This window comes from Streptantibioticus cattleyicolor NRRL 8057 = DSM 46488, assembly GCF_000240165.1.
Classification (GTDB): domain Bacteria; phylum Actinomycetota; class Actinomycetes; order Streptomycetales; family Streptomycetaceae; genus Streptantibioticus; species Streptantibioticus cattleyicolor.
Map to the genome: position 1 here is coordinate 1645566 of NC_017586.1, position 227409 is coordinate 1872974.

Consider the following 227409-nt stretch of genomic DNA (forward strand, 5'->3'; position numbering starts at 1 on the left):
TGCGCTGGCTGGCCCAGCACGAACCGGCCTCGGCGCAGCGGGTGGCCGAGGTGCTCGCCCCGCACGACTGGCTGGTGTGGCAGTTGCTGGGGCGTCCGGCGCACCGCACCACCGACCGGGGCGACGCCTCGGGCACCGGTTACTGGTCGGCGGCGACCGGTGGCTACCGCATCGACCTGGTGGAGCTGGCGCTGGGCCACCGGGTACGGCTGCCGGAGGTGCTCGGCCCCGCCGACCCGGCCGGCCACACCCCGGAGGGGCTGCTGATCTCGGCCGGCACCGGGGACAACATGGCCGCGGCGCTCGGCCTCGGGCTCGGTCCGGGGGACGCCGCGGTGGTGCTGGGGGCCTCCGGCACCGTCTTCGCCGTCCACCACGAGGCGCTGGTGGACCCGTCGGGCACCATCACCTCGTACGCGGACGCCACCGGCCGGCATCTGCCGGTGGTGCAGACCCGCAACGCGGTACGGGTGCTGCGGGGCGCCGCCGATCTGCTGGGGACGGACCTGGCGGGGGTCTCGGAGCTGGCGCTGCGTTCGACGCCGGGGGCGTACGGGCTGGTGCTGCTGCCGTATCTGGAGGGCGAGCGCACCCCGCAGTTGCCGCACACCGCCGGGCTGCTGGCGGGGCTGCGGCGGGAGAGCATGAAGCCGGAGCACCTGGCCCGGGCGGCGGTCGAGGGCATGCTGTGCGGGCTGGCGGACGCGCTGGACGTGCTGCGCGGGCGCGGGGTGGAGGTGCGCCGGGTCTTCCTGCTCGGTCCGGCCGGTGAGCTGCCCGCGGTGCAGGCGGCGGCGCCGGCGCTGTTCGGTGTGCCGGTGGTCGTACCGCCGCCGGCGGACTACGCGGCGCTGGGCGCGGCCCGGCAGGCGGCGTGGGCGCTCGGCGCGCAGCAGGGCGCCCTTTCGCCAGCGGAGCCGCCGCACTGGCAGACCGCTGCCTATCGGCTGCTGGAGCCGGGTGACGACCTCCCGGCGGGCGCGGCGGTGCGCCAGCAGTACACGGCGGTGCGGGAGCAGACCCATCCGGGTGCCTTCGCCGCGCTGTGACGCCGGCCGGTGGCCCCGCGGTCAGTCGAGGTAGCCGCGCAGTTGCTCGGCGAAGGCGTGGTCGCGGAGTTTGCCGAGGGTCTTGGACTCGATCTGGCGGATGCGTTCGCGGGTGACGCCGAAGATCCGGCCGATCTCCTCCAGGGTGCGCGGGCGGCCGTCGAGGAGGCCGTAGCGGAGCTGGACGACGCGGCGTTCGCGTTCGCCGAGGGTGGACAGGACGGCTTCGAGGTGTTCGCGCAGCAGCAGGAAGGCGGCGGACTCCACGGGTGAGGCGGCGTCGCCGTCCTCGATCAGGTCGCCGAGGGCCACGTCGTCCTCGTCGCCGACGGGGGCGTGCAGCGAGACCGGCTCCTGGGCCAGGCGCAGCACCTCGCCGACGCGTTCCTCGGTGAGGTCGAGCTGGTCGGCGACGTCGGCGGCGCAGGGTTCGTAGCCGCGTTCCTGGAGCAGCCGGCGCTGGACCCGTACCACGCGGTTGATCAGCTCCACGACGTGGACCGGGACGCGTATCGTGCGGGCCTGGTCGGCCAGGGCGCGGCTCATGGCCTGGCGGATCCACCAGGTGGCGTAGGTGGAGAACTTGTAGCCGCGGGCGTAGTCGAACTTCTCGACCGCCCGGATCAGCCCGAGGTTGCCCTCCTGGACGAGGTCGAGCATGGTCAGGCCGCGGCCGACGTAGCGTTTGGCGACCGAGACCACCAGCCGCAGGTTGGCCTCGATCAGCCGGCGTTTGGCGATGCGGCCGAGGACGACGAGGCGGTCGAGGTCGCCGGCGAGCCGGGTGTCGAGGTCGGGGGTGTGTTCCAGCTTCTCCTCGGCGAAGAGTCCGGCCTCGACCCGGCGGGCGAGTTCGACCTCCTCCTCGGCGGTGAGCAGCGGGATGCGGCCGATCTCGCGCAGGTACTGGCGGAACAGGTCGGCGGAGGGTCCGGCCGCCTCCTCGCGGGGCGGGCGGTCGTCCTCGTCGGCCCCGGAGGCCTCGGGGGTCTCGGGGGTCTCGTCCGGCGGTGCGGCCGGGAGCGATTCGGGGTGCGCCGGTGCGCGGCCCTGGGCCGGTACGCGCTCCAACAGCGGCTCGGCGAGGGCGAGTCGGGGCCGGCCGGGCGCTTCGATGGACGGCGGGGCGTCGCCGCCCGGCGCGGGCTCGGCCGCGGCGGCGCCGGCGGCTGGGGCTGGGGCGGTCCGGGACTGGGTCTGCACGGGGGCGGCCTCCCGACTTCGCGCGATCACGGTCTCGGCGGCGCGCGGGAGTGGAACGGCTGCGGCCCCGCCGCCCGCCGCCCCAAGGCACACCGTGAGCGGGCGGCCGGGGGCATGCGGCGTTCCGCCTTCCGAGGACTCAGGCACCGCACCCCAGTGTGCGCTACGACACACCCCGACTACGAGGGGTGTGCGCTCAGTTTCTCTGGGAAACCCCGGCGGGGGCGCGGGAGTTGCCCCCGCGCCCGGGTCACAGCGCGGCGGCGCCCTGGTCGCGCAGGCGCTTGCCGTACTGCTGGAGCGCCCACAGTTCGTTCTGGACGGCGGCGGCCTGGTCGGGGGCGGCGTTCGGGCCGAGGCGGGCGAGGGTGGCGCGGACCTCGGTGATCCGGCGGTCGACGGCGTGCAGGCGGACGGCGACGAGGTGTTCGCCGGCGTAGATGGCGTCGGCGGCGCGGCGGGTGTGCGGGGGTTCGACGGCCAGCTCGGTGACGAGGGCGCGGACCGAGTCGTCGGGGGCGGCGTCGCGGACCCGGGCGAGGTAGCCGTCGTCGGCGGTGGTGACCCCGCCGGCCTCGGCGATGGCGCGGCGGACGGCGGCGTAGGGGGCGCCGGTGAACTCGTCCTCGCCGTAGGCGTCGAAGGCGGGGGCGACCAGGTGCGGGTGTTGCAGGGCGAGCTTGAGCAGTTCGCGTTCCACCCGGTGGGCGGGGCTGCGCAGGTCGAGCCGAGGGCCGGTGGGGCGGGGCGGGGCGGCGGCGGGGCGCGGCGCGCGGGCGGCGGACGCCGGGCGGCCGGGGTCGCCGCCGCGGGCCCGGTCGCGCTGCCAGCGGGCGAGCTGGGCGACCCGGCGGACGACGAACTGCTCGTCGAGGATGCCGAGCATGGCGGCGAGCTGGACGGCGTACTCGTGCTGGATCGCGGTGTCCTTGATCCCGGCGACGATCGGCGCGGCCTGTTCCAGGGCGGCGGCGCGGCCCTCGGCGGTGTCGAGGTTGTGGCCGGCCACGGTGGAGCGGATGGCGAAGCCGAAGAGCGGCTGAGCGGTGTCGATCAGGTTGCGTACCGCGGCGTCGCCCTCGGCCAGCCGCAGCTCGCAGGGGTCCATGCCGCCGGGGCTGACCGCGATGGAGGTGCGGGCGGCGAACTTCTGGTCGTCCTCGAAGGCGCGCAGCGCGGCGCGCTGGCCGGCCGCGTCGCCGTCGAAGGTGAAGACCACCTGGGAGCCGGAGTTGTCCATCAGCACCCGGCGCAGGATCTTGATGTGTTCCTCGCCGAAGGCGGTGCCGCAGGTGGCGATGGCGGTGGTGACCCCGGCGAGGTGGCAGGCCATGACGTCGGTGTACCCCTCGACGACCACGGCGCGGCCGAGCTTGCCGATGTCCTTCTTGGCCAGGTCGATGCCGTAGAGGACCTGGGACTTCTTGTACAGCGGGGTCTCGGGGGTGTTGAGGTACTTGGGGCCGTTGTCGTCGTCGCGCAGTTTGCGGGCGCCGAAGCCGATGACCTCGCCGGTGATGTCGCGGATGGGCCACATCAGGCGGCCCCGGAAGCGGTCGATGGGGCCGCGGCGGCCTTCCGAGGCGAGGCCGCAGAGCAGCAGTTCCTTGTCGGTGAAGCCCTTGCCGCGCAGGTAGCGCACCAGGTGGTCCCAGCCGGCCGGGGCGTAGCCGACCCCGAAGTGCTCGGCCGCCGCCTGGTCGAAGCCGCGTCCGGCGAGGAACTTGCGGGCGATCTCGGCCTCGGCGCCGTCGAGCTGCTCGGTGTAGAACAGCGCCGCCGCCTTGTGGGCCTCGACGAGCCGGGTGCGTTCGCCCTGCTGGCGTCCGGGCAGGTAGCCGCCCTCGTCGTAGCGCAGGGTGATGCCGGCCTTGGCGGCGAGGCGCTCGATGGTCTCGGAGAACGACAGGTGGTCGAGCTTCATCACGAAGTCGATCGTGTCGCCGCCCTCCTGGCAGCCGAAGCAGTAGAAGAGCCCCTTGCTGGGGCTGACTTGGAAGGACGGGGACTTCTCGTCGTGGAAGGGGCAGAGCCCCTTGAGGTTGCCGCCGCCGGCCGGGCGGAGCTGGAGGTATTCGGCGACGACGGCGTCGATCGGGACCGCGTCCCGGACCGCCTTCACATCCTCGTCCCTGATCCGACCTGCCACGGATGGATTCTACGGGTCCGGCGGGGCGCTCCGGTGAGGTTGACGGTGGACGGTCACAGCGGCTTGATGGTGAACAGGAAGTGCGGGCCGACGCCCTCGATCATGAACTCGTCGCCGCCGACCGCGAAGCCGTGGTGCTCGTAGAAGCCGCGGGCAGAGGTGCGTCCGTTGCACCACACGATCCGGGCGCCGCGGGCCGCCGCCTCGGCGAGCCCGGCGCGCAGCACGGCGGCCCCGTACCCGTGGCCGCGCAGCTCGGGGGCGCTGGCCATGCCGCGGAAGCGGTAGGCGGGGCCCTCCTCGCCGGGCAGCGGCTCGGGGAAGAAGGTGACGCAGGCGGCGAGGGCGCCGTCCGGGGTGTACGCGGCGATGTGGAACGTGGCGGGCTCGGCGTCCTCGGCGAAGACGGCGCTGCCGGGCGGACGGCCCGGGCGCAGCACCGCGCGGCGCAGCTCGAAGATCTCCTCGACGGGTACGACGGCGGTGCGGGCGCTCGGGCCGGGCGCTGGTCTGCTCATTCCAGGAAGGATGTCAGAGGCACCGCGGGGTCGGCCAGGCGCTCGGGGTCGACGGTCCGGCGGGAGCCGATGAGCCGCTGGAGCTGGTCGGTGACGTCCCAGACGTTGACGTTCATGGCGGCCTGGACGCGGCCGTCGGCCAGCCAGAAGGCGATGAACTGGCGCTTGCCGACGTCGCCGCGGCAGACCACCTGGTCGTAGGAGCCGGGGGCGGCGTGCCCGGAGAACTCCATGCCCAGGTCGTACTGGTCGGTGAAGAAGTAGGGGACGCGGTCGTAGGCGATCTGGTGGCCGAGCATGGCGCGGGCGGCGGTAGGCCCTCCGTTGAGGGCGTTGGCCCAGTGTTCGACGCGCAGCCGGGTGCCGAGCAGCGGGTTGTCGGCGGCTGCGCAGTCCCCGGCGGCGAAGATGTCGGGGTCGCTGGTGCGCAGCGAGGCGTCGACGGCGATGCCGCCGCCGTGGGCGCGGTCGACCACGGTGAGCCCGGCGGCCTCGGCGAGTCCGGTGCGGGGGGCGGCGCCGATCGCGGCGAGCACGTCGTGGCAGGGGTGTTCCTCGCCGTCGTCGGTGCGGACCGCGAGGACCATGCCGTCCTGGCCGGTGATCTCGGTGAGCCGGGTGCCGAAGCGGAAGCGGACGCCGTGCTCGCGGTGGAGGCCGGCGAAGACGCCGCCGAGTTCGGGGCCGAGGACGGTGTGCAGCGGGGTGGGTTCCGGCTCGACCACGGTGACCTCGGCGCCGTAGGAGCGGGCGGCGGCGGCGACCTCCAGGCCGATCCAGCCGGCGCCGGCGATCACCAGGTGGCCGTTGTCACGGCCGAGGGAGGCGAGGACGCCGCGGAGCCGTTCGGCGTGGGCCAGCCGCCGCAGGTGGTGGACGCCGGCCAGGCCGGTGCCGGGGATGTCCAGCCGGCGGGGTTCGGCGCCGGTGGCCAGCAGCAGCTTGTCGTAGCGGAGCGCGGTGCCGTCACCGAGCGCGACGGTGCGGGTGTTGCGGTCGAGCTGGACGACGGGCTGGCCGAGGTGGAGCTCGATGTCATGCTCGGCGTACCAGGCGGCGGGGTGGACGAAGACCGAGTCGCGTTCCTCCTTGCCCAGCAGGAAGCCCTTGGACAGCGGCGGGCGTTCGTACGGGTGGTCGCGTTCGTCCCCGATCAGGATGACCCGGCCGGTGAACCCCTCCGCCCGCAGGGTCTCGGCGGCCTTGGCCCCGGCCAGCCCGGCTCCCACGATGACGAACGTCTGATCTGCGTCGACCACTGTGCGCCTCCTCGCGCGGCATCCCCCGGCGAACCGTCTCACGGGAGGGTCCCGCACGGCGCGGCTCGCGTGAAGAGCGCCGCACCGGCTCGGGGCCTCCCGTCGTCCCTGTTGCGATCTCCATGGTGCAACGCCGGACGTGGCGGGTCACAGCCGGTGTCGCACGGGGCGCGCGGCCGGCGGTACGCGGATCCCGCGCGGCGCGGGGCGTCCGGCGCGCGGCCGGCGGGGCGGGTACGGGGGTCAACTCCCGTGATGCGGCAGTGCGTCGGCAGGCGTCAGGTGGTCAGCCGGGCGTGCAGGGCGAGCGCCGCCGCGTCGGTGAGCGAGGCGATCTGGTCGACCACGGCGCGCAGCCGGGCCCGGTCGTCCGGGGCCGCCGCGTACACCTCGCGGAACTGCGGGTCGAGCCCGTCGGGGGCGCGGGCGGTCAGCGCCGCCGCCAACTCGGCGATCACCACGCGCTGTTCGGCCCGGCGGCGTTCCTGGTCGGCGCGTTGCATCACGTACCGGTCGGCGACCGCCTTGAGGACGGCGCACTCCAGCCGTACCTCGCGCGGGACCACCAGGCGGGCGGCGTAGCGGGTGAGGCGGCCGGGGCCGTAGGCGTCCCTGGTGGCGCGTTCGGCGGCCAGGCAGAAGCGGCCGATGAGCTGGGAGGTGGCGTCCTTGAGCCGGGCGCGGGCGAGCGCGGAGCCGTCGTAGCGGTGCGGCCACCATTCCTGGGCGAGGAGCCGGTCGAGGGCGGCGGCGAGTTCGGCGGGGTCGGCGTCGGGGGCGTAGCGGCCGATGGCGACGGCGTGGATGTCGCGCCGTTCGGGGCCGGAGCGGAGCACGGCGGGGTCGAGGTGGCCGGCGTGCAGGCCGTCCTCCACGTCGTGCACCGAGTAGGCGACGTCGTCGGACCAGTCCATCACCTCGGCCTCGAAGCAGCGGCGGCCGGCCGGGGCGCCGGAGCGCAGCCAGTCGAAGACCGGCCGGTCGTCGGGGTAGACCCCGAACTTGGCGGAGCCGGGGTCGGTGGGGTGGCCGCCGCGTGGCCAGGGGTACTTGGTGGCGGCGTCCAGCGCGGCCCGGGTGAGGTTGAGGCCGACACTGACCACCTGGCCGTCGGGTCCGGCGGTGAACCGTTTGGGCTCGGTGCGGGTGAGCAGCCGCAGCGACTGGGCGTTGCCCTCGAAGCCGCCGCAGGCCGCGGCGACCTCGGCGAGGGCCTGCTCGCCGTTGTGGCCGAAGGGCGGGTGGCCGAGGTCGTGGGCGAGGCAGGCGGTCTCCACCAGGTCGGCGTCGCAGCCGAGCGCCGCCCCCAACTCCCGCCCGACCTGGGCGCATTCGAGGGAGTGGGTGAGCCGGGTACGGGGGCTGGTGTCGAACTCGGGCACCACCGAGCCCGGGTCGACCACCTGGGTCTTCCCGGCCAGCCGGCGCAACGCGGCCGAGTGCAGCACCCTGGCCCGGTCCCGCTGGAACGCGGTCCGCCCGGGCCGCTTGTCCGGCTCCGGCACCCACCGCTCGGTGTCGGCCTCGGTGTACGGGGCGGCGAGGGGGTCCGCCACCTGATGTGTCCCGTCCATACTGCGACGGTAACCGCCCGCGCCGACATCGAGCGCGCCAGCCGCGGTGGTGGCCCGCGGTACGCCGCCCACGAGTGCCCCGTGCCGGGGCGCGCGCCCCGGCACGGGGACGCCGTCGCCCAGGCCCGATCGCCGGGGCGGACGTAGAGGCCCCGGAATTGCGGCGAGGGCACGGGACCGGCCGGCCCCCGGCACCGGAACGCCGCCCGGAAGACAACACCCCGCCCACGCGGACGCTCCCGACAGCGCGGCGAGCGAACGGACCGTCCCGGCGAGCGGCCCCGGGCCGCCCATGGCCCGGCGCCCCGTGGCCGGAAGGCAGCGTCCGAGCGCCCCCGCCCGCGCGACCAGGGGACGCAACGGGTCGGCCAGTGACAGCGCGGCACCTCGCCGCCACGGTCCCCGTCCCACGGACGGCCGCGCCCCCCACGGACGCCCCCGGCGGCGCGGCAAGGGCACGGAAACACCGGCGCCCGGCCCCGATCGCCCGGGCGGACGTGGAGGCCCCGGAAGCGCGGCGAGCGGACACCGTGAGCCGGCCGACCCCTACCCCGGCGCCCCCGCGAACGCCCGCGGCGGCCGGTGGGCGGAAGCGCGTGACAGGGCCTCCTCGTAGCGGCGGACGACGAGGCGGGCCAGGGCGGGGTGGGCGCCGAGGGGGGCGGAGACGAGCCAGGGGGCGGCGGTGGCGGCTTCGGCGGCGAAGCGGCCGGGGGCGGTGAAGCAGGAGGCGACGGCGACCCGGTGGATGCCGCGCGCGGTGAGCCGGGCGATGGCCTGCGGGATGGTCGGCCGGGCGGCGCAGGCGTAGCCGGGCAGCACGGGGACGCCGTCGAGGCGGGCGGTGAGCAGCGCGGCGGTACGGGCGGTGGCGGCGGCCGAGTCGGGGTCGCGGGAGCCGGCGGCGGCCAGGACGACCCCGGTGCGGCCGGTGGCGGCGGCGCCGCGGAAGCCGGCCTCGGCCAGCCGGGCGTGGAGCGCCGCGGCGAGCAGCGGGTGCGGGCCGAGCGGGCGGGCGACGGTGACCGCGAGCGGGGCCGCGCGGGCCGCCGCGGCGGGCAGGTCGTGCTTGACGTGGTAGCCGTCGGCGAGGAGCAGCGGGACGAGGACGGCCGGGCCGCGCAGCGCGGCGAGGGCGTCGTCCAGCAGCGGCTCGGCCAGTTCGACGTGGGCGGGGTGGACGGCGACGTCCGGCCGCAGCCGGCGCACCCGGTCCAGCAGTACGGCCAGGGCGCGGCGGGCGGCCGGGTCGCGGCTGCCGTGGGCGACCACCACCATCGTCGGGGCGGCGGGGGGCGCACCGGGCGCATCCGGTGGGGTGGGCGCATCCGTCATGCGCCGAGTGTGGCGAGCGGTCGTTGCGGGCGGATTGCGTGGCGGTAATCGCCCTGTTTACCGGGTGGCGGGCGGTCAGGAGCGCCGTTTCCAGTCGCCGCCGGGGATGCGCCGTCCGTGGGCGCGCAGGTGGCGGGCGGTCGCGCGGCCGGCCAGGTAGACCCAGGCGTCGCGGGGGCCGGCGGCGGTGTGCACGGTGCGTGCGAGGCGTTCGTAGAGGTTGTCCGGGGCGCCGGGGGTGTGGTCCTCCAGGCGGTCGAGTTCGGCGAGGACGTCGTCGTACGCCTCGGGGAGCGGTTCGATCAGGTCGCCGTGGATCCCGTCCGGCGTGCCGGGGGCGTCGAGGGCGTAGGGGTAGCCGGGGCCGTCGTAGAGCAGGGCGCCGCGCAGGACGGCGGGGACGGCGCGGGCGGTGCGTCCGCGCAGCAGCCGGGCGTGGTTGACCTCGCCGGGGCGCAGCGTGCCGTACACGAAGAAGGGGAGGCGGCCCTCCGCCACCGGACTGGATGACGTGTCCATGTAGCGATGATCGCGGAACCGGCGGGCGCCCGGCGGCGTCATCGTGGCGGGCGGCCGACGAGGCGTACACAGGGGGTCGGGGATGGGACGGACCGGGATACTGCCGCGCACCCGGCGCGGGTGGCGGCGCGTCGTGCGGTGGGCGGCGGCGCTGTGCACGCTGGCGCTGCTTCCGGCGACCTGGCTGTACGTCGCCTCCTCGGGGCGGATCCGGGACGTGGCCGACGTACCGCCGGAGCCGGTGGGCGTGGTCTTCGGCGCCGGGCTCGACCACGGCCGCCCGTCCCCGTACCTGGCGCACCGGCTGGACGCCGCCGCCGCGCTCTACCGCGCCGGCAAGGTCCGCGCGCTCCTGGTCACCGGCGACAAAGGCCGCACCGGGTACAACGAGCCGGCCGCGATGCGCGCCTACCTGGCCGCGCACGGCGTCCCGGCCGGCCACGTGGTGCTGGACTACGCGGGGTTCGACACCTGGGACTCGTGCGCCCGGGCCCGGCGGATCTTCGGGGTGAACCGGGCGGTGCTGGTGACCCAGGGGTTCCACATCCGCCGCGCGCTCGCCCTGTGCGCGGCGGCCGGGGTGACCGGGTACGGCGTCGGGGTGGCCGAGCCGCACGACGCGATCTGGTACTACGGCGGGGCGCGGGAGGTCGGGGCGGCGGCCAAGGCGGCGGTGGACGCGCTCTTCACGCCCGCCCCGACGCTGCTGGGGCCGCACGAGGACGGGGTGGCGCGCGCGTTGCGGGAACCGCGGTGAAGGCGGCGTCGGTACGATCGCGGCAGGGACGGCGTGACGCTTCGGAGGTTGCCATGGCACCGGAGGAGCAGGACGAGCCGCTGGTGACCATCACCCCGGTGCCGCCGCCGTCCGCCGCGCCCGAGCAGCGCTGGCTGGGGCCGCTGCTCATCATCGGCGCCCCGGTGGGTCTGGCGGTGCTGGTCTTCGTCCTCCTGGTGCTGCTGTGACCCCCGGCGGCGGGCCGTTTCCCGCTGCCGCGCCCACGGATCACGGCGTCCTGTCACGCCTCCCGCGCCGTGCGGACGCCAATTGATCCGGGAGAGTGAACGATAAGAACTTCTCCTTCCGGCCGTAGTTGTTCAGTCTGCTCCGGTAGCGGGGCGCACCAGGATCGGAAGGAAATTCGCGTGATCAAGAAGATTCTCGCTACGGCTGCGGTGGTGGTTTCAGCAGTGGGCGCCACCTCTGCTCCGGCCATGGCCATCGGCAATGGGCACGGCCACGGCTCGAACTCCGCCAACGGGAATGGCTCGGGGCAGGTGTACGGGAACACCACGACCGGCGGTTACATGAGCCCCCAGATCGGCCTGGTCCAGGGTTCGCTCAACAAGCCGTGCATCGGTATCCCGATCAAGGACATCCAGGTGCCGATCCTCCAGATCGTCGCGATCCAGGACCTGCTGAACCAGCACCAGACCGTGACCTGCACCGAGAACACCAACGTGAGCGAGGGCGACGCGCCGCTGTCGCACATCCTGGACAACATCCCGATCCTGTCCAGGAACGGCGCCGGCAACCGCTGATCACCCGGCCGAAGGGATTGCCGGCCGACGCCTCGGCACGTGCGGCCGAACTCCTTTGCCAGGCCCGCGGGCCCGCTCCCGGAATTTCCGGTCCACCGGATTCCAGGGGCGGGCCCGCCGTCGTTACCAGGGTCCCTCGCCGGCCGCGCGGGTGCCGTTAGCGCTGGGCCGGGAGCTGTTTGTCAAGCCACTGAATGGCTTCCGGGTATTCGGCGCGCCAGGTCTTGAAGTTGTGGCCGCCTTCGTCCCGGATGAGTTTGCTCACCGTGGTCGGCGCTTTCGCGGCGGCGGCGAACTTCAGCGTCGGCTCGTAGTTGTCCTCGCCCTTCTTGCTGCTGGTCACCAGGAGGGAGACGGGGGGCGCGGGCATGTGCTGGAGCCGCCAGGTGAGGTCGTTGCTCTTCTTGTACCGCTCGCTGCCGGCGTACAGGTCGCCGGTCTGGCCGTCCTGCCGGGCGAAGTAGTCGGCGGACAGCCCGGCGCCGGCGCCGTACCGCAGCGGGTTGGTCATGGCGAACTTCAGCGCGCAGTAGCCGCCGGTGGAGTCGCCCACCGCGCCCCAGCCGCCGGGCTGGTCCGTGGCGCGGTAGGTGCTGGACACCGCCATCGGCAGGTCCTGGTTGAAGAAGGTGAGCGCCTGCGGGCCGCCGGGGACGTCGGTGCAGTTGGTGTCGCGGCCGGGGACGACGGAGGGGCGCACCATCACGTAGATGGTGGGCTTGATGCGGCCGGCGATGATGTCGTCGGAGACGGTGCGCGGGATGTGCAGCCCGGTGATGAGGTTGCGGGCGACGCCGGGGTAGCCGGTGAGGGCGACGACGACCGGGAAGCGCTCGTGGCGATGGGCGGCCTGGAAGTACTGCGGGGGCAGGTAGACGAAGCCGTCGGTGACCAGGCCGGAGGAGAAACCGCGGAACCGTACCGACTGCACCTCCCCGGCGCGTTCCCGGCCGCCCTTGAGGCTGGCGTCGGTCTTCCCGGTGACGACGAGCGAGGCCGGGCGGCCGGAACTGTGGCCGGCCTCCAGTATCTGCTCGCCCTCCGACTGGCCGAGCAGGTCGTTCCAGGAGGAGTAGAAGCCGAAGTTGTTGTTGGCCGCGACCAGGATCACGCCCAGGATCATCACCTGCGTGGCCGCCAGCAGCCCGAGGCGGCCGAGCCAGGGTATGAGGCCCTTCCGCGCGGCGCGCGGCCACAGCCACAGCGCCAGCCCGCCCACCAGCACGGCGGCGATCACCAGCACTATGAAGAAGACATTGGACGTGAGTCCCACGGTCGTCGCTCTCTCTTCAGGTCAGTCCTTCACAAGAGAGGGACGGAAATCCGTTCGGTTAGGTTTACTCAATTTTGCAGTGAGATTTCCTCACCTTTACGGTCCGCCCTACCCGTAGTCGGCGCATGGGTCGATGTCCGGATCCGTCCTGCCATGTACCCAAGTCTTCCGGATGCCGGCGCCCCGGGCACCCCCGGCTCCGGCAAGCGTGCGGGGTGGCCGGTCCTCGCCCGGATGAGGTGGGCGGTCAGCGGTTAGGCTCGACGCAGACCGCTGGGGATGGAGGTGTCCGTTGCACTCGACCACCTTCCCGCTGTGGGATCCGGACGCGGGCCAGGGGGCGCGGCAGCTCGCCGAACTCGGGCTCGCGCTGGTGCTCTCCACGCTGATCGGGCTGGAGCGGGCGGTGCAGCAGAAGAGCGCGGGGCTGCGGACGCACACCCTGGTGGGGGTGGGCAGCGCGCTGATCATGGAGGTCTCCCAGCACGGCTTCAACGCGGTGCTGGGGCTGGAACACGTCTCGTTCGACCCGTCCCGGGTGGCCGCCCAGATCATCTCGGGCATCGGTTTCATCGGCGGCGGGATCATCTTCGTCCGCCGGGACGCGGTACGCGGGCTGACCACGGCCGCCACCATCTGGCTGACCTGTGGGGTCGGCATGGCGTGCGGCGGCGGGCTGCCGCTGCTGGCCGCCGCCGCGACGGCCGCCCACTTCCTGGTGGCCCGCGGCTATCCGCTGGTCACCCGGCACTTCCCGGCGGTGTCCACCCCGGAGCAGGCCCAGCTCGCGCTCGCCTACCGGGTCGGCGGCAGCATCCTGCCGCGGGTGCTGGAGTTGTGCACCGGTGAGGGGTTCCGCGTGGTGGACGTACGGGTGGAGCGCGCGCCGTGGAAGGAGCCCGACGCAGAGAGCCGCGCCGAGGCGCCCCCGCCCGGCACCGCCGAGGTCCAGCTGTCCATCGAGGGGACGGCGAGCGTGCACCGGCTGGTGGCGGAGCTGTCGGAGCTGGAGGGCGTGCTGAGCGTCTGGTCGCCAGGGCAGTCGGCCGGCGACTGACCCGGGGGGCGGGGTCAGGACGAGGCGGCCGGGCCGCCGTCCGCCTTGCGACGGGCCCGTAGCGCCCGCACCCGGCCGCGGCTGGCGCACGCCGGGGCGGGGCACCAGCGGCGGCGCCCGCCCGGGTCGGCGAAGACCCCGCGGCAGTCGTGCTCGGCGCAGACCGCGAGGTTGCCGCGGTCGGGGCCGGTGAGGTGGTCCACCGCCTGCCGGGCGATCCGGGCGAGGGCGGCGCCGGGGTCGGCGGGCGGTTCGCGCAGCAGCCGGTCGGCGACGGTGAGCCGGACGGGGTCGTGGTGGGCGGCGAGGAAGTCGGCGACCTCCCGGGCGGCCCGTTCCGGGGGACGCTGTCCGGCCACGGTGGCCATCGCCAGCAGCCGCAGCGTCTCGCGCAGCCGCCGCGCCCGTTCCACGTCGGCCGGGCCCGGCGGGGTGACCGGGGTCAGCTCGCAGGCGGCGAACCACTGGGCCAGCCGCTCCGGGTCGCCGATCCGCTCGACCGGGTGGGCGCCGAACGTCCTGCCACTGGTGGCCAGCAGGTTGAGCCAGGTGGCACCGGAGTCGAAGCGGAACGCGAACCGTTCGTCGTCGTTCACGGAAAAAGCGTAACGCGCGTCCCGTTACGCTGCTACGTTGTAACGGCCAAGGCGTTACATAACTGGGGGTCCAGCGAGATGACCGGCACCACGACCACCGATCCGGCCCGCCCGGCCGCCGTACGCACCGTGCTCGGCGACGTCCCGGGGTCACGGCTGGGCGTGTGCGACGCCCATGACCACCTGTTCTTCCGCAGCCACGCGCTCCCCGGCCAGGAGCTGGACGACCCCGGCGAGGCCGAGGCCCGGCTGCGGGCGTTCCAGGCGCTCGGCGGCGGCGCGGTGGTGCAGTGGTCGCCGTACGGCACCGGGCGCCGGGCCGCCGACCTGCCCGGGCTCGCCCGGCGGACCGGGGTGCGCATCGTGGCCGCCACCGGGCTCCACCAGGCCGCGCACTACCCGCCCGGCATGCTGGAGCCGCTGCTGCCCCGGCTCGCCGAGGTCTTCACCGAGGAGCTGACCTCCGACATGCGCGGCGCCCCCGGGGTACGGGCCGGGCTGATCAAGGTGGCCGGCGCCTTCCACGGACTCGACGACCACGCCCGGCACGTCATGCGGGCCGCCGCCGAGGCCCACCACGCCACCGGCGCGCCCATCGCCGTCCACCACGAGATGGGCACCGCCGTCCTCGACGTCCTCGACCTGCTCTGCGGTCAACTGGCCGTTCCCGCGCACCGGGTGATCCTCGGCCACCTCAACCGCTCCCCCGACCTCCGCCTGCACCACCAGGCCGCCCGCTCCGGCGCCTTCCTCGCCTTCGACGGCCCCTCCCGCGCCAACCACGCCACCGACTGGCGCCTCCTCGACTGCCTCACCGCCCTCGCCGACTCCGGCCACACCCCCCAACTCCTCCTCGGCGCCGACACCACCACCCCCACCGCCGGCCCCGGCATGCCGTACCTACTGCGCGTGCTGCGCCCGCGCATCGAGAGGGAACTCGGCGCGGAGGTGGCGGAAGCGGTGTTGAGGGGGAATCCGGCGAGGGCGTTCGAGGTGGAGTGGAGGTGAGCGACGTCCCACCCTTTCGGGTGACATCGGCCATCCCGATCCCGCGGCGGCCGAGAGCGTCCATCAGCCGGGGTCACGGCCTCGTCACCCGCGGGGCCCGGAGCAACGCCCGGGAAACCAGCCGGACATGACCGAAGGCGCCCTTGACCGCGCAACCTTGCGGCTGATGCGCTGTGACGGTCGGATCGTCGATCTCGGAGGGCTTTCGGTGTTCAGGCTGGTTTCCCACGGGAGCACCCGATCCGACACACCGGGTACGCGGCCATGAGGTTCCGTCGCGGGATGGCGATCGCCGTCGTCGCCGGTGGCGGCGCGGTGACGACGATGCTGGTGGGTCTGGTCACCAACGCCGTTTCCAATCAAGCGCATTGGCCGGGCTTTCTGGGTTGGGTGCAACGGCACGCCTGGGCGTCGTTCGCCCTCCTCGGCGTGGTCACGGTCGGGTTCACCGCGCTGCTGGCGGCGCTGTCGGAGACGCGGTCGTCCGCACCGGACACCGTGCCGCCCCGCCAAGAGGGCGGGTCCGAGCCGCCCGGCGCGGCGCTGGTACTGCGCTCGTTGCCCCGCGACATCTCGGCGTTCACCGATCGGACCGCCGAACTGGAACGGCTCGTGGGGTCGGTGCGTACCTGCCAGGAGAACGGTGAGGCGTTGCCCGTCCATGTGATCGACGGCATGCCCGGGGTCGGGAAGACTTCTTTCGCCGTCCATGCCGGCCATGTGCTCTCGGGGCGGTTTCCGGACGGTCAGCTCTTCGTGAACCTTAACGGGCACACGACCGGACGGAACCCGGTTCAGGCGACGGAGGCACTGGCCTCCTTGCTGGCGGCAACCGGCGTTCCGGCCCAGCAGATCCCCGTCGGGGACGACGCGGGGGCGGTCACCGAGGCCCGCGCCGCCATGTGGCGCGGCCAGCTGGCGGACAAGCGAGCCCTGCTCATCCTGGACAACGCGGCGAGCTACCGGCAGCTGGAGCCGTTGCTGCCGGGTGACGGTGGTTGCCTGGTGCTGGTGACCAGTCGCAAGCGGCTGGCGGCACACGAAGAAGTGGTCCTGCAGGTGGAAGCCCTGTCACCGGAGCATGCGGTCGCTTTGTTCGTACGGCTGAGCGGACGTTCCCGCGACGCCCTCGACCCAGCGGTGCTGGACGAACTGGTGCGCCTGTGCGGCTGTCTGCCGCTGGGTGTGTCCCTGCTCGCCGCGCGGCTGCGGCACCACCCGACCTGGAGCGTCGCGGATCTGCTGGAGCGGCTGGTTGCGGTACGGGACCGGCTGGGCGAACTGCGCGCCGGGGACCGGGCCATCGTCTCGACCTTCGATCTGTCGTACCGGGATCTGCCACCGGAACGGCGGTACTTCTTCCAGCTCCTCGGTTGCTATCCGGGTACGGACATCGACGCCTACGCCGGAGCCGCGGTGGGCTCGACGACGGTCGACGACGCCCGTCGCCATCTCGACGCGCTCTACGACGCCCACCTGATCGACGAACACCCGGGGAGCCGCTACCGGCTCCACGACCTGCTGCGCGACTACGCACGCCGCCTCGCCGACGAGGGGGACAGCATGAACCATGTCCAAGCCGTCGGGCGGGTGTGCGCCTACTACCTGTCCGCACTGACCGCGGTGAACACGCATATCGCCCGCGGCAGCGCACAGGTGGCGAACTCTCCTGTCCCGCAAGAGCCGATGAGCACCCCGCCGCTGGACTCCCGCTCGGCGGCGCTGGGCTGGCTGGAGAACGAACGCCCCAACGTACTGGCCTGCATCAAACGGGCGAACGAGTTGGATCTGCACGGACTTGTGATCCGACTGGCCGCGGCCATGGCTCCGTTTCTGCGGCAGTCCGGTCCCTGGGACCAGGCGGTCGGCCTGCACCGGGCAGCCGCGGAAGCCGCCCGCCGGACCGGTGACCGGCGGGCACTCGCCGGGGCGCTCGCCGAGCTCGGGGTCGTCCGGCGTTGCATGGCCGCCTATCCGGAGGCCGTCGAAGCCCTGCACGAGGCAGAGGTGCTCTACGAAGCGGTGGGCGACCGCAAGGGGAGAGCGGACGCGCTCAACCAGGCGGGCATCGTCCGGTACATGACGGCGGACAACGAGGCTGCTGTCCGGGCGCAGAGCGAAGCCCTGTCGATCTACCGGGAACTGGGCGACCGGCTCGGTCAGGCCAACGCCCTCGCTGACCTGGGTATGGTGCGCCGGCAGATGAGCCGGTTCGACGAGGCGGTGGAGGCCCAGAGCGAGGCCCTGTCGATCTACCGGGAGCTCCACGACCGGTACGGCGAAGCCAACTCCTTGCGGGATCTGGGCATCGTGCACTGCCTCATGGGCGAGTACGACCGGGCGGCGCGGCGGCACCGGGAAGCCTTCGACATCTACCAGGAACTCGACGACCGGCACCACCAGGCGTACGCCCTCAACGAACTCGGCCTGGTCCGTCGGCTGGTGGGCGATGTGGCCGGTTCTCATGACGCTCACACACAGGCCCTGGAGATCTACACCGACCTCGGTGACCGTTTCGGCCGGGCGAACAGCGTCCGGCACCTCGGGGCCCTCCACCGCGTGTCCGGGCGTGCTCCGGAGGCGATCAGGTTGCTGGAGCAGGCCCTGGAGACCTACCGGGAACTCGGTGCGCGCGGCGGCATCGCCGCCACCTTGAGCGAGCTGGGGTCCGCCCGGGGAGCCACCGGGGAGCGGGAAGCGGCTGTCGAAGCGTTCGCACGCAGCCTGGAAATCCACCGGGAGCTGGGTGACCGCTGTGGCGAGGCCGAGGTGCTCAACAACTGGGGCGCACTGCTGCGGGTGTCGGACGAGGTGACCGCCGCGCGGGACCGTTTCCAGCTGGCGCTGGGCCTTGCCGCTGCCATTCGCTGCCCTTTGGAGGAGGCCCGGGCGCTCGAGGGGATCGGCCGCTGCGACCGGTCGCTCGGGGGCTCCCGGGGAGGTGAAGGGCCGCTGCGCCAGGCGATCGCCGTGTACCGCTCGCTCGGCGCCGGCACAGCCGCGGCCGACATCGAGCGTCTGCTGGCGGTACAGCCCGGGTAGCCAGGCAGGTGGCCGGATCGCTCCTGCCGTTGCGCCCGGTACGGCTGATACCTTGCCGACCGATCCGCCGCCGCCCGGCCATGGCCTCATCGCCGGATCCGCCGGTGCCTTGTCGAGGAGCGTTGTATGCCGTCATCGATGCCCCAGACCGCGACTCCCGTTGCCCCTGAGATCGTGCGAACGCCAAACGGTGCCGACGGCCACGTGCTGGACCGCGTCGCCGTCCGCGTACGTCGGAGGCTCGCCGCCGAGCGGGCCCCGGCCTGTGACAGCGGGGGCGGAGTCCACGCTGCCTCGCTCATCTGGCCCTGGCCGGTGTGAGCGCGCCACCACTTCATGACACCACCGGACGCCACGCCGTTTCGTTCCTTCATCCTCAAGACCGCGAACCGCTGCAACATCGATTGCGACTACTGCTACGTCTTCAACTCCAGGGACCAGGCATGGCGGCACCTGCCTGCCCGCATGAGCACGGAGGTGGCACGGGCGGCTGCCCGGCGGATCGGTGAGCACGCCACGACGCACGGCCTGAACACCGCCCACGTCGTGTTCCACGGCGGTGAACCACTGCTCGTCGGGCCTCGTCACATGGCCGAACTGCTCGCCGTCTTCCGGGACGGCATACCGGAGACCACGGTGGTCCGGTTCGAGTTGCAGACCAACGGGACCCTGCTCACCGAAGCGTGGCTGGACCTCTTCGAGCAGTACCAGGTGGCCGTGGGCGTCAGCCTCGACGGGCCACCGGAAGCGAACGACCGGCACCGGCTGACCGGCACGGCACGGTCGAGCGCCGCCTCCGCCGTGCGCGGCATCGAGCTTCTTCGCTCCCGGCCCCGGCTGTTCGCCGGACTACTCGCCGTCGTCGACCTGGCCAACGACCCGGTGGAGGTCCATGACCACCTGGCGGGGTTCGGCCCTCCGGTGATCGACTTCAATCTGCCGCACGGAACTCACGACGATCCTCCGCACCGGCACGATCCGTCCGTACCCGAGTACGGGATGTGGATGAGCCGCGTGTACGACGCCTGGATCGCCGGGACCGAACACCGGCACAGCGTCCGGATGCTGGAGGACATCGTGGCGCTCAGCTCCGGCGTACGCGGTTCGGTGGAAACCCTCGGCCTGGCCCCGCCGACCAGCGTCGTGATCGAATCCGACGGCACGATCGAGGGAGTGGACACACTGCGGTCCGTCACCGAGGGAGCGTCGAGGCTGGGACTGGATGTCTTCAGCCACTCCTTCGACAAGGCGTCGCGCCATCCGAAGCTTCGGTACCGGCACGATGGCAGCACGGCGCTGGCCGACAAGTGCCGGAGCTGCCCGTTGGTCGAGGTGTGCGGTGGGGGGTATCTCCCCCACCGGTTCAGCAGTTCACGCGGCTACCGGAACCCCTCCGTCTACTGTGCGGATCTGGAGTACCTCATCCGGCACGTGCAAGACTCCCTTCAGCAGCACGGCTGGTCCTTGTAGACGGCGGCCTCTCCGGCCCTGTCCGCGACAAGTGTCGTAGCGGGGACCTGCGGCGCGGGCCGGACCAAGTGTTGGAAGGCAGGAGAGACCGATGGGCGTGACCATCCGCCCCGCCGAAAAGCGGGACGTCCCGGCTGTCGCCGAGCTGATCGAGGAGATCGAGCGGTTCTACGGTGCGACCGGGATCCAGCCGTTCGACCAGCGGCGGTCGCAGGTCGAGGAGGCCCTCTTCGGCACGCCGCCGCTGGCCTCTGCGTTGCTGGTCGAGGACGAGCACGGCGGCATCGCCGGAATGGCCGCCTATTCCTTCCTCTGGCCTGCCGCAGGCTCCACCCACTCCTTGTTCCTCAAGGAGCTCTACGTCCGCGACACCCTTCGACGGCAGGGCGTGGGCGCACAGCTGATGCGTGAACTCCGCGTCCTCGCCGAGGCGCGGCCCGGTTGCAGCCGTGTCGAGTGGATGACGGACCGGGACAACCCCGCCGCACGCGAGTTCTACCGGTCACTCGGGTTCGCCGAGTTCGACGGGAAGATCGTCTATCGGATCGGCACCGGAACGTCCTGACGCCGTCGGCGCGGGCCGACCGGCCCTCCGCCACGCCACCCCCGCACACCCCAGCGACGCCAGCACCACCGCCGCGCCCGTCCACGCCAGCGTGGGGAACGGGGCGCCGGTGGTGAGCAGTCGTGAACCGGCCCAGGAGCCGACGGCGTTGCCGAGGTTGAAGGCGGAGGTGTTGGCGGCGAGGGCGAGGGGGGAGCCGCCGCCGGCGGCGGCGAGGGCCCAGGACTGGAGCGGGGGGGACGAGGGCGCCGGAGGCGAGGCCGATGACGAGGACGGCGGCGCGGACCGGGGCGGGGTGGCGGACGGCGCAGGCGGTGGTCGCCAGGGCGGCGGCGAGCGTGGTGAGGGCGAGGACGATGGTGGCGCGGGGGGGCGCGGTCGCCGAGGAAGCCGCCGGCGCCGAAGACGAAGAGCATGGCCGCGGCGGCGCCCCGGCCCAGCCCGGTCGCCTCGCGCAGCAGCGGGGTCACGTAGGCGTACCGCAGGAACCAGCCGGTCCGCGAGACCGTGGTGACCGTGAACGCCCAGCGCACCTGGGGTCGCCACAGGGCGCGCGGTTCTCCGCGGGCGCCGGCGGAGGCACCGGCGCGGACGGCGGGGCGGGCGGGCACCAGCAGGACGATCGCCACCGCCGAGGCGACCGCGGCGGCCACCACCGCCCAGAACGTGGCCCGCCACCCGAGGTGTTCGCCGACGAGCGCGCCGAGCGGGCCGCCCGCCACCGTGGCCAGCGCGAAGCCACCGGCCACCCAGGAGATGGCGGTGGCCTGCCGGTCACGCGGCGCGAGGGAGACGGCCAGCAGGATGGTGACCGCGACGAAGGCGCTGTGGGTGAGGGCCCGAGCATGCGGGCGGCCATCAGCGGCGGGAACGAAGGGGTCGGCGCGGCGAGGGAGTTGGCCGCCGCGAAGAACGCCAGCAGCCCGAGGGCGAGCCGGCGGGCCGGGACCCGGGCGGTGGCCAGGGTGGCCAACGGGCCGGCGACCGCGGCGGCGATCGCGTAGCCGCCCAGCAGCTGACCGGCGGTGGCCACCGGCACCCGCAACTCCCCCGCCACCTCCACCAGCAGCCCGACGAGCGCGAACTCGGCCGAGCACAGCGCGATCACCGCCAGCGCCAGGGCGAGCGGCGCACCCCAGGGGAAACGTTCGGAAACGCCGCGGGACACCGGCGGCGGGGACGTGGTCATGGAGCCCTCAACGAATACATCGCTTCGATGTATTCGTTGACGAGGTATATGCCAGGGCGCACCGGCGGTCAAACGTGTTGTGACCAACACTCCACCCCCAGGGGCGATTTCACGCCACCGCAATGCGGCGGCCACGCGTCCGGGCGATACTTCATGACCATGTCCGAGCCGACACCGCGGCACGCCGCGATCAGCCGCCGACGCCTTCTCGCCGCCGCGGGCGGCCTCGCCCTGGCCGCCCCGCTGGCCGCCTGCGGCTCCAACACCGGCCGCGGGGGCGGCGGTCCGGGCGGCGGCACCGTGCTGCGGCAGTGGTACCACCAGTACGGCGAGCCGGGGACGCAGTCGGCCGTGAAGCGGTACGCGGCGGCCTACCGGCAGGCCGAGGTGACCGTCGAGTGGCGCCCCGGCGACTACGACCGGCAGACCGCCGCCGCCCTGCTCACCGCCGACGGCCCGGACGTCTTCGAGGCCAACGGCCCCACCCTGGACCAGATCCGCGGCGGCCAGGTGGCCGACCTGACCGCCGAGATCGCCGCGGCGCGCGACGACTTCAACCCCGCGGTGCTCGCCCCGAAGATCTACGGCGGCCGGGTCTGGGGCATCCCGCAGACCATCGACACCCAGCTGCTCTACTACCGCAAGAGCCTGCTGGCCAAGGCGGGGGTGGCGCCGCCGGCCACGCTGGACGCCCTGGTGACCGCGGCCCGCGCGCTGACCGGCAAGGACGTCAAGGGGCTCTTCCTCGGCAACGACGGCGGCGCCGGGGTGCTCGGCTCCGGCGGCATCCCGCTGATCGCCGCCGGGCTCGACCTGCTCACCGCGGACGGCCGCGCCGCCTTCGCCGACCCGGCCGGCGCCGACGCCCTGGCCCGGCTGCGCACCCTGTGGACCGACAAGTCGCTGCTGCTGGGCGCCCCCGCCGACTGGTCCGACCCGTCGGCGTTCGTCCAGGGGCTGACCGCCATGCAGTGGACCGGGCTGTGGGCGCTGCCGCAGATCGCCAAGGCGCTCGGTGACGACTTCGGCGTCCTGCCGTTCCCGGCCGCCGGGGCGCACGGGAAGCCCGCGGTGCCGGTGGGCGCCTACGCGGCGGCGGTCAACGCCCGCTCCAAGCACCGGGACGCGGCCAAGCGGTACGTCAAGTGGCTGTGGGTGGACCGCACCGACTTCCAGGAGGACTTCGCGCTCTCCTACGGGTTCCACATCCCCGCCCGGCTCTCCCTGGCCCGCAAGGCGGCCAAGCTACGCACCGGGCCGGCCGCCGACGCGGTGCGGTACGCCACCGGCAACGGGCACGCCGCGCCGCTGCTGTGGACGCCGGGGGCGCAGACCGCGGTGCAGGACGCCTTCAGCCGGATCATCAAGGACGGCGCCGACCCGCGCGCCCAGCTCGCCTCGGCGGCCTCCCGGGTGACCGCCGAGGTGCGCCGGGCGCGGGGCGAGGGCTGAGCGCCGGTGTCCGCCGGTCCGGCCGCCGCCCCCGCCCCCGCCGCCCCGGTGGCCGCGTCCGGGCGGGCGGCGGCGCCCCGGCCCCGGTTCGGGCCGCACCGCCGCCATCTGTGGTTCTGGGTCTTCACCGGCCCGTTCGTGCTGGGGCTCGCGGTCTTCGTCTACGTTCCGCTGGTGTGGAGCGTGACGCTGAGCTTCTTCGACGCGCGCAACACCGTCACCCCCAGCCGGTTCGTGGGGTGGGCCAACTACGCGGCGGTGCTGGGCGATCCGGCGTTCACCTCCAGCCTGCTGACCTTCTCGCTGTTCACGCTGGTGGTGGTGCCGGCCACGTTCGCGCTGTCGCTGGCGCTGGCGCTGCTGGTGAGCCGGGTGCGCAGGCTGCGGGCGTTCTTCCGGTCGGTGTTCTTCCTGCCGACCGCGTGCAGTTACGTGGTGGCGTCGCTGATCTGGAAGATGTCGGTCTTCAACGGGGTGCGCTTCGGGCTGGCCAACACCGTGCTGCGGGCGTTCGGCGCGGACCCGGTGGCCTGGCTCTCCGACCCCCATCCGCCCTGGTACTGGCTGGTGATCGGCACGGTACGGCTGTGGCTCCAGGCGGGGTTCTACATGATCCTCTTCCTCGCCGGGCTCCAGCGCATCCCGCGCGCGCTGTACGAGGCGGCGGCGGTGGACGGGGCCCGGCCCGGGTGGCAGACGTTCCGGTACATCACCTTCCCGCAGTTGCGGGCGACCTCGGTGGCGGTGGTGCTGCTGCTGGTGATCAACGCCTTCCAGGCGTTCGACGAGTTCTACAACCTGCTCTCCAGCGCCCGTGGTTACCCGCCGTACGCCCGGCCGCCGCTGGTCTACCTGTACTACACGGCGCTCGGCCAGGGGCAGGACCTGGGGGTGGGCAGCGCCGGGGCGGTGGTGCTGGCGCTGCTGATCGCGGTGGCCACCGTGGCGCAGGCCCGGTGGTTCGGGCTGGGCCGGAAGGAGGCGTGAGGGATGCGGCAGGCACAGCTGCGGCTCGGGCGGGCGCTGCGCGCGGCGGTGCTGTGCGCGCTGGCGGTGCTCTTCCTGGTCCCGTTCTACCTGCTGGTGCGCAACGGGCTCGCCGACGAGTCGGAGATCACCGCGCCGGGGTGGACGTTCCTCCCGCGCCACCTGCGCCTCGGCAACATCGGCGAGCTGTTCGCGGACCCGGCGGTGCCGATGGCGCACGCGCTGTGGAACTCCACCGTGATCGCGGTGCTGACCACGGCCGGCACCCTGCTGCTGGCCTCGCTCGCCGGGTACGGGCTGGCCCGCATCCCGTACCCGCACGCGCAGGGCGTCTTCTACGCGATCCTGGGCACGCTGATGGTCCCGGCCGCGGTGACCTTCGTGCCCACCTTCGTGCTGGTCTCCTCGCTCGGCTGGGTCTCCTCGCTGCGCGGGCTGGTGGTGCCGACGCTGTTCAACGCGTTCGCCGCCTTCGTCTTCCGCCAGTTCTTCCTCGGCTTCCCGCACGAGCTGGAGGACGCGGCCCGGGTGGACGGGCTGGGCTACTGGCGCACGTACTGGCGGGTGGTGGTGCCCAACTCGGGGCCGGCCTTCGCCGCGGTGGGGGCGATCGTCTTCATCGGCTCGTGGAACGCCTTCCTGTGGCCGCTGGTGATCGGGCAGGACCAGCGGGCGTGGACGGTGCAGGTGGCGCTCTCCACGTTCACCACCGCGCAGAACGTCAACCTGCACGAGCTGTTCACCGCCGCCGCGGTCTCCATCGTGCCGCTGATCGTGGTCTTCGTGGGGCTGCAGCGCTTCATCGTCGCCGGTGTGGAAAGGTCGGGCATCGACGACTGAGCCGGGAGACCGGAAGAGGGAGTGAGCCACGGATGGGCTGGAGCGCCGACGACATCCCCGACCAGACCGGCCGCACCGCCGTGATCACCGGCGGCAACGGCGGCATCGGCTACCACACCGCGCTCGCCCTGGCCCGGCACGGGGCCCGGGTGCTGCTCGCCTGCCGCAACGAGGCGCGCGGCAAGGCGGCGGCGGAACGGATCGGGGCCGCCGCCCCCGGGTCCCGGGTCGCCTACCGCCACCTGGACCTGGCCGATCTGTCCACGGTGCGGGCGTTCGCCGCCGGGTACGACGCGGACCGGCTCGACCTGCTGGTGAACAACGCGGGCGTGATGGCGCTGCCGTACGGGCGCACGGCCGACGGCTTCGAGACCCAGTTCGGCGTCAACCACCTCGGCCACTTCGCGCTCACCGGGCTGCTGCTGCCCCGGCTGCTGCGGACGCCCGGCGCCCGGGTGGTCACCGTCTCCAGCGGGCTGCACGTGCTGGCCACCATCGACCCCACCGACCCCAACGGCGAGCGCCGGTACCGGCGGTGGGTCGCCTACGCGCGCTCCAAGAGCGCCAACCTGCTCTTCACCCACGAGCTGGCCCGGCGGCTGACCGCCGCGGGCGCCCCGGTGACCGCCGCCGCCGCGCACCCGGGATACGCCGACACCGGCCTCGCGGTCGCCGGGGTGCGGATGGAGGGGCGCCGGACGGCCGAGCGCGTGGTGCGGGCGGCCGGCCGGATCGTCGCCCAGCCCGCCGCGGCCGGGGCGCTGCCGACGCTGTACGCGGCGACCGCGCCCGGGGTCGCGCAGGACGCCTTCTTCGGGCCGCGGATCGCCACGCTGCGCGGGGCTCCGGCGCCCTCGCCGCGGGCGCCGTGGACAGTCAACGACGCCGCCGGCGAACGCCTCTGGGACCTTTCGGAGGAGCTGACCGGGGTGCGTCCGCAGCTGCCGGCGGTGCGCTGAGCGAGGGGGCGAGCAGCCGCAGCGCACGGTCGTCGACGCGGGCGGCGATCCGGGCGAGCGGGGCGGTGTCGTCCCCGATGCGGCCGGCCCGCCGGGCGTCGTGGACGGCGCGTTCGATCCGGTGCCACAGCGCCGGGTTGGCCTCCAGCGTCCGCAGGTCGAGTTCGACCCGGCCGCCGTCGCGGTCGCGCAGCACCAGCCGGGGCACGGTCACCCCGGACAGCCGCGCCAGCACCAGCCGGTCGGTACGGACCCGGTGGCGGACGAGGACGGCGGTGGCGCGGATCCAGCCGTCGCCCGAGGTCACCCGGGCCGGCAGCAGCACCGCCAGCGCGGCCAGGGCGCAGCCGCACCACAGCAGCGCGCGCCACCGGTCCAGGGTGCCGGCGCCCGCGTCCAGCGCCAGCAGCGCGGCCAGCAGCCCCGCCGCGCAGTACCCCGCGGCCCGGGCCTCGCCGGCCCACCGCCGGTCACGCAGGAGGGCGCCGTCACCCCGGGAACGCCTCGCCATGTCCGCAACGCTAAGCACGCCACCGCCCCCGGCCACCGGTTCTTGTCGGGGATCTGACACCCGGTCGGAACTTCTTGACGCGTCCCTGACGCCGGCCCCGGTTCCGGCGCCCCGGCGCGTCAAGATCCCGTGAAGGCCGGCGCATCCGGCGCCAAGGTCGCGCCAAGGTCGCGCGTTTTCGTCCCCGTACGCCCCCACGCTGGGCACGCCCACGATGGAGGAACCCGACGATGACGACACCGCCCCGCACCCGCAACGCCCCGGCCGGCGACGGCCGCACGCACGACGCCGTACCGGAGGGCGGCCGGTCGCCCGATCCGGAAGGACGGCACCGGCTGACCGCGCTGGGCGGGCTGGCCGCGCTCTCGCTGGACGCGATGGCGTCGGTGGCCTACGGCCCGGAGGCGGTGGTGCTGGTGCTGGCCACCGCGGGCGCGCACGGGCTGGGGTTCACGCTGCCGGTGACGCTGGCGATCGCCGCGCTGCTGGCGGTGCTGGTCGCCTCCTACCGGCAGGTGATCGCCGCCTTCCCGGACGGCGGCGGCTCCTACGCGGTGGCCCGCCGCCATCTGGGCCGCCGGGCCGGGCTGGTGGCCGCCGCCTCGCTGGTGCTGGACTACGTGCTCAACGTGGCGGTCTCGGTCACCGCCGGGGTCGCCGCGCTGACCTCGGCGTTCCCCGCGCTGTACGGGGAGCGGACGTGGCTGTGCCTGGCGGTGCTGGCCGTGGTGACCGCCGTCAATCTGCGCGGGGTGGCGGAGTCGGCGCGGCTGTTCATGGTGCCCACCGCGGTCTTCGTGGGCGCGATCCTGGCGATGGTGGCGGTGGGCCTGTTCCGGGACCATCCGGTGAGCACCGCCACCGCCGCCGGGCACGCCTCGGTGGTGGCCGGGAACGCCACCACGGTGGGGGCGCTGCTGCTGCTCAAGGCGTTCTCGGCGGGGTGTTCCGCGCTCACCGGGGTGGAGGCGATCGCCAACGCGGTGCCGTCGTTCCGGGCGCCCCGGGTGCGGCGGGCGCAGCGCACCGAGGTGGCGCTGGGCGCGCTGCTGGGCGTGATGCTGATCGGGCTGTCGGTGCTCATCGGCCGCTTCCACCTCCAGCCGGTGCACGGGGTCACCGTGCTCGCCCAGCTCGCGGACGCCTCGCTCGGCCACAACTGGGCATTCTACGTGGTGCAGTTCGCCACCATGGTGCTGCTGGCGCTGGCCGCCAACACCTCGTTCGGCGGGCTGCCGGTGCTGATGGCGCTGCTGGCCCGGGACAACCACCTGCCGCACGTCTTCGCGCTCAAGGCCGACCGCCAGGTGCACCGGCACGGGGTGCTGGCGCTGGCGGCGGCGTCGGCGGTGCTGCTGGTGGCCTCCGGCGGCGACAGCGACGTGGTGGTGCCGCTCTTCGCGATCGGCGTCTTCATCGGCTTCACCGTCTGCCAGGTGGGCATGGTGGTGCACTGGCGTAGCGGCCGGGCGGCCGGGTGGCGGCGCAAGGCGGTGCTCAACGCGTGCGGGGCGGTGCTCACCGGGGTGGCCGCGGTGATCGTGACGGCCACGAAGTTCACCGAGGGCGCGTGGCTGGTGGTGGTGGCGCTGCCGGTGCTGGTGTTCGCCTTCGAGCAGGTGCACCGGGCGTACGCGCGCATCGGTGAGCGGCTCGGGCTCGGCCGGGTGCCCGAACCGCCGCGCCGGCACCGGTCGTTGGTGGTGGTGCCGGTCTCCTCGCTGTCCCGGCTGACCAGTGAGGCGCTGACGGCCGCGGTCTCCCTCGGCGACGAGGTGCTGGCGGTCACCGTGACCGGGCCGGATCCGGAGGACCGGGAGCAGGCCGAGGCGCTGCGCCGGGACTGGGACCTGTGGCGGCCGGGGGTGCCGCTGGTCGAACTGACCTGTGCCGGACGGGCGTTGGGGCGTCCGGTGACCGGGTACCTGTCCCGGCTGGCCGCGGAGCGTCCGCAGGCCCGGATCACCGTGCTGATCGCGGAGGTGGAACCGGCCCGGCTGTGGCAGCGGCTGCTCCAGAACCAGCGGGGCGCGGTGCTGGCGCACGCGGTGCGCCGGGACACCGACGCGGTGGTGTGCCGGCTGCGGTTCCGGCTGACGCCGTGACGGGGGCGGGGCGGCGCCTTCCGCACAAGGCGCCGCCCCCGGTGAGGGTTTTCCGTGGTGGTTCGATGGGGCCGGGCGTCACCCGGCGGCGCGGCCGGCCTCCAGTCGGGCGACCGGGATCCGGAACGGCGAGCAGGAGACGTAGTCCAGGCCCGCCTCGTGGAAGAAGTGCACCGACTCCGGGTCGCCGCCGTGCTCTCCGCAGACCCCGAGCTTCAGCCCCGGGCGGGCCGCCCGGCCGGCCTCGACGGCGCCGCGCACCAGCGAGCCGACGCCGTCCCGGTCGATGGTCTCGAACGGGCTCACCCCGAAGATGCCCTTCTCCAGGTAGGCGGTGAAGAAGCTGGCCTCCACGTCGTCGCGGGAGAAGCCCCACACGGTCTGGGTGAGGTCGTTGGTGCCGAACGAGAAGAACTCGGCGGCCTCGGCGATCTGGTCGGCGGTAAGCGCCGCCCGGGGCAGCTCGATCATGGTGCCGAGCGGCAGCCGCAGTTCGGTGCCGTAGGCCGCCGCCACCTCGGCGATGACCTTCTCGGACTCCTCGCGGACGATCTCCAGCTCCTGGACGGTGCCGACCAGCGGGATCATGATCTCCGGCCGCGGGTCACCGCCGGCCCGGCGGCGTTCGGCGGCGGCCTCGGCGATCGCCCGTACCTGCATCCCGAACAGGCCCGGGATCACCAGGCCGAGGCGGACCCCGCGCAGCCCCAGCATCGGGTTCTGCTCGTGCAGCCGGTGCACCGCCTGGAGCAGCCGCAGGTCGTTCTCGTGCGGCTCCTTGCGGGACTCGGCGAGGGCGACGCGCACCGACAGGTCGGTGATGTCGGGCAGGAACTCGTGGAGCGGCGGGTCGAGCAGGCGGACGGTGACCGGCAGCCCGTCCATCGCCTCGAACAGCTCGATGAAGTCCTGCCGCTGCAACGGCAGCAGCGCGTCCAGGGCCTCGCCGCGCTCGGTGTCGGTGTCGGCGAGGATCAGCCGCTCCACCAGTTCGCGGCGGTCGCCGAGGAACATGTGCTCGGTGCGGCACAGCCCGATGCCCTGGGCGCCGAAGCGGCGGGCGCGGGCGGCGTCCTCGGCGTTGTCGGCGTTGGCCCGCACGTGCAGCCGGCGGATCCGGTCGGCGTAGGACATCATCCGGTCGACCGCGGTGACCAGTTCGTCGGCGCGCGCGTCGGCCGGGGCGAGGCGGCCCTCGAAGTACTCCACCACCGGGGAGGGCACCACCGGTACCTCACCGCGGTAGACCACGCCGGTGGAGCCGTCGATGGAGATGACGTCGCCCTCCTCGACGACCACGCCGCCGGGGGCGGACAGGCAGCGCCGCTTGGTGTCCACCTCCAGCTCCTCCGCGCCGCACACGCAGGTCTTGCCCATGCCGCGGGCGACCACGGCGGCGTGCGAGGTCTTGCCGCCGCGGGAGGTGAGGATGCCCTCGGCGGCGATCATGCCGTTGAGGTCGTCGGGGTTGGTCTCGCGGCGGATCAGGATGACCTTCTCCCCGGACCGGGACCACTTGACGGCGGTGTAGGAGTCGAAGACGGCCTTGCCGACCGCGGCGCCGGGCGAGGCGGCGATGCCCCGGCCGAGCTTGCGGGCGCCGTCCTTGGCGGCGGTCTCGTCGAACCGGGGGAACATCAGCTGGGCCAGCTGGTTGCCGTTGACCCGGCGCAGCGCCTCGGCCTCGTCGATCAGCCCCTGGTCGACGAGTTGGGTGGCGATCCGGAAGGCCGCGGCTGCGGTGCGCTTGCCGACCCGGGTCTGGAGCATCCACAGCTTGCCGCGCTCGATGGTGAACTCGATGTCGCACAGGTCGCGGTAGTGCGTCTCCAGCGTCTCCATGATGCGCATCAGCGCGTCGTAGGAGGTCTTGTCGATGCGTTCGAGTTCGGCGAGGGGGACGGTGTTGCGGATGCCGGCCACCACGTCCTCGCCCTGGGCGTTCTGCAGGTAGTCGCCGTAGACGCCCTGCCGTCCGGTGGCGGGGTCGCGGGTGAAGGCGACGCCGGTGCCCGAGTCCGGGCCGAGGTTGCCGAAGACCATGGAGCAGACGTTGACGGCGGTGCCCAGGTCGTGCGGGATGCGTTCCTGGCGGCGGTAGAGCTTGGCGCGGTCGCCGTTCCAGGAGTGGAAGACGGCCCTTATGGCCAGGTCCATCTGCTCGCGGGGGTCCTGCGGGAACTCCCGGCCGGCCTCCTTGGCCACGATCTGCTTGAAGGTGTCGACCAGTTGGCGCAGGTCGGCGGCGTCCAGGCCGAGGTCGTTGGAGGCGCCCTTGGCGTGCTTGGCCTCCTCCAGGGCCTCTTCGAACAGGTCGCCGTCGACGCCGAGGACGGTCTTGCCGAACATCTGGATGAGGCGGCGGTAGGAGTCCCAGGCGAAGCGGTCGTCGCCGGCCTGGGCGGCGAGGCCGGCCACGGAGGCGTCGGACAGGCCGATGTTGAGGACCGTGTCCATCATCCCGGGCATGGAGAACTTGGCCCCGGAGCGTACGGAGACCAGCAGCGGGTCGTCGTTCTGGCCGAGCCGCTTGCCCATCCGCCTCTCCAGCGCGTCGAGGTGCGCACTCACCTCGTCGCGCAGCTCGGGCGGCTCGCTGCCGGACTCCAGGAAGACCTTGCAGGCCTCGGTGGTGATGGTGAAGCCCGGAGGGACGGGCAGACCGAGGTTGGTCATCTCGGCGAGGTTCGCGCCCTTGCCACCGAGCAGGTCCTTGAGGTCTTTGTTGCCCTCCGTGAAGTCGTAGACGAACTTCCGGGGTGTGTGGTGTTCCGACACGGGACCGACTCCTCGCGCACGGGGTTGCCCTGACGGCGGGGAGCGTACCCATCTCAAAGGCTTCGCAGTGCGTCCACGGCCATGTCACATGGCCATAACCACCCGTCTGCCAGCAGATCGAAAGCGACAAGGGGGCGATGCCTGGGATCCGCGATCCACGGATTTCGTCGTCCCACCCTTCACCTCTTGAACACATGAGCGCGTCAATGTGCAATCGAGCAGACAGCGCCATCACGGTGCGTGACGTGGGTTTGATTGCCTGAAGCGGCAGTACTTGGCACCCAGTGCCATTGATTGGAGAATTAACGACACCGGGTGCCGCAACAGAGAGATCCGGTTGCGCGCTCAAATGAGCGACTACCTCATCAGGCGTGGCGAGAATCACGCCGTTCGTCTCACTCCTCGGACAGCCGGATGCGCCGCCGCAGGTCCTCCAGGAGACCCCGGGTGACCTCGGTGTTGCGGTGGTGCGGACCCAGCACCCGGCCGCGGGCCTCCAGCACGGCGGCGTACTCGGCCTCCGCCTCGGCGAGCCGGCCGAGGTGGTCCAGGGAGAAGGCCAGGTTGTGCCAGGTGCCCAGGGTCAGCGGGTTGTCGGCGCCGAGGACCCGGCGGCGGTCGCGCCAGGCGCGCCGGTTGACCTGCTCCGCCTCGGCGTACCGGCCCATCCGGTTGAGCAGGTAGCCCAGGTTGTGCCGGGACGACAGGGTGCGCGGCGCGTCGTCGCCGTCCCGGGCCGCGCGCTCGGCGGTCAGCGCCCGCTGCTCCGCCTCGGCCTCGGTGAACCGCTCCTGGTCCAGCAGGGTCCACACCAGCTGGGCCCGGGTGCTGGAGGTGTCCGGGTGGTCGGCGCCCAGCACCCGGCGGCGTGCCTCCAGCACCCGTCGCAGTTCGGCCTCGGCCTCCTCGTGCCGGCCCAGCATGCCCAGCGTCTGCGCCCAGCCGTGCCGGGCGGCCAGCGTGCTGTCGTGCTCCTCGCCGAGCAGCCGGGCCCGGGCCCGGGCCACCTCCCGGTACCCCTCCTCCGCCTCGGCCAGCCGCTCCTGGCCGCGGACCGCCCGGGCCAGCTCCAGCCGGGTGGTGAGCACCGCGCCCTCCGGACGCCCCAGCCGCAGCTCCTCGGCGAGGATGCCCAGGCACTCCGTCTCCGCCTCGGAGTACCGTTCCAGCGCGTTGAGCACGGTGGCGTGCACGTACCGCATGCGCAGCGCGACCGGGTGGGCGGTGCCGAAGACACGGGTCGCGGCGGGCACCAGAGAGGTGGTCACCGCCAGCGCGTCGTCCGGCCGGTCCAGGTCGCGCAGGGCCACCGCCAGGTCCTCCCGGGCGTCCAGGGTCCGGGGGTCCCGCGGGCCGTACCGGGTCTCGGCCGCCGCGACCAGCTCGCGCAGCTCCGGCTCGGCGCGCGCGTACCGCCGGTCCCCCATCAGCACCCGGACCAGCCCGGCCCGGGCCATCAGCGCGTCCTCCTGGTCCGGGCCGGCCGTGCGGGTCCAGGCGTCCAGCAGCTCCCGGTAGGCCTCCTCGGCCTCCGGGTAGCGCCGGGCCCGTTCCAGGCCGTGGCCCACCCACCACAGGGCGCCGAGCGTCTCGGGGTGGTCGGGGCCCAGCGCCGCCAGGCAGTCGTGGTGGGCGCGCCGGTACTCGTCCAGCGCCTCCTGGTGCCGCTCGCGCTGCTGGAGCACCTGGGCCAGCCGGGAGCGGGACTCGCCGACCGCGACGACGTCGAACTCCGGCCGGCGCAGATAGACCTCCAGCAGCTCCCGGCGTTCCGCCTCGGCCGCCTCCAGCCGCCCGGCCGCGCTCAGCAGACCGGCCAGATGGCCGCGGGCATACAGCGTGTAGCGGTGCTCCGGGCCGTGCACCCGGACGGAGACGGCCACCACCTCGCGCAGATGGTGCTCGGCCTGGTCGTGGTCGCCCAGCCGGTTGAGCGCGAGCGCCAGGTGGCCGCGCAGGTTGCGGGTCTCCAGGTCGTCGCCGGTCAGCTCGGGGAGCAACGTGCCGATGACGCGCCGCAGTTCACCGGCGTACCCGGTCAGATCGGTGTCGACCAGCCGGACGGCCAGCTCCTGGACGGCGTGCACCCCGTCCCAGCCGTACACCTCCTCCCGGTCGCCCGCGGCGTCGGCCATCCTGGCGGCCTGCTCGCGTACGGCCCCGGGCACCGACGGGTCGCGGACGATCCGCCGGGCCAGCTCGGTCAGGGGCGGCCTGACCCACAGCGAGGCGTGGGAGAGCACGGGTTCGCCCGGGACGGGGGAGGGTGTGCCGGCGTCGGCGGGGTCGCCCCGCCCGGAGCCGCCGCCGTCGCCGAGGCTCAGCCGGTACAGCAGTTGCGGGGAGGCGGCGGCGAACGGGCGGGCGTCGTCGGTGACGGCGGTGCCGCCGGGGCCGTGGACGCGGGCGCGGAACTCCGGGCCGTCGCCGCGCCGCCGGGTCAGGTAGGCGGTGACCAGTTCCACGGTGCCCAGCGCCTCGTCGGTGCGGACGGTGTCCAGCAGCAGGTCGGCCACGCCGGGCTGGAACTCGTAGGTGCCGCCGGCGCCCTCGGCCCGGCGCAGCAGGCCGCCCAGGAAGACCTCGGCGAGCTGGGCGGGGTGGAAGCGGTCGGCGCCGCCGGGGTCCTGCCGTCCGGCGTGGTGGATCAGCCGCATCACCGGCAGGGTGAGCGGGTGGACGGCGGCGAGGCGGCCGGCCAGGCGCTGTCCCTCGGGCGAGGCGCTCTCCCGGAAGTGGCGCAGCCGTTCGCCGGGGGCCCGGTGCGGCGGGTCCGGCACCGGAACGGGCGGCGGGGGGTGGGCGGGCAGCAGCAGCACCGGCAGTGCGGCGCTGCCCCGGTCCCCCGCGGCGAGCCCGGCCCACGCCGCGAGCTGCTCCTCGGCCAGCTCCAGCAGCGGCACCGGCACCCCCTCGTACGGCGCCAACAGGCCGGACGGCAGCAGGGGGTGATGGATCGTCAGGCAACGGTTGGCGGCGACCGGGCGCTCCGCGGCCAGCAGCAGGCGCTCGGCGGCCATCGCCGGGGCCGGCCACATGCGCGGCGGCAGCGGCTGCACCACCGCCACCGGCACCCGTCGCGCCCACCGGGCCAGCCAGCGCTGCACCGCCCCCGACCGCCAGGCCGGCCCCACCCCGTCGGAGAGCACGAGGACCACCGTGCGCCCCTCCTGCCCCACCACCGAGCCGGGGGTGCGGCGCGGCGCGGCCGGGGCGAACGGGCGGGCGCGCAGCACCGGCGCCGCCGCGTCACCGGTGTCCAGGCCCAGGATGCGCAACTGCCGGAAGGCGCCCAGCCGTTCCAGGATGGCGCGCAGTTCCGCCGCAAGCTGCCGCCACAGCACCATCGAGGGGCCGTCGTCGACGATCAGGGTGAGGCTGAGCCGGTGCTCGCGTTCCGGGCGCAGCACCACGTCGGGGAGTCCGGTCTCGGCGATCCGGTCGGCGCTGGCGGATTCGTCCAGCCGCACCAGCCGGGGCGAGGGCGACCACTGGCGCAGCGGGCGCAGGGCGCGGCCGAGCCGGTGCGCCCGGGTCAGCGCGCGGACCCCGCGCACCTGCACCGTAACGGCGGTCCGGCCGCCACGGGGCGGACGCGGACCGGGCGCGTACAGCCCGGGGTCGGCGGGGCGGGCGGGGTCGGCGGCCTCGGACCCGGCGGGCGGCTCCGGCTCGGCGGCGTCGGCGGGGGGCCGCGGGGGCCGCGCGGTGGCGGCCGGGGCGGGTCCGGCCGGGGGCTCCCCCGTCCCGGCCGGTGCGCCGCCGGTCCGCACCGCCAGCCAGAGAACGTCGAGCAGTTCCTGGGTGGACAGCTCGACCCCCGCCCGTTCCAGCGCCGCGCTGAGCCGGTCGATCATCAGGCGTCCACGTCGTCCAGCGACTGCAGCACGGTCTCGCGCAGCGTCTCGTACGGCATGCGGACGGCGGTGGAGCGCAGGTGGACGGCGTTGAGGAGCTGGTCGGTGGCGAGCTCGCGGTTCTGCCCGTCGCGCAGGTCGAGGAAGTCCGCGATCAGCCGCTCGGCCTCCTCGGTGAGGGGGCCGAGGTGGAGCGAGACGATCTCGCGCAGCTGCTCGGCGCCGGGCTGCTTGAGGTCCAGCCGGACGCAGCGGCGCAGGAACGCCGGGGGGAACTCGCGTTCGCCGTTGCTGGTGACCACCACCACCGGGAACGTCCGGCAGCGCACCACGCCGTGGGCGACCGTGACCTTGCGGTCCGACCCGGTGACCCGCACCCGGACCTCGCTCTCCTTGAGGCGGGCGAGTTCCGGGATCTCGTAGCGGCCCTCCTCGAAGACGGTGAGCAGGTCGTTGGGGAGGTCGATGTCGCCCTTGTCGAGTTCGTCGACGAGCAGCACCCGGGGCTTGGCGGCCGGCAGCAGCGCGGTGCCGAGCGGGCCGAGCCGCAGGTAGTCGCCGATGTCGCCGTCACCGTCGGCCGCGTCGTCCGGGCCCCGGCGCATGGAGGCGTCCCGCAGCCGGCCCACCGCGTCGTAGTGGTAGAGCCCGTCGGCGAGCGTGGTACGGCTGTTGACCGGCCAGTGCAGCACCTCGCCCAGGCGCAGTTCGCGGGCGACGGCCCGGGCCAGGCTGGACTTGCCGGTGCCGGGCTTGCCGGTCACCAGCAGCGGCCGGTGCAGCAGCAGCGCGGTGTTGACCACGTCCCGGTCGGCGTCGGAGATGACGTAGGGGAACGGCGCGGCGGGGGCCCGCGTGCCGGGGGCCTCGAAGCGGCGCCACGGCGGCGGCTCGGGCCAGGCCACGTCCCGCGGGCGCCCGTCACCGCGGAAGAGCTGCCAGTCGTCGGTCATCGAGGGGTCCTACTTTCTTCGGCGTGGGTCAGACCGGGGCGGACAGGTCGAGCCGGCGCGGCAGCGGATGGCCGGGGTCGTCCCACAGCAGGGCGAGGTGCTTGCCGTGGTGGTCGTCGTCGAGGTCGCCGGCGGCCCGCAACTCCCGCAGGTGGTGCGGGAGTCGGGCCAACGGTACGGCGCCCAGCAGCGGCTCCAGCCGGTCCCGGGCGGCGCGGCGCTCCTCGGCGCGGTGCCAGACGAGCACCGGGACCCCGCTGACCACGCAGGCCAGGAAGATCCCGGTGCGGTGCCGGGCCGGGGCGGTGACCACGCAGCCGGGGGCGTCCGGGTGGAGCGAGAGGGCGCCGGGCACCCGGTCGCGTTCCAGGTCGTCGGGGAGCCAGTGCAGGTCCCGCACGATGCCGGCGGCGACCCGCTCCCACCGTTTGCGCCAGGTGTGCACATAGGGCTGGGGGCGCGGGTCGGTGCCGCGGACCACGACCGGGTAGTCGGTGCCCAGCCGGCGTTCGACGTCGGTGCGGGCGCGGATCGTCCAGCGGTGCACCTCCAGGTCGAGGTCGGCGGCGGGGAGGAAGAACTCCACCAGCGTCTCGTGGGCCCGGGCGTACCGGTAGAGCGCCTCGTCGAGGTCGTCGCTGATACCGGCGGCGGGGCGCGGCCGGTCGCCCTTGGCCACCGCGACCACCTCGGTGCCGCGGCGGTACCAGATCTCGTAGGTGCGTCCGCCGCCGGCCGGGCCGGACAGCCGGATCTGGACGCGGTCGCCGTCGGCCGCGTGCCCGGTCCGCTCGGTCTCCTCCTGGAGGTCGGCGCGGCGGGCGAGGAGCGCCTGGGTCATCCCGATGCGTTCCGCGCAGCGGTCGGACCAGGACTGGAGCGCGGCGGCGTCGTCCGGCGGCAGCAGCGCGGCGGTGCGCTCGGTGATCCGCAGCAGCTGGGGCAGCTGGTGGCGGCGGGGCACCAGGCGTTCCAGGTCGTCCAGGACGGCCGGCGGATCGTCCGGGGCGGTCAGCCGGACCCCGGGCAGTTCGTCGTGGGCGGCCCCGACCAGCGTCGGCAGGGTGCGGCCGGTGGCGAGCAGGGCGAGCAGCCCGCCGTGTTCGAGACCGGTCAGCCACTCCCCGGACGGGCGCAGCGGGCGGGCGGCCGGCTCCGCGTCGGCCACCGTGTGCCGCCAGTGGTCGAGGTGGGGGCCGGGCTCGGCGGGGCGGGTGGCGTCGAGCGCGGCCAGCAGCGTGGTCACCCCGTGGGCGGTGCCGATCGCCACGTCGACCAGTTCGCCGGCCGTGGCGGCGGGGCGCGGGACGGGGGCGTGCGGGGACAGCTCCCGGACGAGGTGGAAGGCGAAGGCGGCGGCGGAGTGCGGGTCGGCGGTGAGCAGTTCGGTGACGCGGGTCAACTGCGCCTTGGCACGCAGTTGTTCACCGGTGAGCGGGGGCGGGGCCGGGCGGTCGGTCTCGTTGCCCCGCCAGTCGCGCCGGTAGAGGTTGGGCAGCTGGTCGGCCTGGCCGGTCTCGCGCAGCCGGTCGAACGCGTCGTCCACCCTGCGGGCCGCCGCGTCCAGGTCGGGCGGTCCGGCGCCGTCCGGGGCGGCGCGCAGCCCGGTCAGCAGGGTGCGGGTGAACAGGCCCTCGCCGCCGGTGTTCTTGGCCAGGCCGCCGGGTTCGCAGGCGCGCCACACGAAGGCCTGGCGGCCCCGGTGGAGCGTCTCGCGGGTGATGAAGTGGTCGGGTTCGGGGGCGGCGGCCCGCTCGGCCGGCGGGAGCGGCTGGCGGCAGGCGTCGACCACGGTGACGACCCGGCCGAACCGGTGCGGGGCGAGGGCGTCGGAGCACAGGTAGTCCACCAGCTTCCCGGCGTCCAGGCCGACCAGGTCGTCCTCCCGGGCCTCGGGGTAGAGCAGGCTCCATTCGCTCCCCTTGACCTGGACGCCGTGGCCGGCCCAGTAGACCCACAGCCAGTCGCCGTCCAGCCGGGGCAGGACGCGCTTGAAGAAGGTCCGCACCGTGCCGCGGTCGGCGCCCGCGTGGCCACGGCCGGCCAGCAGCGCGGCGTTGGCCGGGAGCGGGGCGGCGAGCAGGTGGACGTTGCGCTCCGGGACGCCGAGCCCGGTGAGCCAGTCGATCAGGCCGAGGGCGTCGCGCACCGGGCCGTCCAGGTGCCAGGCCGCACCGCCGGCGTACTCCTCGACGGCGACCGCGACGACGTGGACGCGCTCGGTGTCCCACCCGGCGCTCACGGCAGCTCCGGGGCGAGCAGCCGGTAGAAGCCGCGGTGCGCGAAGTAGGCGCTGTGCGACCAGGGGAACGGCTGCCGGGTGTCCACCCGCAGGTCGCGCACGCGGCCGGGGAAGATCCCGGCGGCCACGAAGCCCAGCAGGTCGCGCTCGTCGTAGACGTTGAGCCAGCGCGGGAAGGCGGGCGGCAGCGGTTCGCCGCGGCGCAGCCCGGTGAGGGCGTCGAGTTCGTACAGGAACGGGGCCTGGGAGCCCACGGTGACCAGCAGGTCGACGCGGAGGCCGGGGTCGGTGGCGAGCAGGTCGACGCAGGCGATGCCGCCGAGGCTGTGGGCGAGGAGGACCACCGGGCGGCCGGGGTCGGCGGCGCGGGCCGCGCGGACGGTCTCGGCGACGCGGTCCCGCAGCGCCTCGCCGCGGGCCTGGTAGCGCAGGATGTCGCCGGTGGCCGGGACGGCGCCGCCGGTGATGCGGGTGCGGTGGCGCCGGGCCGCCTCGGAGTAGTCCCACACCGCCCAGGTCAGACCGCGCCGCAGCAGCCACCGGCCGGCGTCGGCGAGGGCGCCGCGGTCGGTGCCGCCCAGCGCCTCGGTGATCGCGGCCACCAGGGCGTCGCGTTCCTCCCCGTCCACCGGCGGCGGCTCCTGCGCGGGTTCCTCGCCGGCCGCCAGCCGCAGCGTCTCGGCCACCACGGCCCGCGCGGTGACGGCGGTGACCCCGGCGTCGTCGGGGGCGCCGCCGGAGAGCGCGGCGATCTCGCGGGCGGTGCGTTCGGCGGCCTCGGGGAGCAGCCGGGCCGTCCCGGAGCCGGGTTCGGCGGCCCCGCCGGAGGCGGCGAGGGCGGCGGGTAAGGACCGTACCCGGTCGGCGAAGGCCCGCCACGGATCGGCCCGGCCGGGGACGAAGCCGCCGGCCTGCCGGGGCGCCGCCGCCGCGTGGGCGTGGAGTTCGGCGAAGGGGTCGGCCAGCAGCAGCGACCACAGCGCGGTGGGATCGTCCGCCGCGGCCTCGCCGGGCACCGCGCGGGTGCCCTCCCGTACCGGGATCGAGACGCCGCCCAGGGCCAGCCGGGCCCCGAAGGCGTCGCCCCAGTAGCAGCGCACCACGGTGGCGTCGGGGCGCGCCGCGGCCAGCCCGCGCACCACCTTCTCGTGGGTGCGCTCGTACGACTCGGCGCGCACGCCCGTACCGTGGACGAAGACGACGCTCGTCACCGATCCCCCCGCCCGAGGTCCGTCACAGGCACGGCGTCGCCGCCGTGCGGTCGAAGAAGCCCGCAGGGTGACTTTACGCCCGCGTGGCCGGGTCGTGCGCCGGTTCGCCGGAGGGGCGGTTGACGGGTGGTCAGCCGCCGGAGGTGTCGAGTTCGGCGTCGGCGCCGGCCACCGCGCGGTCGTAGGGGTCGTCCAGCCAGCCGTCCGGGAGGACCACGCGCTTGGTGCCCGCGGTGCGTCCGCGCGGCCCTTCGGCGCCCTCGGGCCACGGCTGGGTCAGGTCGAGGGAGTCGAGGTGCTCGTCGAGTTCGGCCAGCGAGGAGGCCATGGCCAGCCGCTGCCGGGCCTGGGAGCCGACCGCGAACCCCTTGGTGTACCAGGCGACGTGCTTGCGGAAGTCGATGACGCCGCGGGCCTCGTCGCCCATCCACTCGGCGAGCAGCCGGGCGTGGCGGCGCATGACGGCGGCCACCTCGCGCAGCGTGGGCCGGGCGGTGGTGCCGGTGCCGTCGAAGGCGGCGACCAGGTCGGCGAAGAGCCACGGGCGGCCCAGGCAGCCGCGGCCGACCACCACGCCGTCGCAGCCGGTCTCGCGCATCATGCGCACCGCGTCCTCGGCGCACCAGATGTCGCCGTTGCCGAGCACCGGGATCTCGGTCACCGCCTCCTTCAGCCGGGCGATCGCCGACCAGTCGGCGGTGCCGCCGTAGTGCTGGGCGGCGGTGCGGCCGTGCAGCGCGATGGCGGTGACCCCCTCCTCGACGGCGATCCGGCCGGCGTCCAGGTAGGTCAGGTGGTCGTCGTCGATGCCCTTGCGCATCTTGACGGTGACCGGCAGCGGGCCTGCGCCGGTGACCGCCTCGCGCAGGATGGCGCGGAGCAGGTTGCGCTTGTACGGCAGCGCGGAGCCGCCGCCCTTGCGGGTGACCTTCGGCACCGGGCAGCCGAAGTTGAGGTCGATGTGGTCGGCGAGGTCCTCCTCGACGATCATGCGCACCGCCTTGCCGACGGTGGCCGGGTCGACGCCGTACAGCTGGATGGAGCGCGGGCGCTCACCGGCGTCGAAGCGGATGAGCTGCATGGTCTTCTCGTTGCGTTCGACCAGCGCCCGGGTGGTGATCATCTCGGAGACGAAGAGCCCCTTGCCGCCGGTGGCCGGCGCGCCCGCTCCGGCGTCCCACCCGGTGCCCTCGGCGAACTCGCGGCACAGGGTGCGGAACGGCGCGTTGGTGATCCCCGCCATCGGTGCCAGGACGACGGACGGGAACACGGTGTGCGGGCCGATCTGCAAGGGCTTCATCTGCGGCGGGCTTCCTCGGTGGCGGACGCGGCGGTCGGGTACGGGCCCGTCCATTGTCCCGCACCCGGATGGCGGACCGACGCGGGCGCGGTCAGCCGACGGCGGCCAGCCGGTCGGCGGCGACGGCGGGACGTTCGGCAGGGCGTTCCACGGGACGTTCGACGGGGCGTTCCACGGACGGCGCCGAGGGCAGCTCGCTCAGCCGCTCCAGGCGGGCGCGGGTCTCCTCGTCCAGCGGGGTGTAGACCGCCATCCGGGTGCCGGTGCGGGGTCCGAGCCACATGCTGGTGTGCTCCAGGTTGAGCAGGCCGACCCGGTCGTTGAGGAACCGCTTGGGCCGGTTGGACGGCGGGGCGACCTCGTGCTGCCGCCACAGCTCGCGGAACTCCGGCGACGCCTGCTCCAGCCGCTTGACCAGGTACTTCCATACCGGCTCCGCCACGTGCTCGGCCATCGCGGCACGGAACTGGGCGGTGCAGCGGCGCCGTACCTGGTCCAGCTCGACCACGCTGCGCTGCCAGGCGGGGTCGGTGAAGACCAGCCACAGCACGTTGCGGTCCTCGGGCGGCAGCGCGTCGAGGTCGTCCACCATCCGCCCGTAGGTGGTGTTGTGGGCGAGGATGTCGTAGCGGCTGTTGATCACGGCGGCGGGCAGCGGTTCGAGCTGCCACAGGGTCTGCCGGACGGAGTCGGAGACCGTCGGGCAGTCCTTGCGCGGCACCGGGTCGGCGACGCCGGCCAGGACGAACAGGTGGGCGCGCTCGCCCGGGTCGAGCATCAGGGTGCGGGCCACCGCGTCGAGCACCTGGGCCGACACCTGGATGTCCCGGGCCTGTTCCAGCCAGGTGTACCAGGTGACCCCGACCGCCGACAGATGGGCGACCTCCTCGCGGCGCAGCCCCGGGGTGCGTCGGCGGCGGCCGACCGGCAGCCCCACCATGTCGGGGGTGATCCGCTCGCGGCGGCTGCGCAGGAAGTCGGCGAGTTCGCGACGGCGTACATCTGTGCTCACGGCCATGGGGTCAAGGGTGCCGCACCGGCCAGCCGGTTGCCAGGTTCGGCCAATACCTGGATAACCACACTCTGGTACCCCCTTCGCGCAGCCTCGATCGTAGAGGCCATGAGTGAACAGACCGGCATCACGACGAACGCCCCCGCCACCACCACCGCCCCCGCCTCCACCCTGGTGGGCTCCGGGCCGTCGCGCGCCGCGGTGGTACCGCGGGTACGCCGCCTGGGGCCGGCCGCGGCCGGCGCCGGACCGGAGGCTCCGCCGGGCGGGCCGGACGCGGCGCCCCATCTGCTGAGCCCGCTGGGGCTGTTGACGCTGCTGCTCGGGGCGGCGCTGCCGATGATCGACTTCTTCATCGTCAACGTGGCGCTGCCCACCATCGACCACGACCTCAAGGCCGGTCCGGCGCTGCTGGAGATGGTGGCCGCCGGGTACGGCGTGGCCTACGCGGTGCTCCTGGTGCTCGGCGGACGGCTCGGGGACACCTTCGGCCGCCGCCGGCTCTTCCTGACCGGCACCGCGCTGTTCGCGCTCACCTCGCTCGCCTGCGGGCTGGCGCCGAACGCGTGGTCGCTGGTGGGCGCCCGGGTGGCGCAGGGCGCGGCCTCGGCGATGATGCTGCCGCAGGTGCTGGCCACCATCCAGGCCACCACCACCGGGGCCCGGCGCGGCCGGGCGCTCGGCCTGTACGGCGCCACCGGCGGCATCTCCGCGGTGGCCGGGCAGGTGCTGGGCGGCTGGCTGGTCGCCGCCGACCTGGCGGGCACCGGCTGGCGGTCGATCTTCCTGGTGAACGTGCCGGTGGCGGTGGTCGCGATGGCGCTGAGCCTGCGGTCGGTGCCGGAGACCCGTTCCGACCGGCCGGCCCGGATCGACACCAAGGGCACCGTGCTGCTGGGGGCGACGCTGCTGGCGCTGCTGGTGCCGCTGATGGAGGGCAGGGCGGTCGGCTGGCCGGTGTGGACCTGGGTGCTGCTGGCCGCCTCGCCGTTCCTGGCGGCGGCGTTCTGGACGGTGGAGCGGCGCGGTGAGCGGGCCGGGGCCGATCCGCTGCTGCCGCCGAGCCTGCTGGCCAACCACGGCATGCGCAGCGGGCTGCGGGTGGCGCTGCCGTTCTTCACCGGTTTCGGCGGCTTCATGTTCGTGATGGCGGTCGCCCTCCAGCAGGGGCTGCGGCTGGGCCCGGTCTCGGCCGGGCTGGCGCTGACCCCGATGGCGGCGGCGTTCTTCGCGGCCTCGCTGATCGCCCCGCGGCTGGTGACCCGGTACGGGCGGCACGTGGTCACCGTGGGCCTCGCGGTCCAGGGCGTCGGGCTGCTGGTGGTGGTCGCCACGGCGCTGGCGGGGTGGCCGGCGCTGGGCCCGCTCGACCTGCTGCCGGGGATGGCGGTGCTCGGCTTCGGTCAGGGCTTCGCGATGAGCACCCTGTTCCGCATCGTGCTCTCCGAGGTGCCCGCCGACCGGGCCGGCGTGGGCAGCGGGGTCATGGTGACCACCCAGCAGTCCTCGCTGGCGCTCGGGGTGGCCACGCTCGGCACCCTCTTCCTCTCCCTGGCCGGTTCGGTCGGGATGCGGGACGCGCTGGTCACGGCGATCCTCATCCAGGTGGCGGGCTGTGTGGCGGCGGTGGCGCTGAGCGTGCGGCTGCCGCGGTCGGTGCGCTGACGCCACGCACCAGGGGGCGGACACATGGAATGACAGATATTGAAATCTGTCATTCCATGTGTCATAGTCGTTGACGTACGCGGGGTCCGCCCTGCTTGTACCGATTCCTCCGCACCCTTCCCTTTCTGGAGCGTCATGCGCACCCGCACCCTCGGCACCACCGGCCCGCGCACCTCGGCCATCGGCCTCGGCTGCATGGGGATGTCCGCCCTGTACGGCGAGGCCGACCGCGGCGAGTCGATCGCCACCGTCCACGCCGCGCTGGACGCCGGGATCACTCTGCTGGACACCGGCGACTTCTACGGCATGGGCCACAACGAACTGCTCGTCCGGGAGGCCCTCGCCACCCGCCCCGGCTCCCGGGAGAACGCGCTGATCAGCGTGAAGTTCGGGGCGCTGCGGGAGGCCGGGGGCGGCTGGCTGGGGTACGACGGCCGCCCCGAGGCGGTCCACAACTTCCTCGCCTACTCGCTCCAGCGGCTCGGCACCGACCACGTGGACGTCTACCGGATCGCCCGGCTCGACCCGGCGGTGCCGATCGAGGAGACCGTCGGCGCCATCGCCGAGGAGGTGGAGGCGGGCCGGGTGCGCCACATCGGGCTCTCCGAGGTGGGCGCGCAGACGCTGCGCCGGGCCGCCGCGGTGGCCCCGATCAGCGATCTGCAGATCGAGTACTCGCTGTTCTCCCGGGGCATCGAGCCGGAGATCCTGCCCACCGCCCGGGAGCTGGGCATCGGCATCACCGCCTACGGGGTGCTCTCCCGCGGCCTGCTCAGCGGCCACTGGAGCGCCCAACGGCCGGTCGCCGCCGGGGACTTCCGCGCCCACAGCCCCCGTTTCTCCGGGGAGAACCTCCAGCGCAACCTGTCCCTGGTGGAGGCGCTGCGGACGATCGCCGACGACAAGGGTGCTACCGTCGCCCAGATCGCCATCGCCTGGGTGCTCGCGCGTGGTGAGGACATCGTTCCGCTGGTCGGCGCGCGGCGCCGGGACCGGCTCACCGAAGCGCTGGGCGCGCTGGAGGTGACCCTGGACGAGGGCGACCTGGCCGCGATCGAGCGGGCCGTCCCGCACGACGCCGTGGCGGGCACGCGGTACGCGGCCGACCAGATGGAGCACCTCGACAGCGAGAAGTAGCCGCGGGTGGCGCGGGGAACCGCGTCCCGCCCGCGACGGAAAGGCCGGACCCGCCCATGGCGCCGCAGCCCCTGACCCCGGACCGCATCCTGGAGGCCACCGAGGAGGTGCTGCGCCGCCACGGCCCGGCGAAGGCCACCGTGGTGGACGTGGCCCGGGCGCTGGGGGTCAGCCACGGCAGCGTGTACCGCCACTTCCCCAGCAAGACGGCGCTGCGGGAGGCGGTGACCGCGCGCTGGCTCGACCAGTCGCACGCCGAACTCGCCGATGTCGCCGCGGAGTCGGGCCCGGCCCCGGAACGGCTGACCCGGTGGCTGACCGCGCTCTTCACGTTCAAGCGGCGCAAGGCCGGCTGCGACCCCGAGCTGTTCGCCACCTACGTGGCGCTCACCGGCGAGCACAGCGAGGTCGTCGCGGCGCACATCACCACCCTCACCGGCCACCTCGCCCGGATCATCGCCGACGGGGTGGCCGCCGGTGACTTCTCGGTCGACGACCCCGCCACCGCCGCCCGCGCCGTCTGGGACGCCACCGTCCGCTTCCACGACCCCGCCCACGCCGCCGACTGGTCCTCCCCCTCCATCACCCCGGCCTTCACCGCCGTCTGCGCCCTGGCCCTCCGCGGCCTGGGCTTCGCCCCGCCCCGCGACTGACCCGGACGCGATCACGATCCCGGCCGGCCGCGGAGGAGGCGTCCCCGGCGGGTCGACCCGCCGGCCGAGCCCCGGGGCGGCGCGGGGGCGGGGGCGGCCCGCCCCGGAACGGAAGCCCCGCCGGGCGCGCCGACGCCTCCGCCCCTGGCGCGCGGAAGCCCCGTCCGGCTCGGGCCGGCCAGGCCGCGCCGACGGCCCGGCGGCGGAAACCGGCCCGGACCGGGGGCGGCCCGCCTCGAACGCCCCGGGCCACCTCCCCGCGAGCCGTTCCGGCCGGAAACACGCCGCGCCACTCCCGCGTTTGGTTGTAAGCTCTAAATAATTCTGACCTCACAACTAACCGCCGGAGTGAACTTCGTGCCCGAACTCAGCCACAGGCGGCGGATGCTGGTGCTGGCGATCTGCTGCATGAGCCTGCTGATCGTGAGCCTGGACAACACCGTGCTCAACGTCGCGCTGCCGTCGATGCAGCGGGAGTTGCACACGTCGGTGTCGGGGCTGCAGTGGACCATCGACGCCTACACACTGGTGCTGGCGAGCTTGCTGATGCTGTCCGGGTCGACCGCCGACCGGATCGGGCGGCGCCGTACCTTCCAGGTGGGGCTCGCCGTCTTCTCGGCGGCGTCGTTGCTGTGCAGCCTCGCGCCCAGCCTGTCGTGGCTGGTCGCGGCCCGCATGCTGCAGGCGGTCGGCGGCTCGATGCTCAACCCGGTGGCCATGTCGATCATCACCAACACCTTCACCGTGCCCAGGGAACGCGCCCGGGCGATCGGCGTGTGGGGCGGGGTGGTCGGCATCAGCATGGCGGCCGGCCCGATCATCGGCGGCGCCCTGGTGGAGTCGACCGGCTGGCGGGCCATCTTCTGGCTCAACGTCCCCGTCGGCGTGCTCGCCCTCGTCCTCACCCGGCTCTTCGTCCCGGAGTCCCGCGCCCCCAAGCCGCGCCGGGTGGACCCGGTCGGCCAGCTGCTGATGATCGTGCTGCTGGCCGCGCTCACCTACGGCATCATCGAGACCCCGGCCCACGGCTGGTCCTCGCCGCTGGTGCTGGGGTGCGAGGCCCTCGCCGTCCTCGCCCTGCTCGGCATCGTGTGGTACGAGCCCCGGCGCGCCGAACCCCTCATCGACCTGCGTTTCTTCCGCAGCGCCCCGTTCTCCGGCGCCACCGTGATCGCCATCTGCGGCTTCGCCGCGCTCGGCGGCTTCCTCTTCCTCAACTCCCTCTACCTGCAAGACGTCCGCGGCCTCGACCCGCTGCACGCCGGGCTGTTCATGCTGCCGATGGCCGCCATGACGCTGGTGTGCGCGCCGCTGTCGGGACGGATCGTCGGCGCCCGCGGACCGCGGCTGCCGCTGCTGCTGGCCGGCGCCGCCATGTGCGCCAGCGCGATACCGCTCGCCGTGGACTTCTCCGCGCACACCCCGACCGCCTGGCTGGTCGCCGTCTACGTGGTCTTCGGCATCGGCTTCGGCCTGGTCAACGCGCCGATCACCAACACCGCCGTGTCCGGCATGCCGCGCGCCCAGGCCGGGGTGGCCGCCGCCGTCGCCTCCACCAGCCGCCAGATCGGCCAGTCGCTGGGGGTCGCGGTGATCGGCGCGGTGATGGCCTCCGCCTCGCTCGGCGCCGGCGCCCCCGGCTTCGCCGCCACCGGCCGCACCGCCTGGTGGATCGTCGCCGGGTGCGGGGCCGCCGTCCTGGCGGTCGGTACGATCACCTCCGGGCGCTGGGCCCGTACCACCGCGGAGCGGACCGCGGAACGGCTGGAGACGGCGGAGATCAAGGTGGCGGTGAGCACGTGAGCGACGAGGCGGCGGACCTCGCCGGCGAGGTGTGGCGGTCCCTGCGCGAACTGGTGCTGGACCGCAACGACCGCCGCAAGCAGGCGGCCGAGTCCGCCGGGCTCACCTTCAACCGGGTCAAGGCGCTGATCCGGATCGCCGCCGAACCGCTGACCCTGCGGGCGCTCGCCGAATACCTGGTGATCGACGCCCCGTACACCACCGTGGTCGTGGACGACCTGGTCAAGCGCGGCCTCGCCGAACGGCTGGCGCACCCGCAGGACCGCCGGGCCAAGCTGGTGCACGCCACCGCCGCCGGCCGCCGGGTGGCCCGGCGGGCCGCCGCCGTCATGGACACCCCGCCCGACGCGCTGCTCGCGCTCGACCCGGAGGAGCTGGCCGTGCTCGACCGGATCCTCGGCAAGCTGCTCGCCTGAGGGCCACGGCCCGGACACGGGAAAGGGGCGCCCCGGACGAAGATCCGTCCGGGGCGCCCCTTTCCGTACCGGGCTCAGCAGCCGAGCAGCCGGCTGCCCAGGTAGGAGGCGACCTGGTCCAGGGAGACCCGCTCCTGCTTCATGGTGTCGCGCTCGCGCACGGTCACCGCGTTGTCCTCCAGGGTGTCGAAGTCGACGGTGACGCAGAACGGGGTGCCGATCTCGTCCTGGCGGCGGTAGCGGCGGCCGATGGCGCCCGCGTCGTCGAACTCGATGTTCCAGTGCTTGCGCAGGTCCGCCGCGAGCCCCTTGGCCTTCGGGGAGAGCTGCGGGTTGCGGGAGAGCGGCAGCACGGCGACCTTGACCGGCGCGAGGCGCGGGTCGAGGCGCATCACGACGCGCTTCTCCAGCTGGCCCTTGGCGTTGGGCGCCTCGTCCTCGTTGTACGCGTCGAGCATGAAGGCGAGCATCGCGCGGTTGACACCGGCGGCCGGCTCGATGACGTACGGGAACCAGCGCTCGCCGGCCTCCTGGTCGAAGTAGGACAGGTCCTGGCCGGACGCCTTGGAGTGCGAGGACAGGTCGTAGTCGGTGCGGTTGGCCACACCCTCCAGCTCGGAGAACTCGGTGCCGCCGAAGTTGAAGCGGTACTCGATGTCAGCGGTGCGCTTGGAGTAGTGGGAGAGCTTCTCCTTGGGGTGCTCGTACCACCGCATGTTCTCCTCGCGCATGCCGAGGTCGCGGTACCAGCCCCAGCGCTGCTCCATCCAGTACTCGTGCCAGGTGTCGTCCTCGCCCGGCTTGACGAAGAACTCCATCTCCATCTGCTCGAACTCGCGGGTGCGGAAGATGAAGTTGCCCGGGGTGATCTCGTTCCGGAACGACTTGCCCATCTGCGCGATGCCGAACGGCGGCTTCTTGCGCGAGGTCTGCTGGACGGCGGCGAAGTTGGTGAAGATGCCCTGGGCGGTCTCGGGGCGCAGGTAGGCGACCGAGCCGGTGTCCTGGGTGGGGCCGAGGTGGGTGGAAAGGAGCCCGGAGAACTGCTTGGGCTCGGTGAAGGCGCCCTTGTTGCCGCAGTTGGGGCAGTTGAGGTCGGAGAGCCCGTGCTCCGGCATCCGGCCGTGCTTGGCCTCGTACGCCTCCTCCAGGTGGTCCGCGCGGAACCGCTTGTGGCAGGAGGTGCACTCGGTGAGCGGGTCGGTGAAGGTGGCGACGTGCCCGGAGGCCACCCAGACCTCGGGGGCGAGGATCACCGACGAGTCGATACCGACGACGTCGTCGCGCGAGGTCACCATGGCGCGCCACCACTGGCGCTTGATGTTCTCCTTGAGCTCCACGCCGAGCGGTCCGTAGTCCCAGGCGGCGCGCTGGCCGCCGTAGATCTCGGAGCAGGGGTAGACGAAGCCACGGCGCTTGCTCAGGCTGACGATGGTGTCGATCTTGTCGGCGGCCACGGTGCTCTCTTCAGTACGACGAAGCGGTCAGTGTGGGATCCGCCGGTGACCGCGAAAAAGGGATGGCGCGGTCCAACTGCGGCCCAGCGAATACCTCAGGTTACCGGCGCACGCACCCTGCGGGCCAAATCGGTGGCGGGGTTTCCCGGCGGGCGGTGTGACGGGGACGGCGCTTGCACTGAATTGACAATCGTTACCATTTCAGTTGAACATGAGTGTCATGAACATACGTCGCGCGACGGCCGCCGTCGCCCTGGCCGGTGCCACCGCGCTGGCGCTCACGCTCACCGGGTGCTCCGGCACCTCCGCGTCCGCCAAGGACGGCAAGCTGGACGTCGTCGCCTCGTTCTACCCGCTGGAGTACGCCACCGAGCAGATCGGCGGCGCACACGTCCACGTCACCGACCTGACCCCGCCCGGCACCGAGCCGCACGACCTGGAGCTGGCCCCCCGGCAGGTGGCCGCGGTGCACAGCGCGGACCTGGTGGTCTACCTCAAGGGGCTCCAGCCCACCGTCGACCAGGCGGTCGCCCAGGGCGGCCCGGCGCACACCGCCGAGGTCACCTCCTACGCCCCGCTGGAGGACCACGGCACCGAGGTGGACGGCGCCGCCGAGAACCACGCGAGGACCGCCGACGGCCGCGCCGGCGACCCGCACGTCTGGCTCGACCCCGAGCGCTACGCCAAGATCGCCAGGGGCATCGGCGACCAGCTCGCCAAGGCCGACCCGGCGCACGCGGCCGACTACCGCGCCGGCGCCGACCGGTTCACCGCCCGCCTCGGCGCGCTGGACAAGGAGTTCCGCACCGGCCTGACCGGCTGCCGGGCCAAGACCTTCGTCACCTCGCACGCCGCCTTCGGCTACCTCGCCGAGAGCTACGGGCTGGACCAGATCGCCATCAACGGCGTGGACCCGGAGTCCGAGCCCACCCCGGCGCGGATGACCGAGATCCAGGACCAGGCGCGCGAGCACGGCGTCACCACGGTCTTCTTCGAGTCCCTGGTCAGCCCCAAGCTGGCCCGCACCATCGCCGGCGACCTCCATCTGAAGACCGCCGTCCTCGACCCGCTGGAAGGCGTCAAGGACCCGGCCAAGGACGACTACTTCAGCGTGATGCGGCGCAACCTGGCCAACCTGCGCACCGCCCTGGGGTGTTCCAGGTGAGCGCGCGGATACCGGCCCAGCGCGCCGCCGGGGCGGCCGACCCGGTCCGGCTGCGGGGCGCGGTGGCGGCTCTCGGCGGCCGTACCGTGCTGCGCGGCGTCGACCTGACCGTGCGCCCCGGTGAGGTGGTCGCGCTGCTGGGCGCCAACGGCTCGGGCAAGTCCACCACCGTCAAGACCGTGGTCGGCTCGGTGCCGCTGCGCGCGGGCACGCTGGAGCTGTTCGGCACCCCGGCCGCCCGCTTCCGCGACTGGCGGCGCATCGGCTACGTGCCGCAGCGCACCACCGCCGCGGCCGGCGTGCCCGCCTCGGTACGGGAGGTGGTGGCCACCGGACGCCTCTCCCGCCACCGGCTGCGCCCGCTGCGCCGCGCCGACAAGGCGGCGGTGGAGGCCGCCCTGGCCGCGGTCGGCATGGCGGACCGGGCCCGGGACGGGGTGGCCGACCTCTCCGGCGGCCAGCAGCAGCGGGTGCTGATCGCCCGCGCGCTGGCCGGCGGACCCGACCTGCTGATCATGGACGAGCCGATGGCCGGCGTCGACCTGGCCAGCCAGCGGGTGCTGGCGGACACGCTGCGCGCCGAGGTCGCCCGCGGCGCCTCCGTCCTGCTGGTGCTCCACGAACTCGGGCCGCTGCAGCCGCTGATCGACCGCGCGGTCGTGCTGCGCGACGGCCGCGTCGTCCACGACGGCCCGCCGCCCGCCGCCGGCCCGGTGGCCGGCGAGGAGCACTGCCACACCGAAACCGAACCGGCGCCCGGCGCCACCATCGTCACGGGACCGCTGACATGAACCTCCTCTCCTACGACTTCATGCAGCGCGCGCTGCTGGCCGCGGTGCTCATCGGGGTCACCGCCCCGGCCGTCGGCATCTACCTGGTCCAGCGCCGCCAGGCGCTGATGGGCGACGGCATCGGCCATGTCGCCCTCACCGGCGTGGGCCTGGGCTTCGTCTTCCACACCAGCCCGGTGTGGATGGCGGTGCTGGTGTGCGTGGCGGGCGCGGTGGTCATGGAGGTCATCCGCTCACGCGGCAACCAGCGCGGCGACATCGCGCTGGCCATGCTCTTCTACGGCGGCATGGCCTGCGGCAAGCTGCTGGTCAGCGTCTCGGCCAACGGCGGGGGCGGCGGCAACCTGGAGTCCTACCTGTGGGGCTCCATCCTCACCGTGGCCCCGGCCGACCTGGTGGCCATCGTGGTGCTGGGCGCCTTCGCGGTGGCGGTCACCCTCGGGCTGCGGCGCCAGCTCTTCGCGGTCTGCCAGGACGAGGAGTTCGCCCGGGTCACCGGGGTGCCGGTGCGCCTGCTCAACCTGCTGCTGGCGGTCACCGCGGCGGTCACCGTGACGGTGGCGATGCGGGTGGTCGGGCTGCTGCTGGTCAGCGCGCTGATGGTGGTGCCGGTGGCGGCGGCCCAGCAGCTGACCCGGTCGTTCGCGGCCACCCAGGCGCTCTCGGTGGCCGTCGGCGTGGTGGTGGCGCTGGCCGGGGTCACCGGCTCGTACTACGTGGACGTGCCCTCCGGGCCGGCCATCGTGCTGCTGGCCATCGCCGTCTTCGCCGGGTGCACCGCGCTGGCCGCGCCGCTGGCCCGCCGGACGGCCCGCCGCCGCGCGGCCGGAACGGAGCGCCCGCGGCGCCCCGACGACTCGGCGCCGACCGAGCCGGGCCCCGCGCTGGCACAATAGGGGCACCTGGGCAACCGGGTACGAGACCAACAGGCGACGTGCACCGGGCGCCACCCGCCCGCGCAGACCCGAGGAGGACGACCGTGGCCACCGCCAAGCCGCCCGTACAGGGCCGCGCCACCCGGCAGCGGGCCGCAGTGTCGGCCGCGCTCAACGAGGTCGACGAGTTCCGCAGCGCGCAGGAGCTCCACGACCTGCTGCGGCACCGTGGCGACTCGGTGGGGCTGACCACCGTCTACCGCACCCTGCAGTCGCTCGCCGACGCCGGCGAGGTCGACGTGTTGCGCACCAGCGAGGGCGAGGCGGTCTACCGCCGGTGCAGCAGCGGCCACCACCACCACCTGGTCTGCCGCGGCTGCGGCAAGGCGGTCGAGGTGGCCGGGCCGGCCGTGGAGCGGTGGGCCGACGCCGTCGCCGCCGAGCACGGCTACGTGGACGTCGACCACACCATCGAGATCTTCGGCACCTGCGCGGAGTGCGCCGCGGCCCGCGCCGAGGGGTGACCGGCGCCGGTCAGCTCCCGGCGCCGGCCTCGTTGGGCAGCGCGCCGCCGAACCGCCGGTCCCGGGAGGCGTACTCCAGGCAGGCCCGCCACAGGTCACGGCGGTCGAAGTCGGGCCAGAGCACGTCCTGGAAGACCATCTCGGCGTAGGCCGACTGCCACAGCAGGTAGTTGGAGGTGCGCTGCTCGCCGGAGGGGCGGACGAACAGGTCGACGTCGGGCATGTCCGGGTAGTACAGGTACTTGGCGAAGGTCTTCTCGTTGACCTTGGACGGGTCCAGCCGCCCGGCCCGCACGTCGGCGGCGATCGCGGCGGCGGCGTCGGCGATCTCCGCCCGGCCGCCGTAGTTGACGCAGAAGTAGAGCGTCATCACGTCGTTGTTCTTCGTCTGCTCCTGGGCGATCTTCAGCTCCTCGACCACCGACTTCCACAGCTTGGGCATCCGGCCGGTCCACCGGATGCGGATGCCCAGCTCGTCCATCTCGTCCCGGCGGCGGCGGATGACGTCCCGGTTGAAGTTCATCAGGAAGCGCACCTCCTCCGGGGAGCGCTTCCAGTTCTCCGTCGAGAAGGCGTACAGCGAGAGGTTCTTGACGCCCATCTCGATGCAGCCGGCCAGGACGTCGAGGACCACGCCCTCGCCCACCTTGTGGCCCTCGGTGCGCGGCAGCCCGCGCTGCTTGGCCCAGCGGCCGTTGCCGTCCATCACGACGGCGACGTGGTTGGGCACCAGCTCCGCGGGGATCTTCGGCGGGCGGGCGCCGGAGGGGTGCGGATCCGGGACGCGGTACTCGCGGCGGTTGCGGCCGAGGATCCCACGACGTGCCATGCGCTTGGTTCTCCTGATTCTGGGACGGTTTCCTGACCGGGCCGGGCCGGGGCCCGGACGCTGACGCTACTTGTCGACGAACCGCAGCGAGCGCAGCCCCCGCTCCAGGTGCCACTGGAGATAGGCGGCGACGATGCCGCTGCCCTCCCGGGCGTGCCGCTCCTCGCACGCGTCCGCCGTCTCCCAGTCCCCCGCCAGCAGCGCCCCGAGCAGTTCCAGGGACTCCGCCGAGGGTACGACGCTGCCGGGCACCCGGCACTGCCCGCAGACCACCCCGCCGGAGGCGACCGAGAAGAACCGGTTGGGCCCGGGCATGCCGCACCGGGCGCACGCCTCGAAGCTGGGCGCGTAGCCGCCCACCGCCAGCGAGCGCAGCAGGAAGGCGTCGAGCACCAGCCGGGCGTCGTGGCCGCCGCCGGACAGCGTGCGCAACGCCCCGACCAGCAGCAGGTACTGCTGGACGGCGGGCTCGCCCTCGTGGTCGGTGAAGCGCTCGGCGGTCTCCAGCATCGCGGTGCCGGCGGTGTAGCGGCCGTAGTCGGTGACGATGCCGGCGCCGTACGCGGCCAGCGTCTCCACCTGGGTGCACAGCGGCAGCCCGCGTCCGACCAGCTCCCCGCCGCGGGCGAAGAACTGCACGTCCACGTGGGAGAAGGGCTCCAGCCGGGCGCCGAACTTGGACTTGGTACGCCGCACCCCGCGGGCCACCGCGCGGACCCGGCCGTTGCGCCGGGTGAGCAGGGTGATGATCCGGTCCGCCTCGCCGAGCTTCTGGGTGCGCAGGACGACGCCCTCGTCACGGAAGAGCGTCATCGCGGGCCCCCGCGGCGCGGTCGCGGGTGGGCCCGGCCGCCACCAGTCGTCAGCATGGCTCCATTGTCGCCTACCGGCGCACGGGGGAGCGCACGGTCACGAGGGGGTGCGGGCGGCGGCCTCCAGCAGGCGCGCGGTGTCCTCGTCGGGCAGCAGCAGGGCGCGGCCGACTGCGGCCAGCGCCTCGCGTTCGGCGGGCCGGTAGGGGCCGTCGGCCAGGGCGATCCGGGCGCCCTGGAGGAGGATCCGTTCCCGGCCCTGCGGCGCCAGGTGCGGGGTGAGCGGGCCGAGCGCCTCGTGCAGCTCGATCGAGAGCCAGGTGCCGCAGCCGTCGACCGCGCCGGGCAGCGGTTCGTCGCTGCCGGGCAGCCGCCCCTCGTCGGCGGCGAGCGCGGCCAGCAGCCCGATCAGCTGGTCCTCGGTGCAGTCGGTGAACCCGGCGGCGCGCACCGCCTCCAGCGCGGCCTGCCGGGCGTGCCGTGAGGTGGCCCCGCCGGCGGTGAGCACGGCGAGGGCGACGGTGTGCACCGCGTCCCGCAGCATCGCCGCGAACCGGCTGCTGGTGGGCTGGTCGAGGGCGTCCAGGGCGAAGCGCTCCTGGCAGACCCCGCACTCGACCACGGTGCCCGCCGAACCCCGGTGCAGCACCGGGATGTTGAACACGGTCAGGCGCCTGGTGCCGGTGCGCCGCGAGTAGTTGCGGTCACCGCCGCAACGGGGGCAGAAGAACTCCCCGTCCCCCTCGGTCTGCCAGACGGTGCGCACGCCCCAGATCCACAGGCCCCGGCAACGCAGATCCAGCAGCGACGGCAAGACCACGGTGCTACCTCCGGCGGCTCGTCCCGGCACATCCCCACGGACACGGGCACACGCGGACGTATCCCTCCGGCAACGGCGCCGTGTTGGAGTGATGTTAGCCACACCGATGACGTGGCGTCAGCACCCCGTCGCCATGCGGTGCGAAAAACCGGTCCCGGCGCTCCCGTGGGCGCCGGGACCTCTCCGGCCGGGTCAGCCGCGGGCGGCGCGGTTGACGGCGGAGACCACCGCCTTGATCGAGGCGCGCACGATGTTGGCGTCGATGCCCACGCCCCACAGCACCTTGCCGTCCACCGCCACCTCGACGTAGGCCGCCGCCTGCGCGGTGGCGCCCTCGGTCTGGGCGTGCTCGGCGTAGTCCAGCACCCGGGCGTCCACCCCGACGGCGGCCAGCGCGTCCACGAAGGCGGCCAGCGGGCCGTTGCCGGTACCGGTCAGCACCGCCTCGGCGCCGTCGACGACCGCCTCGACGGTGAGCGCGTCGGTGCCCTCGGTGGTGGTCGAGGTCTGGGCGCTGCGCAGCGCGATGCGGCCCCACGGCCGGTCGGCCACCGGCAGGTACTCGTCCTGGAAGGTCTCCCAGATCTGGGCCGGGGTGACCTCGCCGCCCTCGGCGTCGGTGCGGGCCTGGATGATCCTCGAGAACTCGATCTGCATCCGGCGCGGCAGGTCCAGCTTGTGGTCGTTCTTGAGCACGTAGGCGATACCGCCCTTGCCGGACTGGGAGTTGACCCGGATCACCGCCTCGTAGGAGCGGCCGACGTCCTTGGGGTCGATGGGCAGGTAGGGCACCGCCCACTCGATCTCGTCCACCGTGCGGCCGGCCGCCGCGGCGTCGGCCTCCAGCGCCTCGAACCCCTTCTTGATGGCGTCCTGGTGGGAGCCGGAGAAGGCGGTGTAGACCAGGTCGCCCGCGTACGGGTGGCGCGGGTGGACCTCCATCTGGTTGCAGTACTCGGCGGTGCGGCGGACCTCGTCGATCTGGGAGAAGTCGATCTGCGGATCGACGCCCTGGCTGAACAGGTTCATGCCCAAGGTGACCAGGTCGACGTTGCCGGTGCGCTCGCCCTGGCCGAACAGGCAGCCCTCGACGCGGTCGGCGCCGGCCATCACGGCCAGTTCTGCGGCGGCCACCGCGGTGCCGCGGTCGTTGTGCGGGTGGGTGGACAGGCAGATGAACTCGCGCCGGGACAGGTTGCGCGACATCCACTCGAAGCGGTCGGCGTGGGTGCTCGGGGTGGAGCGTTCCACGGTGGCCGGCAGGTTGAGGATGATCTCGCGGCCCGCCTCGGGCTGCCAGACGTCCATCACCGCCTCGCAGACCTCCAGCGCGAAGTCCAGCTCGGTGTCGGTGAAGATCTCCGGGCTGTACTGGTAGCCGAAGACCGTCTCGTCGCCCAGCAGCTTCTCGGCGTACTCCATCACCAGCCGGGTGCCGTCCACCGCGATCTCCCGGACCTGGTCGCGGGTGCCGCGGAAGACCACCCGGCGGAAGACCGGCGCGGTGGCGTTGTACAGGTGCACGGTGGCCCGCCGGGCGCCGCGCAGCGACTCCACGGTGCGCTCGATCAGCTCCTCGCGGGCCTGGGTGAGGACGGAGATCGTCACGTCCTCGGGGATGGCGTCCTCCTCGATGATCGACCGTACGAAGTCGAAGTCGGTCTGGCCGGAGGAGGGGAAGCCGACCTCGATCTCCTTGTAGCCCATGCGCACCAGCAGGTCGAACATGGCGCGCTTGCGGGCCGGGGACATCGGGTCGATCAGGGCCTGGTTGCCGTCCCGCAGGTCGGTGGAGAGCCAGCGGGGGGCCTTGGTGATGCGCCGGTCGGGCCAGGTGCGGTCGGGCAGCTCGACGGCCTCGAAGGGGCGGTACTTGTGGATCGGCATGCCGGACGGGCGCTGCCGGACGGTCGCCGCGGTGACGGGCGTGGCGGGCCGGACGGAGTGCTGCTGGGGCTGCGACATGTGCGGGGTGCTCCTCGGGTGTCCGCTGGGGTGGCCGACGGGAGAATCACCGCAACACCGAACTCCGCGGGGAGGGGGTCGGCCTCGACTACAGACCCTCGCCGCGGCAGCTAAGGAGAAGCAGCCCGAAAAGCATGGTGCGGGGAGCCTAGCCGACGGGTCCGCGACCACGCAGCCGCGGCCCGTTTCCTCTCAGTATGCAAGACGCCCGGACAGGACGCACGAAGCGGAAGCTTCCCTCCCAATCGCGGGCATATTGCACTCCTTTTCGGGAATTCCGACTGCGGGCAGTGACATTCCGACAACGGAGTGCGACATTGCCCTTATGACGCGCTCAACCTCCGCCTTCTGCACCATCGTCCCGCCGCACCTGCTCGAACAGCTCGCCCGCCACGCCGACCCCGAGGTCCACCGCCCCGCCCAGTACACCCTGGAGGTGGACGCCGGCCACCGCACCCGCCGCCACGTTCTCACCACCCGCCCCGCAAGCGCCGCGGCGGAGGGCGTGGCCCCGCAGGCCACCGCCGCCGACCACCCGGAACGCACCGTCTACGACGCCCACCACGAGCAGTCGCTCCCCGGCGACAAGGTCCGCGGCGAGGGCGCCCAGGCCAGCGGAGACCAGGCGGTCAACCACGCCTACGACGGCCTCGGCGCCACCTTCGACCTGTACCTGAAGGCGTACGGCCGCCACTCCATCGACGGCAAGGGGCTGCCGCTCAACGCCAGCGTCCACTACGGCAAGGGGTACAACAACGCCTTCTGGAACGGCGAGCAGATGGTCTTCGGGGACGGCGACGGCCGGATCTTCCACGACTTCACCGGCTCGGTGGACGTCATCGGCCACGAACTGACCCACGGCGTCACCCAGCACAGCGCCAACCTCGTCTACCTCGGCCAGTCCGGGGCGCTCAACGAGTCGATCTCCGACGTCTTCGGCTCCGTCATCAAGCAGTACGCGCTGCGCCAGACCGTCGACCAGGCCGACTGGCTGATCGGCGCCAACCTGCTCGCGCCCGGCGTCCATGGGCAGGCGCTGCGCTCGATGAAGGCCCCGGGCACCGCCTACGACGACCCCAAGCTCGGCAAGGACCCGCAGCCGGCCACCATGGCGGGTTACGTCCACACCTGGCAGGACAACGGCGGGGTGCACATCAACTCGGGCATCCCCAACCACGCGTTCTACCTGGCGGCCACCGCGATCGGCGGCCACTCCTGGGAGAAGGCCGGGCTCATCTGGTACCTGGCGCTCACCGGCGGCAAGCTGACGCCCATCGCCGACTTCGCCGCCTTCGCCCGGCTGACCGCCACGGTGGCCAAGGAGAAGTTCGGCGACGGGGCCGAGCACCGCGCGGTGGTGGACGCCTGGACCAAGGTCGGGGTGCGGATCACCGGCGCCTCCGCCGCGGTCCCGCAGCAGTCCGGGCCCGCGCTGGATGAGCCGTCGCCGCACGGGTAGACGTCCCCCATGCGGATAGCGGTCACCCGAAGCGGCGGATTCACCGGCATCACCCGCAAGGCGGAGCTGGACACCGACGGCCGGGCCGACGCGCCCCGGCTGGAGGCGCTCGCCCGCGAGGTGCTCACGCGGGGGCGTCCGGCCCCGCCCGACGGCGTCCCGGACGGCTTCACGTACTCGATCACGGTGGACGACCGGACGGTCTACGCCGCCGACCCCGGGCTCACCGACACGGAACGGGAGCTGGTCCAGGAGGTGCTGCGGGAAGGGGCGTGAGCACCGGCCCCGCCCCCGTCCCGTCCCCGGCGGTCAGAAGCCCAGCTTGCGCAGCTGCTTGGGGTCGCGCTGCCAGTCCTTGGCCACCTTCACGTGCAGGTCGAGGAAGACCGGCGTGCCCAGCAGCGCCTCGATGTGCTTGCGGGAGCGGGTGCCGACCTCCTTGAGCCGGGCGCCCTTGGGGCCGATGATGATCCCCTTCTGGCTGGGGCGCTCGATGTAGAGGTTGGCGTGCACGTCCAGCAGCGGCCGGTCGGCCGGGCGGCCCTCGCGGGGCAGCATCTCCTCGACCACCACCGCGATGGAGTGCGGCAGTTCGTCACGGACGCCCTCCAGCGCCGCCTCCCGGATCAGCTCGGCCACCATGACCTGCTCCGGCTCGTCGGTCAGGTCGCCCTCCGGGTAGAGCGCGGGCCCTTCCGGCAGCAGCGGTACGAGCAGATCGGCCAGCAGCTCGACCTGCTTGCCGCCGACTGCCGACACCGGGATGATCTCGGCCCACTCGATGCCCAGTTCCCGGCCGAGCTGGTCGATGGCGATCAGCTGCTCGGCGAGGCGCTCGGAGTCGACCAGGTCGGTCTTGGTGACCACCGCCACCTTGGGGGTCTTCTTGATCCCCGCCAGCTCCTTGGCGATGTACCGGTCACCCGGCCCGAGCTTCTGGTCGGCCGGCAGGCAGAAGCCGATCACGTCCACCTCGGCCCAGGTGGCGCGCACCACGTCGTTGAGGCGTTCGCCGAGCAGGGTGCGCGGCTTGTGCAGCCCGGGGGTGTCGACCAGGACGAGCTGGGCGTCGGGGCGGTGCACGATGCCGCGCACGGTGTGCCGGGTGGTCTGCGGGCGGTTGGAGGTGATCGCGACCTTCGTCCCCACCAAAGCGTTGGTCAGGGTCGACTTGCCCGCGTTGGGACGGCCGACGAAGCACGCGAAGCCGGCCCGGAAGCCGCCCTGCCCGGTGGCGGAGGAAGGAGAACTCATGTCGCCCATTGTCCCTGATCGGCGAGGATGCTCCCCCACCGTCTCGCGCCGCTCAGGTGTGGGTGACGGAACGGATCTCGCCGGCCGGGTCGGCGAGGAAGACCGGGGTGCCGGGGCCGCCGAGGTCGCGGACGGCGGCGAGGTCGGCCTCGGCCGGGGCGTCCGGGCCCGGGGCGGACACCACGGCCGCCGCCTCCAGCGACATCGCCCCGCTGGCCACCGCCATCGCCACCGCCGTCCGCAACGCGCTCAGCTCCAGGCTGGCCAGCGCCACGGTGCCGGCCACGTAGGTGCGGCCGGTCTCGTCCCGTACCGCGGCGCCCTCGGGGACGCCGTTGCGGGCCCGGGCCGAGCGGGCGAGGGTGATGATCTTGCGGTCTTCGGGGTCCACGGAGGCGGCATCGCTCATGGCCGGGAGCATAGCGAGCCGGTCACCCGCCGTTGGAGGTGAGCCGCCGGGCGGCGGCCCGTACCGCGGCGCGGAACGCGGTGTCGTCCGCCCCGGCCCGGTAGCGGTCGACCACGGTGGCCACCGCGCCGCCCTGGCGGACGGTGGCCAGCCGGTAGCGGGTGACCGAGGCGCCCTGGCCGATGTCGACCTGGTAGCCGATGGAGTCGTCGCCGTACCGGGCGGCGTCCCGCAGACGTTCGGAGTGGATCTGGACGGCGTGGGCGCCGCTCCCCGACTCGAAGTCCGAGCACTGCACCAGCGCCAGGTCGAGCTGGGTGAGGGTGTCCGTGGCCCGCGGGCGGGTGGTGCGCACCAGGTCCTGGCGCAGCTCGTCGCCGTCCTTGGTGAAGGCGACCCGCCGCGGCGTGGCCCGGCCGCCGCCGAAACCGGGGCCGAGCACGTCCAGCAGCGGCTGGCAGGGCACGCCGACCGGGGCGAGCCCGGTGGTCCGCGCCGCGTCGTCCCGCCGTACCCAGCCGCCGCCGGGCAGGTCGGCGGCGGTGATCATCCCCGCCGCCGGCCGGCCGGGCGGGGCGGAGGACGAAGGGGTGGAGGACGAAGGGGTGGAGGACGACGGCGTGCCGGACGGGGCGGCCCGGCCCGCGTCCCGCGTCCCGCAGCCGGTCAGCAGCGCCGCCACGGCCAGCAGCACCGCGGGGCCGGCCACCGCGCGCCGGGGGCTCAACTGGCCACCGTCCGCAGCGTCTCGCGCCGGCCTCGCGGGGAGGTCAGCCGTTCCAGCTTGGCCGCCGTGTCGGTGCCGGGCAGCGGGTTGTGCATCACGATGATCAGGTCGGGGCGGGCTTGCAGGCGCATCTGGCTGCTTTCGAAGGACAGGGTGCCGACGGTGGGGTGTTCGTAGCTCTTGTGCATCTGGCCGCTGGGCATCGCGTCGCCACGGGCCCACAGCGCCGCGAACTCCTCGCTGGCCGTGAGGAGTTCGTCCACCACCGCGCGGTACCCCTCGTCGTCGGGGTGCTCGGCGAGCGCCGCGCGGTACTGGGCGACGACGCTGGCCGCCAGCTCCTCCCGGCGTTCGCACCGGCCGCGGTAGACGGGGTTGAGGAAGAAACTGATCAGGCAGTTGCTGTCCTGCTCGTCGTAGCCGAAGGTGAGCCGGGCCGACTCGTTGTGGGCGACGATGTTCCAGTAGGCGTCCATGATGTGCGCCGGGAACGGCATCCAGGCGTCGATGAGGCGTTGCAGCCCCTCGCAGAAGCTGTCGTCGGCCTCGGGCGCCAGCAGCGGCGGGTTGAGCCCGGCGAGGACGTAAAGGTGCCTGCGTTCGGCCGGGTTGAGCCGCAGCACCCGGGCGACGGCGTCCAGCACCTGGGGGGAGACGGAGATGTCGCGCCCCTGCTCCAGCCACTGGTACCACGAGGCGCCGACGCCGGCGAGCACCGCGACCTCCTCGCGGCGCAGCCCCGGGGTGCGGCGCCGACCGCCGTCGGGCAGCCCGGCCTCCGCGGGGCTCACCCGGGCCCGGCGGTTCATCAGGAACTCGCGCAACTCCTGCCGTCGTCCCGGCCGTTCGGACCGTTCCGCCTGCCGCACCGCGTCTCCCCCCGCGTCCGTCGGCCCCGTCCGGTAAGTGGTGGCCGGACCACCAGCATAAACTCCGGCTCCCCAGCGCCGGCCCGGTCACCGCAGGGTGGTCGGTATGACGACCGACACCACGCTGCGCGCCCTGGGCACCACCGGGACGGCCGCGCCGCCGGGGCCGACCGCCCGGACCAGGCTCATCCTGTTCGTGCTGTGCGCCGCCCAGTTCATGATCGCGCTGGACTTCTCCATCCTCAACGTCGCGTTGCCGGTGCTCGGCCGCGAACTGCACATGAGCCAGGCCAACCTCCAGTGGGCGGTCACCGCCTTCGCCCTCCCCTCCGGCGGCTTCCTGCTGCTCTTCGGGCGCGTCGCCGACCTCTTCGGCCGCCGCCGGCTCTTCCTGACCGGCCTGGCGCTGTTCACCGCGGCCTCGGCGCTGGCCACGCTGGCGTGGGGGCCGGGGGTCTTCCTCGCCGCCCGCGCGGTGCAGGGGCTGGGCGCGGCGGTGATCGTGCCGACCGGGATGTCCCTGCTGACCACGACGTTCCCGGAGGGACCGCAGCGGGACCGGGCGCTGGGTGTCAGCGGCACCCTGATGTCGCTGGGGTTCACCATCGGCGTGGTGCTCGGCGGGGTGCTCACCGACACCCTCGGCTGGCGCTCCACCATGGGGCTGCTCGGCGTGGCCGGGGTGATCGTGCTGGTGGTCGCGCCCGGGGTGCTGGCCGAGTCCCGCAACCCGGCCCGCCCCCGCCTCGACGTCCCCGGCGCGGTCACCGTCACCGGCGGGCTGCTGGCGGTGATCTACGCGCTGTCCACCGCCGCCCAGCGCGGCTTCGGCAGCGCCGACGTGGTCGCCACGCTGGTCGTGGGGGCGGTGCTGCTGGCCGCGTTCGTGGTGGTCGAGTCGCGGGTGGCCGAGCCGATGGTCTCGTTGCGGATGCTGCGGCTGCCGACGGTGGCCTTCGGCAACCTGGCCGGGGTGACCACGTTCGCGATGATGTCCACCGTGGTCTTCCTGCTCACCCTCTACCTCCAGGACGTCCGCGGGCTCACCGCGCTCCGAACCGGGCTGGTCTTCGGGGTGCAGGGGCTGGGCGCGGCGGTCACCGGGATGACGGCGGCCCGGGTGGTGGCCCGGATCGGGCCGCACCGGCTGCTGGTGGGCGGGCTGCTGATCCAGGCGGTGCTCACCGCGACGATGGTCTTCCTCGGCACCGGTTCCGGCGGCACCTGGCTGGCGCTGGCGACGGTCACCGCGGGGTGCGTGGGCCACATGTGGGCCATCGTCTCGTACGGGATCACCGCGACCTCCGGGCTCCCCGACCACCAGCAGGGGCTGGCCACCGGGCTGGTGACCAGTTCGCAGCAGGTGGGGATGACCATCGGCATCCCGCTGCTGGGCGCGCTGGCCACCACGCGGGCCCATCTGCTGGGCGGGGTACGGCTCGCGCTGGGCGTGGACGCGGCCGTGGTGGCCGTGGTCGCGGTGCTGGTCGCGGTCGGGCTCGCGCGGCGCGCCCGCCGGTGAACGGCGGGCGCCGGTCAGGACTCCTCGGCGTCGGCGGTCACTTCCGCCGGGGCCGTGGCGTGCCGCGGCTCGACCAGCACGGTGCCGATGCGGTTGCGGCGTCCGGCGGTGGACTCCGCGGTCAGCCGCAGCGCCACCGGGCGGTCCGGGTAGGCGACGTCCTCCGGCAGCGGCACCAGCGCGGTGGCGCCCGGGATCGGCACCCGGCCCAGCGACTTGGCGAGCAGTCCGCCGACGGTCTCCACGTCCTCGTCGTCCAGCTCCACCCCGTACAACTCGCCCAGGTCGCCGATGTCGAGGCGGGCGGTGACCCGGTAGCGGCCGTCGCCGAGGTCGGCCACGGGCGGCAGTTCCCGGTCGTACTCGTCGGTGATCTCGCCGACGATCTCCTCCAGGATGTCCTCGATGGTCACCAGGCCGGCGGTGCCGCCGTACTCGTCGACGACGACCGCGACGTGGCTGCGGTCGCGCTGCATCTCGCGCAGCAGGTCGCCGGCGTTCTTGCTGTCGGGGACGAAGGTGGCCGGGCGCATCACGGCGGCGACCTGGTCGGTCTCGGCCTCGCGGTTGACGTGCACCCGGCGCGCCAGGTCCTTGAGGTAGACGATGCCGACGACGTCGTCCTCGTTGTCGCCGGTGACCGGGATGCGGGAGAAGCCGCTGCGCAGCGCGAGGGTGAGCGCCTGGCGGACGGTCTTGGTGCGCTCGATCATCACCAGGTCGGTGCGGGGCACCATCACCTCGCGCACGATGGTGTCGCCGAGTTCGAAGACCGAGTGCACCATGCGGCGCTCCTCGTCCTCGATGAGCGATTCCTGCTCGGCGAGGTCGACCAGCGCGCGCAGTTCGGCCTCGGAGGCGAACGGGCCCTGCCGGAAGCCCTTCCCGGGGGTGAGCGCGTTGCCGATGAGGATCAGCAGCCGGGGCACCGGGCCGAGCACCCGGGCCAGCGGCACCAGGACGTAGGCGGCGGCGGTGGCGGTGTTGAGCGGGTGGAGCCGGCCGATGGTGCGCGGTGAGACGCCCACCGCCACGTAGCTGACGAGCACCATCACGCCGATGGCCACCAGCAGCACCTGCCAGGTGCGCGTGAACTCGCGCACGCACACCACGGTGATCAGCGCGGCGGCGGCCATCTCGCAGCCGACCCGCACCAGCAGCGCCAGGTTGAGGTAACGGGTCGGGTCGGCTGCGACGGCGAGCAGCCGTTCCCCGCCGCGGCGGCCGTTGCGCACCGCCTCCTCGGCGCGGAACCGGGAGGTGCGGGCGAGTCCGGCCTCCGCGCAGGCGGCGAGCCAGGCGACGACGACCAGCAGGACGCTGACGACGATCACGGCGGACCGCCGTCAGTGGACGGTCGGGGCCGGGGAGGGCCCTTCGATGCCGCGCTCGGCCCGCCAGTCGTCCAGGATCGCCTTCTGCAGCCCGAACATCTCGGCCTTCTCGCCGGGTTCCTCGTGGTCGTAACCGAGCAGGTGGAGCACCCCGTGCACGGTGAGCAGTTGCAGCTCCTCGTCCATGGAGTGCTTGGTGGGGGCCGCCTCGCCCTGCTGCTTGGCGACCTCGGGGCAGAGCACGATGTCGCCGAGGAGGCCCTGCGGCGGCTCCTCGTCGTCCTTGCCCGGCGGACGCAGCTCGTCCATCGGGAAGGACATCACGTCGGTCGGCCCCGGCAGGTCCATCCACTGCCGGTGGAGCTGCTCCATGGCGTCGGCGTCGACCAGGATGACCGAGAGTTCGGACAGGGGGTGGATGCGCATGCGCTGGAGCGCGTACCGCGCGGCGTCGAGCACCGACTTCTCGTCGATCTCCCAGCCGGACTCGTTGTTGACGTCGATCGCCATGGTGCTCGGTTCTTTTACTTTCTGTCGCCGCGGTCGCCGCCGCGCTCGCCGTTGCGGTTGTCGTACGCCTCGTAGGCGTCCACGATGCGCCCGACCAGCTTGTGGCGGACCACGTCGTTGCTGGTCAGCCGGGAGAAGTGGACGTCGTCGACGCCGTCGAGGATCTCCTGCACCTGGCGCAGGCCGCTGCGGGTGCCGCCGGGCAGGTCGATCTGGGTGACGTCGCCGGTGATCACGATCTTGGAGTCGAAGCCGAGCCGGGTGAGGAACATCTTCATCTGCTCGGGGTTGGTGTTCTGGGCCTCGTCCAGAATGATGAAGGCGTCGTTGAGGGTGCGCCCGCGCATGTAGGCCAGCGGGGCCACCTCGATGGTGCCCGCGGCCATCAGGCGCGGGATGGAGTCGGGGTCGATCATGTCGTGCAGCGCGTCGTACAGCGGGCGCAGGTACGGGTCGATCTTCTCGTAGAGGGTGCCCGGCAGGAAGCCCAGCCGCTCCCCCGCCTCGACCGCGGGCCGGGTCAGGATGATCCGGTTGACCTGCTTGGACTGGAGCGCCTGCACGGCCTTGGCCATCGCCAGGTACGTCTTGCCGGTGCCGGCCGGGCCGATGCCGAAGACGATGGTGTGCCGGTCGATGGCGTCGACGTACCGCTTCTGGTTGACGGTCTTGGGGCGGATGGTGCGACCGCGGTTGGACAGGATGTTCTGGGTGAGGACCTGGGAGGGGGTCTCCTCCAGGCCGTCGCTGCCACTGTCCTTGCGGAGCATGGCGATCGAACGCTCCACCGCGTCCTCCGTCATCGGCTGGCCGGTGCGCAGCACCAGCATCATCTCGTCGAAGAGGCGCTGCACCAGTGCGACCTCGGCCTGGTCACCGGTGGCGCTGATCTCGTTGCCCCGCACGTGGATGTCGACGTCCGGGAAGGAGCGCTCGATCACCCGCAGCAGCGCGTCGCCCGAGCCCAGGACGGTGACCATGGGGTGCTTGGGCGGAACCACGAAGTGGGCACGCGCCTGCGGTTGCTGGGTGGATGTCTGAGTCATGGGCCGGCTCTGTGGCCTGGTGTCCCGCCTTCGTCTGTCCGGGGCGCCCTCACGGGCCTTGGGGTACCAGGGTACTTCGCCGTCCGGCCGGGGTTGGAGGGGTTTTGCCGGTCACCGCGGCCCCAAGGTGCCGCCCGGTGCCGGGGCGGGCGGGGTCTGCCGGAAACCGATGGTCGGCACCGCCCGGCGCAGCGGCCAGGGGCGGGCGGCCGGCGGCAGCAGCTCGTCCAGGAAGGCGTACCGGCGCAGCGCCCCGCGGTCCTGGTCGTCGTAGGTCTTGGCGTGCTGCCACCAGGTGGCCACCTCCAGCCAGCCCGGGGCGGAGAGCGAACCGCCGAACTCCTGCACCGACAGCGCGGCGGTGAGGCTGGCGAAGGCGAGCCGGTCGGCGAGCGGCCAGCCGGCCAGCGAACCGGTGACGAACCCGGCCACGAAGACGTCCCCGGCGCCGGTGGGGTCCAGCGCCTCCACGGTGAGCGCGGGCACCTCGGCGGTCTGACCGCGGGCGGAGTCCACCGCGTAGGCACCCTCGGAGCCCATGGTGACCACGGCCAGCGGGACCCGGTCGGCGAGACGGCGGGCGGCCTCGCGGGGGCAGTCGGTGCGGGTGTAGCGCATCGCCTCGACGGCGTTGGGCAGGAAGGCGTCGCAGTGTTCCAGGTCGGCGAGGTCGGCCGGGTCCCAGCGGCCGGTGTCGTCCCAGCCGACGTCGGCGAAGATCCGGCTGCCGTGGCGGGCGGCGCGGGCCAGCCACGGCTCGCGGCGCCCGGCGGTCAGCGAGGCGACGCAGGCCCGGGCGGGCGGCGGGTCCTGCGGGGCGGCCTCCTCCGGCGGCGGTGCCTCGTGGCCGTGGCTGACCATGGTCCGCTCGCCCTCGTAGGCCATGGAGACGGTGACCGGGGAGTGCCAGCCGCTCACCTTGCGGGAGAGCGTGAGGTCGATGCCCTCGTGCTGTTCGAGCGACTCCCAGCAGTAGTCGCCGTACATGTCGTCGCCGAACGCGGCGGCGAGCGCGGTGTGCAGGCCCAGCCGGGCGAGCGCGGTGGCCATGTTGGCGATGCCGCCGGGGCTGGAGCCCATGCCGCGGGCCCAGGACTCGGTGCCGCGCACCGGGGCGCTGTCCAGGCCGGTGAAGATGATGTCGAGGAAGACCGGTCCGGTCAGGTAGACGTCGGTCACCGGGTCACCGGTGTCGCGGACCGAGGCGAGCGGGTCGAGAACGGGCGGCTGGTCGGTCACCCCGGGCTCCTTCCGTCGGGTACGGGACCGGTGCAGGACACTGTGCCCCAAAAGACCGAGGGAGAAGACATGGCGGCGGACACGACGGCCTTCGCACGCGGGGGCGCCCGGCTGGTGGTCCTGGGCGGCGGCGGTTTCCGGGTGCCCCTGGTGTACCGGGCTCTGATCGGCGATCCGGCGGTGCGGGAGGTGGTGCTGTACGACACCGATCCGGGGCGGCTGTCGGTGATCGCGGCGGTCCTGGCCGAGCAGGGCCGTTCGGCCGAGCGGGCGGGGGCGCGGGCGCCGGAGGTACGGGTGGCGGCCGGGCTGGACGACGCGCTGCGCGACGCGGACTTCGTCTTCTCGGCGATCCGGGTGGGCGGGATGGCCGGACGCGCCTGCGACGAGCGGATCCCGCTGGCCGAGGGGGTGCTGGGCCAGGAGACGGTGGGCGCCGGCGGGGTGCTGTACGGGCTGCGCACGCTGCCGGTGGCCACCGCGATCGCGAAGCGGGTGGCGGCGGTGGCGCCCCGGGCCTGGGTGATCAACTTCACCAACCCGGCCGGGATGGTCACCGAGGCGATGCGCGCGGTGCTCGGGGACCGGGTGATCGGGATCTGCGACTCGCCGGTGGGCCTGGTGCGCCGGGCGGCGCGGGCGGCGGGCGCCGACCCGGACCGGGTGGGGTACGACTACGTGGGCCTCAACCACCTCGGCTGGCTGCGGCGGTTGGAGTGGCGGGGGCGTGACCTGCTGCCCGGGCTGCTGGCGGACGCGGCGGCGCTGGCCACGTTCGAGGAGGGCCGGCTGTTCGGCGCGCGGTGGCTGGGGACGCTGGGGTCGCTGCCCAACGAGTACCTGCACTACTACTACTTCACCCGGGAGGCGGTGGCCGCGGCGCGGGAGGCGGCGGCCACCCGGGGGGAGTTCCTCGACCGGCAGCAGGCGGAGTTCTTCGGCCGGGCGGGCGCCGACCCGGCCGGGGCGCACCGACTGTGGGAGGCGGCCCGGCTGGAACGGGAGGAGACCTACCTGGCCGAGGCCCGCCAGGCGTCCGGCGGCTGGCAGCGCGACGCGGCCGATCTGGACGGCGGCGGCTACGACCGGGTGGCCCTCGCCCTGATGCGCGCCCTGTCCGGGGCGGCCCCGGCCCGGCTCGTCCTCAACGTGCGCAACGGCGGCACGGTGCCGGTGCTCGACGAGGAGGCGGTGGTGGAGGTCGCCTGCGAGGTGGACGAAACCGGGGTGCGCCCGCTGCCGGTGGCCCCGCCCGACGCGCACCAGGCGGGGCTGATGCTGTCGGTCAAGGCGGTGGAACGGGCCGCGATCGAGGCCGCCGCCACCGGCTCGCGCAGCCACGCGGTACGGGCGCTGGCGTTGCACCCGCTGGTGGACTCCGCGGCGGTGGCGGAACGGATCTGGCGGCGCGCTCAGTCGGCGAAGGTGTAGGCGGCCACCTCGGCGAGGCGGGCGGCCTTGGTCTCCTCGTCGAGGAAGGAGGCGGTGAAGGAGTTGGCGGCGAGGGTGCGCAGCGTCTCGTCGTCCAGCCCCAGCGCCTCGCGCACCGCGGCGAAGTTGTCGTCCGCGTATCCGCCGAAGTACGCCGGGTCGTCGGAGTTGACGGTGACCAGCAGCCCGGCGTCGATCATGCGGCGCAGCGGGTGGTCGGCGAGGGTGTCCACGCAGCGCAGCCGGACGTTGGACAGCGGGCAGACGGTCAGCGGCACCTGTTCGCGCGCCAGGCGGTCGACGAGCGCCGGGTCCTCCAGGCAGCGCAGCCCGTGGTCGACGCGCTCGACGCCGAGTTCGTCCAGCGCCTCGGTGATGTAGGCGGGCGGGCCCTCCTCGCCGGCGTGGGCGACGCGGTGCAGCCCGGCCTCGGCGGCGAGCCGGTAGACCTCGCGGAACTTCGCCGGCGGGTGGCCGACCTCGGCCGAGTCCAGGCCGACGCCGTGGACGCGGTGCAGATGGGGGCGGGCGGACTCGAAGGTGGCCAGCGCCGATTCGGCGGACTGGTCGCGCAGGAAGCTCAGGATCAGCCGGGTGGTGACGCCGTGCCGGTGCTCGGCCTGGTCCAGGGCGCGGCCCAGCCCCTCGATCACGGTGCCGATGGGTACGCCGCGGGAGGTGTGCGCCTGCGGGTCGAAGAAGATCTCGGCGTGGCGCACGCCTTGTGCGGCGGCCCGGCGCAGGTAGGCGTCGGCGAGGTCGTGGAAGTCGTCCTCGGTGCGCAGTACGGCGGTGAGCGCGTAGTACAGGTCGAGGAAGGACTGCAGGTCGCGGAAGGAGTAGGCGTGGCGCAGCTCCTCGGTGGAGGCGTAGGGCAGCGGCACGCCGTTGCGGGCGGCGAGGGCGAAGGCGAGCTCGGGTTCGAGGCTGCCTTCGATGTGCAGGTGGAGTTCGGCCTTGGGCAGGGGCACGAGAGATCACTTCACGGGTGCGGGGGCGGGAACGGCTGCCATGGTAAGCGCTTTCCGCCCCGGTGACGTGGGCCGGGTCCGGTCAGCGGCGTTTGGGGAACGGCACCCGGTCCAGGTCGCGGGCGATGGTCAGTTCACCGGTGAACCCGGCTTCGCGGGCCTCGGCGGCGTACGCCTCGGGGTCGGGGTAGCGCTGGGAGAAGTGGGTGAGCACCAGGTGGCGTACCCCGGCGCCGGCCGCGACCCGGGCGGCCTGGGCGGCGGTGAGGTGGCCGTACTCGTCGGCCAGCGCCTCGTCCGGGCCGAGGAAGGTGGACTCGATGACCAGCAGGTCGCAGCCGTCGGCGAGGGCGTGCACGTTGTCGCACAGGCGGGTGTCCATGACGAACGCGAAGCGCTGGCCGCGGCGGACCTCGCTGACCTCCTCCAGCCGGACGCCGCGCAGTTCGCCGTCGCGTTGCAGCCGGCCGACGTCCGGGCCGGCGATGCCGTGGGCGGCGAGCTTCTCCGGCAGCATGCGGCGGCCGTCGGGCTCCACCAGCCGGTAGCCGTAGGAATCCACCGGGTGCGAGAGCTTGCGGGCGGTGAGGGTGAACGCCGGGGTGACCGCCAGCTCGCCGTCGCCGATGACCGGCTCCTGGCGGATCACCGCGGTCTGACGGTAGGCGGTGGCGTACCGCAGGCGTTCGAAGAAGCGGGAGCCGGAGGCCGGGTAGTGGGCGGTGACCGGGTGCGGCACCCGGTCGAGGTTGATCCGCTGGACGACCCCGGCGACCCCGAGGCTGTGGTCGCCGTGGAAGTGGGTGACGCAGATGCGGGTCAGGTCGTGCGCGGCGACCCCGGCGAGCAGCATCTGGCGCTGGGTGCCCTCACCGGGGTCGAACAGGATCCCCTCGCCGTCCCACCGCAGCAGGTAGCCGTTGTGGTTGCGGTGGCGGGTGGGCACCTGGCTGGCGGTGCCCAGGACGACGAGTTCGCGCATGACCGGATTCCGGTTTCTCCGTTATCCGGGGGGCCAGTTGAGGCCGCGTCCGCCGAGGAGGTGGGCGTGGGCGTGGAAGACGGTCTGGCCGGCGCCGCCGCCGGTGTTGAACACGATGCGGTAGCCGGTGCCGTCCACCCGCTCGGCGGCGGCCACCTGGCCGGCCGTGGCGAGGACGTCGGCGGCGAGCTGCGGCGCCTGCTCGGCGAGCGAGGCGGCGTCCGGGTAGTGCGCCTTGGGGATCACCAGGACGTGCGTCGGGGCCTGGGGGTTGATGTCCCGGAAGGCGACCGTGGTGTCGTTCTCGTGGACGATCGTCGCGGGCACGTCGCCCGCCACGATCTTGCAGAACAGGCAGTCGGCCTGCGGATCTCCCGCCACGTTGGCGTCTCCCTTGCGAACCGGGTGGGCAGGCAACGGCGTTGGTGCCGTTGGTGCTTACGGGGCGCATGTTACCGGTCGGGGCGCGCCGGACGGGCGGCGCGCCCCTGGTGCCGCGTCGGCCCTCGCGCCGTCACGGCAGGGCGGGCGGGGTGCGGGCGGGCTGGGCGGCGAGGCGTTCCAGGGCCACCTCGATCGCGGTGTCGAGCTGGACGTCCCGGCCGGCCACCCGGTCCTGCGGGGTGGGGACGACCTCGATGTCCGGATCGACGCCGTGGTTCTCCAGGTCCCAGCCGAGGCTGTCGAACCAGATGGCGTACTTGGGCTGGGTGACCAGGGTGCCGTCGACCAGGTGGTAACGGGAGTCGATGCCGACCACCCCGCCCCAGGTGCGGGTGCCCACCACCGGGCCGATGCCCAGTTCCTTGATGGCGGCGTTGACGATGTCGCCGTCGGAGCCGGAGAACTCGTCGGCCACCGCGACCACCGGGCCGCGCGGGGCGTCCAGCGGGTAGCTGGAGGGACGCGCGCCCCGGGGCACGTCCCAGCCGACCACCCGGCGGACCAGTTTCTCGATCACCAGTTGCGAGGTGTGGCCGCCGCGGTTCTCCCGCAGGTCCACCACGAGCCCCTCGCGGGCCACCTCGATCCGCAGGTCGCGGTGGAGCTGCGCCCAGCCGTACCCCTGCATGTCGGGGACGTGCAGGTAGCCCAGGCGGCCGGCGGAGCGTTCGTGGACGTGGGCGCGGCGGCCGGCCACCCAGTCGTGGTAGCGCAGCGGCTCCTCGTCGGCGATGGGGACCACCACCACCGCGCGCGGCTCGCCGGTGGCGCCGACGACGGTCAGCTCGACGGGCTTGCCCGCGGTGCCGACCAGCAGCGGGCCGGGCCCGGCGACCGGGTCGACCGGCCGGCCGTCCACCGCGAGCAGGGCGTCCCCGGCGCGTACCGCGACCCCCGGGGCGGCCAGCGGGGAGCGGGCGCCCGGGTCGGAGGTCTCCGAGGGGAGCACCCGGGCCACCCGCCACACCCCGTCGCCGTCGCGCACCAGGTCGGCGCCGAGCAGCCCCTGGCGGTGCAGGGCGTCCCCCCGGCCGCGCGGCGGGACGACGTAGGCGTGCGAGGTGCCCAGTTCGCCGTGGACCTCCCACAGCAGGTCGCACAGGTCGTCATGGGTGGCGACCCGGTCCAGCAGAGGGCGGTAGCGGTCCAGCACCCCGTCCCAGTCGACGCCGCCGAGGTCGGGGCGCCAGAAGTTGTCCCGCATCAGGCGGCCGGTCTCGGCGTACATCTGGCGCCATTCCGCGGCCGGTTCGACGGTCACCCGGATCCGGGAGAGGTCCACGGTGACCGCGCTGTCGCCGTCCTCGTCGTCGGCCTTGGCGTCGGAGGGCACCACGCGCAGCTTGCCGCCGGAGGTGAGCAGCAGCCGGCGGCCGTCGCCGGTGACCGCGAAGTCGTCCACGTCCTCGGCGAGTTCCTCGGCGCGCAGCCGGTCGAGGTCGAACCGCTCCAGCGTGGTGGCCGGCGGGGTGGCCTGCGGGGTGGCCAGGGCGGCGCCGAGGACGCCGTGCAGCGGGTGGCGCAGCCACAGCACCCCGCCGGCCGCGGCGCGCAGCGTGGAGCAGCGGCCGGCCTCCACCGGGAACGGCACGATGCGGTCGGCGAGTCCGTCGAGGTCGAGCCGGGTGACCGGGACCCGGCGTTCGCCGTCCTCGGGGTGGCCCTCGTCGTGGCGTTCGCCCTCCGCCCGGTCGTCGGCGCCGCCGCCGAGCGGCCGGCCGTGGCGCTGCGGGCCGAACGGCGAGGGGGTGTCGGCGGCCAGCGTGATCAGGTAGGGGCGGCAGGCGTTGGGGAACGACAGGTCGAAGACGTGGGCGTCGTAGACCGGGTCGAAGGCGCGCTCGGAGAGGAACGCCAGGTGCTTGCCGTCGGCGGTGAAGGCCGGCGAGAAGTCGTTGAAGCGCAGCGGGGTGGCGTCGCAGACGGCGAGCGTGGTGGTGTTGGCCAGCCGCAGCTGGCGCAGCGGCGCCGGGCCGGGCTGGGACCAGGCGAGCCAGCCGGAGTCCGGGGAGAAGACCAGCCCGCTCGCCTCCCCGTGCTCGCTGTCGGAGACCCGCCGCACCTCGCCGGTCTCCCGTTCCACCAGCAGCACCCGGCCGTCGTGGGAGGCGACGGCGACGCGGCGGCCGTCGGGCGAGACGGCGAGTTCGAGCACCCGGCCGAGGCGGCCGGCGGCGAGGCGGTGCGGCGGAGCGGTGGCGTCGGTGCGGCCGGTCTCGGCGCCGGAGCCGGTGGCCGGGGCGAACTCCAGCGCGTCCTCGCCCTCGGCGTCGGTCACCCAGACCACGTGCGGCTCGCCCTCGCCGCCCTTGCGGAAGACCCGGGGCAGCCGGGCCCGTACCCCCGGGGTGGCGGCGAGCGCGCGGGCCGGGCCCTCGCGGTGGGTGAGCCAGTGGACGGTGCCGCGTACCTCGACGGCGCTGCCGCGGCCGGTGTGGTCGGGGTGGGCGTCGCCGAGGTGGTGGGCGGCGCGGACGGGGTAGGGCTGGAGGTCGGTGCGCTGGCCGCCGAGGCGGACCTGGAGCGGGCGCGGTTCGGCGTCGAGGGAGTCGAGCAGGTGGAGCCGGCCGCCGCTGGTGTAGGCGACCCGGGTGCCGTCGGTGGCCGCGTGGCGGGCGTAGAAGCCGTCCAGCGGGGTGTGGCGGCGCAGGTCGGAGCCGTCCGGGAGGCTGGAGTAGAGGGCGCCGGTGCCCTCGTGGTCGGAGAGGAAGGCGATCCGGGCCGGGCCGCCGCCGCCCGAGACCCACAGCGGGCACTCGATGTTGCCGTCGAGTGCGGCGTGGACGCGGTGGAAGGTGCCGGTGCCGTCCGGGTCGAGCCACAGCTTGCCCGCGGTGCCGCCGCGGTACCGCTTCCAGGTGGCCGCCTCCCGGCCCATGGAGACCGACTGGAGCAGCACCGCCCCGTCGGGCCCGAAGGCGACGCCGCCCACCGGTCCGTACGGCAGGGTGCGGGCCGGGCCGCCGTCCAGCGGGACCGCCCGGGCCCAGGTGCGGCGCGACGACACCTCGCCGTGCGCGGTGACCGCCAGCACCTCGCCCCGCGGGGTCCAGCCGAGCACCCTCGTCTGCCAACTGCCCCAGTACGTCAGGCGTTTGGCGGGGCCGCCGTCGACCGGGGCGAAGTGCACCTCGGGTGCGCCGTCCCGGGTCGAGGTGTAGGCGATGTGCTCGCCGTCCGGGGAGATCCGCGGGTGGTCGACCGGCATGTTGTCGGCGCTGACCCGCCAGGCCCGCCCGCCGTCGAGCGGGGCCGCCCAGACGTCGTCCTCGGCCGTGAAGGTGATCAGGTCGCCGTGCGGATGCGGATACCTCAGGTACGAAGGGTGCGTCACCCTTGCCACACTAAACACGTGCGGCGTGGCGGACGACCGGTTTCGTGATCCGCGAACGGCCCCTTGGCGCCCGCTCAGTCCGGGGCGCCCCAGCGGCCGGTGCGGCCCAGCAGCAGCGCGGTGGCGGCCACCCCCGCGGTGGAGGTGCGCAGCACGGTGGGGCCCAGGCGGCAGGGGGCGGCGCCGGCATCCGCGAAGGCGGCCAGCTCGTCGGGGGCGACGCCGCCTTCCGGGCCGACGACCAGGACGATCTCGCCGCGCTTCGGCAACGGGGCGGCGGCCAGCGGGGCGGCGCCCTCCTCGTGCAGGACGGCGGCGAAGTCGGCCCCGGCCAGCAGCCCGGCCACCTGACGGGTCGTCATAAGGTCGTGGACGACGGGGAATCGCAGCCGCCGCGCCTGCTTGCCGGCCTCCCGCGCGGTGGCCCGCCACTTGGCCAGCGCCTTGACGCCGCGCTCGCCCTTCCACTGCGTCACGCACCGCCCGGCGGCCCACGGCACGACGGCGTCCACGCCGGTCTCGGTCATCGTCTCCACCGCCAGCTCGCCCCGGTCGCCCTTGGGCAGCGCCTGGACGACGGTGATGCGCGGCGCCGGATCCGGCTCCCGGCGGACCTCGGCGACCTCGGCCTCCAGCCAGTCCTTGCCCTCGACGGCGGCCACCGTGCCGTAGGCGCCGGTGCCCTCCCCGTCGGTGAGCACGATCTCCTCGCCGACGCGCAGCCGGCGCACCGAGACGGCGTGCCGGCCCTCCGGCCCGTCGAGCACCACGCGGGTGCCGGGGGCGGCGGGCAGCGCGCCGGGCGGGACGACGAAGACGGGGGCGGTCACCGGGCCCGCCCCGGGGTGCGCGCGCCGCGGGCCTCGGCCAGCTCGGCGGCGAGGACGCGGACGAGTTCGGCGGCGGGCAGCTCGCGGGCGAGCCGGTGGCCCTGCCCGGCCCACAGCGCCATCGCCTCGGTGTCGCCGGCCGCCGCGGCGGCCTTGCGCAGCGGGCTGGTCAGGTGGTGGACGGCCGGGTAGGCGGCCGGGGCGGCCGGGCCGTGCTCGCGCAGGAAGCGGTTGACCAGCCCGCGGGCCGGGCGGCCGGAGAAGGCCCGGGTCAGCTCGGTGCGGTCGTAACCAGGATCGGTCAGCGCCCGCTTGTGCAGCGGGTGGGCGCCGGATTCCGCGGTGGCCAGGAAGGCGGTGCCGAGCTGGGCCGCCTCGGCGCCGGCCGCCAGCACCGCCGCGATCCCCCGGCCGTCCATGATCCCGCCGGCCGCGATCACCGGCAGCCCGGCCGCCTCGCGGACCGCGGGCAGCAGCGCCTGAAGCGTCGTCGCGGTGGCGTCCCGGCCCGGGTCGTCGTGGTGGCGGCCCTGGTGGGCGCCGGCCTCGGTGCCCTGGGCGCAGACCGCGTCCGCCCCGGCCCGGCGGGCCGCGACCGCCTCGGCGGCGGAGGTGACGGTGACCACGGTGTACGTACCGGCCCGGCGCAGCGCCTCGACCACGGCGGGCTCCGGGCAGCCGAAGGTGAAGCTCACCACCGGCACCGGATCCGCCAGCAGCAGCGCGACCTTGGCGTCGTAGGCGTCGTCATCGCCCGCGCCGGGGTCGCCGAGCGCGGTGCCGTACCGGTCGGCCTCGGGGGCCAGCCGGGCGGCGTAGGCGGCGACGGCGGCCGGGTCGGCGGCGGGCTGCGGCAGGAAGACGTTGACCCCGAACGGCCGCGCGGTCAGCGCGCGTACCTCCGCGATCTCCCGCCGCACCGCCTCCGGCGTCTTGTACCCGGCGGCGAGGAAGCCCAGGCCACCGGCGCCGCTCACCACGGCGGCGAGCGCCGGGCCGGAGGCCCCGCCGGCCATCGGCGCCTGGACGACGGGCAGCGGCAGCAGCTCGGTCAGGGTTGGCATGGCTCCATCCTGGCACGGCCGGCCGCGGCGCCCCCGGGCGGCCCGGGGGCGCTCCTGGAACGGCTCAGCGGCCGTTGAAGGCGTCCTTCAGCCGGGAGAAGAGCCCCTGCTGGCCGGGCTGGAAGTGGCCGGAGGGGCGCTCCTCGCCGCGCAGCACGGCCAGCCGCCGCAGCAGCTCCTCCTGCTCGGCGTCGAGCTTGGTCGGGGTCTGCACCTCGACGTGGACCACCAGGTCGCCCCGGCCGCCGCCGCGCAGGTGGGTGATGCCGCGCTGGTGCAGCGGGATCGACTGGCCGGACTGGGTGCCGGGCCGGATGTCCACCTCCTCCAGGCCGTCCAGCGTCTCCAGCGGCACCTTGGTGCCGAGCGCGGCGGCCGTCATGGGGATGGTCACCGTGCAGTGCAGGTCGTCGCCGCGCCGCTGGAAGACCTGGTGCGGCAGCTCGCGGATCTCCACGTACAGGTCACCGGCGGGGCCGCCGCCGGGGCCGACCTCGCCCTCGCCGGCCAGCTGGATGCGGGTGCCGTTGTCCACACCGGCCGGGATCTTGACGGTGAGGGTGCGCCGGGACCGGATCCGGCCGTCGCCGGCGCACTCCGGGCACGGGGTCGGCACCACGGTGCCGAAGCCCTGGCACTGCGGACACGGCCGGGAGGTCATCACCTGGCCGAGGAAGGAACGGGTCACCTGGGAGACCTCGCCCCGGCCGCGGCACATGTCGCAGGTCTGCGCCGCGGTGCCCGGGGCGGCGCCCTCACCGGCACACGTGGTGCAGGTGACGGCGGTGTCGACCTGGATCTCCTTGGTGGTGCCGAAGGCCGCCTCGTCCAGCTCGATCTCCAGCCGGATCATCGCGTCCTGGCCGCGCCGGGTGCGCGAACGCGGGCCGCGCTGGGACGCCGTGCCGAAGAAGGCGTCCATGATGTCGCTGAAGTTGCCGAAGCCCGCGCCGAAGCCGCCGGCGCCCGCGCCGCCGGCCCCGCCGGAGGCGGACAGCGGATCGCCGCCGAGGTCGTAGATCTGCTTCTTCTGCGGATCGGAGAGGACCTCGTAAGCGGCGTTGATCTCCTTGAACCGCTCCTGGGTCTTGGGGTCCGGGTTGACGTCCGGGTGGAGCTCGCGAGCGAGTCGGCGGAACGCCTTCTTGATCTCGTCCTGTCCGGCGTCACGCCGGACGCCCAGGACCGCGTAGTAGTCCGTCGCCACTTACGACTCCGCCAGGATCTGTCCGACGTACCTCGCCACTGCGCGTACCGCTCCCATCGTTCCGGGGTAGTCCATCCGGGTCGGTCCGACCACGCCCAGCCGGGCGACCGCCTCGTCGCCCGAACCGTAACCCACCGCGATGACCGATGTGGAGTTCAGGCCCTCATGCGCGTTCTCGTGACCGATTCGTACCGTTACGCCACTGTCCTTCGCCCCTTCTCCGAGGAGTTTGAGCAGGACGACCTGTTCCTCCAGGGCCTCCAGGACCGGGCGGATGGTGAGGGGGAAGTCATGGGCGAACCGCGTCAGGTTGGCGGTGCCGCCGAGCATGATCCGTTCCTCGGTCTCCTCCACCAGCGTCTCCAGCAAGGTGGCGAGCACCACGGAGACCGTCGGACGGTCGTCGTGCTCGAAGGAGTCCGGCAGGTCCTGCACGAGCGAGGGGACGTCGGTGAAGCGGCGGCCGACCACCCGGCTGTTGAGCCGGGCCCGCAGATCGGCCAGGACCGTCTCGCCGACCGGCGCCGGGCAGTCCACCAGGCGCTGCTCGACCCGTCCGGTGTCGGTGATCAGGACGAGCATCACCCGTGCGGGGGCCAGCGAGAGCAGCTCCACGTGGCGCACCGTCGAGCGGGTCAGCGACGGGTACTGCACCACCGCCACCTGCCGGGTGAGCTGGGCCAGCAGCCGTACCGTGCGGGCCACCACGTCGTCCAGGTCGACCGCGCCGTCCAGGAAGTTCTGGATGGCGCGGCGCTCGGCGGCCGACAGCGGCTTGACGCCGGCCAGCCGGTCGACGAAGAGGCGGTAGCCCTTGTCGGTCGGGATCCGCCCGGCGCTGGTGTGGGGCTGCTGGATGAACCCCTCCTCCTCCAGCACCGCCATGTCGTTGCGCACGGTGGCGGGCGACACGCCGAGCTTGTGCCGCTCGGTGAGCGCCTTGGAACCGACGGGTTCCTCGGTGCCGACGTAGTCCTGGACGATGGCGCGCAGGACTTCGAGTCTGCGTTCGCTCAGCACGCGCGCACCTCCAAGCCGTGGGTCCGACGGGTCCTTCCCCCTGGCACTCAGCCGATGCGAGTGCCAGATTCCCTGAGCCAGTGTACGGCCGGGTAGCAAGGGGTGGGCAAGGGCCGCCGCGTGCCGGACCGTTCCGCGGCGCGCGTCACGGTACCGCGCGCGGGCGCGGAGCGGCACGGTCGCCGGGCGGGACGACGTGCGTCCGGCTAGCGTGCCGGGCGTGGAGAAGACGGAGCGGGACGGGTGGGAGCGGCTGGCGCCGGGGGTCGCCCGGCGCAGGCTGGCGTTCCTGGACGTGACGATCGGGGTGGTGGTCGGCACCGACGGGGTGCTGCTGATCGACAGCGGCTCGACGGTGCCGGAGGGTGAACGGCTGCGCCGGGAGGTGCGCGATCTGACCGGGCGGGACGTCACCCATCTGGCCCTCACCCATGCCCATTTCGACCACGTCCTGGGCGCCTCGGCGTTCCCGGAGGCGGCGGTGTACGGGCAGGCGGGGCTGGCCGGGGTACTGGCGCGGGGGCGTGCGGAGCTGGGTGAGGACGCGGTGCGGTACGGGGTGGCCGGACCGGAGGCGCGGCGGGCGGTGGACGCGCTGGTGACCCCGGGCCACCCGGTGGACCGGCGGCACGCGCTGGACCTCGGCGGACGCGAGGCGCTGCTGGTCCACCCCGGCCCCGGCCACACCGGGCACGACCTGGCGGTGGTGGTGCCCGGCACCCCCGTCGTGGTCTTCTGCGGCGATCTGGTCGAGGAGTCCGGGGAGCCGCAGGCCGGTCCGGACGCGGTGCCCGGGCGGTGGCCGGCGGCGCTCGACGCGCTGCTGGAGCTGGGCGGGGAGACCGCGGTGTACGTCCCCGGGCACGGCGCGGTGGTGGACGCGCGGTTCGTCCGGGCCCAGCGGGACGCGCTGGCGCGCCGCTTCGCGGTGGGGTGAGCCGGGGCCGTCCGGCGGGCGGCTCGTTACCATCTGGCCCATGCGCAGCAGGAGTTACGGCCCCGATCTGACCCCGCCCTGGAAGCGGTCCAAGCCGGCGCCGGAGGTGGCGGCCGAGCCGGACCTGGTGGTGGAGGAGGTCGGAACCGGCTTCTGCGGCGCGGTGGTGCGCTGCGAGAAGACCGCCGAGGGGGTCACCGTCACGCTGGAGGACCGCTTCGGCAAGCACCGGGTCTTCCCGCTGGTGCCCCGGGGCTTCATGATCGACGGCCAGGTGGTCACCCTGGTGCGTCCGGCCCCGGCGGGGCGCGCTCCGGCCGGGCCGCGGCTGACCGCCTCCGGCTCGATCGCGGTGCCCGGCGCCCGGGCCCGGGTGGCCAGGGCGGGGCGCATCTACGTCGAGGGGCGCCACGACGCCGAGCTGGTCGAACGGGTCTGGGGGGACGACCTGCGGATCGAGGGCGTGGTGGTGGAGTACCTGGAGGGCGTGGACGACCTGCCCGGCATCGTGGCGGAGTTCGCCCCGGGTCCCGACGCCCGCCTCGGCGTCCTCGTCGACCATCTGGTGCCCGGTTCCAAGGAGTCCCGGATCGCCGAACGCGTCGGCGGCCCCGACGTCCTGGTGGTCGGCCACCCCTTCGTGGACGTCTGGCAGGCGGTCAAGCCGGCCGCCGTGGGCATCCCCGCCTGGCCCACCGTGCCGCGCGGCCAGGACTGGAAGACCGGGGTGTGCCGGGCGCTGGGCTGGGAGGAGCACACCGGCGCGGCGTGGCGCCGGATCCTGGCGAGCGTACGCAGCTACAAGGACCTGGAGCCGGAGCTGCTGGGCGCGGTGGAGCACCTGATCGACCACGTCACGACGCCCGCCTGAGCCGGAGGGTTCAGTCCACCAGGTCCCGTACCACCGCGTCCGCCAGCAGCCGCCCGCGCAGCGTGAGCACGGCGCGGCCGGCCTGGTAGGGGGCGGGCTGGAGGAGTCCGTCGGCGAGGGCGCGGGCGGCGGCCCGGGCGCCGTCCGGGCGCAGCAGGTCCAGCGGGCAGCCGTCGGCGAGGCGCAGTTCCAGCAGGACGCGCTCGACCCGGCGGTCCTCGTCGGTGAGGACCTCGCGGCCGGCCCCGGGGGTACGGCCCTCGGCGAGCGCCTGGGCGTACGCGCCGGGGTGCTTCACGTTCCACCAGCGCACGCCGCCGACGTGGCTGTGCGCTCCCGGGCCGGCGCCCCACCAGTCGGCGCCGCGCCAGTACAGCTCGTTGTGGCGGCAGCGGCCGGCCTTCGTGGTGGCCCAGTTGGAGACCTCGTACCAGTGGAATCCGGCGTCGGAGAGGGCCTGTTCGGCGATCAGGTAGCGGTCGGCGTGGACGTCGTCGTCGGTCATCGGGATCTCGCCGCGCCGGATGCGGTGGGCGAGCCGGGTGCCGTCCTCGACGATGAGGGCGTAGGCGGAGACGTGGTCGGGGCCGGCCCCGATCGCCGCGTCGAGGGAGGCCCGCCAGTCGTCGTCGCTCTCCCCCGGGGTGCCGTAGATCAGGTCGAGGTTGACGTGGTCGAAGCCGGCCGCGCGGGCCTGCTCGACGCACTTCTCGGGGCGACCGGGGGTGTGGGTGCGCTCCAGGATCCGCAGCACGTGCTGCCGGGCGCTCTGCATGCCGAACGAGACGCGGGTGAAGCCGGCCGCCCGCAGCCGTTCCAGGTAGGCCGGGTCCACCGTCTCGGGGTTGGCCTCGGTGGTGACCTCGGCGCCGGGGGCGAGCCCGAACTCGTCCCGGATCGCGGCGAGCATCCGGCCCAGGTCCTCGGCGGCCAGCAGCGTCGGGGTGCCGCCGCCCACGAAGACCGTCGCCACCTGCCGCGGGTCGTCCCCGAGCACCTTGCGGGCCAGCCGGACCTCCTCCACCAGCGTCTCGGCGTAGTTGTCCCGCGAGGCCGGCGCCCCTCCCGAACCGCGCAGCTCGCTCGCCGTGTAGGTGTTGAAGTCGCAGTACCCGCAGCGGGTGGCGCAGTACGGGACGTGCAGGTAGAAGCCGAGCGGCCGGCCGGCGGCGCCCGCGAGGGCGTGACCGGGCAGCGACCCGTCCGCGGGCATGGGTTCGCCGTCGGGCAGTACGGAAGGCATACCGCCATTGTCCGGCATCGCCCCGGCGTTCCCGCCGCCCCGGCGGACGCGACCCCGGTCACGCCCGGGGGGACCGCGCTACGCCTCGACCGCCCCCGCGGCCCCCACCTCCCGGGGGACGACCCCCGTACCCCCGCGCTACGCCTCGACCGCCCCCGCGTACATCTCGTCGATCAGGTTCTTGAACTCGCGCTCGACCACCGGGCGCTTGAGCTTGAGGCTGGGGGTGAGGTCGCCGTGCTCGACGTCGAGGTCGCGCGGGAGCAGGCGGAACTTCTTGATCGTCTGCCAGCGCTGGAGGCCCTCGTTGACCTGGGCGACGTAGCCCTCGACGAGTTCGCGGGTCCGCGGGGCGGCGATCACGGCGGCGTAGTCGGTGTGCGGCAGGCCCTGCTCGCGGGCCCAGGCGGTGATCGTGGGTTCGTCCAGGGCGATCAGGGCGGTGCAGAAGTTGCGTCCGGCGCCGATCACCAGGACGTTGCCGACGTACGGACAGAGCGCCTTGAACCTGCCCTCGACCTCGACGGGCGAGATGTACTTGCCGCCGGAGGTCTTGATCAGGTCCTTCTTGCGGTCGGTGATGCGCAGGAAGCCGTCGTCGGAGAGTTCGCCGATGTCGCCGGTGTGGAACCAGCCGTCGGCCTCCAGCACCTCCTCGGTCTTCTCCGGCAGCCCGTGGTAGCCCCGCATGATGCCGGGGCCGCGGAGCAGGATCTCGCCGTCCTCGGCGATGCGCACCTCGGTGCCGGGCAGCGGCTTGCCGACGGTGCCGGTGCGGTACATCTCCCCGGGGTTGACGCAGGAGGCGGCGCTGGACTCGGTGAGTCCGTACCCCTCCAGGATGTGGACGCCGGCGCCGGAGAAGAAGTAGCCGATCTCCGGGGCGAGGGCGGCCGAGCCGGAGATGCAGGCCCGCAGCCGGCCGCCGAACGCCTCACGCAGCTTGGCGTAGACGAGCTTGTCGGCGACGGCGTGCTGCGCGGCGAGCTTGAAGGGCGCCGAGGCCCTGCCGCTGGCCCGCCGGTTCTCCTGGGTCACCCGGGCGTACTCGCGGGCCACCCCGGCCGCCCACTGGAAGATCCGGTACTTGGCGGCGCCGCCCTCGCGGGCCTTGGCGGCCACCCCGTTGTAGACCTTCTCGAAGATGCGCGGCACCGCCGCCATGTAGGTGGGCCGGACCACCGGCAGGTTCTCGATGATCTTGTCGACCCGGCCGTCCACCGCCACCACGTGGCCGACCTCGATCTGCCCGGCGGTGAGCACCTTGCCGAAGACGTGGGCCAGCGGCAGCCACAGGTACTGCACGTCGTCGGCGCCTATCAGACCGGTGGCGGCGATCGCCTTGGCCATGTAGGACCAGCAGTCGTGGACCAGCCGTACGCCCTTGGGGCGGCCGGTGGTGCCGGAGGTGTAGATCAGCGTGGCGAGCTGGTCGGCGGTGATGGCGGCGACGTTCTTCTTGACGACCTCGGGGTGGCGCTCCAGGTAGGCGGCGCCACGCCGTTCGAGGTCGGCGAGGGTGAGCACCCAGCCGTCGGCGGCAGCGTCCTCGTCCGGGGCGCCGTCGAGGAGCACCACGTGGGCGAGGTCGGGCAGCTCGGCGCGGTGGGCGCGGGCCTTGGCGAGCTGTCCGGCGTTCTCCGCGAAGAGCACCCGGCTGCCGGAGTCGGCGAGGATGAAGGCGGACTCGTCGGCGTTGGTGCTGGGGTAGACCGTGGTGGTGGCGGCGCCGGCGCAGAGCACGGCGAGGTCGGCGAGGAGCCATTCGACGCGGGTGGCGGAGGCGATGGCCACCCGTTCCTCGGGGCGGACCCCGAGGTCGATCAGGCCGGCCGCGATGGCGAAGACCCGCTCGGCGGCCTGGCCCCAGGTGAGCGAACGCCACTGCTCGGAACCGTCGCCCGCGGGCACCGGGAAGCGGTACGCCTCCGCGTCGGGCGTCTCCTCGACCCGCTGGAGGAAGAGCCCGGCCACGGAGGGCGGCCGGTTGTCGATCAGTGTCTGTGCGTCGGTCACGCCAACCTCCGGGCCCGCTGCTGTGCTTGGTGACTCACGAGTAACCTCCGAGCAGGCATCAGGGTAGACGCCGGACCCCCGGCTTGTAAGGGGCTACGGACCGTTGGTTCGAAGAGTGACCGACGGGATGGCTGCTATGTACAACGAGTAAGCGGCGCACCAGGTGGGCGCCGGGCCCGCCCGGGAACGTACCCGTCCGGCGGGCGTTCAGCCGGTGTGGCCGAGCGGGCTGGCGCCGACCGGCAGCTGGTGGACCGCGTTCAGCGGGTTGCCGTGCAGCGGCAGGCCGCCGAGGAGTCCGAGCGGTCCCTGTCTGCCGTCCTTGGCCTCCTTCTCGTCGACCGCCTCGCACAGCGCCGCCACGCCGTCGACGGGCAGGCCGCCGCCGCGGTAGTGGTTGAACACCTTGGGCAGCCGGCCGTGGTGGAGTACGTGGTCGCCGACGAGCGCGAGGGTGTGGGAGGCGCAGCCCGCGCCCTGGTTGGCGCTCAGGTGCCGGCCGTCGAAGGCGTCGGCCGAGGCGGCCATGGCGGCCGGGCAGGCCGAACCGAGCGCGACCGCCGAACCGGCTGCGGCCAGCAGCATCCGCCTGGCCATCGCGGAATCACTCACTGTGCACCCCTTTCCGGCGGCGCACCGGCACCGGTCACGACCCTCGTGCCGCGCGAGGACACCGCCATCGTGGGTAACGGCCGCGCCGGCCCCGGAGAAACCGGGACCGGCGCGGTTTTTCGGCAACCACCCGAACGCGCGGTGCCGTGCGGTGCGGTGATGCTACTTATGCGGCGGCTCGGGGGGACGAGCCGCTCACTTGCGGGCCTTGGCGTCGCCCTCGTCGGTGGAGAGCGCGGCGATGAAGGCCTCCTGCGGCACCTCCACGTTGCCCACCATCTTCATCCGCTTCTTGCCTTCCTTCTGCTTCTCCAGCAGCTTGCGCTTACGCGAGATGTCACCGCCGTAGCACTTGGCGAGGACGTCCTTGCGGATGGCGCGGACGGTCTCCCGGGCGATGACCCGGCTGCCGATGGCGGCCTGGATCGGCACCTCGAACTGCTGCCGCGGGATGAGTTCGCGCAGCTTGCCGGCCATCCGCACGCCGTACGCGTACGCCTTGTCCTTGTGCAGGATCGCGGAGAAGGCGTCCACCTTGTCGCCGTGCAGCAGGATGTCGACCTTGACCAGGTCGGAGATCTGCTCGCCGGTGGGCTCGTAGTCCAGCGAGGCGTAGCCGCGGGTCTTCGACTTGAGCTGGTCGAAGAAGTCGAAGACGATCTCGGCGAGCGGCAGGGTGTAGCGCAGCTCCACCCGGTCCTCGGAGAGGTAGTCCATGCCCAGCAGGCTGCCGCGCCGGGACTGGCACAGCTCCATGATGGCGCCGACGAACTCGCTGGGCGCCAGCACGGTGGCGCGCACCACCGGCTCGTAGACCTCGTCGATCTTGCCGACCGGGAACTCGCTGGGGTTGGTCACCGTGTGCTCGCTGCCGTCCTCCATGATCACGCGGTAGACCACGTTGGGGGCGGTGGCGATCAGGTCGAGGCCGAACTCGCGCTCCAGCCGCTCGCGGATCACGTCGAGGTGGAGCAGGCCGAGGAAGCCGACGCGGAAGCCGAAGCCCAGGGCGGCGGAGGTCTCCGGCTCGTAGACCAGGGCGGCGTCGTTGAGCTGGAGCTTGTCCAGCGCGTCGCGCAGCTCGGGGTAGTCCGAGCCGTCCAGCGGGTAGAGCCCGGAGAAGACCATCGGCTTGGGGTCCTTGTAACCGCCGAGCGCTTCGGTCGCCCCCTTGTGGAGCCGGGTGACGGTGTCGCCCACCTTCGACTGGCGGACGTCCTTGACGCCGGTGATCAGGTAGCCCACCTCGCCGACGCCGAGGCCGTCGGCGGCGGTCATCTCCGGCGAGGAGACGCCGATCTCCAGCAGCTCGTGGGCGGCGCCGGTGGACATCATCTGGATGCGCTCGCGCTTGGAGAGCCGGCCGTCGACGACCTTCACGTAGGTGACGACGCCGCGGTAGGAGTCGTAGACCGAGTCGAAGATCATCGCGCGGGCCGGGGCGTCGGCCACGCCGACCGGCGCCGGGACCTCGGCCACCACCTTGTCCAGCAGCTCGGCCACGCCCTCGCCGGTCTTGGCGCTCACCTTGAGCACCTCGGAGGGGTCGCAGCCGATGATGTGCGCCAGTTCGGCGGCGTACTTCTCCGGCTGGGCGGCGGGCAGGTCGATCTTGTTGAGCACCGGGATGATCGTGAGGTCGTTCTCCAGCGCCAGGTAGAGGTTGGCGAGGGTCTGCGCCTCGATGCCCTGGGCGGCGTCGACCAGGAGGATGGTGCCCTCGCAGGCGGCGAGGGAACGGGAGACCTCGTAGGTGAAGTCGACGTGGCCCGGGGTGTCGATCATGTTGAGGACGTGGGTCGTCCCCTTGCCCTCGCCGCTGGTGGGCGCCCAGGGCAGCCGGACCGCCTGCGACTTGATCGTGATGCCGCGCTCACGCTCGATGTCCATGCGGTCCAGGTACTGGGCGCGCATCTGGCGCTGCTCGACGACGCCGGTGAGCTGGAGCATCCGGTCGGCGAGTGTCGACTTGCCGTGGTCGATGTGCGCGATGATGCAGAAGTTGCGGATCAGCGCCGGGTCGGTACGGCTCGGCTCCGGCACGTGGGATGGGGTCGCGGGCACGCAGGGTCCTGTTTCTTGCCGACGCCTGGTGAGGGCGCCTGGGGCCTTGTCGGATCGATACGTAGCCTCCATAGTCCCACGACCGCGCGGCGGCGAGCGGTTTGGGAGCGTCATCGGCTCCCTGGTAACCTGGGGCGCTGTGTCTCGTGGCCCTCTCACCCGAGACCGCCAGGCCGTCCGCCGCTCGGCGTTCCCGGTTCCTCCCGCTCCGCGGTTGGTCCCGTCGACGTCATGCGACGGGTACGGCCGACACCCGTACCAGTCAAAACCTGAAGAGGCTTCTTCGTGGCGAACATCAAGTCCCAGATCAAGCGCAACAAGACCAACGAGAAGGCGCGGCTGCGCAACAAGGCCGTCAAGTCCGAGCTGAAGACCGCCATCCGCCGCACCCGCGAGGCCGTCGAGGCCGGCAACGCCGAGAAGGCCACCGAGGCCGCCCGCGCCGCGGCGCGCAAGCTCGACAAGGCCGTCAGCAAGGGCGTCATCCACAAGAACCAGGCCGCCAACAAGAAGTCGGCGCTGGCCTCCTCGGTCGCCTCCCTCAAGGGCTGACCACCGCTTCCGCACCGGGCCGACCGGTCCTGCCGAGCCGCTCGCGGGTTGACCCCCGCGCCCGGCCCCGGCGCTGACCGGATCCGGCCCCAGGGAGTCCACGGTCTCGGGCGCCGCCGCCTCGGCGGTACGACGCCCGGCGCTTGAACTTCCGCCGGGAAGGACCCAGCGGTCCCTCTCACCCGCTCCGCCCCGGCACCCTTTCCGCGCCGCACGCGTTCGCGTTCGCCACGCGGGTGCGGCGCCCAGCCTCACCGAAGACCCCGGTCCCCCGCCGTTTCCCCCGGCGCGGGAGCCGGGGTCTTCGGCGTTCCCGGACGTTTCAGGAGCGGTCGAGGAGCAGCACGAGCTTGCCCCGGGCCCGGCCGCCGAGGCTGGTCTCCGCCGCCGTGCGCCAGTCCGCCAGGGGGAAGACGCGGGCCACGGGTATGGAGAACCGGCCCTCGGCGGCGCGCTGGGCGAACTCGCCGAGCACGTCGTAGCGGAGCGCCTTGGACGCGTCCTCGTCGAAGGAGGTACGGACCCCGAGCCCGACGCCGTCGGGGTCGCTGACGGTGAGCACCCGTCGGGGGTCGCCGTCCGCGACGCGCACGAGGGCGGGGAGTACGCCGCCGGGCGGCGCGGTGTCCAGGACGAGGTCCACCGGTCCGCCGGCCGCCGCCGTGACCCGTTCGGCCATCCCGTCGCCGTACGAGGTCACCGTCGCGCCCAGCGCGCGCAGGCGTTCGGCGTAGGTGGGGCCGGCGGCGGCGATCACCCGTGCGCCCCGGTCCAGGGCTATCTGCACGGCCGCGAAGCCGATCATGGTCCCGGCGCCGTGGACCAGCAGGGTGCGGCCCGCGGTGACGGCGAGTTGTTCCAGGCTGCGGTAGGCCGTCTCGACCGCCATCGGCAGCGCGGCGGCCTGGACGAGATCGAGCCCTTCGGGCACGTGGGCCCAGTGCGTCAGGACCGCGAAGTCCGCCGCGCCGGCGCTGTGGCCGCCGGCGTAGTCGGCCGCGCCCAGGACGGTGTCGCCGACGGCGACGCCGGTGACGCCCGCGCCGACCGCGTCGACGGTCCCGGAGACCTCCAGGCCGATGCCGCGCGGGAGTTGACCGGTGAACAGGCCGCGGCACAGCGCCCAGTCGGCCGGGTTGAGCCCGCAGGCGTGGACGGCCACGCGGATCTCGCCGGGGCCGGGGACCGGTACGTCGGCCCGTTCCAGCCGGAGCACGTCGGTGGCTTCGCCGTACTCGTGGAAGCGGATGGCGTTCATGGTGGGGGGTGTTGGTTGGTTCATGGTCTTCTCCGGAGGAAACGGCCGAGCCGGATGGGCGACGGAACGTAACGACAGAGACTGTCGCAACGAGGTGACCCGGCGACCGTAACACGTAGCGTCAGACCCTGTCGCTACCTTGGGGCCTTGTGACGTCAGGTGCTGTCACTACGGGCCTATAGTGGGGACATGCCACGTGACGGACGGCCGGCGCGCCTGCGCCTCCAGAAAGCAGCCGCCGAACTCTTCGGGGAGCACGGCTTCGACCGGGTCACGACGGCCGAGATCGCGGCCCGGGCGGGCGTCACCGAGCGCACCTTCTACCGGCACTACGCCGACAAGCGCGAGGTGTTCTTCGCGAGCGAGGCCGACCTGCGGGACGCCCTGGTCGCCGGGGTGGCCGACGCGCCCGAGGAGTTGGAGCCGCTGCCGGCCCTGCTGTGGGCCTTCCGCACGGTGGTGCCGGTCATGGAGGAGAACCGCCCGCTGGTCGAGCCGATGCGACGCGTCATCGCCGACACCCCCGCGCTCCGCGAACGCCACCAGGCGAAGACGGCCGCCCTCACCGACGCGCTGGCGACCGCGCTGCACGGCCGGGGCGTCGCCGGACCCACGGCGTCACTGGCCGCCCGGGTCGCCATGGCCGCCATGAGCCACGCCGCCGCCGTCTGGTTCGTCAACCCTGGCCACGACCTCGACCGGCTGCTGCGCGACACCTTCGCCGACGTCCACGCCCTCACCGCCGCCCTGGCCGCCTCCGACGCGGAGGCGGCGCGGCGGTGACGCCGACGGTGCCGTGCCGGAGCCGGCGGGAGCGCTACCCGCGGCGGGAGCGGGCGGCGCGGGAGATGGTGACCACGGCCTTCTCCAGGGCGTAGGCGGGGTCGGCCCCGGCGCCCTTGACCGCGGCGTCGGCCTCGGCGACCGCGCGCAGCGCCATGGCGACCCCGTCCCCGGACCAGCCGCGCATCTGCTGCCGTACCCGGTCGATCTTCCAGGGCGGCATGCCGAGTTCGCGGGCGAGATCGCCGGGGCGGGCGCCGCGCGGGGCGGTGGCGAGCTTACCGATGGCGCGGACGCCGGAGGCCAGCGCGAAGGTGATGCCGGGCAGCGGCTGGCCGACCGCCAGCGCCCAGCGCAGCCGCTCCAGCGCCTCGGCGGTGCGTCCGGTGACCGCGAGGTCGGCCACCTCGAAGCCGGTGGCCTCGGCGCGGCCGGTGTAGTAACGGGCGACCACGGCCGCGTCGACGGTGCCCTCGACGTCGGCGCCGAGCTGGGCGCAGGCGGAGGCCAGCTCCCGCAGGTCGCTGCCGATCGCGTCCACCAGCGCCTGGCACGCCTCGGGGGTCGCCGAACGCCCGGCGGTACGGAACTCGGCGCGCACGAACGCCAGCCGGTCGGCGGGCTTGGTCAGCTTCGCGCAGGCGACCTCGCGGGCGCGGGCCTTGCGGGCGGCGTCGAGCAGCCCCTTGCCCTTGGCGCCGCCGGCGTGCAGCAGGACGAGGGTGATCTCCTCCGCGGGGGCGTCGAGGTAGCCCTTGACGTCCTTGACGGTGTCCGCCGACAGGTCGTGCGCGTTGCGGACGACGACGACCTTGCGTTCGGCGAAGAGCGAGGGGCTGACCAACTCGGCGAGCGTGCCGGGCTGGAGGGCGTCCGGGGTCAGGTCGCGCACGTCGGTGTCGGGGTCGGCCGCGCGGGCGGCGGCCACCACCTCGGCGACCGCGCGGTCGAGCAGCAGGTCCTCCTGGCCCACGGCCAGGGTGACCGGGGCCAGCACGTCGTCGGTCGAGCTCTTCTTCGCCATCGCGCTCCAGCATCCCACGCCCCACCGACATCCCCCCGAACGGCCTGGTCGGCGGCTGTGCAGAATGTGTGTTCGTGAGCAATGTTCGACATGTATTGGTGCTTCCCGACCGCGACGCGGCCCACGAGGCGGCCGAGGAAGCCGTCTCCCGCTTCGGCCTGGACGACGACCCCGACATCGTGCGCGAGGCACTGGCCGGCGAGGACGACGCCGAGGACGCCCAGTGGCTGGTGGTGATCGAGGACGAGCCGGGCGAACTCGACCCCGCGGAGCTGGAGTCGCTGGCCGAGGAGTACGACGGCTGGCGCGAGGAGGAGTGACGTCCGGCCCCGCACGCGGCGTCCGGGTCCTACGCCCTGTCGTCAAAAGGTCGCCGGCCGCCCGGAGGGCGGTGCCCCGCGGCGTCCGGGGGTAACCCCAGGCGAAGCTGAAGGGGGAGCGTGTGATCGCAAGGCGGAGGGCGGAGAGCCCAGCGGGCTGCATCGGAGGGCGAGCCGAGCTGAGGCGGAGGTTGGGGGTCGGCCCGAGGGACGAGGGCCGGGCCCCGGCCGCAGCCGAAGCGAGGCGGAGCCCGACCATCCGGCCCCGCAGGGCGAGCCGAGCTGAGGCGGAGGTTGGGGGTCGGTCCGAGGGACGAGGGCCGGGCCCCGGCCGCAGCCGAAGCGAGGCGGAGCCCGACCATCCGGCCCCGCAGGGCGAGCCGGGCTGAGGCGGAGGTTGGGGGTCGGTCCGAGGGACGAGGGCCGGGCCCCGGCCGCAGCCGAAGCGAGGCGGAGCCCGACCGTGCGGGCCGACGACCGACAACGCCGCGAGCGCCCGTGCCGGGCGCCGCGGGGCAGGCGAGATGTTGACGACAGGTCCTACGCCCCAGGTCCCGGCGCCGGTCCCGCCTCCGGCCGGATCCCCGCCGCCCGGGGCGGCCGGTAGCGTCGCGATCATGACGCACCCCGAGAGCCCCCGGAGCCTGGCCCTGCGCAAGCGGCAGGCGCTGCACCGCCTCGACCACGACCAGGACGTCTGGGTCGCCACCGCGGACGGCGACGGGGTGCCGTGCCTGGTGCCGCTGTACTTCTGGTGGGACGGCCACGCGGTGTGGATCGCCACCCGCGGCACCAACCCCACCGGGGTCAACCTGAGCCGCTCCGGCCTCGCCCGGCTCTCCTTCGGCCACACCCGCGACGTCGTGCTGATGGCCGGCACCGCCACCGACTTCGCCCGCGACGGACTCCCCGCCGGGGTGGGCGACGCCTTCGCCGCCAAGTTCGGCTGGGACCCCCGTGAGGACCACCCCTCCTACCGGTACTTCCGGATCGTCCCCGAGCTGATCCAAGCCTGGGGCACCGTCGCGGAAATGGCCGACCGCACCCTGATGCGCGACGGGCGGTGGCTGTTGTGACCGCCGCGCCGTCCGCCCTCCGGGGAGCGGCGTGACGACCGGTGGCCTCATGACGCCCCCTTCACCACGCTCGCCGACAAGGCCGGCGGACCGGCTCCCGGGACGGGGGCGTCCCGGCCGGTCACGGCGATCGACCCCGCGGTGTCGGTCCGCAGCACGGTGGCGCCCTGGGCGTGGAGGGCGTCCAGGGTCCGCGGCGAGGGGTGGCCGTAACGGTTGTGGGCGCCGCAGGAGATGAGGGCGAGGCGGGGCCGGAGCCGGGCGAGGAGCGCCGGGTCCTGGTGGGCCGAACCGTGGTGGGCGACCTTGAGGACGTCGGCGCGGGGCAGTCCGGGGTTGCGGGCCAACACCTCCTGCTGCGCGGCGGGTTCGAGGTCGCCGAGGAGCGCGAGGGTCAGCCCGGCCACGGTGACCAGCAGCGCGACGCTGGCGTCGTTGGGGCCCTCGTCGGGCAGCTCGGCCGGGGCCGGCGGCGGCCAGAGCACCTGCCACTCCAGCGCCCCCAGCCGGCGCCGCTCCCCCGCCGCCGCCCGGACCAGCGGAACGTGGGCCGCCGCGGCGGCGCGGACGACCGACGCGGCCTCCGGCGCCGGGCTGTCCAGCGTCGTCGTCTCGATCGCGCCGACCGCGCGCCCACGCAGCACCCCGGGGAGCCCGGCCACGTGGTCGGCGTGGAAATGGGTGAGGATCAGCAACGGGATCCGGGTGATCCCCAGGGCCCGCAGACAGCGGTCGGCGAGGACCGGATCGGGCCCCGCGTCCACCACCACCCCGGTGCCGGAACCGGAGTTGAGCACCAACGCGTCTCCCTGGCCCACGTCGCACACCACCATCCGCCACCCCGGCGGCGGCCACCCCGTGGCGAACCGGGTCAGCGGCGCCGGACGCACCACGGCCACCAGCAACGCCACCACCAGCGCCGCGTACATCCACGGGCGCGGCCGGATCCGCCGGACCAGCCCGACGGCGGCCACCGTCACCACCGCCAACAGCAACCCGCCCCGCCAGCCCCCGGGCCACCCCAGCCGCGCCCCCGGCAGATCCGCCCCGGTCCGGGCCACCCAGGCCACCCACCGCACCGGCCAACCGGCCAGCCACGCCAGCGCCTTGGCGGCCGGCAACGACACCGGCGCCACCGCCAGCGCCGCGAACCCGGCGACCGTGGCCGGCGCCACCGCGACCTCGGCCAGCAGGTTGCACGGCACGGCGACCAGGCTGACGTGCGCGGCCAGCACCGCGATCACCGGCGCGCAGCACGCCTGGGCCGCCGCTGCCGCGCCCAGCGCCTCGGCCGCCCGGGGCGGCACCCCGTGCCGTCGCAGCCCCTCCGCCCAGCGCGGGGCCAGCGTCAGCAGCGCCCCCGTCGCCAGCACCGACAGCGCGAAGCCGAACGACCGCGCCAGCCACGGGTCGGCGAGCACGAGCACCAGCACGGTGGCGGCGAGCGCCGGCAGCAGCGAACGGCGCCGGCCGGTGCCGATCGCGGCCAGCGTGATCAGCCCGCACACCGCGGCCCGCAGCACGCTGGGCTCCGGCCGGCACAACACCACGAACCCGGCGGTCAGCACCGCGCCCAGCACCGCCGTCCGCCGCAGCGACAGCCCCGACCGGGCCGCCAGCCCGCGCCGTTCGGCCCGGGTCGCCAGCGCGGGCGGACCGATGAACAACGCCAGCACCAGCGTGAGGTTGGCGCCGGAGACCGCCAGCAGGTGCGACAGGTCGGTCGCGTCGAAGGCCGCCCGCAGATCCGGCGGGACGCCGGAGGTGTCGCCGACCACCAGCCCGGGCAGCAACGCCCTTACGTCCGGCGCTAGTTGGGCGGTCGCCGCCCGCAGCCCGGCCCGCAGCGAACCGGCCACCCGGTGCAGCCGCGACGGCCCGGCGATCACCCGGGGCGCCCCGTGGACCACCGCGAGCGCGGCGATGTCGTCACCGGGGCGGTCGGACCGGTCGAGGCGCGCGGTCAGCCGCAGCGTGGTGGAGGGCAGCAGCCGCAGCCACGCGTCGGCCCCGCCGGGCGGCGACCGCTCGCCGGATCCCCCGGACCGGCCGGAGCCGCCCGGCTCGGCGATCAGCAGCACTGGGGTGCGCACGGTCGTCGTGACGCCGTCCGCGGCCACCCGCACGGCCTCCGCCCGGGCGACGACGACCGGCGGCGCGGGCATGGCGTCGGGCGGACGAGCCGAGGTCCGGTGCGGGTCCCCGGTGAGCGTCACGTCCACGGTGGCCTCGGCCCCGCGGGCGGCGAGCCGGGGGATCGGGCCTCGGTGGAGCGCCGTTGCGGCCAGCCCCGCGGAGCAGGCCGCCGCGCAGGCGCACAGTGCCGTGGCCACGGCCACCCCGGCGACGCCCGACCGCCCGTCACCGCCCCGGCCGCGCAGCCGTACCCACACCGCGAGCGCCACCGCCAGCGCGCCGGCCGCCACGGCCGCCGTCCACCGCCCCGGCACGCCGAGGGTCACGGCGGCGGCGCCCCACGCGGCGCAGGCCGGCGGCACCAGCCGCAGATCCGCCGGGCCCGTGGTCTCCTCCGGCGAGGTCCCGGTGGTCATGGCCGCACCAGGGGTTCGAGCGTCTTGTAGCGGCGGTCGCCCACGCCGGGGATCCGGCGGAGCTGCGTGACGGAGGTGAACGGGCCGTGCTGGGTGCGGTAGTCGAGGATGTGGCGGGCGAGGACGGGGCCGACGCCGGGGAGGGCGTCGAGTTGTTCGAGGGTGGCGGTGCTGAGGCTGACGGGACCGGCTCCGGGCACGGAACCGGTGGCGGCGGAGGGACCGGCGGGGCCGACGGCCGGGTCCGGGGGCGCGTCGGGCGGGGCGGGGCCGCCGACCCGGATCTGCTCGCCGTCGACGAGGAGGCGGGCGAGGTTGAGCGCGCCGGTGTCCGTACCGGGCACCGCGCCGCCCGCGGCCTTGAGGGCGTCCACCACCCGGGATCCGGCGGGCAGTCTGGCCACCCCGGGCCGGCGTACCCGTCCCGCGACGTCGACCACCACCGTGGCCGTGGCCCGGGCCGCCGTCCCCTCGGACGCCCCGGCCGCCCGCGCCACCACGGGCGCCCCGCCCCGCACCACGGCCGGGACCTGCACCGTACGCGGACGGCCCGCCCAGAAGTGGTGCACGGCGAAGGCGACGACCACCACCAGCACCCCCGCCAACGCCACCACCGTGCGCGGCTCCATCCCGCACCTCAACCGCACCCACACCGGAAGGCGTTCGGTGAGCGCGACCCGCCACGCCGGAAGGCCCCGGGGCGACGCGGCCCCGGCACCGCCCGAAAGCCTCGGTGCGGACGCCCGCGAGGGTCCCGGCCGGAAGTCCGGCGGCGCTCCGGTCACCGGCTCCCTTCCCGGTCCGGACGCCGGTTCCGAAGCCGGCCCGCCCTCTGGCGGGGGCTTCGCCCCGGGCGTCGACGCGGACCACGGCGCGGCCTTGGCGGCGGGCGCCCTGGCAACGCCCTCCGACCACCCCGGCCCCGGTTCCGCCGGGTGTCCGGCGGCGCGGGTGAGGAGCGCTCGGGCGCGTTCGTTCGTCGGCGGAGGGGGCGGCGGGGCGGTGGGTGGTGTGAATCGGGTGACCATGGCCCGACGGTAGGGCGGATCGGGCGATGTCGCTCGGGTGCGCCAAATTCCGTGGATTACCGGCGAGTTGTGGACAACTTCGTCACCCTTGCCGGGGAACGTGCCGGCGGACGGGGTCAGCGCGGGGAGACGACGGCGCCGAGGAGGCCGGGGCCGGTGTGGGCGCCGATGACGGCGCCGACTTCGCTGACGTGGAGGTCGACGAGGCCGGGCACGTGGTGGCGGAGGCGTTCGGCGAGGGCCTCGGCGCGTTCGGGGGCGGCGAGGTGGTGGACGGCGATGTCGACGTCGGCGTGGCCGGCCCGTTCCACCACGATCTCCTCCAGTCGGGCGACGGCCTTGGAGGCGGTGCGTACCTTCTCCAGCAACCCGATGCGTCCGTCGGCGAGTTGGAGGATCGGCTTGACCGCGAGGGCGGAGCCGAGGAGGGCCTGGGCGGCGCCGATCCGGCCGCCGCGCCGCAGGTAGTCGAGGGTGTCCACGTAGAAGTAGGCGGAGGTGGCGGCGGCCCGCTTCTCGGCGGCGGCCACCGCCTCGTCCACCGTGCCGCCGGTCTCGGCGGCCTCCGCGGCGGCCAGCACCGGGAAGCCGAGCGCCATGGCGACCATGCCGGTGTCCACCACCCGTACCGGCACCGGCGCCGACCCGGCGGCCAGCCTGGCGGCGTCGTAGGTGCCGGAGATCTCGGCGGAAAGGTGCAGGGAGACGATGCCGGTGGCCCCGGCGTCGGCCGCCGCGCGGTAGGCGGCGGCGAACTCCTCCGGACTCGGCCGGGACGTCGTCACCGGTCGTCGGCGTTGCAACGCGACGGCGACCGAACGCGCCGAGATCTCGGTGCCCTCCTCCAGCGCCTGGTCACCGAGCACGACGGTAAGCGGAACAGCCGTGATGTGGTGGCGGGTCAGCGTCTCGTTCGGCAGGTAGGCCGTGGAATCGGTGACGATGGCGACATGGGCGGACATGAGCGGGAGATTACCGGCCGCAAGCGGAGCCCGACAGTGGCCGGCTGGTCCGATCACCCGCGCCGGACCTCGCACGACGCCCGGGCCGGACCCGCACGTCGTCCGGCCCGGTCCGCGCACGCCGCACACCCCGGGCCCCGGACGTCACCCATGCCGGGCTCACGTCCGGTCGAGCCGCGCCCGGTCCTCCGGTTCCGCCGGGAGCCAGTGCCGCAGGGCGGCGGCCTCCACCTCGATCTGGCGGCCGAGGGCGGTGAGGTCGTCGTCGGCGTGGCGGCGGGCCCGGTCCTGGGCGGCCCAGCGCAGCGAATCGGCCGAATGGGTGAGCCGGGAGGTGCGTTCGCGCAGTTCGGGGAGGCGGGCGGCGAGCCGGGCACGGTCGGGCTCGCGTTCCAGCGTCCGCAGTTCGTCGTCGAGGGCGTGGGCGTGGTGGCGCAGGCGTTCCAGCAGGCCGAGGGCTTCCTTCAGGGACGGGTCGGCCGAGGCGCCGGATTCCAGCGCCTCCCGGGTGGCGACCACCGAGGTGCGCAGCCTCAGGCGGAGCGCGGCGACCTCACCGGCCGCGCCGGGCTGGGCCCGCCGGGCGCGCAGCGTGGTCTCCTCGACCATGCGGCGGGCCTGCGCCCCGGTGCGTTCCACCCCGCGGCGCACCGCGCGGACCGTCCTGACCGCGGCCACCGTGCCGGCCGCCACCAGCAGCAGGAAGACGAGGGCGATCACACCGGCGACGGCTTCCATCGGCACTCCTCGACACGTCGGTCAGTCACGGCGGCGGAACCGCCCACGGCGAAGCACTCGGCCCTCCTCCACGGTAAACGACGGCGGGCGGGACGAAGGTTCCCGCGAACCCTCGTCCCGCCCGTAAGACGGCGTCAGACCTTGTCAGCCCGTGTCAGACCCTGTCGGGCCGTGTCGTTCCGGCTCACGCCGGGACGATGTTGACCAGCTTCGGCGCCCGCACGATCACCTTGCGGATCTCCGCGCCGCCGAGCGCGGCGACCACCGTGGCGTCGGCCAGCGCCAGCTTCTCCAGCTCGGCCTCGGTGATGGCTGGCGGCACCTCCAGCCGGGCCCGTACCTTGCCCTTGATCTGCACGACGCAGGTGACCGTCTCGTCCACCACGTAGGCCGGGTCGGCCACCGGGTAGTCGGCGTAGGCCAGCGAGGACTCGTGGCCCAGGCGGCGCCACAGCTCCTCGGCGATGTGCGGGGCGAGCGGGGCGACCAGCAGCACCATGGTCTCGGCGACCGTACGCGGCACCCGGGGCAGCTTGGTGAGGTGGTTGTTGAGCTCGGTGGCCTTGGCGATCGCGGTGTTGAACCGCAGCGCCGCCATGTCGGTGCGGATGCCGTCGATCGCCTTGTGCAGCGCCCGCAGCGTCTCCTCGTCCGGCTCCTGGTCGACGACGGTGGCCTCGCCGGTGGCCTCGTCCACGACGTTGCGCCACAGCCGCTGAAGGAAGCGGTAGGAGCCGACGACGGCGCGGGTGTCCCAGGGGCGGGAGACGTCCAGCGGGCCCATCGCCATCTCGTACAGCCGCAGCGTGTCGGCGCCGTACTCGGCGCAGATCTCGTCCGGGGTGACGGCGTTCTTCAGGGACTTGCCCATCTTGCCGTGCTCGCGCCGGACCTTCTCGCCCTGGTGGTAGAAGCCGTCCTCGCGCTCCTCGACCTCGGCGGCCGGCACCGGGAAGCCGCGGCTGTCCCGGTAGACGTAGGCGGTGATCATGCCCTGGTTGAACAGCCGCTGGTAGGGCTCGTAGGACGAGACGTGGCCCAGGTCGTGGAGGACCTTGTGCCAGAACCGGGCGTACAGCAGGTGGAGCACCGCGTGCTCGGAGCCGCCGACGTACAGGTCGACGCCGCCGGAGGGCTGCCCCTCGCGCGGGCCCATCCAGTAGGACTCGACCTGCGGGTCGACCAGCCGGTCCGGGTTGTCGGGGTCCAGGTAGCGCAGCTCGTACCAGCACGAACCGGCCCAGTTGGGCATGGTGTTGGTCTCGCGGCGGTAGCGCTTGGGACCGTCGCCGAGGTCGAGGACGACGTCGACCCAGTCCTCGTTGCGGGAGAGCGGGGTCTCCGGCGAGGTGTCGGCGTCGTCCGGGTCGAAGGTGCGCGGGCGGTAGTCGTCCACCTCGGGCAGTTCGACCGGGAGCATGGAGTCGGGCAGCGCGTGGGCGACGCCCTGCTCGTCGTAGACGATGGGGAAGGGCTCGCCCCAGTACCGCTGGCGGCTGAAGAGCCAGTCGCGCAGCCGGTAGTTGACGGTGCCCTCGCCGATGCCGCGCTCGGTGAGCCACTGGGTCATCCGTGCCTTGGCCTCCGGGACGGTCAGCCCGTCCAGGGAGATCTCGGCGCCGGAGGAGTTGACGATCCGGGCGTCGTAGGAGTCGAAGGAGTCGTCCCACCGCGCCGGGTCCTGGCCGCGGCCGTCGGAGGGCTCGACCACGCAGCGCATCGGCAGTTCGAAGGCGCGGGCGAAGGCGAAGTCGCGGGAGTCGTGGGCGGGGACCGCCATGATGGCGCCGGTGCCGTACCCCATCAGCACGTAGTCGGCGATGAAGACCGGGACCTTCTCGCCGTTGACCGGGTTGACCGCGTAGGCGCCGGTGAAGACGCCGGTCTTCTCCTTGGCGTCGGCCTGCCGCTCCACGTCCGACTTGGCCGCGGCCTGCTTGCGGTATGCGGCGACCGCCTCGGCGGGGGTGGCGTGGCCGCCGGTCCACACCTCGTGGGTGCCCTCCGGCCAGACGGCCGGGACGATGCCGTCGACCAGCTCGTGCTCGGGGGCGAGCACCATGTAGGTGGCGCCGAACAGGGTGTCCTGGCGGGTGGAGAAGACGGTGATGGTGGCGTCGCCGTCGCCCTGGAGGTGGACCGGGAAGTCGATGCGCGCGCCCTCGGAGCGGCCGATCCAGTTGCGCTGCTGGAGCTTGATGGCCTCCGGCCAGTCCAGCACGTCCAGGTCTTCCAGCAGCCGGTCGGCGTAGGCGGTGATGCGCATCATCCACTGGCGCAGCTTGGCCTTGAAGACCGGGAAGTTGCCGCGTTCGGAGCGGCCGTCGGCGGTGACCTCCTCGTTGGCCAGGACGGTGCCGAGCCCCGGGCACCAGTTGACCGGCGACTCGGAGGCGTAGGCCAGCCGGTACTCGCCCAGGACGTCGGCGCGTTCGACGGCGGTCAGCTCGTCCCAGGGCCGGCCGTCCGGGGTGGGGCGGGCGCCGGAGGCGAACTGCTCGACCAGCTCGTCGATGGGGCGGGCCTTCTTCGCCTGGGGGTCGTACCAGGAGTTGAAGATCTGGAGGAAGATCCACTGGGTCCAGCGGTAGTACGCCGGGTCGATGGTGGCGAAGGAACGGCGCTGGTCGTGACCGAGGCCCAGGCGGCGCAACTGGCGGCGCATGGTGGTGATGTTGGCCTCGGTGGTGATCCGGGGGTGGGTGCCGGTCTGCACGGCGTACTGCTCGGCGGGCAGGCCGAAGGCGTCGAAGCCCAGGGTGTGCAGCACGTTGTGGCCGGTCATCCGGTGGTAGCGGGCGTAGACATCGGTGGCGATGTAGCCCAGCGGGTGGCCGACGTGGAGCCCGGCACCGGAGGGGTACGGGAACATGTCCATGAAGAACTTCTTGGGGCGCTCGACGACCTCTGCCGGCCCGCCGAGGTCACCGCCGCCGGGGTTGGGGGCCTGGAAGGTGCCCTCCCGCTCCCAGAGGTCCTGCCAGCGGGCCTCGATCTGTGCGGCCATGGCGGCGGTGTAGCGGTGCGGCGCTGCCGCCTCGGCGGCAGGGGTGGTCTCGCTCATGTCCCTCGAAGCTCCATCGATGTCATGACAGGCGTACGCCCGGCCTGCCTCCCCGGATAACGAAAAATCCCCTCGCACAGGAGGGGACGCCGCACTGACATGTTCGGAAGGTCAGTGCGGCCTGCTAAGCAGAAGGCGCACGGCACGCATGGGGTCAGGGTACCCCAGGGCGGGAAGGGCCCGCACCGGACATCCCGGTACGGGCCCTCGCGCCGGGTGTGCCACCCGGTGGGTACCGTCAGTGACGGCGCGGCACGTAGCTGTTGACGTAGCCGGCCGCCGGGGTGCCGACGCCGGTGACGTTGTCGTAGCCGACGGTGGCGTTCAGCGAGCTGTCCTTGCCCAGGCTGCGCAGCGAGGTCAGCAGGCCGCCGGAGGCGTCGATGCCGTTGGCGTAGTCCATCCGGATCACGCCGAGGCCCTGGCCCTGGCCGAGCGGGTGGTCGGTGACGTCGTGGTAGGCGGCGGTGCCGTACCGGTCGTAGATGCCGGGGTTGGCGAAGCCGATCGGCACGCCGCCGCGGGCCTGCTGGGCGAGGGCCTGGATGGCGGAGATCACCGGAGCGGCCAGCGAGGTGCCGCCGATGCGGTACTCGCTGTACTTGACCGACTTGTCCGGGAAGGTCTGCGACTGGCCGACCAGGAAGCCGGTGTTCGGGTCGGCGATGGCCGCGATGTCCGGGACGACGCGCTTGGGCGCCGGGCCGTCCTGCTTGCTGAGCGCGTCAGGGACGACACCGCGCTGGTAGAACGGCTGGTCGACGGTCCTGCTGGTGCCGCCGCCCGCGCCGGAGGTGTAGGCGCCGGGGAAGTTGTCCCAGCTCTGGCCGTCCTTGGACAGGGTCGCCTTGTAGGTGCCCCAGCCGGTCTCCCACAGGTACTTGTTCCCCTTGCCGACGGCGAGCGAGGTGCCGCCGACCGCGGTGACCCACGCGGAGTTGGCGGGGGTGTCCACCTGCTTGGTGCCGGTGTTGGCGACCTCGTCACCGTTGTCGCCGGAGGAGAAGTAGAAGCCGATGCCCTCGACCGCGCCCTGCTGGAAGATGTGGTCGTAGGCGGTGGCCACGTCGGGGGTCTCGTTGGCCTCGACGTCGCCCCAGGAGTTGGAGACGATGTCGGCGAGCCGGTTGTCGACGACCTTGGTGAGCGCGTCCATCAGGTCGGAGTCACCGCAGGAGGCGGCGCCGACGTAGGTGATGCGGGCGGCCGGGGCCACCGCGTGCACCGCCTCGACGTCGAGGGTCTCCTCGCCGTACCAGCCGGCCGCCTTGCAGGAGTCGATGCTGTTGTAGGCGCCGGGGAGGACCTGGCCGAACTGCCCCGGCCTGTAGGGGGCGTCGCCGTTGCGCTTGGCGTACTCGGCCGCGTCCTTGGCTATGTAGGGCGAGGCGTAGGCGTCGGTGATGGCGATGGTGACGCCCTTGCCGGTCCACTTGCCGGCGCCGTAGGCGGCGCGCAGCTGCTTGCCGGTGTAGCCGTGCACCGCGTAGGGGGCCTTGACGCCGTAGGAGGAGGGCAGGCTGCTGTTGGTCTTCGAGCCGTAGTACGTGGAGAACGGACCGGCGTTCTTGAAGACGGCCTCGGGCGGCGGCAGCGTGTCGCCGGGGGTGGCGCCGGACGGCCGGGCGGCCGAGGTGGCGGCGTCGGTGGTGTTGTCGTGGCGGGCCAGCTTGGGCGCGTTGTCCAGGCCGGAGACGGTGAGCACGGCGTCGGCCACCGAGGCGGGCACGGAGGCCGCCTTGGCCGGCGCGTGGTAGACGCGGCCGTCCTTGGTGTAGTTGTGCAGGTCGGTGCCGAAGGCGCGCTGGACGGCGGCCTTGTCGCCGCTGACGGCCACGTAGTGCTGGGTGGTCGCGGTCACGGTGAGGCCGGCGGACTTCAGCCAGCGGGTGACGTCGGCGATCTGCTGCGGCGTGGCACCGAAGCGGGCCTGGGCCTGCTTGGCGGTCAGGTACTTGCCGTACAGCGGGGACTTCGGGTCGGAGACGGCCTGGGCGTAGGCGGCGAGGCCCTTGGCGTCGCGGCCGGCCAGGTAGACCCGGGCGTGGACGGTGGTCGAGGCGGCGGCGGAACCGTGGTCGGCCCGGGGCGTTGCCCACAGCGGCTTGGTGGTGGTCAGCACCAGCCGGTCGTGCGGGGCGGCCTGGGCCGAAGGTATGCCCAGCGCCAGAGCACCGGCCACCAGCGGCAAGGTCGCCGCCGCCGCCAGCCCGGCGCGAGTTCTGTGACGGTCAAGCTTCATGGAACCCCCAGCGATACGAAATGTCGCATGATGCGGAGCGCGATCACCGGATAACGGTGAGCCGCGCACCACAAAGCGAAACTCTGGCCCTGATCTGCTCACGTCAGGGACATGATTACTTCAAGAAATGGTCAAGTGCACGTAAAGCGCGGGGAGTTGGCCGAATCGACGGCAAGAGCGGCGCGAAGGCGCGACCGTGACGCGTGACACGCCGCGACGGTCAACGCACCGCGCCGTACAACGCGCCGCGGCAACCAACGTGCTGCGACATACAACACAAAACGGGCCACCCTCTCGGATGGCCCGTTCACTGTGGAGCTAAAGGGAATTGAACCCTTGACCTCTTGCATGCCATGCAAGCGCTCTACCAACTGAGCTATAGCCCCTTGTTCCGCTCCGCCGGGTTCCCCCGGCGACGTCCCAAACATTACACGGCCAGGGGGGTGGTTCGCCAAATCGGCCGGTGACCGCCGGCCGCGGGAGATCACCGGGCGGCGGCGGCCCTGCTGCCGGGCGGGGCGGCCGGGTACTGTCGGCCTTCCGTGCCGTCAGTGATCCCCGGGCCCACGGTGCCGTCCGCGCCCGGTCCGCCGACCCCAGGAGCCCACTCCGTGACCGCCGTGAGCGAGCCGCCCGCCCATGACCGCCGCCGACCCCTGGCGGGGCTGATGGCACGGCGGCCCACCGCGGTGGCCCTGGCGGTCTGCCTGATCTCGTTCGCCGTCTGCTGGGCCGCCCAGGTCCTGCTCCACGTCTCCATGATCGACCTGCGGGTCTACCGCGCCGAGGGGTGGACGGTGCGCACCGGCGGCGAGCTGTACGCCATGGTGGCCACCGAGGCCAACCTGCCGGCCACCTATCCGCCGTTCGCCGCGCTGCTGTTCGTGCCGCTGACCTGGTTCGGCGAGGGTGCGGTACGGGCGCTGGCCACCGCCGCCAACCTCGGGCTGCTGGTCGCCGTGGTCCACCTGTCGCTGCGGCTGGCCGGCCTGCCGCGCCGGATGCCGCGCGCCGCCGCGGTCTGCTGGACGGCCGCCGCCGCCGTGTGGTGCGAGCCGGTGTGGACCACGTTGCGGTACGGCCAGATTAACCTGCTGCTCGCCGCCCTGGTGCTGTGGGACCTGACCCGCCGGTCCGGCCACCGCTGGGCCGGGGTGGGCATCGGCGTGGCCGCCGGGATCAAGCTCACCCCGGCGCTCTTCGCGGTCCTCCTGGCGCTGACCGGGGTGGTGCTGGGGGTACGGCGGCTGCGCGGGGGGCGGCCGGTGTGGAACCCGGCGCTGCGCCGCGCGGCCGTGGCGGCGCTCGCCTTCGCGGCCACCGTGGCGCTGGCCGCGCTGGCGCTCCCCCGGGACTCGCGGCGCTTCTGGAGCGGCACGCTCTTCGCCGCCGACCGGGCCGGCCACGCCGAGGAGACCGCCAACCAGTCGCTGCGCGGCGTGGTCGCCCGACTGCTGCACACCGGCGACCCGGGCACGGTGTGGGCGGTCACGGCGGCCGTGGTCGGGGCGGCCGGGCTGGCGGTGGCGGTCGGCGCCGCGCTGGCCGGGCGGCGGCTGCCCGCCGGACGGGCCTGGGCGGCGTGCTCCTGCGCGGTGACCGCGCTGCTGGTCAGCCCGGTGTCGTGGTCGCACCACTGGGTGTGGTGCGTGCCGATGGTGATCGTGCTCGCCGGTGAGGCGGTACGGCTCGGTGACCGGCGGTGGGCGGCGGGGGCCGCGGTGACGGCCGTGCTGTTCTGCTCGTTCCTGCTGTGGGCGGTGCCGCACACCGGGCCGTTCCGCCCCGAACTCCACCAGAACCCCGGCCAGATGGCCTGCTCCGCGCTCTATCCGCTGCTGGGCCTGGCCTTCCTGGCCGTCGCCGCCGTCCGGACCACGGCGGCGCTGCGCACCACGCCGCGGCGGTGAGCCGTTCCGCTCACCTGCGGCGCCGTCCCGTCCCAGCCGCCGCCACCGCGGCCAGCACCACCGCCAGCGCCACCGTGGTGACCGCCAGCGCGTGCGCCGACCCGGCCGCGGCGCCGTGCGTCCCGGTGCCGGGGGCCAGCTCCAGGTAGAGCGAGCCGAACGTGGCGACGCCGATGAGCTGGCCGAGCTGGGTGACGGTGACCAGCAGCCCGCTGGCGTCGGCCGCGTCCTCGGTACGCACGGTGGCCAGTGCCCGGGTGAGCGTCGGGCTGTACGCGCCGCCCATGCCCAGCCCCAGCAGCACCAGCGCACCATGGAGCAGCGGGCCTCCCCCGCCACCGCCGCGCAGCGCGAACCCGCTCAGCAGACACGCCACGGCCGCCGCCAGCGCGCCCGCCGGGGCCAGCCACGGATGCCAACGCCCCGGCAGACGGCCCCAGTTGAGGCTGAAGGCGCCGAAGGCCACCGCGGTCGGGGCGAAGAGCAGCCCCGCGTGCGCCGGACGGTACCCCAGCCCGCCCTGGAAGTGGAGCGCGAAGGTGAGCAGGAACGCCGCGTTGGCCGCCATGGTCAGCCCGATCCGGGCCACCGCCACCGGCATCCCCGGCGCCCGCAGCACCCGGCCGGAGATCAGCGGCGCCCCGCCCCGCCGGGCCAGCCGCGTCTCGGCCACCGCGAACGCCCCGAAGCAGACCGCGCTCACCGCCAGCGACCCCCACGTCCAGGCCGGCCAGCCGTACTCCCGCCCCAGCACCAGCGGCACCGTCAGCGTGGTCACCGCTGCCCCCAGGGTGAGCAGCCCGGGGACGTCCAGCGGACGCGGCGCCCGGTCGCGTCCGCGCCGGTCCCGGGGGATCAGCCGGGGGCCGGCGGCCAGCAGCGCCACCCCGATCGGCACGTTGACCAGGAAGACCGGGCGCCAGCCGGTGCCGAACAGGTCGGCGTCGACCAGCAGTCCGCCGGCCACCTGGCCGACCACCGCGCCGGAGGCGATCACCGCGGAGAACGCGCTGAGCGCCCGGGCCCGCCGCGCCCCCTGGTAGGTGCGCTGGATCAGGCTGAGCACCTGCGGCAGCATCAGCGCCGAGCCGGCCCCCTGCACCAGCCGGAAGGCGATCAACTGCCCGGTGCCGGCGGCCAGTCCGCACGCCAGCGAGGCGCCGGTGAAGACCGCGAGGCCGCCCAGGAACGCCGCGCGGTGGCCGAACCGGTCGCCGAGCCGGGCCCCGGTGATCAGCAGCACCGCGTAGGCGATGGTGTAGCCGGCCACCACCAGTTGCAGCCCGGCGCCGGAGGCGTGCAGGTCGGAGCGGATGGTGGGGGCGGCCACGTTGACGATGAACGCGTCGAGCAGCGCCATGAACTGCCCGGTCAGCACGATCGCCAGCAGCCACCCCGGACGGGGCGGGGTGGCCCGGCGCCCGGCCGCCGGACGCGTACCGGAGCCGGCGGAGGGGGCACGGGTGAGGGTGGTGGGGTTCATGGCCTCCACGGTCCGGGGCGCCCGGTACCCGTGGTGAGAGCCCGCCGATGCTGGTACCAGCAGCACCTGGCAGCCCGCCGTGCGGCACGGCACGATGGCGCACCATGGGGGCGACGCGAGGGACCACGGCCGAGGGACGGACGACCGACGCGCGGGCGGTGCGCCGTACCGAACTCGCCGCCTTCCTGCGCAGCCGCCGGGCCCGCGTCACCCCGCAGGACGTCGGCCTCGCCCCGGGGCTGCGCCGCCGCACCCCCGGACTGCGCCGCGAGGAGGTCGCCCAGCTCGCCGGGGTCGGGGTCACCTGGTACACGTGGCTGGAGCAGGGGCGGCCGATCAACGCCAGCGTCCAGGTGCTGGACGCGGTGGGCCGGGTGCTGCGGCTGGACGCGACCGAGCAGGAGCACCTGTACCGGCTGGCCGGGGTGCCGTTCGTGGCCGAGGCGGTCCGCGACGAGGAGGGCCTGTCCGAGCAGGTGCGGACCGTGCTGGACGCCCTCGACCCGCTGCCCGCCGTGGTCTACAACGCCCGCTACGACATCCGCGCGTGCAACACCGCGTACCTGGACGTGTGGCCCGGCACCCACCTGTCCGACCGGCCCGAACGCAACGTGCTGTGGCGGCTGTTCACCATGCCCGAGTGCTGCGCGGCGCTGCTCAACCCGCACGAGGAGCTGCCGCGCATGGTGGCTCAGCTGCGGGCGGCCTACGGGCGGCACGTGGGCGAGCCGGCCTGGGAGACGTTCGTCGCCCGGCTGACCCGGGCCAGCGCCTCGTTCGCGCAGATGTGGGCCAGTGGTGACGTGGCCCCGCCCGGGTCGCAGATCAAGCTGGTGCGCACCGCCTCGGTGGGCGAGCTGCGGATGGTGACGACCTCGTTGTCCATCGACGGCCTGCCCGAGCACCGGATCGTGGTCTACGCCCCGGCCGACGAGGAGAGCCGGCAGGGCCTGGCGCGGCTGCGGGCCCTGTCCGACCCGCTGATCACGCACTGCCCGCACCACCGCGTCACCCTGTCGGAGGCGCTGGCCCGCAAGGAACGCAAAGAGAAGATCCCGTCCCCCTGAGGGGACGGGATCTTCCCGGACTGTGGAGCTAAAGGGAATTGAACCCTTGACCTCTTGCATGCCATGCAAGCGCTCTACCAACTGAGCTATAGCCCCTGGTGTTCCCGGCGGTTCTCGCTGCGAACGAGTAAGAGCTTAGCGGGTGACCTGCCCGAACGCGAAATCGCGGTCGGGCCGGCCGTCAGTCGTCCTCGCCGAGCACCGGTGCGGGCAGCGTGCCGGCGTTGTGCTCCAGCAGCCGCCAGCCGCGGGCGCCCTCGCCCAGCACCGACCAGCAGCAGTTCGACAGCCCGCCCAGCGCCTCCCAGTGCGCCGGCGGCAGCCCGGTCAGCCGGCCGATGGTGGTGCGGATGGCACCGCCGTGGCTGACCACCACCAGCGTGCCGCCGTCCGGCAGCTTGTCGGCGGCGCGCAGCACCACCGGGGCCGCCCGGTCGGCGACCTCGGTCTCCAGCTCGCCGCCGCCGCGCCGCACCGGCTCCCCGCGCTTCCACGCCAGGTACTGCTCGCGGTGGCGCTCCAGGATCTCCTCGTGGGTCAGCCCCTGCCACACCCCGGCGTAGGTCTCCCGCAGATCCTCGTAGCAGGTGGCCTCCAGGCCGGTGAGGGCGCTCAGCTCGGCGGCGGTACGGGCGGCGCGGCTGAGGTCGGAGGCGATGATCGCGTCCGGCCTCAGCGCCGCGAGCAGCCGGGCCGCGCGGCGGGCCTGGGCCACCCCGGTCGCGGTCAGCGGGATGTCCGTGGTGCCCTGGAAGCGGCGCTCCAGGTTCCAGGCGGTCTGGCCGTGCCGCCACAACACGATGCGCCGGCCGCGCCCCCCGTCGGGGCGCGGCCCGGCAAGGTCACCGGACGCGTTCAGCTCGGGCCCCCGTCCGCCTCGGCGGCCTGCCGGGCCGCGTACTCGGCGCCCTTGCCGCGGGTGGCCAGGGCGTCCTCGGGCAGCCCGATCTCCGGGCAGTCCTTCCACAGCCGCTCCAGGGCGTAGAAGACCCGCTCCTCGGAGTGCTGGACGTGCACCACGATGTCGACGTAGTCGAGCAGCACCCAGCGGCCGTCGCGCTCGCCCTCGCGGCGCACCGGCTTGGCGCCCAACTCCTTGAGCAGGCGTTCCTCGACCTCGTCCACGATCGCCTTGACCTGCCGGTCGTTGGGCGCCGAGGCGAGCAGGAAGGCGTCGGTGATCGACAGCACGTCGCTGACGTCGTAGGCGATGATGTCGTGCGCGAGCTTGTCGGCCGCCGCCTGGGCGGCGGCGGTGATCAGCTCGATCGAGCGGTCCGTGGCGGTCACAAGCCATGCTTTCCGGTCGGGTACGGGTACCTCTCCAGGGTCTCATGTCCGGCTGACATGCCCACCAGGAGTTTCCGGTACCCGGTCCGGGTCAGCTCTTGTGGTAGTCGGCTCCGAGCACCACGGTGATGTCCGCGTTGCCGGCGCCGTTGCCCTTGGTGACCGCGGAGGCGGGCAGTCCGAGGGTCTTGGCCAGCTCCCGGGCGGTGGCGGCCCGGGCGGCGGAGGAGTAGATCACCTGGGAGGCGGACTGCCGGGGGGCGGTGCCGCCGTCGAGGTAGGTGTAGCCGGAGTTGACCACGGCGGCCTGGGCGGTGTTGGCCGCGGCGGTGTCGCCGGTGGCGTTGCGCACCGAGATCCGCGGGGTGCCGCTGGGGTCGCTGTTCTTGACCGTGCCGCCGAGGACGTCCTTGACCACGCCGTCGGTGGCCTGGGGGCTGAGGGTGCCGTCGGGCTGGACGGGCAGCAGCGTGGTGGCGTAGTCGCCGCCCTTGGCCTCGTCGGCCAGGTGGGCGAGGGTGGCGCCGAGCTGGCTGTCGGTGAGCGACGGGTCGGGGATGGCGCCGAGGCTGTCGACGATCTTGGTGGCGGTGGCCGCGTCGCTGGGCAGCTTGGTCAGCACCGCCTGCATCACCTGGCCGAACCGGGCGAGCTGCTTGGTCTGGGGCTCGCCGGGGGCGCGGTAGGTGGCGTAGGCGACCGCCGCCTGCCCGTTGAGTTCCTTGCCCTTGCCCGGGGTGACCAGGGTCTTCCCGCCGCCCTTGACGGTGGCGTCGGCGTCCAGGGTGATCCCGCCGACCGACTCCACCAGGATCTCCAGGTACGGGGTGTCCAGCCGCCAGGTGCCCTTGATGTCGGCGCCGAGCAGGGTGCCGAGCGCGTCCCGGGTGGGGCCGGCGCCGTCGTCCACCACGGACTTGGCCAGCGTGGTGGTGCCGCTGTCGGTGGTGACCGCCAGCGAGCCGGGCAGCAGCACGGTGGACCCCTTGCCGGTGGTCTCGTTGCCGACCAGCAGCGCGGTGGAGCTGTCGTTGCTGTCCACCTGGCGCAGGTGGACCACGATCACGTCGCGCTTCTGCGCCCCGCTCGCGGCGGTCTTCCCGGTGCCGGAGGTGCCGGTGCCGGGCAGCTTGCCGGCCTGCCACAGGTAGGTCACGCCGCCGCCGACCGCCAGCACGGCGACCACGGCGAGGGCGATCAGCCGCTTGCGTCCGCGCCGTTTGCGTTCGTCGCGGCGCTCGGTGCGCGACTCGGTGAACTTCAGCCAGTCGATGACGTCCTCGGCCTGCTCGTCCTCCTCGTCGATGAAGGCGAACTGCTCGGTGTGGAAGCCCTCGTCGTCCTCGGCCGGTCCGGGGTGCGCCGGCTCCTCGGGCGGCTGGTGGTGGTCCGCGGGCTGCCCGGGCGCGGCCTCCTGGCGGGGCCGGGGCACCTGTCCGTAGCCGTCGTAGCCCTGCTGGTACGGCTGCTGGTACTGCTGCTGGCCGCCGTAGGCGTCGGACTGCTGGTACGGCTGTTCGGGCTGCTGCTGGTACGGGTCGTACGAATCGTAGGAGTAGCCGTACGGGGACTGCCCGGGCGGGGCGTACTGGTGGGGGACGTACCCCTGGGGGGCCTGCTGGTGCGGGTAGCCGGGCTGTCCGGGCGCCGGGTCGCCGCCGTCCGCGCCGGGCTGCGGCGCCGCGGCGGTGCCGTACCCGGCGGCGTACGGGTCGTACCCCTCGGCCGGGCCCTGGGCGTAGGGGTCCGGGCCCGGGTGGCCCCCGTACGGCTGTCGGGCGTACGCGGCCCGCTGCTCGTCCTCGGTCCAACGCTGTCCGGGGTGTGCGTCACTCACCGGCGTCCCTCCAGATCCGATCGAGGAAAAGGGCTATCCGGCTTCCCGGTACAGCTTCCGTTTGTTGATGTAGCGCACCACGCCGTCCGGCACCAGGTACCACACCGGCTCGCCCTGGGCCACCCGCTGGCGGCAGTCGGTGGAGGAGATCGCCAGCGCCGGGACCTCGACCAGGGAGACGCCGCCGGCCGGCACCCCGGGGTCGGTCAGCGGGTGACCGGGCCGGGTGACGCCGATGAAGTGGGCGAACTGGAACAGCTCGGAGGCGTGGCGCCAGGAGAAGATCTGGCCGAGCGCGTCGGCGCCGGTGATGAAGAACAGGTCCACGTCGCCGTGCTGGGCCCGCAGGTCGCGCAGCGTGTCGAGGGTGTAGGTGGGGCCGCCGCGGTCGATGTCGATCCGGCTGACCGAGAACTGCGGGTTGGAGGCGGTGGCGATGACCGTCATCAGATAGCGGTCCTCCGCCGGGGAGACCGTGCGGTGCTCCTTCTGCCACGGCTCACCGGTGGGGACGAAGACCACCTCGTCGAGGTGGAAGAGGCTCGCCACCTCGCTGGCGGCCACCAGGTGGCCGTGGTGGATCGGGTCGAACGTGCCGCCCATCACACCGAGTCGTTTCTTCACCGGCCCGGCCCCTCCGCCGACATCGATTCCGGAGGGGCGCACGGACGCTGCCTGCTCTCCCATGCGAGCACACCCTACTTGGCGTCCCTGGGCGGGCCGACCCGGCTCAGCGGTCCCGGTTGAACCGGGTGGTGATCCACAGCAGCAGCAACAGCACGAAGAGCGCGCCGCCGCCGGTCAGGTACGGGTTGAGACTCTCGTGGTTGCCGCCCTCGGCCAGCGTGGCCACGGCGGTCGGAAAGTGTGCGGTCATGGTCGGCAGGACCCCTTGCGGTCGGTCGTTCGTGGTCGAGTCAGCTCACTGGAAACTCGTGCCACATGGTACGTGCGGGGCGCGCGGAACCCCAGGCAGGGGCCGCACGTCCGGCACTTCGGTACGTGCCGCTCCGGTGCGCCGGGTACGTACGTTACTGGCCGTCAGTCCTTGTCGCCGTACCCGCGCAGCAGGAACCACGCGAGGAAGGCGATGCCGAGCACGGAGACGACGATGACGATCGGCAGCAGGTGCGAGGTGACCGGCGCCGTGTCGGCGAGGAGCACGGCGGCACCGTGCATCGCGGGGATGTGCATGTCCTTCAGCGTAAGCCCGTCCGGCCGCGCGTCCTAAGGTGGGGTGTGCGCAGGGACGAGCACGTGACGGCTACCCAGGGGATGAGGACCGATGACCGTGCCGAACGATTCCGGGGCCGGGGTGCCCGGCCGTGACCGCACCCGCTTCCCGGGGATCTCCTCCCGGGCCTACGAGCACCCGGCCGACCGCTCGGCGCTGGTCGCGCTGCGCAAGCTGACCGGGTTCGACACCGTGCTCAAGGCGCTCAGCGGGCTGCTGCCGGAGCGCTCGCTACGGCTGCTGTTCCTCTCCGACTCGGTACGCGTCGGCGACCAGCAGTTCCCGCATCTGAACGACATGCTGCGGGACGCCTGCTACATCCTGGACCTGCCGAAGGTCCCGCCGATGTACGTCACGCAGGACCCGCGGCCCACCGCGATGTGCATCGGGCTGGACGAGCCGATCGTGGTGGTCTCCACCGGTCTGGTGGAGCTGCTGGACGCGGAGGAGATGCGGGCGGTGGTCGGCCACGAGGTGGGCCACGCGCTCTCCGGCCACGCCGTCTACCGCACCATCCTGCTCTTCCTGACCAACCTCGCGCTGCGGGTGGCGTGGATCCCGCTGGGCAACGTGGCGGTGATGGCGATCGTCACCGCGCTGCGCGAGTGGTTCCGCAAGTCGGAGCTGTCCGCCGACCGCGCCGGGCTGCTGGTCGGCCAGGACCCGCACGCCTCGATGCGCGGGCTGATGAAGCTGGCCGGCGGCAACCACCTGCACGAGATGAACGTCGACGCGTTCCTGGCGCAGGCCGAGGAGTACGAGGCCGGCGGCGACCTGCGGGACTCGGTGCTGAAGATCATGAACGTGCTGCCGCGTTCCCACCCGTTCACCACGGTGCGCGCCGCCGAGCTGAAGAAGTGGGCGGGCAGCCGCGAGTACCAGCGGATCATGGACGGCCACTACCCGCGGCGCACCGACGACGACGGCACCTCGGTCTACGACTCCTTCCGCGAGTCGGCGAACCACTACGCCGAATCGGTGCGCACCAGCAAGGACCCGCTGATGGGCCTGTTGCGCGACCTGTCCTCCGGCGCCGGCGACCTCGGCGGCAAGCTGTGGGACCGCTTCTCCGGCGGCCGTCCCGGCGGCGACCGCGAGGGCCGCGAGGACGACAGGGCCTAGCGGCGCGCCGGGGGCCTCGGGTGGCTCGCGGACGGGTGCGGGGTGGGGGCGGCGCGCAGCAGGCCGCAGCCGGACGCTATCGGGACGGCGTGGTCCTGCGGGTCGATCCCCGGCCCCGAGGGGGCGCTCTGCCCGGCCAGCAGCGGACGGAAGTAGCCGGCCGCGTCCACCCCGCAGGCCAGCGGACCCGCCTCCACCGCGGCCTGCTGGAGCTGGAGCCGGCGTTCCCGCAGGTCCTCCTCGTCGAAGTACAGGCGCAACTGGCGGCGGACGGTGAACAGCGAGGCGGGAGCGGACCGCGCGTCGGCGGCCCGCACGGTGTACTCCAGCGTGTGGTCGGTGACGACCTCCAGCCCCTGGTCACCGCGTTCGTGGACGGTGACGGTGCCGCGCACCCGTACCGCCGGGTCGGCCAGCGCGACGCGGGTTGGGTCGAAGCGCACCAGCCAGCCGGTGGCCGCGTGCTGGCCGTCGTCGGCCGGGCGGGCCAGGCTGCGGTCGAACTGGTCGAGCTGTCCGGGGTCGAGGAGCGCCCGCACCTGCCGTACGTCCCCGCCGGTGAGCGCGTCCGGGCGGACCGAGGAGGCCACCACGTACTCCTTGGCCAGCACGAGCGCCTGGAACACCTGGGTGGAGGAGAAGTGGGCGGTGGCCCTGGGGTCGGGCAGGGTGACGGCGTCGGCGCCGACCGGGTAGCGCGCGGAGGCGCCCGGGGCGGCGGCCACCACGCCCTGCGGGGCGAGGCGCACCAGGGTGATGCGCGCCGGGTCCACGTCGGGCGCCGCGGTCCCCCGGTACGGGTGGCGCAGCCCCAGGTAGACCGCGGTGCCGAAGGCCAGCACCATCAGCAGCAGCAGGGCGAACGCCTGCGGGTTGCCGGCCGCCCGCGACCACGGCGGCCGGGTGCGTACCGCCCGGGCCGTGCCGCTGAGCCGTTCCCGGGCCGAGAACTCCTGTATCCGGGCAGCCCGGACGAACGATTCGTCGAACACGACGGATCGGTATTCGTCGTCACCGCCCCCCGGGACGCCCTGGGGTGTCCCCTCCGGAGGGTCTCCACGCCCGGTCATACGACAAGAGTAGGTCCCGCTCGCCCGTGGTAAACGCCCTGCTACCAGTCATCTTCTGAATGTTTGTCAGGGTGTCGCCGAAGAGGGCGCCTTCACGGCCGGACGGGGCACCGTGGACGGGCCGCTGGCGGGTGGCGGGGCGGGCTGCCGGCCGACGCCGCCGGCCCCGCGGTAGACGGCGGCGAAGCTGAGCGCCACCACGCCGACGCCCATCACCAGGGCGAGCACCCAGGCGATGGTGCGGTGCCAGCGGGTGTGGGCGCCGTAGTGCCCGCGGTGGCGGTACGGCCCGGCCCACAGCCCCAGCTCGTCCTCGTCGCTGACGTCGCGTCGGTGGTAGCCGTCGAAGCCGAAGCCGTCGTCGAACCGCGGCGGCTCGTCGTCGTCACCGCCGCCCACGCTACGGGCCCGGGCGGCGTCGGCCTCGGCGCGGGCCTGGGCCGCCGCCAGCCGCCGTTCCCGCGCGGTGGGTTCATGGGCCGGGGCGGCCCGGACGAACGCCTCGTCGAAGACCACGGAGGCGAACTCGTCGTCCGCGTCGCCGTGGTCGTCACCGTCGGGGAACGGCCTGCCGTCCTCACCCTCAGACACCCGTCCAGAGTAAGCCCGGCGGCGCCCCCTTGGGCAGTCGGCGGCGGAAATCCGCGGCCGGTCAGCGGATGTGGCCGTCCCCGGTGACGACGTACTTGGTGCTGGTCAGCTCCGGCAGCCCCATCGGGCCGCGGGCGTGCAGCTTCTGGGTGGAGATGCCGATCTCGGCGCCGAAGCCGAACTGGCCGCCGTCGGTGAACCGCGTGGAGGCGTTCACCATGACGGCGGTGGAGTCCACCAGTGAGACGAAACGGCGGGCCGCCGCCTGGTCGCGGGTGACGATCGCCTCGGTGTGCCCGGAGGTCCAGCGGCGGATGTGGGCCACCGCCGCGTCCAGGTCGGGGACCACGGCCGCCGCGATGTCGTACGAGAGGTACTCGGCCGCCCAGTCCTCGTCGGTGGCGGCCGGCACCTCGGTGCCCGTCTCCTTGCCCGCCCGCTGCCAGGTCGCGTCGCCGTGCACGGTGACCCCGGCCTCGGTCAGGGCGGCAAGGGCGGTCGGGAGGAAGGCGTCGGCCACGGCGGAGTGCACCAGCACGGTCTCGGCCGCGTTGCACACGCTCGGCCGCGAGGTCTTGGCGTTGAGCAGGATCGCCAGCGCCATCTCCAGGTCGGCGTGCTCGTCGACGTAGACGTGGCAGTTGCCGGTGCCGGTCTCGATCACCGGCACGGTGGACCCCTCCACCACGGTCTTGATCAGCGAGGCGCCGCCGCGCGGGATGAGGACGTCCACCAGGCCCCGGGCGCGCATCAGCTCGGTGACCGACTCCCGGCCCTCCCCCGGCACCAGCTGCACCGCGTCGGCGGGGAGCCCGGCCGACTCGACGGCGTCCCGCACCACGGCCACCAGCGCGGTGTTGGAGGCGTACGCCGAGGAGGAGCCGCGCAGCAGCACCGCGTTGCCGGACTTCAGGCAGAGCGCGGCGGCGTCCACGGTGACGTTGGGCCGGGCCTCGTAGACGATGCCGACCACGCCCAGCGGCACCCGGATCTGCCGCAGCTCCAGGCCGTTGGGGAGGGTGGAGCCGCGCACCACCTCGCCCACCGGGTCGGGCAGGCCCACCACGTGGCGTACGTCGGCGGCGATGGCGTCGATCCGCTCGGGGGTCAGGGTGAGGCGGTCGACGACCGCCTCGCTGGTGCCGGCGGCGCGCGCCGCCTCGACGTCGCGGGCGTTGGCCGCGACGATCTCGCCGGCGCGCGCCTGGAGGGCGTCCGCGATGGCCAGCAGCGCGCCGTCCCGCACGGTCCGCGGCTGCGGCGCGAGTACGGCGGCTGCCGCCTTCGCGCGGCGTGCGGTGTCGGTCACGGGGGACGAGGAGCTACTGGTCATGCTCCGAGGGTACTGAGCCCGAAGGGGGGTCCATGCCACGTTCCGGCATGCAAGACGCCGTCGCGGGGCCCGGCGGGGCTCAGAACGGGTGCACGCCCACCGGGGTGGCCGGGGGCGGGCCGTACCCTTCGGCGACCCTGAGGTGGTAGGTCTCCCGGTCGATCACCTCCAGGCCGACGATCTCCCACGGCGGCAGGTGCGCGGTGGCCCGGTGCTCGCCCCACAGCCGCAGCGCGATCGCCGCCGCGTCGTGCAGGTCGCGGGCCTCCTCCCAGTACCGGATCTCCGCGTGATCGTTGGCGTACCGGCTGGTCAGCAGGAACGGATGGTCGTGCGCGAGCTGTTCGAGAGCCCGTCTGACCTCGGCCAGCGGCGCCTCGGCGCCGGAGACGCTGAGCGTGACGTGCCACAGCCGGGAGGCGTCCCGCTCGGTCGTCTGCGCGTTCTGGTCGGACTGGGGTTCACGGGCGGACGGGCCGGCGTGTATGCCGCCGACGCCGGCCAGTGCCCGCTTCTCCCCCACAGCCTGTCGGGCGTGGGAGGTACCCCCGCCTCGGGGCAGCGCCCCTGGGCGCCCTCGTCTCACCGGCGGCCTCCTGTTCGCGGTGCCCGCTTGCCGTGGCAGCGGTCGTGGTGCGGGTGGTCCGGTCCTCTCCCAGGCGGGTGCCTGTCGGAAATCAGTCCTTCGCATAAAGTTGACCAGCCCCAGGCCGACCGCGTGGCCTTTTTCGGCAAGAAGCCCCCCGGATCACCGAAGCGCGCGACGACGGCGCGCCCCGCCCGCCTACCGGGCCGGGCTCAGTGCAGCACCACCAGGTCGTCGCGGTGGACGACCTCGCGTTCGTACTCCGGGCCGAACTCGGCGGCCAGCTCGCGGGTGGAGCGGCCGAGCAGCCGGGGCAGCTCCTCGGCGTCGAAGTTGACCAGCCCGCGGGCGACCGCCCGGCCCTCCTCGTCCAGCAGGTCGACCGGGTCGCCGGCGGAGAACTGGCCCTCGACCCCGGTGAGCCCGGCCGGCAGCAGCGAGGTGCGCCGCTCCACCACCGCCCGTACCGCGCCCGCGTCCAGGCGCAGCGCGCCGCGCGGTTCGGAGGCGTGCTCCAGCCACAGCAGCCGGACCGCCGAGCGCTTGCCGGTGGCGTGGAAGAAGGTGCCGGTGGGGCGGCCGGCCAGGGCGTCGGCGGCCTCGGCGGCGGAGGTCAGCACCACCGGGATCCCGGCGTCGGCGGCGATCCGGGCCGCCTGCACCTTGGTCACCATGCCGCCGGTGCCCACGCCCGCCTTGCCGGCGCTGCCGATCTCCACCCCGGCGAGGTCGCCGGGGCCGGCCACCTCGGGGATGCGCCGGCTGCCCGGGCGGCTCGGGTCGCCGTCGTAGACCCCGTCCACGTCGGAGAGGAGCACCAGCAGATCGGCCCGGACCAGGTGGGCGACGAGGGCGGCGAGCCGGTCGTTGTCACCGAACCGGATCTCGTCGGTGGCCACCGTGTCGTTCTCGTTGACCACCGGCAGCGCGCCCATGGCCAGCAGCTGCTCGAAGGTGCGGTAGGCGTTGCGGTAGTGGGCCCGGCGGCTGACGTCGTCGGCGGTGAGCAGCACCTGCCCGACCCGGATGCCGTGGCGGGCGAAGGCCGCGGTGTACCCGGCCACCAGCAGCCCCTGGCCGACGCTGGCGGCGGCCTGCTGCCGGGCCAGGTCACGCGGGCGGCGCTCCAGGCCGAGCGGGGCCAGCCCGGCGGCGATCGCGCCGGAGGAGACCAGCACGATCTCCTTGGCGCCGTCCCGCGCCCCGGCGAGCACCTCCACCAGGGCGTCCATCCGGTCGGTGGCCAGCCCGCCGACGGCGGTGGTCAGTGAGGAGGAGCCGATCTTGACGACGATCCGGCGCGCCGCCGTCACCTCGTGCCGTACGTCCCCGCCCTGTCGCCGGCCGTCCACTGTCACCGCGTGTACTCCACAACTCATCCGCTCGTCGTGCGTGCCCTGGGCAATGTACGCGAGGGCACGCACGGCCCGCCCGCCGGTTCCGGCCTGTGGACGTCTCCGGGGCGGCCGGGCCGGTCAGAACGGGTCGAACGCCTGGTACTCCTGCTCGGGGTCGTGCAGTTCGGCGTCGCGGTCCTTGCGGCGCTGCGCGGCCGGGCGCGGGGCCTGGAAGCGGTGGTCCTCGCCGCGGCGGCCGAGCATCTCGGCGCCGGCCGTCATGGTCGGCTCCCAGTCGAAGACGACCGCGTCCTCGCCGGGGCCGATCACCACCTCGTCGCCGGCCCGGGCGCCCGCCTTCATCAGCTCCTCCTCGACGCCGAGGCGGTTGAGGCGGTCGGCGAGGTAGCCGACGGCCTCGTCGTTGGCGAAGTCGGTCTGCCGCACCCAGCGCTCCGGCTTCTCGCCGAGCACCCGGTAGAAGCCGTCCTCGGCCACCACCGTGAAGCCGGCGTCGTCGACCGCCTTGGGCCGGATGACGATCCGGGTGGCCTCCTCCACCGGCCGGGCGGCGCGGGCCTCGGCGACGATCCCGGCCAGCGCGAACGACAGCTCCCTCAGCCCCTGCCGGGAGACCGCCGAGACCTCGAAGACCCGGTAGCCGCGGGCGAGCAGGTCGGGGCGGATGAGGTCGGCGAGGTCCTGGCCGTCGGGGATGTCCACCTTGTTGAGGGCGACGACGCGCGGCCGGTCCTCCAGACCGCCGTAGGCGCGCAGCTCCTCCTCGATGACGTCGAGGTCGCTGACCGGGTCGCGGTCGGACTCCAGCGTGGCGCAGTCCAGTACGTGCACCAGCACCGAGCAGCGCTCCACATGGCGCAGGAACTCCAGGCCCAGCCCCCTGCCCTGGCTGGCGCCGGGGATCAGGCCGGGGACGTCGGCGATCGTGTAGACGGTCTCGCCGGCGCTGACCACGCCGAGGTTGGGCACCAGGGTGGTGAACGGGTAGTCGGCGATCTTCGGCTTGGCCGCGGAGAGCACCGAGATCAGCGAGGACTTGCCGGCGCTGGGGTAGCCGACCAGCGCGACGTCGGCGACGGTCTTCAGCTCCAGCACGATGTCGCGGTCCTGGCCGGGCTCGCCGAGCAGCGCGAAGCCGGGGGCCTTGCGGCGCGCCGAGGCCAGCGCGGCGTTGCCGAGGCCGCCCCGGCCGCCCTGCGCGGCGACGAAGCTGGTGCCGCGGCCGACCAGGTCGGCCAGGACGGTGCCGTCCCGGCCCAGCACCACGGTGCCGTCCGGCACCGGCAGGACGAGGTCCTTGCCGTCCGCCCCGGAACGGTTGCCGCCCTCACCGGGCTTGCCGTTGGTCGCCTTGCGGTGCGGGGAGTGGTGGTAGTCGATGAGCGTGGTGACGTCCGGGTCGACGACCAGGATCACGTCACCGCCACGCCCGCCGTTGCCGCCGTCCGGCCCGCCGAGCGGCTTGAACTTCTCCCGGTGCACGGAGGCACAGCCGTGCCCTCCGTTACCCGCGGCGACGTGCAGCTCGACGCGGTCCACGAAGGTGGTCATGGGAAGTGCCTCCAGAAAGAACGGGTGGGGTTCCGCGCGGTGCGCGGTGGACTTGCGGGTACGGGCGTCCGCGGGGCCCGTCGGGTACGGGTCACGGCGAGCCGCCGCGCGCGGCGGGCGACCGCCGGTGGCGTACGCCTCCCGTACAACGCCGCGAGGGCGGACCTGCTTCCCCGTACGAAGCCGTACGGGGAAGGGCCCGCCCTCGTGGAAGAGGCTGCTTACTGCGCGGCCGGAACGATGTTCACGACCTTGCGGCCACGGTGGGTCCCGAACTGGACCGCACCCGCCGCGAGGGCGAACAGCGTGTCGTCGCCACCGCGGCCGACGTTCAGGCCGGGGTGGAAGTGGGTGCCGCGCTGGCGGACCAGGATCTCACCGGCGTTGACGGCCTGACCGCCGAAGCGCTTCACGCCGAGCCGCTGAGCGTTGGAGTCGCGACCGTTCCGGGTGGACGATGCGCCCTTCTTGTGTGCCATCTGCTCTCAGTCCCTTACTTCGCAGCCGTGGGGATGCCGGTGATCTTCAGCGCCGTGTACTGCTGGCGGTGACCCTGGCGCCGGCGGTAACCGGTCTTGTTCTTGTACCGAAGGATGTCGATCTTGGCACCCTTGTGGTGGTCCACGACCTCGGCCTGGACCTTCACGCCCGCCAGGACCCACGGGTCGCTGGTGACGGAGTCGCCGTCGACGAGAAGCAGGGTCGAGAGCTCGACCGTGTCGCCAACGTTGTGGGTGGGAAGCTTGTCGACCTCAACGATGTCGCCGACAGCCACCTTGTGCTGACGACCACCGCTGCGCACGATTGCGTACACGCGATCTCTCTCTCGCTCGGAACGGCACTCCTGATGCCAGCCACCGCGATGGCTGACGCGCGAGCGTCAGCCGTCTTGAAGTCGGGGGCCTCTTCCGGACGCCGTTGCCGTGTGACGGCGACGGATGCCGGAAGGAAATCGCTCAGGAGCGGGCGCGCAGAAACGCCGAAGGACAAGGTTACGGTGGCCCCGTACCCAGGTCAAACCGGCCTCCCGTCGCCATTGCCTCCTCGGGGTTCCCCCGATCCCCCGTCTCGTCGTGGCTGGCGTCACGGATGTTTCCCCCCGCCCACCCGTGGCTGTGTTCGTACAGTGCGGGATGCGCACTGTCTTCCTTGGTTTCCGGGGGCCCTCCGGGGTGACTCCTCGCTCCACGCATCGTCTTCGGCTCTCCGCCGGTCCGCTGGGTCGCTGCGGGGACACCCCTGCACGCCCCCGTTCTGTTGCGTTCCGCGCTGCGGCACGGAGGGGGTGAGAAGGAGATCGGGGTGACCCCAACCTCCTATCTCACCCTCTCCCGCGAAGAGAGGCACCCGCACGACGGCGGAAGGGGGTGTGTCGGGGGTGTCCCCGCAGCGACCCAACAGCCGGAGCCAATCTGTGGCGGATACGGGGAGCGAGGAATCACCCCCGGCGCGCCACCGACCCCGCACCGGCAATAGGCGAAGCCCACCCCGTGCCGAACCAAACCAAAACCCACCCCCACCCCCCACCGGGCAGAGGCGAAGGGGTGCGCCCGAGCACCCGAATCCGGCGGAGCCGGCCACCACGGCAGCGGTCGGTGCGGGCGCAGCGGGGACCCGGGGGCGCCCCCACCACCCCGGGGCCGACGGGGCAACCCCGGCACCCCGAAACGGGCGAACCGGCCACCACGGCAAGGGCAACGGCAGCGCGGGCACGGTGGGGGGCCGGGGGCGCCCCCGACCACACCGGGCCCGCCGGAGGCAGCCCCGCACCCCGAAACGGGCGAACCGGCCACCACGACAAGGGCAACGGCACCGCGGGGGTCCGGGGCTGACGGGGCAGCCCCGGCAACCTCAAGCGGGCGAGGCGGCCGCCACGGCGAGGGCCCGCCCAGCCCCGCGCGCAGCGGGGGCGGGGGCGGGCCCTTGGGGGACGGGACGGGACCTTTACGGGGTGGTTTCCGGCGCGGTCGTCGTCTTCTTGGCGGTGGTCTTCTTAGCCGCCGTCGTCTTCTTGGCCGTCGTCGTCTTCTTGGCCGCCGCCTTCTTGGCGGTGGTTGTCTTCTTCGCGGCCGTGGTCGTCTTCTTGGCCACTGCCTTCTTGGCGGTGGTCGTCTTCTTGGCCGCCGTCTTGCGGGTGGCGCGCTTCTTGGGCGCCTCGGCCTCCGGCTCCGGCTCCGGTTCCGGCTCACGCGCCGGGGTGGAGATGACCACCACCGCGGCGTCACCGGCCGAGGCCGGCGGGGGGCCGGCCGGGGCGGATGCCTTGCGGGCGGCACGGCGCGGGCGCACCGGGCGGGCCTCGGGGGCCGGCGTCGGAGCCGGTTCCGGGGCGGGTTCGGGCGTGGTCTCGGCGACCGGCAGGACGATCTCGGCCGCGGCCGGTTCGGTGACGGTCTTCGGCGACCCCGCCGGGGCCGTCGCCTTGCGCGGGGCGCGCCGCCGGGTCGCACGTACCGGCTCCGGTTCCGGTTCCGGCTCCGGTTCAGGCGCGGGCGCCGGTTCCGGCTGCGGCTCAGGCTCGGCGGCCGGTTCGACGACCGGTTCGACGACCGGCTCGGGTTCCCGTACCGCACGGCGCCGGCCGCGCGAGCGGGAGGCCACCGCGGCGGCCTCCGCCTCGGCCGGACTGCCGAACCACTCCTCCTCCTCGGCCTCGGCCTCCACGGCCGGGACCTCGGGTTCGGCGGGCAGCTCCTCGGCGGCCGGCTCGACGGCGGCCGGGGCCGGCTTGCCCTTCTTCTTCCGCTTGCCGCCGCCACCGGCGGTGGTCGCCTGGTCCATGTGGACGATGACGCCACGGCCGTTGCAGTGCACGCAGGTCTCGGAGAACGACTCCAGCAGGCCCTGGCCGACCCGCTTGCGGGTCATCTGGATCAGGCCCAGCGAGGTGACCTCGGCCACCTGGTGCTTGGTGCGGTCGCGGCCCAGGCACTCCAGCAGGCGGCGCATGACCAGGTCCCGGTTGGACTCCAGCACCATGTCGATGAAGTCGATCACGATGATGCCGCCGAGGTCGCGCAGGCGCAGCTGGCGCACGATCTCCTCGGCCGCCTCCAGGTTGTTCCTGGTGACCGTCTCCTCCAGGTTGCCGCCCTGGCCGGTGAACTTGCCGGTGTTGACGTCGATGACGACCATCGCCTCGGTGCGGTCGATCACCAGCGAACCGCCGGACGGCAGCCAGACCTTGCGGTCCAGCGCCTTCAGCAGCTGCTCGTCGATCCGGTAGGTGGCGAAGACGTCCACCTCCGAGGTCCACTTCTGGAGCCGGTCGGTCAGGTCGGGCGCGACGTGCGAGACGTATCCGTGGATGGTCTCCCAGGCGTCGTCGCCGCTGATGATGACCTTGGAGAAGTCCTCGTTGAAGATGTCGCGGACCACCCGGACGGTCATGTCCGGCTCGCCGTACAGCAGGCTGGGCGCGTTGCCGTTCTTCGCGTTCTTCTGGATCTCCTCCCACTGCGCCTGCAGCCGGGAGACGTCCCTGGACAGCTCTTCCTCGCTGGCGCCCTCGGCGGCGGTGCGCACGATCACGCCCGCGTTCTCCGGGACGATCTTCTTGAGGATCTGCTTGAGCCGGGCCCGTTCGGTGTCGGGCAGCTTACGGCTGATGCCGGTCATCGAGCCCTCGGGCACGTAGACCAGGTAGCGGCCGGGGAGGGAGACCTGGCTGGTCAGCCGGGCGCCCTTGTGGCCGATCGGGTCCTTGGTGACCTGCACCAGCACCGACTGGCCGGACTTGAGCGCGGACTCGATGCGGCGCGGGCCACCGCCGAGGCCCATCGCCTCGAAGTTGACCTCACCGGCGTAGAGCACGGCGTTGCGGCCCTTGCCGATGTCGACGAAGGCGGCCTCCATCGACGGCAGGACGTTCTGCACCTTGCCGAGGTAGACGTTGCCGACGTAGGAGGTGGCCTGCTCCTTGTTGACGAAGTGCTCGACCAGGACGCCGTCCTCCAGGACGCCGATCTGGGTGCGGTCGCCGTTCTCGCGGACCACCATCACCCGTTCGACGGCCTCGCGGCGGGCCAGGAACTCGGCCTCGGTGATGATCGGCACCCGGCGGCGGCCCTGCTCCCGGCCCTCGCGGCGGCGCTGCTTCTTGGCCTCCAGCCGGGTCGAGCCCTTGATGGACTGGACCTCGTCGGAGGGTTCGGCCTTCTTGCGCGGCTCGCGGATCTTGACGACGGTGCGCTCGGGGTCGTCGGCCTCGGGCTCGCCCTCCACGGCGGTCTCGCCGCTGCGCCGACGGCGGCGACGGCGACGGCGGCTGGTGCTGGTGCCGGTGGCGTACTCGCCGGCCTCGGCGTCCTCGCCCTCCTCGGGCTCGCCCTCCTCGGCGGCGTGTTCCTCGTCCTCGGCGTGCTCGGCCGCGGTCTCCTCGGCCTCGGCGGCGTCACCGCGGCGACGGCGACGGCCGCCCCGACGGCGGCGGCGGGAGGGGCGCTCCTCGCCCGACTCCTCGTCCCATTCGGCCTCGTGCTCGGCCTCGGCCTCCTCCGCGCGCTCGGCGGATTCGGCGCTCTCCTCCTCGGCCGGGGCGGTCTCGGCGACCGTGACCTCCTCGGCCGGGCCGCGGCGGCGACGACGGCGGCGCGAGGCGCCCTCCTCGGGCTCCTCCTCGTCGCGGACGGCGGCCGGGGGCTCGGGGGCGGCGGCCGGGGTGAAGACCGGCGGCTGGAAGACGGCCGTCGGCGGACGGACGGCGCGGCGGCGGCGGCCACCGGTCGGGGCCGGTTCGGCCTCCTCCTCGGCGGCGGGCTCGGCGGCGGGCCGCGGCTGGTCGGCGGTGCCGTGGGCGAAGGCCGGCGGGCCGGCCGGGGCGACCGCCCGGCGGGCGCCACGGCGGCGTCCGCGCGGCGTCTCCTCGGCGGCGGGCTCCGGGGCGGCGGGCTCGGCGGCGGCCTTGTCGGCCAGGGCGGTGCGCGGCTCCTCGGCCGGGGCCGGGGCGGCGGCGCGGGGCTCCTCGACCGGCTCGGCGAGCGAACCGGGCTTCAGCCGCCGCGACCCGTCCTCGGCCAGGTCGGCGGTGCGCTTGCGGGAACGGCGGGACGCCGCCGGGGTTTCGGCGGCCTCCGGCTCGGCGGCGGCGCGCTTGCGGGTACGGCGGGCGCGCGGGGCCGGGGCTTCGGCCTGGGCGGGCTCGGGCTGCGCCGCCTCGGGCCGCGCGGGCTCCTCGGCGGCCTGCTCCTCGCCGACGGCCGGAGGGCCCGCGGGGGCGGTCGCCTTGCGCGTCGCACGGCGCCGGGTGCGCGCCTCGGGGGCCGCCGCCTCTTCGGCCTGCGGGGTGGTCTCCTCGGTGGCGGCGGCGCGGGTGGCGCGGCGGCGGGTACGGGCCGGCGCCTCCTCGGCGGCCGGGGCCTCGGCGGCCGGCTCCTCGCTCACGGCCGGCGGGCCGACGGGCGCGGTCGCCTTGCGCGTCGCACGCCGCCGGGTACGCGGCGCGGGGGCCTCCTCGGACGGCGGGGCCTGCTGCGGCTCGGCCGCCGGAGCCGGGGTCGCGGGGGTGACGACCTCGGCGGCCGTCTCCTGTGCGGCGGACGGCGGACCCGCCGGGCGGGCGGCCGCCCGGCGCCTGCGACGCGGCGCGGCGGACGTACCGCCTTCGGCGCTCACGCCGGAATCGTTGCTGCTGGGCGCCTCGGGCGCCGCATTACCGGGCTCGGGGATATCGAGCATGCGGGCTTTTCTCCCGTCACGCTCCCGGGCGCCGCGCTCGGTTCCGGCCACGTCGCCGCTGCTCGGCGGTCTCGCGGCGCGGGGCGCGGGCGCCACACGGGAGCTGTCGTCTCACTCGCCGGGCCCGTGGGTACGGGACCGGCGAAAGTCTTCTGGTCAGCGCGTCGCCGGACCTCGGGCCCTCTTCGCCCTGGTACGGACGAGGAGGCAGGCTCCCGCTTCGTCGGCGACACGTCAACGACGGTCCTTACGCGGAACCACCAGGCACCGTCGCGGCGGACAGCCCGGCGGCCTGGGTTGAGGCGGCCGTGGCGGCGTCGCGGTCCGGCGCCAACGGATCGGTCACCGTGCCGGACTCCTCGTCGAGCGGCCCCTGCGCCAGCCTGGTCACCGCTGCGGGGACCGGCGGCGCGAGGTCGGCCGCCGCACGGAGGCCGGACAGGACGTCGTCGGGTCGTACGGCGGGTGTCGAATGCCGAACAACCAGCCGCAGTATCGCACAGCCATCGGGTCCCGGCCTATCGCCGTCACCGACCCCGTGCTCGAACGCCCCCTCGGTGGCCTGCCCCTGCTGGGATCCGGCCACCGTCAGGGCGAGCACCGCACCGCGTGCGTCGAAGGTACGCAGACCGTTCTTGGTGGTCCGCTCCACCTCCACCTGCTCGGCGGCGAGGAACGCGGCGACCGCGCGCCGCGCCTGCTCGACGGCGACCCCGTCGAGGCGCAGCTGCCACACCGAGCCCTCCAGCCGTTCCGCGAGGCCGGAGGTGTGCGCCTCGACCGCCTCGGTCACGTCGAGACCGGCCGGAAGCGACTCGTCCAGCAGGACGCGCAGCTCCTCGGGGTCGCGCCGGGCCGCCAGGGCGATCTCCAGGTACTCCGCCTCGCTGGCCACGCCGGTGGGTGCGGCGCCCGCGTACGAGACCTTGGGGTGCGGGGTGAACCCGGCCGAGTACGCCATGGGCACCTCGGCGCGGCGCAGCGCCCGCTCGAAAGCGCGCTGGAAGTCGCGGTGGCTGGTGAACCGGAGGCGTCCGCGCTTGGTGTAACGCAACCTGATGCGCTGCACCACAGGTGCCGGCGGCGGGCCTTCGGGCTGTCGCTTGCCCAGTGTCGTTCAGTCCCTCGTTACGTACGTGGGGCCCGTGCGGGCCCGTTTGTCACGTCCCAGGGTACGCGGACGGGCGCGGGCGTGTTACCGGTGGTGCGCGAAGCGCCCGCCCTGGGCGGGCGGGCGCTTAGGTGTCGGCGCGGGTTACTCGACGACCGTGAGGGGAAGGAGCTTCTTGCCGGTGGGGCCGATCTGGATCTCCGTCCCCATCTGCGGGCAGACCGCAACGGCCCCACAACCGGAAGGTACTGTCCCCGCATGGGCAGAAGATCCAGGACGGCCCCTGCCGCACGTCAGAAGAGCTACACCATAGAAACAGAGTGGACCTCAGCAGACCTCGCGCTGCTAGAGGATCTGCTAGCGGCTGAGGCCCTACTGCCAGAGGATGCCCCCCGCGCTCTCCTCTCTATACGTCTCTCAGTCCTCACCGAGGACACCACGTCCCCTGTCCGCCAAGAGCTTGACTTGCGGATCAAGGCCAGGGAGATGGGGTGCCGCGTCGTTGGCGTGGCAAGCGACCTCAACGTAAGCGCGACCAAGGTGCCACCGTGGAAGCGCAAGCAGCTCGGAGACTGGCTCAACAACCGCGCACCCGAGTTTGACGTCATCCTGTTTTGGAAGCTCGATCGCTTCGTGCGGCGGCTCTCCGACCTGTCCGCCATGATCGACTGGTGCTTGAAGTACGGGAAGAACCTCGTCTCCAAGCACGACCCCATCGACCTGAAGTCAACCGTCGGCAAGATCATGGTGACGATCATTGGGGGCATCGCAGAGATCGAGGCCGCGAACACAAGTACCCGGGTGACAAGCCTGTGGGACTACACGAAGACTCAGAGCGACTGGCTTGTCGGGAAGCCGACGTACGGGTACAAGACAGCGGAGAAGGACGGGAAGGTTGTCCTTGTCTATGACGAGGACGCTTACAAGGCACTGCACTGGGCCAGACGCATGGCTCGTCGTGGCGTGTCCGCCTCTTACATGGTCCGAGTGATCAAGCGATCCAAGCTGATGGGCGAGGGCCTAACCACCACCACCCTGCTGCGCAGGTTGAGGAACCCCGGGCTCATGGGCCTCCGCGTAGAGGTGAAGCAAGAGAAGGGTAAGCGCCGGTCCGTGCTGGTGCTCGGCACTGACGGTAAGCCGATCCGTGTTGCCCCCCCGATCTTCACGCCCGAGGAGTTTGACACCCTCCAGGCCGACCTTGACAAGCGGTCGAAGGACCAACCTCATCGCCAGCCTGGCGGCGCGACCAAGTTCTTGGGCGTGCTCATCTGCCACGACTGCAAGACACACATGACCAACCACACCTCGACCAACAGGATCGGCACGTACAGCTACCTGCGGTGTCAGGGCTGCAAGAGCGGAGGGTACGGGATCCCCAACGCCGAGATGGTCTACGGGCGGCTTGTCCTGGACGTGCTTGAAGCCATCGGGGACTTCCCCGTGCAAGTCCGCGAGTACGCCAAGGGTGCCGACGCCCGGAAGGAAGCCAAGCGTCTGGAGGAGTCGATCTCTCAGTACATGAAGGACCTGGAGCCAGGAGGCCGCTACACGAAGACCTCGTTCACGAGGGAACGCGCGCAAGCTACGTTGGACCGCCTCATCACGGAACTGGCCGCCATAGACCCGGCCACGACCCAGGACCGATGGGTCAACGTCCACAACGGCAAGACGTTCCGCGAGCAGTGGGAGGAAGGAGGCATCGACGCCATGGCGGCCGACCTGTTCCGCGTCGGTATCCGGTGCGAGGTGACCAGGACCAAGGTCCCCAAGCAGCGCGCTCCGGAGGTGCACCTGCGGCTGCTCATACCCAAGGACGTGAGAGAACGCCTAGTAATAAAGGAAGACGACTTCGCCGGAGCCCTCGGGGGGCGTAGGCAGTGAGCAAGTACGTAGACGACTTCTTGGCAGCACGCGCAGCCGACGGGACACCGATCGACGGGCCGGCCGTCCTTCAGATGCTCGTCGACGCCTACCGCGAAGCCGTAGACCTCGGGCAAGGAGCCACAGCGACGGCATACGGCAAGTTGCTGCTCCGCATCGCGGACCAGCAGTTCGGGGAGCATCCGGAAGCCGGTGAGTGGCTGTCCCCTTGATCAACAAGTGAGCCCCCCGCCTTCATGGGCGGGGGGCTCACTCATAGCTTGCTCGGGTCGTACGGCTCCACGTTGCCGTCCTCGTCAACGATCACGATCTCACTGGTCACTGTCATGGGCAGTCTCCCCCCAACCTGCCGGCCTCTCACTCACACCTCGTTGCCTGCTGGTCCTCGGCGCACGTTGCGCATAGCCCGGCTTCCACGCCGTTCCAGTCGAACAGGCCGGCTGCCAGCATGTTTTGGCAGCACTCGCAGTCTTCGGTGTCGTCGTCCTAGCCGTGGTCGTAGTCGTACATCAGTGCTTGGATTCCTCCAGTTCCAGGACCGATCCCCAGGACCGGTCTCCGATCTCGCCCTCAGCCGGGATCAGCACGCCCCGGATGGTGAACTCCATGAGCCGTGCGGCTTCCCTGGTCAGCTCGGCAGCGGCATCGCGTGGGAAGCTGAACAGGATCTCGTCGTGGATCGGCAGCCGCATGTACGGCGCGAACCCGGCGTCCGCCAGGCGCAGCAGCGCGCGGGCCGTGATGTCCCGGCTCCCCGACTGGATGAAGTAGTTCAGGGCTGCGTACGCGCGTCCCCGGTCCACCGGCAGGCGCCTGCCGGTGGGGGTGTAGACGAACCCTGTCCGCCTGGCCTCGTCGGCGAGCTGCTTCGCCAGGACCCCGACGCGCGGGTATGTGTCGGCGAACGCGCTGAGCGTGCGCTTGGCGGTCTCCTCGTCCACGCCGAACTGTTCGACCATGGCACGCCAGCCGCCGCCGAACACGGTCAGGAAGTTCGCGCCCTTGCCTACCTTTCTCGGGACGCCGGCCGCGTCCGCGGTGATCTGGTGCAGGTCCAGGCCGTTGGCGAACGCGTGGAGCATCGTCGGGTCTTGGGAGAACGCGGCGAGGTCGCGCAACTCCATGTTTCCGAAGTCGATCGACACACTTACGTGTCCTTCCTCGGCGAGGAACATGTGCCGCACGTAGCCGTCCCCGGCCGGGAATGTCTGGGCGGGCACGCTGCCGGTGATGCTCATGCGTGCTGTGCGTGCCTGGATGGAGTTGATCGACGCGTGGACGCGCCCCCGGCTGTCTCTGCCGTCGAGCGCTCGCTGGAACCAGGTTGCCGACCACTTGCGGGCCCGTCGCGCCTTGATGACTGCTTCGGCAAGGGGGTGGTCGATGCCGTTGAGTACGTCATCGTCCATTGCCAGATTGCCCTTGGCTGTCTTCTTGGTGAGACGGATCCCGAAGCCCAGGAATGCGTCTACGAGCTGAGCGGTGGAGTTGATGTTCTCGACGCCATACCTATTGGCTACCTGCTCCCATCGCTCGTACTCGGCGGCCAGCTCCGCTAGGCGTGCTTCCGCATAGTCGGAGTCGAGCAGGTAGCCTGTGCGCTCGATAAGTCCGGTGACGTGGTTGAGGCGGTGTTCCCAGGAGAACAGGCCGCGCCTTTTGGTGCGTGCCGGCACGAGTGGCCAGAGGATGTGGAACAGGCGGTAGGCGAGGATGGGGTCCATTCCCGCGTAGAGCAGGAAGTCCTCATCGAAGAGTTCAACAATGGGCCATATCTTGTGCTTCGTGGTCTTGTATTTCCGGGCCAGGAGAACCATGCTCCCCTTGACCTCTTCGGCGACTACGGGATCGATGTAGTGTTTCGTCAGCTCTTCGAGTTTGAGGCCCGGCCCTTTCTCCTTGACTCCTCTGGGGTCTACGAGGTGTGCGGTGATCTTCGTGCAGATCGTCTTGGGCGCCAGAACCTCCAGGGGGATGCCCAGGGACGCCTCAATGACGTGCTGGTCGAAGATGGCGTTGTGTGCGATCAGCGTTCCGGCGCCGAGCAGTGCGCGTTGCGCAGCCCTGCGGTAGGGCTCCCCCAGCTCGACGGGGATCACGTAGGACTCGCTGCCGTTGCCGAACTGGGCCAGGCGCAGCCGGAATCCGCGGTCCCAGTCCCACCAGTTCAGGCCGGTGGTCTCGGTGTCGAACCCGAGCACCGGATTCTTGCCCAGCCAGCGGTCGAACTCCCGGATATCGTCTGTCGTCTCGACTACGTTGATCCGCACTTGCTGATGTTTGATCTTGTAGTGGAGATGCTTCAACTTACTCCCGGAATGCGCGGACTATGCAGTAGACGACGACCGCAACGGCGATAGTCAGGCACATGGCGGTGACCCCCGTTTCGATTGCTTTGAGCTAGCTGCCTTCGTAGGCCGATATGAGTACGAGGATCAGGAGCATGGCGAGCATGCCGTAACAGAAGGCGTAGATCACGGTGCGGACTCCTTGCAGTGGTGAGCTGTGGTCGCAGTGGCAATGTCCTGGGCAGTTACCGCATTGTTGTCGCAGCATGCGCAGCCTCCAGAGGCAATCTGGGTTTCGCATTTGGCGCACCACAGATCGACGCCGCCGTTTTCCAGTCCGTAGACGAGAATCCGGTTTGCTTCGGTCATCGGAATTCCTTCAGGCACCGGGCCGGCACGTGCGCGGCCGGTGAGTATTTCCATGCTTTGCACGGGCCTGCCATGTTCAGCCAGACGCCGAGTGCGAGCGCCAGCAAGAGTGCAATCACTGTCGTCAGGGTTTTCATGTGCCTCCAAAAGGGCGGGGCGCCGGTGGTGGCCGGCGCCCCGCGATCTGCTGTGGTCGATTACTTGGCCTTGAAGCCGCCGTCCTTCTGGCGCCACAGCGGTTCGCACTTGCCGCCCTCGGGGCCGTTGCAGAACATCGCGGCCCAATTCGCCTTCTCGACAAGGCTGCGGCCGTGGGGGCAGTCGTCGCCCGCAACGGCGGGAGGGGTCTTCGGGACCACCTTGCCGTTCTGGAAGGTCTTCGGCCCCGTGCCGCCAGCGCCTCCCTTGAACTGGCTGCGGGTGTAGTCGGCTGCCTTGGCGGTGAGGTCGATCAGCCCCTCTGCCTTGAGGGCGTTGAGCAGCGCGGCGCCCGCACGTGCGGTGTCCTCGGCGGTGTCGCCGTACACGGTGGGGGTCAGCCACTCGGCGTCATAGCCGCTGCCGGCCTTGAGCGTGAAGCCGATCTTGAATCGGGCAAGGTGGCGCGAGGTTTCAGGCATAGGCGCGGTCTCCTTCTTCGCGGTGGTGGTCTGGTGTGAGGGCACGTCCCACGGGGACTTGTCCTCGAAGGGGTCGGGGTAGCTCAAGATCACTCCACGGGTTGGCAATTCATTCGTTCGTCGGCGGGGTGTCAGATCGGGCAGGCGCCCGAGGTGCAGTCCTCGTCGTAGCTGGTGTCCACCGCGCGGTGGTCCAGGTCGGCCGTCAGCCGCTCGTACTCCTCGGCCGTGATGCGCTCGTACGGCGCCTGCGCCCGGCTGGACTCCGGGAAGACCGTGCTGCCCTTCAGTCGCGGCATGTAGTGCAGCAGCACACCGGCCAGGTCCTCGACGGTGTACTGGTCAGGGTCGATCACGGCCGTGTAGCTCACGGCCTGGTCCGCCCAGCACTGCTGGTACATCTCCTGCACGCTCAGCATGGCGTCCAGGTCGAGCTGGCCGGCGTGCTCGTATGCCTGCTCCAGCACCTCGTCCAGCAGCACGTCCCGCGTCGGGATCGCCACCACTGCCGTGTTGGCTGCGTAGATGCACGGCTCGACGTGGTAGCCGCTGCGCCGGTACTCCTCGACCTGCGCGGCCTCCGCCGGGTCCAGCAGCGAGAACCGGATGCGGCGGACGAAGTAGCCCGCGTACGGTGCATGGATCCCCTCCCCGGAGACGCCGGCCAGCTTGCTGATGGTCCCGGTCGGGGCCACCACGCGCCGCTTCACCGGCACGGGGATACGGAGCTGGGCGGCGTACTCCTGGGCAGCCCGGTCCACCACCGCGGCGTACGTCTGGAGGTCGTACGCCACCAGGCCGTGGTCGTGGTGCGCAGCCTGCGAGTACGGGATGCCCTGCTTGGCCAGGTAATCGGCGAGCCCGGTGTGCCCGACGCCGATACGGCGGTTCCGCGCGATCACCTCGGCCGAACGCCGGTCCGCGACCGGTGCGAACGTAGCCCGGACCAGGTAGCGGGTCAGCAGCCGGTGTGCCTCGTCCAGCTCTTCCCAGTCAGGGCGCCCGTCCTCGACGAACGCGGCGAGGTTGAGCGAGCCCAGGTTGCACGGCTCCCACTGGTTGAGCGTGGCCTCCCCGCACGGGTTGACCGTGTACGTCCCGTCCGGCTCGCCCACGGCCGACAGCGACGAGTTCCAGAACCCCGGCTCCCCGTCGCGCAGCGCGCCCTCGGCGATGGTGGTGAGCACCTTTCGCGCAGCGGGGTCTCCAGCCTCGGCCATGGTGATGAACTCGGAGTCCACCTCCACGGAGATGTTGGTGGTCCAGTGCTCGCTCTGCTCCCGCTTGCACCGGACGAACTCCTCAATCTGCGAGTCCCGCCAGTGCATGACCGACATACGCGCCGAGCGGCGCACACCCCCGGCCACGATGCACCGCGCGATCTCGTGATCGATCTCCATCGCATCCATGCCGGTAAGCGGGAACCCGGCGCAGTCGGCCAGGATCTCTCCGGTCCGGATCAGCAGCTCCGCGAACGGCGCCGGCCCGCTGGCCGTGCCGCCGAACGACCGCAGCGCAGCGCCCTTCCGGCGGAGCCGGCTCACGTCGTAGACACGATCGGTATGCCGCACCTGCGGGTTGTGGGCCGTGCGGATCAGGTCTGCGAGGGCGGCGGCCCAGCCCTCCCGCGAGTCCTCGACGGCATAGGCAACGTGCCAGGTGTAGGCATAGTCCCCGGACAGCAGCCCGGCTTCCGCCATCTCCGTGTAGTCAGGGTGCGCCGGGTCGCAGACGATGTGCACCTGGAGCGCGTTCTCCACGGCCGGGAACTCGGCAAAGTACCGGTTGCTGTAGTTCGCGCCGACGCCTCCTCCCTCGGCGAGCCGGAGCAGGGTGAACGTGAAGTGCTCTTCCGGCCGCGCCGGATCCCAGCCCGCGGCCCAGCAGTTGTTGAGGGCGTAGTCGGTGACGCCGCTGCCGCGCAGGTGGCGGCCGGCGGGCAGGACCTTGAACGTCTCGATCAGCTCGACCAGGCGCTCACGCTCGTCCGGCTCGATGAACTGTTCGTCCACGAGCGCAAGGTTGCCGTCGACCACGCGCTCGACGGTCTGAGGCCAGGTCTCCAGTTCCCCCGACGGCAGCTCCCGGCTGTAGGTGCGTTCGTAGACGGTTCGGGCGGTCTCGGTCCTCCAGGCCGTCACGCGGCTCCCCTCTTGGTTCGGATGTGGCGGTTCATGGACAGGGCCAGGGCGTCAACGGCCCGGTAACCTCGGCGCCGTTCGGCGTCATTCACCGGGGGCATTCCGTAGACGTAAAGCCGCTGGATCAATTCCTGATATTCGTTGCTCAGCTTCGGCAGCGCTGCGGCAGCGTCCAGCCGCGCGGGCATGATGTTGTCGGAGATCACGCACCGAGTCAGGTCGTCCTTCTTACCGACAACGTCTCCAATTTCGTCGTCCGTATAGACGAACGTACGCAGAACGGTCCGGACTTCATCGGGTGTGTAGTAATACTGATCGTCCATCAGGTCTCGGTAAGCGCGCTCCTTGGCCGCGTACCGGCGCCCGGCATTCCAAAAGACCTTGCGAATGAACTCGTGGTCCTCGGCATGCTCGGCGAGAGTGCGGCGCTCCTCCATCGCGTGCAGCAGGATTTCCTGCTTGACGTCATCGACTTCAACCACGCACCACTTGTTAGCGATCTCCCGGGCCACCTTGCCGGCCAGCTCGCTAAGCTGTCCCCAGTCGAGGTCCGTCATGCGACCGCCTTCATGGCGCTTTCCCAGGCCAGCTCAGTAGACCCGTCCGGGTAACGGACGATGTAAGTGAAGTCGCCATCCCTATCAGGTTCACTGGCAACACCAACGATCTTCCCTTCGCAGCAGTACACCTCGACCTTCTGCTCGATCTGGTACTTCGGAGACAGAACACGCTCGAAAACTCCGCCTACGCCGAACAGGGCACACTTCGCTATCTGAGGGGATGCCCACTCGTCACCGATGTAAGCGACGTATTCCGTGCCTCCGTGCTCGAACGGCTCAGCCACGGTGAAAAAGCTTAGCCCGCTCATTTTCGAACGGTACTCCCGCCCCTTCCACATACTCATGCCTTACCCCCCTTAGAAATGAACTTTCCGCGCGGTCCGCGCTTGATCTCGCCATACCGCTGGCCCTCGACCACGAACGATCCGTCGTCCTCGATCGGGATCGCGTGCGGAGTGGCGTTGTACTTGCCGACGTAGAACAGGCCGAAGCCCTTTTGCCAGTTGGCCGGCCCGTTCTTGAGATATCCGGCCTGGCGGACATCCATGAGATGTCCGACCTCGAACCCGTAGATGGTCCGGAGCTTTCCGTTATGCCCGGTGGTGTGCGGAGCGATGGCCAGCCGGTGAGTGTGCCCCATGACGATGCTGATTCCGGCCTTGGCCGCCTTGAGCCGCGCAGTCGCGCCAGCCACCTGGCTCATTCCCGGCGACTCGTGCCCGTGGACCGCCACCCATCCAGGCGCCAAGGGGTAATAGGGTTCGGCCTTCTTCACGTCGAAGGCCGGAAAGTCCAGCAGGGTCTCAAACCGGTAGAACGTGTCCTCGGCCGCCAGCGCCGGCGCCCGGCTGGCCAGATACTTCCGCGGCCGTTCGTCGTGGTTGCCTTCCAGCACCTACACGGGGCCGGAGTAGACCTCACGAAGCGGAGCCAAGAAGTTCCTCTTGGTGTACTCGGAGTCCCGGATCACATTCCCCTCGAACTCCGCCCGGGTACCTGCGGACCACCGCGACGGAGCCGGGTAGTCCACCAGGTCGCCGATCTGGATCACTTCGTCCGGCTGGTAGTCACCGATGAACGCGAGGACGTTCCGCAGCGCCCGCTTGTCTTCGAATGGCGCTTGCACGTCGGATATGACAACTATTCGCTTCACATGGCTCCTCGGGAGTAGGTCGGCTCCGGTAGGTCGATCTCGACGTACCGGCCCAACCAGCCATCGTTGACAGTGTTCAGGTCCATAGCGTGGATGGGCGAACAGTCGCCGTTATCCAACTCGTAGCCATCGGCGTAAGCGGCTTTGATCGCCGCTTCAATAGCCCTTGCGTGTTCTTCGAGAGTCAATCTGCTACCTTCAGACTCTCGATCTCGTAGTCGAGATACCAACGGGCCTTCTTCAGGTCCTCCAGCTCGTCACCCTTTCGCCCCGCCCGCATCAGGTACTTCAACGCGTTCCCACGGACGAACGAGAAGTGCCGAGTTATCTCGATGACTTCCATGCCTCCGGGCATCCAGGTGTAGTGGCCCGGGTGGTCGATGCCCTCCTCCTCCGTGGATGGTTCAGTGCTCGCGGGCATCAGCTCGTCCTCCGCGAACATGTAGCGGCGCCCGTCAGGGAACATCACCTCGTAGGGGAGGAAGTATCTGGAGTCAATGTCCGCGACCGTGCCGGTCTGGCCCTTCCGCTCCCGCAGCACGAAGGAATATTCCCTGCCCTTCGGGGGGCAAATGGTCACCTCGTCGTCCAGCCCGAACTTCAGCTTCACAGGCCGATCCTCTCTCTCAGCACGTCGAACCCGTACTCGTACGCGAACGAATTGGAGTCATGCCGGGGGGCCGGGATGATCACCTTTGCGTTGGGCATTTCGGCAGCGCGCTTCTCCGCAGCCGCAATGCCGGGCTCGTCTCCGTCGGCCACGTGGTAGACGTGCCGGAACCCCATGAAGGCGGGATCGAAGTGGGCGCGCCACGCTGAGGTGCCCTGGTAACCGACGGCCGGGACACCAGCCGCCTCCCATGTCATCGCGTCCATTTCGCCCTCGGTCACGACCACATTCGGGCTGGAGCCGATCAAGGCCATGGTGTTGTACAGCCGCGGCACATCCCCCGGGAGCGACCGGTACTTCCCGTGACCCTGGTGCCGCTCCTTCTGAAGCGGTGCGAGATACCGGCCTGCCTCGTCTTTCACGCACTCGTCGGCGATACAGCGGCACCGCACCGTGGCCACACCGTGTTCACCACCGGCCGGCCGCAAGTACGGGATGACGAGCATCCCTGCGTACTGCTCATGGCCAGTAAGAGCCGAACCGACGAATCCGATTCGAAACCGGTCGGCGACGCCGGCCAGCCCCCGAGCCTTCATGTACGCCTCGGCCGGACTCCCCTTGTACTGCCAGTGGTACGTCTTCGCTGCCTGTACCGAACCGGCTATCTGCAAACTCCTGAGCCTGTCTGAAGCCAAATCCCTCCTCCCTCTGGATCACGTCATAGCTGTCCTCGGACACGTCACAGACGAAACATGCCCATCGTTGAAAGCCGGTGTTTGCTGACGCGCTCGGATTCGTCTCCGGGTGAAGCGGGCACAGAATCTTCTGCCACCCGCTCCGGTCCCGAAGTTGGATGCCGTAGTAATGCTTCAGCACCAGGGCGATAGGCGGCTTACTGCTCACGCGCCGGCACCGGGTCCCCGACCTTCCGAACCGTGACGGGAAAGACATAGCGCTTCGAATTCCGCGCGTTCCAGTCCCGGCTTCCCTTCCACGCCCGGTAATCGAAGGCAACCGACTTGCGCTCACTCATCTTCAACCAGCCTTCCTCAACTGGCGCTCCTGGCGTAGGAGTCGCTTCAGATCCCAGTTCTCACGGACTAGAGACAGCAAGCTGTCAAAAGGCATCACCGAGTACGCCTCGCCGGTTCCCTTGAGCCTCGCTTTGATGACGACGGCGCCATTGGTGGCCTGCGGATTGTGCTCCAACTCGCGCTTCAACTCCCGCATGAAGCGGGCCAGGTCGAATCGCTGGACATTCTTCATCTCGAACACGAAGGCCAGAGGCGCCAGCGTGATGTCCCCGCGGTCGTTGACCCCGTACAGGGTCCCGTGGCGCCGGATCTCCTCCGGGTCGATCTCAGGAAACGCGGCCCGGATGTGGTCGAGGGCCTGCTTCTCCCACCGGTAGCCCTTGTCCTTGTTGGCCTTGGCGGTGGTCACCATCGCCCCTCCCCACTCTCAACGTAGAGGAACAGGATCCCCTGATTCAACTTCACGGACAAAAAAAATTGTGACTCAGAACTCACTCTCCAAGTCGGTGAGTCGCATGTTGGCGCTGTTGAACTCGTACGTTGTGAACGTCTGCCCCGAGCTGTCCTCGAACCCTTCGCGGTTCTTTACTGGACTCACGTGCAGCAGCCGCCCATCCATGCCATCGATCTCCTTGTGGATCGTCAGGATCACTGAAGGGACCCGGCCGATCTTTCCCTTCACCCCAGACAGCGGGATAGGCCGCAGGCCGTCACTGAACTCGCCCACGACATGGTGGAGCCCAAGAACGTGGGCCTGCGTGTCTCGGGCCATCTCTGACAGGTACTCACACATTGCCTCCAAGCCGAACGAGAAGTTCCCAGCATCCGCTTGGCCGTCTCCCCCATCCACATTGGTGATATTGTCCACCACGATGAGATACGGATATATACCGAAGACCTCGTAATAGCAAGCCAAGTCCTGCTCAATGTCACCCGGCGTCGGCCTTGCCTCGTAATTGAACCGTATCCACCAGCGCTCGCCCAGCGCCGCATGGTACTCCCCGAACTCGTCGGCGATCAGCTTGCGCTTCACCTCTCGTACGTTGTCCCCCGTCAGGATGGCAGTCGCGCGGGTGAGTTGCGTTGCCGCGTTGCTGTCCGCACTGAAGTACAGAACCGGGAGATTTCCGAACAACGCCAGGTTGATGGCGAACAAACTCTTGCCAGTGCCAGGGCCAGCAGCCACCAAGCTCAGCTCCCCGCGTCGAAACTCGACCTCCTGCCGGCGCAACCCGGCGAACGGGTTGGGGATCGGCTCCCCGGCCGAACCTTTGACCTCGACGCTCTGCGTTAGCGAGTACACGCACTCTCCCTCTCGATCCCCTGATTCAACTTGTAGCATAAAAAAAACAGCCGTGCGACACGTCGCAGAACCGGCACCCGTAGCCGGGGTTCGCCTCGAACCTCCCTGCCTTGACCCCGGCGTCCATGGTCGCGTAGCGCTCCCCAACCTCGGCAGGGCTCACCTGATCCAGGGCGACGGGACGGGACAAGCGACCATCCTTAGCCAAGTACCAGTCACCGCGTCGGACCGGCACGTCGTACAGGGACTCGATCGCCACGGCGTACGTCTCCAGTTGGAAGCGGCTCTTGATGCTCCCCGTCTTCAGGTCCCGCACCCGCACGGCGTCTCCGTCGGCCTCCATCACGAGCAGGTCAATGATCCCGCGGACGACGACTCCCCCCAGCTCGACCGTGAACCCCAGCTCCACCGCCGGCTTTCCGGCCGGTGTCGTCCACACCTCGGGGCGGTGCTCAGCCACCCAGTCAACGTACTGGGCCGTCTGCTCCTGGCCCAGGACGTAGCGGCGTTCGATCTCTTCGCCTCCGCTGTACCGGCCGGACGACAACCACCGATCGGTGTCCGGCTCGATGTCCAACGCATCCTGCACCAACCGGGCGTACTTGTCGGAGAAGGCTTCGACGGCTTCCTCAGCGGTCATCCTGCCGTTGGACAGCACCACGGCTTCCGCCACAGCGTGGAACGCGCTGCCGTGGAAGCTCCACGCCGCCGGCCGAGGCGTCACGCGCTCGACCCTGGCGAGGTAGTACCGCCAACCGCACTCCTCGTACTGCTGCACCTGGCTCACACTCCGGGGCTGTGTCTCTACGCTCAACGGGCTCAACCCATCACCACCTTGCTCACGCGAATGAATTCAAAAAACCGGCTGCCGAGGATGGCAGCGTGCGGGTACTGGAACGCGCCCCGCTCGACCTCCAGGTCGAACAGGGAGGCCCCCAACTCCGCCTCCAGGCGCCGCAGTCGGGCGTACCCGGCAGCCTGAATTTGGTCGGTCACGATCACGTCGATGTACTCACCAACCGGCTTGGCCAGCGTCCTCATGATCAGGACGCCGAACGTGCTCGCGTCCTGCTGCACGCTTACCAGCTTGCTCTGGTCGATGGCTGCCAGGGCGGCTTCCTGGCGCTCCCTCGACGGCGGCCTTTGCGAGGCTTCTTCCAGCGCGGAGAACAGACTCAGCTGTCTGGTTTCCTCGGCCGTGTCCGAAGCCCCCGTAACGACGATCACTTGTGCACTCCTCGTCGCCCGGCGCAGCGGTGCCGCGTCGGGCTGATCACTCAGTGCTCACAAAGTAACACCAGCCTCTGACAACACAGAAGTTCGTTTATGCCCCGCGCGAAAGTGACGTGCGCCACATCACCAACAGCTTGCACGGCGCGAAACCGACAGGTATGCCCACTTCAACTGCTACCCCGGGGAACAGAAGAGCCCCCCGGGTCCGGGAGGCTCGCGGTGTGAGTATTGACAAATTGACACGCTTGCTGTATTAGCTCCAGGGTTTGGAAGGTAGATCGAGGGCCTGCGCCAGGTCCCCCGGTGGCAACTCCTTGCCTTCCGGCCAGCGAATGACGCGCCGCCCATCAGCTTCGACGCGATGCACGAAGACCCACGGCCCCTCGGGATGCGCCCGGTCGAAGTCGAGCACCACGCCCTCCTCCCGGACCTTCCGCTCAAACAGCTCTGCCACATACCGCTGATTCACACTGAGCGTGGGATCGCCAAGCCTCCGGCGGAGGAAGACGTGCAGGCTTCGCGCCCGGCTTCGATCCGTGAACTGAACACGTCCCGTCTCCCCATTGGGCCACGCAGCCTCAAAAATCGCTGTGGCCGCATTCGCATAGGGATAGCGCTTAATCCCGAGATTATCCAAGCGCTTGGCGACAGCCTGCACAGTCACCCCGTACAGCTCGGCTATTTGTCGGTTCGACAGGCCATCGCGGTAATGCTTCAGAAGAATCGTGTCGTCTGGAAGCAGCCTCTTCATAGCTTTAACCGATCTGTCAACTCATTACCCGACCACTAGCCTGTCTGCGCCTCGACGGTACCTCTATCGAGGGCCACGGTTCAAGTCACACTGTCCCCTGAGTCAACTAGGTGTGACGTGCGTCTCAACCCCCTGCTTCAACATCCGAAGCGCCTCGGTTTGACACCGACATCATCAGTGAGAGAGCGAGAGAAGCGAGCGAACGAACCGAGGGGAACGCTCTCAACAGAGAGCATAGAACATAGATTCGAATCTTGACTCTCTCTTGACGCCTACTTCATCAGTTCATGATCATCTACATATCTAGTCGAAGTAGGACAGATAACTTATGACATCTTGTTGAAATTTTCACTTAGTCATTACAAGTCCTCCTGCTGAACGCCCTGTTGAGGCTCTTCGCCTCCGGGCAGGTCCAGGAGTCAGCGCCCCGGCTGCCAGACCAGCATCCAGCCGGGGCCACAGTCATGGCCTGCCGTCCCCGGGTAGCTACCAGGGCCGACGGGTCCAGGGATGCGGTGTGTGGAGTGCACAGGGAGCCAGTAGCCGGCCGGTAGCTCCGGCCCGCGAGCCCCTCCCAGGCGCCGGTTCGACCCCGGCCATCCCGGTCAACTTCCGAGGAGGGTGAAGCCGTGCCAAGGGCGCGATCAATCTGCCTGACAAGCGGCTGCACGACCCCCACCGTGCGCGACGGACGATGCGCCGAACACCAGCTCCGCCGGAGCTGGGAACGGACCTCTGCGCGCAACCTCTCACGGCCTGCGGACTGGTCGAAGCGGAAGGCAAAAATCCTCGTCCGCGACCGCTTCCGCTGTCAGTTCTGCGGCTCTCCCCGGAAACTCGAAGTGGATCACATAATTCCGGTTTCCCGAGGTGGCTCGTGGGAGCCAGACAACCTGTGGACATTGTGTCAGTCGTGCCATAAACGCAAGTCACACCACGACCGACAGAGCCGCTGAATCAGCACAGAATCACACCAAACTTGCGTTGGGCGCTGGGACGCACGGGGGCCTCTAAATCCCTCGCTCTGTACGGAGCTGGTCCGGTTCGATTCCGGGGCAACGCACTCACTCAGCCAGACACATGACGCTGGCATATGCATGCGGGTCGCTCCCGCAGGTCCAGGGGCCGTGAGGCGCGCTACCGGTCTCCCTGGGCGGTGTCCGTAGTTCAGCGGCCGAGAACTCCTCCCTTCAGGAGGTAACGCCGGTTCGAATCCGGCCGGACACACCGCCACACCTAGTTGTGGATTCATTCATTCACCCTTCCCCTGGAGGCCCACCCATGACTGCCGACCGCTGTTCCCGCCGATGCGACGAGGGGCCCTAGGCCGACTCCGGCTCGGTGCCGGCTCCCCGCCCGCCCCGGGCGCAGCAGCGGCGTGACTGGCACCAGGACGCGTTGTTCGAGCTGGAGGAGCTGGCCGACCTGTACGGGATCGACCTGGAGCGGGTGAGGCTGTGACCAGAGGACCCCGCCCGAAGCCCAACGCGGTCCGGCGCAACGCCCATCCCCACGCGCAGGAACTCGCCGCGGAGGCTCGTGAGGGCCGGCCCCTGCCGAAGGCGCTCGGGATCCAGACCAGCGGCGCACGCCGGTTCTGGCGGACGTGGGCCCGTGCACCGCAGACGGCCACATGGGTTGAGACCGACTGGGCTGAGCTGGAGATCACGGCGAAGCTGGTTGATGCCCTGTACATGGGCGATCTGAAGTTGGCGCCCGAGATCCGGCAGCGGGTAGCGAAGTGGGGCGCAACGGTTGAGGACCGTGCACGGCTCCGGATGTCCCTCAAGGATGAGGACCAGGACCAGGATGACGCTGGGCCGGAGTCCGCGGCGCCGGCCGCCTCCGACATGGACGAGGAGCTGTACCGGTTGCTCAACGGACCCTAACCGCCCATGAGATTGACGACGGGAGGAACCCCGACATGCAGACAGGCAACCTGCCCGATGGGGTTCCGTCCCCGCGGGAGTCCCTGGGTTACCAGGTGATCCGCTGGGCACAGCGGTAGATCGTCCACCCCGACGGCGAGCGCGCGGGCGAGCCCTGGCAGTTCACCCCCGAACAACTCAAGTTCGTGCTGTGGTTCTACGCCATCAATCCCGATGGCACCTGGCGCTACAGCGCTGGCACCCTGCGACGGGCGAAGGGCTGGGGCAAGACCCCGTTGCTCGCCGCCTTGGCCATTGTCGAGTTCATCGGCCCCTGCCGCTTCGACCGCTTCGACGCCTTCGGCCTGCCGGTCGCCAAGCGCGTTCCGCTGCCCACGGTGCAGATCGGTGCCACCGCGCTCGACCAAACGGACCAGACACTTGAGATGATCCGAGGGATGCTCTCGGAGTCTCCGGCCGAGAAAGAGTACGGGCTGGAGATCGGCAAGTCCGTGATCCAGTTCAAGTCTGGCAAGCCGGGGTCGATCCGGCCGAAGGCGACCGCTGGCCGCACCAATGAGGGCAACAGGCCGACGTTCGCCCTGCTTGATGAAGTACACCACTGGGTTGGGAGCAACGGCGGCCCCGACTTCTACCAGGTCATCAAGCGCAACGTAGAAAAGACGGCCTCCGCTGGCTCTCGCTGGGTGACCACGACCAACGCCTAGAACCCGAATGAAGATTCGGTCGCTCAGCAGATCCACGAGTCCGACATGGTTCGCCAGGGCTTCTGGCTGTACGACTGCCTTGAAGGCAACATCCAGCCGGACGAGCTGCGCGACGAAGCCAAGGTCCGCCAGGCGCTCACCGAGGCGTACGGTGACGCGACGTGGGCCGACATCGACGGCCTGACGCGCACCATCCTGCACGACCGCACGACGCCTGATTCGACGTACCTGCGCTTCTTCTTCAACGCCATCGCGGAGTCTTCCGACGGCTGGATGGTCCGCGCGGAGTGGCTGGCCTGTTACGACGACCAGGACCCCATCAAGCCGGGCGATCAAATAGCCGTGGGCTTCGATGGCTCGATCCGCGGAGACGCCACAGGGCTCGTGGGATGCAGGCTCCGGGACGGAAAACTCTTCGTCTTGGGGATCTGGGAAAACCCTCGGGACCCCAATAACCCTGACTGGGAAGTTGACGTCCTGGCGGTCGAGGCCGCAGTGCACCGAGCCTTCAAAACGTATCGCGTCCAGTGGTTCTACGGTGACCCGCCGTACTGGCAGGAGAACCTAGGCCGCTGGGCTCTCGAATACGGTGACGACTACGTATACGAATTCTGGACCAATAAGCCTACGCGCATGGTCCAGGCCGTTGAGAGGTTCCGCACCGCTTCCATGGTCCAAGACCTGAAGCACGACGGAGATGAAGACCTCACCCGGCACATTCTCAATGCGGTGACGCGTGAAGTCCCTCAGGGACTCCTGATCACCAAAGACTCTCCCCGTTCAAAGAAGAAGATCGACCTCGCGGTTTGTGCAGTCCTGGCTTTTGAGGCGCGAGCCGACGCAATCGCGGACGGGCGCCTCACGATCAAACGAAAAAGAGTTGTCGGGTTCTGAGAAGGGCCCCGGAAAGAAAGGGGCTTGATGGACGGCGGTAGCCTCGTCAGCACGACGCCGGCCGAGATGCCGGTAGGTATCGCGCCGAGCACACCTGAGCAGTGGGTTGACTAGCTGTATTCGAAGCTGGCCCGCCGCAAGGCGACCTACCAGATTTAGGGCCAGTATTACGACGGCCAGCATCAGCGCCTCATGTTCTCGCAGGCACGGCACTACAACCACTTCCACCAGACCTTCGAGAGCTGGCGAGACAACTTCTGCGGCTTGATCATCGACTCGGTGAACGAACGCCTCACCGTGGACGGTTTCCGGATGACTGACGAGCCGGATGCCGACAAGGATGCTCGGGACATCTGGCAGCGCAACTACATGGATGCCGAACACAACGCGGCTCAGCTCGACGCGATGATTCAGGGCGCCTCTTACGCGGTTGTGTGGTCGGACGACGACGACCAACCGACCATCACCATGGAGAGCGCTGAGAACGTTGTCGTCCAGTACAAACCAGGGTCCAGGCGTGAACTCGCTGCCGCGGCGAAGTTCTACTAGGACGACTGGGGCCGGGAATGGGTGAACCTCTGGCTTCCTGACGCTGTGTGGTCGTTCGCCAAAGGCTCTTTGGCGTGGGGAGAGGGGCAAGAAGGCCCTAATCCACTGGGGGTTGTTCCAGTGGTTCCGATCAGCAACCGGTCTCGGCTGCTGCGTGACCCGGTGAGTGATCTCCATGTCGTCATCCCGATCCAGGACGCCATCAACAAGACCGTTGCTGACGCTCTGGTGGCGTCGGAGTATGCGGCTTGGCCTCAGCGCTACGTCACCGGCCTGGAAATCGTGGAGGACGAGCACGGCAATCCGGTTGAGCCGTTCAAGGTCGCCGTGGACAAGCTGCTCCAGGCCGAGGACCCGCAAGCCAAGTTCGGTCAGTTCGAGGCCGCCGACCTCGGCAACTACGTGACGCTGGTGGAGATGCTGGTCCAGCACATGGCCAGCATTTCCCGGATCCCGTTCCATTACTTCCTCAATGGTGGCGTCGTCCCGTCCGGTGAGTCGATTACCGCTGCGGAGGCAGGTCTCATAGCCAAGACCCGTGAGCGCATGCTGCACTTCGGGGAGGCATGGGAAGAGGTGATGCGCCTTTGCTTCAAGGTGCTGGACGATCCCCGCTCAAAGGCGTATTCGGCAGAGACGATCTGGAAGGATCCGGAGAACCGCACGGAAGCACAGCACATGGACGCTCTGCTCAAGCTCCAGATGATCGGCGTTCCGAGGGACCAGTTGCTTTCCGATGCCGGGTACACGCCTCAGCAGATTGCGCGGTTCCAGGACATGAGGGAAGCCGATGCCAAGGCCGCAATGGAGTTGGCGAAGAAGTACCCGATGCCTGTCCCGGAACCGCCGGCCGGGCCCGTCGGCATGAGCAAGGCGGCCCAGCAGACAGCCGTGAAGCGCCCGCAGGGCAACAGCGGCAACCAGGCCCGCAAGTCGTGACCACGGCTCCCGAAACGGGAGCCCATACCGAAATGGTGATGTGAATGACTGACACGAACGACAACACTTCTTCTTCTTCCGCCGAGCAGTCCGCCCCCGGCGAGCAGGCTCCGACGATCGAGACTCTTCAGGCCGAGGTCGAGAAGTGGAAGAGCTTGAGCCGGAAGAACGAGGACAGGTTCAAGGCGACCAGCGCCGAGCTGGACCAGGTGCGCCAGGCGTCCATGACGGACGCGGAGAAGGCTATCGAGGCGGCGCGGGCGGAGGCGCGCAATGCGACTCTCGCCGAGGTCGGAACTCGGCTCGCCGAGGCTGAGCTACGGGCCCATGCCGCGACTGCCGGTGTCGAACTTCCTCCCGCCGAGTTCCTGAACCTTTCCCGGCTCGTCGGCTCTGACGGTTCCGTGGACAGCGACGCACTGACAAAGCTCATCGCGTCCCTCCCCAAGCGGAGCAACAAGCCCGTATACCGGCAGGATCTTGGGTTGGGGCGGCAGGGTGACCCGACCGCCGGCCAGCTCACCCGTGAAGAGGTTTCCCGCATGACCGGTCCGCAGATCATGGCTGCCCGCAAGGAGGGCAAGCTTGACGCTCTGATGACCGGCCAGTTCTAATACGTGAGGTAACATGGCAGGCTTTATCACTCAGCCCGGAACCGGCTACCAGGCCAATTCCGGCAACGTTTTCATCCCCGAAATCTGGACCGCTGAACTCCTCCAGGATCTTGAGGAAGAGCTGGTTCTGGCTTCGGCTCGGTTCACCAACCGGCAGTAGGAGGGCGAGTTCCGCCGGGAAGGTGATGTCGTCCACATCCCGCACTTCGTCAATGACCAGGTGCAGGACAAGGGGCTTGTCCCGGCGTACGGCACGATCGGTTCGCCCGACCACGCGTCCCTCCAGTACATCGATATGCGAGTCGCCAAGGGCTCATCTTTCCATATCGAAGTGGACGCGCTCCACCAGCTCCAGACCAGGGTCGGTATCGACCTGATGAGCAACCTCATTGCTCAGCGGGCTCGCGCCATCGCCATCAAGCTGGATGAGCTGGTCGCCAAGACCCTGCTCGCCGCAGTGAGCGGCAAGGATCTGAACGGCAATGCCGATGCGAATGCGGCGGTTTCCGGTCTGACTGCTCTCCATGGCCAGATTGACGAGATCACCGACGCGCCGACTGGCGACAACGTCACCCGGGTTGGGGGCAAGGAACGGCTGAGCGTCTATCACTACGTGGTGGCGATGCTGGAGAACCTGGATATCAAGTCGGCGCCGGCCGACCGGTTCCTGTTCATTTCCCCGCGCATGCGGTCACTGCTGCTGCGCGACCCGAACTTCATCCAGGCGCAGGTGTACGGCGGTTCGCCGGTCATCCCGAACGGCGCTTCGGCGATCGGCACCATTCTCGGTGTCCCGGTCACTGTGGCCAACGCGCTGGGTTCCCACACCCGGCCGAACAACCCGCTCATCAAGAAGGGCAACCAGGCGTTCCAGCCGGTTGACTTGTACATGGGTGCCACCGCGGCTACGTCGGTCGTTATTCCGTTCGCGCAGATGGAGGCGTACAAGCCGCAGCAGTCTTTCACCGACGCGATCAAGTCGCGCGTGATCTACGACGCGAAGGTCATCCGGCCGGAACAGCTCGTCGTGGCGCGCAACGTCGAGGCCGCCATTACCGCGCACAACGGCGCCAGCACGACCCCGGCCACGACCTGATGTTCGTGACCGTAGACGATGTGGTCGCCCGCCTGGGGCGGCCCGTCGCCGACGACGCCGAGCGGGCGCGGATCCTGGCGTACATCGAGGACGCCACCGCGCTGGTGCTCGACTGGTGCCAGACCGACTTCCAGCAGCACCAGGCCGAGACGTTCGAGCTGCTGGTGGAGGGCGGGCAGGTGGACATCCCGCCCCGGTACCTGCCGGGGCTGTCGGTCGCCTCGGTCGCTCTCGACGGGCGCCCGCTCAGCGTCGACGAGTGGCGGGTGCTGGGGCGGACGCTGTACCTGCGCCGTGGTCCGGTCACGGGGCTGGTCACTCTCATCGCGTCGTGGGGGCGCCCGTCCGTTCCGCCGGTCATCCGGCAGGTGATCGCCTCCGAGGTGATCCGGTGGCTTGCGGTCTCTCCGGGGACCGTGCTGGAGAAGACCGGTGAGCTTGAGGTGCAGTACGCGCCGGCCGCGAATTTCGCGGGTCTCTCCCTGGCGGCCAAGGACTCCTTGAAGCGGTACCGGAAGCGCGCGACGACCATCGCCTTGCACCGGACCCGGACCGTGCGCCCTGGAGGTGAAGAAGTCACGTGGCCCTGTTCAACGACCACATAGCCGTCTGGCGGGCTCCCCTGATCTCCGATCCGTACGGGCAGCACCGCGACTGGTCGAAGGCCGCGTTGGTGTGGTCCGGGCTGGGCGCGGCGCTGCCGTACCGGCGCACCTACCGGCCGGAGCCGACGCGTGAGACCAGCCGGAGCCGGATCACGGTCTACCTACCTGGGGCTGTCCCGTACGACGCTGCGGACCGGCTGCTGATCAACGGCTTGTGGTGGGTCTCCGACGGCGAGAGCTGGTCATGGAAGTTGGGTGCCCGGCGGTACACACAGATCGACGCGAAGCGGGTGAGTAAGTAATGGCGAGGCGGAAGCGGTACACCAAGTCCGCGCGGGACGGAATCCTCTTCGAAACGGATCTCGGGTTCCTGCTCTACGAGATCCAGCACAGCTCACCGTGGAAGGAGATGGCGGCCTTCAAGGCAGGCATGCTGGCCGGGAAGATCATCAAGACGGCGCCTCGCGGCCCTCACCAGGTCACCGACGCATACTCGATCAAGCAGAACATCCACGCCAACGTGAAGAAGACAAGCGCCGGTTGGGTCGGGTACGTCACCATCGAGGAGAACCCGCAGGCGCGGCACGCGATGCTCCAGGAGAAGGGCTGGACGGACCGCGCCGGCCACCGGCACGCCGGGCGCTTCTACATCAAGGCAGTCCTCGACGCGGAGCGTGCGGAGTGAGAGTTGACCCGGTGCCTCTCGTGGTCGAGTACCTGAAGAGCTGCCCGGGAATCCCGGCCGGCGCCCCCACAGGGACGCTGGTGGGCCGGGAAGTCGGCACCACGAGCCTGTACGTCCTCCACAGCGGTGGTCACCGCCTGGTACGCGACCGGATGGACCGCGCTGACATCTGGTAGGACGCCTACCACCAGGACCGGGCCTCGGCCGCGGACCTGGCCTACCTCACCCGCGAACTCCTGCTGGAGGACCTGCCGGGCAAGGTACTCAAAGGCGTCCAGGTACTCGACGTGCTGGAACTGAACTCCCCCAAGTACCTGCCTGACTCCGCGTCCGTTGAGGACGTTTACGGCGGCGAAGTCGCCATTTTCTATGTTGAGACCTGAGACCCCGAGGATTTATTCATGGCTAATGATTCCGGAAAGATCCGGTTCGCGCCGAACGGCGCTCTCTATGTTGCTCCGGCTCCCGATGGCACCCCGAACGGTACGGTACTGCCGACCACGGTCGGCGACGGCGGTACGACCGGCCCGGCCGGATAGAAGGCACTCGGTTAGGTCACCGAGTCCGGCGTGACCATCACGCCGCAGGTGCAGACCGATCCGGTAAACGTCTGGCAGTCCGCCGTACCGGTTCTCTACAACGTCAAGGCGGCTTCCTTCTCGATCAAGGCCACGCTGACCGAAGTTTCGAAGATCACCACTGAGTTGTTTTTCGGGGCTTCCTGGGTGAAGCAGGGCGCAGGTGTGTGGAAGCTGAACTTGGCGAGTGTTCCGACGCTCACTCAGATCAGCCTGGTCGTGGACTGGGGCGATGCTGCCAAGCATTTCCGATGCGTGATTCCGCGCGCGATGATTTCCGACCGAGGGGCGATCACCCTTCAGCGCACCACGGCGCAGGAGTTCGAGCTGACCTTTGAAGCGCTTGACTTCAACGGCACGTTGGGCTTCGTTCTGACCGATGACGCCAACGTGGACGACGGCACTCCGTCCGGCTCTGGCTCGGGCTCTGGCGGCACCACGCCGCCGACCACCTGAGCAGCCTCACTTCCCCCCCCCTGTCCCATCCTCTTCATGGAGTTTTGCATGTCCGCTAAGACCGCTTCCGTTGAGGCCGAGGCCACCGGCACGCCCACCGTGATTGAGCACGGAGGCCGTGAATACACGATTCCCGCTCCCAAGGACGTTCCCCTTGAGGTCGTCTGGGCTCAGGACGACACCGATATCGTCCGCCTGGTGCTCGGCGAGGACCAGTGGTCCCGGTACCTGGCGACCCGACCGACGCTCGGCGATTTCCAGGCCCTCGCGGAGAAGATCAACACCGTGGGAAACTGACCCCTGCCGTCCATGCCCTACGCGAGCACCCCGAGGAACTTGAAGCGGATCTGATCGAGTTCTTCGGGGTCGATCTCATCGACCTGTGGCACGGACGGCTTTCCCTCCGGAGGATCAGCGTCCTCGTGAACGCACTGTGCCGCCGGCCGGGCCGGTCGGCGCTCGCTGCCGTGATGGATCCGGCTGCCGAGTGGAGCACATCTGATTACCTGCTGGCCCGTGTCTCCGATGCCCTGGAACTGAACACCTATCTTTACCTCAAGGTGCATTCGGAGGACGGCAGCAATCTGACAGCGCCGGAGCCGATTCCGCGGCCGGGCGAGGAGAAACCGACGGAGGAGTTCGAGTACGCCTCCGGGGAGGAGGTGGCGCACTTCCTCACGCACATGCTGTAAGGAGGCATTATGGCCGTGACTGGTGGCATCCGGATCGGGAATGCGTTCATCGAGATCACACCGCAGATGGACGATGCGACCCTCACTCGGCAGCTCGCCGAGGTTGAGAAGCAGATCAAGGCGTTCTACACCCGTGCTTCCGATGTCACCAAGGCGTACTCACGGCTTCAGACTCAGCTCGAAGCGGTGGTCACCGCCCGGTAGGGCGAGGAGCTGAAGGGGCGCCTGGCCCTCACCGCCGACTCCATCAAGGCCCGGAAGTCGCTGGCTGCCTCCGAGTCTGCCGTCATGCTCCAGGCGCTCAGGCAGGTCTCCGCTGCTGCGGAGAAGGCTGAGGCGGCGAAGACGGCGGCGGCCGACAAGGCAACGCGCCAGCGCGAGCGCATCGCGCTCAACGCGCGGGACCTGGAGGTGCGCTACGGGCGCCAGGTCGCCGACGCCTACCTCGCCCGGCTGGACCAGATGCGCGCGGCCGGCGAGAAGCTGACGCTCACCCGGATCAACGAGACGAAGCGTTGGGCGGAGCTGGAGGTTGCCGAGTACCGCCGTACAGTCGCGGAGGCCCGCACCGCGGCGGCCGAGAAGGCGAAGGCGGCTCGTGCGGCTCAGGCGGAGTACCGGGCCATGGCTGCCCAGGTGCAGGAGACCACCCTGCGGCGGATGGAACTGGAGCGTACCGCTACTGTGCGCGCGCTCCAGGGTGAGCGGGACCGGCAGACAGCCATCCAGCGAACCATGGCCGAGGAGCTGAGCCGTACCCGGGGCACTCTGGCGATGCTGTCGACGGCCAGCACCACGGCGGCGTCCCGGTGGAAGACGGCCGGTGAGTCCATCACGAAGTACGGCACCACCGCCACCGAGCTGGGCCACACCCTCATGACCAGTGTGGTGGCTCCGCTGGCTGCTGCGGGCGCCGGCCTGACCGACTGGGGCCTGAAAGCGGCTGATGTCTTCCAGAACACACAGACCTCGCTGCGGAACATGGGCATGGCGCTGAGGGACGCCGACGCCCTGATGAACAACCTCACCCGGTACGGTCTGCAAACCCCGTACGCGGTGGGCGACATGCTGACGTACGGCACGCGGATCGCCCGTGCGGCCGGCGCGCACAACAGTGACTTCAACTCCGCGGATCCGCGCAGGCAGGCCCGGGGTTCCACTGCTGTGTCCACGGAGGCACAGCACATCGTGCAGATGATCGGTGACCTCGCGGCACGCGGTGGTATCACCGACTCGGCGATGGTCCAGCGCGGTTACTACGCCATCGAAAAGCTGATGGACGCCGACCGCGTTTCGCTTCGGGACACCAAGCAGCTTGAGTACGCCATCAACATGCCGGTTCAGGATCTCGCCCAGCTTCTCGGTTTCAGGGATTCCCAGTACACCCAACGGCAGGTCGACGGTTTCAAAAAGGTCAACCCGGGATTCCACGCCAAGGCCGGGGACATCTATCCCGCCTCCGCCATGATGATGGAGGTCATGGCCAACGCCAAGGACACCGGCGGCGTGCGGGGCCAGGACCTCGTGGGAAACCTCTTGGAGTTCTGGGAAGGCAAGAAGGCGCTCCCCGGCGGGAAGCCGGACAAGACGATCCGGGGCGCCGCCGAACGGCTGGGCACCGCGACATTCAGCAGCCGCATTTCCAACATGAAGGAGACGTGGCAGCAGCAACTTCGCGCGATGTTCCAGACCTAGGACCCGAAGACCGGGCAGCTTCGGTACACGGGGCTGGGCCAGGCCATCATGGGCCGCCAGGTCCGGGACCGGAAGACCGGCCAGACCACCTGGCAAGGCGGCTTGCTCAACCAGGTCAACGGCATCGCCTCGGACCTCATGGGCAAGGGCGGCAAGGGTGCCGTCCCTCAGCTCATGGCCGGGTTTGTCGAGGGAATGACGACCCTCGTCGGCTGGCTGAAGAAGGTGGCCAGTTTCCTGAACGGCCATCCGCAGTTGGTGTCCGGCCTGAAGGAGGCGGCGAAGCTCGTCGGGGTCATCGCTCCGTTGACGATTGCTTTCGGCACCACGGCGAAGATATTCGGCAAGCTGATCAAGCTCAGCACGCCGCTTGTCTCGACGCTCGTCGGCGGCGGAAAGATCATCGGTCAATTCATGGCCGGCGGCTTGTCCATGCTGAACGGCACCGGATTCCGGAACGGCTACGTGTCGCAGCGCGGCCTGTTCAACGGCGGGGACACCCGCAGTGTTGCCCGCCGGGCCGTCGATAAGGTCACGGGGAACAATTCCCAGGAAGAGCGCCTGCGCATCAACATCGCTCAGTACAAAGAGCAGATGGAGAAGGCAAAGGCCGAAGCCCAGGAACTCCGCGACAAGATCCGGGAGCTGAACCGCCAAGACCTGAACCACCTCGCCCGACAGGCCGCAGGCAGTGACAGCAGTGTGCAGGCAGCCGCCCGCCGGGCCGCTGAGGCGACGGAGGCCGCGAAGGTCGCGGTAGGCAACCTCGACCGGGCCAAGCTCGCCGGACTGCGAGGCCAGTTCACCTCCAGCGCCACGACAACGGGCGAGCTGGACACCGCAGTGAAGGCAGCGACCAACCGGGTCAACAAGCTCAACGGTCGCAGTCTGGACTCCCTGAAGGGGCAGTTCTCGCACGTCAAGAACGAGACGGACGAGACGATCAAGAAGGCGTCCAGCCTGACCGGTCGCGTCTCCTCGCTCAACGAGCGCAAGCTGAGTGCTGTCACGGACCAGGTGCAGCACCTCGGCCGCGCCCTGGCCGACGCCGGGGTCAAGGCAGAGGCTCTGAACCTGGCCCTCGACCACATCGGGAAGAAGGCGCCGGGCAAGGGCGACGGACCTGCGGTGCACAAGCCCAACAAGTACGCCACGGGCGGTGTCGTCCCCGGCTAGGCGCCGGGCGTGGACATCGTGCCGGCGATCCTCTCCCCCGGTGAGGCGATCCTGCGCCCGGAGGTCGCTCGCACACTCGGCCATGAACGAATCAATGCGTGGAACACGCTCGCCGTGCGGGGCCAGCTCCGCCGGTTCGCCGGCGGCGGCATCGTCGAGCGCCTGGGCCTGGGCAAGCTCATCGACCTGTCGAAGAGCTTCGCCGTCGGCGGGGATGCGCTGGCGGCCCTGGCCACCATGAGCATGGACAGCTCCTCCCGGGCACTGGGCGGCACCACGCAGGACGGTGTTCTGGCGACCGGTACGGGCGCTGCGCGCACGGTCGGCGCCAACGTCGCCGAGCAGTTCAGCGGCATCTGGCACTTCCTGTCCCGGGACTCGTGGACGTTCCTGCGCCGGATACCCACTGCGGTGGGTCAGGCGGTCGGCATCGTCGGCGGCGCCCTGGGCCCGCAGGCAGGCCACTACCTGTGGGACGACGTGTGGAAGGGGCAGGGGAACATCTTCCAGCGCGGCGGGAAGTTCCTCGGGGACCTGTTCTCCCCGTCGAACCTGCTCCACATGGTGGAGGAGGTGTTCAAGGGGCTGTGGGACTCCGCCAAGGGCATCTGGGCTGTCGGCAGGGGCTTGGTCACTGACCCGCTGGGGACCATCCGGGATGCCGCCAATGGTGTCTGGGACCTGGCCAAGTCGCAGTACACCGGCCTGGTGGACATGGTGAAGGCAACCAAGCAGATCTTCACCAGCCCGATGGACTACGCGAGCCGTGTGGTCCACGAGGTGACCTCCACGGCAAAGGACGCGCTGCCCAACACCAAGGGACTGTGGGACTTCGGCAGCGGGGACCAGCTCGACGCCACGCAGCCGGACATGTCCAACGCGCTGGGGAGCATGTTCAGCCTGCCGGGGGTCGGCGACGCCGTGACCCGATGGGCGCCACTGGCCCGTGCTGCTCTGATGCAGCTCGGTCTGTCCGAGACGTAGGTACCGCTCGTCCTGCACCGCATCCAGGTCGAGTCCGGCGGCAACCCGAACGCCATCAATTTGTGGGACAGCAACGCCCTGGCCGGCATGCCGAGTCAGGGGCTCATGCAGACGATCCCGCCCACGTTCGACGCCTACGCCGGTCCGTACCGCAGTCTCGGGATCACCAACCCTCTGGCCAGCATCTATGCCGGTCTCAACTACGCGATCCACCGCTAGGGCGCCGGCTGGGTGCAGGCCCTCGCCGGCACCGCCGGGTACGCCTCAGGCACCTCGGGGGCACGGCCCGGCTGGGCCTGGGTCGGCGAGGAAGGCCCCGAACTCGTCCGGTTCGGCGGCGGGGAGACGGTGCTGAACCACCGGGACTCGATGCGGGCCGCAACCCGTGGCCTGCCCGGGTACGCCTCGGGCACGAAGTCGGGCGTGGCCGTCGACGCGGAGAAGGGCGCGTCCTCGCTGAGTGCTGCGGTGAAGCGGCTCTACGAGATCATCACCAAGGCGTTCACGTCCGGGCGGATCGGCCAGGGCACGGAGAATTCGCTGAACCGCTGGCTCGACGGTGAGAACAAGGCACTGTCGAACCTGGTGAAGCAGCGGACCGACCTGGCGGGGAAGCTGAAAGCGGCTCAGGCCGCGTTGAAGAAGGTCAAGGACGACGAGGCGAAAATGGCCTCGGGGATCTCCGACAAGGCATCGTCCCTGCGCGACCTGTCATCGGTTTTCAATTCCGATGGCGTGTCGGTGACTGCTGGTCTGTCCGGGCTCCACGAGCGCCTGGCCGCCATCAAGAAGTTCCAGGCCAACCTGAACACCTTGGTGAAGCGGGGTTTCTCGTCGGCAATCATCGAGAACATCGCGGAGGCCGGTCCGGAACAGGGCGGGGCCATGGCTCAGGAACTCCTGAACGCCACCGGCGCCCAGATCAAGGACTACAACAAGACGTACGCAGCCATCGGCACGGCGTCCGATTCCCTCGGGAACTCGGTAGCCAAGTCCTACTACGCCACTGGCGAGAAGGCTGCTCAGCGTCTTGTCGATGGTCTGATGTCCAAGGACAAGGTATTGGTCAAGAAGATCGAGTCCCTTGCGGATTCGATCGTCCGGACGCTGAAGAGGACGCTGAATTTCGGCTCCACCACACCGGTGACCTCCGGTCTGGGTGCTCTGCTCACCTGGCTCACCGGCGAGTCGCAGAGCGTCGGGCGCAAGCCCAAGCCGAAGCCCAAGCCCAAGCCCAAGCCGACGCCGCAGGTCAAGCGCACGGTCACGACCACGACGGGATACGACTCCAAGGGGCGGTCCGTCACCACGGTGACGACGACCATCACGGATCCGTGGGCCGGTACGACCACCACCATCACGGAGCGGACCGTCGACGGGCGGACGACCACCACCCGATCCGTCCGCAGGACGACCAAGGGCTACGCCACCGGCACTCTTTCCGCCTCGCCGGGTATGGCGCTGGTCGGTGAACGCGGCCCGGAACTCGTGGACTTCCGCGGAGGCGAGCGCGTCTACACCGCACGGCAGACGGCCGACCTGATGGGGCCTCGCTACGAGATCCACATTCATGAAGCGAAGGCGGAGAACACCACGCAGGCCGTTCTCCGCGCGCTGAAGTACGCGGAGGTGATGTCAGGAATGTAAAAGCGAAAGGAGTGCTCCATGCCGATTCCCGCAGCGGTCACGTCCCCCAACGATGCCTGGTCGGGGGATTTAACCGTCCCCGTTCCGGTGGAGTGGCAGAGCACCTACGTATCGATCCGAGGGAACAACGGTCAGGGGGAGGAAATCCCCCTGACCGGTTTCCTGTCCGCGGCATGGCCGGCCATCATGCTCCAGCCCGGGGCAACCGGGCTGGACATGCCCCCGTTCGAAATCCACGCCGACGACTCCCCGAACCTGGACGGCTCGATGTACCGGGGAGCACGGGCAGCGGCGCGGGACATCCTGCTACCGCTCTACGTCTACGGCATCGACCGCCTGACGCTGCGCCAGTTCAAGAGGGATCTCGCCAACGCGCTCAACCCCAAGTCGGGTTACTGCGTGCTGACGTTCATCGAATCGGACGGCATTCCGCGAAGGCTGCGCTGCTACTACAAGGGCGGCATGGAGGGGAGCGAGGCCGCCGACTCGGCCGGGTTCCGCTGGGTGTCCTACGGAATTCAGCTCACCGCCATGGACCCCTGGTTCTACGGAGACACACAGGTCGTGGCGAGCTGGTCATTCGGCAAGCCCCAACCCTTCCTCGGCAAGTTCCTTCCGTTGCGGCTGGGCAAGGGCACGCTGGCTACCAACACCCTCCAGGTCAGCAACCCTGGGGACATCGAGGCGTGGCCGGTGTGGCGGATCTCCGGGCCGGTCAAGTCCCTGATCCTCACGGGCCCCGACGGCTCTTCCTGGGGAATTCCGGCGCAGGCCAGCGGAGCGGACGTGATCCCTATCGGGCGCACGCTCACGGTGGACTGCCGTCCCGGCTACAAGACCGTGACCGATGACCAGGGGAAGAATTATTTCCCGCTGCTTGCAGCGAATCCGTCGCTGTGGCCGGTGCCTCCGGGAACGTCAACGGTCGCTACGAATCTGGTGGCCGGCAGCGGCACCGCGGCCGTGACGATGACGCTGGATCCCCGCTACGCGAGTTACTGACGAGGTGCACTGATGGGTTACCGGGTGGAGGTGCGCGACGCCGCTCTCAACCGCATTGGAGTGATCGACACATGGATTAAATTGGATCTGGTGGTGCGTTACTGCCAGACCGGTTCCTGGCAGGTTCTCGTGGAGGCGGGAACACCGCAGGCGGACCTTCTCCAGAAGGGCGGCGGAGTCGCCATCTACCAGGACGGGGTGAAAGACCCGGTTCTCACTGGGCAGATCGAGGCGTTCCAGCATTACTGGACCAATGATCAGCACACCTCGCTCGGCTCCCTGTATTTCGGGGGGAAGTGCGACAACAAGCTTGCCTACAACCGGCTTGCGTTCCCGGACCCGGCCAAGGACGCCACGCAGCAGTGGCAGGCCGACGACACCCGCAAGGTCAAGGGCCCGGCCGGCCAGCTCATCTGGTCGGAGCTGAACCAGGCCCTCGGGCCCGGGGCGCTGCCCAGCCGGCAGATTCCCGGGGTCGTGATCGGCAGCAACGTCCCCAGTGGCCCCACGCTTTCGGACAACCTCCGATGGGATGTGATCGGGACCAAACTCGAATCGTGGATCGACACGAAGACGACCGGTTACCGGTTCCTGTACGACCCCAACGCCAAAGCGATCAACTTCCACCCCTTCACGCCCCGTGACCTCTCGCAGGACATCCGGTTCAGCACCGAGCTGGGCAACCTGCGGGAATTCACGTGGGCGCTCACCGCGCCGACGGTGACACGGGTGATCGTGGCGTGCCAGGGCGCAGGGAAGTCACGCTACCTCTATCAGCAGACCGACACCGCCAGCGAAGCCGAATGGGGGCTCCAGATTGAACAGTTCCTCGACCGCCGCGACCTACCCATCAAGGCGGACCCGACGACAGGACAGCCGATCAAAGCCGATCTTTCCGTTTCCGACACCGACTTCCAGACCGCACTCCAAGCCGTCAAGGACGCGGCCAATGAGGCGCTGACCAACGGCGCCAAGAACGGCAACTTCCAGATTTACCCCATCGACACCGATCACGTGAAGTTCGGCCGTGATTACTTCGTCGGGGACATCGTGACAGTTGCCGTGGACGGCACCGAATACGTGGACATCGTCCGTGAGGTCTCCATCACAGTGGAGCAGGGCGGCCAGACGGAAACCGTCGCCCCCTCGATCGGGGAGCAGGGATCCGGCAACCCGCTGAATCTCTACAAGACGGTATTCGAGATGCGCGAGAAACTGCGCAGGCTAGAGGCAAGGATGTAAATGGGAAACGAGATCAGCTACCCGTTCAGCTCGGACTCCGCCGGTGGCGGACAGCAGATGGTGTCCCAGGCGCAGTGGCAGATGATGAGCCGCATGTTCGGGCCGGACCGCATCGACACCCAGCTCGTCAGCAGCAGCTACGACGGTTCAGCCCTCCCGTTCGCGGCCTCCGTCGTCAACGGCACGTCAGTCTCCGTCTCCCCCGGCCGCGCGCTGGTCGGGGGCTTCTACTACCAGCTCACCGCAGCCCAGAGTGTGGCCATCGCCGCCAACACCGGGACGAACCCCCGCGTCGACCTCATCGTGCTCCGGGCCGACCTGGCGGCCGGCTCGGTGAACCTCGCCGTCGTCCAGGGCCAGGCCGCGGCCTCCCCGGTCGTGCCGCAGCCCACACGCACACTCGGCGGCCGGTGGGAGCTGCCCCTGCACCAGGTCACCGTACCCGGCAACAACGGCACTCTCAGCGTCCTGTCAGTGGGCCCGTTCGACATGCCGTCACCCGTCGCCGTGCCGTGGAACGCGTCGCAGCTCGCCCAGGTGACACCGGTCGGCACGTACATCTACGACCTGGACAGCAACACCAACGACACCCAAAGCGAGTATTTCGTTGGCCGGGACGGTGTTGCTGTGACCCGGCACCTGGGCAAGGCACGCCCGTACACCCCGAGCCTGGTCAACGCTACGGATCCGCTGCCGACTTCCTACCGCACGGGCCGGTGGCGCATCATCGCGCCGGGCATGGTCTGGTTCGCCGTGACCATCAACAACCAGAACGACGGCGGCGCAATGCTCAGCGGGAAGAACTGGATCATGGGAATCACCCTGCCTCCGGTCCCGGCGGCAACAGCGACCCGCCAGGTACTCCACGGGCACATCACCAACGCACGCGGCGGCGGCAACCTGCCCAACTACATGTCTGTTACCGCACTGATCGAACAGGGCGGCACCGGGCAGACCACCGCCTACCTGTACTACCCCAGTCCGACCACCCCCGCCCAGGGCCTCGACGCACTGCCCGGGATCCCCGCCGGAGCCATCCTCACCCTGTCCGGGGTGTACCAGACCAACGTCTACGGAGACTGAATCATGCGACAACTCTTCGGCGGGACAGCGTCCGACTTCGCCGAGGACGCCGCCGGCACCCGCGTACCCGGCGCCATCGGAACCGTCTGGGACGGGCCGAGCACGGGCGCACAGCAGTACACCGACCTCACCACCGCTGATGGCGCCCCGATGTACCAGCTCACTGCCGACTCACGGGGGTTCGTCCCGGCCTTCTTCGGCCCGGATGGCGTCGAGAGGCTGTGGGTCGATTTCGGGGCCGGCCGCGTCGCGCTGACCTCCGTGACCGTCGGCGAACGCCTCGACGCCCACACCAGCGCCCTCGACCCGCACGGCGACCGCGCCTACGCGGATGGCGCCTTCCTCAAGAACAGCGGCAACGGCCTCGAAGTCACACCGGACGGAAAGGCCATCGTCAGCCACGTTCCCCACCAGTTCACCGGACCTCTGCGGCTCTGCTCGGCGAGCGGGGATCTCCTCGGGGAGCTGTACGCCGAGGGCGGCGCGCTGAAGTGGCGCAGCTCCGCAGGCACCGTGACCACGATCGCCCCGGCGTAAGGAGACTGCTCGTTGACCCCTCAGACCATCACCAACTAGGCCAGCATCGCAGCAACAACCATCGCTGCCCTCATTTCCCTCGCCGCGGCCGTGAAGTACCACACCGGCCGCGTCTGGCAGGCCGAGGCGGAAGCTCAGAAGGCACGAGCCGACCGGCTCCAGGACGACCTGGCGGAGATCAAGGAACGCCTCGCTCGGATTGAGGCCGAGAACTCTCGGCTTCTGGAGATCCTGTCCGTCATCGACCCTGAACGCATCGCCGCCCTGCGGCATCCCTGACCCCAGCAACTTCCCTGCGGGCCGCCCACACCGGGCGGCCCTTCCTCATACCTAGGAGAACACCTTGATCAAGGGCATCGACGTTTCCTCGTACCAGTCCACCGACTTCGACACTGACGGCCTCGACTTCGTCTTCATCAAGGCCACCGAGGGCACCTCGTACGTCAACCCGCGCATGGCCGGCCAGGCGGCCACCGCCCGCGCCGCCGGCCTGGTGGTCGGCTTCTACCACTACATCTCACCGGGCGACATGTCCGCGCAGGCCGCCTTCTTCGTGGACCGGTGCGACTCCGTACCGGGCGACGTCCTGTTCGCCGACTGGGAAGAGCCGGGCGTGTCCTGCGCTCAGAAGGACCAGTTCATCCGCGAGGTGAAGCGCCTGCGCGGCTCGAACCACAAGGTCGGCCTGTACTGCAACCAGGACTACTGGCTCAACCGCGACTCCAGCTCGTACGCCGGTGACGCCCTCTGGATCGCCGACTACGTAACCCCGGGGCGCCCGCGCATCCAGGCGAACTGGCTCTTCCACCAGTACACCGACCGCCCGTTGGACACCAACGTGGCCAGCTTCGCCAACCGCGCGGCGCTGCGCTCATGGGCGGGCGGCAGCTCGGCGCCGGCCCCGAAGCCGACCCCGGGACCGGTCACGTACACGGTCCGCTCCGGCGACACCCTCTCCGGCATCGCGCAGAAGTACGGCACCACCGTGGCGAAGTTGTCGGCGGCCAACGGCATCAAGGACCCGGACATGATCTTCGCCGGTCAGGTTCTCAAAATCGTGAAGTGAGCGACGAGGGTGGAGGAATCTCCCGGATGCCGATGACGTGCGCCAGCCGGATCGAGAGAGCCTGATCGCCGTAGCGGTCCACGAAGCCGCGGCACACGGCGGCTGGTACCCCCCGCACGGCAGTTTCATGGCAGACCACGTGCCCGTCCGCCTCCAACGCGCTGCGGATGACGCGCCGTACTGCTTGAGGTGGCACAGGCGTGCCAGCCCGCAGAATGCAGGTGCCGCACTGCTCACTGAGGATGCGTGTTCCTTCTTGATCCGCCACGTCACAGGCGCCGGAGTCCTCTTCTTCCACCTCTACGTCCCCATCGGGCCCTTGCATCTGCATGGAGTCCATTCTGCCTGCCCGCCTCCGTGGCGGGCTTCCTCTTCTCAAGGTGATCGAATGAATGAATTCATCAAGAAGCACGCGGTGCGGGCATTCGCCGTCCTCGCCGCCCTGGTCCCCGTCCTGGTCGACCAGTGGCCGGGTATCCCGTGGGAGGCGCTGGCCGCCGTCGTGGCCGCGATCCTCGGTGTGGGCGAGGTGACCCAGCGGCACTGGGACGCACGGCTGAACGCACCCGTCGAGCCGGCGGCGGAGGTTCCCGCCGAGCCGGCGGGACCGGCCGTCTGATCCCGGACGCACGAAAGCCCCTGCCATCCGGCAGGGGCTTTCAACTCCGCGAAGGCGGAGCTTACCCCCCGCTAGCGCGGGGACAACGCGGATCTCTCCGCAAGCCCAACAGACTGCTTGCGCGCCTGTCACGGGCCACCCCCGCGCAGCGGGGACAACGAAAAGCGTGCAGCGGGACCACCCCCGCTAACGCGGGGACAACATCCCTGTCACTTGAACATCAGGGATGCATGTTCACTTGTGAAGGAACATCCCCGCCGAAGCGGGGCCAAACTTGCGCCCGACAACCCCTGCAAGGCGACTCTCGGGCCATCCCCGCCGAAGCGGGTCCAACGTTGTGCCCTGTTGAGCCATGCAAAGCGACTCTAGGGCGACCCCCGCAGAGGCGGGGTCAACGACTCGTACGTTAGCGCAGACGCACCCTGTATGTCAGCCAGTTCACTCGTTCTGGCCTCCGGGCCCTGCCTCCCGGTGCTTCCGTAGTGCTTCGCGCCCGACTTCGGTGATGACCCTGGTGGACTCGTAGATGGATCCGAAGACCTCTACGTACCCTGCATCGATGAGTTCTCCCAGCACTGGGTAAGAACGCTTGTGCGTCGCTGTGGGTCTGGCCGGTCCGGTGACCTCCAAGAGAGCCAAGGTCATGTACTCGCCCTCGCTGAGGATCACGCCACCGTCTCCCGTGTCACCGTTCGGGTCCACCCCGCGCATCCCGCACCCTTTCTCCTGCTCGGCCTCATACTGGCACTACCCTGTGACAACGGCCCCTGGACGCGTGCTTCGTCCAGGGGCCGCTTTCTGCGTTTCTGCTGTTCAGTGCCTCACACCTCGCCACGGGCGTACTGCTCGCAGCGTCGCCGCCACCAGGCCCTCGCAGCCTCCGTGTCCGCCTCCTCAGCTATGTAGAGGAAGTTCTCCGGCACCTGGCGGAGCGGCCGGCTCGACTTCCCGGCCTTCGTCGGCAACTCGGGCTCGTCGTCCTGGTCCTCGTCGGCAACCAGCTCGGCCTCCACCTCCTGTGCCACCTCCCAGTTGCCCGGCAAGGCAGCCCAGTGGATCCGGGTGGACAGCTTGGCGTTCAGCAGCACCTCACCGGTCTCCAGGTCGGCCAGCTCGTACACGCTGTCCCCGGTGTAGGTGACCTCGACCCGACGCCAAGGCCCCGGTGCCTTGCCCTTCCTCCCCGCCTTGCCGCCGAACCACATCCGGTGAAGGCGCGGCTGGTACCGGGTCGGCAGTCCGCCGACTTCGCGTAGCGGTCCGGTGTACCACTTCATCGGGGCCGCCGTCGGCATGGTCTCCGGTGTCTCGTCCAGTGGTTCGGGGTCGCCTCCGTAGATGCTGGCGAGCTGCTGGAGCTGATCCCCGATGCCCCCGTTCAACGGTGCCTCCGCCTGGGGCCAGACCGACCGGGCCAGCTCAACGTACGCGCTCCCGCCCAGCACCGTGACACGTGCGTCGGTGAGTCCCATGCTCGCGGCCTGGTCCCGCAGGGCGTCCGGCTGCATCGCGCCTGGTTCTCCGGCCCTCACGTCGTACGTCTCGATCTCCTGATCAAGAGGCAGCAACCCGTACCGGGCACTGAGTATCAGGACGGTCCCTCCGTCCTTCGTCAGGGCCTCGGCTGCGCGTCGGCACGCCCGGTGGTAACTCCCGACGTACATGTCACCGGCTGCTGCCCGGTCCAGCGCCGCCTTGGCCCCTCCGCAGGCCACGAGTACAACCCGCTCCGGCTCCGTGGGTGACTGCTGCTCTTGGTCCTGGTGCTCGTCGCCAGCCGCAAGGTAGGCGTCGACCAGCTTCGAAGTGCGCTCGTGGTCGGGGGTGTACCGCTGGACGAACGTGGTTGCCGCACGCTTCACCGCAGGGTGATCGTGGCCCTCGAAGTGCCGGGCGCGATCCAGCAGCCAGCGCAGCCCATCGACGGTCACACGCCCCTTCGCTCCGGCCTCCGTCCAGCTCATCGCGGTCAACTCTGCAAGCAGGTCGTCGCGTCCGCGAAGCTGCCCATGGCTGAAGGACCGACGCATCAACTCTGACAGAGACTTGGGCAACTTGACCTCGTGCCGGATCTCCCTCGGGTCGTCCGGTACGTAGTCCATCTCGTGCCGAGACAGCAGCGACTTCGCGGCCCGCATCTCGTTGCCGTTCTTGCTGTTCAGCCATCCACGAGCAACCGTGAGCGCCGCCCCGAGAGCAGCGTTCGTCAGCTGTACGGTTCCGCCCTCGTTGGGGCTGCGCCCGGCCTCGCGCATCGCCTCGACAGCTCGGGAGCACGCTTCCGTCAACTCCCGCTCGCCCTTCGTGGCCCCGTTCAGCCGCGCCGCGTGCTTGCGAAGCTGCGCGGGCATGTCCACACTGATCATTTCCTTCTTCTCCCTCTTCTCCAGGTCAGCGGCGGGGCTCCACCCGGTCCACATCCGGTAGTGCGTGAGCGCCACGGCATAGTCCGCACCTTCGATCACCCGCGTGGACAGTTCGCTGTGTTGCTTGAGCCACCTCATCGCCTGGTCGCGGTAGGTGGGCAGGTCGCTCATGTCGAACGATTCGCCTGCCGATGACCACATGCCGACTTCTCGCGCCAGCTCTGCCATAACGGCTCGTGTGGCGGCGGACTCGCGGACTTCGGTCATGATTGATCCCTCTGGTAGTTCGTCGTGGCTGTCCACCAGCACCCGAAGGCCGGGCGCGTCGACCAGCTCCCGGCACGCGGCACAGTCGCAGTCGTGCTGGCACAGGCGACAGGTCAGCTCGTCACACAGCCGCTCCGGCCCGTGCCCGTCGCCACGGTGGTAATAGAGGGGGTGCACCACGTGCTCCCGCATGTACGGGTGTCCGTGCGCAACCGGCTCTTCCGGGCATGGCCACTGGGCTTGAGCTGCGTTCTCCTTGCTGAGGAAGGCGGCCCGACAGCGGACGCACTGAAACCGTCCCTCGGGCCGCCACCTCACCTCGTGCCTTGTCACAGCAGAGCGGCAATCGGGTTCACATCAGCCGGTGCGGGCGCCGGAGCAGGCTTCGGCTTGGCCACTGCCTTCTTCGTGACTGCCTTCTTGGGCCCCGTCGGCTTTGCCTTCTTCTTGGTCTTCTTCGGAAGGGGCTTCACCGGCTTCGCCTTCACCGGCTGCTGCGGCTCGTCCTGGTGGACGGGATCCAGCGTCCTGGCCGGGCGGACAACGCGCAGGGTCGGCCGCGTCGCCTTCCGCTCAGGCTTCTCGGCAGCCGACGGCACCACGGTCTCCGGCTCCGTGGGCGACTCCTCGGTCTGATCCCCCGCGGCCGGCTCGACGAGCCGGTACATGATCGGCTTGGCACCCCGCCCGACCGTCTGCGCCTTGTAGACCTCCACGTCCTCCATGCCCTCGACGGCTTCCTTGACCGCTGCCGCGTTAGCGCGCGTTCCGAGGGCCCGCAGCAGAAGCGTGCTGGTCGCCTCCCCGCCGTAGCGGGCGAGTGCATCCCTGATCAGATCCTCGATCGTCTTCAGGGGCCGGGAACCCGACTCCGCGGCTTCCTTCACCAGCTTCTCGACGGACGCCATGCTGTACTGCACGAATGCCCAGGCCGCATCGACGGCCTTTCTCGGGATCTTCGTCCGCTTCTCCGTCGCGGCCAGCACAGCAGCGATGCGGTGGACCTGCTCGGCAGCGCGCTCCATGTAGCTCGCCAGCAGCTCCGGCAGCTCGACCATGCGATCCTCGATCTCCGCCCGGATCACGTCGTATCGTTTCCCGGCTGGCGTGTCGAAGACCATCACCCGCTCGGTAGCCGTGGCCCACTGGAAGGCGTTCGCCAGCGGCTTGGCGTCGCCGAACTTCCACCGGTTGTTGTGCGGCAGCATCTTGGACCGCTCCACCAGCACCGGGAGCAGCCGGTTGTAACTCCCGCCGAGCGCATCGGACTTGGACACGTACGCGGCCCACTCGCCGGGCGTGATGTGCGCGTGGAATCCCAACAGCGGACGGGGAACGATCTGCAATTCCTTCTTCGTCCTGTTGGAGATCGTCTTGCCGTCCCACGCCGACCGGAAAAGGGTGGAGAACTTGGTATCGCGCTTCTGCATCCGCAGAACGCTCGCCCACTCCTCCTCGACAATGCAGGCCCGCCCGTCCGGGCCGCCACGGCTGCCGGAGGTCTCCAGCTCCAGGCGGTAGAGCATCTGCACCAGGGACGCCCCCGAGGCGATCCCGTCCTCAAGCCGCACATCGAGGTAGCCACCGATGACCGGTCTCAGCATGCTCTTGGCCGTTCCAAGGGCATAGCCCTTGCGCCCGATGGCACTCCGGCCAGCAAGCACGGTCCACACCACCACGGGGCGCCCGTTCTCCAGCCTCACCGTTCGGGATATCGCGGACGAGTAGAGAGACAAGGCAGCCGCCCACACTCCGATGGGGTCGGCCTCACTCGTCGGCATCGCCCTTTCCACAGCTTCGCCCATCGGCCCGTACTTCATCGCCGCGAACGGGCTCGTAGCATCGGTGCTCATGAATTAATTCCTTTCTGTCAGGCAGCGGCCTGAGCGGGCTTCAGTGCATCGGCGAACCAGGCACGGAACCGCTCTCCGTGTTCGCCGCACAGGTCATATTCGTCGTCCCCGATGGTGAGCTTCACAGAGCCTTCGCGCTCGATTTGCTTGGTCGCGCAGGCGTCACACACCACGCTGCTGATAACCCGGCTTGCCATGTCGTCTCCTCTCGTCACCATCACGATGTCGCGCGGTGCGATCTCTTCATGCATTTCAAGCAGATGCTCGGGGATAACCGGGTAGGTGAACGTCACCTTCGGGAAGGGGCGCCGGGCATCCCTGAAGTCACACGTCGGTTTACTGAACTTCCGCTTCTCCACCATCAAGGCTTCTGCCTCGTAGACCTTCGACGCCTCTTCGAGATTTCCCGTTCTCGGGTGAGACCGAAGTCCGCGTGCCTTGGTCCCCAGCAACCGAAGTTGCGCTGCCTTCTTGCGCTTCCCGACAGCGTGCAGTTCTTCAAGCTTGGCCTTCACCCGGTTGAAGTGAGCGGCCTCAAGCTGCTTGTCCGTCCGGATCGTGCCGTCCTTCTCGGTCCGCACAATCACTGCGCGGCCGTACACCGAAACTTGCGTCTCTCGGTAATCTGCTGGCACTCCGCCCTCCTCTGAAGTCGCCCATGGCAAAGGCCGGGCCCCGACAGGGACCCGGCCTTCACCAAAGGTGCTCAGACGGTTAGGCGGCCGTCACCGCCGGCTCGTCCGGCGCGCTCTCCTGCCACGCTGCTGCCGCGACCGACACCAGCTCCGCAGCCGCCCTGCACGGGCAGGGGTAGACGCGCGCCAGGTACCCGCACTCCTCGAACAGTTCTCGCAGGGCGACCAGCCGCTCCCGCGCCGTTGGCAATTCCCGGCCCCGCACGGCCTGTTCCTGCACGTCCTTCACGTCGTCCGCCCACCGCTTCGTGTAACTCATGAGCTGTCCCCCTCCTCGATGCCGTGCGCCTGGTTGTATGCCTCGACCACGCGCCGCGGAATGCAGCCCCGTGTGCCGACGAAGTAACCGTTCTCCGGCCCCCACCGCCGCATGTCCCGCATACGGCGTGCCTGCTCCGCAGCCCGTTCACGGGCCGCTGCTGCTTCCGCCCACATCTGAGCTAGCCGGGTCCGCTCAGCAGCGCCACGCTTCTCCCGCTCCAGTTCCCTGGCGCGGTCCTTCCGGTACAGCGCAAGCACCTTCGGATGAATCTCCCGCTTCTGGAATTCCGTGTCCCACGGCCCGGTTGTGAACCAGCGCTGCCGGAGGCACCAGGCAGCCACGTCTTCCGGGTCGTAGTCCTCGGGAACCTCTCCGGGCGTCCGCGCCGGCTCGTCGACGCCGCTCACTGGACCACTCGCAAGCGGTAGGTGTGGTCCGAGCCCATCACCGGCCGCCCATCGTGAGCCGGACGGCGACCTCGCACTGCTGAGCTGTACTCATGGCAAGCCAGCGCGCCCGGTTCCTCTCGCTCAGGGCGTCGTGCAGGGTGACACACGCCGCTGCTGTCCAGGCGTCAACGAGCAGCCCGTCAACGGTGTCGGCGGCGTGCAGCTCGGCTATCCGGCGGTACTCGCCGATCCGGCCTTCGGCCTTCCACCGTTCCTCGACGTACCTCTTCATGCCGCTCATCGGTCCTCCACGCTGATCCGGACCGGCCAAGCGTCGGCCACCATGACGCTGGACTCGCCCAAACGCTCCCACTGCGGGGCGGTGCGCCATCCGTTGGTGGGGTGTTCCCAGCTCCACAGGATGAGCGTCTGGATTGCGTGGGTCAGGTCATGGCGTCGGCGCCATGTGTACATCGGACCGGGGCCGTTGGAGCTGTAGATGTCGAGCTGCCCCGCCTCCTCGTCAAAGGTGGCGATCCATCGGGTTGAGGTGGTCACTTGTTGTTGCCTTCCTTGATCTGTCGCACGCGGTAGGTGTGGTGCGAATCCTTGAACTCGTCGTTGCCGTGGCCGTCGCAGTACGCCTTACTCAGCCAGCGCCGAATGCCGTACCGCTCCATATCGATCCACCGCGTAGCCGCTTTCCCGCAGTTCCATGTCCAGCACCCAGTGCGCCCGTCATCGAGCCTCTGGAAGTGCTGCACTTCGCTCTTGGTTGAGCCCTTGCCCATGCCACCCCTCCTGGTCTAGTGGCCAAAGCAAAGGGCCGCCCGAAGGCGGCCCCTCACTCAAGCGACTAGATCAGTGCTTCGCGTCTTCCTGCGCTACGTCAAGGACGGGCCTGTAAAGGCGTGAATCAGGGTCTCGGCCGGTGACGTATGCGTTTCGCTCGTGATCCCGCCGGAACGCCGAGCGGCAGTCCTCACACATGAACTTTTTGCCGAACGGCGTTGTGGTGAGTGGGCCGCGCCGCTTCCGACACTCCTTGCACAGACCGCCGCCGCGGATGTGCTCGAACGTGATGTGTGCCTTCCAGCCCCGTTCGAGGGTGGCTCCCACGGGCACCGCCATCACGTACGCATGGCCGTGCTGAGCGGCTTCCTCGAAGGCACCGAACCATCTGTCATTCCAGTGGATCGCCGTGCGCTTCCAGATACCGCACGAGCCGTCGTGCTCCGCCGGTTTGGTGTAACCGCAGTCACATACCCATACTTCATATCCCCAGGACACTTACCTACCTCCACGTCAGTTCACGCCGAACTCGGCATTCTCTTCACAATCAGTGCAGCCGCATTCGTCGCGGCTCATGTCGCCGATCGAATGGACGTGGCACTCCGTGCAGATTGCGTCTTCTTGCACGCTGTCCACGTACTCGTAGCAGTGCCCGCACTGCTCTTGACCGGGGTAGATGATGGCCATCACTTCCCCTTTCGCATCGGACAGGACCGCTCATCGTGCCAGCCGAATAGCGCGGTTTCCGAGGGAATACCCTTGTCAACGCCAACCCGGCGGATACTCGCAACGCGGGCTTCAGAGTCGGCGGGGTAGTAGTCCGCGACCATTTCCTCAATGAGGTACCTCGCTGGCGCCTCGGCATCGCCTTGGCTCATCCCGTCCGTGACAATGGTCCAGCCGGGATCGTCACCGAATCCCTCCAGTTCGAAACTGAAGGTGTACGGCTCACATCCCTTGTGGTGCTTCTCGCCGCACTCGTCGCCCTCTGCGTGCTCCGCCAGAATGCCCGCAGCGGAGTCTGCATAGCCGAATGCTTGCAACAGGCCGACCAGCGAATCGGCTTCGTCACAGTGCAGCGAAAACCCGGCAAGCTCCGTGTGCTTCCACACCTCCACGAATTCCACAGCCGCTCTCAGCTTGCGCAGGTCTTCCGTGTAAACCTTCTTAGCCTTGCGGGACATGCTCACTTCCCTTCTTCCAAAAGCTTGCGGGCCTCGGACGCAAAGTTGACCAACATCTCCTGAGCGTCGAGCACATAAATCTCCTCTATGTGCTCGTAGTCGCCCATCTCTGCGTCAATGCAGGGCTGATCTCCGTCGACGGGGTCGTAAGACGGGATCTGCCGAAACCACGCCTGCCGTTCCTTCTCCCACTCCTCGTGAGCCTCGACGAGCTTTCTCATGAATTGTCGATCAGCCTCAGCGGTAGCCAACTTGCGCTTGATCCTCTTGGGGTACTTACGAGACATGTCTTGCCTTTCTGTCGGTTGCCCGTGGCGAACGGCCGGAGTTTCCCGGCCGCCACCAAACAGGAACCGCCTAGAGGTCAGGCAGCCGCAGGGATCCGCTCGTCATCCGGGCTGTCCGGCACGTAGTTGGCTCTCCAGAAGTCGGCACCCTCGTGACAACCGGCTGCACGGAGAACCCCCGACAACGCCTCCACCTGAGCTTCGTTCAGGTGCTCAGCCTCATAAATCGCCAGCGCGCCATCATCGAACACCCGGGCAAAATGCAATGCGGCACTGACCACCGGGTTCTGCTGCCGCCTCTCCGTAGCCAGCTCGGTGAGCATTTGTCGGAGTTCCGCGATCTCCTTGCGTGACGCCTCCACTTCCGCCCGCGTCGCCTTGATGAGTCCCGCATATGCCCGGTACGAGCCTTGCACCGTGTTGTTCAAATCCTGCACCAAGTCAGAAAGAAGCTTTTGGTTCTGCGAGACGAGTAGTTGCGACTCGCTGATTACGGAGACCTCCTCCGTGTTTACGTTGATCTCCACCAACTGATCCGACACCCAGTTGATGAGATCCTGACGTTCCGACGCCTTCTCGCGCCGCTTGCTGATGAACGGGAGCTTCACGTGATCCTCCAGTTGTCTAGGCTTAGGCAAGCGCCCATAGCAAAGGGCCGGGAAGCCATTCCCGGCCCTTCACTAAAGGTGCTCGACAGTGGTTACTTGTCCCAGCCCCACCAACCGCGTACCTCCGCAAGGGAAGTCTCGGGGTAGAACTGGCTCAGCACGTCCTCAAAGGACGCGTCCGGGTTTTCGCTGATGGTCATGGCCGAACTGATGACAAGCCTCACCGCGTCCATCACCGCCTCTCCGATACCTATGTTCTCGCTCACCATGTCCAGGGCCGATTCCATGACTTCTTCGATGTGCTCTGCGGAATTCATTCCCCACCCTCAGTAAGACTCGACGCGCCGGAAGCTGTTGTTCTGTGCGGCAACCTCAGCCCGCTTGCTGTCAGCGCAGGGCTGGCACAGGTTCCGGAAGTACGTCCAGGAGCCGTTTGGCGTCCCCCCGATCCACCTGTACTTGCCGACCGCTCTCACCCGGTCTCCGTGCGCTTCGTCGCCCAGGTCGCACCAGTGGACACGCACTACCGGCGCCACGTAGCGGACGAAAGGAAACTCGGTCCCGTCCTCGTGAGCCGTCCAATCCCCGCTGACCTCGTAGTGATCGCGCTCGATCACAGCAACAACCGTCGCCAGCGGGACAGCAGCCGCCCCTTCGTAGAGGTAGCCGTCGACGGCCTGCGCCCAGTGGGTCAGTCGGCACGTGCAACGCAGAGCCACCGACGCGCCGACGAATGGCGACGCCTGGTACACCTCGACGTACCGAGCCGTGCCGTCACACTTCGGCCTCTCGGATCGCAGCGCCCGCGGCTGAGGCTTCTCCACCGCGCCGGCCAATTCCCCCACGGTCGGGTGCACAGTGACAACGACGCGGTACCGTCGCGTCCCCGGTACGCGGTGCCACACCGACCCGAGGCGGTAGCCAAGCCTGCCCATCTCCGCGTACTCGTTGAACGCCTTCTCCGCGTCGATGCTGTCTGCTGCCTTGCCAAGTGGGATGAGCGTCCCGGACTTTCGGGCCTGCCAGGACGCCCGGGGAGACGGAGGCACGTAGAACGACACCTCTCCCGTCTCCCCGTCGAACGTCAGGTGCGGACGGTAGCCCCAGGCCGGTTCCCTCACTGCTCCGCCTCCAGAATCTCAAGAATCGAGTAGTCCTCGTCCAACTGCTGTGGATTGCAGGTACGGCAGTACCGAACATGCGTGTTGCACATCTCTACGGTCCCGGCCGACGTGTAGAAGATCGCGCCCAGCCACGCGCACTTCCGCGCCTTGGCATTCATGAGGTTTGTCCAACGCATCTCTCACCACCCCCGCTCGGTCAGGAACTCATCCACGGTGACCTCGAAGTTCGCCCGGATAACGTCCTTGAAAGTCGCCTTCCCGCCCGTCTTCAAACTGCTCATGGCAGCGTTCACCATGAGCGCAAGCAGGTCTTCGTCTTCCGTGTCGAGCCATGGCAGCTCACCTATCAGCATGTCCATGGCGCCATTGACAGCCTCGGACACCTGCTCTTCGGTGTACGTCTTCGCGTCACTCACTTCTTCGCCTTCCCCTCAGTAGACTCGCTTCGACTGGTTCTTGTACGTGCGCCAAATCTGGCCTGCGAGGACGACACCCGCGCCCGCGAAGTTGTAGTTCAAGCACTGACCGAAGACGTAGTTCCGGAGCGTGTTCAGCGTCTCCGTACGCGTCTCGGTCACAACCTGACCCGTTTGCAGGTTGCGCCACACGATCTGGTATTCCTGTGTCGGCTTTTTGCCGACGCGAGCCTTACCCATGACATCGAGTCGCAGCGTCGCTGTTGGCATCGTTCAAGGCCCTTCTTGGTCTAGGTCGAGTGGTTCAGCCGTGACCGGCCATGAAAAAGGGCCGGGATGCCATCCCGGCCCTTCAACAAAGCAGTTAACGCGTCAGATTGCGCACTCCAGGTCTTCCGATATCAGGCACAGCACGTCGGCATGCGTCTTGCGTGTTCCCGTGTGGGCACGGCCCGCCCGGAATGGTTCGCCGTCGCGGAGCAGTCGGTAAGCCCAGTCCCCGTGGTACCGCTCACCAGGTGTGCCTCCTCCCAGCTTGTACACCTCGATCGTGACACCCGGCACATGGGGAGACTCGCCAGAGAATTCCGGGGAAAAGCCCCGGGGCAGCTCGCACGCCCCGTAGTAGCCGCACCCGGTCCCGTCGCAGTGCCCGGTGAAGCAGTGATCAGTGACCGCCGGATCGCACCCGTCCTCGCACCCCTCGCATTCGTAGTACGAGTCATCCAACGGGCCTGTGACGGTGGTCCCGCAGCATGAGCAATACCGTAGGCCGTGCTGCACGTCGGGCTTACCGCTCCGCAGCGCGGAAGCGGCACGCGCAGCCGCTCTTTTCTGGTGCCAGGTCAGTCCTGTCATTGTGGCCTCCTGCATGAGTTATTGCGCGAATCAGTGGGCGTGAAGCCCCATGAAAAAGGGCCGGGATGCCAGCCCCGGCCCTTTAACAAAGCTCTTCACACTCGTTGTGCACCTGGCCAACGTTCCAGGCTCGCGCCGTATCGTTTAAGCGCTTGGGCATGCTTCCCGCTCACCTAGCCTTCCCTATCACCTCCCTTCAGCGAGGGCGCTACCCCTCAATTAGGTGGGTCGGCTTAGGCATTCGTCATCGCTGCGAGCACGAAAAGTGCTCTAGGTCGGTACATGCCCGTTGGTTTTACGTGTGCTGCGTGTCTCCCTACGCTCGACCGGGGTTCCAGCCCGGCGTCTTTGCCCTCGGATCGTCTGCCGAAGCAGCTACCTCTCCGCACACGGGTCCTCTTGTCCAGATGGGTCGCTAAGCCACCGGTCAAGAGTCGCGCTATTGAGTTCTCAAGCATCACAGGTCCCTTTCAGGCTCATCACCACTGTTCTCCCGGCTTGGAACACTCGCCCAACTGCCTCATCCGTGGGCAGGATTGGGAACGAGCAACGCGCTTTGTAGCCTTCAGCCCCGTAATGAGGGGGCGTCCAACCTGCGTGCCGTGCGTGGTAGCTAGCCTGTCCGGCCCTAATCTCCGGTCCGCTTACGCGGAGTGGGAGCACCGAACTTGCCTGCCTATATAGGCGGATCCCGTGTGTGCATATCGCGTATTTCCTTTCCGTTCTTGCCGCCTGCCGTGGCGACACCGAGAACGTTAGGGCCTGATCCCCTGATTCAACAAACGGCATCCCCTGATTCAACTTCCTCGACATAAAATCCCCTTGTCCGTGCTTGTCCAGATTGAACAAAAAAGCGCCGCCCGATTAGCTACGGAACGGCGCGGTTTGACGCGTGACCGGCGTCACATGGAATTGCCTTTTACAAAAGCCCCATCACAACCCATTACGGGCGTGGTCTAAACCACTTGAGGCGACCTTGATTGGTCTAGCCCTTGGTCTAAACCAATTGGTCTAAACCACCGAGTCAAGCTGACCACTCGTCAGTGAATACCTGACTGCGACTCAGGCACTCCTGACTACCCGCTTTCATGAATGAATCAATTCCAATCAATTCATTCATTCACACGCTCGAATACGGAGGGGGTAATCCCCAAATACATTCCGAGTGGACCCGCCGGGGGCGCTGTCCTTCGACCGTGTACGGGTTTTAATTTTTTCAAGGCTCTGTGCGGCCTTCAGCGGGCCGCAACGATCACTGTACCACACGAGGGCGCCTGACCAGCCCCAACGGGCCTCCACGGGGCTCACAGGGCCTCAGAACCCCCCGCCGTGGGCCTGGATGGGCCCCGGCCGGCTCTGCCTGGCCCTCGACGCCGCCCCACCGCCCCTCGTGAATGAATGAATTGAGTCCCCACAGTGTGACCTGCGTCTCAGATGGGTGTCTGGCGTCCGAAGTCGGGGCGATTGACACCGACATCTATTTTGCGGGGGGTCTCTATACCCCCGCCAAGAAGCCTGTAGTGATCATGTAAAGAGCATGGGAGGATCAAGTGTATGCACCACCCTGATAGATCCCCTGCTCTGGACACTCTCGACGCCTTCGCTCCACTGGATCTTGGCTTCCTGCTCCCCTGGGAGACTCCCGACTACGGAGAAGTGTGCTTGGCAGCCGGCCTGGAGGCCGCGGAGACGGGTTACGGGGTGCTCCTGGCGGTGGACAGCTCCATATCCCGGTACTCCCTGGTCACCAGGGACGTTGCCTGGGTGCGGAGACTGGCGTTCTCGGGGATCTCCGCAGAGGCCCTGGCCGAACTCCCGCTCCCTGCTGAGAAGTTCACGGTTCTCCGGGGTTGGCCTGGAGAATGGGCGGCAGGCGGCGAAGGGCTTTGGGGCATCTCCCGGCCAGCCCAGGGGAATTGCGGCTAGCCTCTCGGCATGCAGCACGTCTACGCAGCCCACGGGGGCTTAACGAGTGTCAGCCTGATCCACCACCCCGAGCAGAAGTCCGCGATCGTGACCGAGGTCGTCACCCTGCCGCGCTTCCGGGGCCGGGGATGGGCCAGTGAACTGCTGCGAGAAGTCTGCTCGGAGGCCGATCGAGAGGGCGTCGAGCTGGTACTGAAGGTCGAGACCAGCCCAGGCGGTCTCACGGAGGCCGAGCTGCTGGCGTGGTACCAGCGCCACGGTTTCACCCCTGTTTCAGCCGATCCCGAGGGGCTGACCCTGCGGCGCCGGCCGGGAAGTCGCTAACGAGAAGAGGCCCGGGAATATTCCCGGGCCTCTCCATCTGCGTTTTGCATCAAAGCAAAGAACGCTCAAAGCGTTGCGATCCTCACTCCGGCAGCCGAGCCGGATTTTCAACCACACCGGTGCTGTGTGGTGTGCCACCCTCCGTCGAGCGAAGGTGGGTTCACCATAGCAGGTTCCGCGGAGGCGTGTCAGGGGTTCGCCTTCTTGTACGCGTCCATGACATTCCCCGGCACACGGCCCCGATCGCTGACCTCGTACCCGTTGTTCTTGGCCCAGGCGCGGACCTTCCCAGGGTCCACACCGTTGCCCCGGGGACCAACCACCGTGGTGGTGCGCCGGCCGCCCCGGCGCCCGCCGACCCTGCGACCGGACTCTACGAAATCAGCCAGTGCGTCACGGAGCTTGTCCGCGTTCTCCGTGGAAAGGTCGATCTCGTACTCAACCCCGTCGAGGCCGAACACGATCGTCTCATCGGCGTCTCCGCCGGAGAGGTCATCCACCAACTGCGTGATGATCTTCTGTGCCATACAGAAAAGGATACGGCACACACAGATTCTCAGGGGACGCACCTTCGAAGCTCTGGGCTGTCTCCTAGACTGAGGCTCGGCTCCCCCGGTCAGGCAGACTGAGCGCGTTCGCGGTAAAGCTCTCGCACCATCACGGCAAAGAGCGGAGCGTCCGCGAAGGGCCTGTCCTCACCGACCTTGCGGTATCCCCAACCTTCGTAGAGCGCTTGTACCTTCGGATGCTCGGTGTCGACCAGAAGGGCCGCGAGGTGTTCGGGCCGCTCAGCGAACAGGGCCTCGTGGATCGACTGAGCCGCGCCCGTCTTGCGCCACTTCGGCCGGACCATCAGCTCAGACAGGTGGTACGTCGCCCTGTGCCCGTTGTGCGGCTGGTACTTGGTGCCCCGCCACCACTCACGGCTCTCGGGTGCGGCAGCACCGTAGGCGTAGCCGACTGCTTGTTCCCCCTCGTAACCGATCACGCATGAGAAGCCTGGGCTGCTGCTCCAGTGGTCCACGAACCATGCGAACCGCTCACGCTGATCGAACTCGTCGGTGCTGTCTGCGTAGCACTCATCGTGGATGTCGAGAAGCAGATCGCGGATTTGCGCCGCGCTGTCACGGTTGTGGTGGCGAAGGGTCAGCTCTTTCATCGGTTCCTCATCCTGTCGATGTAGTCGCGCGTCACTGCTGCGTCTGGGGCCCGGCTGATCAGTTCCCGCTGGAAGTCACCGATCAAAGTTCGAAGCCGCGCGGACCCGTGAGCAGTTTCGGCAACTATCTCTGCCTCTCCGATCGTGGCAATGGCCCGCTCGACATCACCTTGTCGTAGCTGCGCAGTGGCCATTCGCACCGTATAGACAGCCCGGTTCCTCACGAAGCTGGGCCTTATGCGTGCAAGCGACTGGTGAGCGTGATATTCCGCCTCTTCGTGCCGTCCGACGGCAAGCATGCAAACAGCGCTGATTCCATTCAGCTCAGCCAGGTCATAGAACGCCATCCAAGCAGGCCGGGAAACGTCCTGGGCACGGTCGATGGCAGTGTGCGCACGTTCCAGCGTCCGAAGCGCGCTATGGTGTTCACCGACGAGCCCTTGGGCGAGCGCAACACGGGCATGCGCGAGGGAGGCAAAAAGCGGATCACGACGCACTGCCAGTGTGTTTCTCATTGCCTGTGCTGCGGCCAGCGATTCGGCTTCATTGTCCTGCAACTTTGCCAACATCGAGAGCAGATTCCACACATCGAATTGGGCGGCGCCGTCTCCGCTCATAATGGCCAGCGGCATGGCCTGCTCCAAGTACCGCCGCCCGTCGTCGTGCCGTCGCCCATCAAGGGCAGCCCATGCCGCGGCGGTGGTGGCGTCGGCCGCTAGACAGTAAAGCTTGTTTCGAACGCGCGTTGCTGCCGAGCCGTGTCTCGCTAGGTCGATCGCCACCTGAGCTTGTTTGAGCGCTGCCCTCTCGACAGAAGAGGTGCCTCCGGTGGCTTGGTCAACGTCGTTGAGCTGGTCGAGGGCGACTCGAAGGCGTTCAACGTCACTGGCTCCCACGGTTCGGCGACTGGCTGGCGCTGGCACCGCCGCCGTGCCGAAGGCGACGAGGAATGATCGGCGGAGCAAGGGGTCTTCCTCCGTAGGTGACTTGATGCTGGGTGCAATCAAGCCTAGTTCCTCAACGGGGCATCCGAACACCTCTTCCAACGCGACACATGTGCGCCCGATGGGGCGTCTGGTCTTGCCCTTCACAAGGTTGCGCACCGACCGGTCGGACAGCTTGCCCGGCCTGCCGGTGATCCTGCGCAGAGCCTCGTTCATCTGACGCGCTAACTCATCTTGGGAGAGCCCAAGGGCACGCATCCGCTTCTTCAGAACGGCGTTCTCCGCCATACCGCCGACGGTAGCCGCTGTCCGGGCCACGGGCCAGAGGCATGGTAATGGAGTCTTAAAGTTTTCCGGTTCCGTGCGAGCAACTTCTACCGACTTTTCCTGGTCAGCACGGGTTGCTGGTCGTTTACTTGGTGACCGGACGCCCGCAGGGCACTTCGCATCGGGCACAGCCAGCGGTCTGCCAAGTCCAAGACGAACGCTGGCCCCTTGTATTCGCTGACGCCAGGAGCCGGCATGACCTACGTGGGCAGTACGCGCTTCTCCATCCCCACGGACCCCAGGTGTCTCAAGGCGGCCCGTAACCGCGTCGTCGGAGCGGTCCGTGCCTGGACCGGACTGGATGCGGCTGCCCTGGACGGCCTCCGCTCGGTGGCCTCGGAGCTGCTGGCCAACGGGGTCGAACACGCGCCCGGCGCGCCGCTGACGGTCCGTCTGCGGCAGCGCGACCACCAAGTTCTTCTTGAGGTCTTCGACGGCAGCTCGAAGCCGCCGCAACCGCGCTGCGTTCCCGAGGGAGCCGAGCGGGGCCGGGGTCTGGTGGTGGTCGCCGCGCTGGCAGAGGACTGGGGATGGGAACCGATCGATGTCGGAAAGAGGGTGTGGGTCACGATGAAGTTGCCGGAGCCGGCCGGGAACTCGGCCGCCAGCAGCGTTGAAGACGCCTTACGGCTCTGCGACACCGGAACGCGGTTGTCGCTGAACCTCGTGCCGGGGGTGGCCTGATGGGGCGCCACGGACGGGACAAGCCCGTTCAGGACGAGGAGATTGAGGACTTCAAGCTCCGGCACCTCGCTCCCGTTGCGGCGGCTGTGTTCTTCACCCTCTACGCCACCTTGGGTCACCCGGGAGCCCTCCACCATGCGGCGCCCCGCGTGGGGACGGCGGAGGTCACGGAGCCGGCCGACGGGGAGGGTACGAAGTGATCCCCCTGCCCATTCAGTCTGACCCGCAGGACCCCGTGCACGTTGCCGTCCGCCAGGTCGAGGCCGATCTGGTCGAGCTGGGGCTGGGCGTGAGGTGGGCAACCGGGCCTAGCGGGCACCGCTTGATGCAAGTGCCCAAAGGGCGGGGCTGGTGTGCTGCTCAGCCTGCCGCTGAGGTGGCCTGGCCGCACGGGGCTGAGCTGTGCGTGATCGTGCAGTGGTATCCCGATGACGAGTTCAGGGACGTTTGGCGCACGGGCGAGGTGTCGCCCCGGGCTGAGGATCACTGGTCTAAGAGCCTGGAATACCTTTCCTCGGGGTTGGAATCCCTCGGTTACCTGGTCGGGCATCCGCAACCGCCACACTCACCCGCAACTCGCGCGAACGCAGACCTTCTTGTCTGCCGCATCCCTGACCACCCTCCGCCTCTTCGGACCTATATCTCGGTGAAGGCCACTCCTCGTGTGCGAAGGCGTTTCGTCGACGGCCCTCAAGACTCGATTCGCAGAGTGCTGGAGAAGGCAGGTCTGGACAGCCGTGCCAGGCCGGAGCGCAATAAGGGCATGGGTGTCTGCATTGCGGTTCCCGTCGACCACCTCTTGTGGCCGCCGGAGTCCGAAGCTTGTGCCCGGGTGGAGTGGTACCCGGACCCACAGTTCCGCCGGAGCGCGCTGAACGGGACGGCACCTGCGGGAGAACAGGCGCACTGGGACGAGGGCGCCGCTCATGTGGAGGCCGTCCTGAAGGAGGGCGGCTACGAGACCCGACGGCGCGAACGTCCGGCTTCCCCCGAGACCGATCTCGGGATTACCTGGCTCGTGTACCGAGGCCCCCAGCCTGCGAGCCCACTACTTCCGTCGAAGCCCTGATACGGACTGTCGGCGGAGTAACGCCCTCTGTCGGGGCGATCGTCTAGAGCAACACTGAGGAGCAAAGGTAAGTGGCAAGGGGAAAGCGCACCGATACGGTCAGGGCGGTTGAGCAGCGCGCCGCGAAGCTGGGGGACGGAAAGGCCACCCCTGAAGCGAATCAGGCGGCGGCGCTGAACGGCGCATTGATGCGTGGGGTGCCCGACGACCTACGCAGGGAGCACCACCGCGACGGTGTTCAGACCCGGCAGGTGGACCGGAACTCCGGCAAGGGGTAACCCGCCCGTTTCTCTGCCGTCGGTGGGAATTTCCCGGAACCACTGGCATCACCTCTCTGCCGATGGTTCCGCCGACGGCAGGCCCAGCCCCGCCAACGTGCCGCGTTTGCAGCGGGGCTGGGCACCCCCTCACCGATGCATGAATGAATGAAAGGAGCGGAGAATGCCCGCTGCGACGGAGCCCGGCACCGAAGCCGAAGAGCCCGTGAAGGTCACTTCCACCGAGGGCGGCGACCAGCCCGACAGGGCCCCGGAGGAAGCCTCCGACCTCGTGGGCGCGGTGGTCCTGGCCGCGTAGCTCAAGCCCCCTCTCCGGCCGGTTTAACCGCCGGCCTGGCCGGAGAGGGCGAGCCTGGAGCAAGTCCGTCCTGGGAAGCCCCCCGTCGCGCAGGGAAGACCCGGCGGGGTTGTTACTGCACCACCGATCCGAGGAGGTCAGTAAGTGCCCGAGAAACCCAGTTTGTATGACCGGCCGATCGCCGGACCCTTCGCCGCGCTCTGTGGTGGTGGGGACAACGGCGACGAGTCCATGGAGAGTTGCATCAGTGTGGCCGAACTCCACGGTGGCGGATACGCCCTTCGGGACACCAAGCCCGAGGGCAAAGGCCACGAACTCCGGATGAGCAAGACGGAGATCACCGCGTTCGCCCGCACGTGGCTGAGCCAGCACGACGAACCCCAGCTCGGCTGAGCAAAGTGGGCGCCCCGGTTTCCGGGGCGCCCCCCCTCACCTGTTGATCGCTCGCCAGGAGCGCACATGTCGCTGCAACTGATCGTGGACGACCCTGCGGTCATCCTCCGGAGCTGGCCGCACGAACCCCTCCGGTTCCGTCGTGATCCTGCTGAGTTCGGCCGGTGGCTGACGCTCGCGGAGGTGGATACGCTCATCGACGCCGGTTGTCTGGCCATGCGTAACGTGGTCCTGCTCAAAGACGGCCGGGTAAGCGAGAAGTGGGAGTACGCGGACCCTGACGACCCCACCATGCCCCGCTGCGGCGCCGTGCGAGAGCACATCAAGGCCGGTGGCTCGGTCTCGCTCCGGGAGCTGGAGCACCTGAAACCGTCGGTTGCCGACCTGTACAGAGCGCTGTGCAGAGAGACCGGCTACGGGGTCCACATCAACGCCTACCTCACGCCGCCAGGCTGCCAAGGGCTGAAGTACCACTTCGATCCGTACGTGACGCTCATCCTCCAGATCCACGGCCGGAAGACCTGGCCCGTGCATCCTCCGTTCGTGGCGAACCCGGTGCAGGAGTACGGATCCTTCCACCTCATCGGCTTCACTCCCGAGCAGCGTCACTACCTGGCACACACCCCGCCGGCCGCGACCTTCACCCTCGCGCCGGGCGATGTGCTGTGGCTCCCCCGAGGTTACGTGCACTCTCCGTACACCGAGGGCAGCGAGACCTCCCTGCACATCACCGTGGCATTCAAGGAACGGACCTACCACTGGGCCGCCGAACGACTCGCCGAGGACATCCTGAGAAGGGCCCTGGCGGACCCGGAGATGCGCGAGGAACTGCCGCCTCACCTGGTCACCCTGGACACGCTCCCTGTCGTGGAGCAGGCACGCGACTACCTGATCGGCGCCTTGCTCAGCCTCGATCCCGAGACTGCGGTTAAGTACCTCCAGCGCAGCGCCCTCGTCCTCTGAACAGCGCCTCGGGAGCACCTATGGACCAGCAACCGCCCCACTGGCACGCTTACAGCTACACCGGCCGGTCGTACTCCGACGGGCAAGCGCGCAGGGGGGAGGCTCCGGAGACGTACGAGCCCTTCCTGGTAGAGGACTGGCTCAGGAAACCGGCGCGGCTCATCTCGGAGACGTTCACGGACGTGGACTCGGCAGTGGACTGGCTGAGGGACTGCTACGCGTCCCACGTTCCTCTGGACGCCGCCTCGTTCCCGGTCGACATGCGGCTCCACTACTCCCGAGCCACACTCCTCCAGGAGCGAGGGAGGGACGTGGTGCTGGGCTACTACTCAACCGGCCGTGACTACGTCACACGAGCGCTGATCGCCTGCCCGAGGCCGAAGCGCCACGCCTACAGCGAGGAGCCTCCGCGTTGCCCGGCTCCGCTGTGACCACCGGTCCAAGCTGCGCCTGAACGAATGAATGAGTGCCTGTCCCGACCATCACACCGGCGAACCGTGAATGAATGAATTGGCGGTTCGCCCCCCATCGGCCCCGCTCGTCCGTCCCTCCCCGTGGCGGATGGGCGGGGCTTCAACATCCCGTCCGAGGAACACCGCATGCGTCAGTGCATTGCCACGGCCGCCGCACCGCCCGAACAATTACTCGTAGCAATCCTTGCCGAGCAAAGCTGCGTAAGCACCAGCGACCTGAAGTACGCCACCTTTGACCTCCGCTGCGAACTCGGCCTCTGGCACGAGGGAGAACACGCTGACCACGTGTGGGAGTGGGAAGACGGCATGGCTCCGCCGCTGTGGGCACGCTGGACGGCGGACGGACTCCTAAGGTTCGAGTGTCTGTCCTGGTGCGAGGCTCCCCACCTAACACGCGACGAGGTGTGCACGCTATTCCAAGACCATCCCCGAGAACACTCGTGGAACGTGGCCGATCCTCGCATCGAGGCGCTACGACGCCGGGTCCTGGCGGAGGGCGCGGGATGGATTCCCAACCGGCTGGACTAGCAGGTGCGTGCGTCCCCGTCTTGGAGACGCACGCACTCTCGCAACCAGAACCACGCTGCCGGGCGTGGGCTAAATCCACTCGATCGTGCTACGGACGCTCGGGGTCTCCTTCGGCTTCGGCAGGGCCGCCCAAGGCGCCTCCGTCCTCTGCGGCTCCCGGCGGGGCCGGGCCCCCAACATGGCCAGCAGAGCAGCCACCTCAGCGTCCGAACAACCCGGCAACGACTCGATCACCTTGCGTAACGGGTCGGTCACGACTCCTCGTTCCCGCTGGTCAGGGGCTTCTTCACGCTCAGCGGCAGCAGCTTCTTACCGCTTTCGCTCAGTTGTGGCCATGTGTCAAACTGGGGGCAGACGCCGCAGTCGAAGCAGGGGGTCCAGCGGCAGTCCTCGACCTCGGTCTCGTCGAGGGCGTCCTGCCAGTCCTCCCAGAGCCAGTCCTTGTCGAGGCCGGAGTCGAGGTGGTCCCAGGGGAGCACCTCCTCGTAGGAGCGCTCCCGGGTGGTGTACCAGTCGACGTCGACGCCCATGGCCGGCAGCACCGCCTCGGCGCACGCCATCCAGCGGTCGTAGGAGAAGTGCTCGCGCCAGCCGTCGAACCGGCCGCCGTCCTCGTAGACCGCGCGGATCACCGCGCCGATCCGCCGGTCGCCGCGGGAGAGCAGGCCCTCGACGATGCCGGGCTTGCCGTCGTGGTAGCGGAAGCCGATGGAGCGGCCGTAGCGCTTGTCGGAGCGGATCTTGTCGCGCAGCTTCTCCAGCCGGGCGTCGGTCTCCTCGGCGGACAGCTGCGGCGCCCACTGGAACGGGGTGTGCGGCTTGGGGACGAAACCGCCGATGGAGACCGTGCAGCGGATGTCGTTGGACCGGGAGACCTCGCGCCCCTTGGCGATCACCTTGGTGGCCATGTCGGCGATCTGGAGGACGTCCTCGTCGGTCTCGGTGGGCAGGCCGCACATGAAGTACAGCTTCACCTGGCGCCAGCCGTTGCCGTAGGCGGTGGCGACGGTGCGGATCAGGTCCTCCTCCGAGACCATCTTGTTGATGACCTTGCGGATCCGCTCGCTGCCGCCCTCCGGGGCGAAGGTGAGGCCGGAGCGGCGGCCGTTGCGGGTCAGCTCGTTGGCCAGGTCGATGTTGAAGGCGTCGACCCGGGTGGAGGGGAGCGACAGGCCGATCTTGTCGGCCTCGTAGCGGTCGGCGAGCCCCTTGGCGACGTCGCCGATCTCGCTGTGGTCGGCGGAGGACAGGGAGAGCAGGCCGACCTCCTCGAAGCCGGTGGCCTTCAGCCCCTTGTCGACCATCTCGCCGATGCCGGTGATGGAACGTTCGCGCACCGGCCGGGTGATCATGCCGGCCTGGCAGAAGCGGCAGCCGCGGGTGCAGCCGCGGAAGATCTCCACCGACATCCGCTCGTGCACCGTCTCGGCCAGCGGCACCAGCGGCTGCTTGGGGTAGGGCCACTCGTCGAGGTCCATCACGGTGTGCTTGGAGACCCGCCACGGCACGCCCGGGGTGTTGGGCACCACGCGGGCGATCCGGCCGTCGGGCAGGTACTCGACGTCGTAGAACCTGGGCACGTAGACGGTGCCGGTGCGGGCCAGCCGCAGCAGCAGCCCGTCCCGGCCGTCCGGACGGCCCTCGTTCTTCCAGGCCCGGACGATGTCGGTGATCTCCAGCACCGCCTGCTCGCCGTCGCCGATGACGGCAGCGTCGATGAAGTCGGCGATCGGCTCGGGGTTGAACGCGGCGTGGCCGCCGGCCAGCACGACCGGGTCCTCCTCGGTGCGCTCGGCGGCGGCCAGCGGGATGCCGGCCAGGTCGAGGGCGGTGAGCAGGTTGGTGTAGCCCAGTTCGGTGGAGAAGGAGACGCCGAACACGTCGAAGGCGCGCACCGGGCGGTGGGAGTCGACGGTGAACTGCGGGACGCCGTGTTCTCGCATGAGCGCCTCGAGGTCGGGCCAGACGCTGTAGGTGCGCTCGGCGAGCACCCCCTCGCGCTCGTTGAGCACCTCGTAGAGGATCATGACGCCCTGGTTGGGCAGCCCGACCTCGTAGGCGTCCGGGTACATCAACGACCAGCGGACATCGCAGGAGTCCCAGTCCTTGACGGTGGAGTTGAGCTCTCCGCCGACGTACTGGATCGGCTTCTGGACATGCGGGAGAAGCGCTTCCAGGCGCGGGAAGACCGACTCGACAGGCATCACAGGGGTCTCTCGGCTGTCTCTCGGGGGCTGGGCAGAAGGTGGCCACCCGCACAGGGGTGACCACCCAGCTTAACCCGACGCTAGGCGGAGACCGGCCGCTGCATGCGCACCGACTGGAGCAGCCCGACCCCGATCCACACCGCGAACATCGACGAGCCGCCGTAGGAGACGAACGGCAGCGGGATGCCGGCCACCGGCATGATGCCCAGCGTCATGCCGATGTTCTCGAAGGACTGGAAGGCGAACCAGGCGACCACCCCGGCGGCGATGACCGTGCCGTACAGGTCCGGGGCGTTGCGGGCGGTCTTGCAGGCCCGCCAGAGGATCACGCCCATTATCAGGATGATCAGCCCGGCACCGAGGAAGCCCAGCTCCTCGCCGGCCACCGTGAAGACGAAGTCGGTCTGCTGCTCGGGGACGAACTGGCCGGTGGTCTGGGTGCCGTGGAAGAGCCCCTTGCCCAGCAGCCCGCCGGAGCCGATGGCGATCCGCGCCTGGGCGGTGTTGTAGCCGACGCCGGAGGGGTCGAGGGTGGGGTTGGCGAAGGCGGCGAAGCGGTCGATCTGGTACTTGCTGAGCAGCTGGAGCTGCCAGATCGCCACCGCCCCGGCCGCGCCCACCGCCAGCAGCCCGAGCACCCAGCGGTTGGAGGCGCCGGAGGAGAGCAGCACCCCGAGCACGATCACCACCATGACCATGGTGGAGCCGAGGTCGGGCATGAGCAGGATGACGCACATCGGCAGCGCGGCCATGCCCAGCGACTGGAGCACGGTGCGGTTGTCCGGGGTGAGCTGGTCGCCGGCGTCCACCCGGGCCGACAGCAGCATCGCCATCCCCAGGATGATGGTGATCTTGGCGAACTCCGACGGCTGGAGGGAGAAGCCGCCGCCGATCACGATCCAGGAGTGGGCGCCGTTGACGGTGGAGCCCAGCGGGGAGAGGACGGCGAGCAGCAGCAGGATGGAGACCGCGTAGAGGATCGGGATCACCCCGCGCACCCGGCGGTGGCCGACCGCGATGGTGCCCACGCACAGCCCGATGCCGATGGCCAGGTTCATCAAGTGGCGGATGAGGAAGTACTGCGGGTCGCCGTGGTTGATCGAGGTGCGTCCCCGGGTGGCCGACCACACCAGCAGCGAGCCGACCGCGGAGAGCACCGCGGCCGCCGAGAGCAGCACCCAGTCCAGCCGCCGCACCACCGAGTCGCGGGCGAGCAGCTTGGCGAAGGTGCCGCGTTCCGGGCTGAACCGGCGGATCGCGTAGCCGCCGACGCTTCCGCCGGTCATACGTGGTACCTCCGGCCCAGCAGCAGCTTCTCGTTACGGTCCGGGGCGAGCGCGGCCGGCGCGTACCCCGGGGCGGCCGGGCCGGCCGGCTCCGGCGGGTAGGCGAAGGCGCGGGCCGGGACGTAGGCGACCTGCTGGGCCTGGCCGTCGGGACCGAACTTCGGCAGCGTCTCCCGCGGTTGGGGCAGCAGCCCCTTCTTCGGGTCGATGTTGCCGCCGTCGACGCCGTAGAGCGCCTCGTAGATCGCGCGGACCGCGGCACCGGAGCCACCGGAGCCGGTGCCGCCCTGGGCGATGGTCATCACGATCGCGTAGTCCTTGCTGTACGTCGCCAGCCAGGAGGTGGTCTGCTTGCCGTAGACCTCGGCGGTGCCGGTCTTGGCGTGCAGGGTGATCTTGTCCTGCGGCCAGCCCTGGTACTTCCAGGCCGCGGTACCGCTGGTGATGGTGCCGGCCAGGGCGTCGTCGATGTAGTGCAGCGTCTCCTGGGAGTCCGGGAGCTTGCCGGTGGCCTTGGGCTTGATCTCCTGGACGTGCTTGCCGTCGGCGCTGACGATGGCCTTGCCGATGGTCGGCTGGTAGAGGGTGCCGCCGTTGCTGAGCGCGGAGTAGATGCGGGCCATCTGCAGGGGGGTGACGAGGGTGTCGCCCTGGCCGATGGAGTAGTTCACCGAGTCACCGGCGCGCAGCCGGTTGCCGTCGGTGCAGTCCTCGCGGGCGATGCGGGTGGCGTAGTCGTCCTTGTCGCTCTTGGCCTGGGCGCACCACGCGGTCTTGTTGGCCTCCCAGAACCGCTGCTTCCAGGTGCGGTCCGGGATCCGGCCCTTGGCCTCGCCCGGCAGGTCGACCCCGGTCTTCTCGCCGAGGCCGAACTGGCGGGCGGTGGTGTAGAACCAGTCCTTGGGGTGCTTGGGGTTGTTGCCGCCGTCCTTGAGCCACTGGTCGTAGGCGAGGCCGTAGAAGACGGTGTCGCAGGAGATCTCCAGCGCCTTGCCGAGCGAGATGTCGCCGGCGCTCTCGCTCTCGAAGTTGCCGAAGGTCTGGCCGCCGATGGTCATGCTGGAGGTGCACGGGTAGTGGCCGTCGGCGGCGTAACCGGCGTTGATGGCGGCGGTGGTGGGGATCACCTTGAACGTCGAACCGGGCGCGGACAGGCCCTGGATGGCGCGGTTGAGCAGCGGGTAGTCGCTGCCGTCACCGGTGAGCGCCTTGTAGTCCTTGGCGGAGATGCCGCCGACCCAGACGTTGGGGTCGTAGGTGGGGGCGTTGGCCATGGCGATGATGCGGCCGGTGTGGACGTCCATCACGATCGCGGCGCCGGAGTCGGCCTTGTACCAGGTGTTGGTGTTCTTGTCCCAGACGTGCCGGGCGTCCTCCATGGCCTGGGCCAGTTCCTTCTCGGTGACCGCCTGGACGCGTGAGTCGATGCTGGTCACCAGGGAGTTGCCGGGCTGCGGCGGGGTGTCGCCGGCGTTGCCGATGACCCGGCCGCGGTTGTCGACCTCGTAGCGGGTGATCCCGGCCTTGCCGCGCAGTTCGGCGTCGTAGGTGTGTTCCAGGCCGGAGCGGCCCACCTGGTCGGAGCGTTGCAGGGTGGGCTGGCCGTTCTTCATCGACGCCTTGATCTCGTCGTCGGTGACCGGCGAGAGGTAGCCGAGGACCTGGGCGGCGTTGGCGTGGTCGGGGCTGTCGTAGCGGCGGACCGCGGTGGGCTGGGCGGCGATGCCGGGGAAGTCCTCGCGGCGTTCCATGATCTGGAGCGCCTGCTGGGTGGTGGCCTTGTCGGTGATGGGGATGGGCTGGTAGGGCGAGCCGTTCCAGCACGGCTTGGGGGTCTTGGCGTCGCAGAGGCGGACCTTGTCGGCCACGTCCTTCTCGCTCATGCCGAGGACGGCGGCGAGGCGGCCGAGGACCGCCTTGCCGCCGTCCTTCATCTTCAGCATGTCGGTGCGGCTGACGGTGACCACCAGGCGGGTCTCGTTGTCGGCGAGCGGGACGCCGCGCTCGTCGAGTATCGAGCCGCGTACCGCGGGGGTGACGACCTCCTGGACGTGGTTGCTGGCGGCTTCGGCGGTGTACTGCTGCCCGTTGCGGATCTGGAGGTACCACAGCCGTCCGCCGAGGGTGCAGAGCAGGGAGACGACGAGGATCTGCAGGATCACCAGGCGGATGGTGACCCGCTGGGTGCGGCCGGTCTCAGGGATATTACTCATCGGCTCGGGTGCACCTCCTTAGGAGCGTCGGGGCGGCGGGGCGGGTGGCCGGCGGTGCTCACAGCTTCCGCGCCCCCTTCAGCAGGTTGTCGCGGCGGCCGGAGCGCGCGGTGCGGGAGACGCCGGGGGCCATCCAGCGGTACGGTCCGGCGCCCGCGCCGCCCGAAGGGTCCGACGCCATCGGGTCGTTGTCCAGCCGGCGGGCGAGCGCCATGATCCACGGCACGGTGAACGGCGCCAGCAGCAGGTCGTAGACGGTGGCCGTCAACAGCAGCTTGGCCAGGCCGACATGGCGGGCGGCGGTGTCCCCGACGAGGGCGCCGACGCCGGCGTAGAGCAGCGTGGAGCCGATCGCGGCGACGGCGACGGCGACCATCGGCACGGCGGCGGAGCGCAGTTGGCCGGTTTCCGGCTTGGCCAGCCCGACCACGTAGCCGATGACGCAGAGCACCAGGGCGTACCGGCCGGCCGCGTGGTCGGCGGGGGGCGCGAGGTCGGCGAGGAGTCCGGCGCCGAAGCCCACCAGGGCGCCGCCGACGTGGCCGTAGGTGATGGCGAGCGAGAGGACGACCAGCAGCAGCAGGTCGGGGACGGCGCCGGGCAGGTGGAGCCGGGCCAGCGCGCTCACCTGGAGCACGAGCGCGACGACCACGAGGGCGGCGGAGAGCAGGATCCGGTTGATGCGCATCGGTCAGCTCCGGGGCGAGGACGGCGAGACGGAGGCGCCGGGGGTGACCGTGACGGTGACCGTGGGCGTGGGATGGGCCGCCGGCTTGGGGGGCAGCACGGTGTCGCGCGGGTCCTGGCGCGGGGCGACCACGACCACGCCGACCACGTCGAGCCGGGAGAAGCCGACGAACGGCTGCACCTCGACGGTACGGGTCAGCCCGCCTCCCCCGGTGTCCACCTTGACGACCTGGCCGATCGGCACGCCGGGCACGAAGGGCTTGTCGGCCTGGGAGCCGAAGGTCACCAGCCGGTCGCCGGGCTTGACCCGGGCCCGGCCGTTGAGGAGCTGGATGCGCAGCGGCCGGTCGCCCTGGCCGGTGCCGAAGCCCAGTTCCATGGAGTTCTCCAGCCGGGCGCCGACGGTGAAGTCGGGGTCGCAGGCGAGCAGGACGGTGGAGGTGCTGGGGCCGACCGTGGTGACCCGGCCGACGAGTCCGTCGCCGTTGAGCACGGTCATGTCCCGCCGGATGCCGTCGGCGCTGCCGGCGTCGATGGTGATCGTCCAGGAGAAGCCCTGGGTGGCTCCTATGGCGATCACCTGGGCGCCCTTGATGCCGTACTGGCCGGCGCCCGCGGTCCCCAGCATCTTGTCGAGTTCGGCGGCGCGGTTGCGGGTGATGTCGCTGCTGCCGAGCTTCGCCTTGAGCGCGGCGTTCTGGCGTTCCAGGGCGGCGATCCGGTCGTGGCGGGTGCCGGAGTCGCGCACCGCCGCTATGGCGTTGCCGACCGGGTTCACCACCGAGGACACGCCGTTCTCGACGGGTCCGAAGACGGATGCGGCGGCGCTGCGGGCGACCGCCAGGGGGGACTGTTCGCCGCCGCGGATGTCCACGGTGATCAGCGCGAACGCGATGGCGATCAGTAGGACCAAGAGCAGCCGGCTCTCTCGTGTGTCCCTCACGTGCGGCGGCCGTGCCTTCCTCGTCGGACCGGACCGGCCGCGAGCCACGGCCGGTCGGCGATGTCGTAGTTCGGGTCGTTACGTCCGGGGGGACGACCGACGGGCGGGCCGTGCGGTGGGGCCCCGGGACGGGGCCGCGCGGCGGTCCGCGGCGCGGGCGCCCGCAGAAGGCGGGGCCACGGCGCCGCGGCGGGTCACCTGCGCGGCTGGGCGTCGAGCACCTGCTGGAGGGCCTCGAACTCCTCGACGCACTTGCCGGAGCCGAGCGCCACCGAGTCCAGCGGGTCCTCGGCGATGTGGATGGGCATCCCGGTCTCGCGACGCAGCCGTTCGTCGAGGCCGCGCAGCATGGCGCCGCCGCCGGTGAGCACGATGCCGCGGTCCATGATGTCGCCGGAGAGTTCCGGCGGGCACTTGTCGAGGGTGGTCTTGACCGCGTCCACGATGGCGTTGACCGGTTCCTCGATGGCCTTGCGGACCTCGGCGGCGGAGATCACCACCGTCTTGGGCAGGCCGCTCACCAGGTCGCGTCCGCGGATCTCGGTGTGCTCGTCCTTCTCCAGCTCGAAGGCGGAGCCGATGGTGATCTTGATCTGTTCGGCGGTGCGCTCGCCCAGCAGGAGGCTGTACTCCTTCTTGATGTGCTGGATGATCGCATTGTCCAACTCGTCGCCGGCCACCCGGATGGACTGGGCGGTGACGATGCCGCCGAGCGAGATCACGGCGACCTCGGTGGTGCCGCCGCCGATGTCGACCACCATGTTGCCGGTGGCCTCGTGGACCGGCAGGCCGGCCCCGATCGCGGCGGCCATCGGCTCCTCGATGATGTGCACCTGGCGGGCGCCCGCCTGGCTGGACGCCTCGATCACGGCGCGCCGTTCGACCCCGGTGATGCCCGAGGGCACGCAGACCACGACCCGCGGGCGGGCAAGGTAGCGCCGCTTGTGGATCTTGAGGATGAAGTAGCGGAGCATCCGCTCGGTGATCTCGAAGTCGGCGATCACACCGTCCTTGAGCGGACGGACCGCAACGATGTTGCCAGGGGTACGGCCGATCATCTTCTTGGCTTCGGCGCCAACCGCCAGAATGCCGCCCGTATTCGTATTGATGGCGACAACCGACGGTTCGTTGAGGACGATCCCGCGACCCCTGACGTACACCAGCGTGTTGGCGGTGCCGAGGTCGACAGCCATGTCACGGCCGATGAACGACATATTGTTCGCCATGAGGATACGTCTGGCCTTCCCGAGCTGGAGCGATGGGGACTTGAGGGCGGCGTTCTGGCGCCCCCGCGGGGCAGGGGGCGTGATCTGCTGCGGAGGTCCGTAGCGGTGTATCCATCGTAGTCGCGCCCGGTGGACCAGGAGTGAGGGCGCCCCGGCCATTGTCAGCAGAACACACAGCCGCCCCTTGTAATGGTGACGTCGTGTCGGGGCGATTGGTTCCCGCATTACCGTCGCATATGCGGGACCGCCGCCCGGGCAAAACCCTCGGCGGCGGCCGGTGCCCGCCGGTGTCCGCGTTTCTGACTTGCCGTCAGCAACTGACCGGCGGCGGGCGGGATCCCGGAGGGCGTCCGCCTCAAATCAGCCCGGGGAAGAAGAGCTTGATCTCCCGCTCCGCCGACTCCGGGGAGTCGGAGGCGTGCACCAGGTTCTCGCGCACGATGGTGCCGAAGTCGCCCCGGATGCTGCCGGGGGCGGCGGCGATCGGGTCGGTGGGGCCGGCCAGCGCGCGCATCCCCTCGACCACCCGCTCGCCCTCGACCACCAGCGCCACCGAGGGACCGGAGGACATGAACTCCACCAGCGGCTCGTAGAACGCCTTGCCCACGTGCTCCGCGTAGTGGCGCTCCAGCGTGGCCCGGTCCAGCGAGCGCAGCTCCAGCGCGGTGATCGCCCACCCCGCCTTGCGCTCGATCCGCCCGATGATCTCGCCCACCAGACCCCGGCGGACGGCATCGGGCTTGAGGAGGACGAGGGTGCGCTGGCTCATGTGCGGCTCCTTGGAACGCGAGTGCGCCGCGGCTTCGACTGTGCTGCGGCTTCGAAGTGGACTGACCCTATCGGGCGACCCCGTGTTCCCCGCCAGCGGCTACCCCGACCGTGGGGCAGCAGTCGCACCCGGCAGTGTCCCCCGCGCGGGTGACAGTGGGCCGAACGGGTGGCGGCGCGGCGGTGGCCCCGGGACGGGCGTGTCGGCGCCGCGTCCCTTGACGGCGCCGCCGGGGCGCCGCCGTCCGCCCCGGCCGGGTCAGCCGGCCGTGGCCGCGGCGTCCTGCGGCGGCTCGGCGGCGCGCGCGGCGTTGGCCGCCTTGAACGCGTCGATCTTGCGGCCGAAGTGGACCGCGGCCCACCACAGCGCGGCGAAGACCGCCCCCAGGAAGTACATGGTCGGCACCACGAACCCGGAGGCGATCAGGGCGATCTGGAGCACCCAGCCGATCACCACCCCGCCCGGCCGCGTGATCATCCCGCACAGCAGCACGCACAGCACCATGGCGACCCCGCTGACCGCCCAGACCGTGCCGGCCGAGAAGTGCGAGAGGTTCATCGCCACCAGCCCGGCCAGGCCGATCACAAAGGCTTCACCGAGCAGGGTGCTGGCACACAGCGTTCGCATCGGAACTCACTTCCGGCCCAGCAGCAGCCGGGCCTCTCCCACGGTGATCACGGAACCGGTGACCAGCACGCCGGCCCCGGCGTACTCGCCCTCCTCCTCGGCGAGGGTGACGGCGGCCTCCAGCGCGTCGTCCAGCCGCGGCTCGACCTGGACCCGCTCGCTGCCGAAGACCTCCACCGCCACGGCCGCCAGCTCGTCGACGTCCATCGCACGGTGGCTGGAGTTACGGGTCACCACCACCTCGGCGAAGATCGGCTCGAACGCCTCCAGCACCCCGCGGACGTCCTTGTCACCGCTGGGGGCGACCACGCCGACCAGGTGGGTGAAGGCGAACGCCTCGCGCACCGCCTCCGCGGTCGCCTGGGCGCCGGCCGGGTTGTGCGCGGCGTCCAGCACCACCGTGGGGCTGCGCCGCACCACCTCCAGGCGGCCCGGGGAGGTGACCGTGGCGAAGGCGCCGCGCACCGTGTCCACGTCCAGCGGGCGGGCCGCGCGGGCCGAGCCGACGCCGAAGAACGCCTCCACCGCGGCGAGCGCCACCGCCGCGTTGTGCGCCTGGTGGGCGCCGTGCAGCGGGAGGAAGATCTGCTCGTACTCGCCGCCGAGGCCGCGCAGGGTCAGCATCTGGCCGCCGACCGCCACCTCGCGGGAGACCACGCCGAACTCCATGCCCTCGCGGGCCACCGTGGCGTCCACCTCGACGGCGCGCTTGAGCAGCGTCTGGGCGGCGTCCACCGGCTGCTGGGCGAGGACGGCGGTGGCGCCCTCCTTGATGATGCCGCCCTTCTCCAGCGCTATCTCGCCGGGCGTGCCGCCCAGCCGGTCGGTGTGGTCCAGCGCGATCGGGGTGACCACGGCGACGGTGCCGTCGAGCACGTTGGTGGCGTCCCAGCGGCCCCCCATGCCCACCTCGACCACGGCCACGTCGACCGGCGCGTCGGCGAAGGCGGCGTAGGCCATGCCGGTGAGGACCTCGAAGAAGGAGAGCCGGTAGTCCTGGCTCGCGTCGACCATCTCGACGTACGGCTTGACGTCCCGGTAGGTGGCCACGAAGCGCTCGACGGAGATGGGCGAGCCGTCCAGGCTGATGCGTTCGGTGACCGACTCCACGTGCGGGCTGGTGTAGCGGCCGGTGCGCAGTTCGAAGGCGCGCAGCAGCGTCTCGATCATGCGGGCGGTGCTGGTCTTGCCGTTGGTGCCGGTGATGTGGATCGCCGGGTAGGCGCGCTGCGGCTCGCCGAGGACGTCCATCAGGGCGCTGATGCGGGTGACCGAGGGCTCCAGCTTGGTCTCGCCCCAGCGGTCGGCGAGCTCGGCCTCCACCTCGCGCAGGGCCTCGGCCTCCTCGGGGGACCGCGGACCGGCCGGGGTCTCCTCGCCGAGGGTCGGGGAGACCTGTGCGCGCAGCGTCCTGCTGCCGGCCTCGATCACCGCCAGATCCGGGTCCCGGTCGGTCTCCTCGGCGATGATCTCGTCGAATTCGTCCGGTGTGCCCGGGGTGTCCGAGGACGGGTCTTCGTTACGGGGGCGCTCGCTCACGGTGTCCAGTCTACGGAGGGGGACCGACGACGAAGGGCAAGGCCCCCGCACCCACCGGGGCGGGTACGGGGGCCGGGGCGGGCGTCAGCCCTGGGGCAGCGACTCCAGCTGGGCGGAGATCCGCGCGATGTCGGCCTCCGCGGTGGCCTTGCGGGTCCGGATCTTCTCCACCACCTGATCGGGCGCCTTGGCGAGGAACGCCTCGTTGCCGAGCTTGGCGTCGGCCTGGGCCAGCTCCTTCTCCGCCGCCGCCAGGTCCTTCGTCAGCCGCTTGCGCTCGGCGGCGAAGTCGATGACGCCGGACAGGTCGAGGGAGACGGTGGCGCCGGCCACCGGGAGCGAGGCGGTGGCGGTGAAGGCGTCACCGGCCGGCTGGAGGCGCAGCAGCGAGCGGATCGCCTCCTCGTGCGCGGCCAGCGGGGTGCCGGCCAGCTCCAGCCGGGCCGGGACCCGCTGGCCGGGCTGGAGGCCCTGGTCGGCACGGAACCGGCGGACCTCGGTGACGGCGTCGCGCAGGGTGGCGATCTCGGCCTCGGCCGCCGCGTCCCGGAAGCCGCTGTCGGCCGGCCACTCGGCGATCACCACGGACTCCCGGCCGGTGAGCGCGGTCCACAGGGTCTCGGTGACGAACGGGACGATCGGGTGCAGCAGGCGCAGCGTCACGTCCAGCACCTCGCCGAGCACCCGGCGGGAGCGCTCCGCGCCCTCGCCACCGGCGGCGAAGACCGTCTTGGACAGCTCCACGTACCAGTCGAAGACCTCGTCCCACGCGAAGTGGAAGAGGGTGTCGGAGACCTTGGCGAACTGGTAGTCGTCGTAGTAGGCGTCCACCTCGGCGACCACGGCGTTCAGCCGGGACAGGATCCAGCGGTCGGCGGCCGACAGCCCTTCCACGGGCGGCAGTTGGCCCTCCACGGTGGCGCCGTTCATCAACGCGAAGCGGGTGGCGTTCCAGATCTTGTTGGCGAAGTTGCGGGAGCCCTGGACCCAGTCCTCGCCGATCGGCACGTCGGTGCCGGGGTTGGCGCCGCGGGCCAGCGTGAAGCGGAGCGCGTCGGAGCCGTAGGCGTCCATCCAGTCCAGCGGGTTGACCGCGTTGCCGAAGGACTTCGACATCTTCTTGCCGAACTGGTCGCGCACCATGCCGTGCAGGGCGATGGTGTGGAACGGCGGGGTGCCGTCCATCGCGTACAGGCCGAACATCATCATCCGGGCGACCCAGAAGAAGAGGATGTCGTACCCGGTGACCAGCACGGAGTTGGGGTAGAACTTCGCGAGCGACTCGGTCCGCCCGGGCCAGCCGAGGGTGGAGAACGGCCACAGGCCGGAGGAGAACCAGGTGTCCAGGACGTCGGAGTCCTGGCGCCAGCCGTCACCGGTGGGGGGCTCCTCGTCCGGGCCGACGCAGACCACCTCGCCGTTCGGCCCGTACCAGACCGGGATGCGGTGGCCCCACCACAACTGCCGCGAGATGCACCAGTCGTGGAGGTTGTCGACCCAGTCGAAGTACCGCTTCTCCATCTCCTGCGGGTGGATCTTCACCCGCCCGTCGCGCACCGCGTCACCGGCCGCCTTGGCCAGCGGGGCGACCTTGACCCACCACTGGAGCGACAGCCGGGGCTCGATGGTGGTCTTGCAGCGCGAGCAGTGGCCCACCGAGTGGACGTACGGGCGCTTCTCGGCGACGATCCGGCCCTCGGCGCGCAGCGCCCCGACGATGGCGGAGCGGGCCTCCAGCCGGTCGAGCCCCTGGAACGGGCCGTGCGCGGTGATCACCGCGTGCTCGTCCATGACGGTCAGCGACGGCAGGCCGTGCCGGCGGCCGATTTCGAAGTCGTTGGGGTCGTGGGCCGGGGTGACCTTCACCGCGCCGGTGCCGAACTCCGGGTCGACGTGGGCGTCGGCGACCACCGGGATGCGGCGGCCGGTCAGTGGCAGTTCGATCTCGGTGCCGACCAGGTGGCGGTAGCGGTCGTCGTCGGGGTGGACGGCGACCGCGGTGTCGCCGAGCATCGTCTCGGCCCGGGTGGTGGCCACCACGATGGCGTCGTCCCCGTCGCCGTAGCGGATGGAGACCAACTCGCCGTCGTCCTCCTGGTACTCCACCTCGATGTCGGAGATGGCGGTCAGGCAGCGCGGGCACCAGTTGATGATGCGTTCGGCGCGGTAGATCAGCTCGTCGTCGTAGAGCTTCTTGAAGATGGTCTGGACGGCCTTGGACAGGCCCTCGTCCATGGTGAAGCGCTCCCGCGACCAGTCGACGCCGTCGCCGAGGCGGCGCATCTGGCCGGAGATCTGGCCGCCGGACTCCGCCTTCCAGCGCCACACCCGCTCGACGAACGCCTCCCGGCCCAGGTCGTGGCGGGACTTGCCCTCCTTGGCCAGTTCGCGCTCGACCACGTTCTGGGTGGCGATGCCGGCGTGGTCCATGCCGGGCTGCCAGAGCACCTCGTACCCCTGCATGCGCTTGCGGCGGGTTAGGGCGTCGATGATCGTGTGCTCGAAGGCGTGGCCCAGGTGGAGGCTGCCGGTGACGTTGGGCGGCGGGATGACGATGGTGTACGGCGGCTTGTCGCTCTTGGCGTCGGCCGCGAAGTAACCGCGTTCTACCCAGCGCTCGTACAGCGTTTCCTCTACCTCGGCCGGGACGTACTGGGTCGGCAGATGGTCAGGGCTGCTGCTGGGCCCGCTGTTGGGGCGCTGGTTCATCTCGGTCACGCGGCAATTCTAGGGCGGCGGGGGCGGCGTCCCGCACCCGCCGGGCCCGGGGCGCGGGGCCCCGGCGTGCCGGTGGCAGCGGCCATCGGCAAGGATATGGGCCGCGTACACGTCAACGGGAGGAACCCCATGAGCTTCAACCAGCCGCCGCCCAACCCGTACGGGCCGCCGCAGCCGCCCGCGCCCCAGCCGGGCTACGGCTACCCGCAGCAGCCGCCGGCGGCCAACCCCTACGCGCAGCCGCAGCCGCAGGGCCCCAACCCGTACGCACAGGGCCCCGCACAGCCGCCCGCGCCGCCGTACGGCCAGCCGCCGGTGCCGGGGGCGCCGGGCCCGTACGGGCAGCCGCAGGGGTGGGGGGCCGGCCCGGTGCCGCCGCCGCTGCCGGTGAAGAAGAGCAACAAGGGCAAGATCGTCGGCATCGTGGCCGGTGTCGTGGTGGTCGCCGCGATCGCGGTCGGCGCCGTCACCCTGACCGGCGCCACCTCCTCCGGCGGCGGCTACAAGCTCGACACCCCGGCGACGGTGCTGGGCGGCCAGTACACCAAGGACTCCACGATGCCGGGCGCCACCGGCGGCGACTCCGACACGCAGAAGGGCTCCGACAAGGGCATCACCGACGCCACCTCGGTGCGCGGCGCCTGGAAGAGCAGCAAGGACGAGATCATCCTGGGCGGCGCCTACGGTGACGTCACCGACCCCAAGTCGGCGGTGGGCACCCTGCTGTCGGCGGCCGGCATGAAGGACGCCACGGACCAGAAGCCGTCCGGTTTCGACGGTGACCTGATGCAGTGCGGGGTGAAGGACTTCGGCATCTACAAGGCCCCGTTCTGCGCCTGGGGCGACAACAGCACGGTCGCGCTGGTGATGTGGAACGGCAACCCGGACACGGTCGCCACCGGCGGTCTGCCCACTCCGCCGTCGACCGCCGACTTCGCCCAGACCGTGGCGAAGCTGCGCGGCGAGATACGCGTCAAGAAGTAACCCGCACCGACGCGGCACCGACACCAAAGGGGGCGCCCGGATCACTCCGGGCGCCCCCTTCGCGCTACAGGACGCTACGCGCTCTTCTCGTGGCGTTCGCCCTCGTCACCCCGAGTGCGGGGGACGAGAGTGGGGTTCACGTTCGAGTGAACGACTTCCTTGGTGATGACGACCCGGGCGACGTCCTTGCGGGACGGCACCTCGTACATCACCGACTGGAGGACCTCCTCCATGATGGCCCGCAGGCCACGGGCGCCGGTGCCGCGCAGGATGGCCTGGTCGGCGATGGCCTCCAGCGCGGAACGCTCGAACTCCAGCTCGACGCCGTCCAGCTCGAAGAGGCGCTGGTACTGCTTGACCAGCGCGTTGCGCGGCTCGACCAGGATCTTCAGCAGCGCCTCGCGGTCCAGGTTGTGCACCGAGGTGATCACCGGCAGGCGGCCGATGAACTCCGGGATCATGCCGAACTTCACCAGGTCCTCGGGCATGATCTCGGCGAACTGGTCCACCGAGTCCAGCTCCCGCTTGGAACGGATGGTGGCACCGAAGCCGATCCCCTTGGCCCCGGCCCGGGCCTCGATGATCTTCTCCAGGCCGGCGAAGGCACCGCCCACGATGAAGAGCACGTTGGTGGTGTCGATCTGGATGAACTCCTGGTGCGGGTGCTTGCGCCCGCCCTGCGGCGGCACCGAGGCGGTGGTGCCCTCCAGGATCTTCAGCAGCGCCTGCTGGACACCCTCGCCGGAGACGTCCCGGGTGATCGACGGGTTCTCGCTCTTGCGGGCCACCTTGTCGATCTCGTCGATGTAGATGATCCCGGTCTCGGCCTTCTTGACGTCGTAGTCGGCCGCCTGGATCAGCTTGAGCAGGATGTTCTCCACGTCCTCGCCGACGTATCCGGCCTCGGTCAGGGCGGTGGCGTCGGCGATGGCGAAGGGGACGTTGAGCATCCGGGCGAGGGTCTGGGCGAGCAGCGTCTTGCCGGAGCCGGTGGGGCCGAGCAGCAGAATGTTGGACTTGGCCAGCTCGATGCCGTCGTCGTGGCCCGGACGGCCGTTCTCCCCGGCCTGCACCCGCTTGTAGTGGTTGTAGACGGCGACCGACAGCGCCTTCTTGGCGGGCTCCTGCCCGACCACGTAGCTCTCCAGGAACTCGTAGATCTCCCGGGGCTTGGGCAGGTCCTCCCAGCGCACCTCGGAGGACTCGGCGAGCTCCTCCTCGATGATCTCGTTGCACAAGTCGATGCACTCGTCGCAGATGTACACACCAGGCCCTGCGATGAGCTTCTTCACCTGCTTCTGGCTCTTTCCGCAGAACGAGCACTTGAGCAGGTCGCCGCCGTCACCGATGCGTGCCACGAGGTGCTTCCCCTTCGCCTGGGATCCGCTTCGCTCAGCGGAACCTGGTGCTTGCCGGGTCGTCCGGGTCCCTGTCAGTGTGCGGCTGACGCCGCGGGGCCCCCGGACCCCCCTCCGACGGTACCTTGCCGAGCCCTGGGTGTGGGCCCCCCTTGAACCGACTCGTCGCCGGCCCAAGGGCGGGCCCGTGGTTTCCGGCCCTGTACCGGGCCGGTGGTCAGGCCGAAAGCGCGGCCTTGCGGGAGGAGGTGATCTGGTCCACGAAGCCGAAGCTGAGCGCGTCCTCGGCGGTGAGGATCTTGTCACGCTCGATGTCCTCGCGGATCTGCTCCTCGGTGCGGTGGGAGTGCTTCGCCAGCATCTCCTCCATCTGGACCCGCATCCGGGTGATCTCGTTGGCCTGGATCTCCAGGTCGGAGATCTGCGCCCGGCCGGTCTCGGTGTACGGCTGGTGGATCAGCACCCGCGCGTTGGGCAGCGCCATCCGCTTGCCCGGGGTGCCGGCGGCCAGCAGCACCGCGGCGGCCGACGCGGCCTGGCCGAGGCAGACCGTCTGGATGTCCGGCTTGACGAACTGCATCGTGTCGTAGATCGCCGTCATGGCGGTGAAGGAGCCGCCGGGCGAGTTGATGTAGATCGAGATGTCCCGGTCCGGGTCCATCGACTCCAGGCACAGCAGCTGCGCCATCACGTCGTTGGCGGAGGCGTCGTCGATCTGCACGCCGAGGAAGATCACCCGCTCCTCGAAGAGCTTGGCGTACGGGTCGTACTCACGGATGCCCTGCGAGGTGCGCTCGACGAAGCGCGGCACGATGTAGCGGGCCTCCATGCCGTGCGAGCGGGAGGCGTCCACGCCCTGCTGGAGGGCGAGCGGGTTGCGGGTGTTCATGGATCGGTTCACCGTCCTGAGGGGTGAGCGGGAAGGGGAAGCGTAACTGTCCGGTGCGCCGGGGCCGCGCCCGGCAGGGCTCCGCGCGGGCGGGGCTCAGGCACCGGTACCGCCACCACCGGGGACGTCCGCGGCCGTGTGCATGACCTCGTCGATCAGGCCGTACTCCTTGGCCTCCTCCGCGGTGAACCAGCGGTCGCGGTCCGCGTCGCGGTTGATGGTCTCGACGGACTGGCCGCTGTGCTGCGCGGTGAGCTGCTCCATGCGCTTCTTGGTGCGCAGCAGCTGCTCAGCCTGGATCTTGATGTCGGAGGCGGAGCCGCCGAGGCCGGCCGACCCCTGGTGCATCAGGATGTCGGCGTTGGGCAGGGCGAACCGCTTGCCGGGGGTGCCGGCGGTCAGCAGGAACTGGCCCATGGAGGCGGCGAGGCCCATGGCGATCGTCACGACGTCGTTCTTGATGTACTGCATCGTGTCGTAGATCGCGAAGCCGGCGGTCACGGAGCCGCCGGGCGAGTTGATGTAGAGGTAGATGTCCTTGGTCGGGTCGGCGGCGAGCAGCAGCATCTGCGCGCAGATCCGGTTGGCGATGTCGTCGTCCACGGCCTGGCCGAGGAAGATGATGCGTTCATCGAGCAGCCGGTTGTAGACCGCGTCACCGAGGCCCGGTCCGCTCGGGGCGCCGTTGGCGGTGGGCATCAGGAGTCCCGGCATCTCGATCTGCGGAGTCGTCACGTATCCACCTGCTCGTTGTCGGACGGCGACGCCGTCTTTCGCGTCTTACGTCGTCTTCTCGAAAGGGCCGGGGAGGAGCGGCGCGCCTTTCGCCTTCCGTCCCTTCTCAGGGTCTCCCTGCCCTCGTTACTACGGACCCTAACGCCCTGGTAGGGCCCAGCAATCCCGCACACGGAACTGTTCGCTGTGAGCGCAGGCAGGGGGTACGAGGGTTGGTCCGGCCGTCCGCGGGAAGGGCGCGGACGGTACCGACGGGGACGGGCCCGGACGCGTGGGTACGCGTCCGGGCCCGTCCCGTGAGACGTGCGACGGGGCTCAGCCCTCGTTCTTCTCCTCGGACTCCGCGGCGGCCTCGGTGGCCTCCTCGGCGGACGCCTCGACCGTCTCGGCGGTCTCGTCCTCCTCGTCGAGGTCGACGACCTCACCGTTGGTGTCCTTGACCGTGGCGGCCTCGACGACCGCGGCCAGCGCCTTGCCCCGGGCGACCTCGCCCACCAGCATCGGGACCTGGCCGCCCTCGACGACCGCCTGGGCGAACTGGTCGGGGGACATGCCGGAGGAGGCGGCGCGGCGCATCAGGTGCTCGGTGAGCTCCTCCTGGTTGACCGAGAGGTTCTCCTTGGAGACCAGCTCGTCGAGGACGAACTGGGTCTTGATGCCCTTCTTGGCCTGCTCCTCGAGCTCGGCGTCGTACTCCTCGGCGGTCTTGCCCTCGCGCTCCAGGAACGACTCCCAGTTCAGCCCCATCATCGGGAACTGGTGGTGCTCCAGGTTGTGCTTGCGGGTCTCGATCTCGTCCTTGAGGAGCTTCTCCGGGACCGGGACCTCGACCAGCTCCAGGAGGGCGTCGAGCACCTTCTCCTGGGCCTGGGTGGCCTGGTCGTACTTCTTGATCCGCTCAAGACGCTTGACGCTGTCGGCGCGCAGCTCCTCGAGGGTGTCGAACTCGCTGGCGAGCTGGGCGAAGTCGTCGTCGAGCGCGGGCAGCTCACGGGCCTGGACGGCGGTGACGTCGACCTTGACCTCGGCCTCACGGCCGGCCGCGGAGCCGCCCTTCAGCTCGGAGGTGAAGGTGGCGGAGGCGCCGGCCTCCAGACCGGTGACGGCCTCGTCGATGCCGTCGAGGAGCTGGCCGGAGCCGATGGTGTAGGTGACACCCTTGGCGACGCCGTCCTCCAGCACCTCGCCGTCGACCTTGGCCTCCAGGTCGATGACGACCACGTCGCCCTCGGCGGCGGCCCGCTCGACCGGGGTGGTGGAGGCGAAGCGCTCGCGGAGCTGCTCGACCGACTTGTCGACGTCCTCGTCCGAGACCTCGACGGCGTCGACGGTGACCTCGATGCCGGAGTAGTCCGGGATCTCGAACTTCGGCCGGATCTCGACCTCGGCGGTGAACTTCAGCTGCTCGTTGTCGTTGAACTCGGTGATGTCGATCTCGGGCTGGCCGAGCACGCTCAGCTCACCCTCGTTGACCGCCTCCGTGTAGAACTTCGGCAGCGCGTCGTTGATCGCCTCTTCGAGCACCGCGCCGCGGCCGAACCGCTGGTCGATGATGCGTGCGGGGATCTTGCCCTTGCGGAACCCGGGCACCGTGACCTGCTGGTTGATCTTCTTGTACGCCGCGTCGAGGCTGGGCTTGAGCTCCTCGAAGGGCACCTCGACGGTGAGTCGAACCCGGGTGGGGTTCAGAGTCTCCACGGCGCTCTTCACGGTTGGGTCTCCTTGGGCTGACATCAGGGGCTTGTGTGGCCGACGAGACGTACTTGCTTGGGCCTACCTGGGGTTCCGGCCCCTACGTCGCCCCGTATACAGGGCCAGCCTGCATAGTACCCGGTACCCGTGACACGGCGGTCGCACGGTGGGCGTGTTCGAACGTCTGGTCGGGGTGGCCGGATTCGAACCGACGACCTTCCGCTCCCAAAGCGGACGCGCTACCAAGCTGCGCCACACCCCGTCGGTGCGACACGTAGCGTACATGGCTCCGCACACCACGACCGCAATATTTCCGCGCGGGGTCCCGCGAAGGCCCGGCCGGGGCCGTGGCCCGGGGGCGGAGGTCGACCCGCTACGATTCGGTGTGCCAGAATGACTGGCCGTTGCGGGCGTAGCTCAATGGTAGAGCCCCAGTCTTCCAAACTGGCTACGCGGGTTCGATTCCCGTCGCCCGCTCCACACCGGCCCCGGCGCCGGGTCACGAGGGTGTTCCCCGTGGTCCGGCCGCCGGGGCCGGCCGTTTTCCCGGCGGCTACAGTGCTCGCCATGGAGATCTGGGTCAATCCGGCGTGTTCCAAGTGCCGCTCGGCGGTCTCGCTGCTGGACGCCGAGGGCGCCTCGTACACCGTGCGCCGGTATCTGGAGGATCCGCCGAGCGCGGCGGAGATCACCGAGGTGCTGGCGTGGCTCGGCCTGGAGCCGTGGGACATCACCCGCACCCAGGAGGCCGTGGCCAAGGAGTTGGGCGTGCGGGAGTGGCCGCGCACCCCGCAGGAGCGGCAGCGCTGGATCGACGCGCTCGCCGCGCACCCGAAGCTCATCCAACGGCCCATCATCACCGCCGACGACGGCAGCGCGGTGGTCGGCCGCACCGAGGAGGCCGTCCGCACGGCGCTCGCCCGCACCCAGGGGTAACCGGTTCGGCGCCGCGCGGCCGTGCCGTGGCGGCGCACCCGCGGGTGCGCCCGGTCAGAGCCTTATCTGGTTGATCGTCGAGGCGATCGACTCCATCAGGCGGTTGATCGACGGGGCGAGCCCCGATGAGGCGAGGAAGAAGCCGAGCAGTATGGCCACGATGGCCGGGCCCGCCTTGATCGATCCGCCGCGCATGAGAACGATCAACACGATCGCCAACAGCACGACCACGGACAGGGAGATGGCCACTCGGGATCACTTCCTCGCTCGGTACGCCTCGCCGGACGGGGGGTGGGCCGCCGGACGGGGGTGCGTCGCCGCCCCTGCTCCCCCGCGCCGACCATCGTGCCACCTGCGCGGCGCGAGCAGGACCCGTCGGGCCGCCCGACACCCGCGTGTCGTACGGGTGTTGGAGCAGCGGTCCGGTCATACCCCGCCAACGCCCGGGTTACTCACGGCAGATGATGAGCAGCGCGCGGTCGTCGTTGGTGTCCTTGGCCACCGCTTCGATCAGCGGGTAGGCCGCGCCGCGGAAGCCGTGGGCGACGTAGCGGTCGGCCTCGCCGATCAACCGGTCGATGCCGTCGCCGAGTTCGCGGCCGGGCAGCTCGACCAGGCCGTCGGTGAAGAGCAGCAGGACGTCCCCGGTGCGCAGGGTGCCCTTGACGCCGTGGAACTCGGCGTCCGCGGCGATGCCCAGCGGCATGCCGTCGGCCGCCTTCTCCTCCCAGCGTCCGGTGCCGGCGATCAGTTGCATCGCGGGCAGGTGGCCGGCCGAGAGGAGTTCGTAGTCGCCGCTCTCCAGGTCGAGCACGAGGTGGGCGGAGGTGGCGAAGCCCTCCTCCCAGTTCTGCCGCAGCAGGTAGCCGTTGGCGGCGCTGAGGAACTGGTGCGGCGGCAGCGAGCCGAGCAGCCCGCCGAAGGCCCCGGAGAGCAGCAGGGCGCGCGAACCGGCGTCCATGCCCTTGCCGGAGACGTCGGCCAGCACCGCCTCCAGGACCCGGCCATCACCCGAACGAGTGGCCACCACGAAGTCACCGGAGAAGAGCTGGCCGCCGGCCGGGCGCAGCCCGATCTCGGCGTGCCAGCCGGCCCCCAGCTCCGGCAGCCGGCTCTGCACCCGGATGCGTTCGCGCAGGTCGAACAGCATGGTGCCGCCGCGCCGCCAGGGCACGCCGACGCGTCTGCGGAACTGGGCGAGCATCAGGCCGCCGAAAGCGACCCCGCCGACCACCAGCACGGTGCCCGGGGAGACCCCTCGGCTGTGCGGGCCGGTGCCGAGCACGGCGTCCTCGACGATGAGCGCGGTGGCCGCGCCGGCGTAGAGCACCAGCAGGCTGGCCGGGCGGAGCATCAGGCCGCCGATGATCACCGGGAAGACCAGGGCGGTCGGCGGGACCCAGGCGGGCGCGACGCTGGTGGCCCAGGCCAGGGTGGGGACCATCGTCGTCTGTATGGTCAGCGCCAGCCAGTCGGAGCCGTTGCCGCGGAAGTACTCGACGGAGGACCGGCGCACCATCGTCCAGGCCCGCCGTGCCGATCTGCGGATCTGGGCCCGGATGCCGTCGTGGACGGGGCGCGGCAGGGCGTCGCCGCGCACGCTGCGCACCACTTCGGCCGTGCGGCCGATGCCCTCTTCAGTCCCGTCCGTCCCGCCCTCCCGCCGGTCGTACCACTGCCCCTCGCCCTCCCCGGGCTCCCGGCACGCGGATGCCGGCACCCTCATCGGAGAGCGCTTCGCACTCCTGCTCTCCATCCCGTTCTCCTGAAGCGCCGAGCGCGCCACTGCCGGCTTGCCGTTCGTGGGTGACCTTATCCACCCGTTCGGCGGTGCGTCGATTCACGACTCGCCGGACGAAGGCGGATGAAGGGATCCTGTCACCGGGCGTTCGAAAAGGAGTCGCTCATCCGGGGAGCCGTTGATAGGCAGGGGTCATGACAACGGATCTGCGGGTGCTGGAACCGGAGCACTGGGACCACTGGTACGGGCGGCTGGAGCGGGCGTTCGGGGGCGCCGACGACGCCGAGGAACGGGCGTTGTGGCGTGATCTGACCGAGTTCGAGCGGTCGTTGGCGGTGTGGGACGGCGGTGAGGTGGTCGGCACCGCGGGGGCGTTCTCGTTCCAGGTGTCGGTGCCGGGCGGGGCGGCGGTGCCGGCGGCCGGGGTGACCATGGTCAGCGTCCAGGCCACGCACCGCCGCCGGGGCGTGCTCACCTCGATGATGCGGCGCCTCCTGGACGACGTGCGCGGACGCGGGGAGCCGCTGGCCGTGCTGACCGCCTCGGAGCCGGGGATCTACGGGCGGTTCGGGTACGGGCTGGCCACCCGGCAGATGCGGATCGAGCCGGACACCGACCGGGTGCGGGTGCTCGCGCCGCCGGAGGCGGACGGGGTGCGGCTGCGGGTGGCCGATCCGCGCGAGGCGGTGGACGCCTGCGAGGCGGTCTACGCGCGCCGGGTGCCGCTGCGGCCGGGGGCGCCGGTCCGGCCGCCGGGCTGGGAGCACCTGCCGCTGCTGACCGGCCAGTGGCGGCGGGAGGGCGCCGGCGAGCTGCTGTGCGTGCTGGCCGAACGGGACGGCGAGGTGACCGGGTACGCGCGCTACGCGGTCAGCCCCGCCTGGGAGTTCACCGGTCCGCGGGGCGCCGTCCTCCTGCGTGACCTGGAGGCGCTGGACCCCGTGACCTGTGCGGCGCTGTGGCGTTACCTGTTCAGCGTCGACCTCACCTCCTCGGTGCGCGCGGGGAACCGGCCGGTGGACGATCCGCTGCTGCACCTGGTGTCGGACGTGCGCCGCTGTGACGTGCGGGTGCGGGACGGGATGTTCCTGCGGGTGGTCGAGGTGGGGGCGGCGCTGACGGCTCGGGCCTACGCGGCGCCGGTGGACGTGGTGCTGGAGGTCACCGATCCGTTCTGCCCGTGGAACGAGGGGCGGTGGCGGCTGAGCGGGGACGCCAAGGGGGCCTCGTGCGAGCGCACCGGGGACGCGGCCGATCTGGTGGTGGGCGCGACGGAGCTGGGCTCGCTCCACCTGGGCGGGGTCTCGGCGGCCGGGCTGGCGGCGGCCGGCCGGATACGCGAGGTGCGGGCGGGGGCGCTGGCGGAGCTGGAGACCGCGTTCCACTCGCCGCTGGCGCCGTGGCTGCCGCACGGTTTCTGAGCCGGCCCGGGGCGTTCGGGCCGGGTCAGCGGGTCTGGCAGCCCGGGCACCAGAACAGGTTGCGGTTGCCGAGGTCTGCGGTGCGGACCTCGGTGCCGCAGACCAGGCAGGGGCTGCCGGCACGCCGGTAGACGTAGACCTCGCCGCCGTGGTCGTCCACCCGGGGCGGGCGCCCCATGGCCTCGGGGGTGTGCTCGGGGCGCACGGTGTCGATGCGGTTGAACCGTACGCCCTCGCGCATCAGGGCGACCAGGTCGGCCCAGACGGCGTCCCACTCGGCCCGGGTCAGGCCGCGGCCGGCCCGGTAGGGGTCGATGCCCTGGCGGAAGAGGACTTCGGCGCGGTAGACGTTGCCGACGCCGGCGATCACCTTCTGGTCCATCAGCAGGGCGGCTACGGAGGTGCGGCTGCGGGAGATCCGTTCCCAGGCGCGGTCGCCGGTTCCCGGGCGAAGGGGGTCCGGGCCCAGGCGGTCGTGTATCGCCCGCTTCTCCTCGTCGGTGATCAGCTCGCAGGCGGTGGGGCCGCGCAGGTCGGCGTAGTGCTCGTCACCGGCGAGCCGCAGCCGCACGGTGTCGCCGGCCGGCGGCGCCGGGGCCGGGCCGAAGCCCAGCTTGCCGAAGAGGCCGAGGTGGATGTGGACCCAGCCGAGCGGCCCGAAGCCCAGGAAGAGGTGTTTGCCGTGGGCCTGGGAGTCCTCCAGCGGGCGGCCGTCGAGGAGGGCGGCGCCATCGGCGAACTTGCCCTGCGGGCTGGTGACGCGCACGGGCCGGCCGCCGAACCTCTCCCAGTGGTCGGCGGCCAGCCGGTGGATGGTGTGCCCTTCCGGCATCCGGTGCTCAGCCCTGCTGGGGGTGGTGGGCCGGGATGGCGGGCAGCTCGCCGGTGGTCTCGTAGGCGCCGAGCATGTCGATGCGGCGCACGTGGCGTTCGTCACCGGAGAACGGGGTGGCGAGGAAGGCCTCGACGAAGCGGGTGGCCTCCTCCTCGGTGTGCATCCGGGCGCCGACGCTGATCACGTTGGCGTTGTTGTGCTCCCGGCCCAGCTTGGCGGTCTCCTCGCTCCAGGCGAGGGCGGCGCGGACGCCCTTGACCTTGTTGGCGGCGATGGCCTCACCGTTGCCGGAGCCGCCGATGACGATGCCCAGGGCGCCGGGGTCGGCGGCGGTGCGCTCGGCGGCACGCAGGCAGAACGGCGGGTAGTCGTCCTGGGCGTCGTAGATGTGCGGGCCGCAGTCGACCGGCTCGTGGCCGCCTGCCTTGAGCCACTGGACGAGGTGGTTCTTGAGTTCGTAGCCGGCATGATCCGAGCCGAGGTAGACGCGCATGCCCCCGAGTGTGGCACGGGCCGGGGCGGTGACGGGCGGCGGCCCCTGGGCCGGTGTCGTCAAAGGATCACCGGTCGGCGGCCGGACGAGGGCAACGATTCGGACACAGGTATTCCATTCGGACGGCTGCCTGGGATTCCATGCCTGCACTCGTGAACCGAGAGCAAAGGAATGGCGCATGGGCGCGCAACCGCCGCTTACGAAGGACGATCTCACGGCCGGTGAACCCGGCGCGGGCGCCTCGGAGCCGACCGGGCACGGCTTGCAGGCCGGACTGAAGAACCGCCATCTGTCCATGATCGCGATCGGCGGGGTGATCGGCGCCGGGCTGTTCGTCGGCTCCGGCGCCGGTATCGCCGCCGCGGGACCCGCCATCCTGCTGTCGTACGCGCTGGTGGGCGCGATGGTGGTGCTGGTGATGCGGATGCTGGGCGAGATGTCGGCGGCCAACCCGGCCTCCGGCTCCTTCTCGGCCTACGCGGACCGGGCGCTGGGCCGCTGGGCCGGGTTCACCATCGGCTGGCTGTACTGGTTCTTCTGGGTGGTGGTGCTCGCGGTCGAGGCGATGGCGGGCGCGGGCATCCTCAACGGATGGTTCCCGGCGGTGCCGGTGTGGGGCTGGGCGCTGATCGTGATGGTGGTGCTCACCGCGACCAACCTGTTCTCGGTCGGCTCCTACGGTGAGTTCGAGTTCTGGTTCGCCGGGATCAAGGTCTTCGCCATCGCGGCCTTCCTGGTGCTGGGCGCGCTGGCGGCGTTCGGGGTGCTCCCGGGCACCCACGACCAGGCGGTGGGGCTGACCAACCTCACCGGCCACGGCGGCTTCCTGCCCAAGGGGCCGGGGGCGATCCTCACCGGTGTGCTGATGGTGGTCTTCTCCTTCATGGGCAGCGAGATCGTCACGCTGGCCGCCGGTGAGTCGGCCGACCCGCGCAAGGCGGTCACCAAGGCCACCAACAGCGTGATCTGGCGCATAGCCGTCTTCTACCTGGGCTCCATCCTGATCGTGGTCTCGCTGCTGCCGTGGGACTCCGCCGAGGTGAAGAAGAGCCCGTACGTGGCGGTGCTCAACCACATCGGCATCGCCCACGCGGGCCAGGTGATGAACGTCATCGTGCTCACCGCGGTGCTCTCCTGCCTCAACTCCGGGCTGTACACCGCCTCCCGGATGGCGTTCTCGCTCAGCAAGCGCGGGGACGCGCCGCGGGCCTTCGGCCGGACCACGCCGCGCGGTGTGCCGGCGGTGGCCATCCTGGCCTCGGTGGTCTTCGGCTTCGTGGCGGTCTTCTTCGACTACGAGTTCCCGACGACCGTCTTCCAGTTCCTGCTGAACTCCTCGGGCGCGGTGGCCCTGTTCGTGTGGCTGGTGATCTGCTTCTCGCAGCTGCGGATGCGGCGGATGATCGAGCGGGACGCGCCGGAGAAGCTGACCGTGAAGATGTGGGCGTACCCGTATCTGACCTGGGTCACCATCGGGATGATCCTCTTCGTCATCGGCTACATGTTCACCGACTCCGACGGGCGGCAGCAGATGGTGCTCTCGCTGCTCGCCGCCGGGATCGTGCTGGTGGTGGCGGTGGTACGGGAGCGGATCGGCAAGCGCGCCAAGAGCTGAGCCGCGGCGGGACGCGGACAAGGCACCGGCCCGGGGAGTGACTCCCCGGGCCGGTGCCTTGTCGTGTTCCGTGTGGTGCGCCGGTCACCGGCCGCCGCGGCCGACCAGCTTCCACGCGGTGGGGAGCACGCCCATGGCGAGCGCGGCCTTGAGGGCGTCGCCGAGGAGGAACGGCACCAGGCCGGCCGCGACGGCCTGGCCGAGGCTCAGGTGGGCGGCGACGGCCAGGTAGGGCACGCCGACGGCGTAGATCACCGCTTCACCGGCCACCATGGCACCGGCGGTGCGCCACACCCCGCGGTCGGCGCCGCGCCGGGCGAGCGCGCCGACCAGCGCGGAGGCGAGGACCATGCCGAGCACGTAGCCGAGGCTGGGCATCAGGGCACCGTGCGCGCCGCCCGCGAAGACCGGCGCCCCGGCGACCCCGGCGACCGCGTACACCAGCAGCGAGAGCATGCCGCGGCGGGCACCGAGGGCGGTGCCGACCAGCAGCGCGGCGAAGGTCTGGCCGGTCACCGGCACCGGGGAGCCGGGGACGGGGACGGCGATCTGGGCGGCCACGGCGGTCAGCGCGGCGCCGCCGAGCACCAGCGCGGCGTCGCGCAGCCGGGCACGGGTGGCGGTGGACGCAGTAAGCAGGTCGGCGAGGACCGGCTGCGGGCGGGCGGGGGCGGCGATGCTCATCGGGACTCCGCGGGGTCGGGGACAGCGGTGGACACGGTGACGTTAGCCCAGCGGACCGCTGCCGATCACGGTCAGCGCATGACAAGGCGCGGTGACGGTGGTGATGGTGTCCCTACAAAGCGTGGCGGTCACCGGACCACCGGTGCCGGAACGTCCGTGACGCTCGTCACTGCGCACTCGTCGTCGCGGGATCGTTTTGCCGGGGCGGGGCGGCAGCGGGGAGACTGTGGAGTCCCACCAAAGCCCTGAGCACTGCGAGAGTGACCAGCACCATGCACGACGCACCGCCCGCCGACGCGCGCCCGACCTCCGGCGGCGGCCGGGAACCGCTGGGCGCGGGGCTCAAGCAGCGCCACATGACCATGCTGGGGCTGGGCGGGGTGATCGGCGCCGGGCTCTTCGTGGGGTCGGGCGCCGGGATCGCGGTGGCCGGGCCGGGGATCGTGGTGTCGTACCTGATCGCGGGTGCGCTGGCGATGCTGATCATGCGGATGCTGGGCGAGTTGTCGGCCGCGATGCCGTCCTCCGGGGCGTTCTCGGTCCACGCGGAGCGGGCCTTCGGCCGCTGGGCCGGGTTCACCGTGGGGTGGCTGTACTGGTTCATGCTGGTGGTGGTGCTGGCGGTGGAGGCGACCGGGGCGGCCACCATCGCCGCCGGGTGGTGGCCGGCGGTGCCGCAGTGGGCGTGGGTGCTGCTGTTCATGGTGGTCTTCACCGGGGCCAACCTCGCCTCGGTGCGCAGCTTCGGCGAGTTCGAGTTCTGGTTCGCGGCGCTGAAGGTGGCCGCGATCGTGGCGTTCCTGGTGCTCGGGGTGCTGGCGGCGTGCGGGGTGCTGCCGGGTACGCGTCCGGTGGGGGCGGCCAACCTGACCGGCCACGGCGGTTTCCTGCCGCGCGGCTGGAACGGGGTGGTCTCCGGGGTGCTGGCGGTGGTCTTCGCCTTCGGCGGACTGGAGGTGGTCACCATCGCCGCCGCCGAGTCCGACGACCCGGCGCGGGCGGTGGGCCGGGCGGTGCGCAGCGCGGTGGCGCGGATCCTGCTGTTCTACGTCGGCTCGATGCTGGTGGTGGTCACCCTGCTGCCGTGGACCTCGATCACGCCGGGGCACAGCCCGTACGTGGCGGTACTGGACCGGATCGGCGTCCCGGCGGCCGGGCAGATCATGAACGCGGTGGTCTTCGTCGCCCTGCTCTCGGCGCTCAACGCCAACCTGTACGGGGCGTCGCGGATGGTGTTCTCGCTGGCCCGGCGCGGGGAGGCGCCGCGCGGGCTGCTGCGGGTGACCGGCGGGGTGCCGGTGCGGGCGGTGCTGGCCTCGGTGGCGTTCGGCTTCGTCTCGGTGCTGCTCAACCTGAAGTGGCCGCACTCGGTCTTCCTGTACCTGCTCAACGCCGTGGGCGCGGTGCTGCTGGTGGTGTGGGGGCTGGTGATCGGTTCCCATCTGCGGTTGCGGCGGCGGATCGACCGGGCGGCGCGGGAGACGGGCGGCGTTGTTCCGGCGGTGCGGGCGTGGGGCTTCCCGTGGCTCAACTGGGTGGCGCTGGCCGGGATGGTGGCGGTGCTGGTGCTGATGGCGGCCGACCCCGGGTCGCGTCCGCAGGTGCTGTGGTCGGGCGGGGCGACCGGGCTGGTGCTGCTGGCGGCGTGGGTACGGCAGGCGCGCAGGGCGGGCGATTCGGCGGAAGCGGCCGGAAAACCCCGTACCTGACGACGGATTGGTCACATTCCGTTAACAAACCGTCCGTATAGCGAACTCTTCATTGCTGGCACCGGTGCACCCCCGCACACTGATGCGGCCTCGTCGTGAGGCGACCCGTACCGCTCTCACCAACTGGACGGTCGAGACATGAATCGGACCACTGAGCCGAGTCCTGGCACGGCGCCGGTCGCCGACGACGGCGTGGAGCGCGGATTGCGCCATGGACTCAAGCAACGCCATCTGTCGATGATCGCACTGGGCGGGGTGATCGGCGCCGGGCTCTTCGTCGGTTCCGGGGCCGGCATCGCCGCGGCCGGTCCGTCGATCGTGGTCGCCTACGCCCTCTCCGGCCTGCTGGTCATGCTGGTGATGCGGATGCTCGGCGAGATGTCGGCGGCCAACCCGGCCTCCGGCTCCTTCTCGGTGCACGCCGAACGGGCGCTGGGCCCGTGGGCCGGGTTCACCGCCGGCTGGATGTTCTGGCTGCTGCTGTGCGTGGCGCTGGCCGCCGAGGGGATAGGCGCGGCCGGGATCATGACGAGCTGGTTCCCGGGGACCCCGTCGTGGCTGTGGGTGGGGTTGTTCATGGCGCTGTTCTGCGGCAGCAACCTGGCGGCGGTGGCCAACTTCGGTGAGTTCGAGTTCTGGTTCGCCACGTTGAAGGTGGCCGCCATCACGTTGTTCCTGGTGCTGGGCGTGCTGGCGATCGCCGGGGTGCTGCCGGGCACCTCGGCGCCGGGGGCGGCCAACATCACCGGCTCCGGCGGCTTCCTGCCCAAGGGCGGCGGCGGCCTCATCGTCGGCCTGCTGGCGTCGGTCTTCGCCTACGGCGGGCTGGAGACGGTGACGATCGCGGCGGCCGAGTCGCAGGATCCGGTCAAGAGCGTGGGCCGCGCGGTGCGCACCGCGATGTGGCGGATCGCCGTCTTCTACGTGGGCTCGATGCTGGTGATCGTCACGCTGATCCCGTGGAACGACCCCGCGCTGGTCAAGCACGGCCCGTACGTGGCGGTGCTGGACCACATCGGGATCCCGGCGGCCGGCCAGGTGATGAACGCGGTGATCCTGGTGGCCCTGCTGTCGGCGATGAACGCCAACACCTACGGCGCCTCGCGGATGGCGTACTCGCTGGTCTCCCGGAACCAGGGGCCGCGGTGGCTTCGGCGCAACCCCACCGGGGTGCCGCGGCTGGCGGTGCTGGCCTCCTGCGCCTTCGGCTTCTTCGCGGTGCTGCTGAGCTACTGGTGGCCCGACACGGTCTTCACCTGGCTGCTGAACATGGTGGGCGCCGCGGTGCTGGTGGTGTGGGCCTTCATCGCCCTGGCCCAGCTGCGGATGCGCCGCCTGCTGGAACGCGACGAGCCGGAGAAGCTGGTGGTGCGGATGTGGGCGTACCCGTACCTGACGTGGCTGGCGCTGGCCGGGATCGTGGCGGTGCTGGCGCTGATGGCGTGGAAGCCGGACACCCGGGTGCAGCTGTACTTCACCGGGGGCGCGGCGGTCGCGCTGGCGGTGACCGGACTGCTGCGGCAGCGGCTCGCGAGCCGTCGCCCGGCCGCGGAGCAACTGGCAGGATAGGGCCGCGTTTCACACCGGACGGACGGGGCCCCGCGCGGTGGTGTCGCGCGGGCCCCTCGCGTCCGGGAACGCGGGCGCTCGGTCGCTCAGTCGAAGACCGGCCCGGTGGTGCGGGTGCGCTTGATCTCGTAGAAGCCGGGCGTGCCGGCGACCAGCAGGGTGCCGTCCCACAGCCGGGCGGCGGCCTCGCCCTTGGGCGCCGGGGTGACCACGGGGCCGAAGAAGGCGATCCGCTCGCCGTCGGCGCCGGGCACCGAGATGACCGGGGTGCCCACGTCCTCGCCGACCAGGCCGATGCCCTCCTGGTGGGAGATGCGCAGCTCGGCGTCGTACTCGTCGGTGTCGGCGGCGTCGGCCAGTTCGGCCGGGAGCCCGGCCTCCTCCAGGGCGGCCACGACGGTCTCCCGGGTGCGCGGCAGCGCCTGGTTGTGGAAGCGGGTGCCCAGCGCGGTGTAGAGCCGGCCGAGGGCCTCCGCGCCGTGCTTCTGCTCGGCGGCGACGCACACCCGTACCGGGCCCCAGGCCTCGGTCAGCAGCTGCCGGTACTCCTCGGGAAGGTCGTCGAGGCGCGGCTCGTTGAGGACCGCCAGGCTCATCACGTGCCAGCGCACGGTGACCGGGCGGACCTTCTCCACCTCCAGCATCCAGCGGGAGGTCATCCAGGCCCAGGGACAGACCGGGTCGAACCAGAAGTCGGCGACGGTCCGGTCGGTGCCGGTTGCTGCGGCGGTGTCGGTCACGGGTGGTACTCCCCTGCCTTTTTCGGTCGATGACGTCCGTCGCCGGATGCAACACGGGTGGCCGGGCGGCCATTCCCACGCGACCGCCACCAGCGGGACGTGCGATGATGCGTTCGCTTCGCCCGGCACGGCGTACGGAGGGTCGACGACGACCGTCCCGGCCCGGCCCGCGGACGACCGACCCGGCCGACCGCGCCGGCGCCCCCGTCCGGTCACCGACGCACCGCCCGTCACCGCGACAAGACGAAGGAGTCACCCGTGCCCGGAGAGAACCTCACCCGCGACGAGGCCCGGGAGCGGGCCGGGCTGATCTCCGTGGACGGCTACGACGTGGCGCTCGATCTGCGCTCCGCGGTCCGCCCCGAGGAGCACACCTTCCACTCGGTGACCACCATCCGGTTCCGCTGCGCGCGGCCGGGCGCCTCGACCTTCGTCGACCTGCTGGCGCCCTCGGTGGACTCGGTGGTGCTCAACGGCCGGGAGCTGACCCCGGCCGCCGTCTTCGACGGCGGCCGCATCGCGCTGGACGGCCTCGACGCCGTCAACGAGCTGGTGGTGAACGCCCGTTGCGCCTACAGCCGCACCGGCGAGGGGCTGCACCGCTTCGCCGACCCGGAGGACGGCGAGGTGTACCTGTACACCCAGTACGAGCCGGCCGACGCCCGCCGGGTCTTCGCCACCTTCGAACAGCCCGACCTGAAGGCGCCGTTCACCTTCACCGTCACCGCGCCCGAGCACTGGACGGTGCTCTCCGGCGGCGAGCGGGTCTCCCACGAGCCGGCCAGCGAGGCCGCCGCCACCTGGCGGTTCGCGCCGACCGAGCCGATCTCCACCTACATCACCGCGGTGGTGGCCGGGCCGTACCACATGGAACGGGACGTCTACGAGCGGACGCTGCCGGACGGCGGCACGCTGCGGGTCCCGCTGGGCGCGCTGTGCCGCCGGTCGCTGGCGAAGCACTTCGACGCCGCCGACATCTTCACCGTCACCAAGCAGGGGCTGGACTTCTTCCACGACCACTTCGACTACCCGTACCCGTTCGGCAAGTACGACCAGGCGTTCGTGCCGGAGTACAACATCGGGGCGATGGAGAACCCGGGGCTGGTGACCTTCCGGGAGGAGTTCGTCTTCCGCGGCAAGGTGACCCGGGCGTCCTACGAGGGCCGGGCCAACGTCATCCTGCACGAGATGGCCCACATGTGGTTCGGCGACCTGGTCACCATGGAGTGGTGGGACGACCTGTGGCTCAAGGAGTCCTTCGCGGACTTCATGGGGGCCTTCTCGCTGGTGGAGGCGACCAGGTTCACCGAGGGGTGGATCACCTTCGCCAACCGCCGCAAGGCGTGGGCCTACCGCGCCGACCAGCTGCCCTCCACCCACCCGGTCACCGCCGACATCCACGACCTGCAGGACGCCAAGCTCAACTTCGACGGCATCACCTACGCCAAGGGCGCCAGTGTCCTCAAGCAGCTGGTGGCCTACGTGGGCCGGGAAGCCTTCCTGGAGGGCGCCCGCCGCTACTTCAAGCGCCACGCCTACGGCAACACCCGCCTCGCCGACCTGCTCGCGGTGCTGGAGGAGACCTCCGGGCGGGACATGGCGGCCTGGTCCCGGGCCTGGCTGGAGACGGCCGGGGTCAACTCCCTGGCCCCCGAGGTGCGTTACGACGCCGAGGGCCGGATCGCCGAGCTGGCCGTGGCCCAGCAGGCGCCCGCCTCCCACCCCGTGCTGCGCCCGCACCGGGTCGCGGTCGGCCTCTACCGGCGCGGCGCGGACGGCGCGCTGGAACGGTACGCCCGGGCCGAGGCCGACGTGGCCGGCGAGCGCACCGTGGTGCCGGAGCTGACCGGCGTCGGCCGGCCCGACCTGGTGCTCGTCAACGACGAGGACCTGACCTACTGCAAGGTGCGGTTCGACGAGGACTCGCTGCGCACGCTCCGCGGCCACCTCGGCGACCTGACCGACCCGATGGCCCGCGCGGTGGTCTGGTCGGCGGTGTGGAACATGACCCGCGACGCGCTGATGCCGGCCCGGGAATACCTGGCGATGTTCCTGGACTTCGGCGGGCGCGAGTCCGACATCGGCGTCCTGCAGATGCTGCACTCCTGGGCCGGGACGGCGCTGGAGCACTACGCGGCGCCGGCCTGGCGGGCCGAGGGGGCGCGGGCGCTGGCCGACGGCGCGGCGCGGGAGCTGCGCCGGGCCGAGCCGGGCAGCGGCCACCAGCTCGCCTGGGCGCGGTTCCTCGCCCGGGTGGCCTCCTCCGAGGGTGATCTGGCGCTGCTGCGCGATCTGTTGGACGGCACCGAGCGGATCGAGGGGCTGGAGGTCGACCAGGAGCTGCGCTGGACGTTCCTGGAGCCGCTGGCCGCCCACGGCCTCGCCGACGAGGAGGTGCTCGCCGCCGAGCTGACCCGGGACGACACCGCCTCCGGCCGCCGCCACCAGGTGCGCTGCCTGGCCGCCCGCCCGTCGGCCCAGGTGAAGGCGGCGGCGTGGAGCGAGCTGGTGGAGACCGACGCGCTCTCCAACGCCCTGGTGGAGGCGACCATCTCCGGCTTCGCCCAGTCCGGCCAGCGGGAACTGCTGGCGCCCTACGCCGAGCGGTACTTCGCGGTGATCGAACGGGTCTGGGCCGAGCGCACCATCGAGATCGGCATGGCCGTGGTGCGCGGACTCTTCCCGCACCACCAGGACTCGCCCGGGACGCTGGCCGCCGCCGACGCGTGGCTGGCCGGCCACCCGCAGGCCCCGGCCGCGCTGCGCCGCCTGGTGCTGGAGGCCCGCGACGACCTGGCCCGGGCGCTGGCGGCCCAGGGGTGCGACGGCGCGGTCGCCTGACGACCCGACGGCGCGCGGCACCGGCCGCGCGCCCCGGTCCGTCCCGGGGTCGCCTTCTCGGCCGTCGAACGCGCGTACTTTAGCCCCGTACCGTCCCGGTTTGTCGACGGCTGGGTAACAGCGGGTTACCGGCCCGGTACCGCCCGGGAATCGGCTCGGCATGAGTCACGAGAGCACGCCGTCGGGCCCTTGCCACCTGGTCCACCTGGAGCGCACCCGACGCACCGTGATGAGCGCGCGTGAGCTGCGGGCGCACGGGATGACCGGGCGGGCGCTGGCCGAACGGACGCGGCCGGGCGGGCCGTGGCGGGAACTGCTGCCGCAGGTGTACCTGCTGCACGAGGGGCCGGCCTCGGGCGAGGAGTGGCTGCGCGCCGCGCTGCTGTACGCCGGGCGGCCCCCGCGCGGCCAGGAGGGCGGCGGGGAGGCGATGCTCACCGGGCCGGCCGCGCTGGCGCTGCACGGCTTCGCCTCGGTGCCGGAGCCGCCCGGGCTGGGCCGGATCGACGTGCTGGTGCCGCGCCGGCGGCGGCTGCGGGACACCGGCCCGGTACGGCTGCGGCGGGCGCCGGTGCTGCCCCGGCCGGTGACGGTCGCCGGGCTGCCGTGCGCCCCGGTGCCGCGGGCGCTGGCCGACGCGGTCGAGCAGGCCACCGACACCCGTACCGTCCGTACGCTGCTGGTGGAGTCGGTGCGCGACGGGCACTGCGAAGCGGCCCGCCTGGTAAGGGAGTTGACGGTCGCCGGGCTGCTGGAGCGGCCCCATGTGACGGCCGCGGTGGCCGCGTTGCACGCCGAGGCCCGGTCGGCGGCCGAGGGGCTGCTGTACGAGATGGTGAGCCGGTACGGGCTGCCGGACCCGGTGTGGAACGTGGAGCTGCGGCTGCCCGGCGGCCCCGCCGTGGCCGTGGTGGACGCCTACTGGCCGCAGCAGGCGGTGGCGGTGGTGCTGGACGGGCGCGGGGTGCGCCACGACGAGCTGGAGCGGCTGGGGGTGACGGTGGTGACCGCGCCCGTCCGGCGGCTGCGCGGGTCCGCCGCGTGGCAGGCGGCGGCGGTGCGTACCGCGCTGGTGGCCGCCGAGGACCGGGAGCCCCACGCCTACCTGGTGGTCCTCCCCCGCTGAGACCGCCCACGGGGGCGCACCGCGTGGCAGGATGGCGTCATTCGTAACGAATGGCTGATCACTGCTGACGCGAAGGAGCTCAGGTGCCGGGAACGAACCTCACCCGCGAGGAGGCGCAGCGGCGGGCCCAGCTGCTCACCGTGGACTCCTACACCATCGACCTGGACATCAGCGACGCGGCGGATTCGGGCACGTTCCGGTCGGTGTCCGTGGTGCGGTTCGACTGCGCCGAGGAGGGCGCGGAGACCTTCATCGACCTGGTGGCCCCCACGGTGACCGAGGTGGTGCTCAACGGCACCGCGCTGGACCCGGCGGAGGTCTTCGCCGACTCGCGGATCACGCTGCCCGGGCTGCGCGCGGGGCGCAACGAGCTGACGGTGACGGCGGACTGCGCCTACACCAACACCGGTGAGGGGCTGCACCGGTTCACCGACCCGGTGGACGGCCAGACGTACCTGTACACCCAGTTCGAGGTGCCGGACGCGCGGCGGGTCTTCGCCGGCTTCGAACAGCCCGACCTGAAGGCCACCTTCGCCTTCACCGTCAAGGCCCCGGCCGGCTGGACGGTGATCTCCAACTCGCCCACCCCGGAGCCCACCGCGGACGGCGTGTGGGCCTTCGAGCCGACGCCGCGCATCTCCACGTACATCACCGCGCTCATCGCCGGGCCGTACCACAGCGTGCACAGCAGCTGGGAGGGGAAGGACCGTACCGTCCCGCTGGGCATCTACTGCCGGCCGTCGCTGGCCGAACACCTCGACGCCGAGGCCATCTTCGAGGTGACCCGGCAGGGGTTCGACTGGTTCCAGGAGAAGTTCGACTTCCCCTACCCGTTCGCCAAGTACGACCAGCTCTTCGTGCCGGAGTTCAACGCCGGGGCGATGGAGAACGCGGGCGCGGTCACCATCCGGGACCAGTACGTGTTCCGGTCGAAGGTGACGGACGCGGCGTACGAGACGCGGGCCGAGACGATCCTGCACGAGCTGGCCCACATGTGGTTCGGCGACCTGGTCACCATGGAGTGGTGGAACGACCTGTGGCTCAACGAGTCGTTCGCCACCTACACCTCGATCGCCTGCCAGGCGGCGGCGCCGGGCAGCCGCTGGCCGCACTCGTGGACCACGTTCGCCAACTCCATGAAGACCTGGGCGTACCGGCAGGACCAGCTGCCGTCCACCCACCCGATCATGGCGGACATCCGGGACCTCGACGACGTCCTGGTCAACTTCGACGGCATCACCTACGCCAAGGGCGCCAGCGTCCTCAAGCAGCTGGTGGCCTACGTCGGCGAGGACGAGTTCTTCCGCGGCGTACAGGCGTACTTCAAGCGCCACGCGTGGGGCAACACCCGGCTGACCGATCTGCTCGGCGCCCTTGAGGAGACCTCCGGGCGGGATCTGAAGACCTGGTCCAAGGCGTGGCTGGAGACCGCCGGCATCAACGTGCTGCGGCCCCGTATCGAGCTGGACGCGCACGGCACCATCGCCGCCTTCCACGTCGAGCAGGAGGCCCCGGCGCTGCCCGCGGGCGCCAAGGGCGAGCCCACGCTGCGCCCGCACCGGATCGCCATCGGCGCCTACGACATGCGGGACGGCAAGCTGGTGCGCACCGAGCGCGTAGAGCTGGACGTGGACGGCGCCCGCACCGAGGTCCCGCAGCTGGTGGGGCGCCCCCGCCCGGCGGTGGTGCTGCTCAACGACGACGACCTGTCGTACGCCAAGGTGCGGCTGGACGCCGACTCGCTGGCCGTGGTCACCCGGCACATCGGTGACTTCGCCGAGTCGCTGCCGCGCGCGCTGAGCTGGGCGTCGGCGTGGGACATGACGCGCGACGGGGAGCTGGCCACCCGCGAGTACCTGGAGCTGGTGCTGGGCGGCATCGGCAAGGAGTCGGACATCGGCGTGGTGCAGTCGCTGCACCGGCAGGTCAAGCTGGCGCTGGACCTGTACGCCGACCCCGAGTGGCGGCCGGCCGGGCTGGCCCGGTGGACCGAGGCGGCCTGGGAGCACCTGCGGGCCGCCGAGCCGGGCGGGGACCACCAGCTCGCCTGGGCGCGGGCGTTCGCCGCCACCGCCCGTACCGACGAGCAGCTGGACGAGCTGGCCGGGCTGCTGGACGGTTCGCGCACGGTGCCGGGGCTGGTCGTCGACGACGAGCTGCGCTGGGCGCTGCTGGAGCGGCTGGCGGCCACCGGGCGGGCCGGGGAGAAGGAGATCGAGGCGGAGCTGGCCCGGGACGCCACGGCGGCCGGCCAGCGGCACGCGGCGACCGCGCGGGCGGCCCGGCCGACCCCGGAGGCCAAGGCGCAGGCGTGGGCCTCGGTGGTGGAGTCCGACACGCTGCCCAACGCCGTCCAGGAGGCGGTCATCGGCGGCTTCGTCCAGACCGACCAGCGGGAGCTGCTGGCGCCGTACACCGAGAAGTACTTCGCCGCGGTGAAGCAGGTCTGGGAGAGCCGCAGCCACGAGATGGCCCAGCAGGTGGCCATCGGGCTCTACCCGGCGGTGCAGGTGGCCCAGGAGACGCTGGAGGCCACCGACGCGTGGCTGGCGTCGGCCGAGCCCAACGCGGCGCTGCGCCGGCTGGTGACCGAGGCGCGGGCGGGCGTCGAGCGCGCCCTGCGGGCCCAGGCGGCCGACCGCGCGGCGGCGGCCCGCGGCTGAACGCACGACGGCCCGGCCACCGGAGGCGACGCCTCCGGCGGCCGGGCCGGGCAGTTCGGGGTCAGCCCTGCGGCTTCTTCTTGCGCGAGCGGTCCAGGGCCATCACCAGGCCGGCGATGATCACGAAGAGTACGAGGGGGCAGCCCACGTAGAGCCCGAGGGTCTCGCCGACGCTCAGACCCGGCCCCGGGTCCATGCCGTTGGTGGCGAAGGCGGGCGACGACAGCAGCATCATGAGCGTCGTACCGGCGGCGATCGAGCCGGCGCGCAGGGCATTCTTGTTGACCACGGTCCAAACGTAGCGAAGGGTGCGGCGCCCCGCGCGCCCGGGGTGGCTCTCGGGTCATCCGGCGCCGGCCACCCCCTGCCGCAGCAGCTCGGCGAGGGCGTGCACCCGGGCGTCACCGGCCAGCCGTTCCAGGGTGACCGGGCGGCCCCGGTGGTCGGCGACGGGCAGCCGCCAGTTGGGGTACTCGTCCCGGGTGCCGGGCAGGTTCTGCGGGCGCCGGTCGCCGACCGTGTCCGGCAGCCACACGCCGATCAGCCGGGCCGGGGTGCGCAGCAGGAAGCGGTGGACGGCCCGGACGGCGCCCTCCTCGTCGTGGGCGCCCTCCGGCAGCAGGCCGAGCCGGCCGAGCAGCGCCAGCCATTCGGCGACCTCGGCGGTGTCCTGGCCCTGCTCGTCGGCGAGCGGACGGGTGAGCAGGCCGAGCCGGTGGCGCAGGGCCACGTGTTCGCCGGTGAGCCGGGCCGCGGTGCTGGGCAGGTCGTGGGTGGTGACGGTGGCCAGGCAGTCGGCGCGCCAGCGGTCCGGGGGCAGCGGGCGGCCGTCGCCGGTGTGGTCGCGTTCGAACCACAGCACCGAGGTGCCCAGGATTCCGTGGTCGGCCAGGCTCTCCCGCATCCCCGGCTCCACGGTGCCCAGGTCCTCGCCGATCACCACGGCGCCGGCCCGGTGCGCCTCCAGCGCGAGGACGCCGAGCATGGCGCCGGCGTCGTAGCGCACGTAGGTTCCCTCGGTGGGCGGACGTCCCTCGGGCACCCACCACAGCCGGGAGAGCCCCATGACGTGGTCGACGCGCAGGCCCCCGGCGTGCCGCAGCACCCCGCGCAGCAGATCGCGGTAGGGGGCGTAGCCGGTGGCGGCGAGGGCGTCCGGGCGCCACGGCGGCAGACTCCAGTCCTGGCCGCGGGGGTTGAACAGGTCCGGCGGGGCGCCGACGGACATCCCCCGGGCGAGGACGTCGCCGAGCGCCCACGCGTCGGCCCCCGAGGGGTGCACCCCGACCGCCAGGTCGTGCACGATGCCCACGGACATGCCGGCCCGCGCGGCGGCGGCGGAGGCCGCGGCGAGCTGGGTGTCGGTCAGCCAGGCGAGCCAGCAGTGGAAGTCCACCCGGTCCAGGCGTTCGCCGCGGGCGCGGGCGGTCTGCGCGGAGCGCGGGTCGCGCAGCGCGGCGGGCCAGGTATGCCAGTCGGAGCCGTGGAGTTCGGCCAGCGCGCACCAGGTGGCGTGGTCGTCGAGGGCCTGGCCGGCCTCGGCGAGGAAGTCGCAGTAGGCGGCGCGGCGGCCGGGGGCGAGCGGCACCTCGCGGACGATCTCCAGGGCCGCGCTCTTCAGCCGCCACACCGCGTCCCGGTCGATGAGCGCCCCCTCGTCGAGCACCGCCGCGCGCAGTTCGGCGGCGCGGGCGAGCAGCCCGTCGACCCGCGCCCGGGCGGCCGGCTCCAGGTAGGCGTACTCGGGGACCTCCTCCACCCGCAGGTAGACCGGGTCCGGGAAGCGGCGCGAGGAGGGCCGGTACGGGGAGGGGTCGGTGGGGTCGCCGGGGACGGCGGAGTGCAGCGGGTTGACGGTGAGGAAACCGGCGCCGAGCGCCCGTCCCGCCCACCCGGCCAGCTCCGCGAGGTCGCCGAGGTCGCCCATGCCCCAGGAGCGGGCCGACAGCAGCGAGTAGAGCTGCACCATCAGCCCGTAGGCGCGTCCGGCGGGGCCGGGCAGCCGGCCGGGGACGACGATCAGCGGGGCGGCGGCGGTACGCCCGTCCGGGGTGCGGGCGCGCAGCAGGTGGTGGCCGAGGGGGAGCGCGCCGTCGCCGGTGGCCGGACGCGCCGCGCCGGATCCGCCTTCGGGCACCACCGTCAGCTCGGTGCCCGGCGGCACCTCCAGGCGCAGCGGCGCACCGTCGCGTACCACCACGCACGGCGGCAGCAGCCGGGTGCGCGCCAACCGCTCGTGGCGGTCGAGCGCGTCGCGCACCGCGCCGGGGCCGGCGGCGTCCACACCGAGCGCGGCGAGCACGGCGACCACGGTGGCCTCGGGGACGTGCACGGTGCGGCCGGGCGCGGGCTGGTACGAGGTCTGGACCCCGTGCAGGGCGGCCAGCCGGGCGAGTGCGTCGGGCAGCGGGGCCCGGGTGCGGGGCGGTGCGGGGGCGGCCCCGTCGGCTCGGCCCATCAGATCTCCATCGGCCCCGGCACCGCGCCCACCGGGATCACCGCGGTGGGCTCGCTGGTCAGCGCCGGCTCCGCGGCCAGCGGCGGCTCGCTGGTCAGCGGTACGTCCTCGGCGAGCGGCGGCTCACTCGTCAACGGCGCCCCCACGGCGGCCCCGGCCGGCTCGGGCAGCCGGGCCGCCCAGGGTTTGGAAGGGGCCTCGTCGGCGTCCTCATGGCGTGCGGTGAGGGCGGACAGCAGCAACTCGACGGGGTGGGCCACGGGTGCCTCCGGCGGTCGGGACGGAACGGACACGTCAGCCCTACCCCGTGCGGGCCGGGCCACGCCCGCGACCTTCCCAGGTCGTCACGGCGTGACCACGCCGGTGTGCCGGACCCCGTATCGAGGGGCTTTCCCGTTACTGGGTGTTCAGGTCCAGGCCAAGGCTATTCTTGCCCGGTTCCACCGGGTGACCGCCGTCGAGGGTGCCCGTGGCAGCAGATCCTTGGCGTCGGAGTGTGGTGATCCGTGGAAACCCCCGATCGGGAGGGGCGGTCCGAGCAGCAGCGGTCGAGGGCCGCGCGATGGGCTCCGGTCACGCTCGGTACGGTCTTCGGCGCGCCGTACGCGGTACTCGCCGTCGCCCGCTACCGGCGGATGGCCGACACCTCCTGGGACCTGGGGATATTCGATGAGGCGGTACGCCACTACGCCCACTTCCAGGCGCCGGTCGTCGACATCAAGGGACCCGGGTTCGACATCCTGGGCGACCACTTCAGCCCGGTGCTCGCCGTACTCGCCCCCGTCTACCGGCTCTTCCCCGGCGCCGTCACCCTGCTGATCGCGCAGGCGCTGCTCCTCGGCGTCTCCGCGGTGCCGCTCACCCGGGCGGCGATCACCCGCCTCGGCACCGGACGCGGCACGGCGCTCGGCATCGCCTACGGAACCGCGTGGGGGCTGCAACGCGCCGCCGACAACGGCTTCCACGAAATCGCCTTCGCCGTCCCGCTGTTGGCGATGACCACCACGTGCCTGCTGGACCGCCGCGGGCGGGCGGCGGCCTGCTGGTGCCTGCCGCTGGTCCTCGTCAAGGAGGACCTCGGGCTCACCGTGGCGGCCGTCGGCGCCCTGCTGGTGCTGCGCCGGGAACGGGTGCTCGGCTGCGCGCTGGTGCTCTTCGGCACCGCCGCCTTCGCGGTCACCGTCGGCGTGCTGATACCGGCGATGAACTCCGCCGGCCACTACGACTACTGGTCCAAGGTGGGCGGCGGCGGGACCGCCGGCTCCCTCCTGAAGCCGTTCCTCTCCGGCTGGGACGTGAAGTCCCAGACCCTCCTCGTCCTCTTCGGCACCGTCGGCCTGCTCGCGCTGCGCTCCCCGTTGTGCCTGCTGGCGCTGCCCACCCTCGGCTGGCGGTTCACCGCCACCGACACCGTCTACTGGGGCACCGACTGGCACTACAGCGCGGTGCTGATGCCGATCGTCTTCGCGGCGCTGGTGGACGCGGTGGTGGCCGCCGAGTCCTCCCCGCGCCGGTGGCTGCGCGGCTGGGCGCACAACGTCGTCCCCGCCGTGCTCGGCATCGCCCTCACCTTCACCCTCGCCGGCCGGCTCCCGCTCCAGGACCTGCTGCACACCGCGACGTACGACCCCGGCCCGCGCGCCCCCGCGGCCCGGCACGCCCTCGCCGAGATCCCCGACAACGCCACCGTCGAGACCAACATCGGCCTGATGTCCCACCTCACCTCACGCTGCGACGTCTTCTGGGTCGGCGACACCAAGGGCCTCACCCCGCGCTACATCGCCCTCGACCTCCTCAACGGCTGGTCGACACCGGTCACGGACCCCGTGGGGTACGCGCGGTCCCTCCACCCCGGGGCGACCTACGCCCTCCTCTCCAACGTCGACGGCTACGCCGTCCTCCGCCTGAACTCCCCGGCGAACCGTTGACCCCCTGGGGTGCGCCCGTTTCTGCTTCGTCGTGGCTGACGTCACGGATGCTTCCCGCCCGCCCACCCGTGGCTGTACTCGTACAGTGCGGGATGCGCACTGTCTTCCTGGGTTTCCGGGGGCCCTCCGGGGTGACTCCTCGCTCCGCGTATCCGCCAAGGCTGCGCTCCGGCTGCTGGGTCGCTGCGGGGACACCCCTGCACGCCCCCGTTCTGTTGCGTTCCGCGCTGCGGCACGGAGGGGGTGAGAAAAAGACCGGGGTGACCCCAACCTCCTATCTCACCCCCCACCCGCGAAGTGAGGCACCCGCACGACGGCACAAGGGGGTGTGCCGGGGGTGTCCCCGCAGCGACCCAATAGCCGGAGCGCAACCATGGCGGATACGGGGAGCGAGGAGTCACCCCCGGCGCGCCCCCGACCCCGCACCGGCAATAGGCGAAGCCACCCCGTGCCGAACCAAACCAAAAACCCACCCCCACCCCCCACCGGACAGGGGCCGCCGGAGGCCACCCCGGCACCCTGAAACGGGCGAACCGGGCCACGGAGTAATGGCTGACCGCAAGCGCGTAGCGGACCCGTTGGGCAGCGGTGGCAAAAGCGATCGCGGCGGCTCGCGGGGGTGGTTAGCGTCAGCGGGGTGGCAGGGGAACGTGGTGAGGGAGACGTGCGGGTGCGGCCGGGCGGGGAGGGTGACGCCGGGGGGATCGCTCGGGTGCACCGGGAGTCGCGGGCCGGGACGATGCCGTATTTGCCGCCGCAGAGTCGGAGTCATGAGCAGGTGGTGCGGTGGGTGGAGGAGGTGGTGCTCGCCGGGTGCGAGGTGTGGGTGGCGGTGATGCCCGGCGAGGGGGAGGAAGAGGAGGTGGTGGGGTACGCGGCGGGTGCGGACGGGTGGTTGGAGCATCTGTATCTGCTGCCGCACGTCCGCCGTCGCGGCATCGGGACGCGGTTGCTGGAGCGGGCCCGCCGGTCCTGCCCGGCAGGGCTGTCGCTGCACGTGTTCGAGGCCAACACCGAGGCCCGCGCGTTCTACGAGCGTCACGGTTTCACCGTGGTCGCCACCGACGACGGCAGCGGCAACATGGAGCGGCTGCCCAGCCTCACCATGCGCTGGGCCCCGGCTCCGGCCCCGGCTCCGGCGCCGTCGACGGCGAGTTGACGTACCGTCAGGCAGACACCCGGGCCCGCGCGCCGCGGGCCCGGTACCACCGCAGGGGGAAGTAGACGACGACGCTGAACACGATGGCGTAGACGGTGTGCGTCAGCGTCGCGCCGCCTTGGCGCACCACGTTCCAGGCGGCCCAGCCGATCACGGCGACCAGTGGAACGGACATCACGGTCAGCCCCAGCGCCCCGCCGGGGATGCGGTAGGGGCGGGGCAGGTCGGGTTCCTTGACGCGTAGCGCGATGAGCGCGGCCAGTTCCATCAGCAGCGTGATGTTGGTGAGGATCACGTCGAAGTTGAGCAGGTTGCTGAAGGAGTCGTTGCAGAAGAGGGCGTAGAAGACCGAGCAGACCACGATGGCCACCACCGGGGTGCCGTACTTGGGGCTGGTGCGGACGAAGCGGCGCGGTATCCAGCCGTCCTCGGCCATCACGAACGGGATCCGCGAGTTGGACATCAGCAGCGAGGAGTACAGCCCCCACGCGGAGAACATGCCGCCGATGGAGACCGCCCACATCAGCCAGGCGCCGCCGAGGTGGCCGGCGATGGCGGCGAAGTCACCGTCGCCCCATTTGCTCCAGCCGCCGTCGGCCATGGCGCCGAGCGCGGGGATCACGTAGGCGGCGATGATCAGCGCGATCGCCAGGAAGAGCGCCTTGGGGAGGTTCTTGCGCGGGTTGTCGATCTCCTCGGTGACGGTGGAGATGGAGTCGAACCCGTTGTAGTTCCACATCACCACCAGCAGCCCGGCCCCCAGCGCCGACAGCGGCGAGGTGTGGGGCGGGGTGAAGGGGGCCACCGGGTTGACGTGGTGGGTGAAGAGCTGCGGGATGCCCCAGGCGGCGAGGAGGACGAAGGGGGCGATGGCGAGCACGGTGAAGACCAGCGAGCTGTCCCCGACGCTCTTGACCCCGCGGATGTTGAGCAGGGTCAGCGGCACCACGACGCAGACGACGCCGACCACCCAGTGCACGTCCACCACGAAGGAGCCGATCGGGCCGAAGCCGGGGACGGTGAACAGCTCGGTCTTGCCGTCGGCGGCCGAGGGCAGCAGGTTGGCCAGGTAGTCGGCGAACATCACCGGGTAGAGCGCCATGTCGACCAGGCTGGTCAGCCAGGACAACATGCCGACCTGGAAGCCCCCGAAGGCGCCGAAGGCCCGCTTGACCCACTGGTAGTAGCCGCCCTCGACCGGTATCGCCGAGCTGAGTTCGGAGGTGAACAGCGCCACCGGCACGCTGTAGATCAGCGGGGTGAGGAAGAGCAGCAGCATGGCGGCGCCCGGTCCCGAGGCGCTGAACAGCGGCTCCAGCCCGTACGCCCCGCCGGAGACGCTGAAGAAGATCAGCGCCACCAGCGGCATGAGCCGGACCTTGGACCGGAAGGTACGGGCGGGAGGGTCCACGGAGACGGGGGCGGTCAGCACAGGGGTGGTCCTCCTGGGGGGGGGCGACGGGGAATGGTCCCCCCATATTCAGGTGCTCCCCTGCCGGGCACAACGCACAGTCTGTCAACTTCGCGGTAACGGGAATGGCAGAGTGTGAGCGCCGGCCCCGCGGTTCAGCGCTGCTCGTCCGCGACGCCGGCGACGAAGTGGTCGAACTCGCCGGCCTTGACGCCCTTGACGAACGCCTCCCACTTGGCGTGGGTGGTGACCGCGACGGTCTCGGGGCGGGTGGCCTCCCGCAGGTAGACCAGGCCGTCGTCGCCGAAGCCCACTTCGATGACCTCACGCCCGGTGTCGGCCTCGGCCGTGCTCGGCCTGCGCCAGGTGATCTCGGGCACCATTCCTCCCCGTCCGCTCGACGTCCCTCGATGCGACCACGTTATCGGTGTCCGGCGCCGTCCGGCAGTCGCCGCGGGCACCGGTGGCGGGCACGACGACGCCCGCCCACGGCGCGGCGGGCGCCGTGGGCGGGCCGGGTTGCACACGGCAAGACGAAGGCCCGGACTTCAGGCCGATATGCCGTCGATCCGGGCCAGGGCGTCGTCCGCGCCGTATGGCTGCAGGTATGGCAGCCAGCGCGGGTCCCTATGGCCGGTGCCGATGATGCGCCAGGCCAGGCCGGTGGGCGGGGCGGGCTGGTGGCGCAGCCGCCAGCCCAGTTCGGTGATGTGCCGGTCGGCCTTGACGTGGTTGCACCGGCGGCAGGCCGCCACCACGTTGTCCCAGGTGTGCTTTCCGCCCCGGCTGCGCGGAATGACGTGATCGACGCTGGTTGCGGCGCATCCGCAGTACGCGCATTTTCCGCCGTCCCTGGCGAAGAGGGCCCGACGGGTGAGCGGAACCGGGCCCCGAAAGGGGACCCGGACGAATTTTGTGAGCTTCACGACACTGGGTGCCGGAAGGGCTCGGGTCGCGCTGTGCATCAGGGCGCCGGATTCCTCGAGGCAGATGGCCTTGTTGTTGAGGACGAGAACGAGCGCGCGGCGGAGCGGTACGACGCCGAGGGGCTCGTACGACGCGTTGAGGACCAGGACATGCGGCACGGATGCCTCCTTATACGCCGGCGGCGCGTGGCTCGCGCCGGGACGATCTCCCACAAGTGTCACCGCAAGGACGCTTCCGGCGCCACCATGACCGGGTAACAAGCGGGAGGTCATTTACGGTGCGCACTCTTTACATCCGTGCATTCCGGACGGGCGATGGGGTGACCCGGTTGCCCCATTAGGGTGGTGAGGATTCGGCCCGTCTGCCGTCACCCCCGTCACCGACGGGCCCGTGTGAAGCGACACGGAAGGCTCCCGGAAGGTTTTTCTGCTGTGCTCTGGTCCTGGTTCACCACCGCCGCCGCCGGTCCCGCCGCCGGCCCCGATCCGCTCGGCCACGCCCAGGAGACCGCGAACAACGCCGCGAGCTGGGTGGAGAACAACTGGATGAACTGGGTGGAGGCGGCGCTGCGCATCGTGCTCATCGTGGTCGTCGCGATGGTGCTGCGCGCCACCGTGCGCCGCATGATCACCAAGCTCATCGCCCGGATGAACCGCAACGTCACCGGGCGGCCGGCCGGCGCGCTGGGCGGGCTGCTGGTCAACGCCGAGCGCCGCCGGCAGCGCAGCGAGGCGATCGGCTCGGTGCTGCGCAGCGTCGCCTCGTTCGTCATCATGGGCACCGCGGCGCTCACCGTGCTCTCGGTGCTCAAGATCAATCTGGCTCCGCTGCTGGCCAGCGCCGGGGTGGCGGGCGTCGCGGTCGGTTTCGGCGCGCGCAACCTGGTCACCGACTTCCTCTCCGGCGTCTTCATGATCCTGGAGGACCAGTACGGGGTCGGGGACGTGATCGACGTGGGGGTGGCCACCGGCACCGTGATCGAGGTCGGGCTGCGGGTGACCAAGCTGCGCGGCGACAACGGCGAGATCTGGTACGTGCGCAACGGCGAGGTCAAGCGGGTCGGCAACCTCAGCCAGGGGTGGGCCACCGCCGTGATCGACGTCCAGGTCGGCTACGGGCAGGACCTGGACCGGGCGCGGGAGCTGATCTCCCGGGCGGCCGAGGAGATGGCCGGCGACGAGCCGTGGGACGAGGCGCTGTGGGAGCCGGTGGAGGTGCTGGGCCTGGAGTCGGTCAGCGCCGACTCGGTGGTGATCCAGGCGCAGGCCAAGACGATGCCCGGCAAGGCGGCCGGGGTGGCGCGGGAGCTGCGCTGGCGGATCAAGAAGGCGTTCGACGCGGAGGGCATCGCCATCGTGGGCGGCACGCCGAGCGCCACCGTGGCCGACGGCGTCGCGGCGGCGGACGGGGCGGCCCCGTCCGCCCTGGCCGA

General features: G+C 71.2%; 219 protein-coding genes, 5 tRNA genes and 1 pseudogene (2 of these 225 running past the window's edge). 89 read left to right on the forward strand and 136 right to left on the reverse strand.

Annotated elements, in window-relative coordinates:
* Positions 1-1049 carry the 3' portion of an FGGY family carbohydrate kinase gene (locus SCATT_RS07105; protein WP_014142289.1) on the forward strand. Its footprint begins 412 nt before the window's first position, so only the last 1049 of its 1461 coding nucleotides appear in the window; its start codon lies off the left edge, out of view; its stop codon occupies positions 1047-1049.
* A gap of 21 nt (positions 1050-1070) precedes the next feature.
* Here SCATT_RS07105 and SCATT_RS07110 read toward each other — a convergent pair whose 3' ends face one another.
* The 7 genes from SCATT_RS07110 to SCATT_RS07140 form a co-directional block, all read right to left on the reverse strand.
* Positions 1071-2399, reverse strand: coding sequence for an RNA polymerase sigma factor (locus SCATT_RS07110; protein ID WP_407696592.1), 1329 nt, complete (start codon positions 2397-2399; stop codon positions 1071-1073).
* 103 nt (positions 2400-2502) lie between these two features.
* Entirely contained in the window at positions 2503-4401 is a 1899-nt protein-coding gene (gene dnaG / locus SCATT_RS07115) for a DNA primase (protein ID WP_078590640.1), read from the reverse strand.
* Positions 4402-4454: 53 nt separating this feature from the next.
* A complete protein-coding gene (locus tag SCATT_RS07120; RefSeq protein WP_014142292.1) occupies positions 4455-4919 on the reverse strand; it encodes a GNAT family N-acetyltransferase in 465 nt (154 codons plus the stop codon).
* On the reverse strand, positions 4916-6178 hold the full coding sequence (locus tag SCATT_RS07125; RefSeq protein WP_014142293.1) for an NAD(P)/FAD-dependent oxidoreductase: 1263 nt from the start codon (positions 6176-6178) through the stop codon (positions 4916-4918). The genes SCATT_RS07120 and SCATT_RS07125 overlap by 4 nt, the downstream gene beginning before the upstream one ends.
* A gap of 278 nt (positions 6179-6456) precedes the next feature.
* The gene (locus tag SCATT_RS07130) at positions 6457-7752 is read right to left on the reverse strand and encodes a deoxyguanosinetriphosphate triphosphohydrolase (protein WP_041824498.1); all 1296 of its coding nucleotides are present in this window, start codon (positions 7750-7752) and stop codon (positions 6457-6459) included.
* A 546-nt stretch (positions 7753-8298) separates the two neighbouring features.
* Positions 8299-9087 (reverse strand): sirohydrochlorin chelatase, encoded by a 789-nt coding sequence (locus SCATT_RS07135; protein WP_231905048.1) that lies wholly within the window; start codon positions 9085-9087, stop codon positions 8299-8301.
* Between the two features lie 75 nt (positions 9088-9162).
* The gene (locus SCATT_RS07140; RefSeq protein ID WP_041824503.1) at positions 9163-9606 is read right to left on the reverse strand and encodes a gamma-glutamylcyclotransferase family protein; all 444 of its coding nucleotides are present in this window, start codon (positions 9604-9606) and stop codon (positions 9163-9165) included.
* Between the two features lie 82 nt (positions 9607-9688).
* Here SCATT_RS07140 and SCATT_RS07145 point away from each other — a divergent pair, with 82 nt between their 5' ends.
* The 3 genes from SCATT_RS07145 to SCATT_RS07150 all read left to right on the forward strand — a co-directional run bounded on the left by SCATT_RS07145 (position 9689) and on the right by SCATT_RS07150 (position 11148).
* Positions 9689-10363 carry a SanA/YdcF family protein gene (locus SCATT_RS07145; protein WP_014142297.1) on the forward strand — a complete coding sequence of 225 codons (675 nt, stop codon included), beginning with the start codon at positions 9689-9691 and terminating at the stop codon, positions 10361-10363.
* A 53-nt stretch (positions 10364-10416) separates the two neighbouring features.
* Positions 10417-10572 carry a hypothetical protein gene (locus SCATT_RS38910; protein ID WP_014142298.1) on the forward strand — a complete coding sequence of 52 codons (156 nt, stop codon included), beginning with the start codon at positions 10417-10419 and terminating at the stop codon, positions 10570-10572.
* Between the two features lie 180 nt (positions 10573-10752).
* Positions 10753-11148: a rodlin gene (locus SCATT_RS07150; protein ID WP_014142299.1), complete on the forward strand. Its 396-nt coding sequence runs from the start codon at positions 10753-10755 to the stop codon at positions 11146-11148.
* A gap of 157 nt (positions 11149-11305) precedes the next feature.
* Here the strand turns inward: SCATT_RS07150 and SCATT_RS07155 are convergent, their stop codons facing one another.
* Complete coding sequence (locus SCATT_RS07155) at positions 11306-12421, reverse strand: alpha/beta hydrolase (RefSeq protein ID WP_014142300.1); 1116 nt, start codon at positions 12419-12421, stop codon at positions 11306-11308.
* A gap of 292 nt (positions 12422-12713) precedes the next feature.
* Here SCATT_RS07155 and SCATT_RS07160 point away from each other — a divergent pair, with 292 nt between their 5' ends.
* Positions 12714-13478, forward strand: coding sequence for an MgtC/SapB family protein (locus tag SCATT_RS07160; RefSeq protein WP_014142301.1), 765 nt, complete (start codon positions 12714-12716; stop codon positions 13476-13478).
* Positions 13479-13492: 14 nt separating this feature from the next.
* Here the strand turns inward: SCATT_RS07160 and SCATT_RS07165 are convergent, their stop codons facing one another.
* Positions 13493-14074, reverse strand: coding sequence for a CGNR zinc finger domain-containing protein (locus tag SCATT_RS07165; protein WP_014142302.1), 582 nt, complete (start codon positions 14072-14074; stop codon positions 13493-13495).
* A 78-nt stretch (positions 14075-14152) separates the two neighbouring features.
* Here SCATT_RS07165 and SCATT_RS07170 point away from each other — a divergent pair, with 78 nt between their 5' ends.
* From SCATT_RS07170 to haaN, 5 genes are all read left to right on the forward strand, one after another.
* On the forward strand, positions 14153-15082 hold the full coding sequence (locus tag SCATT_RS07170; protein ID WP_014142303.1) for a phosphotriesterase family protein: 930 nt from the start codon (positions 14153-14155) through the stop codon (positions 15080-15082).
* Between the two features lie 282 nt (positions 15083-15364).
* Positions 15365-18124, forward strand: a complete 2760-nt coding sequence (gene haaT / locus SCATT_RS07175; protein ID WP_014142304.1) for a cyclophane-containing RiPP biosynthesis TPR protein HaaT — start codon at positions 15365-15367, stop codon at positions 18122-18124.
* Positions 18125-18262: 138 nt separating this feature from the next.
* On the forward strand, positions 18263-18445 hold the full coding sequence (haaA, locus tag SCATT_RS40575; protein ID WP_322972951.1) for a HaaA family cyclophane-containing RiPP peptide: 183 nt from the start codon (positions 18263-18265) through the stop codon (positions 18443-18445).
* A 15-nt stretch (positions 18446-18460) separates the two neighbouring features.
* Positions 18461-19594 (forward strand): FxsB family cyclophane-forming radical SAM/SPASM peptide maturase, encoded by a 1134-nt coding sequence (locus SCATT_RS07180; RefSeq protein WP_014142305.1) that lies wholly within the window; start codon positions 18461-18463, stop codon positions 19592-19594.
* Between the two features lie 91 nt (positions 19595-19685).
* Positions 19686-20159 carry a cyclophane-containing RiPP N-acetyltransferase HaaN gene (gene haaN / locus SCATT_RS07185; RefSeq protein ID WP_014142306.1) on the forward strand — a complete coding sequence of 158 codons (474 nt, stop codon included), beginning with the start codon at positions 19686-19688 and terminating at the stop codon, positions 20157-20159.
* On the opposite strand, the gene SCATT_RS40710 is transcribed toward haaN, so the two are convergent.
* The gene (locus SCATT_RS40710; RefSeq protein ID WP_407696647.1) at positions 20132-20962 is read right to left on the reverse strand and encodes an MFS transporter; all 831 of its coding nucleotides are present in this window, start codon (positions 20960-20962) and stop codon (positions 20132-20134) included. The genes haaN and SCATT_RS40710 overlap by 28 nt on opposite strands.
* Between SCATT_RS40710 and SCATT_RS39370 the strand changes: the two genes are divergently transcribed.
* The 5 genes from SCATT_RS39370 to SCATT_RS07210 all read left to right on the forward strand — a co-directional run bounded on the left by SCATT_RS39370 (position 20843) and on the right by SCATT_RS07210 (position 25586).
* The gene (locus SCATT_RS39370) at positions 20843-21163 is read left to right on the forward strand and encodes a hypothetical protein (protein ID WP_231905049.1); all 321 of its coding nucleotides are present in this window, start codon (positions 20843-20845) and stop codon (positions 21161-21163) included. The two genes, SCATT_RS40710 and SCATT_RS39370, sit on opposite strands and share 120 nt — an antisense overlap.
* Before the next feature lie 338 nt (positions 21164-21501).
* Positions 21502-22800 (forward strand): ABC transporter substrate-binding protein, encoded by a 1299-nt coding sequence (locus tag SCATT_RS07195; RefSeq protein WP_014142309.1) that lies wholly within the window; start codon positions 21502-21504, stop codon positions 22798-22800.
* A 6-nt stretch (positions 22801-22806) separates the two neighbouring features.
* Positions 22807-23787, forward strand: coding sequence for a carbohydrate ABC transporter permease (locus tag SCATT_RS07200; protein ID WP_014142310.1), 981 nt, complete (start codon positions 22807-22809; stop codon positions 23785-23787).
* A 3-nt stretch (positions 23788-23790) separates the two neighbouring features.
* Complete coding sequence (locus SCATT_RS07205) at positions 23791-24627, forward strand: carbohydrate ABC transporter permease (RefSeq protein ID WP_014142311.1); 837 nt, start codon at positions 23791-23793, stop codon at positions 24625-24627.
* Positions 24628-24659: 32 nt separating this feature from the next.
* A complete protein-coding gene (locus SCATT_RS07210; RefSeq protein WP_014142312.1) occupies positions 24660-25586 on the forward strand; it encodes an oxidoreductase in 927 nt (308 codons plus the stop codon).
* On the opposite strand, the gene SCATT_RS07215 is transcribed toward SCATT_RS07210, so the two are convergent.
* Positions 25504-26097: a hypothetical protein gene (locus SCATT_RS07215; RefSeq protein ID WP_050990276.1), complete on the reverse strand. Its 594-nt coding sequence runs from the start codon at positions 26095-26097 to the stop codon at positions 25504-25506. The two genes, SCATT_RS07210 and SCATT_RS07215, sit on opposite strands and share 83 nt — an antisense overlap.
* A 230-nt stretch (positions 26098-26327) precedes the next feature.
* Between SCATT_RS07215 and SCATT_RS07220 the strand changes: the two genes are divergently transcribed.
* Complete coding sequence (locus SCATT_RS07220; protein ID WP_014142314.1) at positions 26328-28202, forward strand: APC family permease; 1875 nt, start codon at positions 26328-26330, stop codon at positions 28200-28202.
* A gap of 78 nt (positions 28203-28280) precedes the next feature.
* Here SCATT_RS07220 and ppdK read toward each other — a convergent pair whose 3' ends face one another.
* From ppdK to SCATT_RS07255, 7 genes are all read right to left on the reverse strand, one after another.
* Positions 28281-30980 carry a pyruvate, phosphate dikinase gene (gene ppdK / locus SCATT_RS07225; RefSeq protein WP_014142315.1) on the reverse strand — a complete coding sequence of 900 codons (2700 nt, stop codon included), beginning with the start codon at positions 30978-30980 and terminating at the stop codon, positions 28281-28283.
* A gap of 395 nt (positions 30981-31375) precedes the next feature.
* Positions 31376-34837: a tetratricopeptide repeat protein gene (locus SCATT_RS07230; RefSeq protein WP_014142316.1), complete on the reverse strand. Its 3462-nt coding sequence runs from the start codon at positions 34835-34837 to the stop codon at positions 31376-31378.
* Positions 34837-35790, reverse strand: coding sequence for an AAA family ATPase (locus SCATT_RS07235; RefSeq protein ID WP_014142317.1), 954 nt, complete (start codon positions 35788-35790; stop codon positions 34837-34839). The genes SCATT_RS07230 and SCATT_RS07235 overlap by 1 nt, the downstream gene beginning before the upstream one ends.
* 28 nt (positions 35791-35818) lie before the next feature.
* Positions 35819-38032, reverse strand: a complete 2214-nt coding sequence (locus SCATT_RS07240) for a VMAP-C domain-containing protein (protein WP_014627639.1) — start codon at positions 38030-38032, stop codon at positions 35819-35821.
* A complete protein-coding gene (locus tag SCATT_RS07245) occupies positions 38029-39243 on the reverse strand; it encodes a lipase family protein (RefSeq protein WP_014142319.1) in 1215 nt (404 codons plus the stop codon). The genes SCATT_RS07240 and SCATT_RS07245 overlap by 4 nt, the downstream gene beginning before the upstream one ends.
* Before the next feature lie 130 nt (positions 39244-39373).
* Positions 39374-40543, reverse strand: a complete 1170-nt coding sequence (gene dusB, locus SCATT_RS07250) for a tRNA dihydrouridine synthase DusB (RefSeq protein ID WP_014142320.1) — start codon at positions 40541-40543, stop codon at positions 39374-39376.
* Positions 40544-40634: 91 nt separating this feature from the next.
* Positions 40635-41561, reverse strand: a complete 927-nt coding sequence (locus SCATT_RS07255; RefSeq protein ID WP_014142321.1) for a helix-turn-helix transcriptional regulator — start codon at positions 41559-41561, stop codon at positions 40635-40637.
* Positions 41562-41663: 102 nt separating this feature from the next.
* Here SCATT_RS07255 and SCATT_RS07260 point away from each other — a divergent pair, with 102 nt between their 5' ends.
* The 5 genes from SCATT_RS07260 (at position 41664) to SCATT_RS07280 (ending at position 47229) form a co-directional block, all read left to right on the forward strand.
* Positions 41664-43220 carry an MFS transporter gene (locus SCATT_RS07260; protein ID WP_014142322.1) on the forward strand — a complete coding sequence of 519 codons (1557 nt, stop codon included), beginning with the start codon at positions 41664-41666 and terminating at the stop codon, positions 43218-43220.
* A 135-nt stretch (positions 43221-43355) separates the two neighbouring features.
* Complete coding sequence (locus SCATT_RS07265) at positions 43356-44357, forward strand: aldo/keto reductase (RefSeq protein WP_014142323.1); 1002 nt, start codon at positions 43356-43358, stop codon at positions 44355-44357.
* Positions 44358-44413: 56 nt separating this feature from the next.
* Positions 44414-45010 (forward strand): TetR family transcriptional regulator, encoded by a 597-nt coding sequence (locus SCATT_RS07270; RefSeq protein ID WP_014142324.1) that lies wholly within the window; start codon positions 44414-44416, stop codon positions 45008-45010.
* Positions 45011-45367: 357 nt separating this feature from the next.
* The gene (locus tag SCATT_RS07275) at positions 45368-46813 is read left to right on the forward strand and encodes an MFS transporter (protein ID WP_014627640.1); all 1446 of its coding nucleotides are present in this window, start codon (positions 45368-45370) and stop codon (positions 46811-46813) included.
* The gene (locus SCATT_RS07280; RefSeq protein WP_014142326.1) at positions 46810-47229 is read left to right on the forward strand and encodes a MarR family winged helix-turn-helix transcriptional regulator; all 420 of its coding nucleotides are present in this window, start codon (positions 46810-46812) and stop codon (positions 47227-47229) included. The genes SCATT_RS07275 and SCATT_RS07280 overlap by 4 nt, the downstream gene beginning before the upstream one ends.
* A gap of 74 nt (positions 47230-47303) precedes the next feature.
* Here SCATT_RS07280 and SCATT_RS07285 read toward each other — a convergent pair whose 3' ends face one another.
* Positions 47304-48686, reverse strand: coding sequence for a glycine--tRNA ligase (locus tag SCATT_RS07285; RefSeq protein WP_014142327.1), 1383 nt, complete (start codon positions 48684-48686; stop codon positions 47304-47306).
* A gap of 220 nt (positions 48687-48906) precedes the next feature.
* Between SCATT_RS07285 and SCATT_RS07290 the strand changes: the two genes are divergently transcribed.
* From SCATT_RS07290 to SCATT_RS07305, 4 genes are all read left to right on the forward strand, one after another.
* Positions 48907-49851, forward strand: a complete 945-nt coding sequence (locus SCATT_RS07290) for a metal ABC transporter substrate-binding protein (protein ID WP_014142328.1) — start codon at positions 48907-48909, stop codon at positions 49849-49851.
* Positions 49848-50642 (forward strand): metal ABC transporter ATP-binding protein, encoded by a 795-nt coding sequence (locus SCATT_RS07295; protein ID WP_014627641.1) that lies wholly within the window; start codon positions 49848-49850, stop codon positions 50640-50642. Before SCATT_RS07290 ends, SCATT_RS07295 begins: the two co-directional genes overlap by 4 nt.
* Positions 50639-51538: a metal ABC transporter permease gene (locus tag SCATT_RS07300; protein WP_014142330.1), complete on the forward strand. Its 900-nt coding sequence runs from the start codon at positions 50639-50641 to the stop codon at positions 51536-51538. Before SCATT_RS07295 ends, SCATT_RS07300 begins: the two co-directional genes overlap by 4 nt.
* An 83-nt stretch (positions 51539-51621) precedes the next feature.
* The gene (locus tag SCATT_RS07305) at positions 51622-52041 is read left to right on the forward strand and encodes a Fur family transcriptional regulator (RefSeq protein ID WP_014142331.1); all 420 of its coding nucleotides are present in this window, start codon (positions 51622-51624) and stop codon (positions 52039-52041) included.
* Positions 52042-52051: 10 nt separating this feature from the next.
* Here the strand turns inward: SCATT_RS07305 and SCATT_RS07310 are convergent, their stop codons facing one another.
* The 4 genes from SCATT_RS07310 to leuA form a co-directional block, all read right to left on the reverse strand.
* A complete protein-coding gene (locus SCATT_RS07310; protein WP_014142332.1) occupies positions 52052-52870 on the reverse strand; it encodes an isoprenyl transferase in 819 nt (272 codons plus the stop codon).
* A 66-nt stretch (positions 52871-52936) separates the two neighbouring features.
* A complete protein-coding gene (gene recO / locus SCATT_RS07315) occupies positions 52937-53683 on the reverse strand; it encodes a DNA repair protein RecO (protein ID WP_014142333.1) in 747 nt (248 codons plus the stop codon).
* A 96-nt stretch (positions 53684-53779) separates the two neighbouring features.
* Complete coding sequence (locus SCATT_RS07320) at positions 53780-54502, reverse strand: TerB family tellurite resistance protein (RefSeq protein ID WP_014142334.1); 723 nt, start codon at positions 54500-54502, stop codon at positions 53780-53782.
* A 192-nt stretch (positions 54503-54694) separates the two neighbouring features.
* Complete coding sequence (leuA, locus tag SCATT_RS07325) at positions 54695-56467, reverse strand: 2-isopropylmalate synthase (protein ID WP_014142335.1); 1773 nt, start codon at positions 56465-56467, stop codon at positions 54695-54697.
* Positions 56468-56792: 325 nt separating this feature from the next.
* Here leuA and SCATT_RS07330 point away from each other — a divergent pair, with 325 nt between their 5' ends.
* Both SCATT_RS07330 and SCATT_RS07335 read left to right on the forward strand, forming a co-directional pair.
* Positions 56793-57926, forward strand: coding sequence for a M4 family metallopeptidase (locus tag SCATT_RS07330; RefSeq protein ID WP_014142336.1), 1134 nt, complete (start codon positions 56793-56795; stop codon positions 57924-57926).
* 9 nt (positions 57927-57935) lie between these two features.
* On the forward strand, positions 57936-58202 hold the full coding sequence (locus SCATT_RS07335) for a protealysin inhibitor emfourin (protein WP_014142337.1): 267 nt from the start codon (positions 57936-57938) through the stop codon (positions 58200-58202).
* Between the two features lie 33 nt (positions 58203-58235).
* On the opposite strand, the gene era is transcribed toward SCATT_RS07335, so the two are convergent.
* From era to SCATT_RS07355, 4 genes are read right to left on the reverse strand one after another with little or no spacing between them, the layout of a single operon-like run.
* Positions 58236-59180: a GTPase Era gene (gene era, locus SCATT_RS07340; protein WP_014142338.1), complete on the reverse strand. Its 945-nt coding sequence runs from the start codon at positions 59178-59180 to the stop codon at positions 58236-58238.
* 52 nt (positions 59181-59232) lie between these two features.
* Positions 59233-59601 carry a cytidine/deoxycytidylate deaminase family protein gene (locus SCATT_RS07345; RefSeq protein WP_014142339.1) on the reverse strand — a complete coding sequence of 123 codons (369 nt, stop codon included), beginning with the start codon at positions 59599-59601 and terminating at the stop codon, positions 59233-59235.
* Positions 59602-59611: 10 nt separating this feature from the next.
* A complete protein-coding gene (locus SCATT_RS07350; protein ID WP_014142340.1) occupies positions 59612-60316 on the reverse strand; it encodes a hypothetical protein in 705 nt (234 codons plus the stop codon).
* Complete coding sequence (locus SCATT_RS07355; protein ID WP_014142341.1) at positions 60313-61185, reverse strand: helix-turn-helix transcriptional regulator; 873 nt, start codon at positions 61183-61185, stop codon at positions 60313-60315. Before SCATT_RS07355 ends, SCATT_RS07350 begins: the two co-directional genes overlap by 4 nt.
* A gap of 106 nt (positions 61186-61291) precedes the next feature.
* On the opposite strand from SCATT_RS07355, the gene SCATT_RS07360 reads away from it, so the two are divergent.
* Positions 61292-62707: an MFS transporter gene (locus SCATT_RS07360; protein ID WP_014142342.1), complete on the forward strand. Its 1416-nt coding sequence runs from the start codon at positions 61292-61294 to the stop codon at positions 62705-62707.
* A 14-nt stretch (positions 62708-62721) separates the two neighbouring features.
* Here the strand turns inward: SCATT_RS07360 and SCATT_RS07365 are convergent, their stop codons facing one another.
* The 4 genes from SCATT_RS07365 to SCATT_RS07380 all read right to left on the reverse strand — a co-directional run bounded on the left by SCATT_RS07365 (position 62722) and on the right by SCATT_RS07380 (position 66836).
* Entirely contained in the window at positions 62722-64041 is a 1320-nt protein-coding gene (locus SCATT_RS07365) for a hemolysin family protein (protein ID WP_014142343.1), read from the reverse strand.
* 12 nt (positions 64042-64053) lie between these two features.
* Positions 64054-64551, reverse strand: coding sequence for an rRNA maturation RNase YbeY (ybeY, locus tag SCATT_RS07370; RefSeq protein ID WP_014142344.1), 498 nt, complete (start codon positions 64549-64551; stop codon positions 64054-64056).
* Between the two features lie 14 nt (positions 64552-64565).
* Positions 64566-65597: a PhoH family protein gene (locus tag SCATT_RS07375; protein WP_078590646.1), complete on the reverse strand. Its 1032-nt coding sequence runs from the start codon at positions 65595-65597 to the stop codon at positions 64566-64568.
* A 111-nt stretch (positions 65598-65708) separates the two neighbouring features.
* Positions 65709-66836, reverse strand: coding sequence for a carbohydrate kinase family protein (locus tag SCATT_RS07380; RefSeq protein ID WP_014142346.1), 1128 nt, complete (start codon positions 66834-66836; stop codon positions 65709-65711).
* Between the two features lie 69 nt (positions 66837-66905).
* Between SCATT_RS07380 and SCATT_RS07385 the strand changes: the two genes are divergently transcribed.
* On the forward strand, positions 66906-68267 hold the full coding sequence (locus SCATT_RS07385; protein ID WP_014142347.1) for a family 4 glycosyl hydrolase: 1362 nt from the start codon (positions 66906-66908) through the stop codon (positions 68265-68267).
* Here the strand turns inward: SCATT_RS07385 and SCATT_RS07390 are convergent.
* The 8 genes from SCATT_RS07390 to hrcA all read right to left on the reverse strand — a co-directional run bounded on the left by SCATT_RS07390 (position 68249) and on the right by hrcA (position 78119).
* Positions 68249-69238: an adenosine deaminase gene (locus tag SCATT_RS07390; protein ID WP_014142348.1), complete on the reverse strand. Its 990-nt coding sequence runs from the start codon at positions 69236-69238 to the stop codon at positions 68249-68251. The two genes, SCATT_RS07385 and SCATT_RS07390, sit on opposite strands and share 19 nt — an antisense overlap.
* An 82-nt stretch (positions 69239-69320) precedes the next feature.
* Positions 69321-70220: a ribonuclease Z gene (locus SCATT_RS07395; protein ID WP_014142349.1), complete on the reverse strand. Its 900-nt coding sequence runs from the start codon at positions 70218-70220 to the stop codon at positions 69321-69323.
* Positions 70221-70241: 21 nt separating this feature from the next.
* Positions 70242-70601, reverse strand: a complete 360-nt coding sequence (locus tag SCATT_RS07400) for a histidine triad nucleotide-binding protein (protein WP_014142350.1) — start codon at positions 70599-70601, stop codon at positions 70242-70244.
* 133 nt (positions 70602-70734) lie between these two features.
* Entirely contained in the window at positions 70735-73998 is a 3264-nt protein-coding gene (locus tag SCATT_RS07405; RefSeq protein ID WP_014142351.1) for a S41 family peptidase, read from the reverse strand.
* A 74-nt stretch (positions 73999-74072) separates the two neighbouring features.
* Entirely contained in the window at positions 74073-74828 is a 756-nt protein-coding gene (locus tag SCATT_RS07410; protein ID WP_014142352.1) for a 16S rRNA (uracil(1498)-N(3))-methyltransferase, read from the reverse strand.
* A complete protein-coding gene (locus SCATT_RS07415) occupies positions 74825-75892 on the reverse strand; it encodes a nitronate monooxygenase (protein WP_014142353.1) in 1068 nt (355 codons plus the stop codon). The genes SCATT_RS07410 and SCATT_RS07415 overlap by 4 nt, the downstream gene beginning before the upstream one ends.
* A gap of 64 nt (positions 75893-75956) precedes the next feature.
* Positions 75957-77099: a molecular chaperone DnaJ gene (gene dnaJ, locus SCATT_RS07420; RefSeq protein ID WP_014142354.1), complete on the reverse strand. Its 1143-nt coding sequence runs from the start codon at positions 77097-77099 to the stop codon at positions 75957-75959.
* On the reverse strand, positions 77100-78119 hold the full coding sequence (gene hrcA, locus SCATT_RS07425; protein WP_014142355.1) for a heat-inducible transcriptional repressor HrcA: 1020 nt from the start codon (positions 78117-78119) through the stop codon (positions 77100-77102).
* A 220-nt stretch (positions 78120-78339) separates the two neighbouring features.
* Here hrcA and SCATT_RS07430 point away from each other — a divergent pair, with 220 nt between their 5' ends.
* Entirely contained in the window at positions 78340-79056 is a 717-nt protein-coding gene (locus SCATT_RS07430; protein WP_014142356.1) for an MBL fold metallo-hydrolase, read from the forward strand.
* Positions 79057-79096: 40 nt separating this feature from the next.
* Complete coding sequence (locus tag SCATT_RS07435; protein WP_014142357.1) at positions 79097-79927, forward strand: DUF3097 domain-containing protein; 831 nt, start codon at positions 79097-79099, stop codon at positions 79925-79927.
* Between the two features lie 10 nt (positions 79928-79937).
* On the opposite strand, the gene hemW is transcribed toward SCATT_RS07435, so the two are convergent.
* The 4 genes from hemW to lepA all read right to left on the reverse strand — a co-directional run bounded on the left by hemW (position 79938) and on the right by lepA (position 85862).
* Positions 79938-81170, reverse strand: a complete 1233-nt coding sequence (hemW, locus tag SCATT_RS07440; RefSeq protein ID WP_014627645.1) for a radical SAM family heme chaperone HemW — start codon at positions 81168-81170, stop codon at positions 79938-79940.
* A gap of 138 nt (positions 81171-81308) precedes the next feature.
* On the reverse strand, positions 81309-83186 hold the full coding sequence (locus SCATT_RS07445) for an AMP-dependent synthetase/ligase (protein WP_014142359.1): 1878 nt from the start codon (positions 83184-83186) through the stop codon (positions 81309-81311).
* A 207-nt stretch (positions 83187-83393) separates the two neighbouring features.
* On the reverse strand, positions 83394-83798 hold the full coding sequence (locus SCATT_RS07450; RefSeq protein WP_014627646.1) for a hypothetical protein: 405 nt from the start codon (positions 83796-83798) through the stop codon (positions 83394-83396).
* Positions 83799-83993: 195 nt separating this feature from the next.
* Positions 83994-85862, reverse strand: coding sequence for a translation elongation factor 4 (gene lepA / locus SCATT_RS07455; RefSeq protein WP_014142361.1), 1869 nt, complete (start codon positions 85860-85862; stop codon positions 83994-83996).
* Between the two features lie 285 nt (positions 85863-86147).
* On the opposite strand from lepA, the gene rpsT reads away from it, so the two are divergent.
* Complete coding sequence (rpsT, locus tag SCATT_RS07460) at positions 86148-86414, forward strand: 30S ribosomal protein S20 (protein WP_014142362.1); 267 nt, start codon at positions 86148-86150, stop codon at positions 86412-86414.
* A gap of 322 nt (positions 86415-86736) precedes the next feature.
* Here rpsT and SCATT_RS07465 read toward each other — a convergent pair whose 3' ends face one another.
* A complete protein-coding gene (locus SCATT_RS07465; RefSeq protein ID WP_014142363.1) occupies positions 86737-87672 on the reverse strand; it encodes an NADP-dependent oxidoreductase in 936 nt (311 codons plus the stop codon).
* A 189-nt stretch (positions 87673-87861) separates the two neighbouring features.
* On the opposite strand from SCATT_RS07465, the gene SCATT_RS07470 reads away from it, so the two are divergent.
* Positions 87862-88455: a TetR/AcrR family transcriptional regulator gene (locus SCATT_RS07470; protein ID WP_014142364.1), complete on the forward strand. Its 594-nt coding sequence runs from the start codon at positions 87862-87864 to the stop codon at positions 88453-88455.
* Between the two features lie 34 nt (positions 88456-88489).
* Here SCATT_RS07470 and holA read toward each other — a convergent pair whose 3' ends face one another.
* On the reverse strand, positions 88490-89479 hold the full coding sequence (gene holA, locus SCATT_RS07475; protein ID WP_014142365.1) for a DNA polymerase III subunit delta: 990 nt from the start codon (positions 89477-89479) through the stop codon (positions 88490-88492).
* Between the two features lie 74 nt (positions 89480-89553).
* Between holA and SCATT_RS07480 the strand changes: the two genes are divergently transcribed.
* Both SCATT_RS07480 and SCATT_RS07485 read left to right on the forward strand, forming a co-directional pair.
* Entirely contained in the window at positions 89554-89799 is a 246-nt protein-coding gene (locus SCATT_RS07480; RefSeq protein WP_041825034.1) for a hypothetical protein, read from the forward strand.
* 617 nt (positions 89800-90416) lie between these two features.
* Positions 90417-90875 (forward strand): pyridoxamine 5'-phosphate oxidase family protein, encoded by a 459-nt coding sequence (locus SCATT_RS07485; RefSeq protein ID WP_014142367.1) that lies wholly within the window; start codon positions 90417-90419, stop codon positions 90873-90875.
* 47 nt (positions 90876-90922) lie between these two features.
* Here SCATT_RS07485 and SCATT_RS07490 read toward each other — a convergent pair whose 3' ends face one another.
* The 7 genes from SCATT_RS07490 to SCATT_RS07520 all read right to left on the reverse strand — a co-directional run bounded on the left by SCATT_RS07490 (position 90923) and on the right by SCATT_RS07520 (position 101847).
* Positions 90923-93427: a ComEC/Rec2 family competence protein gene (locus SCATT_RS07490; protein ID WP_014142368.1), complete on the reverse strand. Its 2505-nt coding sequence runs from the start codon at positions 93425-93427 to the stop codon at positions 90923-90925.
* Positions 93424-94056, reverse strand: a complete 633-nt coding sequence (locus SCATT_RS39375; protein WP_014142369.1) for a ComEA family DNA-binding protein — start codon at positions 94054-94056, stop codon at positions 93424-93426. The genes SCATT_RS07490 and SCATT_RS39375 overlap by 4 nt, the downstream gene beginning before the upstream one ends.
* A gap of 515 nt (positions 94057-94571) precedes the next feature.
* Entirely contained in the window at positions 94572-95417 is an 846-nt protein-coding gene (locus SCATT_RS07500) for a DegV family protein (protein ID WP_014142370.1), read from the reverse strand.
* Between the two features lie 159 nt (positions 95418-95576).
* Entirely contained in the window at positions 95577-96155 is a 579-nt protein-coding gene (locus SCATT_RS07505; protein WP_014142371.1) for a MerR family transcriptional regulator, read from the reverse strand.
* Between the two features lie 184 nt (positions 96156-96339).
* The gene (gene leuS, locus SCATT_RS07510; protein ID WP_014142372.1) at positions 96340-99219 is read right to left on the reverse strand and encodes a leucine--tRNA ligase; all 2880 of its coding nucleotides are present in this window, start codon (positions 99217-99219) and stop codon (positions 96340-96342) included.
* Between the two features lie 238 nt (positions 99220-99457).
* Positions 99458-101461, reverse strand: coding sequence for a S53 family peptidase (locus SCATT_RS07515; protein WP_014142373.1), 2004 nt, complete (start codon positions 101459-101461; stop codon positions 99458-99460).
* 313 nt (positions 101462-101774) lie between these two features.
* Positions 101775-101847: transfer RNA gene (locus SCATT_RS07520), tRNA-Ala, on the reverse strand.
* A gap of 225 nt (positions 101848-102072) precedes the next feature.
* Here SCATT_RS07520 and SCATT_RS07525 point away from each other — a divergent pair.
* Positions 102073-103371, forward strand: a complete 1299-nt coding sequence (locus tag SCATT_RS07525) for a glycosyltransferase 87 family protein (protein WP_014142375.1) — start codon at positions 102073-102075, stop codon at positions 103369-103371.
* 10 nt (positions 103372-103381) lie between these two features.
* Here the strand turns inward: SCATT_RS07525 and SCATT_RS07530 are convergent, their stop codons facing one another.
* Positions 103382-104854 carry an MFS transporter gene (locus SCATT_RS07530; RefSeq protein ID WP_014142376.1) on the reverse strand — a complete coding sequence of 491 codons (1473 nt, stop codon included), beginning with the start codon at positions 104852-104854 and terminating at the stop codon, positions 103382-103384.
* 104 nt (positions 104855-104958) lie between these two features.
* Here SCATT_RS07530 and SCATT_RS07535 point away from each other — a divergent pair, with 104 nt between their 5' ends.
* The gene (locus SCATT_RS07535; protein ID WP_014142377.1) at positions 104959-105921 is read left to right on the forward strand and encodes a helix-turn-helix transcriptional regulator; all 963 of its coding nucleotides are present in this window, start codon (positions 104959-104961) and stop codon (positions 105919-105921) included.
* Between the two features lie 23 nt (positions 105922-105944).
* On the opposite strand, the gene SCATT_RS07540 is transcribed toward SCATT_RS07535, so the two are convergent.
* The 7 genes from SCATT_RS07540 to SCATT_RS38485 form a co-directional block, all read right to left on the reverse strand.
* A tRNA-Ala gene (locus SCATT_RS07540) sits at positions 105945-106017 on the reverse strand.
* Positions 106018-106102: 85 nt separating this feature from the next.
* A complete protein-coding gene (locus SCATT_RS07545) occupies positions 106103-106720 on the reverse strand; it encodes a histidine phosphatase family protein (protein WP_014627654.1) in 618 nt (205 codons plus the stop codon).
* A 56-nt stretch (positions 106721-106776) separates the two neighbouring features.
* Positions 106777-107211, reverse strand: coding sequence for a ribosome silencing factor (rsfS, locus tag SCATT_RS07550; RefSeq protein WP_014142379.1), 435 nt, complete (start codon positions 107209-107211; stop codon positions 106777-106779).
* A 91-nt stretch (positions 107212-107302) separates the two neighbouring features.
* A complete protein-coding gene (locus tag SCATT_RS07555) occupies positions 107303-109048 on the reverse strand; it encodes an LCP family protein (protein WP_014142380.1) in 1746 nt (581 codons plus the stop codon).
* A gap of 33 nt (positions 109049-109081) precedes the next feature.
* A complete protein-coding gene (nadD, locus tag SCATT_RS07560; protein ID WP_014142381.1) occupies positions 109082-109735 on the reverse strand; it encodes a nicotinate-nucleotide adenylyltransferase in 654 nt (217 codons plus the stop codon).
* A gap of 43 nt (positions 109736-109778) precedes the next feature.
* Positions 109779-109925, reverse strand: a complete 147-nt coding sequence (locus SCATT_RS38920) for a hypothetical protein (protein ID WP_014142382.1) — start codon at positions 109923-109925, stop codon at positions 109779-109781.
* Positions 109926-110089: 164 nt separating this feature from the next.
* On the reverse strand, positions 110090-110242 hold the full coding sequence (locus tag SCATT_RS38485; RefSeq protein ID WP_014142383.1) for a hypothetical protein: 153 nt from the start codon (positions 110240-110242) through the stop codon (positions 110090-110092).
* A 91-nt stretch (positions 110243-110333) separates the two neighbouring features.
* Here SCATT_RS38485 and SCATT_RS07565 point away from each other — a divergent pair, with 91 nt between their 5' ends.
* Entirely contained in the window at positions 110334-111404 is a 1071-nt protein-coding gene (locus tag SCATT_RS07565) for a M48 family metallopeptidase (protein WP_014142384.1), read from the forward strand.
* Here SCATT_RS07565 and SCATT_RS07570 read toward each other — a convergent pair.
* The 10 genes from SCATT_RS07570 to SCATT_RS07615 form a co-directional block, all read right to left on the reverse strand.
* Positions 111401-112474, reverse strand: a complete 1074-nt coding sequence (locus tag SCATT_RS07570) for an SCO2583 family membrane protein (protein WP_202446624.1) — start codon at positions 112472-112474, stop codon at positions 111401-111403. The genes SCATT_RS07565 and SCATT_RS07570 overlap by 4 nt on opposite strands.
* 66 nt (positions 112475-112540) lie before the next feature.
* Positions 112541-113065 (reverse strand): SCO2584 family spore wall biosynthesis protein, encoded by a 525-nt coding sequence (locus SCATT_RS07575; protein ID WP_014142386.1) that lies wholly within the window; start codon positions 113063-113065, stop codon positions 112541-112543.
* A 61-nt stretch (positions 113066-113126) separates the two neighbouring features.
* Positions 113127-114398 carry a glutamate-5-semialdehyde dehydrogenase gene (locus SCATT_RS07580; RefSeq protein WP_041824518.1) on the reverse strand — a complete coding sequence of 424 codons (1272 nt, stop codon included), beginning with the start codon at positions 114396-114398 and terminating at the stop codon, positions 113127-113129.
* 79 nt (positions 114399-114477) lie between these two features.
* On the reverse strand, positions 114478-114984 hold the full coding sequence (locus SCATT_RS07585; protein ID WP_407696595.1) for a hypothetical protein: 507 nt from the start codon (positions 114982-114984) through the stop codon (positions 114478-114480).
* Positions 114985-115196: 212 nt separating this feature from the next.
* Complete coding sequence (gene proB / locus SCATT_RS07590) at positions 115197-116297, reverse strand: glutamate 5-kinase (RefSeq protein WP_173405689.1); 1101 nt, start codon at positions 116295-116297, stop codon at positions 115197-115199.
* Between the two features lie 162 nt (positions 116298-116459).
* Positions 116460-117893, reverse strand: coding sequence for a GTPase ObgE (gene obgE, locus SCATT_RS07595; RefSeq protein WP_014142390.1), 1434 nt, complete (start codon positions 117891-117893; stop codon positions 116460-116462).
* Positions 117894-118114: 221 nt separating this feature from the next.
* Complete coding sequence (gene rpmA / locus SCATT_RS07600) at positions 118115-118372, reverse strand: 50S ribosomal protein L27 (protein WP_014627658.1); 258 nt, start codon at positions 118370-118372, stop codon at positions 118115-118117.
* A 14-nt stretch (positions 118373-118386) separates the two neighbouring features.
* A complete protein-coding gene (rplU, locus tag SCATT_RS07605; RefSeq protein ID WP_014142392.1) occupies positions 118387-118707 on the reverse strand; it encodes a 50S ribosomal protein L21 in 321 nt (106 codons plus the stop codon).
* Between the two features lie 1130 nt (positions 118708-119837).
* Complete coding sequence (locus SCATT_RS07610) at positions 119838-123569, reverse strand: Rne/Rng family ribonuclease (protein WP_014142395.1); 3732 nt, start codon at positions 123567-123569, stop codon at positions 119838-119840.
* Between the two features lie 247 nt (positions 123570-123816).
* A complete protein-coding gene (locus tag SCATT_RS07615) occupies positions 123817-124638 on the reverse strand; it encodes a TIGR03936 family radical SAM-associated protein (protein ID WP_041825040.1) in 822 nt (273 codons plus the stop codon).
* Between the two features lie 300 nt (positions 124639-124938).
* Here SCATT_RS07615 and SCATT_RS07620 point away from each other — a divergent pair, with 300 nt between their 5' ends.
* Both SCATT_RS07620 and SCATT_RS07625 read left to right on the forward strand, forming a co-directional pair.
* The gene (locus SCATT_RS07620; protein ID WP_086010089.1) at positions 124939-126564 is read left to right on the forward strand and encodes a recombinase family protein; all 1626 of its coding nucleotides are present in this window, start codon (positions 124939-124941) and stop codon (positions 126562-126564) included.
* Positions 126561-126776 (forward strand): hypothetical protein, encoded by a 216-nt coding sequence (locus SCATT_RS07625; protein ID WP_014142399.1) that lies wholly within the window; start codon positions 126561-126563, stop codon positions 126774-126776. The genes SCATT_RS07620 and SCATT_RS07625 overlap by 4 nt, the downstream gene beginning before the upstream one ends.
* A gap of 297 nt (positions 126777-127073) precedes the next feature.
* Here the strand turns inward: SCATT_RS07625 and SCATT_RS07630 are convergent, their stop codons facing one another.
* The 17 genes from SCATT_RS07630 to SCATT_RS07705 all read right to left on the reverse strand — a co-directional run bounded on the left by SCATT_RS07630 (position 127074) and on the right by SCATT_RS07705 (position 138626).
* Positions 127074-128870 carry a DNA polymerase gene (locus SCATT_RS07630; RefSeq protein WP_014142401.1) on the reverse strand — a complete coding sequence of 599 codons (1797 nt, stop codon included), beginning with the start codon at positions 128868-128870 and terminating at the stop codon, positions 127074-127076.
* Positions 128871-129038: 168 nt separating this feature from the next.
* A complete protein-coding gene (locus tag SCATT_RS38490) occupies positions 129039-129221 on the reverse strand; it encodes a hypothetical protein (RefSeq protein WP_014142403.1) in 183 nt (60 codons plus the stop codon).
* 197 nt (positions 129222-129418) lie between these two features.
* Positions 129419-129928 (reverse strand): hypothetical protein, encoded by a 510-nt coding sequence (locus SCATT_RS07635; RefSeq protein ID WP_014142404.1) that lies wholly within the window; start codon positions 129926-129928, stop codon positions 129419-129421.
* Positions 129929-129972: 44 nt separating this feature from the next.
* On the reverse strand, positions 129973-131982 hold the full coding sequence (nrdJ, locus tag SCATT_RS07640) for a ribonucleoside-triphosphate reductase, adenosylcobalamin-dependent (protein WP_014142405.1): 2010 nt from the start codon (positions 131980-131982) through the stop codon (positions 129973-129975).
* Positions 131979-132539 (reverse strand): hypothetical protein, encoded by a 561-nt coding sequence (locus SCATT_RS07645; protein WP_014142406.1) that lies wholly within the window; start codon positions 132537-132539, stop codon positions 131979-131981. Before SCATT_RS07645 ends, nrdJ begins: the two co-directional genes overlap by 4 nt.
* On the reverse strand, positions 132536-132886 hold the full coding sequence (locus SCATT_RS07650) for a hypothetical protein (RefSeq protein ID WP_157894813.1): 351 nt from the start codon (positions 132884-132886) through the stop codon (positions 132536-132538). Before SCATT_RS07650 ends, SCATT_RS07645 begins: the two co-directional genes overlap by 4 nt.
* Positions 132883-133437 carry a hypothetical protein gene (locus SCATT_RS07655; RefSeq protein WP_014142408.1) on the reverse strand — a complete coding sequence of 185 codons (555 nt, stop codon included), beginning with the start codon at positions 133435-133437 and terminating at the stop codon, positions 132883-132885. Before SCATT_RS07655 ends, SCATT_RS07650 begins: the two co-directional genes overlap by 4 nt.
* A complete protein-coding gene (locus SCATT_RS07660) occupies positions 133438-133668 on the reverse strand; it encodes a hypothetical protein (RefSeq protein WP_014142409.1) in 231 nt (76 codons plus the stop codon).
* Between the two features lie 23 nt (positions 133669-133691).
* Positions 133692-133883 (reverse strand): hypothetical protein, encoded by a 192-nt coding sequence (locus SCATT_RS07665; RefSeq protein WP_106433107.1) that lies wholly within the window; start codon positions 133881-133883, stop codon positions 133692-133694.
* Entirely contained in the window at positions 133880-134305 is a 426-nt protein-coding gene (locus SCATT_RS07670; protein WP_014142411.1) for a DUF3310 domain-containing protein, read from the reverse strand. The genes SCATT_RS07665 and SCATT_RS07670 overlap by 4 nt, the downstream gene beginning before the upstream one ends.
* On the reverse strand, positions 134302-134901 hold the full coding sequence (locus tag SCATT_RS07675) for a toprim domain-containing protein (protein WP_407696596.1): 600 nt from the start codon (positions 134899-134901) through the stop codon (positions 134302-134304). Before SCATT_RS07675 ends, SCATT_RS07670 begins: the two co-directional genes overlap by 4 nt.
* Positions 134825-135256: a CHC2 zinc finger domain-containing protein gene (locus SCATT_RS40715; RefSeq protein ID WP_078590653.1), complete on the reverse strand. Its 432-nt coding sequence runs from the start codon at positions 135254-135256 to the stop codon at positions 134825-134827. Before SCATT_RS40715 ends, SCATT_RS07675 begins: the two co-directional genes overlap by 77 nt.
* Positions 135257-135340: 84 nt before the next feature.
* Positions 135341-135751 carry a hypothetical protein gene (locus tag SCATT_RS07685; RefSeq protein WP_014142415.1) on the reverse strand — a complete coding sequence of 137 codons (411 nt, stop codon included), beginning with the start codon at positions 135749-135751 and terminating at the stop codon, positions 135341-135343.
* Between the two features lie 72 nt (positions 135752-135823).
* Positions 135824-136642, reverse strand: coding sequence for an AAA family ATPase (locus tag SCATT_RS07690; protein WP_014142416.1), 819 nt, complete (start codon positions 136640-136642; stop codon positions 135824-135826).
* A 25-nt stretch (positions 136643-136667) separates the two neighbouring features.
* Entirely contained in the window at positions 136668-137420 is a 753-nt protein-coding gene (locus tag SCATT_RS07695; RefSeq protein WP_014627666.1) for a PD-(D/E)XK nuclease family protein, read from the reverse strand.
* Between the two features lie 41 nt (positions 137421-137461).
* The gene (locus SCATT_RS07700) at positions 137462-137869 is read right to left on the reverse strand and encodes a hypothetical protein (protein WP_014142418.1); all 408 of its coding nucleotides are present in this window, start codon (positions 137867-137869) and stop codon (positions 137462-137464) included.
* A gap of 259 nt (positions 137870-138128) precedes the next feature.
* Entirely contained in the window at positions 138129-138626 is a 498-nt protein-coding gene (locus tag SCATT_RS07705) for an RNA polymerase sigma factor sigma-70 region 4 domain-containing protein (RefSeq protein WP_014142419.1), read from the reverse strand.
* 680 nt (positions 138627-139306) lie between these two features.
* Here SCATT_RS07705 and SCATT_RS40270 point away from each other — a divergent pair.
* From SCATT_RS40270 to SCATT_RS07840, 28 genes and pseudogenes are all read left to right on the forward strand, one after another.
* Positions 139307-139582 (forward strand): HNH endonuclease, encoded by a 276-nt coding sequence (locus SCATT_RS40270; RefSeq protein ID WP_157894814.1) that lies wholly within the window; start codon positions 139307-139309, stop codon positions 139580-139582.
* Between the two features lie 200 nt (positions 139583-139782).
* Positions 139783-139853, forward strand: a tRNA-Glu gene (locus SCATT_RS07715).
* Between the two features lie 230 nt (positions 139854-140083).
* A complete protein-coding gene (locus SCATT_RS07720; protein ID WP_014142422.1) occupies positions 140084-140515 on the forward strand; it encodes a phage terminase small subunit in 432 nt (143 codons plus the stop codon).
* A 185-nt stretch (positions 140516-140700) separates the two neighbouring features.
* Positions 140701-141222 (forward strand): hypothetical protein, encoded by a 522-nt coding sequence (locus tag SCATT_RS07725; RefSeq protein WP_014142424.1) that lies wholly within the window; start codon positions 140701-140703, stop codon positions 141220-141222.
* A gap of 45 nt (positions 141223-141267) precedes the next feature.
* Positions 141268-142116, forward strand: a complete 849-nt coding sequence (locus SCATT_RS07730; RefSeq protein ID WP_014142425.1) for a hypothetical protein — start codon at positions 141268-141270, stop codon at positions 142114-142116.
* A 192-nt stretch (positions 142117-142308) separates the two neighbouring features.
* A pseudogene (locus tag SCATT_RS07740) lies at positions 142309-143604 on the forward strand (phage portal protein).
* A 44-nt stretch (positions 143605-143648) separates the two neighbouring features.
* On the forward strand, positions 143649-144218 hold the full coding sequence (locus tag SCATT_RS35645; RefSeq protein ID WP_014142428.1) for a hypothetical protein: 570 nt from the start codon (positions 143649-143651) through the stop codon (positions 144216-144218).
* A gap of 13 nt (positions 144219-144231) precedes the next feature.
* Complete coding sequence (locus SCATT_RS38495) at positions 144232-144378, forward strand: hypothetical protein (RefSeq protein WP_157894815.1); 147 nt, start codon at positions 144232-144234, stop codon at positions 144376-144378.
* 60 nt (positions 144379-144438) lie between these two features.
* A complete protein-coding gene (locus SCATT_RS07750) occupies positions 144439-145314 on the forward strand; it encodes a hypothetical protein (RefSeq protein WP_014142429.1) in 876 nt (291 codons plus the stop codon).
* Positions 145314-145919: a hypothetical protein gene (locus SCATT_RS07755; RefSeq protein WP_014142430.1), complete on the forward strand. Its 606-nt coding sequence runs from the start codon at positions 145314-145316 to the stop codon at positions 145917-145919. Before SCATT_RS07750 ends, SCATT_RS07755 begins: the two co-directional genes overlap by 1 nt.
* Positions 145895-146221, forward strand: coding sequence for a hypothetical protein (locus SCATT_RS07760; RefSeq protein ID WP_014142431.1), 327 nt, complete (start codon positions 145895-145897; stop codon positions 146219-146221). The genes SCATT_RS07755 and SCATT_RS07760 overlap by 25 nt, the downstream gene beginning before the upstream one ends.
* Entirely contained in the window at positions 146221-146604 is a 384-nt protein-coding gene (locus SCATT_RS07765) for a hypothetical protein (RefSeq protein ID WP_014142432.1), read from the forward strand. Before SCATT_RS07760 ends, SCATT_RS07765 begins: the two co-directional genes overlap by 1 nt.
* Positions 146605-146615: 11 nt before the next feature.
* On the forward strand, positions 146616-146780 hold the full coding sequence (locus SCATT_RS07770) for a hypothetical protein (protein WP_157894816.1): 165 nt from the start codon (positions 146616-146618) through the stop codon (positions 146778-146780).
* Between the two features lie 393 nt (positions 146781-147173).
* On the forward strand, positions 147174-147638 hold the full coding sequence (locus SCATT_RS07775) for a phage tail tube protein (RefSeq protein WP_014142434.1): 465 nt from the start codon (positions 147174-147176) through the stop codon (positions 147636-147638).
* A gap of 48 nt (positions 147639-147686) precedes the next feature.
* The gene (locus SCATT_RS07780; RefSeq protein WP_014142435.1) at positions 147687-147935 is read left to right on the forward strand and encodes a hypothetical protein; all 249 of its coding nucleotides are present in this window, start codon (positions 147687-147689) and stop codon (positions 147933-147935) included.
* Positions 147936-148060: 125 nt separating this feature from the next.
* Positions 148061-148330: a hypothetical protein gene (locus tag SCATT_RS07785; protein WP_014627672.1), complete on the forward strand. Its 270-nt coding sequence runs from the start codon at positions 148061-148063 to the stop codon at positions 148328-148330.
* Between the two features lie 9 nt (positions 148331-148339).
* On the forward strand, positions 148340-148534 hold the full coding sequence (locus SCATT_RS07790) for a hypothetical protein (RefSeq protein WP_014142437.1): 195 nt from the start codon (positions 148340-148342) through the stop codon (positions 148532-148534).
* Between the two features lie 84 nt (positions 148535-148618).
* On the forward strand, positions 148619-150025 hold the full coding sequence (locus SCATT_RS07795; protein WP_014142438.1) for a hypothetical protein: 1407 nt from the start codon (positions 148619-148621) through the stop codon (positions 150023-150025).
* A gap of 48 nt (positions 150026-150073) precedes the next feature.
* Entirely contained in the window at positions 150074-151201 is a 1128-nt protein-coding gene (locus SCATT_RS07800) for a coiled-coil domain-containing protein (RefSeq protein ID WP_014142439.1), read from the forward strand.
* Between the two features lie 9 nt (positions 151202-151210).
* A complete protein-coding gene (locus SCATT_RS07805; RefSeq protein ID WP_014142440.1) occupies positions 151211-152185 on the forward strand; it encodes a hypothetical protein in 975 nt (324 codons plus the stop codon).
* A gap of 21 nt (positions 152186-152206) precedes the next feature.
* Positions 152207-152404, forward strand: a complete 198-nt coding sequence (locus tag SCATT_RS40720; protein ID WP_078590659.1) for a transglycosylase SLT domain-containing protein — start codon at positions 152207-152209, stop codon at positions 152402-152404.
* A 12-nt stretch (positions 152405-152416) separates the two neighbouring features.
* A complete protein-coding gene (locus SCATT_RS07810; RefSeq protein WP_014142442.1) occupies positions 152417-153832 on the forward strand; it encodes a hypothetical protein in 1416 nt (471 codons plus the stop codon).
* Positions 153833-153850: 18 nt separating this feature from the next.
* A complete protein-coding gene (locus SCATT_RS07815; protein ID WP_014142443.1) occupies positions 153851-154834 on the forward strand; it encodes a phage tail domain-containing protein in 984 nt (327 codons plus the stop codon).
* Between the two features lie 12 nt (positions 154835-154846).
* Entirely contained in the window at positions 154847-156076 is a 1230-nt protein-coding gene (locus SCATT_RS07820; protein WP_014142444.1) for a siphovirus ReqiPepy6 Gp37-like family protein, read from the forward strand.
* Positions 156077-157159, forward strand: coding sequence for a hypothetical protein (locus tag SCATT_RS07825; RefSeq protein WP_014142445.1), 1083 nt, complete (start codon positions 156077-156079; stop codon positions 157157-157159).
* 3 nt (positions 157160-157162) lie between these two features.
* Complete coding sequence (locus tag SCATT_RS07830) at positions 157163-157696, forward strand: hypothetical protein (protein ID WP_014142446.1); 534 nt, start codon at positions 157163-157165, stop codon at positions 157694-157696.
* Positions 157697-157786: 90 nt separating this feature from the next.
* Entirely contained in the window at positions 157787-157975 is a 189-nt protein-coding gene (locus tag SCATT_RS07835; RefSeq protein WP_014142447.1) for a hypothetical protein, read from the forward strand.
* 64 nt (positions 157976-158039) lie between these two features.
* Complete coding sequence (locus SCATT_RS07840) at positions 158040-158762, forward strand: GH25 family lysozyme (RefSeq protein ID WP_014142448.1); 723 nt, start codon at positions 158040-158042, stop codon at positions 158760-158762.
* Here the strand turns inward: SCATT_RS07840 and SCATT_RS38500 are convergent.
* Positions 158746-159102 (reverse strand): hypothetical protein, encoded by a 357-nt coding sequence (locus tag SCATT_RS38500; protein ID WP_157894817.1) that lies wholly within the window; start codon positions 159100-159102, stop codon positions 158746-158748. The two genes, SCATT_RS07840 and SCATT_RS38500, sit on opposite strands and share 17 nt — an antisense overlap.
* Before the next feature lie 48 nt (positions 159103-159150).
* Between SCATT_RS38500 and SCATT_RS07845 the strand changes: the two genes are divergently transcribed.
* Complete coding sequence (locus tag SCATT_RS07845; RefSeq protein WP_014142449.1) at positions 159151-159381, forward strand: hypothetical protein; 231 nt, start codon at positions 159151-159153, stop codon at positions 159379-159381.
* A gap of 438 nt (positions 159382-159819) precedes the next feature.
* Here the strand turns inward: SCATT_RS07845 and SCATT_RS07850 are convergent, their stop codons facing one another.
* From SCATT_RS07850 to SCATT_RS07920, 18 genes are all read right to left on the reverse strand, one after another.
* Positions 159820-160050 (reverse strand): hypothetical protein, encoded by a 231-nt coding sequence (locus SCATT_RS07850; protein ID WP_231905051.1) that lies wholly within the window; start codon positions 160048-160050, stop codon positions 159820-159822.
* A gap of 152 nt (positions 160051-160202) precedes the next feature.
* Positions 160203-162014 (reverse strand): DUF6884 domain-containing protein, encoded by a 1812-nt coding sequence (locus tag SCATT_RS07855; protein ID WP_231905052.1) that lies wholly within the window; start codon positions 162012-162014, stop codon positions 160203-160205.
* Positions 162015-162343: 329 nt separating this feature from the next.
* Positions 162344-163867: a DUF3987 domain-containing protein gene (locus SCATT_RS07860; RefSeq protein ID WP_014142452.1), complete on the reverse strand. Its 1524-nt coding sequence runs from the start codon at positions 163865-163867 to the stop codon at positions 162344-162346.
* 17 nt (positions 163868-163884) lie between these two features.
* Entirely contained in the window at positions 163885-164502 is a 618-nt protein-coding gene (locus SCATT_RS07865) for a hypothetical protein (protein WP_157894818.1), read from the reverse strand.
* A gap of 79 nt (positions 164503-164581) precedes the next feature.
* Positions 164582-164821: a hypothetical protein gene (locus tag SCATT_RS07870; protein ID WP_014142454.1), complete on the reverse strand. Its 240-nt coding sequence runs from the start codon at positions 164819-164821 to the stop codon at positions 164582-164584.
* Positions 164818-165231, reverse strand: a complete 414-nt coding sequence (locus SCATT_RS07875) for an Lsr2 family DNA-binding protein (RefSeq protein WP_014142455.1) — start codon at positions 165229-165231, stop codon at positions 164818-164820. The genes SCATT_RS07870 and SCATT_RS07875 overlap by 4 nt, the downstream gene beginning before the upstream one ends.
* A gap of 37 nt (positions 165232-165268) precedes the next feature.
* Positions 165269-165514, reverse strand: coding sequence for a hypothetical protein (locus tag SCATT_RS07880; RefSeq protein ID WP_014142456.1), 246 nt, complete (start codon positions 165512-165514; stop codon positions 165269-165271).
* On the reverse strand, positions 165511-165771 hold the full coding sequence (locus tag SCATT_RS07885; protein WP_014142457.1) for a hypothetical protein: 261 nt from the start codon (positions 165769-165771) through the stop codon (positions 165511-165513). The genes SCATT_RS07880 and SCATT_RS07885 overlap by 4 nt, the downstream gene beginning before the upstream one ends.
* Positions 165768-166004 carry a hypothetical protein gene (locus tag SCATT_RS38505; protein WP_157894819.1) on the reverse strand — a complete coding sequence of 79 codons (237 nt, stop codon included), beginning with the start codon at positions 166002-166004 and terminating at the stop codon, positions 165768-165770. Before SCATT_RS38505 ends, SCATT_RS07885 begins: the two co-directional genes overlap by 4 nt.
* A gap of 70 nt (positions 166005-166074) precedes the next feature.
* Positions 166075-166503 (reverse strand): hypothetical protein, encoded by a 429-nt coding sequence (locus SCATT_RS36155; protein WP_014142459.1) that lies wholly within the window; start codon positions 166501-166503, stop codon positions 166075-166077.
* Between the two features lie 15 nt (positions 166504-166518).
* Positions 166519-166692, reverse strand: a complete 174-nt coding sequence (locus SCATT_RS38925) for a hypothetical protein (RefSeq protein ID WP_014142460.1) — start codon at positions 166690-166692, stop codon at positions 166519-166521.
* Positions 166692-167189, reverse strand: coding sequence for a hypothetical protein (locus tag SCATT_RS07890; protein WP_106433108.1), 498 nt, complete (start codon positions 167187-167189; stop codon positions 166692-166694). The genes SCATT_RS38925 and SCATT_RS07890 overlap by 1 nt, the downstream gene beginning before the upstream one ends.
* A gap of 2 nt (positions 167190-167191) precedes the next feature.
* Complete coding sequence (locus SCATT_RS07895; RefSeq protein ID WP_014142462.1) at positions 167192-167410, reverse strand: hypothetical protein; 219 nt, start codon at positions 167408-167410, stop codon at positions 167192-167194.
* Between the two features lie 143 nt (positions 167411-167553).
* Positions 167554-168084, reverse strand: coding sequence for a hypothetical protein (locus SCATT_RS07900; protein ID WP_014142463.1), 531 nt, complete (start codon positions 168082-168084; stop codon positions 167554-167556).
* A gap of 92 nt (positions 168085-168176) precedes the next feature.
* Entirely contained in the window at positions 168177-168401 is a 225-nt protein-coding gene (locus SCATT_RS07905; RefSeq protein ID WP_014627679.1) for a hypothetical protein, read from the reverse strand.
* A gap of 9 nt (positions 168402-168410) precedes the next feature.
* Complete coding sequence (locus SCATT_RS07910; RefSeq protein WP_014142465.1) at positions 168411-169205, reverse strand: hypothetical protein; 795 nt, start codon at positions 169203-169205, stop codon at positions 168411-168413.
* 182 nt (positions 169206-169387) lie between these two features.
* Complete coding sequence (locus SCATT_RS07915) at positions 169388-169624, reverse strand: hypothetical protein (protein WP_014142467.1); 237 nt, start codon at positions 169622-169624, stop codon at positions 169388-169390.
* Between the two features lie 15 nt (positions 169625-169639).
* Positions 169640-169894, reverse strand: a complete 255-nt coding sequence (locus tag SCATT_RS07920) for a hypothetical protein (RefSeq protein WP_157894820.1) — start codon at positions 169892-169894, stop codon at positions 169640-169642.
* 2523 nt (positions 169895-172417) lie between these two features.
* Between SCATT_RS07920 and SCATT_RS07930 the strand changes: the two genes are divergently transcribed.
* Entirely contained in the window at positions 172418-172732 is a 315-nt protein-coding gene (locus tag SCATT_RS07930; protein ID WP_014142473.1) for a GNAT family N-acetyltransferase, read from the forward strand.
* A gap of 188 nt (positions 172733-172920) precedes the next feature.
* On the opposite strand, the gene SCATT_RS07935 is transcribed toward SCATT_RS07930, so the two are convergent.
* From SCATT_RS07935 to SCATT_RS38510, 3 genes are all read right to left on the reverse strand, one after another.
* Positions 172921-173259, reverse strand: a complete 339-nt coding sequence (locus SCATT_RS07935; protein WP_014142474.1) for a histone-like nucleoid-structuring protein Lsr2 — start codon at positions 173257-173259, stop codon at positions 172921-172923.
* 89 nt (positions 173260-173348) lie between these two features.
* Entirely contained in the window at positions 173349-173891 is a 543-nt protein-coding gene (locus SCATT_RS07940; RefSeq protein ID WP_014142475.1) for a GNAT family N-acetyltransferase, read from the reverse strand.
* Positions 173888-175123 carry a helix-turn-helix domain-containing protein gene (locus SCATT_RS38510; protein WP_157894821.1) on the reverse strand — a complete coding sequence of 412 codons (1236 nt, stop codon included), beginning with the start codon at positions 175121-175123 and terminating at the stop codon, positions 173888-173890. Before SCATT_RS38510 ends, SCATT_RS07940 begins: the two co-directional genes overlap by 4 nt.
* 234 nt (positions 175124-175357) lie before the next feature.
* Here SCATT_RS38510 and SCATT_RS07945 point away from each other — a divergent pair, with 234 nt between their 5' ends.
* From SCATT_RS07945 to SCATT_RS07970, 6 genes are all read left to right on the forward strand, one after another.
* Entirely contained in the window at positions 175358-175846 is a 489-nt protein-coding gene (locus SCATT_RS07945; RefSeq protein WP_014142477.1) for an ATP-binding protein, read from the forward strand.
* Positions 175847-176986: 1140 nt separating this feature from the next.
* Positions 176987-177193 (forward strand): hypothetical protein, encoded by a 207-nt coding sequence (locus tag SCATT_RS07955; protein WP_014142480.1) that lies wholly within the window; start codon positions 176987-176989, stop codon positions 177191-177193.
* A 163-nt stretch (positions 177194-177356) separates the two neighbouring features.
* A complete protein-coding gene (locus tag SCATT_RS40275; protein ID WP_014627684.1) occupies positions 177357-177491 on the forward strand; it encodes a hypothetical protein in 135 nt (44 codons plus the stop codon).
* Between the two features lie 144 nt (positions 177492-177635).
* A complete protein-coding gene (locus tag SCATT_RS07960; RefSeq protein WP_014627685.1) occupies positions 177636-177884 on the forward strand; it encodes a DUF397 domain-containing protein in 249 nt (82 codons plus the stop codon).
* A gap of 66 nt (positions 177885-177950) precedes the next feature.
* Complete coding sequence (locus tag SCATT_RS07965; protein ID WP_014142482.1) at positions 177951-178847, forward strand: JmjC domain-containing protein; 897 nt, start codon at positions 177951-177953, stop codon at positions 178845-178847.
* A gap of 20 nt (positions 178848-178867) precedes the next feature.
* Positions 178868-179278, forward strand: coding sequence for a hypothetical protein (locus SCATT_RS07970; protein WP_014142483.1), 411 nt, complete (start codon positions 178868-178870; stop codon positions 179276-179278).
* 821 nt (positions 179279-180099) lie between these two features.
* On the opposite strand, the gene SCATT_RS07985 is transcribed toward SCATT_RS07970, so the two are convergent.
* The 10 genes from SCATT_RS07985 to SCATT_RS08030 form a co-directional block, all read right to left on the reverse strand.
* A complete protein-coding gene (locus SCATT_RS07985) occupies positions 180100-182052 on the reverse strand; it encodes a TIGR03960 family B12-binding radical SAM protein (RefSeq protein ID WP_041824536.1) in 1953 nt (650 codons plus the stop codon).
* Between the two features lie 83 nt (positions 182053-182135).
* Positions 182136-183341 (reverse strand): rod shape-determining protein RodA, encoded by a 1206-nt coding sequence (gene rodA / locus SCATT_RS07990; RefSeq protein ID WP_014142487.1) that lies wholly within the window; start codon positions 183339-183341, stop codon positions 182136-182138.
* Positions 183338-185554, reverse strand: coding sequence for a penicillin-binding protein 2 (gene mrdA / locus SCATT_RS07995; protein WP_014142488.1), 2217 nt, complete (start codon positions 185552-185554; stop codon positions 183338-183340). Before mrdA ends, rodA begins: the two co-directional genes overlap by 4 nt.
* A 58-nt stretch (positions 185555-185612) precedes the next feature.
* Positions 185613-186242 carry a rod shape-determining protein MreD gene (gene mreD, locus SCATT_RS08000; RefSeq protein ID WP_014142489.1) on the reverse strand — a complete coding sequence of 210 codons (630 nt, stop codon included), beginning with the start codon at positions 186240-186242 and terminating at the stop codon, positions 185613-185615.
* A gap of 3 nt (positions 186243-186245) precedes the next feature.
* Entirely contained in the window at positions 186246-187184 is a 939-nt protein-coding gene (mreC, locus tag SCATT_RS08005) for a rod shape-determining protein MreC (protein WP_078590661.1), read from the reverse strand.
* Positions 187185-187378: 194 nt separating this feature from the next.
* Positions 187379-188398: a rod shape-determining protein gene (locus SCATT_RS08010; protein WP_014627689.1), complete on the reverse strand. Its 1020-nt coding sequence runs from the start codon at positions 188396-188398 to the stop codon at positions 187379-187381.
* Between the two features lie 367 nt (positions 188399-188765).
* The gene (gene ndk / locus SCATT_RS08015; RefSeq protein WP_014142492.1) at positions 188766-189179 is read right to left on the reverse strand and encodes a nucleoside-diphosphate kinase; all 414 of its coding nucleotides are present in this window, start codon (positions 189177-189179) and stop codon (positions 188766-188768) included.
* Positions 189180-189437: 258 nt separating this feature from the next.
* On the reverse strand, positions 189438-189806 hold the full coding sequence (locus SCATT_RS08020; RefSeq protein WP_014142493.1) for a DUF4233 domain-containing protein: 369 nt from the start codon (positions 189804-189806) through the stop codon (positions 189438-189440).
* A 6-nt stretch (positions 189807-189812) separates the two neighbouring features.
* Complete coding sequence (gene folC / locus SCATT_RS08025; RefSeq protein WP_014142494.1) at positions 189813-191345, reverse strand: bifunctional tetrahydrofolate synthase/dihydrofolate synthase; 1533 nt, start codon at positions 191343-191345, stop codon at positions 189813-189815.
* An 84-nt stretch (positions 191346-191429) separates the two neighbouring features.
* The gene (locus tag SCATT_RS08030; RefSeq protein WP_078590865.1) at positions 191430-194054 is read right to left on the reverse strand and encodes a valine--tRNA ligase; all 2625 of its coding nucleotides are present in this window, start codon (positions 194052-194054) and stop codon (positions 191430-191432) included.
* Positions 194055-194192: 138 nt separating this feature from the next.
* Here SCATT_RS08030 and SCATT_RS08035 point away from each other — a divergent pair, with 138 nt between their 5' ends.
* Complete coding sequence (locus SCATT_RS08035; protein ID WP_014142496.1) at positions 194193-195047, forward strand: hypothetical protein; 855 nt, start codon at positions 194193-194195, stop codon at positions 195045-195047.
* Between the two features lie 74 nt (positions 195048-195121).
* Here SCATT_RS08035 and clpX read toward each other — a convergent pair whose 3' ends face one another.
* The 5 genes from clpX to SCATT_RS08060 form a co-directional block, all read right to left on the reverse strand.
* Positions 195122-196405 carry an ATP-dependent Clp protease ATP-binding subunit ClpX gene (gene clpX, locus SCATT_RS08040; protein WP_014142497.1) on the reverse strand — a complete coding sequence of 428 codons (1284 nt, stop codon included), beginning with the start codon at positions 196403-196405 and terminating at the stop codon, positions 195122-195124.
* Between the two features lie 217 nt (positions 196406-196622).
* Complete coding sequence (locus SCATT_RS08045) at positions 196623-197234, reverse strand: ATP-dependent Clp protease proteolytic subunit (RefSeq protein ID WP_173405692.1); 612 nt, start codon at positions 197232-197234, stop codon at positions 196623-196625.
* A gap of 156 nt (positions 197235-197390) precedes the next feature.
* Positions 197391-198008 carry an ATP-dependent Clp protease proteolytic subunit gene (locus SCATT_RS08050; RefSeq protein WP_086010108.1) on the reverse strand — a complete coding sequence of 206 codons (618 nt, stop codon included), beginning with the start codon at positions 198006-198008 and terminating at the stop codon, positions 197391-197393.
* Positions 198009-198344: 336 nt separating this feature from the next.
* A complete protein-coding gene (gene tig / locus SCATT_RS08055; RefSeq protein WP_014142500.1) occupies positions 198345-199739 on the reverse strand; it encodes a trigger factor in 1395 nt (464 codons plus the stop codon).
* Between the two features lie 167 nt (positions 199740-199906).
* Positions 199907-199983 (reverse strand) — tRNA-Pro (locus SCATT_RS08060).
* Between the two features lie 144 nt (positions 199984-200127).
* Here SCATT_RS08060 and SCATT_RS08065 point away from each other — a divergent pair.
* Both SCATT_RS08065 and SCATT_RS08070 read left to right on the forward strand, forming a co-directional pair.
* Positions 200128-200201 (forward strand) — tRNA-Gly (locus SCATT_RS08065).
* Positions 200202-200288: 87 nt separating this feature from the next.
* Entirely contained in the window at positions 200289-200657 is a 369-nt protein-coding gene (locus SCATT_RS08070; protein WP_014142502.1) for an arsenate reductase family protein, read from the forward strand.
* A gap of 54 nt (positions 200658-200711) precedes the next feature.
* On the opposite strand, the gene SCATT_RS08075 is transcribed toward SCATT_RS08070, so the two are convergent.
* Together SCATT_RS08075 and SCATT_RS08080 are read right to left on the reverse strand one after the other, a co-directional pair.
* On the reverse strand, positions 200712-200906 hold the full coding sequence (locus SCATT_RS08075; protein ID WP_014142503.1) for a hypothetical protein: 195 nt from the start codon (positions 200904-200906) through the stop codon (positions 200712-200714).
* Positions 200907-201105: 199 nt separating this feature from the next.
* The gene (locus tag SCATT_RS08080) at positions 201106-202383 is read right to left on the reverse strand and encodes a PP2C family protein-serine/threonine phosphatase (protein ID WP_014142504.1); all 1278 of its coding nucleotides are present in this window, start codon (positions 202381-202383) and stop codon (positions 201106-201108) included.
* A 209-nt stretch (positions 202384-202592) separates the two neighbouring features.
* On the opposite strand from SCATT_RS08080, the gene SCATT_RS08085 reads away from it, so the two are divergent.
* Positions 202593-203819 (forward strand): GNAT family N-acetyltransferase, encoded by a 1227-nt coding sequence (locus tag SCATT_RS08085; protein WP_014142505.1) that lies wholly within the window; start codon positions 202593-202595, stop codon positions 203817-203819.
* Between the two features lie 25 nt (positions 203820-203844).
* Here SCATT_RS08085 and SCATT_RS08090 read toward each other — a convergent pair whose 3' ends face one another.
* Complete coding sequence (locus SCATT_RS08090; RefSeq protein ID WP_014142506.1) at positions 203845-204651, reverse strand: Fpg/Nei family DNA glycosylase; 807 nt, start codon at positions 204649-204651, stop codon at positions 203845-203847.
* A 7-nt stretch (positions 204652-204658) separates the two neighbouring features.
* Positions 204659-205147, reverse strand: a complete 489-nt coding sequence (locus SCATT_RS08095; protein ID WP_014142507.1) for a ribose-5-phosphate isomerase — start codon at positions 205145-205147, stop codon at positions 204659-204661.
* 178 nt (positions 205148-205325) lie between these two features.
* Here SCATT_RS08095 and SCATT_RS08100 point away from each other — a divergent pair, with 178 nt between their 5' ends.
* A complete protein-coding gene (locus SCATT_RS08100; RefSeq protein WP_014142508.1) occupies positions 205326-206762 on the forward strand; it encodes an amino acid permease in 1437 nt (478 codons plus the stop codon).
* Between the two features lie 84 nt (positions 206763-206846).
* Here the strand turns inward: SCATT_RS08100 and SCATT_RS08105 are convergent, their stop codons facing one another.
* On the reverse strand, positions 206847-207446 hold the full coding sequence (locus SCATT_RS08105; protein ID WP_014142509.1) for a biotin transporter BioY: 600 nt from the start codon (positions 207444-207446) through the stop codon (positions 206847-206849).
* 272 nt (positions 207447-207718) lie between these two features.
* Here SCATT_RS08105 and SCATT_RS08110 point away from each other — a divergent pair, with 272 nt between their 5' ends.
* Together SCATT_RS08110 and SCATT_RS08115 are read left to right on the forward strand one after the other, a co-directional pair.
* Positions 207719-209155 (forward strand): amino acid permease, encoded by a 1437-nt coding sequence (locus SCATT_RS08110; RefSeq protein ID WP_014142510.1) that lies wholly within the window; start codon positions 207719-207721, stop codon positions 209153-209155.
* Between the two features lie 138 nt (positions 209156-209293).
* The gene (locus SCATT_RS08115; RefSeq protein WP_014142511.1) at positions 209294-210724 is read left to right on the forward strand and encodes an amino acid permease; all 1431 of its coding nucleotides are present in this window, start codon (positions 209294-209296) and stop codon (positions 210722-210724) included.
* 86 nt (positions 210725-210810) lie between these two features.
* On the opposite strand, the gene SCATT_RS08120 is transcribed toward SCATT_RS08115, so the two are convergent.
* Positions 210811-211464 (reverse strand): mycothiol-dependent nitroreductase Rv2466c family protein, encoded by a 654-nt coding sequence (locus tag SCATT_RS08120; protein WP_014142512.1) that lies wholly within the window; start codon positions 211462-211464, stop codon positions 210811-210813.
* A gap of 258 nt (positions 211465-211722) precedes the next feature.
* On the opposite strand from SCATT_RS08120, the gene pepN (SCATT_RS08125) reads away from it, so the two are divergent.
* The 3 genes from pepN (SCATT_RS08125) to pepN (SCATT_RS08135) all read left to right on the forward strand — a co-directional run bounded on the left by pepN (SCATT_RS08125) (position 211723) and on the right by pepN (SCATT_RS08135) (position 218094).
* The gene (gene pepN / locus SCATT_RS08125) at positions 211723-214305 is read left to right on the forward strand and encodes an aminopeptidase N (protein WP_014142513.1); all 2583 of its coding nucleotides are present in this window, start codon (positions 211723-211725) and stop codon (positions 214303-214305) included.
* Between the two features lie 160 nt (positions 214306-214465).
* Entirely contained in the window at positions 214466-215431 is a 966-nt protein-coding gene (locus SCATT_RS08130) for a hypothetical protein (RefSeq protein WP_014142514.1), read from the forward strand.
* Between the two features lie 83 nt (positions 215432-215514).
* Positions 215515-218094, forward strand: a complete 2580-nt coding sequence (gene pepN / locus SCATT_RS08135) for an aminopeptidase N (protein ID WP_014142515.1) — start codon at positions 215515-215517, stop codon at positions 218092-218094.
* Positions 218095-218155: 61 nt separating this feature from the next.
* Here the strand turns inward: pepN (SCATT_RS08135) and SCATT_RS08140 are convergent, their stop codons facing one another.
* From SCATT_RS08140 to SCATT_RS08150, 3 genes are read right to left on the reverse strand one after another with little or no spacing between them, the layout of a single operon-like run.
* Complete coding sequence (locus SCATT_RS08140) at positions 218156-218383, reverse strand: hypothetical protein (RefSeq protein WP_014142516.1); 228 nt, start codon at positions 218381-218383, stop codon at positions 218156-218158.
* A gap of 54 nt (positions 218384-218437) precedes the next feature.
* Positions 218438-220552: a 4-alpha-glucanotransferase gene (malQ, locus tag SCATT_RS08145; RefSeq protein WP_014142517.1), complete on the reverse strand. Its 2115-nt coding sequence runs from the start codon at positions 220550-220552 to the stop codon at positions 218438-218440.
* Positions 220552-220812 carry a hypothetical protein gene (locus SCATT_RS08150; protein ID WP_014142518.1) on the reverse strand — a complete coding sequence of 87 codons (261 nt, stop codon included), beginning with the start codon at positions 220810-220812 and terminating at the stop codon, positions 220552-220554. Before SCATT_RS08150 ends, malQ begins: the two co-directional genes overlap by 1 nt.
* 246 nt (positions 220813-221058) lie before the next feature.
* On the opposite strand from SCATT_RS08150, the gene SCATT_RS08155 reads away from it, so the two are divergent.
* Positions 221059-222480 (forward strand): DUF2079 domain-containing protein, encoded by a 1422-nt coding sequence (locus SCATT_RS08155; protein WP_014142519.1) that lies wholly within the window; start codon positions 221059-221061, stop codon positions 222478-222480.
* 781 nt (positions 222481-223261) lie between these two features.
* Positions 223262-223639 (forward strand): GNAT family N-acetyltransferase, encoded by a 378-nt coding sequence (locus SCATT_RS08160; protein ID WP_322972938.1) that lies wholly within the window; start codon positions 223262-223264, stop codon positions 223637-223639.
* Positions 223640-223646: 7 nt separating this feature from the next.
* Here the strand turns inward: SCATT_RS08160 and SCATT_RS08165 are convergent, their stop codons facing one another.
* The 3 genes from SCATT_RS08165 to SCATT_RS08175 form a co-directional block, all read right to left on the reverse strand.
* Positions 223647-225071: an APC family permease gene (locus SCATT_RS08165; protein WP_014142521.1), complete on the reverse strand. Its 1425-nt coding sequence runs from the start codon at positions 225069-225071 to the stop codon at positions 223647-223649.
* 134 nt (positions 225072-225205) lie between these two features.
* Positions 225206-225433, reverse strand: a complete 228-nt coding sequence (locus SCATT_RS08170; RefSeq protein WP_014627698.1) for a DUF397 domain-containing protein — start codon at positions 225431-225433, stop codon at positions 225206-225208.
* A gap of 165 nt (positions 225434-225598) precedes the next feature.
* Positions 225599-226135: an HNH endonuclease gene (locus tag SCATT_RS08175; RefSeq protein WP_014142523.1), complete on the reverse strand. Its 537-nt coding sequence runs from the start codon at positions 226133-226135 to the stop codon at positions 225599-225601.
* Positions 226136-226408: 273 nt separating this feature from the next.
* Here SCATT_RS08175 and SCATT_RS08180 point away from each other — a divergent pair, with 273 nt between their 5' ends.
* Positions 226409-227409, forward strand: the 5' portion of a protein-coding gene (locus SCATT_RS08180; RefSeq protein ID WP_014142524.1) for a mechanosensitive ion channel family protein. 112 nt of this gene lie beyond the right edge of the window; 1001 of the gene's 1113 nt are visible here — the first part of the coding sequence; its start codon is at positions 226409-226411; its stop codon lies off the right edge, out of view.

What these genes read in the sequence shown, in the direction of transcription:
- obgE (WP_014142390.1), bottom strand. Translation starts at nt 117,893, where the DNA reads ATGACCACCTTCGTGGACCGCGTCGAGCTGCACGTCGCCGCGGGTAAC.
- SCATT_RS07270 (WP_014142324.1), top strand. Translation starts at nt 44,414, where the DNA reads ATGGCGCCGCAGCCCCTGACCCCGGACCGCATCCTGGAGGCCACCGAG.
- rpmA (WP_014627658.1), bottom strand. Translation starts at nt 118,372, where the DNA reads ATGGCACACAAGAAGGGCGCATCGTCCACCCGGAACGGTCGCGACTCC.
- SCATT_RS07215 (WP_050990276.1), bottom strand. Translation starts at nt 26,097, where the DNA reads ATGGCGAGGCGTTCCCGGGGTGACGGCGCCCTCCTGCGTGACCGGCGG.
- SCATT_RS07830 (WP_014142446.1), top strand. Translation starts at nt 157,163, where the DNA reads ATGCGACAACTCTTCGGCGGGACAGCGTCCGACTTCGCCGAGGACGCC.
- SCATT_RS07470 (WP_014142364.1), top strand. Translation starts at nt 87,862, where the DNA reads ATGCCACGTGACGGACGGCCGGCGCGCCTGCGCCTCCAGAAAGCAGCC.
- SCATT_RS07855 (WP_231905052.1), bottom strand. Translation starts at nt 162,014, where the DNA reads ATGACCGAAGTCCGCGAGTCCGCCGCCACACGAGCCGTTATGGCAGAG.
- SCATT_RS08085 (WP_014142505.1), top strand. Translation starts at nt 202,593, where the DNA reads ATGACAACGGATCTGCGGGTGCTGGAACCGGAGCACTGGGACCACTGG.
- SCATT_RS07195 (WP_014142309.1), top strand. Translation starts at nt 21,502, where the DNA reads ATGACCATGTCCGAGCCGACACCGCGGCACGCCGCGATCAGCCGCCGA.
- SCATT_RS08050 (WP_086010108.1), bottom strand. Translation starts at nt 198,008, where the DNA reads ATGCCGGGACTCCTGATGCCCACCGCCAACGGCGCCCCGAGCGGACCG.
- SCATT_RS07265 (WP_014142323.1), top strand. Translation starts at nt 43,356, where the DNA reads ATGCGCACCCGCACCCTCGGCACCACCGGCCCGCGCACCTCGGCCATC.
- haaA (WP_322972951.1), top strand. Translation starts at nt 18,263, where the DNA reads ATGCCCCAGACCGCGACTCCCGTTGCCCCTGAGATCGTGCGAACGCCA.
- SCATT_RS07890 (WP_106433108.1), bottom strand. Translation starts at nt 167,189, where the DNA reads ATGTCCCGCAAGGCTAAGAAGGTTTACACGGAAGACCTGCGCAAGCTG.
- SCATT_RS07620 (WP_086010089.1), top strand. Translation starts at nt 124,939, where the DNA reads ATGGGCAGAAGATCCAGGACGGCCCCTGCCGCACGTCAGAAGAGCTAC.
- SCATT_RS07570 (WP_202446624.1), bottom strand. Translation starts at nt 112,474, where the DNA reads ATGACCGGGCGTGGAGACCCTCCGGAGGGGACACCCCAGGGCGTCCCG.
- SCATT_RS07210 (WP_014142312.1), top strand. Translation starts at nt 24,660, where the DNA reads ATGGGCTGGAGCGCCGACGACATCCCCGACCAGACCGGCCGCACCGCC.
- SCATT_RS07180 (WP_014142305.1), top strand. Translation starts at nt 18,461, where the DNA reads ATGACACCACCGGACGCCACGCCGTTTCGTTCCTTCATCCTCAAGACC.
- haaT (WP_014142304.1), top strand. Translation starts at nt 15,365, where the DNA reads ATGGCGATCGCCGTCGTCGCCGGTGGCGGCGCGGTGACGACGATGCTG.
- SCATT_RS07330 (WP_014142336.1), top strand. Translation starts at nt 56,793, where the DNA reads ATGACGCGCTCAACCTCCGCCTTCTGCACCATCGTCCCGCCGCACCTG.
- SCATT_RS08095 (WP_014142507.1), bottom strand. Translation starts at nt 205,147, where the DNA reads ATGCGCGTCTACCTCGGCTCGGATCATGCCGGCTACGAACTCAAGAAC.
- SCATT_RS38500 (WP_157894817.1), bottom strand. Translation starts at nt 159,102, where the DNA reads ATGGACTCCATGCAGATGCAAGGGCCCGATGGGGACGTAGAGGTGGAA.
- SCATT_RS07565 (WP_014142384.1), top strand. Translation starts at nt 110,334, where the DNA reads ATGACCGTGCCGAACGATTCCGGGGCCGGGGTGCCCGGCCGTGACCGC.
- SCATT_RS07205 (WP_014142311.1), top strand. Translation starts at nt 23,791, where the DNA reads ATGCGGCAGGCACAGCTGCGGCTCGGGCGGGCGCTGCGCGCGGCGGTG.
- SCATT_RS08130 (WP_014142514.1), top strand. Translation starts at nt 214,466, where the DNA reads ATGAGTCACGAGAGCACGCCGTCGGGCCCTTGCCACCTGGTCCACCTG.
- SCATT_RS08100 (WP_014142508.1), top strand. Translation starts at nt 205,326, where the DNA reads ATGGGCGCGCAACCGCCGCTTACGAAGGACGATCTCACGGCCGGTGAA.
- SCATT_RS39375 (WP_014142369.1), bottom strand. Translation starts at nt 94,056, where the DNA reads ATGGAGCCGCGCACGGTGGTGGCGTTGGCGGGGGTGCTGGTGGTGGTC.
- SCATT_RS07485 (WP_014142367.1), top strand. Translation starts at nt 90,417, where the DNA reads ATGACGCACCCCGAGAGCCCCCGGAGCCTGGCCCTGCGCAAGCGGCAG.
- SCATT_RS38490 (WP_014142403.1), bottom strand. Translation starts at nt 129,221, where the DNA reads ATGACCGAAGCAAACCGGATTCTCGTCTACGGACTGGAAAACGGCGGC.
- SCATT_RS07220 (WP_014142314.1), top strand. Translation starts at nt 26,328, where the DNA reads ATGACGACACCGCCCCGCACCCGCAACGCCCCGGCCGGCGACGGCCGC.
- SCATT_RS07300 (WP_014142330.1), top strand. Translation starts at nt 50,639, where the DNA reads ATGAACCTCCTCTCCTACGACTTCATGCAGCGCGCGCTGCTGGCCGCG.
- SCATT_RS08030 (WP_078590865.1), bottom strand. Translation starts at nt 194,054, where the DNA reads ATGAACCAGCGCCCCAACAGCGGGCCCAGCAGCAGCCCTGACCATCTG.
- SCATT_RS07610 (WP_014142395.1), bottom strand. Translation starts at nt 123,569, where the DNA reads ATGCTCGATATCCCCGAGCCCGGTAATGCGGCGCCCGAGGCGCCCAGC.
- SCATT_RS07870 (WP_014142454.1), bottom strand. Translation starts at nt 164,821, where the DNA reads ATGAGTTACACGAAGCGGTGGGCGGACGACGTGAAGGACGTGCAGGAA.
- SCATT_RS38495 (WP_157894815.1), top strand. Translation starts at nt 144,232, where the DNA reads ATGGCAGGCTTTATCACTCAGCCCGGAACCGGCTACCAGGCCAATTCC.
- SCATT_RS08080 (WP_014142504.1), bottom strand. Translation starts at nt 202,383, where the DNA reads ATGAGGGTGCCGGCATCCGCGTGCCGGGAGCCCGGGGAGGGCGAGGGG.
- SCATT_RS07345 (WP_014142339.1), bottom strand. Translation starts at nt 59,601, where the DNA reads ATGCTCCCGGCCATGAGCGATGCCGCCTCCGTGGACCCCGAAGACCGC.
- SCATT_RS07920 (WP_157894820.1), bottom strand. Translation starts at nt 169,894, where the DNA reads ATGCCAACAGCGACGCTGCGACTCGATGTCATGGGTAAGGCTCGCGTC.
- SCATT_RS07235 (WP_014142317.1), bottom strand. Translation starts at nt 35,790, where the DNA reads ATGACCGACGACTGGCAGCTCTTCCGCGGTGACGGGCGCCCGCGGGAC.
- SCATT_RS07795 (WP_014142438.1), top strand. Translation starts at nt 148,619, where the DNA reads ATGCTCCAGGCGCTCAGGCAGGTCTCCGCTGCTGCGGAGAAGGCTGAG.
- SCATT_RS07395 (WP_014142349.1), bottom strand. Translation starts at nt 70,220, where the DNA reads ATGCGCGAACTCGTCGTCCTGGGCACCGCCAGCCAGGTGCCCACCCGC.
- hemW (WP_014627645.1), bottom strand. Translation starts at nt 81,170, where the DNA reads ATGCCTTCCGTACTGCCCGACGGCGAACCCATGCCCGCGGACGGGTCG.
- SCATT_RS07930 (WP_014142473.1), top strand. Translation starts at nt 172,418, where the DNA reads ATGCAGCACGTCTACGCAGCCCACGGGGGCTTAACGAGTGTCAGCCTG.
- SCATT_RS07290 (WP_014142328.1), top strand. Translation starts at nt 48,907, where the DNA reads ATGAACATACGTCGCGCGACGGCCGCCGTCGCCCTGGCCGGTGCCACC.
- SCATT_RS07140 (WP_041824503.1), bottom strand. Translation starts at nt 9,606, where the DNA reads ATGGACACGTCATCCAGTCCGGTGGCGGAGGGCCGCCTCCCCTTCTTC.
- SCATT_RS07860 (WP_014142452.1), bottom strand. Translation starts at nt 163,867, where the DNA reads ATGAGCACCGATGCTACGAGCCCGTTCGCGGCGATGAAGTACGGGCCG.
- SCATT_RS07755 (WP_014142430.1), top strand. Translation starts at nt 145,314, where the DNA reads ATGTTCGTGACCGTAGACGATGTGGTCGCCCGCCTGGGGCGGCCCGTC.
- SCATT_RS07675 (WP_407696596.1), bottom strand. Translation starts at nt 134,901, where the DNA reads ATGAAGGCTCGGGGGCTGGCCGGCGTCGCCGACCGGTTTCGAATCGGA.
- SCATT_RS07130 (WP_041824498.1), bottom strand. Translation starts at nt 7,752, where the DNA reads ATGGACGGGACACATCAGGTGGCGGACCCCCTCGCCGCCCCGTACACC.
- SCATT_RS08105 (WP_014142509.1), bottom strand. Translation starts at nt 207,446, where the DNA reads ATGAGCATCGCCGCCCCCGCCCGCCCGCAGCCGGTCCTCGCCGACCTG.
- SCATT_RS07535 (WP_014142377.1), top strand. Translation starts at nt 104,959, where the DNA reads ATGGGGGCGACGCGAGGGACCACGGCCGAGGGACGGACGACCGACGCG.
- SCATT_RS07845 (WP_014142449.1), top strand. Translation starts at nt 159,151, where the DNA reads ATGAATGAATTCATCAAGAAGCACGCGGTGCGGGCATTCGCCGTCCTC.
- haaN (WP_014142306.1), top strand. Translation starts at nt 19,686, where the DNA reads ATGGGCGTGACCATCCGCCCCGCCGAAAAGCGGGACGTCCCGGCTGTC.
- recO (WP_014142333.1), bottom strand. Translation starts at nt 53,683, where the DNA reads ATGACGCTCTTCCGTGACGAGGGCGTCGTCCTGCGCACCCAGAAGCTC.
- SCATT_RS07765 (WP_014142432.1), top strand. Translation starts at nt 146,221, where the DNA reads ATGGCGAGGCGGAAGCGGTACACCAAGTCCGCGCGGGACGGAATCCTC.
- SCATT_RS07965 (WP_014142482.1), top strand. Translation starts at nt 177,951, where the DNA reads ATGTCGCTGCAACTGATCGTGGACGACCCTGCGGTCATCCTCCGGAGC.
- SCATT_RS07895 (WP_014142462.1), bottom strand. Translation starts at nt 167,410, where the DNA reads ATGAGAAAGCTCGTCGAGGCTCACGAGGAGTGGGAGAAGGAACGGCAG.
- holA (WP_014142365.1), bottom strand. Translation starts at nt 89,479, where the DNA reads ATGGCGAAGAAGAGCTCGACCGACGACGTGCTGGCCCCGGTCACCCTG.
- SCATT_RS07145 (WP_014142297.1), top strand. Translation starts at nt 9,689, where the DNA reads ATGGGACGGACCGGGATACTGCCGCGCACCCGGCGCGGGTGGCGGCGC.
- SCATT_RS35645 (WP_014142428.1), top strand. Translation starts at nt 143,649, where the DNA reads ATGACTGACACGAACGACAACACTTCTTCTTCTTCCGCCGAGCAGTCC.
- SCATT_RS07685 (WP_014142415.1), bottom strand. Translation starts at nt 135,751, where the DNA reads ATGGTGACCACCGCCAAGGCCAACAAGGACAAGGGCTACCGGTGGGAG.
- SCATT_RS08115 (WP_014142511.1), top strand. Translation starts at nt 209,294, where the DNA reads ATGAATCGGACCACTGAGCCGAGTCCTGGCACGGCGCCGGTCGCCGAC.
- SCATT_RS07820 (WP_014142444.1), top strand. Translation starts at nt 154,847, where the DNA reads ATGGGTTACCGGGTGGAGGTGCGCGACGCCGCTCTCAACCGCATTGGA.
- SCATT_RS07135 (WP_231905048.1), bottom strand. Translation starts at nt 9,087, where the DNA reads ATGACGGATGCGCCCACCCCACCGGATGCGCCCGGTGCGCCCCCCGCC.
- SCATT_RS07730 (WP_014142425.1), top strand. Translation starts at nt 141,268, where the DNA reads ATGGTTCGCCAGGGCTTCTGGCTGTACGACTGCCTTGAAGGCAACATC.
- SCATT_RS07335 (WP_014142337.1), top strand. Translation starts at nt 57,936, where the DNA reads ATGCGGATAGCGGTCACCCGAAGCGGCGGATTCACCGGCATCACCCGC.
- SCATT_RS07970 (WP_014142483.1), top strand. Translation starts at nt 178,868, where the DNA reads ATGGACCAGCAACCGCCCCACTGGCACGCTTACAGCTACACCGGCCGG.
- SCATT_RS07530 (WP_014142376.1), bottom strand. Translation starts at nt 104,854, where the DNA reads ATGAACCCCACCACCCTCACCCGTGCCCCCTCCGCCGGCTCCGGTACG.
- SCATT_RS38505 (WP_157894819.1), bottom strand. Translation starts at nt 166,004, where the DNA reads ATGGGCAAGGGCTCAACCAAGAGCGAAGTGCAGCACTTCCAGAGGCTC.
- SCATT_RS07780 (WP_014142435.1), top strand. Translation starts at nt 147,687, where the DNA reads ATGTCCGCTAAGACCGCTTCCGTTGAGGCCGAGGCCACCGGCACGCCC.
- SCATT_RS07880 (WP_014142456.1), bottom strand. Translation starts at nt 165,514, where the DNA reads ATGAGCGGCATGAAGAGGTACGTCGAGGAACGGTGGAAGGCCGAAGGC.
- SCATT_RS07360 (WP_014142342.1), top strand. Translation starts at nt 61,292, where the DNA reads ATGACGACCGACACCACGCTGCGCGCCCTGGGCACCACCGGGACGGCC.
- SCATT_RS07120 (WP_014142292.1), bottom strand. Translation starts at nt 4,919, where the DNA reads ATGAGCAGACCAGCGCCCGGCCCGAGCGCCCGCACCGCCGTCGTACCC.
- ndk (WP_014142492.1), bottom strand. Translation starts at nt 189,179, where the DNA reads ATGAGCCAGCGCACCCTCGTCCTCCTCAAGCCCGATGCCGTCCGCCGG.
- leuS (WP_014142372.1), bottom strand. Translation starts at nt 99,219, where the DNA reads ATGAGCGAGACCACCCCTGCCGCCGAGGCGGCAGCGCCGCACCGCTAC.
- SCATT_RS07800 (WP_014142439.1), top strand. Translation starts at nt 150,074, where the DNA reads ATGGGCCGCCAGGTCCGGGACCGGAAGACCGGCCAGACCACCTGGCAA.
- SCATT_RS07255 (WP_014142321.1), bottom strand. Translation starts at nt 41,561, where the DNA reads ATGGCCGTGAGCACAGATGTACGCCGTCGCGAACTCGCCGACTTCCTG.
- SCATT_RS07310 (WP_014142332.1), bottom strand. Translation starts at nt 52,870, where the DNA reads ATGGCACGTCGTGGGATCCTCGGCCGCAACCGCCGCGAGTACCGCGTC.
- SCATT_RS07705 (WP_014142419.1), bottom strand. Translation starts at nt 138,626, where the DNA reads ATGAAGAGGCTGCTTCCAGACGACACGATTCTTCTGAAGCATTACCGC.
- SCATT_RS07945 (WP_014142477.1), top strand. Translation starts at nt 175,358, where the DNA reads ATGACCTACGTGGGCAGTACGCGCTTCTCCATCCCCACGGACCCCAGG.
- SCATT_RS07580 (WP_041824518.1), bottom strand. Translation starts at nt 114,398, where the DNA reads ATGACCAGTAGCTCCTCGTCCCCCGTGACCGACACCGCACGCCGCGCG.
- SCATT_RS07985 (WP_041824536.1), bottom strand. Translation starts at nt 182,052, where the DNA reads ATGCCTGTCGAGTCGGTCTTCCCGCGCCTGGAAGCGCTTCTCCCGCAT.
- SCATT_RS07940 (WP_014142475.1), bottom strand. Translation starts at nt 173,891, where the DNA reads ATGAAAGAGCTGACCCTTCGCCACCACAACCGTGACAGCGCGGCGCAA.
- SCATT_RS07825 (WP_014142445.1), top strand. Translation starts at nt 156,077, where the DNA reads ATGGGAAACGAGATCAGCTACCCGTTCAGCTCGGACTCCGCCGGTGGC.
- SCATT_RS40715 (WP_078590653.1), bottom strand. Translation starts at nt 135,256, where the DNA reads ATGTCTTTCCCGTCACGGTTCGGAAGGTCGGGGACCCGGTGCCGGCGC.
- SCATT_RS08170 (WP_014627698.1), bottom strand. Translation starts at nt 225,433, where the DNA reads ATGGTGCCCGAGATCACCTGGCGCAGGCCGAGCACGGCCGAGGCCGAC.
- SCATT_RS38485 (WP_014142383.1), bottom strand. Translation starts at nt 110,242, where the DNA reads ATGCACATCCCCGCGATGCACGGTGCCGCCGTGCTCCTCGCCGACACG.
- SCATT_RS07375 (WP_078590646.1), bottom strand. Translation starts at nt 65,597, where the DNA reads ATGACTCAGACATCCACCCAGCAACCGCAGGCGCGTGCCCACTTCGTG.
- SCATT_RS07385 (WP_014142347.1), top strand. Translation starts at nt 66,906, where the DNA reads ATGGCGGCGGACACGACGGCCTTCGCACGCGGGGGCGCCCGGCTGGTG.
- SCATT_RS08010 (WP_014627689.1), bottom strand. Translation starts at nt 188,398, where the DNA reads ATGTCGTTCATCGGCCGTGACATGGCTGTCGACCTCGGCACCGCCAAC.
- SCATT_RS07935 (WP_014142474.1), bottom strand. Translation starts at nt 173,259, where the DNA reads ATGGCACAGAAGATCATCACGCAGTTGGTGGATGACCTCTCCGGCGGA.
- SCATT_RS07230 (WP_014142316.1), bottom strand. Translation starts at nt 34,837, where the DNA reads ATGATCGACCGGCTCAGCGCGGCGCTGGAACGGGCGGGGGTCGAGCTG.
- ybeY (WP_014142344.1), bottom strand. Translation starts at nt 64,551, where the DNA reads ATGGCGATCGACGTCAACAACGAGTCCGGCTGGGAGATCGACGAGAAG.
- SCATT_RS07505 (WP_014142371.1), bottom strand. Translation starts at nt 96,155, where the DNA reads ATGGAAGCCGTCGCCGGTGTGATCGCCCTCGTCTTCCTGCTGCTGGTG.
- SCATT_RS07415 (WP_014142353.1), bottom strand. Translation starts at nt 75,892, where the DNA reads ATGCCAACCCTGACCGAGCTGCTGCCGCTGCCCGTCGTCCAGGCGCCG.
- SCATT_RS08045 (WP_173405692.1), bottom strand. Translation starts at nt 197,234, where the DNA reads ATGGAGGCCCGCTACATCGTGCCGCGCTTCGTCGAGCGCACCTCGCAG.
- SCATT_RS08035 (WP_014142496.1), top strand. Translation starts at nt 194,193, where the DNA reads ATGAGCTTCAACCAGCCGCCGCCCAACCCGTACGGGCCGCCGCAGCCG.
- SCATT_RS07815 (WP_014142443.1), top strand. Translation starts at nt 153,851, where the DNA reads ATGCCGATTCCCGCAGCGGTCACGTCCCCCAACGATGCCTGGTCGGGG.
- SCATT_RS08110 (WP_014142510.1), top strand. Translation starts at nt 207,719, where the DNA reads ATGCACGACGCACCGCCCGCCGACGCGCGCCCGACCTCCGGCGGCGGC.
- SCATT_RS07650 (WP_157894813.1), bottom strand. Translation starts at nt 132,886, where the DNA reads ATGAGTATGTGGAAGGGGCGGGAGTACCGTTCGAAAATGAGCGGGCTA.
- SCATT_RS38510 (WP_157894821.1), bottom strand. Translation starts at nt 175,123, where the DNA reads ATGGCGGAGAACGCCGTTCTGAAGAAGCGGATGCGTGCCCTTGGGCTC.
- SCATT_RS38925 (WP_014142460.1), bottom strand. Translation starts at nt 166,692, where the DNA reads ATGGCCATCATCTACCCCGGTCAAGAGCAGTGCGGGCACTGCTACGAG.
- rodA (WP_014142487.1), bottom strand. Translation starts at nt 183,341, where the DNA reads ATGACCGGCGGAAGCGTCGGCGGCTACGCGATCCGCCGGTTCAGCCCG.
- SCATT_RS38910 (WP_014142298.1), top strand. Translation starts at nt 10,417, where the DNA reads ATGGCACCGGAGGAGCAGGACGAGCCGCTGGTGACCATCACCCCGGTG.
- nadD (WP_014142381.1), bottom strand. Translation starts at nt 109,735, where the DNA reads ATGGGAGAGCAGGCAGCGTCCGTGCGCCCCTCCGGAATCGATGTCGGC.
- dusB (WP_014142320.1), bottom strand. Translation starts at nt 40,543, where the DNA reads ATGAAGCCCTTGCAGATCGGCCCGCACACCGTGTTCCCGTCCGTCGTC.
- SCATT_RS08090 (WP_014142506.1), bottom strand. Translation starts at nt 204,651, where the DNA reads ATGCCGGAAGGGCACACCATCCACCGGCTGGCCGCCGACCACTGGGAG.
- SCATT_RS07500 (WP_014142370.1), bottom strand. Translation starts at nt 95,417, where the DNA reads ATGTCCGCCCATGTCGCCATCGTCACCGATTCCACGGCCTACCTGCCG.
- SCATT_RS07790 (WP_014142437.1), top strand. Translation starts at nt 148,340, where the DNA reads ATGGCCGTGACTGGTGGCATCCGGATCGGGAATGCGTTCATCGAGATC.
- SCATT_RS40275 (WP_014627684.1), top strand. Translation starts at nt 177,357, where the DNA reads ATGCCCGCTGCGACGGAGCCCGGCACCGAAGCCGAAGAGCCCGTGAAG.
- SCATT_RS07260 (WP_014142322.1), top strand. Translation starts at nt 41,664, where the DNA reads ATGAGTGAACAGACCGGCATCACGACGAACGCCCCCGCCACCACCACC.
- SCATT_RS07170 (WP_014142303.1), top strand. Translation starts at nt 14,153, where the DNA reads ATGACCGGCACCACGACCACCGATCCGGCCCGCCCGGCCGCCGTACGC.
- SCATT_RS07645 (WP_014142406.1), bottom strand. Translation starts at nt 132,539, where the DNA reads ATGACGGACCTCGACTGGGGACAGCTTAGCGAGCTGGCCGGCAAGGTG.
- era (WP_014142338.1), bottom strand. Translation starts at nt 59,180, where the DNA reads ATGAGTTCTCCTTCCTCCGCCACCGGGCAGGGCGGCTTCCGGGCCGGC.
- leuA (WP_014142335.1), bottom strand. Translation starts at nt 56,467, where the DNA reads ATGTCGCAGCCCCAGCAGCACTCCGTCCGGCCCGCCACGCCCGTCACC.
- SCATT_RS07490 (WP_014142368.1), bottom strand. Translation starts at nt 93,427, where the DNA reads ATGACCACCGGGACCTCGCCGGAGGAGACCACGGGCCCGGCGGATCTG.
- SCATT_RS07465 (WP_014142363.1), bottom strand. Translation starts at nt 87,672, where the DNA reads ATGAACGCCATCCGCTTCCACGAGTACGGCGAAGCCACCGACGTGCTC.
- malQ (WP_014142517.1), bottom strand. Translation starts at nt 220,552, where the DNA reads ATGGGCCGAGCCGACGGGGCCGCCCCCGCACCGCCCCGCACCCGGGCC.
- SCATT_RS08070 (WP_014142502.1), top strand. Translation starts at nt 200,289, where the DNA reads ATGGAGATCTGGGTCAATCCGGCGTGTTCCAAGTGCCGCTCGGCGGTC.
- SCATT_RS07435 (WP_014142357.1), top strand. Translation starts at nt 79,097, where the DNA reads ATGCGCAGCAGGAGTTACGGCCCCGATCTGACCCCGCCCTGGAAGCGG.
- mrdA (WP_014142488.1), bottom strand. Translation starts at nt 185,554, where the DNA reads ATGAGTAATATCCCTGAGACCGGCCGCACCCAGCGGGTCACCATCCGC.
- SCATT_RS07905 (WP_014627679.1), bottom strand. Translation starts at nt 168,401, where the DNA reads ATGAATTCCGCAGAGCACATCGAAGAAGTCATGGAATCGGCCCTGGAC.
- SCATT_RS08020 (WP_014142493.1), bottom strand. Translation starts at nt 189,806, where the DNA reads ATGCGAACGCTGTGTGCCAGCACCCTGCTCGGTGAAGCCTTTGTGATC.
- mreD (WP_014142489.1), bottom strand. Translation starts at nt 186,242, where the DNA reads ATGCGCATCAACCGGATCCTGCTCTCCGCCGCCCTCGTGGTCGTCGCG.
- SCATT_RS07515 (WP_014142373.1), bottom strand. Translation starts at nt 101,461, where the DNA reads ATGAAGCTTGACCGTCACAGAACTCGCGCCGGGCTGGCGGCGGCGGCG.
- SCATT_RS38920 (WP_014142382.1), bottom strand. Translation starts at nt 109,925, where the DNA reads ATGACCGCACACTTTCCGACCGCCGTGGCCACGCTGGCCGAGGGCGGC.